Raw genomic sequence first — 230,686 nt, 5'->3', positions numbered from 1 at the left:
TTCAACTTTGCAAGCCGTAGAAGATCCTGATGACTATCCTTCTCCGCCAACTCCAAAGCACGGAAAGGTTGATGTAAAGCTTTAACGCCAAGAAATTGCAGGAAAGCTGTTCGCTGAGGATCAGGGTCCAGCAAGCCTCCATGCCGCGAAACCCCCCAATCCAACGTGCCAGCTTCTTTGTCGAAGCCAATAAAGATTGATCAGCCAATCACCAGAAGAAGCTATCCGTTCCTAACGGTGCAAGTCCTCAGCATCCTCAAATACATGAAGCCTCTCCGAGGCAGATTCTTCAATGACAAGTTCATCAGGCAAGTCATTGTTGGAGGAATTGGTGAAGATGCCAGCAAAGACTGCTGAGGTTGCAAACGCAAAGCAAATAAAGAAGCTTTCTCCTTGCCAAAAAGATTTAAGTTTGCCAGCAGTTCCTGCAAGGCGCTTGGGGACAAACCAAAGTTCTGCGGGCCACAATCCTCGGTGATTCCAAAGTTGCAGCCAATCGACCAGGGCAACGGATAAGAGCGCCGAGCAGCAATACTCCCCTAAGGCCGCACCATAAAGATTGCCACAAGAATGTTTCAGGCCTGGATCCGTGGGATCCCCCCACAAACAGCTACAAGACAATGGACAACTCACTCAACCGCACCAAATCCAGGTGGCCACTCCCGAAAACTGCACAAAAGGAGGATCAGCTTCAGGTCTCATTTGGGGATGACGGCGGCACAAGCTCATACTGAATCGAGAAAACTCTTGAGATCATTGAATATTTCCTGGCAGGAATAATTGTTCTCCAAGTTCCCCTGCAACATCAACCGATAGGACTCAGCGTGATAATGGTCAAACTAGCAAGTGAACGTAATATGACCAAGCAATAGGAAACATTGTCGATTTCAATGGCTAGACCATCATGAGGAAGAAAACAAATTGAAGCAACCTAGCTGCCAAGCCTGCTTAAAGCAGATCAACAACACCCCTAAAGAAAGGCCAACCACATCCCCGAAATGGGAGAAACTTTCAGAAGAACAGTAACAGAGATCAGTCTTACTCGAGCAAAAATGATCTCCTTTAATATATTAGAATAGCACAAAACTTCAAAAAGAGAGTCCAAATGCTGAGCGCTAACTCATTAACAATGGCGCCACATAAGATCAGCTGTAGATAATTATTGAATGTAAATGCTTCAAATAATAGCCAGAAAAATGCAGCCAGCGATGAACAAAGGCATATGCAATAATTGGCTAGCAATAGCAACACCAAAGACGCTCTAGAGCCGCTAAAGAAGTTAAACTACAAGGATGCCAATTATCATTCTACTGAGTGAAGCGGCTCAATAAGCTCTATTCACAAAGCCAATCATGATGGCGCATTCTAACAAGAGTCAGCCAACGATCCATGAAGAGAAGCCTTCAAATCATCGCTTAATCTGCACTTCAACTTTACAAGCATCCTGCCCAAAGCACAACAAAGAAAGCTACTTGCGCAGATTAACAATGGAAGCAAGGAGAGACACACTCTCTTGCATAGCCATCCTTAATGGACTCGAGATTATATCAAGAAAATAGCGTCTATCTGCTTTTGATGACTTTAACCGTAATGAACTCAAAAAGCTTTCTTTTTACTAGTTTGAAAGCATCGACGCCACGGCGCAATGGTGCTGTAAGACGCCAAAAAAAGGCCTGCTGCATTTGCTCAAGTCTTTCATTGCTAATGCGCAACTCCTCTTTCAGCAATGATGCTGAATCATCAGGGATTGACGATCCTTCCATGGCATTCACCTGTTTTTGGAGACCATGGAGCGTGTCAAGCAAATCAGCAAAGGTTGAGATTATGGTCTGGTCCCTCTCCAACTGTCCGGTCTGGCAGTCAGCGGATAGAATCGTATTGTTATGACGAAATTCAAGAGAAGGTTCACCCTCAGACAAAATCTGATCATATTTACCTATCAAGAAAGAAGGCACTGCGTGAAACAGCTCACAGAAAAGATCAGAAGAAAAGCCACCGGACTCAAGTTGGCTATATAGATCTCTGCAAAAAAAGGTGAGCTCTCCTTGACTAGAGCCTTGATTAGGAGCGCTTACTTCGGAAAAAGTACCCAACTGATTACGGCGAAGATGCGGACGAGTGCACTCAGCATGCTTGACGAGAACATGCCGACGCACATCCATATCAGGCTGCTGCAGGCTTAACGAGGGGGCTACAAAAGAGATCACGCGGTCGATCTGATCGGCTTGACCGTCCATAAGAGTCTCATAAGAAATCAAGGCATCGAGAGACGGATCAAAGAAGAGGGAACAGCCACGGTTGTAAAGCCACCAAAGCAATAAACCCTTCTCTATAGAAAAACCATCACGCCAATGCAAAGACTGAGCAACCTCAAGGGGGTTGCGCATTGGGATTAGACAGGGAACCCGCTTAAGCAACAAATGCTGAAAAAGTGGAAACGTAATTGAAAGGCGAGGATCTTTATCAACCCAGCCCACCTTAAGTGCATAGGCTTCAAAATCCTGTTTCCGCTGATTAACACAATGCAGGTATTTACCCTGACTCCACCACACAGGCAACAATGGGGGGCGATCCCATGCATATCCTGCCAGTTCAAGCAGCTCATCATTAAATGGACGCAGTAAAGTGGACTCGAAGTAACCACGAGGATTGTCAACAGTTCTATCTAGGTCTGAGGGTCGAGAGCAATTCATAATGGCTGTCAACAAACTCGAGACGTATGACGTACCCGAGCGATGGCAGCCAGCAACAAACATTTTTTACTTCTGATCTTAAAAAATCAGATTAACACATCATTTCTTGAAGCCTGTGATTCACAAAACCGATAGCAATAAACTAGCGCTACTCTCAGCCACTATGAATAGTTTGAGATGCTTAGATTAACGTCACAATTCCTGCCAATTTGCTTTGATCAACTAGCTGGCAGCATAAGGCCTCACTGGGAGGCAGGTCCTTCCCGAGGCAATGCAATCGAGGCTTATTGTGAATATTTAGATGCACCTATTCCAGATCAACCCATAGCAATCCATTGCCATGTGTATTACCTAGATCTTCTGCCTACATTTATCGATGCATGGGAAAATATTCCCAATCGCTGGCTTTTAATCAATACGGATACAAGCACTAAAGCCAGAGTCATCGAAGTCATGCTGAAGGCTCGCAAGGAATCCTGCTATCACATTAAAATCTGCCCAAATCGAGGGCGAGACCTTGCCCCAATGTTGATCAACTGGAGAAAGGAAATTGAAAGCTGTGAGCTATTAATTCACTGTCACACAAAAAAAACGCCGCATGCCGATGGAATCTTTGGCAAAAAATGGCGAGGGTCTCTGCTTCAAGCCACCTTCCCAAAAGAGAAAAATTGCATCTTATTTCAACAATTATTGCAGAAAAAGAATGCTGGTCTCATTTTCCCCTGGCCGCATCGGTCTGTTGCTCATGTCGTGAACTGGGGGAACAACTTTCCTCAGATCTACTCCTTGATGAAAGCAATGGGACATGAAATCAACAGAGACACATTCTTATTTTTCCCAGCTGGTTCTTTTTTCTGGACCCGAGTCGATGTTCTACAGTCTTTATTCAATCTAGAGCTAAGAAAAGAAGACTTTAGTCCGGAACCAATTGGAATTGATGGATACCTATCTCATTCCATTGAGCGATGCATTGGTCTTTTGCCCATGCTGATGAACCGGCGCAACTATGCCTACTGGATGAGCGATGATGTAGATGAAATCGATTCTGGAGTTCATGAAGACCTCTTGGCTGAATTACCACTCGAAAACGAAGTCACTCCATCTTCCACATCCTTATTCAACCAAGGAATGTCTCAAGCACTCGCTTCGTCAGGGCCAAGAGTTCAGTCCATCCCGTTGCCGCGATGCCAACCAAGAACTCATTCAATGGGATGAGTTGCTATATCTGTGAAAATTATTTAGCACACAATGAGGGCAGGACTCAATGATGATTTTTTCTACCCTCCCAGCACAACCTTCTGTGTGAGGTAATACCATATCAAAATGGTGAAACAAAAGCTCGTTCACAATCGAGACTTACAACTTGTATGTGAAACTGATTCGAGTAATACTTCAATCCAAGTAGCCACCTCCCAAGCTCACTCGGCAATGAGCTCAGAGAAAAGGAACAAGCACTCATTAGTCAAAGCGTAACAAGCTTTAGAGATCATCAAGACAAAAGGAGTGTGCCAGAAATATGCATACTTATACTCCGAAATATCGCGTAAAGACAGCTCACAAAAAAATATGGCGCTGCTCCGATAGAAAATCTAAAAGTGGGGGATGATCCCAAGCTGACGGGCAAAGAGGTGGGTGGCTCCAACTGCACCCGATTCGCCCAAGAAGCTGATCATTGCATTCAACTAAGCGACGCGATTCATAAAAGCCCAATGGATTATCAAGCGCAGGAGGAGCACGCTGAGAAGCTTCATCCCAGCCAAGTTGGAGGACTTCGCCAACCAAAGAAGCCAACAGTGAAGTCCCTGAGGGATAACATCCGGCGACAAGCATAAAAGAGCCTCAGAATGATTACCTGGACAAAGTCAAGCAATATGCCCAAGCATTAATCTTACTGGGCTGATCAATCAAGTCAGAAAAGGCTCAACGACTATTCTGAAGATCTTCAGTACCTTTGGTAAATACATCCGTAAGCAGAGTGATGACTGGACGCTGACGCACAATGACATTCGTAGAGACTTGCATTCCTGGAGCAAGACGGCTCATTATAAATTTCTTATCCTCATTAGGCTCTAGCTCAACAATCATGGGAAACGTATTTGGCCTACCTGAGCTCTCATTCTCCCGAAGAGAGTCCGCACCAATTCTCAAAACACTTGCCTTTAAGTAACCATATTCACCTGGGGGAAAAGAGGAGACAGCAATTTTTACAGGCATTCCTTCCCTAACAAATCCGAGGTCACTATTAGAAAGAAAAACCTTGGCTTTCAAGCCACCGTCGGGGATAATCCTCATAACCTCAGCTCCATTACCAACCACGCTGCCAGGAGCAACCATGAGGTTAAAGACTGTGCCTGATTGCACCGCTTTCAAAGTGAGGTTACGTCGCTGCTCTGAAAGCGCTACAAGCCTAGCCTCTAGACTGAGGATCTGGCGGTTGTTTGCAATGACCTGTCGGCCTGCTCTTGCAGTTACAGCATTGATCTCTTCCTGTGTCTGAATAACGCGAGATTCAAGCTGCTGAATCTCATCGACAGATGCAAGATAATTAAACTTTGTATAACCACCACTTTCGTAAAGCATTTTAATCGATTTCAACATCTCCTCCTTGAGTTTAAGAGTACGATTTTCCGATGCAAGCTTTGCCCTCAACTGCCTTAATCGTGATGCTATCTCCTGAACAGTGAGCTGCAGAGATCTGGTTTTATCCTCATCAGCAATCAACTCAGGAGGAGCTGGGAGCTGGGTACTCGCATAATTGCCTTGTTGATCAAGGAGCAAGTTGTACAACTTATTCTCATAACTATAAATAGCCAACTGTTTCCGAGTGGCCGCCAACTGGGCCTCAGTACCTTCGTTTTGCACGACCATGAGAGATTCCCCCAAGGAGACCTCCTCTCCTTCCTTCACGAAAAGCTGCCTGACAATGCCCCCAGTAGGAGTTTTCACGGCCACCTTTCCAGTCGCAGGTTCCAGTGTTCCAATCGCCATGACAGTCTGATCCACCTTGCCTAAAAAGCCCCAAATCACTGCTGCGGTGGTGCCTGCAGCAATCGTCCAGATAACAAGCCCACCCCAATGGTGAGACTGCTCAAGCAACCCCGGGCTATCGTAAAAAACAGCCTTACGCTGAGCAAGCTTAATTGGCAAAATACGTGCAAGTAGTTTACCGGGTTTTGACAGTGCACCGGGTTTTGACTTTTCAAGCCCCTCCTTATCTGCTAATGGACTATCTTTTTCTTCAGATGTCAAAGCTGAATCAGGTGAAGAATCAGAGTCAGGCACTTGAGGCATCCTGTTGTCGATAAAGGGCGTAATAAAGACCTTTGCGGGCCAATAGTTCCTGGTGAGTTCCCACCTCCTGAAGCAATCCATTCTCTAACAACATGATCGCATCAGCTGAACGAATCGTAGCCAGTCGATGGGTGATAAAGAACACTGTGTCTCCTGATAACTCCCTACGCAAGTTCTCACATAAAGTTCTCTCAGTAAGATAATCTAAAGCACTAGTGGCCTCATCAAGAATCAGCATCCGAGGGCGACTAAGAATTGCTCGCGCAATCGCTAAACGCTGACGCTGGCCACCAGACAAGGATGCACCCCGCTCCCCAACGCGAGATCCATATCCCTGAGGCAAATCCATAATAAATCCATGGGCACAGCTAATACGGGCAGCATGAATAACCTCTTCATCGGAAGCATCCGGTGCATTAAGCGTAATATTTTCACGCACAGTGCCATCGAACAACATGGAGTCTTGAGGAACGATACCTATCTGTTGGCGCAAGGAATCAATATCAACTTTGGCGATGTCGTAATCATCAATGCGAATCACACCTTTCTCAAGCCGATAAAGTCGTGGTAAAAGCTTCATGATCGTACTTTTGCCACTGCCGCTCTGGCCGACGATGCCGACAAATTTGCCGGCTTCGATGCAAAAACTTACCGACTTCACCACAGGAGGTAAATGGGGGTTGAAGCTAAAACTCACATCCTCAAATTCCACCTTGCCGCTAATCGGTGGCAGAGCAATCGGAGTCTCATCAACAGGTTGCTCTGTGGGTGCATCAACGACATCGGAAAGACGTTCAATGGAAATCTGCAGACCCTGAATCGTTTGCCAAGTCCCCGCAAGACGGATGATCGGACCAACAACATTGCCGCTAATGATGCGGAAGGCAATCAGCTGACCAATAGTCAAGTCACCCTTTAGCACCAAATAGGCTCCAACCCAGAGAACAGCCAAACCTCCGACCTGCTGAAAAAAGCCACCAATTGCACCTGAGGTCGCTCCAATCAATGAGGTTCGAAAACCGGCAGAGATCGTACGGGCGTGTCGCTGTTGCCAACGCCAGCGGAGAGTCGTCTCAGCATGCTGCGCCTTAACAGTCTGAATCCCCGTTAGGGATTCAATCATCAAGCTCTGTGCAGCAGCAGCTGATTCGGCAGCAATGCGCAGCTGGCGCTTAATGATCGGAGCCACCAAATAAACCATTGCCAAATAAAGAGGCACCACACTTAAAGATACAGCTGTTAGCAGACCGCTATAGCTAATCAGAACGAAGAGATAAATTACCCCAAAAACCACATCAAGAATCAAAGTTAAGGCTGTACCAGTTAGAAATCCACGGATACTTCCTAACTCTGCAATACGTGTTGAGATTTCACCGATCGGTCGCTTATCAAAAAAATCCAGTGGCAGCTTAAATAAATGGGTAAAAATATTTCCGGTTGTCGCAATATCAATCCTATTGGTCGTATCAGTAAAAAGAAAAGTGCGGATCAAGCTTAAAATATTAGAGATCACACTGCTACCAATAAGAAGCACACCAAGGAAGTAAAGGGTATTAAAGTTCTGCTGACCAATAACCTTGTCAATAATCTGCTGAATGAGCAGTGGCTGAGCTAGATTGAATATTTGCATAAAGAATGACGCAACAAATACCAACGCCAAAGACTTCCGATACCTCTGCAAATAAGGAAAGAAGTAGGTAATATCAAATCGACGGGTTGATGTATCTGGGCGACGGCTGATAGCAACAGCACGAGCAGAAGAATGTTCTTTTTCAAGACTTGCCAAGTCCACATATCGCTCTCCCTCACGCGGATCAATGACCCGCAAGTGCCCATGTCGTTCGCCTGTAAGGAGAACAAGAGAATCCTCATCAGGAAGTTCAAGCAAGGCCGGCAAGGACATCCGAGCAAGATGAGCCACCGGTATATTCATTAAAACTGCAGAAAGTCCCAGACTGTCAGCGATCTGGCCAAGACACTCAAGCGTAGGCGAAGGCTTTTCTCCAACCATGCCCTTCAACATTCGATCAACAACATCGCGTCGGAATGGCACACTGAGAGATTCACAGATCATCTGCAATAGCGCGATTCCCTGTTCAACTCCGCTACTGCCAAAAATGGGTTTCACCAGCAGGCCCTGCCGATCCTTTTGAGGGCGAGGATTCTCCTCCTGCAATGCTGCCTTCAGCAGGGCTTCCCCATCAGGGTTTTGCCATTCGGGCAAGGCTTCGACAACCTCTGCATCGGACTCAGGCTCGCCATTTGTCTCCAAAGGCAATGAAGACACTGAGGAAACCATGAGCTCCTCCAGCGCTGCAGCAGGGCAACCGATCAAGCGAAGGCCATGGGTTGATCGCTCCAATGCCTGAAGCAAAGACTCACGAGAGAGGCCTTTTGGCCCTTTTAAAGATATCTCTGCTAAAAAATGATCGTGGCAGGGCAATAACCAGCTCGTGCTGTTATCAGAGGTCAAGCCATCTAGATCGGAAAGGCTAAGCAACTGCGCCGTTGTCAATGAAGACTGGAGATGATCCAGCTCATCGAGAATGGAGCGATCCTGACGGGGTCGCTCCACGAGCAAAGGACGCAGGGCCGCATAAACATCCTCCCGCTGAGGATGAGATTCCACCCAAGCCGCCAAAGATGGCACCTCTTGCCACCAGCGCTGCCACAACTCCAATGGAACTGCCAAAAGTTTGGTTGGGCCGGTGGTGCGGCAAGTCGACGCAGCAACTCCCTGCAAGCCGCTCCAGAGTCCCCACCACTCGCCAGCGTGAACACGACGAATCGTAAACGCCTGCCCCATAGCATCCCTACCGCTGACGCGAAGGGTGCCATCGACGACAAGGCATACATAGGCAAAAGGGACATTCTCAGCAGCTAGCTGCTGACCTACGTCCAATTGCCAGGCTTGAACCTGATCTTCACTGGAGGCTAGCAACTCTGGATCCACCCGATCCAATGGAGCAGACCCAAGCAATAGCCGCACCCTTGACGAAATGGATGCAGTCATAAGGAGGGAAGGTACTCAGGAGGCTCAATACTCTCACCCGACTGAAGAGCGGTCAGCTGGCTAGCAAGCCACTCTTGATAAAGCTCATTGATCAATTGCTCTTGCAGCTGTTCATTAAAACGGGTAGTAATTCGGGTATCAAGCCGCAACAAAATATGGGAATTATCAATAAGAAGGGGACCGATCAAATCACCCTCATTCGCCTGTTCTAGGCGACTATTCACCTCAGCATTACCCGTATTTGGGTGAATAGGACCCACGCGACCTCCCTGCGCACTTTCCGGCCCCTCAGAGAAACGAATAGCCGCGGCGGCAAAATCCATCTCTCCCTCACGAATCGCTAGAGCAAGCTCTTCAATGCGGGGGAGACTACTGCAGCGAAGCATAGAAAAGATAATTCGGTCTCGCTGACGTTTGGTGCGACTGAAGTGCTCCTCAACATGCAAACTAAACGCCGAATTACGAAACAACCTAAGACGCTCTTGGCGACAGCTTTGTTCATCACCAAGCTCATCACAAAGTTGTTGACTAAGCGGTACTAATGCGGCAATCAAATCCTCTAACCAAGCTGTAAGCAGAATATGTGTCCGTCCCGTTCGCTTCATCAATTGGAAAGAAGGAGTGTCTAATTCAGGCCAACGCCACCGACCCACTTCATCAAGCTCTGGTGGAATGGCTGGACTTGGTCCTTGCCAAGAGCATTGGGATTGAATTGCTATATAACCCTGCTTGTCGAACGATTGAATACTCATAGGAACAGAATCATTTGTTGATTTTAGCTGCTTCTTTCTTTTCGCCAAGCAACATGAGCAAACGGTCCCGAACTTGTTCAAGAACACTGCTCCAATCGCCCAGTTGCCGCTGCCGAATTAAAGTCATGGAACGATACCAAGGCGTGTCCGACCTCCCCCGCATCCAGCGAAAATCAGCATTGTGCTGAAGCATCAACCAAACGGGCTTATCCAGAGCTCCAGCGAGATGAGCGACAGCAGTATCAACTGTCAAGACAAGATCCAACTGACTGATCACACAGGCCGTGTCCAAGAAATCATTCAGATCCGCGGCATGGTTGACTACCCCCCGCTCCCCTAACCATGGAACGAGCTGATCAGCATCTGAACCAATCTGAAGCGAATGAACCACCACTAATCGCTGCTGCCGCCAATCTTCAAAAAGCTGCATCAGCGGCTCTAAAGACATTGATTTATCCTCATACATATCTTTGTTATCTGGTCCAGAAGCCCAAACGAGGCCAATATGAATAGCAAAAGGTTGGCGATGCACACGCAACTGCTCAGGAACTTGACTGGGCTCTCGTAAATAACCAGGCATCATCGGCACAGTGTCGCGACTCGTGCCACAAAGCCGAGGCAAGCTCAATAGAGCCACATGATGACGAAAGCCTTGCAACTCCTTGGGTATGTGCTCAACAATCGCCGGAGTATGAGGTACCAAGCACTCACGCATGAGTGAAATCAAGGGCTTGCGGGTGGACAGGGTTACCTGAACACCTGCCTCGATAAGAATTGGTATGTACCGTACAAACTGGATATTGTCGCCATAGCCTTGCTCAGCCCAAACCAATAATTTCTCACCACGTAGTTTGTCGATGTCACCATCCCACATTTGATGTGGAAGTGGAGTTTTGACCTTGTCAGGCAAGCTCAATCGTGTGTCATAAAAGTGCCATCCTTCTTCGAACTCACCAATTGTGAGCAAAGTCAGTCCAAGGTTAAACTTGGCATCGTTGCAGCTGTCATCAAGAGCAACCCCACGCCGCAAGGCCTGACAAGCCTCTTCAAAACGCTCCTGAACTGAAAGAGCACTACCCAAATTGATATAAGAAGGGGCATGCTCGCTCTTCTGACTAATCGCCATCTCAAATGAATCTATGGCCTTGTCCCAACGTTCCTTGAGCTGCCAAGTCAGGCCCCAATTGCAGTGCATATCAGGGTTGTGATGCTCTAATTCATCCGAAAGACCATAGTGGGCAATAGCCTCATCAAGACGCTTCTGATCACGTAAACAATTTGCAAGATTATGATGAGCAGAGGCATGTTTAGGATTATTTGTTAGGCATCTCTGGAAGTTATTTATCGCTTCATCTTGCCGATCTAGCTCACACAATGCATTGCCGCAATTGTAATATACATCCGCAAATCCTGGCTGCAAGCGAATCACCAATTGATAGGAACGGATAGCTTCCTCTATGCGGCCAATTTTGCGCAAAATGACACCATAGGTGTTCAAATATGTTGGGTTGGTTGGATCCTGTGCGACAGCAGCGCGGATAGCAAGCTCTGCTTCTGGCCCACGTTCAAGCTGATGCAAGCAGGCCGCCTCCAAATGGCACATCTCTGCTTTGAGCAAGGAGGATGGCTTGCCTGAATCTGCTTCTGCTTTATCTATAACCAGCCTGGACTGCTCCAGAGCCTGCTCCAGACGGCCAGAATGGTAGTGATCAAGAGCCACCGATCCAAGAGCCTGAATTTCAGTGCTGGAGAAGGTCACTGGCGAAGCTGCTTGAGCACAGTCAATTTCAATTATCTATCAAAGGGCATGGGAAACTTACTGAATCGCGAATCAGCTCTGTGAGCAAAAAGGGTACTTCCCGCAAAAAGGGTACTTCCAAACTAAAAGGCCCAAAGGGGATCAAAGCTTCAGCAGTCAAATCGCCTGTTGGTCAAGACAATCCAGCTGAATCCTTTTTCCAAACAGGTTGCCTAGCTCACCAAAAGGGAAATCTTTGTAAAGCTATTGAAGCCTACAAAGCCTGTGTAAATGCTAATCCAAGCCATACGAGTGCTTGGCGAAACTTAGGAGCGTTGCTACGTCAACAAGGCCAAGCAGCTGAGGCCAGAAAATGCACTGAAAGAGCTCTTCAGCTTGACAGCACAGACGGATCGCTTTGGGGTAACTATGGGAATGTACTGCGTGATTTAGGACTACTTGAGGAATCTGCTGATGCCTTCCGCAGCGGACTACAGCGAAATCAAAAATCTCAAGGACTACTACACGGCCTTGTTATCACTCTTGGACATAAAGGGGAGCACCAGCAAGTTATCGAGCTGCTTACTCCTGTTGTGGAAGCAAACAGCAACCCAATAAACGGAAGCAATAGCCTTGCAGAGCTGCTGCTAGAGCTGGGCAACGCCCATCATGCTCTTGGCCAAAAGGATCTCGCGCTTCAATATTGGCATCAAGGCACCCATGGAGCTGAAGGCGATAAACGCCTATTCATTGGTCTGAACATTGCGCAAGTACTCTGCGGCGATCAGCAATTTGATCAAGCCAGCAAAATCTGCGAAAGTCTCGAGCCTCTATTCCCCAACAGTGCCAACCTCATGTATGCCGAAGGCGTGATCGCCAAAGGCAAAGGTCAATACGAAAAAGCAATCAATCTTTTTGAACACTCACTAAAATTAGATCCTGCCTATCCGATCTGCCTCAACACATACGGCCTTCTGCTTCGGGACATTGGTCGAAGCCATAAAGCCAGGGGTTGCTTCGAGGAAGCATTGAAACATCATCCAAGCTTCGGGCCAGCCATGAACAATCTGGGCTCGGTGTTGAAAGACGTTGCTCGCTATCAAGAGGCTTTGATTTGGCTGCGCAAAGGAGCTGCCGCATTAGACAATCCTGCTGCTCATTCTAATGTGCTATTTACTCTAGTTGGCTATGAGCTTGAGCCTTCTGAAAAGCGCTTTGCCGAAGCCATTCATTTTGCCAAACGATTTGGGAAAAGCACTTTCGAACGCTGGCGGGATTGCATTCCCGACCCCGCACCCGAACGTCTACTGAAGATAGGGCTGATCTCTCCGGATTTCTGTCGACATGCGGTCAGCTACTTCGTGGAACCGCTACTAGAACATTGGGATCGAAACGAAATAGAAATCACGCTTTACTCATGTGGGGAGCAACAAGATGACTACTCAGCAAGACTCAAAGAGAAAGCAGATCAATGGCGCGATTTCCGCGGACAAAATGATGAGGCGTGCATCGCCCAAATCCAACGTGATGAAATCGACATCCTGATTGATCTAGCTGGGCACACTGCCGGCAATCGCCTTACTGTACTGGCCGCCAAACCTGCACCAATTCAAGCCACCTACCTGGGCTACTACGGCACCACCGGACTTAAAGAGGTGGATTACTGGATCACCGACAATGTCCTTCATCCCGTCGAGAACAATGGCAATGATCCTTGCTCTGAAACTCGATGGCACCTCAAACGTTGTTACGTCAGCTATCGGCCACTAGAAACGGCACCTCCAGTTTCACCACCACCATGCCTGACTCAAGATCAAATAACCTTTGGTAGCTTCAATCAAACCCGCAAAATCACAGAGCAGACTGCCCAGAACTGGTTGGCGGTTCTGGAGGCGGTGCCGAATTCACGCCTACTGCTCAAAAGCAAGAACCTTGGCGAAGAAGTTGAGCAGGCACGAGTTAGACAGCTTTTTTCAGCACTAGGCCTAGCCCCAGAGAGACTTGAATTGCGTGGACATTGCAACAGCCTCGAGGATCATCTGGCCACATATCAAGATGTAGACGTTGCTCTAGACACCTATCCCTACACAGGATGTACAACCACTGCAGATGCCCTTTGGATGGGAGTGCCTGTCCTAACAGTGGCAGGTCAATCGATGGTCAGCCGACAAGCAGCAGCTGTGCTCGCCGGCGCGGGATGCGCAGACTTGATCTGTGCAGACGCTGCAGCAATGACTTCAAGAGCCTTAGAGCTATCCAAGGATCGCGAAGCTCTACGCCATCGACGTCTACAACAGCGTCAACAATTAGCAAATAGTGAACTTTTAGATCACAAAGGACTTGCGAAAGAATTATCTACCAGTTTCCGCGAATGGTGGCATCTATGGCTGAACACACAAGGCTGGAAAAATCCTGACAGCCAAATGAAGCAAGCGGCCTGGCCCCTGGCCTGTTCAACAGCCAGTTCAATTCCTTTAGATGCAGATACTCATACTCCAAGCCAAAAACTTCCTATGTGGCTTGGAGCCATGACCCCTAACGATTCGCGAAGCTGGCAAGATCAAGGAATAGTAATAGTGCCACTTCAGACCCTTAGCACATGGGGTGGAACTGTGAAACTGTTCCGGCCTTACAACAAACAACGGGTTCTTGTCTGGATTGAGCAAGGTGTATCAGAGAAGGATCTGAGCTGGTGGCAAAAGGTATACCCCCAATTGCAATGGGATCTGCAAGGACCGCTCAGCAGATAATGCGACTTTTACTGGTCCATCAAAACTTCCCTGGCCAATTCCGAGATCTATCACCTGCCCTTTGCGACAAGGAACATGAGCTCAAGGCTATCGGCTGTAGCCAGCGCCCATGCGATAGCCGCATCGAAGTTCTGCGCTACGAGCATGGTGATCATCAGCTAAACGGTGCCCACAACCAAACGACGGAGGTGGATGACTGGATCCGACGCTCTGAGAAGGTGGCTGAACTTGCCATGAGCTTGAAGGAACGAGGCTGGGCGCCGGATGTCATCCTGGCCCATCCAGGCTGGGGCGAAGCGATGCTGTTGCGCGAAGTCTTCCCGGCCAGCCCACTGATCATCTGGCCTGAGCTTTGGCTAAAAGCCAACCATCTTGGATTGGACGCCGAACAACAACTATCCGTGCAGCAAATGCACTACTTACGAACCAAAAATTGGTTAGTGGACGGGGCCATGGCTGATGCAACCATCGCCGTCCTACCCACCCATTATCAGGCTAATAGCTTTCCCGCCCGTTGGCGCAACAAGATCCGCGTCATCCACGAAGGTGTACCCGAAGCGATGCTAAAGATTCCACGACTTCAACAACTCGCCCTCGGGAATGGAATCACACTTGGGCCTGAGGTACCTGTGGTGACTTTCATCAGTCGCAATCTGGAACCCATGCGCGGATTTCATACTTTCATGCGAGCCTTACCAGCTTTACTAAGACATCACCCTGAGGTGCAGATTGTGGTGGTAGGCGGAGATGAGGTGAGTTATTCGAGTGCCCCGGATAATAATCAAAGCTGGCGACAGGTAATGCTGAGTGAACTAAGTGGTCAGTTCGATCTTAAGCGAGTGCATCTTTTCGGCCGCATACCCCATGAACAACTTGTCAAGCTCTATCGCCGCAGCAACCTGCACATTTACCTCTCCAATGCTTTCGTCCTGAGCTGGAGCCTGCTCGAAGTGATGGCCTGCGGCACCCCAGTCCTGGCACAAGCCAATCCAATGATGGAAGAACTAATCAAGCCTGGAGTCAATGGTGCCTTATGGCGCGGACACCATCCCGAAAGCCTTGCCATGGCCATCGTGGAGTTGCTCAACCAACAAGAGCAGCTGAATCAATGGGGAGAGGCTGGCAAACTTCACCTGCAGCCAACATATCTACAATCTCACTGCATTAATCAACTAGAGACTTTGCTTCAAGAGCAAGCCGCTCGCTTCTGATTCAGCATCAACTGAAGCTGCTCAACGAACATCCGCGGCATGACATCCGTATCACAGACGGCAGAGGATCTAACCGTTTCAGCAAGCTCCCTTCTTGATGCAACACTCTTATAGCGATCTGTAAGCCATCGAGCTTGGCTAGACAAATCTCTAGGGTCTCTACAAATGTGATCAGCCAAGCCAGCATTTTGAAGCAAAGCTGCCGAGATGGCACCGGCGTAGTAAGGGGTTGGACAGGTCAGCACCGGAATGCCCATGGCCAATGCATCCAAGGTAGTGGTCGTGCCGCTGACTGGATGACTGTCGAGATGTAGATGAATACGGCCGTAGTCAGCCATAGCCTCACTGGCGGAGCGCGCATACGGGAGTGGCTGCAGCTGATTGGGAGCAACACCGGCATCCTGTAAACGAATCAAAAAGCGGCGGCGAACAGCAGGATCGTGAAAGGAATGACTACGGAACTGCAAGACCGCATCTGGGATGTCATGCAAGATTGCACCGTAACGCCGCAACGTTGAAGCCGTCAGTTTGCGAGTGTGATTAAAACTGCCAAGGACAGGATGCAGCGGCTCGCTGTAGCGGATCGATTCAACGGCTGGCAGATCATGAAGCTGCGGCAGATAACAAAGGCTTGAGCCTGGCAAGGCCCAGAATGACTCAGCTCCTGGATATGAAGAACTGATCCATTGCATCAGCGCCTGATCAACAATCCACCAATCACAACAGCAGGCATAGGTGGGGCCAAAAAACCCTAAATAAGTAGCCTGTACCGTCGCCAAGCGCTGTGAGAGAAATACGGGATGATTATCAGCTGTGTGGCCGCCAAGATCGAGAAATAAATCCGGTTGTTGCTGGCGAATCCTTGAGGCCATCTGAGGCACCTCGTTCGCCTCCAATGGCCACCATTCGTCTGAAAGCTGACGAAGCTCCTCACGGATCGGATCGTAATCACGAGGGTGACCAGCAACACTAATCACCTGAAAGTGCGACTTAAGCGTGCGGGCGATTGGCAGCCAGAAGCGGCCAACAGGATGGTTTCGCAAATCAGCAGAAACCACAACCAAAAGTGGACGCTCATTGATGGTGAGCCTCTTTGAGATTGGCTCAGCTATATGCTCTTGTTCGGATTCCACAGATCCGAGCATTTTTTTTGCTAGTTGATCGAAGTGGGTACACAACTGCTCCAGAAATTCATAGGGCAACTCCTCTAAACCCATCGAGATGAAGAGCAGATTGCTAATCGAAGCAATAGTGAAATCACCAGCAGATGCCTCATAGAGCCGGCGGAACAGATCAAGGCAACGTGATGCCTCACCAATAATGGAGAAAGCTCGAACATTATGGTCACTTATAGGGAAATAGCGGCCATCAATTTGTGCTGCTGCTGCTGAAATGAACATCTGCTCATAACGCCCTTGTGCCCAAGCAACCTGCAACATAGGTAGATAGGGTTGATTATTCGTATACCAATCACGAGGTTTCAACATGCGTTGCGGGGCACCCTTATTCAGGGATCCCGTTGGGTCATTTATCAAGCAGTGATAACTAAGATCCTTCCTTGCAGGAAACTTTAAATAGAGATGAATGGCCAAACGCTGAAGCAGGTGTATTTTTTCTTCCGTTTCAATCAACTGCGGCAAACGGTAATGAAGAATCCAAAGCATTAACGCATCAGGCAACTCTGCATAAGCAAGCAACTGCGTTAAAGCCTGTTTGGGCTCAGATGTGTTTCCTATCTTCTGTTGAAATCGCTCAAACGTAGTTAAAGGGGATCCTGTCACGTTGACGCCATGACTTCGCTGAACCAAACGACAGGCTTCTAAAGCTTGAACGACATCTAGATTCCCCCGCAAGCGTGCTGCATGAATAGCGACTTCTGCTTCCAAGCGTCGACCCTTATAAAAGGCTTCCTCCCAAGGAGAAAGCGGCACAAAGCTGTTATCGATCACAAGACCATGCCATTAACAAGAGATTAAAGGAGCACGAACAAGACAACAAAAAAGCCCCCTTGCGGGGGCTTGATTGAAATTGGCTGACGAATAGAGAGATATCAGCTGAAGGTTGGGAAGCCCTGTGCGATACCGAAGTTGGCCGTACCAGCACCAGCCACAAAGCCTGCTTGCTGATAGAAATCGGCCGAAATGCCTGCGGCACCAACGAAAGTGACCGAAGCTCCACTGGTCCAAATTAAGGATACATGGCTGGTTCCGGTGCTACCCATCGTCACCAAGCTGGTGTTGCCGGCATTTGCCGAAGAGTCAAGACCAATCGAGAACAGATTCGAGGTCGCTGCACTGAAGATATCAGTCGAAGAGATGTCCCCATTCGTTCCGTAACTAATGATCATGCCTGCGCCGATAGTAATGCCAAAGCCAAAACCACCAGTCACCTGAGTCGCCCCAGCAAGGATGATCGAATCTGTGCCCACATGCTCGTTCCAGAAATAAGCCGTGTTAGTGGCATTACTAATAGAAGTGAAGTTGAAGACGTCTGCTCCGCCACCACCCCAGAAGCTCACACCACCAACGCCGACTGAAATGTTTCCAGTAAAGGTATCGATAGCGTTATCGCCAGTTCCTCCGTAAACAGTCGTGCCAGCAAGAGCAGCGCTGGTGAAGTTAATGCTGTCAGCACCAGCTCCAACATCGATTGTGGCTCCTCCAACATCACTAGCGAAGCGCAAGGTGTCAGCACCCGCGCCGCCGTAGATCGAAACTGCTGCGACGGAGCTAGAGAAGGTCGCCATATCTTTACCGGCGCCGAAACTCACCATAGATCCAGCAGCAAAGGTGGCTATGGCATTGCTAAATACGATTGTGTTGGTTCCATGCAGCAGCAGTTGATCTCCACTGTCAGCAAGGGCATCAATCGTGCCGCTCGTATCTACAGCGCCGGTGAAACGCAAGGTGTCAGTACCAGCACCACCGTAAATGGTGCCTGCTCCAATGGCTCCTGAGAAGGTAGCCATGTCGTTACCAGCACCGAAGCTTGCAATGGATCCAGTACCAAGAGCGCCAGTGAATAGCGCAGTGTTGGTTCCAGAAAGGATGACTAAATCTCCGCTGTCAGCAAGAGCATCAATCGTTCCTCCAAAGTCACCACTGAAGCGCAAGGTGTCAGTACCGGCACCACCGTAGATATTGGCACCGGCCGTGACATTGCCAGAGAAGGTCGCCAGGTCGTTGCCAGAGCCGAAACTCAGCTGAGAGCCAGCTCCAAGCGTGACAGCAGGACCGAAGACAACCGTGTTGCTTCCAGTAAGGAATACCTTGTCTCCACTGTCGGAAAGGGCATCAATTGTCGCGCTCGACCCCACAGCGCCTGTGAAACGCAGTGTGTCAGCACCACCACCGCCGTAGATGGAAGCCGCACTGATCGCACCAGAGAAGGTCGCCATATCTTTTCCTTCTCCAAAGCTCACCTGAGCTCCAGTTCCGATCGCACTGCCGAACACCGCGGTGACCTCAGATGCGAGTTCAAAGGTCAGAGTGTCATCGTCATCAACACCAGTGATGGTGGTACCAGCGATCTTCGCACCAACGAAGGAGATCGTGTCAGTACCAGCACCGAGGCTGATGAAGCCACCACCGAAACTGCCGCCGAAGCGCACATCATCTGCACCACTGCTGAACACGATCGTCTGTTTGCCGCCTCCACCATCAACTGTGGAGCTCGTTAACGCACCACCGAACCAAATGGAATCAGCTCCGGAATCAGTAGAAGCATGAACGTTGCTAGCAGCGCTGACGAACTTAATTGAGTCATCACCACCACCACCAGAGACAGTTGTATCGGAGTAGTTACCGCCTGCACTGAATATCAAGGTGTCATTGTCCGTACCGGCATCAATCGTTGTGGCTCCTACAAGAGCAGCGAATTGAAGGGTGTCTTTGCCTGTGCCGCCAAAAACAGACGAGGCAGTAACGGTGCTGGCAAAGACCATCACGTCAGATCCAGCATCCCCACGGACGCTGCTGCCACTCAGAGTTTGAGCAAAAGAAATGCTGTCGTTACCAGCACCACCATCGAACCTCGATGCAGTCACAGCCGCAGCAGTGGTCACTACAAAGGTGTCGGCACCAGCGCCACCCGCAATGGTGGTATTAGAGGCATGCACACTGAGCGTGAACGCTTCATTGCCTGCTCCAAAGTCAATTGTGGAGCCATAAAGGCTACCCGTGATATTGACGACATCGACATCGTCACCGCCATAAATGGCTGCATTGCTGAGCGTGCTGATCGTGAACTTGTCGGCTCCCGCACCACCAGAGACGTTGCTGGCCTGAACAATGTTGGATGCAAACACATAGTCCGCTCCAGCTCCAAGGTTAAAGGTGGCAATACCGCTCGCGTTATCCAAGAAACGAACAGAGTCATTACCACTGTTGGTTGTGATGCTGTTCACACCAGTCAAGGCCTTCTCAAAGGTGATCGAGTCGGCACCACTACCGGTCGTGATCACAGCTGATGTTGCTGCTTCTTGATAGGTAATCGTCTTATTACCAGTCGTAGCTGCGCTTGCCACCTTGACCGTGTCATTCTCGCTCGATTTCGTGAACAGAACCTTGTCGGCACCAGCACCCATATCGATGGTTACGCCTGCTGTACCAGTCGTTCTGGTGCCGGACATCACGATGCTGTCTGCACCAGCACCAGCAGAGATACTGCCACCGACCACAGAACCAGTGAAGGTCAGTGAGTCATCACCAGATCCACCAAACAGGCTGTCACCAGAGAAGAGATCGAGAACCAAACTATTGGCTCCGCCGTAGAGACTGATCGAATCAGCTCCCGCACCACCGGCAATCGTGGTGCCATTGGCCAGCGCCGACAAAGAAGCGAAGTTGATGAGATCAGAGCCGGCATCGGAGCTGATGTAGCCGTTGCTCATCGCAGCGCCGATGTAGAACGTGTCAGCACCAGCTCCACCCTTAACAGTGGTACTGGTTAATGCACCACTGATGGTGACCAGATTATTGGTATCACCAAAGAGGACGGAGTCGATACCAGCGCCGGTATCAACCAAGGTATCGCTCGTAGCCGAACCACCGGTGAAGTTGAAGCTGTCATTGCCGCTGCCGCCATAAATCGAATCCGCGGTCATACCGCCTGAAATCGAAATCAGGTCATCGCCTTTGCCAGAAAGGAGCGAACTGCTAATAGCACCAGAAGCAACAACGATGCTGTCTGCGCCAACGTTGGCTTCTAGGTAGCCCTTGGAAACGCTCACGATCGTAATCGTGTCGTTACCACTGCCACCAAGAACACTCGTCAGCTCATTCAGACCAGCAATGGAGAGGCTGTCATTACCATCACCACCATCCACGTACCACTGAGTAGAAGCACCAGCAACTTGGATGGTGTCATCATCAGCAGCACCAATCAAAGATGATGTACCGGCAAGGCCATTAACACTGAGGAAGTCAGCACCAACACCACCGTCGATCAGCGCAGAGGTGGAGGCTCCGTTCACCACCCAGACGGAATCATTACCAGAGCCGCCGTAAATGCTGCTGGCAATCACACCACTGTCGAAGGAAATTCGATCTTTACCGAAATTGCCGTAGATCTTGCTACTGCTCACCTGGCCTGTAATCGAGATCGAGTCAGCTCCGCCAGTGCTGCCACTGGACTCGTCTCCAAAGATGGTGGAAGCTGTGACAGCAGCCATCTTGAAGGTGTCTTCGCCAATGCCGGCCTGGAAATAAGAAGATGTAACCGCTTGACCGGTGAAATCGACGGAGTCATTGCCCTCGCCGCCATAGACCGTGGCCTTCGTTCCAGTACCAGAGACACGGAAGGTGTCGTTACCCGAGCCGCCATAGACACCACCCTCAGAGATGCCTCCCTCAATGCTGAACATGTCAGCACCATCACCCTCGGAATTGCCGTTACTGGCGCCAAAAATGCTCGCTCCGCCTAATAATTGGCCCGTAAGCGTGACGGTATCCGCGTCTTTGCCACCTTCAATAATGCCCGCAGAGAGCGAGCGCATCGTGAAGACATCATTACCGGAGCCGCCATACAGCGATGCCGCCGTGGCATCAGTGCCCACACTGATGGTGTCATTACCAAAGTTCCCGTAGACAGCCCCCTTAGAGATAGCTCCAATCTTGATGCTGTCATCCGCTTCTTCTGTGGAAGGGGTCGAATCGCCGTAAACAGCGCCACTACCCTGAAGCGTTCCGGTGATGATCACCGAGTCAACACCGCTACCGCCCAAAATCTCACCAGCACTGAAATTGCCGTCGATACTGATTAAGTCGTTAGCCTCTCCGCCATACATCGATGTCGCTGTGGCAGAGCCAGCCACGCTCAAAGTGTCAGCGCCAGCATTGCCGTAGAAGGAAGACGCAGAAGCAGCGCCAACAGTAATTAAGTCCGCACCATCATTTGCATCGCTGCCATCAGCAGGATTGCCACCAAACATCGTCGTGCCATTGGCCGCACCAGTAATCAGGATGCTGTCGGCACCAATACCACCAACCAGCGACGAGTTCTTAGCCTTACCAGCAATAGCGATCGTGTCAGAACCACTGCCACCAAGAACACTCGCGGCATTAGCAGTACCTGCACTGAGCGAATCATCTCCGTCGTTCAAAGCGGTCAAGCCAGAAAGGCTGCCACCGACAAGCACCGTGTCATTACCGCTACCGCCATACAGCGAACCGGACAGTAGATGGCTATCCAAGCTGATGAAATCTTCACCAGCTCCGGCGTAAATGGTGCTGTTGGAAACCGAGCCAACCACCTTCAAGGTGTCAGCCTCATCGCTTGTGCTATCAGGGTCTCCAGCGGAGGTCATGCTCACCAGAGCATCTACAACCTTTCCGCCCACGCTCAACGAGTCAGCGCCAAGCTGACCGCCGACTTGACCGCCAACAACAGCAGCGATGCTCAAGCTGTCATTGCCCTGGCCACCAGCGATCAACGAATTGCTGACTTGCTGAGCAATCGAAATCGAATCATTGCCGGAATTACCCTCAACATTGCCGCCGACCACACTGCCGCCGACAATCAGAGTGTCATTGCCCTGACCACCTAAAACGGAGCTACTGGTTACAGAACCACCGACATTGATGCTGTCATCGTCTTTGTTGCCATAAAGCTGTGAATTACCGACAACATTGCCGCTGATGGTGATGGTGTCAGCACCATCAGCACCAAAGACAGTGGTAGCGCTCACGCTGCCGTCGACACTGATCAAATCAGCGCCAATACCACCCAGAATGGAACTGTTCAGGGCATTGAGGGAAATATTGAGCGTGTCAGCACCACTGCCGCCGGTCATCGTGCTACCGGTCAGACCTTTGCCAATGCTGATCGAATCATTACCATCTTGAGCAGACAGCGAGCTGCTGACCACTGAACTCGCAACAGCAATCGTGTCATTTGAGTCACCAGGTCCAGCATCAAGATTTGAACCCGTCACTGCTTTGGTGAGATTCAGCAGATCAGCGCCACTGCCGCCACTCAGCGTTGAATTACTAACTACTCCTGAAACGGTGTAAGTATCGTCACCAGCACCAGCATGCAAGAAGCTGTTTGTAACGCCACCAGCAATGTTGAACGTGTCGTTACCGCTATTGGCCTCTAAATAGGCATTGTTGACATCGTCACGCAGACGGATGCTGTCTTCTCCTTGACCTCCATAAAGACTGGAAGTATTCAGCTCGCCTTGCAGATCAAAACTATCGTTTGCCTGGTTGCCATAGAGAGCAGCACCAGCTAAGTCGTAATTTCCAAAATTAAAGCTGTCAGCACCGTCACCACCCTCAACCGTGTTGTTAGCACCAAGCCCCGGAACTTTCGAATTCGCAAAGAAGGTATCAGCGCCCCCAGAACCAACCAAGCAACTGTTGGCGTAATTCGAGCCAATACTGTCTCCGGCTGTACCCCCCTGAATCAGCTGATCCGTAGCTGTTCCCAGGAGAGTGTCCCCTGTATTGGAACCTGTAATCGTGCTGTTGATGTTCGCCATTAGGTGGTTCTGCTTAAGGGTGCCGTGCGGCTCTGAGGGGTGGACAGCCGAGCCGCAACTCGACGACGACTAGTACTAAGGCACTAAAAAGGTGCCGAATACATAATCCATCGCAAACAATACATACGAAGCTGAGCCAGGTCAATAACCTATTAGCGCAATGGTCAAAATCCATTACCAAGGCTGTTGAAAAGCCGTAAGACAAACCAACTATTAGCTGGTTTGTTCACGCCAAGCATGTAATTACTGCTTACTTGGCTGATTGCAATTTAGGCTCCAAGTCAGTAGTAGTCGTTGTAGTGACTCGCTCAAAAATTAGTAATAGCGTCAACGAAAAAGCAAGCCCCAATACGTAAGTACTGGTAGCTATCCATTTTCAAAAGACATCATCCCAAGGAGAAAGCGGCACAAAGCTGTTATCGATCACAAGACCATGCCATTAACAAGAGATTAAAGGAGCACGAAAAGGCAATAAAAAAGCCCCCTTGCGGGGGCTTGATTGAAATTGGCTGACGAATAGAGAGATATCAGCTGAAGGTTGGGAAGCCCTGTCCGATACCGAAGTTGGCCGTACCAGCACCAGCCACAAAGCCTGCTTGCTGATAGAAATCGGCCGAAATGCCTGCGGCACCAACGAAAGTGACCATAGCTCCACTGGTCCAAATTAAGGATATATGGCTGGTTCCGGTGCTACCCATCGTCACCAAGCTGCTGTTGCCGGTGGCCGAAGAGTCAAGACCAATCGAGAACAGATTCGAGGTCGCTGCACTGAAGATATCAGTCGAAGAGATGTCCCCATTCGTTCCGTAACTAATGATCATGCCTGAGGCAGCAGTAATGCCAAAGCCAAAACCACCAGTCACCTGAGTCGCCCCAGCAAGGATGATCGAATCTGTGCCGGCATGCTCGTTCCAGAAATAAGCCGTGTTAGTGGCATTACTAATAGAAGTGAAGTTGAAGACGTCTGCTCCGCCACCACCCCAGAAGCTCACACCACCAACGCCCACTGAAATGTTTCCAGTAAAGGTATCGATAGCGTTATCGCCAGTTCCTCCGTAAACAGTCGTGCCAGCAAGAGCAGCGCTGGTGAAGTTAATGCTGTCAGCACCAGCTCCAACATCGATGGTGGCTCCTCCAACATTGCTGCTCGAGAAGTGCATGGTGTCAGCACCCGCGCCGCCGTAGAGGGAAGCCGCACTGATCGCACCAGAGAAGGTCGCCATATCTTTTCCTTCTCCAAAGCTCACCTGAGCTCCAGTTCCGATCGCACTGCCGAACACCGCGGTGACCTCAGATGCGAGTTCAAAGGTCAGAGTGTCATCGTCATCAACACCAGTGATGGTGGTACCAGCGATCTTCGCACCAACGAAGGAGATCGTGTCAGTACCAGCACCGAGGCTGATGAAGCCACCACCGAAACTGCCGCCGAAGCGCACATCATCTGCACCACTGCTGAACACGATCGTCTGTTTGCCGCCTCCACCATCAACTGTGGAGCTCGTTAACGCACCACCGAACCAAATGGAATCAGCTCCGGAATCAGTAGAAGCATGAACGTTGCTAGCAGCGCTGACGAACTTAATTGAGTCATCACCACCACCACCAGAGACAGTTGTATCGGAGTAGTTACCGCCTGCACTGAATATCAAGGTGTCATTGTCCGTACCGGCATCAATCGTTGTGGCTCCTACAAGAGCAGCGAATTGAAGGGTGTCTTTGCCTGTGCCGCCAAAAACAGACGAGGCAGTAACGGTGCTGGCAAAGACCATCACGTCAGATCCAGCATCCCCACGGACGCTGCTGCCACTCAGAGTTTGAGCAAAAGAAATGCTGTCGTTACCAGCACCACCATCGAACCTCGATGCAGTCACAGCCGCAGCAGTGGTCACTACAAAGGTGTCGGCACCAGCGCCACCCGCAATGGTTGTATTAGAGGCCTTCACACTGAGCGTGAACGCTTCATTGCCTGCTCCAAAGTCAATCGTGGAGCCATAAAGGCCACCCGTGATCTTGACGACATCGACATCGTCACCGCCATAAATGGCTGCATTGCTGAGCGTGCTGATCGTGAAATTGTCGGCTCCCGCACCACCAGAGACGTTGCTGGCCTGAACAATGTTGGATGCAAACACATAGTCCGCTCCAGCTCCAAGGTTAAAGGTGGCAATACCGCTCGCGTTATCCAAGAAACGAACAGAGTCATTACCACTGTTGGTTGTGATGCTGTTCACACCAGTCAAGGCCTTCTCAAAGGTGATCGAGTCGGCACCACTACCGGTCGTGATCACAGCTGATGTTGCTGCTTCTTGATAGGTAATCGTCTTATTACCAGTCGTAGCTGCGCTTGCCACCTTGACCGTGTCATTCTCGCTCGATTTCGTGAACAGAACCTTGTCGGCACCAGCACCCATATCGATGGTTACGCCTGCTGTACCAGTCGTTCTGGTGCCGGACATCACGATGCTGTCTGCACCAGCACCAGCAGAGATACTGCCACCGACCACAGAACCAGTGAAGGTCAGTGAGTCATCACCAGATCCACCAAACAGGCTGTCACCAGAGAAGAGATCGAGAACCAAACTATTGGCTCCGCCGTAGAGACTGATCGAATCAGCTCCCGCACCACCGGCAATCGTGGTGCCATTGGCCAGCGCCGACAAAGAAGCGAAGTTGATGAGATCAGAGCCGGCATCGGAGCTGATGTAGCCGTTGCTCATCGCAGCGCCGATGTAGAACGTGTCAGCACCAGCTCCACCCTTAACAGTGGTACTGGTTAATGCACCACTGATGGTGACCAGATTATTGGTATCACCAAAGAGGACGGAGTCGATACCAGCGCCGGTATCAACCAAGGTATCGCTCGTAGCCGAACCACCGGTGAAGTTGAAGCTGTCATTGCCGCTGCCGCCATAAATCGAATCCGCGGTCATACCGCCTGAAATCGAAATCAGGTCATCGCCTCTGCCAGCAAGGAGCGAACTGCTAATAGCACCAGAAGCAACAACGATGCTGTCTGCGCCAACGTTGGCTTCTAGGTAGCCCTTGGAAACGCTCACGATCGTAATCGTGTCGTTACCACTGCCACCAAGAACACTCGTCTTCTCATTCAGACCAGCAATGGAGAGGCTGTCATTACCATCACCACCATCCACGTACCACTGAGTAGAAGCACCAGCAACTTGGATGGTGTCATCATCAGCAGCACCAATCAAAGATGATGTACCGGCAAGGCCATTAACACTGAGGAAGTCAGCACCAACACCACCGTCGATCAGCGCAGAGGTGGAGGCTCCGTTCACCACCCAGACGGAATCATTACCAGAGCCGCCGTAAATGCTGCTGGCAATCACACCACTGTCGAAGGAAATTCGATCTTTACCGAAATTGCCGTAGATCTTGCTACTGCTCACCTGGCCTGTAATCGAGATCGAGTCAGCTCCGCCAGTGCTGCCACTGGACTCGTCTCCAAAGATGGTGGAAGCTGTGACAGCAGCCATCTTGAAGGTGTCTTCGCCAATGCCGGCCTGGAAATAAGAAGATGTAACCGCTTGACCGGTGAAATCGACGGAGTCATTGCCCTCGCCGCCATAGACCGTGGCCTTCGTTCCAGTACCAGAGACACGGAAGGTGTCGTTACCCGAGCCGCCATAGACACCACCCTCAGAGATGCCTCCCTCAATGCTGAACATGTCAGCACCATCACCCTCGGAATTGCCGTTACTGGCGCCAAAAATGCTCGCTCCGCCTAATAATTGGCCCGTAAGCGTGACGGTATCCGCGTCTTTGCCACCTTCAATAATGCCCGCAGAGAGCGAGCGCATCGTGAAGACATCATTACCGGAGCCGCCATACAGCGATGCCGCCGTGGCATCAGTGCCCACACTGATGGTGTCATTACCAAAGTTCCCGTAGACAACCCCCTTAGAGATAGCTCCAATCTTGATGCTGTCATCCGCTTCTTCTGTGGAAGGGGTCGAATCGCCGTAAACAGCGCCACTACCCTGAAGCGTTCCGGTGATGATCACCGAGTCAACACCGCTACCGCCCAAAATCTCACCAGCACTGAAATTGCCGTCGATACTGATTAAGTCGTTAGCCTCTCCGCCATACATCGATGTCGCTGTGGCAGAGCCAGCCACGCTCAAAGTGTCAGCGCCAGCATTGCCGTAGAAGGAAGACGCAGAAGCAGCGCCAACAGTAATTAAGTCCGCACCATCATTTGCATCGCTGCCATCAGCAGGATTGCCACCAAACATCGTCGTGCCATTGGCCGCACCAGTAATCAGGATGCTGTCGGCACCAATACCACCAACCAGCGACGAGTTCTTAGCCTTACCAGCAATAGCGATCGTGTCAGAACCACTGCCACCAAGAACACTCGCGGCATTAGCAGTACCTGCACTGAGCGAATCATCTCCGTCGTTCAAAGCGGTCAAGCCAGAAAGGCTGCCACCGACAAGCACCGTGTCATTACCGCTACCGCCATACAGCGAACCGGACAGTAGATGGCTATCCAAGCTGATGAAATCTTCACCAGCTCCGGCGTAAATGGTGCTGTTGGAAACCGAGCCAACCACCTTCAAGGTGTCAGCCTCATCGCTTGTGCTATCAGGGTCTCCAGCGGAAGTCATGCTCACCAGAGCATCTACAACCTTTCCGCCCACGCTCAACGAGTCAGCGCCAAGCTGACCGCCGACTTGACCGCCAACAACAGCAGCGATGCTCAAGCTGTCATTGCCCTGGCCACCAGCGATCAACGAATTGCTGACTTGCTGAGCAATCGAAATCGAATCATTGCCGGAATTACCCTCAACATTGCCGCCGACCACACTGCCGCCGACAATCAGAGTGTCATTGCCCTGACCACCTAAAACGGAGCTACTGGTTACAGAACCACCGACATTGATGCTGTCATCGTCTTTGTTGCCATAAAGCTGTGAATTACCGACAACATTGCCGCTGATGGTGATGGTGTCAGCACCATCAGCACCAAAGACAGTGGTAGCGCTCACGCTGCCGTCGACACTGATCAAATCAGCGCCAATACCACCCAGAATGGAGCTGTTCAGGGCATTGAGGGAAATATTGAGCGTGTCAGCACCACTGCCGCCGGTCATCGTGCTACCGGTCAGACCTTTGCCAATGCTGATCGAATCATCACCATCTTGAGCAGACAGCGAGCTGCTGACCACTGAACTCGCAACAGCAATCGTGTCATTTGAGTCACCAGGTCCAGCATCAAGATTTGAACCCGTCACTGCTTTGGTGAGATTCAGCAGATCAGCGCCACTGCCGCCACTCAGCGTTGAATTACTAACTACTCCTGAAACGGTGTAAGTATCGTCACCAGCACCAGCATGCAAGAAGCTGTTTGTAACGCCACCAGCAATGTTGAACGTGTCGTTACCGCTATTGGCCTCTAAATAGGCATTGTTGACATCGTCACGCAGACGGATGCTGTCTTCTCCTTGACCTCCATAAAGACTGGAAGTATTCAGCTCGCCTTGCAGATCAAAACTATCGTTTGCCTGGTTGCCATAGAGAGCAGCACCAGCTAAGTCGTAATTTCCAAAATTAAAGCTGTCAGCACCTTCACCACCCTCAACCGTGTTGTTAGCACCCAGGCCGGGAACTTTCGAATTTGCAAAGAAGCTATCAGCGCCGCCCGCACCAACCAAGCAACTGTTGGCGTAATTCGAGCCAATACTGTCTCCGGCTGTACCCCCCTGAATCAGCTGATCAGTAGCTGTTCCCAGGAGAGTGTCCCCTGTATTGGAGCCTGTAATCGTGCTGTTGATGTTCGCCATTTAGGAGGTTCTATTAATGGTGCCGTGTGGCTCTGTGGGGTTGGACAGCCGAGCCGCAACTCGACGTATTGAACTTGCCTAACAGGGACATATAAAGTCCCCTGCAGCCCAAAACTAGTCCATTCATACAATGGCGAGGCTACATAAGGGATTGCCTAAAGGTCAACATTAAACAAGTCGTTGGCAAACAGTTTCAACAGTGGCACCAGGGAGGGGCTGTGTTTGAGTGGTCGAAATGAGCATGGTGAATTTCCACGTCATGGCCTGGCAACTGAACAAAGCTGAAGCACTTGCAGCACAGCCAAATCCTGAAGCTGAGCAGGTAGAGCAATGCTGTATTGACCTGGCAAAGTTCATTACAAGTGCGCCAACAGATTTTCTAGAACCGCTTCTTAACAGTCCTTTCGGACGCGTTTATCGATTATTCCTAGAACGATGCTGCACAAAAGAAGGATTCACGAATACAGCAACCCAACAACAGAAAAACGAGCTGAGTCAGCAATTGCGTCATAAAGGATGCGAAACCCAAGAGGGTTGGGCAGTGCTCTTGGCCTTAATGCCTTTTTTCCCTCCAGGCCAGTTGAAAGTAGAAGAAGCATCCTTAAAGCTACCAGCCTGGCTATTAACGCTATATAGCAACCGCTATGAAAAGAGCACCACATCCCCTGATCCTGTTCATACGACAACAGTCCAGCAAGATCCAACCTCAGAAGGGCAACCTTCATTTGAAGACCGGATCTTTCTCAATAGAGTATTAGGCCTATCCAACCTTTATTACATTGACCCAGAAGATCAAGAGATCCTGGAGGAACTCAGAGATATCCGCCTGCAGACGATCAGCTTGATCTTGGCCACACCACAGGAAGAACTCGGGCGGCATTTTCAAGCAGACTTCGGTGATCGCTTCTGGGCCATGGCCCAAAGTGGAGTTCAAAGAGAGCCTCTCAATGCCCAGGAAACAGAACAGCAGAACTCACTCCAGCATTGGCTGACAACAACGCCTAGGAGCTTGCATGCGGAAGGAGGGATACAACGCTTCATCGCAGCCATTCTTTTTTCTAATCCAGGCAGTGTGAGACTTGCCAATCCTGAGCAGAACCTTCCCGCCTGGTTCATCGAAGGCTTTAAACGCTACTGCTCCATGAGCGCCGCTTGAGAAAAGTAAAACGTGCGAATCCTCTTCGTTCATTGCAATTATCCCGCCCAATTTCGCCATCTGAGCTGCCACTTTTCTGCCGATAGGCAGCACGAAGTGGTCTTTCTCTCCCAAAACAGAGAATGGACCGCCACTGACATTGAAGGCTTGCGACATGCTCGTTACCAGCTTGGACGAGATCCGCAGGGTGATCTTTGTCATCCTTACCTGAGACGTTACGAAACTGCTGTTCTTCATGGTCAGGCAGCCCTTCGCGAAGCCATGCGGCTGAATCAGCAGGGATTTGTACCAGATCTAATTGTCGGCCATTCTGGCTTCGGGAACACTCTTTATCTCAAAGAGGTGTGGCCGAAGGCCAAATTCATTGGCTACTTCGAATGGTATTACAACAGCAGAGGGTCAGATGTGGGCTTTGGCAGTAAGCAGCCTCCCAGCCCAGACACATCTCTAAGGGTTCACACCTACAACAGTCCGATCATGATGGATCTGGCAAAAACAGACGGAGCGCTCTGCCCAACCCACTGGCAGGCGGCCCAATTTCCGAAAAAAGTCAGAGGCCTGCTGAATGTGGTCTTTGATGGCATCGACGTGGAAACCCTGCAACTGTTCCTGCCCGAACAACGACAAAATGCACTAGACATCCGCGATGTAAAAATACCCGCCAAGGTTCCTTTGGTTACTTACGTAACCCGATGTTTCGAGCCCTACCGAGGATGGCCTCAAGTTGCCGAAGGCCTGGCAACACTCCTGCAACGCAATCCGAGGACCCATATACTGTTGGTTGGATCCGATAATGTCGCCTACGGTGCCAAGCGAGGAGATGGCCTGAGCTGGAGAGAATGGGCGCTGAAGGAATGGTCGATGGACCCCAGTCGCCTCCATATCCTGCCCGCTCTTCAATATGAGGAGTATCTCTCCGTACTGCGTCGTAGCTGGGTACATGTCTATTGGACAGTGCCGTTCATTGTCAGCTGGAGCCTGATGGAGTCTCTGAGTAGTGGTTGCTGTGTGGTAGCCAGCTCAACACCACCCGTTCAAGAAATGATTGAAACTGGCAAGCAGGGCATGTTGGTGGATTTCTTCAACCCAGAGGCTCTGGCACAACAAGTTGATCAGCTTTTGAACGATGAGTGGAAACGCCGGGATCTAGGGATAGCGGCCCGCCAAAGCATCATCAACAAAGGCTATGACCTCAACAGTTGCCTAAAGGCTCAGCTGGAGCTAATCGATAGGGTCATGGCTGAATGATCAACAACGGGCAGCGCAATGCTGATCCCGTGTCCTGCAACAGTGCCGGTCTCGACATGTTTGCCGCAGGAGATCCAGTGGCCGCCGAGACACTGCTGCGTCAGGCCTACAAGCTGATGGCCGATGAACCAGGGATTCTTGTGAACCTAGGCCTTGCATTAATGCAGCAAGGTCAAGTGAATTCTGCCGAACGCTGTTACCGCATTGCCCTTAAGAGCCCTGATATCAAATGCCGGCGAAGCGCAGCTAAAAACCTTGGATTCCTGCTGCTTTGGAAAGGAGATTTTGCCGAGGGTTGGTACTGGCATGGCCAGCGTTTTGCAGAAGAAACATTCCTACAAAGCCAATGGCGGGGTGATCCCCTCAAGGGTCGAACCCTAACCATCTGGAATGACGTTGGCATGGGCGATGCCTTCCAATTCGTGCGATATACACTGCCACTGATCAAAAGAGGGGAGAGAGTGCGTTGGGCCGTAGATGCCAGTCAGATCAATATCTTCCGCCAACGCCTGGCCTGGCCATTAAATGAGGTAGTAAATCGCTCGGTAGTGGATCGAAATCAAGGTGAGCAAATTCCATTGATGAGTCTGATTCCTCTAATGGATATCGACACCAGTTGGGGCAGGAACTTCCGCCAAAACAGCTGGACAATCCAAGACAAATCTGAACGCAACCAGATCGGTATCTGTTGGGCGAGCAATCCCAAAGATAAAACCATGCATGCCTACAAAAGCAGCTCGCCAGAGCGTCTGATGCTGCAACATCAGAGCATGAATCCCAATCTTCCTCTACTTAGCCTGCAGACCGATGAATATGAGGCCCACAAAAGGCTCGGCCTCATCAGCCCCTCACGGAACTGGCTGAATACACTTGATCTTATTAGCCAATGCCAAAAGGTGATCAGTGTGGATACGGCCGTTTCCCACCTGGCTGGAGGAGCAGGTTGCCAAGTGGATTTATTGTTAGGCCATCCACCGGACTGGCGATGGCGACAATTCCCAGGGATACAAGCGCTCTGGCACAAGAATCTCACGGTTCACCCTCTTAAACCCGACTGATCGGGCAGCCCCGCACGCGCATGAGCAAAGGTACCTCTAAGGTGCGGTGATGGGAAATGCCATGTTCCCAAAGGCCATCCTCACCCCAACAATCACCATGATCGGCTGTAATGACAATCGTTGCAGCAGAAAAGGCCTGAAGCAAATCGAACAACTGACCATCCACGTACTCCAAACACCAGCGTTGCCGGCGTCGACAATCTTTGCGGCGATTCACAGTCTGAAAAGGCACACAAGGATTATCTTCAGGGTCCCAATTTGCACCCTGATACCAATAGGGAACATGAGTCTCGCCTATATTTAAAAAAATCAAAACAGGGCCTTCAGGCAAGAGCTTGAGGGTTCGCTCCAACCAGTCCAACTGGTCAGGAAGTCCCCAGGTGAAACCTGGGAAAAAAAACTGATCAAATTCCTCAGTGAGACATCGACCGGTCTCGCTATTGGGATCAAACCAACCCACAGCACCGGTACCAATTGTGGGGTATCCAAGGCGTCGAAAACCTTCGATGATTGACGGACCCTCCAATTGAAAAATTTCTCCCTGCTTGCCTGGCCAACCACCATGGGCCAAACGAAAAAGCTTGGCAAACTTTGAATTCAGGAATGGTGCAGGCTCCAGAACACTCGGGAGAAACCCCTTGAATATTGCGGAGTGGGACCCAAAGGTGAAATGACTTGGTGCCCAAGCACGATGCAAAGGAGCTACCGCTGAAATTGCAGAAGTGGCACTGCCTCGGAAGGTGTCATATCGACAGGAATCAAGTGTGATCAGCAACACTGACTGGTCATGAATATTTGGCCAGGTCACGGAGATTCCAACTCCTTCAGCAAATTCATCAATCGCTTCATACTCATCTTCCAACTCATGCCTTGCATGGCAGTTGCCTGCTGTTGACCTTGACGCCGCCAGGAAGCCTTCTCAGAGATGATCTTTAACCACCATTGCAACAGCTCATCTGGATCAGTTTCCCCCCAGAAACCACGCTTGTCTCGACCATAACGTGCAATTAAATCTGGATTAACACAGCCAACACCAGCAACGCCCACTGGCAAACAGTGCCCCATTCCTATATCCAGCAAATCAAGGTGACCCGTATTGGCACTTACTAAAGTCGGCACACCGCAAGCCAGAGTTTCCATAGCCATCAAATTGGTACCACCCTCACAACGGCTGGCAAAAACTGCCACATCAGCCTGCTTGATTAGATTGGGCAACTGACGATTCACTAGGCATGGCAAAACCCAGACGTTTTTGTCAACCACTCCATTAGCATCTAACCAAGCAGAAATACCCTGAGCGCGGCCCTCTTTAGGAGCTCCCTGAACATAGGGAGAGCCACCAATAGTATCGACAGCCACGTTGCCCACATTCCCCCAGGCAGCTATCAACAAAGCATCAGGATGGAGTTGCAATAAGCGTCGAAAGGCAGCAATGACAATATCCTGGCCCTTACGGGTCTCAAGTTTGCCACCAGAAAAAATCACTAGCGAGCGTTTGATCAGCTTCGGAACTGGCGCAGGATTAAATAACCCCGTATCAACACCCTGATGGACAAGCTGGGATTGTGATACACCCAGATGCTGCAACAAAGACTGGTTCCAACGAGAGCCCGTCACCACCAAATCAAAGGTTTGCAAGGTTTCCAACTGCTGCTTGGAAAAATCACTACATTCAAAAAAAGTGACACCAACGTGGCGTTGCGCCTGACAGCGAGGAGGTGGTACGACATTTCCCAGGGGTGAGAAAGCAACAGCAGCGGAGGTGGGCAAAGGTAGGGCTCCCTTCTCAGTGGCCTCCTCTAGAGAGCGACAAATACTTTTTGAGCCAGATTCGAGATACTCAAGAGCTGCCAACCAGTGCAAATCACAGTGATCCGTGCGGTCATTAGGTGCCACCAAAACAGGCTGATAACAACCCTGCTCCATCAGTGCCTGAGCAAGCTGAATACCGTAATTTCCCCAACCGGTATATGGCGTGAGCGGCCAATCAATCAGAGCTTTTCTCATCGAGACAACGACTTGACAAGGTTCATGAAATTGCGACCAGCATGTTCAACAGTCAGAAAGCGTCCATTCTCAAGAGCAGGTTTCATCACCTGAAAAGTCTTTAACATTCCAAGAGTTGCCGCACTTTCAAGAGGACCATGAAAAGTTATATCCACCTCGCCTGCATGACCACTAGAACGATAAATCTCGGCCTGAGTTCGATTTAAAAAGAAGCAGCCAGAATGAAGATTAGATGGCTGATCAAAGCGAATCATTTCGCCAAGATGCTCCAAACACAGCTGATGAGAGCCGCTACGGCGATAGGCCTCAGATGCCAAAGGATTGTAATCACCGTCGATGTAAAAGCGGCTTATGTGGCCAGAATTCTCCATTGTTTCTAGACGGTTAGGCATAAGCAGATAGTTATCACCAAAAGCATAGTTAAAGTTCCTTAATTTCAAGAAGAAATCAATATCGGTAATCACGATATCATCCTCTAAATAAGCAATATAATCGTAGGGATTCCCATCCTCCTTTGCCTTCCTGCTCACCATGGCCAACATCTGCTGACAGGCAAATCCGAGCAGACGTGGATCTTCCACATCACAGCAAGTCTGACGATATAAAGTTGAAAGCTCAGGCAGTTGATCAAGAACATGATCCCCGCCAATGACGCAGATCCGCAAATCCACTTCCCCGCCACCATCTACCACGGCATCAACCCTGCGCTGACAATGGTTAAGCGTGGCAGCTGAAGCACCAAATAGGCGATGCAAGCTAAGTATGAGTTGACTAAGAGCTCTAATCCTCGGAGCCGGATCTGCAGCTAATGAGCCATGCCGCCCATCACCTGATCGGTAAAAATGCACTACTCCGATCAATAGACGCATAGGGGAACCCGTTTCTGGATCAACAAACAATGAACATGACATTAGTCTTCCAATTATGGATTCAGCCTCTCGCCCCGCCCGGCCTCTAACTCTGCGCCGACGTTATAAGCGTTTGCTTGTGCGTATACGCACCTCGCCAGCACTATTTCCGACCTTGCTCGTACTTTTTTACTTGGCAATAATGGTTGGGCTGACTCAGGTGGCCGATTCCTGGATCGTTGGCCTGGCCGCGATGCCACTATTTTTTGCAGTGTTTCTCACCATTGGCTGCCTGCTGGCTTATCGCCGAGACTTCTACGCATGAGCCGCACATATCCCGCAGCTCTAGTTCTTCCAGGTGATGCCTTCGACACCGACCGAAATCAGGTGATGGGCCGAAGGGTGGCCGGCAGCGGCTTTGCACGAGGAATTGCCTCCTCCCTTCACAATGAGGCTCTCACTGTGATAGTGAGCGACCGCAATGACCTCGCCAAGCTGCGCGATCAACTGCAGCCCTGTCTAGAAAGCGGCAGCAATATCCAGCTGCAAGTGGGCCTGAGCAACACAACACTGCCCAGCGCCGGCTGCGTGCATATGCCTGATCCAGGCTTAGCCCACTGGAGCTGGTTGCGAGCCGGGCGCTCCGCTAGCAATTTCTCGATCACTGGTGTCACACATACCCTCTGTTCCCGAAATGTAATGAGTGGCCTGGAACAACTGATCACGGCACCACTAGAGGAATGGGATGCACTGGTGTGCACATCACGAGCAGCACTCGGAGTCGTTCAAGAAGCCATGGCCTGTCAGCGAGAACAGCTCTCACGTCGCTTTAGGCAATCCTTGCCAATTCCCACAGGACCCCAACTGCCCATCATCCCGCTAGCCATTGATCCAACGCCCTACCAATGGCAAGGACGCTTCAATAGCCGGGAGGATCAGCGGCATGAGGCCCGTCAAGCACTGCAAATACCAAGCGGTGCCATTGTCGTGCTGTTTTTAGGACGACTCAGCTTCCATAGCAAGGCGCATCCCCTACCGCTATATCGCTCTCTCGCAGAACTGAGTCAGCGGCACGACATCATGCTATTAGAATGCGGCCATCTCTTCAGTGATGTTATTGCTTCGGCCTTTGACGAGCTTGCCAAGCAATTCCCATCCCTGTCGATCCGACGTCTTGGCGGCCGGGTTCCAGCAAGTGAAGAAGACAAAAAACTTGCACTCGCAGCAGCGGATATCTTTTGTTCTCCAGCCGACAATCTGCAAGAGACCTTTGGCTTGAGTGTGCTGGAAGCCATGGCCAGCTCCCTTCCCGTTGTGGTGAGCGATTGGAACGGGTATAGGGACCTAGTAGAACCGGGGATTAGCGGACACTTAGTGTCCTGTCAAGACATTCTGAGTAGCCAATCAAATGCTGATGCGATCGAACGAGACTATCGCTTGGGGCTGATGGACTATGACAGCTTTGTGGGCCTTCGTAGCCTGGGGGTGTGTATCGATCACCGCGACCTGACACAAGCACTAGAGAGCCTCTGCAGCCAAAGCAACCACCGAAAAGAAATGGGAGAGAAGGCACAAGAGCGGCTGAAAGAGAAGTTCAGTTGGCCAGTCGTTAGTCGTCAGTACCGAGAGCTCTGGAATGAGCTCAACAGCCGACGCAAAAACGCCGCTCTGGATAATCAGCAAACCCTGCCATGGCCTACAAGTCACTCCGGAAGACTGTTTAATGGCTACAGCCATAGATGTTTTCCACGAGGACCCTGGCGACTCCATCCTTCTTGCACAGATGCAAACATCCTTCGGGGGACAATGCAGAGGAGTTTCATCGGCCGTTTTTGCCAAGATTCAAGTCTGGACACCCTCAGCACCAACCTAAAACGACTGCAGCAGCAGAACACTAGCCTTGGTTCTGCCGAGCTCAATCAACTCCTCCTCTCCAACCAAATTGCAGCCATTCATCATCCAACAATGACGGCAACTCTTCTGAAGCTGGGAATCCTGGAAAACACTGGTTCATGAAACGAAGACGGATCCTGTTCGTCTGCTATCCAGACACGAACAGTCCTATTGGTGGCGTAAAACAGATCTATCGCCAAGCAGAACTGCTTCAACAAAACGGCTGGGATGCGCTCGTTCTTCAGCAAGAGCCAGGCTTCCGTGCCGATTGGTTCGAGAGCAAAGCTCGAGTGATCGATCTTAAAAGCTATCTAGACAGTCCGCCCACCGCGGATCACGACCTGATCGTTCTTCCTGAAACTTGGCTAAAAAATGTGCCGTCTTATTTGGTCGGCATTCCCAAGGTGATCTTCAACCAAAACGCCTTCTACAGCTTTGGCCTAGAAAGTAACTGTGATCCATCAACCCTGGAGCTTTATCAACACCCTGATATCAAAGGTGTGTTAACAGTATCGGAAGACAGTCGTAGACTTTTGGTTGAGGGCTTCGGCATCGACAAAAATCACTGTACTGCGTTAATTAACGGCATTGACGCAAACCTTTTCTATGTACCCAACCAGAAAGCTCCACACATCGTCTTCATAGGGCGAAAGCAAGCTGATCACGCTCGCAAGGTTGCATTGATGGCGAGAGGGCGTCCTGCCTTTTCAAATTACAACTTTCGCGAACTACCGAGAATGCAACACGAAGAAATAGCCAAGGAACTTCGTGAAGCCTTGATGTTTCTGAGCTGCGGTCATCCAGAAGGATTTGGCCTGCCCCTTGCTGAGGCGATCGCCTGCGGATGTTTAGTTGTGGGATATCACGGGCTAGGAGGACGTGATTTTGCGCTCCCCCACATGAAAGTGGTTGAATTTGGAGATCTGATGGGCTTTCTTGATGGAATTGAAGCAGAGCTGAAGCGCTTCGAAGCCAACCCGAATGCAGTAATCCAAGAACGATTCCAAGCCTCCAAGATTATTCAAGAGATGTATAGCGTTGAAGAAGAACGCCTCTCCTGCCTTAATGCTTGGCAGTCTTTGACTATTTAAGAATTCCAAATATGCCCATGCACACCCAGCTCGCTTGCCATGCATGAGCCCTCTGTCCAAAGGTACGACGGCCGACACCTTGGTACAAAAACTCACATAGCCATTCTAGGAAGCTGCAAGGTCGGGAATTTCGTCGTCACACTGCCACTGCTGCGGCTCATACGAAGGAGATATCCAGCAGCAATCATCGATTTCTGGGGGAGCGAGGCTACGCGTGATTTTGAAGAGGCCCTCTGTGGAGAAGATGAAAGACAACCTCTGAGCTGGCGTTTTTCCTGGGATCCAAAAGACTCAGTCAATACACTGCAAATCATCGCCGAAGCTGCAAAAGCTCGGACAAAAAAAGCTGGCCAGATTGATCTGCTGATCAACTGCGACGGATTCAACCCTCTTACCCAGACCCTGGCCAGCTGGCTGAGACCAAAATTCGTAAGTGGAGGCAGTTTGAATGCGGCAGGAAGAGATTTATTGGCCTGGGGAGAGCTACCTAACCAACGTTTTCTTGCTGATAAAGATTGGGACTCACAAGATTTCATTGAACGCTATAAAACTCACTTCAACAGCAACTACATAGCTGAACTGTTATGTCGAAGTGCTTTTCTGAACCCAAACAAAAAGGACCTCACGAATATTAACCTTCCGTCTTGTCAACCAAGCTTTAAAGTGCCAGATATTTTAATTCACTGCACAACAGCACGTGCTGCAAAAATATGGCCCTTCAAATATTGGCATGAGGTTATCAATTGGTGTCAACATCAAAGCATCAGTGTTGGGCTAGTTGGCGCACCTCCGAAACACCAGAAACTCGAATACCATGCAGGCAATGAAGAAGAACAGTTACTAGATAACTATCCAAAAACATTAGTGGATCTAAGAGGGTGTACAACACTTATCGAGTTAGCAGGAGCTTCTAAAACAGCCAAAGCCGTTATCAGCGTTGATGCCGGTCCGATGCATGTCGCGGCAGGAGTTGGTACTCATACACTGGCTATTGTGGGAAATGACAAAGATGGAGATGGGGTCAGTCCTATCCGGTTATGGCTACCACGAACAAATTGTCTCGAGAGAACGATATCCAGCTATTCCAGCAAGAAATTCAGCCAAAACCATTTCAAAAACGACGATCTGGAAGAAGCTCGTAGGTGCATGCTTGGAGTGGAACCTCTTCAAGTCATCAACTGGCTCAAGCGAGTTCTCTCATGAACCTACTGGTCATCACAAACCTTTACCCACCGCAAGAACTGGGTGGATATGGTCGCTCTATCGCCGACTTCGTTTGGGGCCTGCAGGAACGTGGCCACCGGGTACAGATCATCAGCAGTGATTCTCCCCACCTCGGGATCAGCAATTCAAAGGGGCCGAACAATGAAGAGGTGGACCGAAGGCTACAACTGAAGGGCACCTATGAAGGTGGCGTCAAGCACATACAAGACAGAAAGGCTCTTGCAGCAATTGACAATGCCAATGCTGATTTGCTGAATTCCTGGCTATCACAAGTACATTGGGATGGAGTCTTGCTAGGCAATCTCGATCTCATCGGTCCAGAGCTTCTGCCACGATTGCTTAAAAAACAAATCCCCGTGCAGCATCACGTGGGCTTTGTGCAACCACCCTTCCCAGCGAACCTTTGGCCGCAACAGGGTTCTTACAGAATGGCTGCGGCCAGTCAAGCCGTGCGGCGTGCTCTTACCGATGCTGGGCTTTGGGTCAAGGAAGAGGCCGTGATCTATCCAGGAGTACGCATAGATCTGTTCGGATCCTCCGTCACAGGCATGCCCCGACCATTACCTGCCACTGGGTCGCCAGATCGTCCCCTAAAAGTCTGTTTTGCCGGACTGCTGATGGCAAGCAAGGGAGCGCACACGCTAGTGGAAGCACTGATTCTGCTTCGCCAACAGGGTTTAGCCATACAAGCCTCTTTAGCAGGTGACAAATTCCAGGCCGGTTACCAGGACCAACTAGAACAACTACTAGCCAGGCACGACCTTGCCGACATGGTGCAATTCGTAGGTCAACTGAATCGGCAGGCGCTGGCTCGCTTCTACGCCCTACACCATGTAGGTGTCTTCCCCTCAATCCATCCTGAAGCCTTCGGGATCGTGGCAGCCGAAATGATGGCCTCAGGCTTAGCCCTGGTAACCAGCGGCGTCGGCGGAGCAGCTGAGCTTATTGACGATGGCATTACTGGCCTACAGTTTTCGAGCGGTGATGCGTATGATCTTGCCGAATGTCTGAAGCGCTTAATCCGAGAACCTCTATTGACAGTAAATCTAGCCAAACAGGGCCAAAAACGAGTGGTGGAGAAATTCAGTGTGATGGTGGCTGCAGAACAACTAGAAGGATGGTTTCAGAGAGAAAGCTTTCAGATCAAAAATCAGCCCCTCACAATCTTCTGAGCAAGCAGAAAGTTATAAGAATCAACAGCGCTTCAACTTTTAATGATGATCACATGATGCCAGAGACCTCTTAATCTGAATAAATTGAGGTATAAACATCTATTCATACTTTGTACTACTTTGAGGTAGATTGTTTAGAGTGCGGCTCACAATCTGAGCAAATAAGAATTCAACCAAAATCCAATGCTTCGCTGGTTAAAAAAATTGATCAGAAGAAAACCCAACAAGGGCACTGCAGGCACCCCATCCATACAGTGGGAATACAAAGTCGTGCACATGGTGGCCGAAGCAGCCGCCAATCCCAAAGACGCCAGCGATAGGCTTGGTGGTTCCTTAAGCCCTGAAGCGCTTAAGGAGCAATTTCCCGAGTATTTCGCCGAAAACAACGGTCGGCAACAGATTCAGGATTTCCTCAATCGTATGGGACAAGACGGCTGGGAAATGATGCAAATTCAGCAGGTTGGTGGGCTTCCATTAATGTTCTTCAAGCGTGCCTTTGCTATGCATCCTCCAGCAAATAGGGCTAAAAAAGAAGCAGGGAGTTCGATACCATCTCATGCCCCCAAAAAGACCTGACAATAGGGACTTTACTCACTTGGGCTGGCAAAATAATGCCAGTTCAAAAGCTACAGAAGAGGACCATCTGGTCCTCCACATCGATCAACCCACTCCATCGGGCACCCCAGATTTCCATGAAGTGCATGATGCTGAAATACCCTCACCAACTCATCTCTGGCCAACTGATGATGAGCAATATACCAATGAAGACTCATCAATGATTGCGTTCGACTACAAGGATGCCGATCAATCAGCAACCACATCGGTCTTTAGTTAACCAATTCAGAGCAACCCAAGCCTAATAGCGAAAGCATTTAGATTTAGATAGGTTGCCAAACAAAACACATGGCAGCACTATGAAAGTGCATTGTCCAGGCAAAGGTCGCCAGAAAGTAGTTGACAGCATTCAATTTACCATTTCCTCTCAGAAAGTGCTTGAATCTTGAAACGGAGATAAGCCAAACTTCGCAATAAGTTTTAAGGCCATCATCTGATTGCAAACCTCTTACAAGGGTTGTACAAAAACATCAACGACTTCTTTAACCACTTTCGGCACACTAGTATCATCATGGCCTCACACAAAACTGCCCTGATCACGGGGATAACAGGCCAAGATGGCAGCTATCTCGCAGAGCTACTTCTTGAGAAGGGATATACGGTGCATGGCATCAAGCGCCGGGCTAGCAGCTTTAATACCAGCCGCATCGACCACCTTTATCAGGACCCACACGAGCTCGAACAACGCCTAGTACTTCATTACGGCGATCTCACCGACAGCAGCAACCTGATCGGAATCATCCAGACAATCCAACCGGATGAGATCTACAACCTAGGAGCTCAGAGCCATGTGGCCGTGAGCTTTGAGGCGCCAGAGTACACCGCTAACTGCGACGCACTAGGCACCTTGCGCATTCTGGAGGCCGTACGCATGCTCGGGCTTGTCAGCAAGACCCGCATCTATCAAGCCAGTACCTCCGAACTCTATGGGCTGGTGCAAGAAATCCCGCAAAAGGAAACGACTCCTTTTCATCCCCGCAGCCCTTATGGCGTCGCCAAGCTTTACGCCTATTGGATAACCAGAAATTTTCGCGAGGCCTATGGGATGTATGCCTGCAACGGAATTCTGTTCAACCACGAAAGCCCGCGGCGCGGAGAAACCTTTGTGACACGCAAAATCAGCCGCGGCCTAGCCCGAATTGATGCAGGACTTGATGAATGCCTTTACATGGGCAACCTGGATTCCTTGCGCGACTGGGGCCATGCCCGAGATTATGTCGAGATGCAGTGGCGGATGTTGCAACAAGACACTCCCGAAGACTTCGTGATCGCTACCGGCCGACAGGAAAGTGTGCGGCGATTTATTGAACTAACAGCAGCCCAACTGAATTGGAACACAGTGAATGGCGATTCAGCCATTCACTGGGATGGTGAAGGGTTGGGAGAAGTGGGGCGACGGGCAGATAACGGCAAAGTAGTGGTTCGCATCGATCCTCGTTACTTCCGACCTGCAGAGGTAGAAACGCTCATGGGTGATGCCACTAAAGCCAGAGAGAAGCTCAACTGGACACCGAGCTGCAGCCTGGAAGAGCTGGTGTCTGAAATGGTCGAACACGATCGCGAAGAAGCCCGCAAGGAGGCCTACCTCAAAGAAAAAGGCTTCCAGGTCGTAGGACCCCGCGAATGAAACTTGCTTAACAATGAGCCTGATCCACCCAAATGATCGCTTCTTTGTGGCCGGTGCCGGTGGCATGGCTGGAGGTGCGATCGTGCGTGCACTTAAGGCCGGCGGCTTCGGCGACAGCTCCCATGGAGGGGCGCTACTGACCCCTGGCCGGAAGACACTGGATCTTCTCGATGACAACGCAGTCAAAGACTGGATGGCTAGCGAGCAGCCCGATATCGTTGTGCTTGCCGCAGCCACTGTGGGTGGGATTGAAGCCAATCGAAATCGACCTACCGATTTTTTACTTCAAAACCTGCGCATCGAAACCCAAGTCATCGAAGCAGCATGGCGATGCGGTGTGCGCCGGCTTTTGTTTCTCGGCAGCAGCTGCATCTATCCCAAGTTTGCGGCACAACCGATTCGGGAAGAGTCATTACTTACAGGGAAGCTCGAGATCACAAATGAATGGTATGCAATCGCCAAGATCGCAGGTATCAAGCTTGGGGAAGCCCTACGCAAACAACATGACTTCGATGCGATCAGCCTGATGCCCACCAATCTCTATGGACCGGGCGATAACTATCACCCGACCGGCAGCCATGTTTTGCCTGCTCTGATCCGCAGATTCCACGAAGCAAAAGAAGCTCATGCCGATTGCGTGATCTGCTGGGGTAGCGGAACACCCTTACGAGAATTTCTGCATGCCGATGATCTCGGCGAAGCCTGCGTGTTTGCTCTAAAGCATTGGGATCCAGCATCCCCTAATGCCCCACGCAATGACAAAGGCGCCCCTTTGGCCTTTCTCAATGTCGGAACAGGCGTAGATCTTTCGATCAAAGAGCTGGCTGAACAGATAGCAGCCACCGTCGGATTCCAAGGCAACATTCAATGGGATAAAAGCAAGCCAGATGGCACGCCGAAAAAACAACTTGATGTCAGCAGGCTGACATCAATTGGCTGGAAAGCAAAAATCCCCCTTCAAGAAGGCTTGAAATTGGCCTACATCGATTTCCTTTCCAGCTTGAACACAGGCAACTTGCGGCGCTAAACAGCTCAAAAATTCATTCCTAACGAACAGTTCCAATCCGCTCGCCGGTGTAACCAGCATGGGCTCGAACGTTATGGCACCACTCGAGATGATCGAGATACCAGCGAACTGTCACCTCCAGGCCCTGGTGGAAATCATGCCGCGGTTGCCAACCCAGCTCAGTGCTGATGCGCGTTGGATCAATGGCATAGCGTCGATCATGCCCTGGACGATCAGCCACGCCTGTAATCAAACGCGCGTGAGGCGCACAATCCGGAATCAGCTGATCCAGCAGGGTGCAGATCCTTTCCACAACCTGCTTGTTCGTCCTTTCTCCATAACCACCAACGCAATAACTGCGACCAAGCTCTCCGCACGTTAACGCCAACAACAAGGCATCAACGTGATCCTCCACATACAACCAATCGCGAACGTTGGCGCCATCTCCATAAACCGGAATCGACTCACCAGACAAAGCTTTAAGAATCACCACTGGGATGAGCTTCTCGGGAAACTGCCAAGGTCCATAGTTGTTGCTGCAATTGGTGATCACAACTGGTAGGCCATAGGTGTGATACCAGGCATTCACCAAATGATCACTGGCGGCCTTAGTAGCCGAATAAGGACTCCGAGGGTCGTAAGGCGTCGATTCTGAGAAGCGCCCCTCGGCACCCAGCGAACCAAACACTTCATCCGTGCTGATGTGCTGAAAACGAAAACCGTCTTGCCGCTCCTTAGGCAACTGCTCCCAATGGCCCCGCACCGCCTGGAGCAAGGAAAACGTACCACTTACGTTGCTTGACAAGAACACTTCCGGGCCGTCGATGGAGCGATCCACATGACTCTCGGCGGCAAGATGCACCACCAGGTCAGGGTCTACCTGCTTTACTGCCGCAGCCGTAGCCTCTGCATCAGCCAGATCAACACTTAGAAGATGATGTCGACTTTCAGCTTTTGAACCTAGCTCCTGCAGCTGCTGTTCAATGCCGCTGAGGTCACTCGCATAACCAATTTTATCGAGATTGAAGACGGTAACGCGGCTATCGCGAAGCAAGCGCCGCACCAAGGCTCCGCCAATGAAGCCAGCACCTCCGGTTACTAAAACCCGTTTAATCGTCTCGGGCAGCAGGACAGACATCAACTTGAGGATGGCTGGGCGGAGCGTAATTGCTCAACCTCTTTGAAAACCGCAGCCAGTGCAATGAGCCAATGCTGTGGCTCCAGATCAAGCAAGCAACGGGTCTCAGTGCAATCCAATAGCGAATAAGAAGGCCTCATTGCTGGCGTGGGGTAATCAGCCGTCGTAATCGGTAGCACCTGAGCAGGACTATCAACAAGTGCCAGCTGCTGGCCAAGTTCGCCCACAGCTAGCGCTACGTCATACCAACTCGATACTCCTGCATCACACCAATGCATCAGTGGCGGCAACAGAGTGCCCTGCCCAGCAATCTCAATCACTCGCCAGCAGGCCTTCGCCAAAGTGAGCGTGCTAGTGGGACAACCCACCTGATCTGCGATAACACGAATCTCCTCACGCTCCTGATGCAGACGAAGCATTGAAAGAGCGAAATTACGGCCCACAGGCCCCATCAGCCAACTGGTGCGCAAGATCAACCCTCGGCCAACATCACCGAGCCGTTCTTCCACAGCCTCTTCTCCAGCGGCTTTACTAGCGCCATACACGCCAAGGGGGGCACGGGCCTGTGAAGGGCGATATGGCCAGCCTTGGCGTCCATTGAAAACAAAGTCTGTGCTCAGCTGAAGCAATCGGCCTCCAGTTTCCAAAAGCGACTCAGCGAAAGCTTGAGGGGCATAGGCATTAATTGCATAGGCCAAGTCTGGCTCACTTTCCGCTTTGTCTACCGCCGTATAGGCACCTGCATTAATCACCCAATCAGGCCGATGGTTCAGCACAATGTGTCGACAGGCCTGCAAATCGCCTAAATCGAGCTGTGCACGGGTCGTGGCGATGAGCTCGATCCCATCAGGTTTAGCGGCAACCAGTGCCTGACCTAATTGGCCGGCCGCCCCTGTGAGCAATACTTTCATGAGAACAATTCCTCGCCCGTCAAAGCCTCTGCCAAGAGCGGAGAAACCTCATCCTTGCTCGAGAGCTGTGGCAACTCGGCGATCTCCGGCCAGGTAATCGATAAACTCGGATCATCCCAGCGGATCGCCCTTTCACAGTCGCTACTCCAGAAAGCAGTGGTTTTATAGAGCACCTCAGCATGCGTGCTCAATGTCAGGAACCCATGGGCAAAGCCAACTGGCAGCCAAAGCAGCTGATGGTTCTCAGCGCTCAGATGAGCTGCGACCCACTGCCCAAAGGTGAGGGAATCCAGGCGCAGATCGACAGCCACATCAAAAATCTCTCCCAGCACACAACGCACCAACTTGCCCTGAGGATGTGGAGGCAATTGGTAATGCAAGCCTCGCAAAACACCCCTAGACGAACGCGAGTGATTGTCTTGCACAAAATCAAGAGCTTCCTGCCCATGACTGGCCAAAACGTCTTCCCATCGACGCTGATTCCAACTCTCAAAGAAAAATCCCCGCTCATCGCCATGCACCTGAGGAGACAACAACAACGGTCCATTCAGCTCGATCCCATTCGTAGTTTTCAAGACTTCAGCTTGCATCTGCTGACACCTCTTGGGGATTCTCAAGCACCTGCAACAAGTAGTTGCCATAGCCGCTCTTGCACAAAGGAACAGCCAAATCAGCCAGCTGCTCGCCGGTAATCCAGCCCAACCGCCAGGCCACCTCTTCAGGGCAGCCCACTTTGAGCCCCTGGCGATGCTCCAAGGTGCGGATATAAGCAGCCGCCTCATGCAAAGAATCACAAGTGCCCGTATCGAGCCAGGCCATCCCACGACCCATTAATTCCACTCTCAGCAATCCTTCCCTCAAATATTGACGATTGAGGTCCGTAATTTCGAGTTCTCCGCGATGTGAAGGTTGCACCCGTCGAGCACGCTCGACCACCGTGGAGTCATAGAAATACAAGCCCGTCACTGCATAGCGACTCTTCGGCTTAGGAGGCTTTTCCTCAATGCTCAACACCTGCCCATCAGCAGCGAACTCGACAACGCCATAACGCTCAGGATCACGCACCGGATAAGCAAAAACTGTCGCCCCAGCCCCTGAAGCATTGCTAGCCAGAAGCTGAGGGACCAAATCATGACCGTGAAACAAGTTATCTCCGAGCACTAATGCTGCTGGGGCTTCAGATAAAAAATCAGCCCCAAGCAAAAACGCCTGAGCTAAACCATCCGGACTGGGCTGCACTGCATAGCGAATCTCCATCCCCCAAGCCCTGCCATCGCCAAGCAAGCGCTGAAATGATGACTGGTCATGTGGAGTGGTAATGATCAGCACCTCGCGAATGCCAGCCAACATCAACGTGGTGAGCGGATAGAACACCATCGGCTTGTCGTAAACAGGCAACAGCTGCTTACTCACCGCTTGGGTGATCGGATGCAGACGCGTGCCGCTACCGCCAGCAAGGATGATGCCTTTGCGCTCCATAAATGCCTATCCCTGAATGAATGCTGCCATGTCCGTAGACCAGCGGAATAGCCAATTGCTCAACGACGCCAGCCTGCCGGCTATGGCCATGCTTGGGTAAAGCACGCGTTGATCGGCTCCTAAGAGCCGTGCTGCCATCCGCCTGGGAAAATGCTGCCATCCAATGTCTGTCATGGCTGGTATTCGCCTGATCCAACACGCTCCAGGGGCACCAGGTCTGCGCTTACTTGGCTTAGGCCCAGGGCTGAAGCCAACGCGGGGGTTGCTCAAGCTGCAACGGTTGCTTAATAAACATGCCTTCTGGGCCCAAGGCCGCAGCACAGCAAGTCTGCGTAAGATTCTGGCTGGCAGCACAGTGGTCGTTAGCCTCTGGCGGGGCAAGCGTCTCTTGGGCTTCGGACGTGCGACCAGTGACGGGATCTGCCGAGCGGTTTTATGGGACGTTGTCGTCGCTGGCGATCTACAGGGTCATGGCTTCGGACGGCAAGTAATCAAGGCTCTATTGACCACTCCTGCCATAAGCAATGTTGAACGTGTCTACTTGATGACCACCAACAGCAAAGGCTTCTACCAGCAACTGGGCTTCACAAGCTCACCCAATCAACAGCTACTGCTGTTGAAACGCCAAAACACCTAAATTTTTTTCAAGCTGGAAAGCGGATGAAGAGATTCGAACTCTCGACCCTCTCCTTGGCAAGGAGATGCTCTACCACTGAGCTACATCCGCAGGTCGTCTCTTTCAGGTGTAACCCCTGCGACACTAACAGGCTGCACCAGAAGAGGGGACCTGGTCAATTCCAATCGCTTAGCGAGCAGAGACACCAGAAGCCAGGATCCCCATCAGTGAGCCCATCTCCAAGGCCTGCAGCCCAAAACTCCAGCCCAAATTGCTCTTAATACCAGCCCGCTCAAGCGCTTGTTGCATCGTGTCGGTTGTGAGTACACCAAAAATGACGGGGACTCCTGTCTCTCTGGACACTAAAGCAATCCCCTTACTGGCTTCCGACACCACCACATCAAAATGGGGTGTATCACCACGAATCACAGCACCCAGGGTGATCACCACTTGATAACGACCACTACGCGCAAGATTCTGAGCGACAAGAGGCAATTCAAACGAGCCTGGCACCCAGGCCACATCAAGTTGTGAACTGTTTGCAGAGGTATCAACCCCATGGCGAGCCAAACAATCCAAACAGCCACTTAACAACTTTGTGGTGACCAGGTCATTAAACCTGGCAACCACAACAGAAATTCTCAGACCCGACGCATCCGTAAAGCGTCCTTCAAATGTGCCCATCCTTGGCGAGCATCAATTAACAATTCTATGCTCCCATCACAAGGGCAGCCTTGACCAATCTTTAGACCACGAAGTAGCTCATTCCCAAGCTAACAGGCACCAATGCAAGCCAAACGATGGGCCAATCAAGATCAATGTATTTGGAACGACCACCGTCTTCTTTTGAGTTTTAGAGGACAGAGTTACCCCAATGACCATGGCGAACTAAATCCCCAACCAGGCCAGCACAGTGAGGATATTGAGAATCTGCATGGATCACTGGCGGAAGGATCTATGACGCAAAAACAGCGACCCCACCTGTGCAAGAAAAGATTCTCACAAGCCAGATCCACTCAACCTGTATCCAGTTGAAAGATCCTTCACAAGTGGTGGCGACTCCAAAGCTGCCATGAACGAATGAGCTACTGAACTCATCCATCCCAATTACGATCAGACACCGATTGCGAGCCTGCCTTGGCCGCATCCTCGGGGCAACAGTCGGAACTAACACTGCAGGGAAGCCTTTTTGGCCGCGAGCCTGAACCAGCAAAAGCTTCCAATCAGAACAGCAGTGAAGGCTTCAAACCGTCGGAAGATTTAGATGACAACAGCCTTGTTGTCGATGCAATGACGCGACCTCGACAGCAAAAAAAGACTGAATCTGAACCAATCAACTCCGGAGAAGAAGACAGCAGCCAAAACGGTGCCAACGCAATTAACAACGGCGAAAGCACTGGAGACGACGACCAGCCCGCCTGGGTTCATCAAAACATGGTTGATCCGCTGCAGCTCCCTCCAATGCTGCGCACAACGTCGAGCTCAAAAGAGCTAATCCGGAAAGGATTCTCCTCTACAGACTTGGAGACTTTTTTGAATGTTTTTTTGAGGATGCCATTCAGCTCTCACACTTGCTCGAGCTCACCCTGACAGGCAAAGAAGGAGGCAAGGCCATCGGACGTGTTCCCATGGCTGGCATTCCCCATCACGCAGCCGAGCGCTAATGCACAGAACTGATCCGTCGCGGACTCTGTGTGGCCCTATGCACCAACTAGAAACAACTTCTGCAAAAGGTGCCCTACTCAAGCGCGCATCAGCAGAGTTCTGACACCAGGAACGGTGATTGAAGAGGGAATGCTGGCAGCTCGCCGCAACAACTGGCTCGCCGCCGTTGTGGTTGAACCCGCTCACAATGGTCAGCCCTGCCAATGGAGGCTTGCCAGCACAGATAGATGTGAGCACAGGCGAATTCCTAGTAACCCAAAGGAAAGAAAACGCCGCACTGCATAAAGAACTGACTCAACTGGATCCTGCCGAATTGCTCTGGGGTGATCCAAACGGCTCCCCAACCTGGTGTCCGGAACGCCTAAAGCTGCCCAAGATGGCGAGTGCGTCGTACTCCGCCAACCACAAGTCCTGAATAATTTCAATCCGCTGAATAGAAGGAATCTATGAATGCAAATAGAAAGCACGTAAGCGCTTCTCTAATAGATAATCAGTTACGTCTTCAGCCATACGCTTGGCGAGCATGATCAGCAGCACACACTCCTGCTGCGCTGAATTTCTACCATCAAATGATCAACCTCATCTTGGACAAACGACCCTCTACTTAAGGATACAAGACGATAGTAGAACTAATCACCTGCTCAGCAATTTCACTATCACTGTACTACAACTCTCATTGATTATGAGGGGCGATCACAAAAACTATTTTGCTGACCTTTCCCCAAAGCTCTTCACTCTGTCAAGGACGATTATCAGCTGACCTGGGAATAAGAAGCCATGCTCAATCAAGACCCTCTTGCGGTCTTGATCACCATTGTACATCGCCTAAAATTGAGGACTAGTCAAATAACATCAGCCAACAACTAACAGCAAATCAATTGAGAGGCAATCTATCAAATATTCAGAGGATGTTCCATCTTGAAGACCAGTAATGTGACGCGCACAGTTCTAGACATCATGGCAATAGCAAACCTCCCTGCACATGTCCCAGTCATAAGCTTGGCTTGGCTCCTAACTCTGAGCCTCCAACAACTTAAGATCACCAGTAAGAGCATCGAGCATTTTCTCAACTCATCTCTAATCGCATGCACAGCCGCCGAAAGGCGATCCTTTGACGCCACTAGATACTTTTGAGAATAAATCTTGATCAACTCTAAATTCTGCAATATTTCACCCTTGATGGGCTCGACATTGCCTATCACCTGAACCTCATCGCCAAACAACTCAATACCAAATAAACGACCCTCATAGACCTCGCCGCTCTGAAGCACATCGACCTTCACCCGAAAGCGACCACGACCAGTTGCTCAAGCATTGCGCCTATCTTGATTATTCAGCAGCTCTAACAATAAGCAAGGAAAATCAAAGACACCTCCCACCTCAAGTTCAATTACTGCCTTAAGATGTTAACCGGTAGTTTATAAGCCATAAATACAACTATTTGACCGACTAGAATCACATCATGGCTTTCAAGCAAAGTTCGCATTAGCAAGTAACGCAACCCATCATTCTCTTCATAAATCGAGGTATTTACAACGCCATACATAGGCCCATATTCTTCTGGCCGATATTAATCGTAACAAGAAAAAATATTCAACAGAATGATCAAGGGAGATCCCCGCAGCTCATTAGAAAGCTGGGCAGTATGAGTTTTGTAATGAACCAGTACAAGTACCGAACGCCCTGTCTGGACAATCAGATTGGCAATCGTGAATGTTTGGCCTATGCCGGTCGTACCCAGAAGAGTTTGACAACGCTCACCTCAGTTCACAACCTGAACCAAACGGGCAATCTCAATGGATTGATCACCCTTTGGGCTATAAGTCGCCGTGAGGTTGCATTAGCCCATCAAAGTGCCAATGTTCAGCCAATCATCTTATTCCGAGTGAAAATAAAATAATGGTTACAACCACCATTCTCTTTCACTACGGAGCCTTTCAACCCCTCTGGCAGCAGCAAGGGCTTCTGCAAGCTGGCCCACAGATTAGTGACATGCCCAATGGGCTTAGAGTAACAAATGCGAGTATCGAAACACTGATTTCGGCCCTTAAGGATCGCGGAATGCCTTTAAGGGGTGTTTTGCTGCATTACTCGGATCCTTTCCTGATGCGCTCGGCGCCTCTCCGAGACTTAAAGGTTTGGCCAGGACCAAGGCTACTGGCCTGCGGTGATCTACACCACGGCTCGCAACCAATCGACTGCCTAGTCGAGTACCTCGCAGCAGAATCCCATGACGCTGTGCTATTGACCTTCAATCCTGCACTACTTGATGAGGTGCGTCAGCGAGTATCGATACCAGTACGCTCAATTCCACCCACGTTCTTCCGCTACCCAAGCGCTATTCCGGCAAAAGAACAGCACCTAGAACTTCTACATGTGGGCAGCCTTGGCCCACATCACCCACAACGCCGCGAGTTAGTGACATCTCTGCATTCTCGAAGACGTGTGCCAATTCACCATGAAACGACTAAAAACTCAAAGGAAGCTGCAAATCTATACGCAAAGTATCAACTTGTACTAAATGTACCACTAAACAATGACCTCAATCACAGATTCTTTGAAGTAATGGCAGCGGGTGTGCCACAAGTTTTGTTTGGAGATCAGGGATTGATGGGTAATTACCGACATCTGGCTGAGAGGCCAGATGTGTTTTGGGCCTCATCTGTAATAGAACTAGAAGAATTGGTGATGGAATTGTTTGCTGAACCCCAAAAATTAAGAAGTATTCGTGTTGATCCACCACCTTACCTAGACCTTAAGGAGCTGCTAAAAGCGGCTATGGCTCCATAAATGACAAAGTTCAGAATAAAGACACTAATAAAAATTCGGAATAAAAAGTAGAATAAGCATTTGTGGAGTGAGGGGATTTTGAAAAACAGTGCATAAAGCCTAAAAGAGATTGATAAATCAATAAGTTTGGGAGAGTCGTGGAAATTGAATTCTATGTCTGAACATACATTATTTTGAAACTAAACTCTAAAGGCGTAAGACTAAAGTCAAATGATATTAAATTGAGAGGCAAACGATAGAAAAACATAAAGATAATTAATTTTAGCATTTATACGAAAAGCCAGCCAACTTTAATGTGGCCAGATATAGGGCTGAGAAAGAAAGAAACTGAAAGAAGATAAAAATAGTGAAATCATGACAATGAGTGGAAAAGGATGGGATGAATTGGCTGGAGAAAGAGGGTCTGGTAATATAGAAATTAGAAAAAATAAAAAAGAATGAATATTAACATGGTAGCTGAATTTATGATATTAAATTCGAAGTTGCTAAGTGATATGAATAAAAGTGGAAACTATCATCTTTAACATGCAGCAACAGGGAAGGCAGAGCGCTTGCAATGAATTATTAAAGGTTAAAATCTCATAGCCATTCTTGAAGTTCAAGGGGAAGGTTGGTATTGAAAAATCCTTTAGGAAGAAAGGTTGTTAAACCTTGATCTTCTGAAGCACAAACCTTTTGCATGTGATTAACTACATGTACACAATTAACAGGATAAGAACCAATGGCAACTTCAGCTGCAAGTACAACCCCTGAAATACCTTTATGGAGAAGTGAGTGTAGATCGGAAATTTCAGCTCTAGAAGGTAGAGAAGAAGATATCATTGTATCTAGAACATTAGTAGCAACATAACACTTGGTGGAGTATTGCTTAGCTAGTTCAATAACAACATCACAGGCATGGGGAATTCGAGAAATAGAGATCTCTCTGGACAAATCTCCACGATCAATCAATATTCCATCGACACAAGGTAAGATCTGAGTCAGGTTTGCCAAAGATTTAACAGTTTCTATTTTTGCAATTAATCGAACATTAGGATAGTCTAATTGAGAAAGAATGGACTTTAACATCTGAACATCCTGGGCAGAATTGGTGAATGAGATGAAAATAGAATGTATTGAACGCCCTGACATCCGTTCTAGAACATCAATATCAAATTTAGTAAATGGAGTCAACTCCAAAGTTTTTCCTACGACATCAACGGCTTTATTAGGTTTTACAGTTCCGGTACTTAAAGAGCGTAAATGGAGTGTTTGTTCTGATCGTTTTTCTACTTCGAAAAGTAGTCCTTCAAAATCGATCCTTAATAGGTCGCCAACCATAATTTGGTGGAAGGCTTCAGCATGATTTAAAAAGAAATCATATTGAAGCTTTTGATCATTTAATTGCGAAGTTCCTGAAAAACCGACTATAGCACGATCATTAGTTCGGAATTTAAATAAACTTGTATTCGACGATGTACGTAATTGGGCTCCTTGAGTATCCAATGAAGCAGATATACCAGCTTGAGTAAAATACGACAAGTATTGATCAATAGAATCTAGAGTTGAATGTGAAAGGTTTATCCTAAAACAACTAGCTCCTGCATCCCTTAAGGCTTTTAAAGTCTCGATAGAATTAGAGGAAGGTCCAATCGTAACGATGATTTCAGCAGGAATCACAGGTCTAAGTAATTTAAGTAGATTATAACAAGAAAATATTGTTTATGCTTAGGTTGATGGGAAACTAGAAACTTGGAGCGAATGAATTAGGGCGGTTTCGTATACACTAATCAAATAAGAATAGTACCTATAGAGTATCGTAGAAAATTGATGAATTCATCAAGATTAGGCTTGAAATGAAGCAAAGGCTCATTTAGTCGCTCGACTAGTAATTCAGGCTTTTTGTCTAGTAATTTGATGGTTTCAAAACATGATTCTGCATTTTTGTAATCATAGAGATTGATGAAGGATGATGGCCTAAAGTCGTTTTTCACAAAAGAGTCAGCTTTATAGATTGGTAAAGCTTTTGCTAGTTTAGAATGGATGCATTTTTCGGTATAATATCCAGGTTGGTATGAGTTTTCAGGGCAAAGATTAAATTTATAACCACTAAGTTTAGCTATCTTGTCTTTATAATCATTGTAGGTTGGGAACCAGTTGCCAAAAGGTTTGCCAAAGCCAGTGACAGTTTTGTATGAATTAAGTAATTGGTATAATAGTACACGTTCTCCTTCAGGATTATTGAATACGGTGATGCAGAATTCATGGTCAATGATGTCATCAGGAGTCAAGTTTAGTCGGTCAACAAGTTCAGCCTGAACATTATCTATGTGAACAACACCTAATCCTGTACCGTACCAGTCTATTTCTGAATACCATAGGGGTTGACGAAAGTTTGTATTATTATAATTATGAAAATCAAAGGATATGGAAAATGGACATCCATAATCATTGGGTCGCTTATTCTCGCCTAGCCAAAGGATACATTTATCTCTATAGTTATTAATTACTCTCTTATGATTCGAGCCGTATATGGTAACGAAAACGATGTCAGCTTCATCGTGAGTAGTAGAGACTTGTACATTAGGTGCAATATGCTGCCTTATAGTATTAGTTATTATGTTATTGAAGGGATCGTGACCTTCCCAGAAATCGCAAAAGCTTATTGCAAAAGGCATTTATGATTGTCTCCATGATTTGACTAACCCAACGGAGCTACCGTGGACCATAATGTCACCATCGAGCCAATACACACCCATACGTTGATTACGTGAATGAAGAGCTACTGAAAGGGACCAATCTATTGGCATTACAGGACTTGAAAGTGTGGTGGAAACCACAGAAGCAGAGTTTCGGGATAGTATATAAGCGCAAGCGGTTCGAGTCGCACAATTAGTTTTTTCTTCCAAATAGAAAGTATCCAGAAGGGAAAGGTGATGTTCATGAACTTTTAAGCCATCTCCCCCCGCTATATCAATAAAATCAAATATATGCTCTTGAATTAATCTATTTAACTGTGAAATTGCTTGTGGTGCAAGAATGACATCGTCTTCCATTATGAGTAAATAGTCCTCAGAAGTAATTAGAAAGTCGTTTACAGCTCGTAAATGCTTAGATATTACACTAAGGTCTCCTAATGTGAGGCGACGAGGTAACATCCATTGTGGGAGTTGTTCCATAGGTTGTGAATCAGGGAATATTTCCGGCAGAGGGAAAGAATCGGATTGACCTAATAATTGCATATTATCCTTAAGACTTTGATATATAATAGAGAGGCATGATAGCCATCGCTCGCGTGTCAGTTCATCGTATGAGTAATTAAAAGAAAAAGAAGTTGGCTCTCGTGAATAGACTTTAAAGTCATAATCCATTAATGTCGTGTCATTATTAGACAAGATATTTACTAATCTGCTCGAAAACTTAGAGCATGAAACAATTGCAATTGAAAGGGTCTTCATGTATTATTAATAATATCCTCGAGAATGCCATGAATAGTTAAAGATGGTTTCCAACCAAAAAGTTGGGACAAGTTACTAAAGTCAGAGATATACCATTGATGGTCTCCAATGCGGGGCTCATCGACAAATTTGTATGGGAACTTGAGGCCAAAAGAAGAAGATAAGATATCTATTGTCTCAAGAATTGATACTGAATTGTCTCTGCCACCTCCTAGGTTCGCTATAATCGGATATTTATCAGAAGGTATATTAGCTTTATTTAGAAAAAAAGATGTCACCAAATGTCCGATGTCCTTGGCGTGAAGGTTATCTCTTACTTGCTTACCTTTATAGCCTAGAATATTATATTCATCTTTATTAATTGCTGTCTTGACAAGGTAACTTAAAAAGCCGTGAAGCATTGCGCCTCGGTGGCGTGATCCTGTAAGGCAGCCACCACGTAAAATTAAAGCTTTTAAGCCAAAGTATCGCGAATACTCCTGCACATATAGGTCGGCAGAAGCTTTCGAACAACCAAAGAGTGAATGAGTGCTATTATCAATACTCATGGAAGTGTCAATACCCATATAAAAGGGGTGAGTATTATTGAGGTCATATCTTGAGTCTAATTCATCGAGGGGAAGACTATTAGGAATATCCCCATAAACCTTGTTAGTACTTAGGTGAACAAAAAGTCCTGAGTAATTAAATTTTCTCAGGGTTTCAAGGATATATACTGTGCCTAGAAGATTAATATTAAGATCAGTCAAAGGTGATGAGGATGCCCAATCATGTGAAGGTTGGGCAGCGCAATGGATAATAATTTCTAAGGAACCATCAGATATTTTCTGAGAAATAAGTGTATCTATGCTGCTTTGGTCTCGAATGTCAATACTATGATGTTCATCAACTCCTGACAATTGGTTGAGTTGGTTGATTTGTTGATGAGTTAAGAAAGAAACGTCAGGAAATAATTGAGCGCGAACATCACAGTCTATACCTATAACATAAAAAGATTGTTCCGATAAGATTTGAGAGACATATGAACCAACAAGACCAAGACTACCTGTTACTATAGCTTTTTTCATGCTGCAAGTTGATGTGCTTGTAATTATAACTGAAGCTAGGTCGAGGAAAAGCTAATTGAGCAAGACAAAAGCATAGCATACATAAGAAATACTAATAATGGCTAGAAATGGGGAAGTAGTGTTAGAATAGTAAGTAGTAATTAAAAAAACAGTTGACCAAAAATAATGACCATTGGATAAGCTAATACACAAGCAGTGAAAGTGAGCAATGCTGAAATTTCAAATGCTGAACTGATGAAAGTGGAAAAGTGAAGAATTTAATCTGCTTAAGTGTGTTTCACCTTTGGAAGTATCACACTGACTGTGATTTATTTATAGTAAAAGAGATGATCAGTTCATTCAAGCCTGAATTACTGACAATAATTATGTGCAATGGAAAACTTAAACACTGTGACTTAAAAAAGAATTATGGAGACCAGGGTTATTCGAATAAAGAAATATGCAGAAGCTGTATCTTATCAAGGGATAACTCTATTAAAGAGTTTAAGGAGTTGGCTCAAAATGAAAACATTGAAATAAACATCAAGTTCATTAATGAAAATTCAAATTCGACAAAAAAGAGAATTAGCAATAATTGCAGCGGAGATTTTGTATTTGACCGGCCTTATTATCTTTCAGAGCTATGTAGTTACTATAGATTGGATGAACTGTCAATGACAAGAGTCATTCAAAACTCAAGCAAAATGTTCGTGGAGCTCAATACTCAAAGTAAAGAACTGATAGAATACTTTGAAAATAATATTCAAATTGGGGACAATATAAGTTGTCTGGGAGTTGTGTTTAATGGAAGGTTAAGTCCACATTCAGATTTCATTAGATGGGCTGAAATTAAATGTTTGAATGTTGTTGTACATGAAAGAGGACGCGTAGATGGTATCTATAATATAAGGCTTAACAGAAGTGCATTAGACCAATATGAATACAATTATTTTAAGAGGGATTATCTGAAAATATGGAAGCCTAAGTTATACCCATTGATCATGGATAAGATACAAAGAGAGTATCTTGAGAAAGGTAATACAACATCAAGAATTTGGAAGGAGTCTCAAATAGAAAAATATCAAAAAGGCATGATAAAGGATAGTGATTTGGAAGAAATCCTGATAATAGTATTTATGAGTTCAACAGATGAAGCATTTGACGATAATGGGACATTACTGTTGGAATTGCAGTTGAAATTGATAGAGATACTAGTAAATATAAAAAAAGAGTTAAAGATAAGAATCAAAATCAAGCCTCATCCAGATACAATATCAAGAATTGACCTGACCTGTCAACATTTGATAGTCAATAAACTACTCAGCCTAGATAATGAAGTGGAAATTTTGTGGCCAGAGGCTAAGAATACAGTTACCGAAATTTGTAAGGGTGCTGATATAGTATTTGTACCACATTCTTCAGTTGCGATTGAATTAGCATATAGTGGTATAGGTTTCGTCTCATTTCAAGATAGTCCATTTGCTGACTTTGCTGATGCCAAAATGAATGTTGGTGAAATAACAGAGATGGAATGCTTGAAAATATTGATGATAGACTATATCGAGAACAAGCAAAAAGTTAGAGAACGTTTTTCTGAGCTAGAGTCTATAGACAAGCATTTGTTAAGCTGGTTAATGTGGGATGCAATATTCTCAGGGAAAGAATCCTATATAAATCAAAATGTAGCTAATGCATTAAATAGAATCAGCAGAAACACTCTCAGGGAAATAGGCTTGTTGGCGAAAAATGATAGATTAGATCTTGCTAGTTTTAGGCATACACTAATAAGTCAAGCGAAAGCGATAGATACTTACTTAATTGCATATGAAGCATTAAGAGGCTCAGATAGCAAGATAGAAAATGATTTGGTTGATCGTAAGAATGTCAGGGAAATTTACGAAGAAGGAAATAATATTATTGTTAAAAGAACAGAAAAAGTCTCTATTTTTAAGAACTACAATGATTCAGATGCAAATACAAGCGAGGAAGTAAAAGTATTTGGTGATCTGCTTTTTTGTATAGGGGAGTATACACTTATAAGAAGCAAGATAGATTTATTACCCGATAAAGTTCATAGGTTTGCAAAAAATGGTGTAGTTCTAATCAATGGAATCTTAAGAATAGATGATATTGTAACAAGGTTAATTGGATGGGATGTCCCCAAAAAGGCAACACGGTCATATGAATTAAAAGAAGATTATAAATTACCTAATCAGTCGGCAATGTTATTGACAGCGTCACAATACATCATGAACATCCTGAGAGTTGAGTATGTAGGTCTAAATCAATACAAAGAAAGTAGAAGTGAAGTAACTAAAAACAAAATGTTGCTTAGCTATATGGAGGCAAACGCTATAGTGTATATGAAATATAGAGAGCCTCTCGTTATGTGCAGTGTTAAGAGTGGGTATTCAGAGGCGACAAAGAAAAAGTGATTCTAAAACGTATTAGCCCATGTGATAGCTTAATGATGAGCATCAATGAAAATGGACTTGATGGCATAATACATACAAATACAATTGATAAAATAGTAGATAGTTTGGACAGGAAAGTTGATGAGCAAATTGAAAAAAGACATACAAGCACGGTTATTGATCCTGATATAAAAACAGGAATTCGAGAGCTTATAAATGTGGCCTTTAGTAAAGTGAAACTGGACGAAGTTAGTAAGGAAAATATGAGTGAGTTTATGTGGAAGAAAACCAAACGTTATTTAACCTCTGGATTTACCCAGCCGTACTCTTCTATTGTCAAAGGAGGATACTTTAATTACGAGAGACTAAAGGTAAAAATGGAACATGAAATGGTGAAAGAAGTGGAAGGTACTTTATCTCAATTAAACAGACAATATCAATCGACGGTCGAAAAATCAAATTTTCAGCAATTGCTATGCAATTATTCGCCAGATTCCAGATTGTCAAAATGTATCTCTATTGGGATAAAAGAAGTAATGTCAAAATATGATAGGCTTAAGGATTTAAAAATAACAGTAGGTGGGCAAATTAAATTACATGCTCCGAAAATATGTGATGTTGATTCAGTTGTTTGGCATTTTGATGGAGATCCAATGTTTATAAAAGTGTTATGCTTTCTATCATCTCAACCAGAGCCTGATGGATCATTTTGTATCAGATCAAATTTTAGAAATAATCTTTATACAGGTTCTCATATAAGGACTATACTACAATCAATTAACTGGAATGAAACATGCAAATTTATACAGCTGCCATGTCTTAAAGATTATAGTATTTTCCTGCTAAGTTCACATATGCCTATGCTAAATAAAAGGGGGAGTAGAAAGGAGTTTTCAAGTGACAGTACAACCGAGATAGTTGATCCTGCATATTTAAGTGCCGTGGTATTTAAAGGGGTTGAGTGCCTTCATAGAGGTGGAGACAATAGAAGGTTTAGTCGTCCGGTTTTTCAAGGTCTTGTATCAGGGATAAGAAATTAACAAGGATGCGGTAAGTAGCAAAAGGTTATTAAACCAAATTTAAAAAGTCGTTCTGAATAGAATGTACGTGCCAATCTAATTTTTTAAGATAAAATGAAAAGTGTTGAGAAATTATGCAAAATTTATAGCGCTATAAACCATGCAAATCTAATTGGTACTTTTGAATGGGCTGATTTAGGAAGTTTTGGTGCAGCAGATTCCTATCTAATTCCACTAACATCTCTAGATGGAGGCTGTCTGTGTATAGAAGGACGAAATGATACGAAGGATGCATCAAATGCATATATGGCTAACAAGGAGATAAGTGCTAATATAATTCCCATAAAAACGTTCATTTCTGGTAATAACGAGAAAAGATTCTTTTTCGAAAGTCCTGAAGGTGGAGGCTCTACATTTTATCCATGTCAAGATATATTATCAAGATGGAGTGAAGATGTAAAACCTACAAATCTAAAAAGATCTGTCATAGATTGCAAGTGTCTAGCTGAAGTAGTGAGGGATAATCTCTCGAGTTGTATCTTTTTAAAAGCAGATCTTGAAGGAGCGGAAATTGAATGTATAGAATCTATAGTAAATAATAATGGGATAGAGAATCCTTTATTACTAGAAGTTGAGATTAATGTAGGAGAAAGAGGGCCTAGTGAATCGATGGCAGATGGTCTACGGAAATATGAAGCAATGGGTTATAGATTACTTGATATGAGGAAGACCTATTTTTATCCTAGCTCTGAGAGTAAGTTAATTGAAGAAATAAAAAAAGAGCATGTTTTTGCACCTTATTTTCAAGGGTGTATACATCAGTTTGACTTCTTATTAATACGAGTGGAGATGCTAAATAATCTAAATTATATGAATGAGGAAGATGTTTTGAAAGCCTGTTTAATACTTTACCTATACAGACAATTTCACCTGACAGCTTTCATATTGGAAAGATTAAACTCAGACAAGTCAAAGGTATTGCTTGATTTATACGGACCTAAGATTTATAGTGTATTCAAAGAGGCTGCATTTAATAATCAATCATCTTTGTGGGGGTATGATCCACTTTTTAATTGGCTAAAATCAACATGATTTAAATTAGAGTTTTGACGCATGGCAGAGAATTAATAGCTTAATGATGAGAAATTATTTGGGGCGTAGAAACATATTTATTGTTTGAATCTATATAACCTAGTATAAAGCTTGGTGAATTTGCATCATCAACCACCAAATCACCTGATTTACCAGAGAAGCCACCACTGACTAGATTACGGATAGATCCATGAATATTATGTTGCTTTGTTCGTGGAAATGATGTTAATACTTCTCCAGAAAGATTTCCGTTGATGAATTGAATGATGTCTTGACCAATATCTAATCGTTGATAGGTCAATCCATCAATTTGAGAAATATACTCTCGAGTATGTGCATTAAGACTTTCTTTGCCTACATCAAGTATAAAGGAAGTAGAAATGTCTCTAAACATAAGTTGCTTAATATCTAAGAAAGCTTTGGAATTTGTTGCTAAAATCAAGATGCTTGAAGAGGCTATGGCGGTGTGAATGTTGGTATAGTGTACAGCAGAGCTAATTGTGTAGGAAGATTTAATGTCATTAATCGAGTGAACTAGTCTAGATGTCTTCTCATTATTTCGACTGTGACATGATACATTACATCCTTCCTCTACCAGTGAGAGAGCTAACTTAAAGCCTATACTTCCTAATCCTATTATTGTAACATGATTGCCACTTAGATTGCCTCCTACAAATTTGCGTAAATATTTTACTGCTGATTCTGAAGTGATTCTGCTTGGTGACCAAGGAATAATAAGTGAACTTGTAAATAGTTCAATAGAGGCAGCAAAAATATTAGAATATATTGGTCGAAAATTTTTCGTTGAGGTTGATGGGTCAATAGTCGTATCTATGTTTTGAAATGGATGCTTTTTTTCGACGTCTACAAGTATTGCAGTTGAGATTGAATCAAGTAGAGGGGCTAATGGTTCAAGTTCTTGCTGAGAAATGTTTACAATAGATACCAGTAAAAATGAGTCTGTTAATCTAATCCCTCCTAAGTAACAGCCATTAGATAATTCAATGCTTGATGAAAGGCTAAATATCAAAAATATCCCACGTGACTTTGCGAAATCACCTAATTGAAAAAGTAAGGATTTAAATGATGGTATTGTTTTGTCAGTCATTCGAAAAAGAAATGTTAGAGAAAGTAATTGGATGAGCGTCGATGATATCAGAAGAAGCTATTAAGCAATTATTTTCTAAAAGTACAGGGGAGATGCCAAGAGGTGGTGAGCGTAAAGCAACATTATGGTAATTAATCTCTTCACCTTTAGAGATATTGCCAAGAGCATATAAGGATTTTCGCTGCGTCTTCCAGGTAAAATATTCTGCAGGCTGTAAAGCTTTATTTGGCAGACCTTTAGCTGAGCTATAAAAAGAATAAAACTCTTTTATGTGCTCTATATCTCTGGATGTTTTAGATAACATCTGATCTGGTCCTGATACGCGTTTATCATCTGTAAAATGAACCTCAAGTATAGTGGCGCCGAGTGAAATTGCAGCTAAGCATGCATTAACTCCTACTGAGTGATCAGAATAGCCAATTCCAAGAGTTGGGTTTAAGTCAAGTAAATAGGAGATTGAACGAAGATTAAGGGAGCTATCTGGAGCTGGATAGCTAGATGTACAAGCCAGAAGATGTAATTCATGGAGAGAATCATTATAAATCGACAGAGCTGCATTTATTTCTTGTATAGTTGACATACCGGTAGAGATATAAACATGAAGAGGTTTAGAATAACTAGCAATGTATCTATGCAGAGGGTAATTATTTAAATCCATCGAGGCAATCTTAATATGATCGACTCCTAAAGATAAAATATCTTTGGAATCCTGAATGCCAAAGACGGTACACATGAACTTTCTGTTATTATTATATACCTGTTCGCGAACAAGTTGGATATCATCTAATGTTAGTTCACAACGTTTTAAAGTATCAGCTATTGACTCTTCTACATCTTGGGCTTTTTCTACATAGTTAACTTCACGGACTTGAGCACCAATTCGGTCTGGCAATTGAAAGTATTGTACTTTTACAATATCAGAAGTTTCACATGCTTTAGTTGCTAGCTGCAAAAGTCTCTTAACGTCTCCATTATGATTAATTCCAATCTCTGCGATTAGTGAAAGCGAGGGTTCATCTATACTGTCTATGTTTTTAGTAGTATCCAAAGAAGAGGAGCACATTTTGGAAAATGTGCTCATTAAAAGCGAAGTGCCTCGTTTTGAACTGTATATATCTTGAGCCATCTCCTTAGCTTGCTTAAAAATAACTTGCATGTCATTATAAGCATAGTTAGAACCGGTTCCAATAAGCTCTATGTTGTTAATTTTTATAATTCTAGATGCTATCTCTCGATACAATAGTTTATTGGCATGAGTTTGGATAGGGTAGACATAAGGTTCAATATTGATAGCTGATTTATCAATATTGTACTTTGAAAACATAGGTATATTATTAAAGTCACGTTTAGTGCTTTCTATAATTTGAGATGAAAGAGAATCATAAGGTCTCGATGAGTCGAGGGTTATAGCCTTCTCGCAAACAAGGTATGTACGGTCACTAGTAAGGAGATTTAGACTTTTAGAAAGTTTGGTAGGTTCTGTTATGCGATTAAATACAGAATTATCAGAAAAATACAACCAAGAGTATGGATCGGGTAGAAGAGTAGGTATGTCCTCAAATGCAAGATAAACGGATGCTATGCCTCTAAATTTGATGCTGAAATCAAATCCAAGTAATCTAGAGAAATTAGAAATAGGAATAGTAGATATGATTAAATCTTCTGAATTAACATCGACAGTCCTTTTGGTTGTTTCGAATGATTGCACATGATTATGGTGAATATTAATTGAAGTGATAGGTTCATTCAAATTAATAATTGAACCTTGAAGTGTAATAGATTTCTGAATTTTTGAAAACAAGTCACCTGAACCATATCTAGATATACCTGAGTACTGGTCCTGAAAAAATGATTCTTGAGAGTCACATGTGCGTAGTCGCTTTGGTGCCCAGTCAGGGAGCATTTCAGTTGTAGAAATATCCCATACCTTCTCAGGGTAGCGTTTAAAGAATATATTTGATAAAGTAGAGCCGACTAAGCCATCCACGTATTCAGAAAACGAAGTGGCTGACGAAAGCATCTGCAAGTCAGGCTTATCGCATAGTTCCGATTTAATAGATTCCAGCTGTTCTGTTGACCAATAACTACTCGTTAAGACCTGCGGCAAATTGAGTGGATAGTCAAACAGATATTCTTGGGAGCCGTTGGACAAGTAATTCGCAGAGAAAAATTGCTGCTCAATAAGATCTGGTCCTAGGAGTAGTTTCCAATCATCCCAAATATCCTTTAAAGGCGTATGAAGTAAATGTGGCCCTGTCTCTAACAAGAAATGATTCCATGTCCAAGTGCGTGCCATACCACCAATATGATTTGTCAACTCAAATACTGTAGATTTTATGCCGAGCTTAGATAGGTAATAAGAGAGAGAAAGACCTGCTGGACCGGCTCCTAGTATATAAACGTTCACTTAATTCTATTTCAAATGAAACGCGCCATCTACAAGTAGATCTGTTCCGTTCATAGAATCTGGTGAATGAATAAGTGCCCATATTATAGTTGAAGTTACTTCGGAAATATCAACAAGCCTTCCAGCAGGGCAGAGGCTGCTGTATTTTTTAATGAATTCATGGTCTTGGGAAGATTTTATTCCTCCAAAAGATAGTGAGTTACATCTACCTCCAGTAGGAGCAAAGAATCGAGCGGCTTGATCTCGCAAAGGAAGTTGCGCATATTTACCTGAAGAATAAGCTATGGGCTTGTAGACGGAAGAGTTGTCGGAATATAAAAAAGGGTCTGGTAAGATTTGATTATATATAGAGCCTATTAACCATATCGACGGATCAATAAAATTGTACATTTGTATTTGTCGAATCAGGTTATATGAGGATCCTGCAGTAACACCTAATGAAGCAATATATTGCTGGGTAGACAGTTGAAATGGGCTGTTAAATTTATCAGATAAACCCAAAGAGGTGACGGGGTAGTCATGGGCTATAAGGTTTAATGCATCAAGCTTAAATAAATCACAAGACACAGGCAGATGCTGAAAGTATTCTGTATGGACTGCGTCAGCTTCGATAAAGGAAAGGCTGGTTGATCGCGAATCTGGTATAGCTCCATTGATATTTATGTCTATACAGTAGATATGCTTATATTTGTTTAGGAGTTCATCGACGTTTTGAAGTAGGGATGTGCCAATATTACCACTGCTTCCAAGTATGAGTAATATATGTGATTTAGTTCCAGCCGGCATCGTATTGAAAATGTCCATTAAGACTTGAAAGAGAAGATGATCTATAGGCTTTAACAATATCAGAAAGCGATGCTGACTCAAGATCTAATTGTTCTCCTAAAGTCCTTAAGACTGTAAGATCTTCTAGATAGTCTAAAGTGATTCGAACATCGTTAATAGGATCCTGAATCAAAGAATTTAAAGTCATACAAGAGTTCTGTGCTCGTCCATCCCAAAGTGGAAACGTAACATGCTCCTTATCCCTTTGTTCGTAAAAATTATTTGCTAGCATATTAAGTGTATCAAAGCTAAAAACCTCTATATCGCTACCATTACAAAATTTTGATGTTGAAGCAGGTGTGTATGTTGAAATATAGTCAATGTCAAGTGCTTTGAAGAGGCTAATAGCAACATCAACCCAAGTTGGGTCCACCAAAGGGCAATCGCTTGTAATACGAACTATTGTATTCGTATCTGTAGGACAAGAAATCAAATGCCTTTGAAGAAGGTCATACTCTGGTCCAACTGAATAGTTGTATTGATTGTAGTCAAGCCATTCTTTAAGTTTTTGGTTTGCAGGAGTATACGGTATTATATAAATATGATTGTCCAGCAATTTGGATTGTTGTAATCGTGTATGTAGGAGAGATAGGGCATTATGCTTTTGGGTGATTGGCATTAAAATCTTGTTTGGCAAACGAGTGGAGGTTAATCTGGCCTGTGTGAGGCAAATAGTTGTCATAATTTTTGTGTTCTAGAAAAGCCTTGCTCAACTGGGCCAATTTTTTCTAGTTCAATTCTTAATAATGAAGAATTATCAAGCATATCATCACCTAGCTGGCTACAGACACTTGATAAAGCTGATCCGAACCGATGTGAGTAATGTCTTGTGTGTCGAATAGAAGGATATATAGTTGTACTAAATAGAAATCCCAGTTTCAACATTCGACTAATCAATAAGGTTCGCAACTCAATGGAGGTAAATCCTAACTGAGGTAAAATTTCAAAATTAATCATGGTAGGGATATTGTTGATAGTTACTTGGAGCCTTGAAGCGTTAAATGCTTTGTTAATCATATCATGAATAATCATGCCATTTGTATTTAACTGAGAAATTATTGTCTCCCAATCATTAAATGCTTCTAGGGTAAGAATACCGGCTCTAAGACCTATAGACTCTGTCCAATAGGTACTACTCAAAAAACATTCTTGTAAGTTATCATGATATTTCTTCAATGCTCCAACCGCTGATATCGCATACCCATTGCCTAATGATTTTCCTAATACAATGAAATCAGGGATGATGCCGCATTCAAAGGTAGCTAATTTCGAATTGAATCTAAAGCCACTCGTAACTTCATCTGCAACTAGGATACCTCCTTCATTTTGGAATTTTTGGAGTAGCTTGACACAGTTTTGATCGAGTAGCTTATACCTACATGCCTCAAAGAATATAATTCCAGGGTGGTGAGATTGGATACTATGTTCAATCGTTTGAGCATTTAGCTGTGAAATATTAATCGTTGTACCTGAATATTCATGTGGAATACCATTCGGAGTGATGCCTTTGAGAAATATCTGACTAAGCCCATCCTTTATACTAAGGTTTGAAGAAAGGTACCAATCATGAGTGCCATGGTAACCACAGACTAAAATACGAGTGTTAGTGGATATGGCTCTAGCAAGTCTTGCGGTAATGGCTAGTGCTTCTCCTCCGCCTCGACAAAATTTCCATACCCTTGACTCACTAAAAAATTCATTTAATTTAAATGCAAGTTCTGGCTCGTAAGGAGATAAAAGGGTTGACAAAGGTGATTGCTTCTTCAGCAATTTTAAAATGCTATTATGGGATTTTGATCGATAACCTAAAAGACAACAACCGATAGAAAACTCAGTAAAATCAGCATAAGTAATATTGTCCAGAGATTTAATAAATATATCCTTTGATTCTTTCATATAGGTAGGCCATGTTCTGGAAGAATATCTTGTAGGCCTCTTTGAAAGCAATCCACATCCGCCTAATACGACTTCGGAGGCCTTATTCCATAAATCAATACCTTTTGTAGAATGGGAGTTAAGTAATGATTCTCGGATTTTTTTAATAGTCATTGTTACTATTTAAAGTGTATTCAGGCATTGAGTTAGTGATACAAAGGCATCTTGAACATCGTTTAGCAATGGAATATTTTTATAAGTGACTGAATTATTATAACGGGCCATAAGCTCTATAGACACTGCTTCTTTTGAACCACTATAAGCATAGCCAGAGCTTAAGCAAGTTGCACGACCAGGACCTCCAAAAAAGCAAGGTAACCTGGACGAAAGAAGTTCATTATCTGTAAGCACGCTAGATGTGTAATTTGAACTTTTAGAAGTTAAGAACTTAATAATATCATATATATCTTGAGAGGAAACTAGTTCCTCTGAAAATTGTTCTTGAGCTTGAAGTTGAGTGTTTGCGCTAACGTAAAGTAGCGTAGGGGTTGCAACCTTATTTAAAGATACCGATGAAGAAGTAGATTGATTGCTTAGATGATGATTGCTGAGGTCTTCATCAGTAATGTAATCTACAAAACTAGAACCATGATCGGAAAAGAGGAGATAACTCGCAGAGTCACCAAAATAATCAACAATGGCTCCTATTGAATTATCAATTTCTTGATATCTTCTTAGATAGATTGAAACTTTATCTGGATGTATAGAACCAGTTATAGTATTCTCCGCCATTATCATACTATTTAGGAATTTTAAATCATCAAAGTCAATCGATGCATCTCGATGCGGATAATTTATTTTTGGTATAGTGTGTCTATGAGCATGGTCCAAATCTATGAATATTAAGCGATCAGAATTCGATGAATTAAACACAGGAGACATTTCATTAAGCGCCGCATTAGTATTAAAGCCAGATTTTTCCATCGAAGTTGTATAGTATGAACTCATTCCATGTCTCCAGGAGTGATTTAATGAGTTTTTCATGCCATATATATTCGAATTTGAGATATTCCTAGTAAGGGAAAAAGGATGGTACTTAAAGTTTAGGTATTCTTGGTGTAATTTTTCTCGCAATAATAAGAGACGGGCATCCTTTTTATCTAAGTTAGGCAAAGAAGCCTTAAGGAAAAGATCAGCTGGCCATGGAGTTCTCCAAAGTCGTAAATCAATAGCTGAATTAATTCCACTGTAAATGCTAGAGAGTACTGGGTATGTCCAAGATGCTGAGGAAGTAAAGCCCCTAAACAAAGTCCCCTTGTCTCTTAAAGAAAACAAATTTGGAAGTATCTTTGCCAGTAAAGGATTCTCAAATATTCGTCTATCTAATGAATCAACAAAAATAGAAATTGTGGTTTTCTGTTTTTGAAGCGGACTGGTTGAAATTTTATGCTCTCTTATAGCAAGCCATTCAAAATGCTCGAACTTACAAAATTTTAAAAAATCATTTTTATTGGAAAAAAGATTGGTTAGGTTTTTTCCACTCAAAAAGTATTTCCATGATCTTTGGTTGGAGGTATTAAGTGAGAAAAAATGTATTTGATAGATTGCCGAAGGGCTGAGGTTTTTAATTAAAGATGGTAGGTTATGTTTCTTTGCAAATTCGAATAATTGGTTTGTTGAAACAAGGTTTTGCCATGGATAAGCTTCGATCAAATACTTTTTATTAGATAAAGCATTTACAGATGTTTCCCAAAACTGTGGTCCAGGATGTCCTGCTTGGTACTCGATATTAGATCTAACGTACAAATTAGTTTCATCAAAGCGTAGCGCTAAAACAGTCTCTACGAGATTGAAGTAATCCGCTACGCGCGGACTAACTGATCCATCAAGGCTTGAAAGAGTGTGATGAACAAATTTATCCTGAAGCAACGCTTGTAGTTCAAGATTAGCAACTTCGGTCAAACCAGAAGAAAAAAGTTTTGTTTGATTTAAATTTTCAGCAGATATACGATGCATTGCTAAGCTAATCTTGTCAAATAATTCTTTCATCGCTTAAAGATCAAGAAAGTATTTGCGCATATGTTAACATGCTTCCATTCTGGTTCTAATGAAAAGTAACCACTTATACTGGAAAGGAATAAAAGCCTGGTACTTATAGGGTAAAATTATAGTATATCTACTGGCAAAAGAATGCTTTTCAACTACCCTGATAAATTCGTTAAAAATATACCGCATTATGATAATTTGGGGCATTTAGTTAATACTGTTATTCATGTTGGTGTTCATGAGGCAGAAGAGCTTCTTTTTTATGTAAGTAAATTAAAAGCCAGGAACATTATGCTTTTTGAACCAAATCCTGACAAGTTTAAAATAATCAGTGCTGCTATTGATTATATAAAATCGAACTATATGGTTAATATTATTTTTTATCCATTAGGACTCGCTAGTGCAACTGGGAGGCATACACTAACCTCATTTGAAGGTAGAAGTTCTGGGTTGGCAAGCTTATTGAAGCCAAAAGTCGAAATAATCAGATCTGTATTCGGAATGGATTCGATGGAACTAAGTTCACATGGCGGCGGAGTAGACAAGCCTCCATTACATTATGAAGTATTCACAACAACATTGAATGCTGCTATCAACAGGAATCCGGATTTTTTCGCTACAGATCTAATGGTTGTAGACACACAAGGCTATGAATTAGAAGTTTTGAAAGGAGCAACTAATCTATTGCCTAACGTGAAGAGTATTGATCTAGAAGTTACAATCAACTCTATTTCAGGTTTTTATGAAGAGAATCCCTCGGAAAGAACGTGTACAGAATTTCTATCTCATTATGGTTACGAACCAGATTTCAATACGAGTAGTTTTTGGGGCAAAGCACAGCATGGAAGATTGCTATATAGAAACAGTACTTATAAAGTTCCCCAATGACAGTAGCTAAAATATATACCATAATTAATAGAGCCTCTTACATACACATGCGGTTCTAAAGAGAGTTCATTAAGAATGAGTTTATATTTTACCTAAGTCCACAATGTTCATTAATAATACGCAAGACCATCAATGTATAGAAGTTTAAGGTGAATTTATATATATTTGGATCGATGCATGAGATTAGATTTCTTTAATGCATTCTTCTTTCTACTTATCTAAGATTCTTGACCAAAAAGATGACATTGCATGCCATAATGTATGATCTAACTTATTTAGTTCAAGGAATTTATATGCATTCTCCTGTGATAACTTGGAAACTTTTGCTGCCATCTGGTGGGTCACATTCACGTGTAATTCTCCAAGATCACGTAAAATTTGTGCTTCATCTATTGCTGGAAGCTCGGAAAATATTGTAAATTTTCTAAATGCCTCTGAATTTTTTATTAATCTTGCAAATGATCTATCTAGCAGCTCAGTTGTTAAAAAAAGGCTTTGTGTAGGATTTTCAATCGATTTTATGACAAATTCTCTACCGAATGCAGTGTGCAGATAAGAAGACTGTGAATTACGCCTAAAAATATAATTACTATTCACCATTCTTGTTGAAAGTTGGGAAAAAAGTTGATTTTCCTGTAAGTATTCAATTGCCTTGTATTGGGCTTTGTCTGCATGAGAATCAGAAGTGCCTTGATGACACCAAAATGATTCATAAAGTCGAAATATTGAATTCATATCAAAGCAAAAGTCCTTATAACTCTGATTGTAAATACCTTCTATAGAGCCATTCTTAAAGCTACGACTTGCTAGCGGCAAATCAAGATACGCTTTATTAAAGTAAGCATCCTTGCATAAACTTTCATATTGCTGTATTGGATTTCTAATGATAGAAATCAATAAAGACTCTTTTAGATAGGGTAAAGTATCTTCTCCTAAAATCTTTGATATTGATATTGGCTTGCCCCCATGAATCTCCACAATATCTGATTCAAAAAGTTTTTGTTTGATAATGGAGGGTTCATTCTGTCGCTCTTGATCGTTTAATTCGTAGATATTTGCTTTTAACCATCGAAGGAAACTATAGCCGCCAGTTTTAGGAATATGGCAGAATAATATCCTCTTGAACATAATTATGGTTGAATGTAAATATCCATCTTATCATGTCTAATGTAAGCTCCTTCGATGGTTGTATATGATGAATTACTGTTTCAGTCTCTCAATCACAAGCTGCCCAATAATCATAAGTCCAGGCACTAACTAATTTGAGTAACGTATAAATATTTTTCCAAGTAGGCTAAAAATTTATAGATATTTATTTACGATAGCTTTATGATCTATATTCGCTTTGGTTCGAAGGTTTGTAATTAGAATTACTATCTAAATTAAATTATAAGTAGAGCTTTGGCTAAGGTACTGCTTTTATTCTTTATTATTGGTGATTTAAAATTGTCTAATAAAAAACACGGTAACTATTTTACAATATATAAATTGCTGTGATCAGAGAATGTCAAAATCGTGCAATTCTTCAATGCGCAGTAGATCATTTAGAGATCCAACTCAAAAATCTATTGGCAATAGAAAGTGATAAGATCAATCAAAATATCGATCCTGCATTGTTATCTATAAGAATTCAATAGATCTACAAAGGCTGTGAGTTTTATAACAAGATATCAGACTATTAATTTTACATCAAGAATATATTGGATGTAGCGTCAACGAATTATCGATCCAAGCAATGCTGCATGTCTCTTCGCAACAATACCATGAACATTGAGGAACCAAGCATAACTTCTTTCTCCTGGGAAAATACGATTACCTGTATGGAATGAGTAGATATCAGAAGCTGTTGGAGGAGATATCTCTTTGTAAGTTTCAATTTCTGCATAATTTTGAATATTAGAATTCCTAAGTGAAAAGAGTGATGATACGGATTTGTAGTCAAATATTCGGCGATCAAAATTGCATCTTTCCCAGCGAAAGCTTTTTAAATCTGATTTTGCTAAATTGCCAAAATTTAAAGGATAGTAGTAGTCTGGCTTCCCAACTAAAAGGGATAATGAGATATCTAACATATGCCTAAGCGAAAAAATAGTATCACGTGAGCCAAAAAATACGCGATCAGACTCAGTATAAATATAATCATCAGATATGTCTTTAGTGGTTTTAATGAGATCAACTAAAACATCCATATTAGGATAGAAATAATCTGGACGAAGCTTAAAGATGTTATTTATGCGCATTGAATATTTTCGTTCAATACATGAAGCGAGTTTCAGGCATTTGTTGAATTTATACCATTGGTACAAAAATTGATGTGGAAGTTGAGCTTGTTCTTTACCGGCTTTATTATGAGGAGTCAATATATAAACTAAAGCATGAGGGAAATCATAAAATATCTCCAAATTTGGAATGCAATAGTCCTCTGTGCATATTATTGCAAATGCATGCCCCTCAACAGCATGAAGAAGTGATTTAAAATCCGATAGGTTCTCCTTAACAAGGCCAGGCACTACAATAACATTATTAGGTATAGGGTCCAAAAGCATCCTTGCAGATTGAGACTGTGAGATAAGTATAATATCTTGTAGGTATCAATGTGGATACTCCCTAATATTTAGGTATATATATCTGTGATTAATCTCGAAAAGGATATGATCAAAATGTAAGTTCCTCAAAATTAAACATCAACAGGTAGATTAGTTTGTGTGCTTACATGTATAGTAAGCTTTACTATATCGGCAAGGTTATTTATTAATGCTACTTCTCCAATAATATCATTGGGCAGTTCTTGGTTATAAATTATTATAATTAAAGGATCTGTTCTGCTGAGTCAAATTATATTATTACTGATTAAAATATATTGGCCGAGTGCTTCCACAACAGAAAGCTTTCAGGATAAAGATTTGTAAGCTTAGTACGTAGTACTAATGATATCTGTGGGTCTGCTTCAATACTATTAATGTGAGGGACGTGAAAACCAGGCTTTGTAATGCCATCAATCTCTAGTCTATTTACCAAATGATTAATATTTTCGAGAGCGTAGTATTCATATTCAGGTATCTCAAGATATTGACGGAGGGAGTTGAACTCAAGGCCAGAAATGAAGAGGTTATTATAGGCATTGACCTGTGTCTGAGACCTAAGTGGTAATGGTGTAAGAAAATAATTTGGGTTAATGCTAGATAGCAATTCAATTGGATAATTATTCAAAGACATTGCAATGTTAGTATTATCAGGGCTGTCTGCATAAAAATTATCTGGAAGAATACAACTATATATATTATCACAAAGGCTAGAACGATTGCCTCTAGTGAATTCAATCTTCTCAGCAACTTTTAGAGACTTTTGATTTAATCCTTTAAAGCGAAATGGAATGCCGTGTTCGGAATCATCATTAAGACTTAAATTTCCTGCGGCTTTTATCCAAGATATAGACCTCTCCATAGGGTTTCTTAGGATTGTCAATCTGATATCGGATATCTTATATATAGAGCTCCAAAAATTAATTACTAGTTTACGATTAGCCAAAGAAGGTTGGTGAGTATGCCCAATCATGATTGCATTTGGTGAATTATCATATCTATGAAATGCCATGATTAATTCTTTATCTGACTTAATCAATCGAGAATTGATAATAATCAATTCTCCCTCAAAAGAGTTCTTGAAGTACTCCATCAAAGACGTACCTCCGCAACGAGATATATGATTAATAAAGATTTTCAAGGCCTAGTTCATTATTAGAAATAATTGTATCATGCCGTTAATTAGTCCTCTAAACAAGCCCTCAGAATAGCAAGGCTTTAGTAATGGTTACGATATATATTTTTTCAAATTAATGGACTAATCATCCCAAACATTCTTAGTTGATGGGATTTATAGCTTTAGCGTGATAATCGTTGAGAGGAAATCGAAGGCAAGCATTTTGTGCAAATTTATAGAGTGATCACAAGTTATCCCAAACGCTTTCTATAGCACTCTTAATATAAATCAAGAGGATCGGAGAAGATCGATCTCGAGTCATTTGGCAATGAAAGAATCAACCCAAAAAGTATTCTCAATAAGGAGTTGAGTTTACTTCAATTTTAGGCTAAATAACTAGAAATGAAAGCAATCTATAAAAATAATTTGTATTTGATAGGATATTGTATGCCAAGCAAATCAAACCGCTATTGATCCTATAAGTCTAACTTAGACACTTGCTATGCATACTAATTAAATTAAAGCTCGTGTAAATGATCTCTAATTATCAAGAGTCAAAATCAATCTGGTTAGAGGCAAATGTCCTAAATTAGTCAAATAATTTCGACAAGATCAAACTTTTGGCTTTAAGCAGAGAAGAGAAGTCGCTAATTCTGAACTATAGTCAAATCACAAAATAATCTGTGCTAAAAAGCTTATTATTAGTGAAATCCTTTGAAATCTATGATTTTGACCAGAATATCTATTTATTAGTATGTTGAACTCAACAGATCACTAAACTCTGATGTTAGCGCATTGTTTAAATAGAAGAATTAGTATAAACTTAATCTTAGGTCTAATGCTGCAGAGAAAGAAAGTATTTAATTATTATCCTATAGATAAATACTCTAACAGAAGCAACTTTTCAGTCCATCCTTTATGTTCTCTCCTGGCAATGGCGAAAGGGATGGGATGGGCTATAATAATTAAAGGGAAATTCTAGTTTTATTCAATGTTAAAAGATCTGCCTATTAAATATGTTTACCTTGAGACGACTAATCATTGTAATTTAGATTGTGTATTTTGCAATAGGCGTGAGGTTGTAAATTCACAAAACTTGCGTCATATGAGCATGAGTAAATGGAAGATTTGCCTGGATATCTTAAAAAACGAGCCTATTAGTGAAGCTAAATTAATGGGTCTTGGAGAACCATTTTTCCACCCTAATTTTGATGAAGTGACAATGCTTTTTAAAGAATATTTCCCAAATTGCTTTACTATTAGTGCAACTAATCTTCAGTATAAGGTTTCCAAGAAGTTCTTTAATGCCTCATCTTATTTGAATTTACTATATCTTTCAATCGATGGTTATGAGAAAACCTATGAAGAAGCACGGCCTGGTTCGAAATGGACTACGCTAATTAATTCACTTAATGAAATTGACACTTACTACAAATTAAATAGTGAAATGGTTAAGCCACGCTATGAAATCAATTTTGTAGCAACTGCCCAAAATGTTGAGTCATTAGAAGCAGTCTATAACCTTGTTGATCAATATGAGTTTATCGATGATATGAGAATAAATATTGCACAATGGTGGGGCGAAGAAAAAGAAATTGATCATACTCAGATCCAAAAAGTAAAAGAATACTTAATCCCATATTCTCACAAAGTTAAAGGAAAATCTCCATGGGATTTTAAGGACTGTTGGTGGCCAAGAGAGGGGATTTACATGACAGTCGATGGGAGTCTAAAAATATGCTGCATGAATACCTCCACTAAATCAGTTGGGAATATATTCATAGACAACCTTGATCAGCTAAGAAGTTCAGGACCAATAGCTGATTTAAGAGAATCACTTGCAAATAACAAGCAAGAAATAGATCATTGTAAATTCTGTTCATACAAAACATTAGAACCAATTCTAGCTAATGTCTTAGCCATCTAAGTATGCAGATAAAATCATTATCGAATGGATTAAGTGGAGCAGGTGTCGACTTATACCTAAGTGAAAAACAACTTTATGTAAAAAAGTACGTATTATCCTCTACTGGGATTTCAACCTTAATGCAACAAGCAGAGATTATGAAATCATGGAATAATTATTTAATAAGAATGCCATGCATTATTGCCTCTGGAAGCAATAATAGCCATCCTTTTTTCATAGATATGGAATATATAGAAGGTGACACTTTATGTCACTCTTTTGCGAACCCAAATGTTATGATTTCTCGCGATCATCATCTCTATAGAGAAATTTTAGTCAGCTACATGTTGGAATTAATAAATAAATCAAAATCCAATGTTGAATCAGATTTATATGAGCTAGCCATAAATAAGCTCAAGCTAATTACTAGTAATATTCAATCAAGGAATCTTGGAAAAATGGATGCCTTTAATCTATACCTTGTCTCTATTTTGGAAAATGATTTCCACAAGCATAGGGATAGTATTCAGCTCTTATCTTCTAATAGTAAGCACAATGCCGTGCATGGAGACTTGACACTGTCCAATATCATTGTCTCCAAAGGCAATATGGTATTCATAGACCCTATTCGTCATTACCTTAATAATAATATCTTAGCAGATTACTTCAAGCTAATCTTTGATCTGGAATTTGGACTATCTTTTCAAGTTGAGAGAAACTTTTTGCCAATCAAAACCTCCATTTCTCTTTTCATACTCAAAATGCATCAATCGCTAAAAGGAATATTTACTGATCGATTTATATCTCTTCCTGAAGTTGAGCATCTTTTTATAATGGTTGAAGCTTTGCGTGTATTACAATATTTAGATAGTCATTCAAAACTTGCTACATCACTTTCCTGCTATATTGAATCGAAACTAGGGAGAAATGATGCCTAGATCTACTCTAATTGCACCTTGTGCTGGGTCATCAAGTAGGTATGGTCCTGGTAAACCAAAATATTTGTATACTCTACCTAATGGTAAGCCGCTTTTCTATGAATCTCTAGCTCCTTTACTGAAAAACTATAATGATATTGCTTTTGGAGTATTGAAGGAGCACGATGAAGAATATCACGCTTCAACCATCATAGAACAGGTATTTTCAAAATTTTCAGATATAATCCCTAAAATTAAAATAATTGATCATACTCTTCGAGGACCTGCATATACTGTAAAAGTAATCATAGAATCACTATCAATAAAAGGGCAAGTTACGATTAAAGATTGTGATAGCCTATTTTCACTTCCGTCAGGCATAGAACTTTCAGGCAATAAAGTTTGTTTTGCAGATGCTAAAGAAAATAATATTGAAAGGCTTTGCTCTAAAAGTTCACTAGAGGTTGATTCTCAAAATAGAGTTCATAGAATAATTGAAAAAATGCTATTTTCTCCTTTAATTGCAGTTGGTGGTTATAGTTTCCAACATTCGTCTGAATTTCTAGAGGCCTTTAATGCTATCTCTAGTGAGACCCAGGGTGAAATATTTATTAGCCACGTAATTGAAAATATGATCGAATCAGGAATGCCGTTCTGGGCTCAAAAAGTTTCTGGTTTCAAAGACTTAGGGACTAAAAAAGACTTTATTTCATTTGCCAAGTCTTATTCATCTATATTCTGTGATATTGATGGAGTCATCTTCAAAAATAGAGGTATGTTTGGAACTAAAACATGGGCTGATAAGAGCGAGCCCTTATCCAGCAACATTAATTGTCTGCTTTCCCTTCAAGATAAGGGAGCTACTTTTATTTTTTCTACATCTAGATCTGAAGAGTATCGTGTCAAAACATTTAATGATCTTGTCGAACTTGGCTTTAAAAATTTCCAACTAGTGATGAATCTACCGCATTCACCAAGATTAATTATCAATGACTTTTCACATTCAAATCCCTATCCTAGTTGTTCATCAATATCAATTCTGCGTGATTCTGACCTTAATCACTATGTAGAAGGAACTTAGCTGTTTATGCCTTTAGCCCGCATTTTCGATTATTCCCTACCGGTCCATCTACAAGTTAAATTTCTTTTTGACTGTATCAAGATCATCAATAGAGGCTTTTTAACTAATGATCGGTTTGTAAAAAAATTTGAGACAAAGTTAGAGAAGCTCTATCTAGATAAAAAAGTTATTTGCACCTCCTCGGGGACTTCAGCATTACTAACAATGCTGTCATGTGTTTCTAAGCCCGGTGATCATATAATTTTACCTAATAATACTTTTATTGCTACGTGGCAAGCTGCAGCGGCACTGAATCTAATTATTCATGTAGTTGACACAAATGAGAGTGGCATTGGTATATGTCCCATATCTCTAGAAAGTACTCTTGACGAACTTAACTCAAGAAACATCCACCCTCTTGCGATTTTAGACGTTCACATTGGAGGCTTTATTTCTAAACATTGGGAAAAAGTATTGGCAATTTCAAATAAATATCATATTTTATACCTTGAAGATTCTGCACAAGCATTTAATGCTTTAACTATTTGCGGCAAACTAGCTGGATCTATCGGTCATATGGCGATTCATAGTTTTCATTTAACCAAAAATCTAACGGCTGGTGAAGGAGGTGCACTTATTTTGCACAAAAATGATATTCATCTAGCCAAAAGTTTTCGTCAGTTTGGTATGTGCTTAGATAATCCGCTTTTATTTAAATATCAAAGTCTGAACTCTAAGATGTCAGAGTTCATCGCTGCTTTTGGTGCCAGGAATCTAGAATGTGTTCATAATAAAATATTCAAGAGAAGGCAAATAATGAATAAATACAAATTACTTCTGGATCCTTCTAGGTATCAAGTCTATGACGACATCTTAATGGGATCATTTTCATCTTCATACAAGACAATAGTAAAAGTTGATGACAGTTATCTATACAATAAGATCATGAATTATTCAGACCAAATACCACTTACAGGTTACGTATATAAATATACATTAAATCAACAGCCTGTCGTGCTTAAAAGCTCTGATACATTTTTCCATGGCACTCTAAATAACTCTATAGGATTCTCCTGCTCTCACATATGCCCGCCTACCTACCCAGAATTAAGCCTAAGGAGAGTCGATTTAATATGTCAATTTCTTAACAAGATATAAGATCAATTGGAACAATATTCCTGCCTCTTTTATGCACTCTGCTCTACGCTATGAGCTAAATGCTATTAACTTCTTAATATGCATAGACATGCCTACTTGACTTTTAGTATTCATTTGACAAATAAGTTGATGTGAAAACAAGCTTTATATTTAGTGAATTTTCAGTGCAACTAACTGGCCGTAAGCTAATATTCAATTAAGCAATGGTGCGTATATGATTTACGAGGTTTGATGAAAAGAAATTAACGGCCCACTGTCCTCGATTAAAGCCTAGACTTGTTTGAATTCATGCACAAAATGCTCAGCAGATAATACACTAATCAAGGGTGATTTCTCGTCCTACTGAATGTGGCAGTTATTCGTCAAATCTCACAATTAATACTGTTCAAAATCTATAGCATAAGGTCAATAATCAATTGTCAATAGCTTTTTAATGTCTACGGCAGACTCATCAATGAGCTGCAATTGCACATCTCAATCCAGAACTTCTATGTAATCAACAGAATGGTAGGCCACTCAAGTATCAGGGCGGCTTGCTTAATCATTAGCTCAACGTCGGCACCGCCCTAAGCATTCGCAAGACATAGCCAACTCTGTTCTGATGCTGATAAGCCTCCGCTTCTTGCCTAGACCCAGTGAGCTCTATAAGCTCAGCGGAGGCAGGCCAAGCCAACGTCGGCACGCCCCTGAGATCGCCGTGAATATGCTGCAGCACATGAATGAACTCATGGCTGATCAACTTGCATCGCACCTCAGCACTCATCGGTCTTGGTTTCAAGGTGATCGTTCCAAAACGGCCAGGTTCTGCACGGTAAGTACCATCTTTACCCTTCAATTGAGGAGTACCTGAAATGACCTTGATACCAAGACGCTGTCCTTCCACTAGCAAATCCTGATCAAGTGAAGGGTCCTGATCACAAGTTATGCCCGTTCCAGGAGGAGGCACAGTCAAGTCAGGAAGTGGTTGTTGCTTCTCCTTCTGAATCAACACCTCAGCCGAATGAGGAGATTTAGAAGTAACCGCCAATCGCCAGCTGCCTATCAACAACACACTGAGGGGCAACGCCAACGGCAATAAGCTACGCATGCCTAATGATCAAGGGTGCAAGTGCGACATCCACATCAACTAGGGCAACCACCAGAAAAAGACCACACTGCTCAGGGAGTATGGGCCCCAAAGGAAGCTGTCGCTCAGCAGGCCATTCTTTAGACGGAAACCAGGAAGCAAACAAGCAACCAATCCAAAGGGAGTGATCGTGATCAGCCAATGACAAATCAAGGAAGCTGGCTAAATCAAGCCACCCTTTAAGGATGTGCTTCCCCAAAGCGGTCCAAGATCAAGCTTCAAGTGATGGACTCAAACCACCAAGAAGCTGATTGCTCCGTTGAGCAAAACAAGGTGGAACCAAACCCCACCAATGATTTCGATCTTTTTGATTTCAGGGTTGCGGCGATCGCCTGGGTTTTTTTGGGTTGCATAAAGCACTGGAATCCCAACAACCAAAAGCAATGATGCGAACAACAGGGCGTTCACAGCGATGTCGGAAATGATCTGCATGGAGTTGAGGCGGCGGAGCCAATGCTCTGATCTTTGAAAATTCTCCCATGAGGGCGAGACTTCTCATGAAAAGGCCGCTGCGGGTGTCGCGAGGCTTCACATCCTGCTAAGCACACCAGCCTTACGATGCCATTTCTGTACTGGCAGGATTCGCCGATGGCTGCCAACGCTGAGTCGTTACAAGGCAGTCTATTTGGTGATCTGGAGCCGCAGTCCAACGCTGAAGGCTGCGAAGAAACCATTAGAGGGGTTCTGCGTATCGATCTCTCTGATCAAGAACTCGTCGACGAATCACTGAGAAGGCCCCGCAATCGACATAAGCCAACATCCGTTCCAAACATCCCACTTGATTCTGAAAGCCAAGAGCAACTCGAAACAGCAGGTCAAGACAACGATCTGCCCACCTGGGCACACCACAGCCTTGTTGACCCTGAACAGCTCACCCCAATGCTGCGTCACTACGTGGAACTCAAGACCAAACATCCCGAAAGGATCTTGCTCTACAGACTCGGCGATTTTTTTGAATGCTTTTTTGAAGATGCCATTCAGCTCTCAAGGCTGTTAGATCTGACTCTCACGGGCAAGGAAGGAGGCAAAGGGATCGGCCGTGTGCCGATGGCAGGCGTCCCCCACCATGCTGCAGAGCGCTATTGCGTCGAATTAATCCGACACGGTTTAAGTGTGGCCCTTTGTGACCAACTGGAAACAACTCCGAGCAAAGGCACACTACTCAAACGTGACATCACCAGGGTGCTCACCCCAGGCACGGTGCTTGAAGAAGGCATGCTTACAGCTCGTCGCAACAATTGGTTAGCAGCTGTTGTTGTTGAGCCAGCCCAGGGCAACCGACCGTTTTGCTGGGGTCTAGCCAACGCAGATGTCAGCACAGGCGAATTCCTGGTCACACAACGAGAGGGGAGCGCTGAGCTGCACCAACACCTTGCTCAGCTCGAGGCTTCGGAACTGCTCATAGCTCAACAGATCGGAGAAAGCATTAGGCCTGCCTGGTGTCCAGAGCAGTTGTTCCTGACAGCGATAGCCAACACACCCTTCAGTCAGCCAGAGGCCGAGCGGGCCCTGCTCGGGCATTACCGGCTCAGCACACTCGACGGTCTAGGGCTGAAAGAGGTGCCCTTAGCACTAAGGGCCGCCGGCGGACTGCTGACTTATCTAAGGGACACCCAACCCCTTGCTGAAAACGTCGATGAAGGCATCGCCCCGATGCCCCTGGAACATCCGCTCACAGTCTTCGCCGGCGATGCCTTAGTACTCGACGCCCAAACCCGACGCAACCTAGAACTAACTAGCACCCAACGGGATGGCCAATTCCAAGGATCCCTTCTTTGGGCCGTAGACCGTACCCTCACTGCCATGGGAGCCCGCTGCCTGCGCCGCTGGATCGAGGCCCCCCTCCTAGACAGCAAAGCCATCCGCGCCCGTCAAGCGGTGGTGAACCATCTCGTGGAGACACGCTCCCTGCGGCATTCACTTCGACGCTTGCTGCGACCGATGGGAGATCTAGAACGGCTAGCCGGCAGGGCAGGCGCCGGTCATGCTGGTGCCCGCGAACTCGTGGCTATCGCCGATGGCATTGAACGATTACCACGGCTAGCAGAGCAACTACACAATGCATTGAGCTCTGCCCCACACTGGCTCGACAACTTGCTGACTCTGGATAAGAGCCTGCCAAAGCTGGCGGCGAGTATCCGCGAGCAATTGATCAACAACCCACCGCTCAGCCTCAGCGAGGGAGGCCTCATACACGACAACGTCGATCCGCTGCTGGATGGCCTACGCAATCAACTGGATGACCAAGACAACTGGCTTGCAGGTCAGGAAGTCCAAGAACGAAAACTCAGTGGCAACCCTAATCTGCGCCTGCAATACCACCGAACCTTCGGCTACTTCCTAGCCGTAAGCAAAGCCAAGGCTTCCATGGTGCCGGACCACTGGATCCGCCGGCAGACCCTGGCCAACGAGGAACGCTTCATTACTCCAGATCTCAAAACCCGGGAAGGGCAGATCTTCCAGCTCAGAGCAAGGGCTTGCCAACGGGAATACGAACTGTTCTGCCAGTTGCGCGAGCAAGTGGGAAAACAGGCAACTTCAATCCGTAAAGCAGCCCGGGCCGTGGCAGGACTCGATGCGCTAGTCGGCCTAGCAGAAGTAGCCGCCACTGGAGACTATTGCTGCCCAGAAATCGATAACAGCAGAGAACTACAGCTCAAAACCTGCAGACACCCAGTGGTGGAGCAACTACTGGTAGAGAGATCCTTCATCCCTAACGATGTAGAACTTGGCAAGGACATTGACCTCGTCGTACTCACCGGCCCAAACGCCAGTGGCAAAAGCTGCTACCTGCGTCAAATCGGCCTCATACAATTGCTAGCCCAGGTGGGTAGTTGGGTGCCTGCAAATCAGGCCCGTGTTGGCATCGCAGATCGCATCTTCACCCGCGTCGGCGCCGTCGATGACCTAGCGGCAGGACAATCCACCTTCATGGTGGAAATGGCAGAAACAGCCAACATTCTCCATCACGCCAGCGATCGTTCCTTGGTGCTTCTCGATGAGATTGGACGGGGCACCGCCACCTTTGATGGCCTTTCGATTGCCTGGGCGGTGAGCGAACACCTGGCAACAGATCTAAGAAGCCGCACTGTGTTCGCGACCCACTATCACGAACTCAATGGGCTGAGCCAAGAATTGGCCAATGTCGCCAATTCTCAAGTTTTGGTGGAGGAAACAGGCGACGACCTGGTGTTCCTGCATCAGGTGGCCGCAGGTGGTGCAAATCGCAGTTACGGCATTGAAGCCGCCCGTCTAGCTGGTGTGCCGGATGACGTGGTGCAACGAGCACGGCAGGTGTTAGCTCAGCTCCAAGACGATGACTCATCTCTGCAAGCCCTGCCAAGCGCGAAAACAATCAGAAGACAATGCTGAGAGCCTTTCGCCTGCAACGGATCAACTAGCCTCAATTGGCGCCCAAGGACATCGTGGACGACCTCCAAGAGACCGTTCGGGAGAGCCTCCACAAGCTCCCTAAAGACATTGTGGTTCTGCTTCGCAGTAAAAACCTGTTGAGGTCACTCGTGCAGAGGATGGTCATTGATCAAGCCTGCGCAGCTGTTCAGTTACCCGCAGAAAAACTGGATCAGGCGATTGCGAGTTTCTGCGAGCAGCATGGGCTAAGTGATGAGGAACGTCTCGAGCGATATCTCTTTCATCAAGGTCTGATCAAGCCAGACCTCATTCATCAACTCGGGATCCCTTTGAAAGTTCAATATTTAAGTCTGAAAGAATTCAGCGCCAAGGCCGAAGCACACTTCCTCAAACGTAAAGAAGAGCTCGATCAATTCACCTACAGCTTGCTCCGAGTGGAGGATTCTGATCTAGCCCATGAGCTTTACCTCCAGATCGAAGCAGGAGAAGCCGATTTCACGGTGCTGGCAACAGAACATTCCCAGGGCAGAGAAAGAGCGTCCCACGGCCTCGTAGGGCCTGCAAGTCTAGGTAGAGCCCATCCCCTGCTTCGCCAACGCTTACGCACAGCAACCCCAGGGGTCTTACTGGAGCCTTTCAAAATCGAGCAATGGTGGGTAGTCACGCGGCTTGAAGAGCGGCAACTCGCCACATTTGACTCCAACATGCAAAAACGCATGGCGATCGAATTATTCGATAGCTGGATTGAGCAACAAACCAATCAACTGATCTCAGCTGTTCGCGGCGATCAATTTGAGACTGGTGCCCTCACATGACACTGGCGAATCTGAATCACCCCCTTGCTGCACTGCAAAATGCTTTACAGATCAAAGGTGAGCGGCTGAAGTTTCAAATCGGTCAATCCCTATGCGAAGAAAATTATCTCCCTGGTCATGTGTTGCTGATCGAAAGCGGCACCGCCCGTCTGCTTGGTAACAGTGATGGTCGCTTGACCACACGCATCAAACTTGAATCCGGCTCCTTGATCGGAGCAGTCTCTCTATTAAGAGGTGAATCTTGCGAAGCCGTACGAGCTGCAACAGAGCTTGTGGCTTGGAGCATCACAGACGCAACCTTCCAACAGCTCTACAACTCTGAAAAAGACATTCGAGACTGTTGTGAGGCTTACCTCTGGGACGCTGAAATCGCTGCCCTTCTCCAGGGGATCCGTGCAAGCACACCCAAGAACCACCATTCCCTGGAGGCATGGCTGAAGATGCTCGGCCCTCTGGCCACATTGATGCGCGCGAATAACGATGAAGCAGAAGCAGCCCTAAACAATGGCAAACGTCTATTCCTCGCCTCGTCGATACCCAGCTGCCCGATCAACACTGAGCTGGACTCAATCGCAGCAATTCGCGAGTTAAGCAAACCCCAATCTGGTTTCTGCCTAAGGCTGATTGCCCTACCAGCCGACTCGCTAGCCACTCTGCTCAGACCAGCAGTCGATAGCAAGAGCAATGCAGCTCTGCAGAACGAAGAAGAGACCCCTGAGACAGCACTGTCACTCGCACCATCAAGACCACCCGTCAGCAGCCTCAATAGCCACTCAAGCTCCGAAGACTTCTTCGTTGGCGGTCAAGGCCCTCTCCAAGAAACCCTGGCCTGCTTCCAGATGCTGGCCAAGCTGATGAAGCTGCCATTCAGACGCGACTCTATCGAGAAAATGCTGCGTGACAGTCTGCGCCGCGGCCAAACTCCCACCCTGCGGATGTGCGGCCAGATCGCAGCCGGACTTGGCTTACACGTTGCCGGAGCCAAGGTACCAGCCTTGATGGGCACTCGCTTACAGACGCCCACCTTGGTGCCATGGAAGCAAAGCTTTGCTCTAGTAACACGCAGCGATCAACTAGGCCTCACCCTGGCCTCACCAAGCGAGGGTTTTATCAAGCTAGATCCGAGTCAGCTGGAGGAAGCCTTTCCTGAAGGCATCGAATTGCTGCTCCTCGACCGTTCCAACACCACTCCTGAGCAGGCCTTTGGACCAAGTTGGTTCTGGCCAGCACTGCAGCGCTATCGGGGTGTCTTAATCCAAGTTTTGATCGCCGGTTTCGTGGTCCAGCTCTTCACGCTGGCCAACCCCCTGTTGATCCAAGTCATCATCGATAAGGTCATCAATCAACGCAGCCTTGACACACTGCAGATCCTTGGCTTTGCCCTTGTCATCGTGACTGTGCTTGAAGGTGTGTTGGGCAGTCTCAAAACCTTTCTCTTCGCTGAAACCACCAACCGCATCGACCAACGCCTAGGCGCTGAAGTGATCGACCACCTACTGCGCCTACCACTGAGCTATTTCGACAAACGCCCAGTTGGCGAATTGGGCTCAAGGGTCAGCGAACTGGAGAAAATCCGCAACTTCCTCACCGGCCAAGCATTGACAACCCTGCTTGATGCTGCCTTCTCTGTGATCTATGTGGTGGTCATGGTGATCTACAGCTGGCTGCTGACACTGATTGCCTTGGCTGTATTACCAATTCAGGTCGGACTCACACTGCTGGGAGCACCTCTTTTCCGGCGTCAATTCCGACAAACTGCCGAGGAAAATGCCAAGACTCAAAGCCACCTGGTTGAGGTGCTAACAGGCATCCAAACAGTGAAAGCTCAGAACGTAGAAATGATCAGCCGTTGGAAGTGGCAAGAGCGTTACGGCCGCTACATCAGCCGAAGCTTCGAAAAAACAATTAGTGGCACCGCCCTAAGCCAAACCAGTCAGGTGCTTCAAAAAATCTCCCAATTACTTGTTCTTTGGGTAGGCGCAAGCATGGTTTTGGCTGGAGAGCTAACCCTGGGACAACTGATCGCCTTTCGCATCATTTCCGGCTATGTCACCCAACCGCTGCTAAGGCTCTCAACCATCTGGCAGAGCATCCAAGAACTGCGGGTGAGTTTTGAGCGTCTTGCGGATGTGATCGACACCCCCCAAGAATCAAATGACCTCGATAAAGGCAAAGTTCCACTGCCACCGCTTGAAGGAGATGTGAGCTTTGAAGATCTCAACTTCAGCTTCAGCAAATCAACAGCACCAGTTCTGAAAGACATCAACCTAAACATCAAGGCCGGTACCTTTGTGGGCATCGTGGGTCAGAGCGGAAGCGGCAAGAGCACATTGGTCAAGCTGCTGCCTCGTCTCTATTCCCCAGATCAAGGCCGCATCCTCATCGACGGCTATGACATCGACAAAGTGGAGCTCTACTCCTTACGACGTCAGATCGGGATCGTGCCGCAAGATCCTCTGCTGTTCTCAGGCTCGATCAGCGAAAACATAGCCCTCACCCAGCCTGATGCCGATAACGACGAAATCATCATGGCTGCAAAATTGGCAGTCGCCCACGATTTCATCATGACGCTACCGAGCGGCTACAGCACGCCGGTGGGTGAAAGGGGCTCCTCCTTGAGCGGAGGTCAACGTCAACGGATCGCTATCGCTCGAACGCTCTTAGGCAATCCCAAACTTCTGGTAATGGACGAAGCCACCAGCGCTCTTGATTACGAAACCGAACGCAAAGTTTGCGACAACCTCGTCAACGCCATGCATGACTGCACGGTTTTTTTCATCACCCACAGGCTCTCCACTGTTCGTCGAGCCGACCTGATTGTGGTGATGCATCAAGGGGCAATCGTGGAAATGGGCACTCACGAAGCCTTGATGGAAAAACGAGGTCGGTACTACGCCCTCTATCGCCAGCAGGAGTCGAGCTGAAATGAACAAAAAGCCAAACCCCGTCGGCGGACTGATCCGCAGAGCTCAAAACCAACTAGAGCAGAAAGTGAGCTCTGTGTCACACGATGAAAGCGTGCTCCAGCAAAGCCGCTTTTGGATGCGTGCCGTGACCTGGAGCCTGATCGGCACGACAGCCTTTGCAGTGGGCTGGTTGACCATCGCGCGCACGGAAGAAATCGTTGTCGCACAAGGCAAACTTGAACCATTAGGCGATGTCAAAGAGATTCAAGTCCCAGTTGGAGGAATCGCTAGGGACATCCTTATCAAAGGAGGTGATCGCGTAAGTAAAGGTCAAATTTTGATCCAGCTCGACACTGAAGCATCCTCAGAACAAGTGAACTCCTTAGAAGCTCAGTTAACAAAAAAACAGCAACAACTAAAGCTCAAACTTGAAGAACAACAGGGAACCCTAGATCTCAGCCGAGAACAAGTCGCCACAACCAGAGATAATCTGGCCCTTGAACAAAAAATCCTTAGCCGGTTTGAATTTCTTAGCGCACAGGGCGCTTCCTCTGAGCTTCAGTATTTACAGCAACGCAACAAGGTACGAGAACTACGTGGAAGGGTCACCAAAGAGAAATTGGATGGCGCTCGTCAACAATCAATCCTCAATCAAGACATTGAACAGCTCAATTCCCAATTAGCCCAGCTTAAGGCTCGACTCACTGAAGCAAAAGTAACGCTGAAATACCAGTCTTTGCGTTCTCCAGTGGATGGGGTGGTTTTTGATCTCAAGCCAACCACACCTGGCTTTGTCGCCCAGTCAAGTGAACCGGTGCTCAAGATCGTGCCCTTCAACAACCTGGAAGCCGATGTGGAAATCCCCAGCAACAAAATTGGTTTCGTTCGCAAAGGCATGTCCGTTGACATCAGTATTGATTCCTTCCCCGCTACAGACTTCGGGGTACTGGAAGGCAAGGTTACTTCGATTGGATCCGACGCACTTCCACCCGATCAACAAAAACAACGACAGGAATACCACTTCCCAGCCACCATTGAGCTCGACAGCCAACAACTCAAACTCAAGAACGGCACTACGCTTCCCTTGCAAGTAGGAATGTCGCTAACTGCAAATATCAAACTGCGCAGTGTGAGCTATTTACAACTACTACTTGGCCAGTTCCAGAGTAAAACCGATTCACTCAGGCAACTATAAACTACACAAGAGAACATCAAATTTGACTGTCAGAACGCCAGGGCAACAATAAGGGAAGATTAAATAAAGCTAATGATTGACTGAAAAAGCAAGCGGCATCAAAATGTAGAGATGAAAGCCAAGGTATTAATAGCATCAGTATCAAGATTAATCTAGAACAATCAAATTCACAATCCATATCACATCTCATCAATCGTTGTAGAAAATAAAGGTGTGATCTACGTCACAATTGAATGTGTGTAAGTGCTCGACTCTAAAAGCTCTAGATCACATCTCAATTCATAAAAGTGATGGAAATTGATTGAGTCATTCAAAAAACATAGCCTTTTCTCCAATCATGAAGCGACTCTTCAGAACTATCACCACAAATAACAAGCAATCAAAAAGCAGAGACTTCATCAGTGAATCTCTCAATTTAGCAAAACCAACAGAAAATCAGGATACTCAAATTAGCGAAGGACATGCAAGCCACTATTACTATAATAGTAGTGAAATGCTTGAACAAGAACAGCCCTTTGAGCTAGAAGCGAGGAAAGAATCAAATGCAAGCAACAAAAACGAAGATCCTAATCGCGAAAGCAAGCTATCTTTTGGTAGACAAGAGGTTTCCAATTCTCGTAACCAGAATGACACGAGCCTAGAAGATCCGATTCTAGTAAATCAGCCGGCTCAAAACACATTTAGCCTACGCTTAAAACAGCCGTTTTCTTCATTCAATCATAGAGGCTTCTATTCCAAGGGCAATCAGCATGATCACGCTGCATCAGATCGTGATTCTAGTCACCATGAAAATTCCTGGGCCAGGGGCAATCAATCACCCGATGATTTCAATCACCAAGGCCAATTTAAAAGAAAGTCAAATAAGTTTTCCATGGGAAGACAAAACTGGATGGAAAGAAAAGCTCAACATGAGTTACCGCAAGATCGTACAAGCGGTGAACATGAAGCTGGCGAAGAAAGTGGATCACGCAACCCATTTAGCAAAGGTTTTGGTCAACAATCTTTCAATCATCTCCCAAGAGCATATGATGTCGATCTAAGCATAAGCATCAAGCCATGTGACTTGAGTGTAGGAAGTCCATTTGATTATGGTTATACCCGAATTTATGATGCATCACACGACGGCACGAAAAAAGAAGTGTTTGAAGATGGTGCAATCAGAATCAATTATGATGGCGATTTCTTAAATGATAATAGGTTGGATTTCTCAGATATTTTTGGCTGGAGTTGGGGCCCATTCTCAACAATGAAGATTGGCAGTGTTGAAGCTCAAGTCAATGCAATTCACTCCACTACAGGAGAAAATGTAGACCTAGGCGCATATACACTAGATCTCTCAGAAGATCGTTTCCTTGTCGATCTTAACGGTAAAATAGAAGCCTCTGAAAGCTTCCTCGACAGACGCAGTAGCTGGGACTTTGATGTAGATATTGATGCTGTTTTCGGAGGTGTAAGGCAAAACATAGAAGACTTTGATGAAACATTAACAATGATTGATGCCCTTGACTGGGGTACATTTGATGGAGACATTGAAGCCAATACTTTTAATTATTATAATATGGATATCTTGGGGTGGGTAGGTTCTGAATATGATTCAGGCAGAATTTACAAAGCTCGTGGTGGAACCGACGAACTAATACTCAATGGTATTGATAGTGCAGACATCAAGAGCTTCAATGGCGAAACCTTCAGCGGTCTGACTGATTACACAACGATCGGCGAACAGGCAATTTATCAAGGCACAGCTTTCGACATCTTGAGCCTCAAAAATGGAGATGAGATTTATCTACAAGGTTTTGAGAGGATTACCACCGAAGACGATAGCTACCGCATTAGAGAAGGAATGAGCGACAGTACAAAAGAACAATGGAATCTAAATGCTATGGATGCTGCAAGTGCATGGCGTTTCAACAAAGGTTCTGACAAGGTCAAGCTTGTTTCTCTAGATACTGGTCTTAATGACGTTGCAGGAAGTGTAACTGATGCTCATGATGAAATTAGTCATGTGCAAAATAAAAGTACAAAATCAAATAACTCTCATGGTCATCGAGCGATGAGTGTGATGGGCGCTAAGCATGACAGTGAAAACCTTGCAGGGATTGCTCCAGGGAGCCAACTTGTTGCCTATAACGTTTGGAGTGATACTTTTTATGAATCAATTGAAGATGCAAAAGATCAACGCAATTGTGATGAGCGTCTAGTATTTCAAAACGCAGCCTGGCTCACTAATCCTAGTTCTAACTGGCCTAGCGCAGAGGCAATGAAAACCTCTTTTGAAGAAACTCAAGAATATGCCTTCTTCTCTATTGCCGCCGGTAATGACTGGAATAAAGACACAGTTTGGGCTGCTGGGCAACAACCAGATGATTTAATTCCAGATGACACAACTGAACTGGATAATATTGCCATCGTTGGTGCTCTGAAGTTCACAGGCACAGAAGAAATCGATGCTATTACTGGTGGTTCAATTACTAATGTGACAGGAACTGAACTTGCTGGTTACTCAAATGCTGGTGATGGAATGACGATGGTTGCACCGACAGATAGCCAATCTATTGATGCCAATGGAACAGTAAGTTCTTTTGGCGGCACCTCTTGTGCAAGCCCTAATCTTGCTGGTGCAGCCGCATTGGTCTGGAGTGAGAATTTAGCTCTTACGGGTGTAGAGGTTAAAGACATCATCACGACTAGTGCTATGGATCTGGGAGACCCGGGGACTGACGACAGCTACGGTGCAGGCACAGTCAATATTGACTCAGCGGTCCGTCGTGCTCACGCCCTCTCAGCCGATCATGAATTAGCCAGTCTCTATAGCAATACAGATTTTCTAGCTTGATTCACAACGCTTTCTAAACGCATCTACTTTCATCGCCCTGGGCATATGTCCAGGGCTTTTGCTAGGAATTCAATCTCATTGATCCAACCAAGCACGACGCAACAGAGCATTGACCGTCGCTGCAACCAGACCAGCACCACCACGACTGCCCTCAAGGCGAATCTGAGCCAGCCCACTAGCCGAAAGCCTGCGCTTGCTTTCAGCCACACCGATAAACCCCACAGGCATGCCGATAATCAGGCTAGGAGGGGGTGCACCTGTAGACACCAAATCCAACAAAGCTTCCAAAGCCGTTGGAGCACTTCCAATCAGCACAATCGGCGCTTGTTGATCCGCATCTCTAGCCGCCAATTCTTGCCATGCGCATCGCAAGCCCTCAGCTGTTCGCGTGGAACCGTTTGGTGCCTCATCCGGAGCCCACTCGAGCACACTGGATACAGATGACTTCAACGTTCGCAGCGCCATCGGCTGCACTGCTACAGCTGCCATGGCCGTATCTGTGAGAATTGGCGCTCCGGCCTGCAAAGCAGCCAGTCCAAGCTCACAAGCCTCTGGAGTAAAGCGCAGCAAAGAAGTTAGGCCAAAATCCCCACTGCTATGGATCAAACGCTCCAGAACTTGCTGCTGCAAGGGATCCAAACCCGTTACACCCAACTGCTCCCGAATGCGGCGAATGCTTTCCGTGAAGATCGGATGATCAAGCGACTTCACGTTTCTGCCTTAAGCCGGATAGACATCAAGCATCATCAGATAACGATCTTCGGTCTGCCGCTGCAATGCCGATCCATCTCATCTGGGGCGATGATGCCGCCGCCCGAGACCACGCCATCGAGACTCTGATCGGCGATGTTGTCGATCAAGCATGGAGCAGCATCAACCTCAGCCGCCTCGATGGAGCTGATGCTGGGCAAGCCAGCCAAGCCTTGGCAGAAGCACGCACACCACCCTTCGGAAGTGGCGGACGACTGGTGCTGTTAAAGCGCAGTCCGTTCTGCAACGCTTGCCCTAGCGAACTTGCCAATCGTTTCGAAGACGTACTCGATCTGATTCCAGAAACCAGCCACCTGGTGCTATGCAACCCCAACAAACCTGACGGCCGACTGCGAACAACGAAGGCCTTACAAAAGCTTGTGAAGTTGAAGCAAGCCAGCGAAAAAAGCTTTCTCCTGCCAGCGATCTGGGATGGTGCCGGTCAGCAGGAGCTGGTAGAACGAACCGCCCGCGACTTAGGTCTGCAGCTGGAGCCTGAAGCCACTACAGCGCTGGTGGAAGCCATCGGCAATGACAGTACGCGACTCACCGCAGAGCTGCAAAAACTGGCTCTCCATGCCGACATTCGCCAAGAAAGCGCAACTGCTAACCAATCACCAACTTTGATTAAAGCCGAAAACGTAGCCGCGCTGATTGAAGGAATGGCCACCAATGCACTACAGGTTGGAGATTCACTCTTGGCAGGCCATGCCGGAGAAGCGATCGCCCGTCTTGATGCACTCCTTGATGCCGGTGAGCCAGCACTTCGCATCGTGGCCACCTTGACAGGCCAAATCAGAGGTTGGCTTTGGGTGAGTTTGCTGGAGCAGCAAGGGGAACGAGATGTGAACGTGATTGCCAAAGCAGCAGGCATTGGCAACCCCAAGCGGATCTACGTGATGCGGAAACAACTACAGGGCCGGCCACCGCAGCGATTCCTCACCCTGCTCAGTCGCTTGCTTGAAGTAGAAGCCGCCCTCAAGCGAGGTGCAATCCCTACTGATGCCTTCCGCGACGGGTTACTCAGCACTCCCTAATCCAGTGACGACACGCTGAAATAATCAGAACGTGTATCAAAGGCATGGATGGCGTTGCTGGTGCAAAAATTCGGCGGGTCATCCGTCGGCAACGTCGAACGCATCCAAGCCGTCGCTGAGCGGATTGCGACCAGCAAAGATCTCGGCCACGACCTGGTGATTGTGGTATCCGCTATGGGCCAAACCACTGATGAACTCACAGCCCTAGCGAAAGTGATCAGCAGCAATCCCCCTCAACGGGAAATGGACATGCTGCTAGCCACCGGAGAACAGGTTTCGATCTCCTTGCTTGCAATGGCACTTCATGAACTGGGCATACCAGCCATTTCGATGACTGGAGCCCAAGTGGGCATCGTGACAGAGTCTGCCTATGGCCGCGCTCGAATCCTAGACGTCCGCACTGAGCGCCTGCAATCCCTTTTGAGCACTGGCAAGGTGGTAGTCGTAGCAGGCTTCCAGGGCACAAGCCTGAGCAGCGTTGGCACCGCAGAGATCACCACCCTCGGCCGCGGTGGTTCAGATACATCTGCAGTTGCTATAGCAGCCGCCCTAGGAGCAGATACCTGCGAGATCTACACCGATGTACCAGGAGTACTCACAAGTGATCCACGTCAGGTAAGCGATGCCCAACTGATGCAAGAAGTGAGTTGCGACGAGATGCTTGAGCTAGCCAGTCTGGGCGCCTCCGTGTTGCACCCTCGTGCAGTCGAGATCGCCCGCAACTTTGGAGTCGCCCTGGTCGTGCGTTCTAGCTGGAGCAACGAAGCCGGAACCAAGCTCACAAGCAAAACAAAGCGCCCCATCGGTCGAGAAGGTCTAGAGCTTGGTCGGCCTGTGGATGGCGTTGAACTTGCCGAAGGTCAAGCGGTGATCGCCCTCTCTCACGTGCCAGATCAACCGGGTGTCGCAGCCACACTTTTTGAGAACCTCTCTAGCGATGGCGTGAATGTGGACCTAATCATCCAATCAACCCATGACGGCAACAGCAATGACATTGCCTTCACAGTGGCCGAAGCCGACTTAACGAAAGCCCACTCACTTTGCGAAGGGCTGCTTAAAACCGTCGGTGGCCAACTCTCAGCTGAAGCCGGAATGAGCAAACTAAGCATCAGCGGAGCAGGAATCATGGGACGCCCCGGTATCGCCGCAAGCCTTTTCGACACGATCTCACGGGCAGGAATCAACCTACGGCTGATCGCTACCAGTGAGGTGAAAGTCAGCTGCGTAATCGATGCAACGCTGGGCAGCAAAGCCCTGCGTGCAGTCAGCACAGCCTTTGAACTCAGCGACAGCCAAGTACGCATCAATCCTTTGGTCAACGGCAAAGGTGAACCAGAGGTTCGAGGGGTAGCACTCGATCAAGGTCAGGCCCAGCTAAGTGTGCGAAGGGTGCCGAATCGGCCTGGGACAGCAGCAGCTCTTTGTTCAGCGATGGCAGAGGCAGGAATCAGCCTCGATGCAATCGTGCAATCGGAGCGACAACATGACGATGGAAGCCGGGATATCAGCTTCACCCTCAAGCGCGATGAGCGAGAGCAAGCCAATAAGACTCTTGCCCCCCTACTTGCGCAATGGCCAGGAGCCAATCTGGAAGACGGTCCTGCAATAGCCCGGGTGAGCGCAGTGGGTGCAGGCATGCCCGCCACCGCAGGTACAGCAGGGCGGATGTTCCGAGCTCTCGCAGATGCAAAGATCAATATCGCCATGATCGCCACCAGTGAAATCCGCACAAGTTGCGTGGTAGCTGAACCCGATGGGGTCAAGGCGCTGCAATCAGTGCATAAAGGCTTTGGGCTAGGTGAAGAAGCTGATCATCCAGTGCAAATCAACTCGTAATGGCTTAGAAGTTCAGCTAGGCAATCATTCAGCAGAAAGACAGACAGTTTTCATGGCTTGATTCAGCTTCAAATAAACGTTGCGCCAACCTTCCAGTGTTGTTCTGATGGGTATAGGCCTCAGCTTCCTGCAATAAAGCAAAACGGCTAACAGCCTCAGCAGAGACAAGTCATCCCAATGGCTCAACACCCTTTAGATCACAATGAAGATATGAAGCAAATAGATGAACTCATTACTAATCAAGAGGCAGAGCACCTCTAGAGATATCGACCTTCACTGCAATGTAATAGTGCCCAATGAGCCATTAAAGCCCCTATGGCTGGCATGCTTACGAGCTAATCAGCTGCACCGCTAAGCACCATTACACCAATTCGCGGCCCTGTCTCAATGAACTCATGCGCGAACTCAATAAGCCGCCCAGCACAAAGTTGTTTCGAGCTTATTTCGGCTACAGAAAAACTCGCTCAAGACTCCTCAAGTCGTTGTCTTGATTCAAAGAACCACGCCATTCAGACTAATGAACAAGGATCAAGCTTCCAGCAACTACAAGTATCAGATGGAATACAAACAAAAGGTGCTTTATACAAAAGAGGATCGCATGAACAATGGCAAATGATCAAGTATTGCGAATCAGCTTCTGCCTGAACTTCTTGATGCGATCGCGCAGGCTTGCTGCTTCCTCAAAATTAAGATTCTTGGCAGCTTCTTTCATCTTTGTTTCGAGCTGATCAATCAACTCAGGCAAAGCATCAAGGGCTAAGCCAGCATCCTGAGCTGAATCAAGCGCATCAACAGCCCGCCCAGTAATCTGAACCAAGTCAGCATCTTTACCATCCGTCTGTAAGCGCCTTGATAACTCGAGAAACGAGAGGATCGAATTGCTCGCTCTCTTACCCGCTGGCCTTGGCACGATGCCATTCAGTTCGTTGTAAGCCTTTTGAATCTCGCGTCTTCGCTCAGTTTCACTAATCGCTCTTGCCATCGCATCTGTCAAGTTGTCTGCATAAAGAAGTGCCATCCCATCCACATGCCTAGCCGCACGACCAATGGTCTGAATCAGCGACCGCTCTGCTCTCAAGAAACCTTCCTTATCAGCATCAAGAATGACCACTAACGACACCTCCGGAAGATCCAAACCTTCTCGAAGAAGATTGACACCCACAAGAACATCATATTCGCCTAATCTCAAATCCTGAATAATCTCAATGCGCTCGATTGAATGGATCTCAGAGTGTAGATAACGAACGCGCACATCATTCTCAGCCAGATAATCGGTAAGATCTTCCGCCATACGTTTGGTCAGGGTGGTAATTAACACTCTCTCCTGCTTCTTTGCTCTGATACGTATTTCTCCTAACAAGTCGTCGACCTGGCCTTGCGTCGGTCGCACTTCCACCAAGGGATCAAGAACCCCTGTCGGCCGAATCACCTGTTCAGCCAGCTGACCATCACTCTGCGTGAGCTCCCAATCACCTGGTGTCGCACTAACAAATACAGTTTGCCTCGCCTTCCTCCAGAATTCCTCACTCTTGAGAGGACGATTATCAGCAGCACTAGGCAATCGAAAACCATGCTCAATTAAAACTTTCTTACGAGCTTGATCGCCGTTGTACATCGCCTTAAGCTGAGAACAGGTCACATGACTTTCATCCACAACCAGTAGCCAATCATCAGGGAAATAGTCAATCAAGCATTCAGGAGGCGTGCCCGCGGAACGTCCTGCCAGATGGCGAGCATAGTTTTCAACACCATTGCAATAACCAACCTCCCGCAACATCTCCAAGTCGTAGGTAGTGCGTTGCTCCAAACGCTGCGCTTCCAAAAGCTTGCCTTGTTCATTGAGCACCTGCAAGCGCCCACGCAGCTCATCACGAATCGCTTGAACTGCAACATTGAGTCGCTCTTTAGGAGTCACAAAATGCTTGGCCGGATAAATATTAATGGCTTCCAAGCTTTGCAAAATCTCACCTGTTGTTGGGTCCAGATAACGGATTGCCTCTACCTCATCACCAAAAAGCTCAATACGCACTAGCCGATCTTCATAAGCAGGGCCAATCTCCAAAACATCCCCTCTCACGCGAAAGCGACCCCGCGTAATGTCGAAATCATTTCGACTATATTGGTTCTCAACCAACTCCCGTAATGCACTGCGAATATTGAGTGTTTCACCAACTTTAAACTTGACAGCAGCTTTTAGATATTCACTTGGTATTCCTAGGCCATAAATGCAGCTGATTGAAGCTACTACAATGACATCATTTCGCTCAAACAAGGAACGCGTTGCTGAATGACGTAGCATATCAATTTCTTCATTAATCGAAGATGTCTTGGCTATGTAGGTATCACTAACAGGCACGTAAGCCTCTGGCTGATAATAATCATAGTAAGAAATAAAATATTCAACAGAATTATCAGGAAAGAACTCCCTAAACTCATTGCATAGTTGGGCAGCAAGTGTCTTGTTATGAGCCAAGACAAGAGCCGGACGTCCAGTCTGAGCAATCAAATTGGCAATCGTGAATGTCTTACCCGTACCGGTCGCTCCTAAAAGCGTCTGATAACGCTGGCCCTGATTGACCCCCTCCACCAAGCGAGCAATCGCAGTGGGCTGATCCCCCTTGGGGCTATAGGGCGCCTTGAGGTGATACTTCGGCATTAGGGCCGTAACGGGCAGCCGCTTAGCTTATGAGCAGATGCCATGAACAGGCTATTCCAGACTTTCTCCAACGCTGATGACCTTCTAACCAATGCCTTGAACTCTCAGGCTGAAAGCAAAGCAGCTCTCATGAACTCAACATCAGCGATGCCGAGAGATGACAACACAATCGTGCTCACAACGCTGTAAAAGACAGCGCCGCAGATGGCACTAAGCAAACCGTTCTTGAGCCGAAAACCATTAATCAGCCAGGCTGCCAAAGCAAATAAAAAGACCGTGATCAACCAGTTGAACAAAAACGACACTGGCCAGATCAGCCCCCCCAAGGACGTAAGTGCCCAGAATGGACCCAACAGCAACTTGAGAGGCACGATCAACAACGTACCCAATAGGCCAATCATCACGGCCGACCACAAAGCTGTGCTGAAATTGGCCATCTCAATGCCAAGGGGCAACGCAGCAACCAATAACAAAATGAGGGCCCGAATGGGCCATTGCAACAACCAGCCGAGCGATTCCAGCATTTAAAACAACCTACGCAAAGCAGCTGACTAAAGAGTAATTAACGCTAGTGAATTACTGCAGATTTGGGCGTACTGAGAGCTTCACGCAAGCCCCGCACAACAGCAATCATTGCCAGCTCATCATTGAGACGGTTAACCGCCGATCCAACACCGACACCAGCAGCACCAGCAGCAATAGCCATGGGCACCGTCACTGCCGATAAACCAGAAGCACAAAGCACAGGAACTACCCGATCAGCAGCCTTCAGTGCGCTAAAAATGCTGTGTGCAGCAGCCAAAGTTGGAGCAGCTTTCTCAATCAAGCCAAGACTTCCAGCACTAAATGGCTTAGCGCTCGTGCCGCCCTCCGTCTGAATCAGATCGGCACCGGCAGCAACCAGATCCACTGCTAGTTGCTCCTGCTGATCCATCGGCAACACATGGGGCACGGTCACACTCAACACCACCTCAGGCAACAACACCCTGGTTAAACGAGTCAGCTCCAAGACTTCGGCGGCACCAAAGATCCGGCCCTGAGGATAAAAAGCATCGAAATTTCCAATTTCCACCATGGCAGCACCAACTGCAACAGCTGCAGGGAACAGCTCAGGGTCCACCGCTGACACACAAACCGGAACTCCAGCGGATTCCCGGATCGCCAGTTGCACCAGCTCTGGATCACAAGCCACATCAATCAAATCAGCGCCACCGTGGCCAGCAGCCCGCGCCACCTGCGCCACCGAGAGGGCCTCGAAATTCATCAAACCAGCGATCACCTTGAGGGCCGAGCGCTGCTCGAGACGCTGACGCAAGTGTGTTGACAAGTGAGCGAGGCGGGTCATTTCATCAACGATCTGTAGATCCATACTCCCATTTGCCAGGCACCTGCACGGCAGACTGGCCTCAGCTGAATGACCACTGCGCTATGGCCTCATCCAGCTCAGCGCAGCTGCCCTGGAGCGCCTGGCACGCGCGTCTGCATCACAAACTGCTAGCGAATCCAGATCTACTGCCAGCAGAAGTCTCACTATTGATCGCCGTGTCCGGCGGTCAAGATTCGATGGCCCTGCTTGGCCTATTGATCGATCTCCAACGAAAACATGGCTGGTCTTTAGAGGTGTGGCATGGCGACCACAACTGGCATGAACAATCGGCAACGATCGCAACTCAACTCAAGAATTGGTGTGAATCACACAACTTGAGCTTCTGGTCTGATCAAGCCAAACCTGAACAAACCAACAACGAAGCCAAAGCGCGACATTGGCGATATGAACAACTGACGCTTCACGCAGAACGCTTGTCATCCAACAACCCAAACCATCCATGCCGGTATGTGCTCACAGGCCACACCAGTTCTGATCGAGCTGAAACCTTGCTACTCAACCTTGCCCGTGGTACGGACCTCGCTGGACTGAGCAGCATGCGCCAATGCAGGCCGATCAGCAAAGACAATCCTCACAAAAACGTGCAGCTCATACGCCCTTTGCTGGGGTTCTCGCGTAAGGACACCGCCCTGATTTGCAGCGAGCTGTCCTTACCTATCTGGCTTGATCCTGCCAATTCCAATCCAGACTTCAGCCGCAACCGAATCCGCCAAGAAGTGCTACCAGTACTGGAATCGCTGCATCCGGGCTGCAGCCTGCGCATGGCCGCTCTCGCCGAAAGGCTCAACCATCACCATGCAGACCAGCAAGCCATCGCCATGCTGGCTCTAAACAACCTCAGCAAGCAAAGCGGCCTCTGTCGTAAGGACCTGGGCCAACTACCGATCACAGCAAGAACAACTCTGTTGGCCTATTGGCTAAAGCGATCAGGAGCACCAAGTCTGCCAGCAGTCCAACTTGAACAGATCAGCCAAAGCATTGCCCCGGGAAAACCACCTGGCTCTCTACACCTCGCGCAGGGCTGGAAAGTCCAATGGCAGCGAAACTCGGTACAACTAGAACATCACGACTGACTCCGGTGGACGGCGACTTCCAACAGCAGTACCTGGCCGCCGAGAAGGCCTATGGGGCAGGAAATTACGAAGCAGCTCAATCAATCTGTGAACGCCTGCTAGGCCAACTAGAGCTGCATCAGAAAGGCCCTGAGCAAGAAGCAATGCTGGCCTGGCGGGCCTTTGTTGCACTGCTAATGGGCCACGTCCTGCTCTACGGAATGAACGATATCCAACAAGCCAAACACCACTACAACCTGGTTCTAGATAGCCAACCACAAGACACTTTGAAAGAACTCGCCGAACAAGGCTTAGAACGATGCCAAGGCGAATTACAACGGCAACCAGCAACAACACAAGCAGAAGCGAGAGAGGCTGGCTCAGCATTTGAACAACAAGAAGCTTCACAAGCCTTGCAAACGGAGGCCAGCACAAGCGCGCTGCTACCTGAACTGCTTCGCGACCCATTCCTGAAGGCAGATACAGCGATCAACACCCAAGCCAATGGAGCAGAATTACCGGTATTTCTTCAACATCAAGACCCGGCAGAAGCAATCGCAAAGGATGCCAATCGCCAGCAATCAACAGATCTCATTCGTGATCCATTCCTTTCTCAAGAGCACACAATCATCAGCGCAACAAATACGCAAACAACAACACCAACTTGGCTCAAATCAACAACTGATAATGATGGTAATTCAACGTCAAAGGAATCAACCCAAGCAGCTAAAGAACATTTTAATAACAAGAGCAGCGATCAAGAATCGGTTCAAAAATCAGGGGGAAAAAATCAGTCAATAAAATCACAAATCATTGAGCAAAATGTCAACTCATCAGAGTCATTCATTGAGGAAGAAAAGGCAGAGCCTCAGGATACAAAAAATCGCGAAGTCAGCGTAATCAAGCAACAACAAAACCCAGAATCAAACAGAGAAATTGAGATCGGACCAAACTCTGAATCCAAAGAGATCCAATCAGACGCAAAAACCGTCGATGTCGCCATCGTTGAATATAAGGAGCCTAATGATAGCAATGACGGCTTTGAGATCTCCAAATCACAATCAGAAATTGCTCTGATTACAAGTGAGCATGAAGACAACGGCAATATACAAGACAATCTTCCAGAAGACTTGCCAGCTGATATTGCACAAGACCTACTCAAAAACTCGATCATGCGGGTGATGGTGCCGCGCACAGGAGCAGAAACGCAACCACCTCAAGCAAAAATAGACAATAAAGCAAAAAAATCTGCAATTAAATCCATCAATAAGTCTGCCGAAGTCCCCAAAACAAACGAAGTGCTTAACTCCAAGCTTGAAGTCATCAAAGCAATCAAAGATGGTTGGGATGGCTTCCGTAAATCTCCCCGAGAATTTATTGTCTTCACTCTACTTATCGGTGCATTGAGCTTAGGCTTTCAAGCAATAGGCAGCCTTCTAGTTAATGAGAACAACCCTATAAATAATGGCACGATAATCATTATCGTCTGCTCAATCCTTGGCAATGCAATTGTCAACCTTTGGGGCTTGACAGGAATGATTCGAGGGTCCTGGATGGTACTCAACGGCCAACGCCCTAATTTTGCTGATTTCATCCGCTGGGATGGTAGTGCTTATTTACGCCTATTTACCAGGCAATTAGTTTTTGGATTCTTATTATTTCTGCTCATCATTACTGGCGGCCTGCTTGCAGGTGGCCTGGCAATCATTAATCAGATTGTGATGTTCATACCAGTGATTATTATTGCAATTTTTGGGGTCATTCTGAGTATTAATCAAATTTTTCTTCCCTGGATCGCTTTACTAGAAGAGCTTGGCCCAATAGCAACAATCCAGCGCGGCTGGCAGGTTGTCAATCCATCCTGGTTGATGGTGGCCCTACTTGCCCTCTTCCAACTCCTGATCTTGACGGTCGGAACACTGCTCTGTTTTGTTGGGCTGTTGGGCGCAGCTCCATTAGCAGCTTGCATCTCCACGGCTGCCTACCGACAACTTTTCAAAGCAGAAGCTGACCAAAGCGTTGCTCTAAGCAACGCCAACTGAATCACCAGGGTCTAGTCAGAGCCAAAACTGCGTCAATGCAAACCAGCCAAAGGGTCTTGCCTTAGGCAACAGCTGAGCGACGGCGGCGTGTGCGACCAGAAGGCATCTCTGCTGACTCAGGTTCAGATTGAGTCTTGACATTGGCTTGATCAGAAACCGTCTTAGTAGCCGACCTTGCTGACACAGCTGCCGCAACCTTGACAGGAGCCGCAGCTGGAGTTCGGCGCCCGTTACTAGCCAGATCACGATCGCCACGAATGCGGGTCACCGATCGATCCTCAGGTTCAGCATCAGCCATACCCTTATAAGCAGGTGTTCCGCCTGGTGCCGGCTGCACTAGGCACAGAAGCAAAGGCTCAACTTGTAACTCACGACGCATACGACGACCCAAGCCCACTTCCACTTCTCGCTGCAAACCCATCCAATCCACTTCAGGAGTTTTGCCATCCGTTTGACGAGAAAACTGCTTCCAGCGGTTTTCCAACACCCAGCTTATTTCCCGTTCAGTCCAAATCGACATCTTGCGGGGGTCAGCAGCGGTCACGACACCTCGCAAGTTCACTCTTGGCGGTGCAACCATCACTCCATCGGTACTGATTGCAGCCAGCACAGTGACAACACCATCTTCAGCAAGTTGCTGGCGCTCTTTCAAAACACGAGCATCAACAATGCCATTGCGAGAAGCATCAAGAAGTTCAATTCCTGCTTTTACTGAGTCTCCTTTACTAATCGAATCAGCTGAAAGTTGAACGACATCACCATTATCAAGAATCAAAATATTTTCGCTAGCTACGCCCATCGACTGCGCAGTCTTACTGTGGCAAATAAGCATGCGATGCTCACCATGTACTGGCACAAAAAACTTTGGCTTTGTTAAAGCCAGCATCAACTTGTGATCCTCCTGGAAGCCATGCCCAGACACATGGATACCCTCTCCCTTGCCATAGACCACCTTGGCTCCCAGCATCATCAAGCGGTCAATGGTATTAACAACTGAGATCGTATTACCCGGAATCGGACTCGCCGAAAAGATAATCGTGTCAGTATTCTTGACCTGCACATGTTGATGTTCTCCGCGTGAGATGCGACTTAACGCAGCCAACGGTTCGCCCTGACTCCCTGTCATCAACAACAGAGTCTCGCGATCAGGCATATCACGAATCTGTTTGATCGGTACGAACAGATCATCAGGTGCACGCATATAGCCGAGTTCACGCGCCTTAGCGATCACATTGAGCATCGATCGCCCAAGCAAACCAACTTTGCGTCCGTTCTTTAAGGCCAGCTCCAAAATCATTGAAACGCGGTGAATAGAGCTCGCAAAAGTTGTAATAATCACTCGACCATCAGCTTGAGCAATATGGCGATCTAAAGCAGGAAATACCGATCGCTCAGGTGGGCAGAAGCCAGGCACCTCAGCATTGGTTGAATCACTGAACAAACACAAAACACCTTGCTCGCCGTGATGTGCAAGGCGAGCCATATCAAAATTTTCACCATCCACAGGAGTATGGTCAAACTTGAAGTCTCCTGTGAAGATCACCGAGCCAACAGGAGTGGTGATGGCAAGCGAAAAGCTATCTGCCATCGAGTGAGTATTGCGGATAAATTCCACCGAAAAATGTTGTCCAACCTTGACAACATCTCTTGGACTCACGGTCTGGATCGTGGTGCGATCTGTAACACCAGCCTCTTCCATCTTTCCCTGGAGCATTGACATGGCCAGACGCGGGCCATAGATCACTGGAATATTGAAGTGCTTGAGGTGATGAGGAATCCCACCAATATGATCTTCATGACCATGGGTCACGATCATGCCGCGGATGCGCTTTTGGTTCTCGCGTAGATAACTGGTGTCTGGCATCACCACATTGACGCCATGCATTCCATCACTGGGGAATGCCAGGCCAGCATCCACCATCATGATGTCGTCGCCGTACTCGAACACGCAGGTGTTCTTGCCAATCTCATGGAGCCCACCAAGGGGAATCACTCGTAAGCAGGGCTCTTTGGCTTTACCGTCTCTAGAAGAAGTGGATCTGGAAATGGTGGAACTGGACGTCATGACAAAAGCGTACGAAAACTATTTGGGGACTGAAATGAAGCGAGCGCTCATGGCGAAAAGCTAAAGCGTCAAGCAATCAATGTGGGAAACAGCCGTGGCGTCAGGTCTGACACAAGGCAGTCAAGGTGTTTGAAAGAGCATCTCGCATAACGGGATCAAGGGGAAGCAAAGGGAGGCGGGGGGGTCCGACCGGCCAACCGCTGAGCTCGAGGGCTGCTTTAACAGGAATCGGATTGGTGGTGACAAATAGAGCCTTGAATAAAGGTTGCAACTGCTCGTGATAACTGAGGGCAAGAGCACCCTGACCATTGAGATAGGCCTCAATCATCGCCTTAAGCCGACGACCTACAAGGTGACTTGCGACACTCACCACCCCAACAGCCCCCACCGACATCATGGGCAAAAGCAAGCCATCGTCGCCGCTGTAAACAGCCAGTTTTGAACCACACTGCAACCTCAACTGCGTCACTTCATCCGTGGTGCCACTAGCGGCTTTGAAACTCACCACATTCGGACATTCCATCAACCTTGCAACTGTTGCTGGAGCAAGCGAGCAGCCAGTCCGCCCAGGAATGTTGTAGAGCATCAGCGGCAACTCAGGGGCAGCCTGGGCAATAGCCCTGAAATGGGCTTCAAGACCTTCCTGCGGAGGCTTGTTGTAATAAGGAACAACCACCAATGCCCCATCAGCACCCACCGCAGCTGCCTGAGTGGTGGCCTCTATCGCTTCAGCGGTGCTATTGCTACCAGTACCGGCAAGAACCTTCACGCCTGGCCCCACTGCCTGACGGACCACCCCAAGCAATTGATGTTGCTCCTGCCAGCTGAGAGTGGGCGATTCCCCAGTCGTGCCGCAGACAACCAGCCCATCAGATCCCTCATCTACGAGATAGCGAGCAAGACGACCAGCCAAAGCCAGATCAACGCATCCATCAGCGTCAAAAGGTGTGACCATGGCCGTCAGCAAACGGCCAAAAGGAGTTGGAGACAACTCAGCAGCAGAGCTCATGATGACGACAACAACAATTCTGCAATTTGGATCGCATTTAGAGCAGCACCTTTACGGATCTGATCCCCGCATAGCCAAAGCTCGAGAGAATTGGGATCACTGATGTCCTGCCGAATGCGACCCACTGCAACCGGATCGCGATCAGTGACATCGGTAGGCATGGGAAAGCGATTCTGCTCAAAATCTTCGATTAACTCGAGCCCCGCTGCCACCTTCAGCAATTGGCGAGCTTCTTCCACTGGAAAAGACTCGTCAAACTCAATATTCACAGCCTCCGAATGGGCTCTAAGTACAGGCACCCGAACACAAGTTGCGGTAAAGCGCAAATCAGGAAGGCCCATAATTTTGCGCGTTTCATTGACCATTTTCATTTCCTCCTCGCAATAGCTATTGGCCATCAATGGAGAGTTGTGCAGGAACAAGTTGAAGGCAAGGGAATGAGGAAGCACTTCACTACAAGGGGTGTCGCCCGCTAATACAACCTGAGTGAGCTGCTTTAGCTCCTCCATAGCGCGTGCACCTGCACCACTCGCCGACTGATAGGTGCTGACAACAACGCGACGCAAAGCACGTCTTGCAGCCAAAGGTGCCAGCACCAGAGTTAACAAAATCGTGGTGCAATTCGGATTTGCAATCACCCCCTGATGCTCTGCAACCGCCTCAGGATTGACCTCTGGCACCACGAGTGGCACGTCGGCATCCATCCTGAAGGCACTGGAGTTGTCAATCATCAGCGCACCGGCTGAGTTGATCACTTGCCGCCACTGACGCGATACGGATCCACCAGCTGAGGCCAGCACCAAATCAACCCCCTCAAAAGCAGCTGCGCTCACCTCCTGAACGACGAGGCTGGAGCCATTCCAAGGTTGAACATGGCCCGCAGAACGCGCAGATGCCAATAAGCGCAACTCACTAATGGGAAACGAGCGTTCCTGCAGCAGCTGCAGCAGCTCCTGACCCACTGCGCCACTGGCACCAAGCACAGCAACTGTGAGGGGACGATCGGGAAAAAACGATATGGGAAGCAAGCGATGAGATCAGGTTGTTGACTGAGTTCAGGGGTTCGATCTCAATAAAAAATTGAGCCCAGCTGGGATAAAGCCCTAGAGCCTCAATCAGGCAAGACGTTGAGACCACAATACGTGTTGAGAGAAGACCTACCGCTTTCTTAGGGTGGTCTTCTGCTCGCAGTCGTCCGTCCATGAGTGCCACAGCACTACAGGTCAAAACCACGCAGAAACCCAATAGCCGACTTGCTGTCGAAGTAGCGGTACCAGCAGAGCGCTGCCTGGCCAACTATGAGGCCGCTGTCACCCGCTTAAGTCGCACCATCAATCTTCCAGGCTTCCGCAAGGGGAAGGTTCCGCGTGCCGTTCTGCTGCAACAGATCGGCCCGGTAAGAATCCGTGCAACAGCCTTAGAATCGCTCGTTGATGCTGTCTGGCGTGAAGTCCTCGAACAAGAATCAATCGAGCCACTTTGCGAACCCGAACTCAGTGGCGGCTTTGACGCTCTTCTTGAAAGCTTTCAGCCCAGCGAGGCACTGACCCTCACCCTTGAGACAGACGTCACCCCAACCCCAAAACTTAAAGCCACCAAAGGACTCCAAGCCGAAGCAGAAGTGGTGACTTTCGATCCCAGCAAGGTCGATGAATTGATCGAACAATCCCGCAAACAACTAGCCACCCTTGTACCCGTCGAAAGTCGCCCAGCAGCAATCGGCGATATCGCTGTGGTTAGTTTCAGCGGCACCTACGACGACGACGGCAGCGCAATTGAAGGCGGAAGTAGTGAGTCCATGGATGTCGATCTTGAAGATGGACAAATGATCCCTGGCTTCGTGGAAGGGATTATCGGTATGAACTTGGGCGATGAGAAAACTGTTGATTGCCACTTCCCAGACGATTACTCAAAAGAAGATGCTCGCGGCCGTAAAGCCAGCTTTGTAATCAACCTCAAAGAACTCAAAACCCGAGAGTTACCTGATCTTGACGATGCTTTCGCCCAGCAGTCCAGTGACAAAGCAACTCTGCAAGAACTTCGCAACGATCTAGAACAACGTCTTCAGGAAGACGCAAAGCGTCGTGATCGCAGCAATCGTCACGACGCACTGCTGGAAGCATTGACTGAGCAGCTGGAAGTAGATCTACCAAACACCCTTGTGCAGCAAGAGATACGCAACCTTGTTGAACAAACTGCCAGTCAATTCGCCCAACAGGGGATGGACGTGAAATCAATGTTCACCCCAGAGCTTGTGCGTTCCTTGATGGAATCATCACGCCCAGAAGCCGAAGAGCGCCTACGTCGCAGTCTTGCCCTCACTGCACTAGCTGAAAGCGAAGATCTCAAAATAGAAGAGAGTGAAATCAGCGCCAAGGTCAAGGAAGTAAGCCGCGAGCTTTCTGGCGAACGCGATATTGACCCGGCAAGGTTGCGTCAAGCTGTTAGCGACGACTTACTCAAAGACAAATTGCTGGACTGGCTCGAAAACAACAACACCATTACCGAAAAGGTGCTTGAAAGCGAGGCAAAAACCAGTAAGCCCGCTGCAAAATCCAAAGGCAGCAAAACTAAATCCACAAAAACCAAGACCAACAAAGCCAAGACTGAAAAACCTGCCTCGGACAAAACCAAGTCCTGAATAGCACCAATAGATTGATAAAAGTGCTCCCCTCAAGCCCAAACGAGTGATCAATTCCTGCTGCTACCACCCCATCCACAATTGCTGGCCGGGCATTCGTCCTGTCTCATCACCAGGGATCCTGCCCACAGTGGTGGAACAGTCGGGCCGGGGAGAACGCGCATTCGACATTTACTCACGCTTGCTACGTGAGCGAATCATTTTTCTTGGCACTGGTGTCGACGATCAAGTGGCAGATGCCCTCGTTGCTCAGATGCTCTTCCTTGAAGCCGAAGATCCCGAAAAGGACATCCAGATCTATATCAACTCCCCAGGTGGTTCAGTGACCGCTGGTTTGGCTATCTATGACACCATGCAGCAGGTCGCTCCAGACGTCGTGACCATCTGTTATGGCCTTGCTGCCAGCATGGGGGCTTTCCTTCTCTGCGGAGGTACCAAAGGCAAGCGAATGGCACTACCCAATGCACGGATCATGATTCATCAGCCCCTGGGTGGTGCCCAGGGCCAAGCAGTAGACATCGAAATCCAGGCCAAGGAGATCCTCTTCTTAAAAGAAACCCTCAACGGCCTTCTCGCCGAACACACTGGCCAACCCCTCAACAAAATCGCTGAAGACACTGACCGCGACCACTTCCTTTCTCCAGCAAAAGCGGTTGAATACGGACTGATCGATCGGGTTGTGGATAGCCTCACAGGCGGTGGAATCGTTACGGAAGGGTGACGCAACCCTTATCTGACACGATCCTGAGCGTTCAGGCTGGCCAACATTCGTCAGATCCTGTCTGCCCGTTTGAAGTGATCACAGCCCGATGGCCAAATTCGACGCCCATCTAAAGTGCTCTTTCTGCGGCAAGTCTCAGGACCAAGTACGCAAATTGATTGCCGGGCCAGGTGTCTACATCTGCGACGAATGCATCGATCTCTGCACCGAGATCCTGGATGAAGAACTTGTCGATAGCCAAGGCAACCCACGTCATAGCAGCGAGTCAAATCGCAAGTCTGCAACTGCTTCCCATAAAAGTGGAAAGCCAGCACCCACACTCGCCACAATACCCAAACCTCAGGAGATCAAAAACTTCCTAGATAAGCAAGTGGTGGGGCAAGAAGCTGCCAAAAAAGTACTTTCAGTCGCCGTCTATAACCACTACAAACGTCTGGCTTGGCAAGGTGACGGCCAAGGCGAAACCGATCTATCTGCAACCAGGCTCCACAAGTCAAACATCCTGCTCATCGGTCCAACAGGCTGTGGCAAAACCCTATTAGCTCAGACCCTGGCCGAACTCCTGGACGTGCCCTTCGCCGTTGCTGATGCAACCACACTGACCGAAGCCGGCTACGTGGGCGAGGATGTCGAAAACATTTTGCTGCGGCTATTGCAAAAAGCCGACATGGACGTGGAGCATGCTCAGCGCGGCATCATTTACGTCGATGAGATCGATAAGATCGCCCGAAAAAGTGAAAACCCCTCCATTACCCGCGACGTATCCGGTGAAGGAGTACAGCAAGCCCTGCTAAAGATGCTCGAAGGCACAGTGGCCAACGTGCCGCCCCAAGGAGGGCGTAAACACCCCTATCAAGACTGCATCCAAATCGACACCAGCCAGATCCTCTTCATCTGCGGTGGTGCCTTCATTGGCCTCGAAGATGTGGTGCAACGGCGACTAGGCCGTAATGCCATCGGCTTTATGCCCAGCGATGGTCGAGGACGCAGCCGGGCCAATCGTGATCTACAGGCCTCACAGGTGCTTCACCACCTTGAAGCCGACGACCTCGTGCGTTATGGCTTGATCCCTGAATTCATTGGCCGCATTCCCGTGAGTGCAGTGCTTGAACCACTTGATTCACAAGCACTCGAATCGATTCTCACGGAGCCTCGTGACGCACTGGTCAAGCAATTCAGCACCCTGCTGAGCATGGACAACGTGCAGCTTGAGTTTGAATCAGATGCCGTAGAAGCTATCGCCCAGGAAGCACATCGGCGCAAGACCGGGGCCCGAGCACTACGAGGCATCATCGAAGAGTTAATGCTGGATTTGATGTACGACCTTCCCTCCAAGAAGAACGTGAAGAAATTCACCGTGACCCGCACGATGGTTGATGAACATACCGGCGGCAAGGTGCTGCCTCTACCAGCCAACGACGAGCGATCGCATCAGGAATCAGCCTGATCCAGTGGCGACGGCTGACCACCTCAAGGTGCCCCGCCAGCACGGACTTTTTTTGCATCACGGAATTGATCTTGGAGATGGCAGCGTGGCCCACTATCTAGAAGGTCGGTCAATCCTGCGCAGCTCCCTTGAAGACTTCTCTCGCGGTGCAACTGTGAACGTGGTGAATCACACCCAGGCCTCTCCCTCAGGCGTGACCCTGAGACGAGCGATGAGTCGCATTGGAGAGCAGCGCTACAACCTACTTTTCAATAATTGTGAGCACTTTGCCAACTGGTGCAAAACCGGGCGACATCGAAGCAGCCAGGTCGAGGACTGGATGCAAACCAGCAGCCTAGGAGCGCTGGCACTGGGTCAAATCATCCCTGCTGCCCTACTGACAGGATTATCACTACTCCTTCGGCGAGGAATGGTGGATGAAACCTCGCGGGAGCGTGCAAGGCAAGCAGTAGCTCAACTGAAAAGTCTGCGCGTGAACTTACTCAACAAACTGGAAGCAACACTGGAGCAAGCAGAGGGATGGCTTCATGGCGAACCAGACAACAACTTGATCGATCACCACAACTCCCGCAGCCGTTCTTTGCTGTTAAAAGGTCAGACCCTTGCCGATGAACTAGCAGCAATAGAAGATCTAGAAGCCCGCATCACTGCATTGCTCGACGAACCAAAAGCCAAGCCTGAGTAACCTCAACATCCCGCCAGCAGCGCATGAGCCAGGCCTACCAGCCGCTGCATCACAAATATCGACCACAGCGTTTCGATGCCCTGGTGGGGCAGGACGCGATCGCCGCGACCCTCATTCATGCCTTGCGCAGCAGCCGGATCGCACCGGCCTATCTATTCAGCGGTCCACGAGGCACTGGTAAAACCTCCAGTGCTCGCATCCTGGCCCGATCACTCAATTGCTTGAACTGCGACCAGCCAACACCCGAGCCATGCGGAAACTGTGAGCTCTGCAAAAGCATTGCCGCCGGCACAGCACTAGACGTGATCGAAATCGACGCCGCCTCCAACACCGGCGTAGACAACATTCGCGAACTGATCGAACGCTCCCGCTTTGCCCCGGTACAAGCCCGATGGAAGGTTTATGTGGTGGACGAATGCCACATGCTCTCAACCGCCGCCTTCAATGCCCTACTGAAGACCCTTGAAGAACCACCGCCACGGGTGGTGTTCGTACTAGCAACAACCGATCCACAGCGAGTGCTGCCGACCATCCTCAGCCGTTGTCAGCGTTTTGATTTCAGGCGGATTCCACTGGAAGCGCTTGAAAAACACCTAGAGATGATCGCCACTCGTGAAGCCATTCCGATTGAGCCCGAAGCCCTGCATGTGGTAGCCCAGCGAGCCCAGGGAGGGCTTCGAGATGCGGAAAGCCTGCTTGATCAGCTCAGCCTGCTTCCAGGGCCCATCAAAGCAGAAGCTGTATGGGAGTTGATGGGAGCCGTGCCAGAGCAAGAGCTGCTGAAACTAGCCGCAGCCTTGGCCCAAGCCGATCCACTCTGCTTATTGGAAACCTGCCGAAACCTGCTGAATCGAGGCCGTGATCCAGGTGCACTTCTGCAAGGGCTGGCAGCGGTGTTGCGAGATTTGGTGCTCATGACTGCCGCACCCGATCGCCCTGAACTCACAAGTGTTTCTCCACAATTCCGCAATCAATTGCCGCCCCTAGCCAGCCAAATAGGTCGTCAACAGCTTTTGCAATGGCAGATCCAACTCAAAGGAAGCGAAAGTCAGCTACGTCACAGCGTTCAACCCCGTCTCTGGCTTGAAGTGCTTCTGCTGGGTCTGCTGGCCGAACCACCTTCCAGTGAAGCTGTAACCGCAGTGCCAATAACAAAGACACCTCAACCAATAACCCCAGCTGCGCAGGCGATCACTGCCAACGCATTGACCCCGACAACACAAATCCAACAACCCCCTTCTGGATCAACGACGACCCACGATCCAGTCTCAGCAATCACCCCAAACGCAAAACCCGATCCACCCCCAGCTCCAGCCCAGAGAACCCCTATCGGCAATCTGCAGGAGTTATGGCAACAAATACTTGGCAGTTTGGAGTTACCTTCCACACGCATGTTGCTCTCTCAGCAAGCCCAGCTAGTGCGCCTTGATGACAATCGCGCCGTGGTTCAAGTTGCCGGCAACTGGATGGGAATGGTGCAAAGCCGTGCAACCCTCCTGGAACAAGCAATAGCAAAAGCCCTGGGAAATTCCAGACAGCTTGTTCTCGAAAGCCAAAGCGGAAGTGCCACACCAATGCCAAGCCCACAAGAAACGGGTGCGACACCAACACCAAACACATCCGCTTCCACTGCTGAACCATCACCACAACAACAAGTTCAATCCAGCTCTACAGGCGCTTATCCCCCAGATCCTGCAACCAGCGCCGCCATCACAGACCAGCAAAAGCCTCTAGAGGAGGATTCTCCTACGACTCAGCCCACTTCCTCTGTAGAACCCATCGACAGCAAAGCAAAGCGACTAGCTGACTTCTTCAACGGCAAAGTGCTGGACGTGGACCTTTAAACATTCAAACCTGAACAGGCTGTTGGCCATGATGACTGGTCTTGGCCCACACCAAACTCTTCGGGAACAGTGCCATCCGTACTGTGACCCAAGGGATGACCACAAACCAGTGAGATAAATAAGTAATCGCCACCACAAGATTCCACGGGGTTGGCGATGGCAAAGCAGGCCCATCACTGATGCTCCTACAACCGCGCCAGTAAGCCATCCCTGAAATGCTGAAGGCCACGATCGAAAGGGGCCAATAGGTTGGGATAGTGCGTGTCAACAATGTGGTGAACAGATCAGCGAAAGACACCACTGGGAGGGCATATTGAAGGAGGAAAAAACAAGCCAAATCACGACGCTGAGCAAGAGTTAACTTGCTGGACATCAAGACTGGCCAGTAGTCAAAAAATCGCTGCAATCCACCCTCCGCCCAACGTTGCCGTTGTCTCCAAAGAGCTGACAAGCTCTCCACTGCCTCCTCCTGCACTGGAGGGTTCCAGACAATCCCGACCAAAGCTCCAGCTGTAAGTAAACGGAAACTCAGATCAAGATCATCTGTGACCGTATTTTCATTGAATCCCCCACAAGCCTCCAGCGTGGAGCGTTGAATCAACTGGCCATTTCCACGCAGCTCAACCACGCCTCCCCCCGCTAAGCGTCCTTGTTGAATCAAGGCATCCATAGCCATCTCCATCGCCTGAACCCTGGTGAGCAGATTGTGCTGAGAGTTGATCACCGCCTTCCGCAACTGCACAGCAGACCACCCACCCTGTTGGGCAAAGAACACCAGACGCTGGAGCAGGTCATCCTGCAACTGGGCATCAGCATCAAGAATCAAGAGCCATTCACCCTGAAGCTGCTGGAGTGCTGCATTAAGAGCTCCAGACTTTCCGCCGCCTGCTCCAGAAGGACGATGAATCACGTTTAAAGAAGGAAACTGCTCCTGCAACTCATCCAGTAGAGCTGGCGTTCGGTCCTGACTACCATCATCAATGATCCAAGTAGACAGCTTGTCCTTGGGATAGTTCAGACCCGCAAGACGTTCCACCAACCGATCAACCACAGCTTCCTCATCCCTGGCAGCGACCAAAACATCAACGCTGGGCCAGACATACTCAGCAGAGGGCTCAAGCCCTATTTCATTGGCATTGGCAGACGAGTGTTGCCTATCGCGCAAAACCGTGCGCAGGCCATACCCTCCCAAGACAAAAGCCAGCGTAATTGCAGGCAAAAGACTTCTACCTACTTCCAACCAAAGGTGGGGTGCGGCACCAGCCCAACCGCAAGCAATCAAAAACAGGGCTGTCTTGCCGCGTCGATGATCCCCAATGACAGCGGCGGCGGCCATGCATAGACGCGAAGTCCAGGGACTCTAAGGGGCATCCTTCATCTCAGGCAAAGGTCCATAGGTCGTTCCTGGGTAGTAATGACTAAGAATCTGTTCAGTTGTCCAGCCCCGACGGGCCAGATCAACTGCTCCGGCTTGTGAAAGCCCAGCCCCATGGCCAAAACCACCGCCAGAAAGTTGCCAAACTCCGACACCAACTTCCTCAACCACGAAGAGAGTGCTTGGTAACTGACGCAAATGACGCCGAATACCGTCTAATCGAAGCACCACAGAGGGCTGATGGCCTTCATCACTTATCTCCAAAGACAAGACCCGACCACTTGGACCCCGTTCAAGAACAGTCAATCGCTGGGGCATTGACAAGCTAGGCGCCACCAAACGCAAAGCTTGTTGCAACTGTTCAGCAGTCAAAGTACGGGTCCAACGAAAACGGGGATGACCCTGGCCATAAGCACCATCGGCATTATCCAGCAATGACTTCACGACCACTCGTTCTGTGAGTGGCAAAAGGAAGCGATCTACCCATCCAACGGATCCATCCAACTGAGCCCTTAGGTATGGAACAGACTCCATGGACCAAGCTTCAGAACCAGCGGCCATCACACCACCATTGCTGGCGTGATACACAGCATTGATCGGTTGCTCCTTCCAGCTCAACACCTTGCCAGCAGTGCTCACAATCGCCTGGCGGACACCAAAACTGGCCTGCCTTGGATCGCTATAAACCTGGCACTGAGTGTCACTGCACAGATGGTATCCATCAAGGGCAAACCGATGGCTATTGGCAAGCGCCCAGGTCCTAGCCAACACCGTCTGAGCAGCTAAGGCTGCTGATGGAGCGCCCGCTCCAATCTCATGGGGCACCACTCCTTCCAGATACCTCTCCAGGGGCACATGTTCCACCAAAGTCCAGCTTCCGTAGGCATCAACCTGCAGTTGAAACGGCCCCAAATACACCCCACCCTTCCAACTGAGGCCATCAGGCGCATCAATCTGAATCGGACCCACCAAGCTGCGATCACCACTATCCCCCTGAATCACAGGCTGAACAGCTGTAGAGACGATGCCCTGCCAAAGACGAATGTCCACACCTGGGAGAGGTTGTACGCCTTGCGGTGCCCACACTTCCCATTCGCTTGGATGAGCAACCACGGCCGCAACGCCCAGCTCTCGCCACTGCGATGCAACCTGCTCCGCCGACTCGAAACTGGCGAATGGACCAGCCACCTGACGTGACAACTGCAGGGGCTCCTCGAGAGCTACCAACTGCCAGGTGATTGTGATAACTGGAGCCCGCTCCACATCACCGCGCGCATCTTTGAGCAATAAGGGCTGATGCCCAGCACTGATCAAACGTAATGATGGAGCTGAGCGACTAGACGTCGTGCCCTGCCCCAAATAAGGCTGCAAAGCTACCCACAACAAAGACCTACCTGACATAGGAACCGGCGGAGCTTGTACCGCCTGATGAGTAGGCATACCAACAGAACCAACTGGTGGAATCACCTCTTGGGCGTCACAGCCCACCGTGCACACACCAAGCAAGACCAGGGCGCCACTCATGACTTGCTTTGAGCGAATCAGCGAACGATGAAAAGTCTTGGCCAATGCTTCCCCTCGGCAAACACCCATCATGCGAAATTTGGCTTCTGGCAGGTCTTGATCGTATGGTTGTCGTTTGTGCGCAGACCGTCAGAGATGCCTAAGCTCAAGACCCGCAAAGCTGCTGCCAAGCGGTTCAAGGCAACTGTCACTGGCAAATTCATGCGCCGTCGTGCATTTCGCAATCACCTACTGGACCACAAAAGCCCGAAATTAAAGCGCCATCTCGCCACCAAAGCCGTTGTAGATGAACGTGATGCGGAGAATGTGCGTCTGATGCTCCCTTACGCCTAAAGACCAAGCTCAACTAACAGGTCTTAAACAAGCTCTGATCTGATTTCATTCCCTTCTTGATTTCTTAAACCATGGCCCGCGTCAAAAGAGGCAACGTTGCCCGCAAACGCCGCAACAAAATTCTTCGACTAGCCCGCGGCTTTCAAGGCAGCAATGGAAGCCTCTTCCGCACAGCCAATCAGCGGGTCATGAAGGCTCTTTGCAATGCCTATCGCGATCGGCGGCGGCGCAAACGTGATTTTCGTCGTCTCTGGATTGCTCGCATTAATGCAGCCGCTCGGATCAATGGAGTCAGCTACAGCCGCCTGATTGGTGGCCTTAAAAAAGCCGACGTACGCATCAATCGGAAAATGTTGGCCCAACTGGCAGTCATGGATCCAAAAAGTTTCACGAGCGTGGTTACCTCCGCCAAGAGCTGATTCACTTTTTGGCTTATCAATACACATAGTCAACAGAAACTCCAATCTGAAGATCTTTCTGGATGCCTAGCCAAAAAACTTTCATCTCTGTTTAATGACCAGAGCATCTTGAACTCTTGATAGTGGCTTGTTTTTCTCTACCGTCTATTGCTTTTGAGGATCATCCAATCCATCAAAGCTAAAAAATCATCAAGACATCAAAATCAGTTCTGGCTTGATAGCTGAGCAAACCTTAAACCTGACTCCAAGGCTTGCCGTTGCGCTGACCGCTCCAAGCCAATGTGGGCAATACTCCTGCATGTAAGAGAGCGCGGTCTTCGCTTATCGGCTTGCTCCGGCTTTGCCTTCGCAGCCGATGAACCGAAAAATTGACTGATTTCAACCACTGAGGCCTGCAACCCACAAGCTCAGGCAAAATCTCAATGGCCTACCCACACTTCAGACATGCAGCCACAAAGACTGTGATCACTCTGCTGAACTGAGCAAGCCCGTTCAGCAGCAATTGATCTCAAAAAAGCAGAGAACAACCATGAATGTGCCGATCAGAGGAGGTACTGCAATAGGAGCTAGAAGTCGGCTGATGTTCTGAAGCCAAGGGATTTGCAGCGATGGGTCCAAAACACACAAGCAGGACTAAGACCCTCCTCTACGTCTCTCTCATGCTCGAGAGCAATGAATCTGACGTGCTGATGCACGCAGAACGTCCTATACCTAATCTGCTAGTCCAGCAAAGACTCGTTCTCGTCTGAGAAGATATCAAACCATCAAATGGTGGGAGCTACTTTGAAAAGATGGTTGGAAGCCTCTAACCCCTCAGTGCTGATCTCTAACCAAGCGCAAATTTCCCGCAAGTGCCTAACTCAATATCGATGAACCTGCAGAGCAAACTCTTTGAGCCATTGGGAAAATGGTTTTTCAACCAGAAAAGCAGATGTTAAAAGTTCAAAGTCAATTCGACTACTTCCTCGATTTGACTGCAAATGCCAACTCATCACTAAGAACTGCCCCTAAACCATGAGCGCCTTCCTGCCAGAAACGCAAACCTACCTAATTGGCCTAATCGGTTTGCTCGCAATCGTGGCTGTCATCGTGGGCAGTCAAGTTTTCAAGACTCAACGCGACGAACGGGCACTGATCCGACTTGAAAAAAGTGGAGCGGGCTCTTCCAAAGAGGCATCCAAACTCTATGAACTGGCATCTGTACAGCTGCGTAAAAGGCTCTATCCCCAGGCCATAGCCTCCCTTCGCAAGGCCTTGAAGCAACTGACTGGTGAACCAGATGAAGCCAAAGCTCTGATCGAAAATGCCCTTGGGTTTGCACTCGCGGCTCAAACAGACTATTCATCTGCAGTTAGTCACTACCAGTCAGCCCTAAAAGCCAAGGCTGACTACCCCGTAGCACTCAACAACCTTGCCTTTGCTAAAGAGCGCCTTGAGCAAGATGCTGAGGCCTACGAGCTGTATCAAAAGGTGCTCAGCCTGGATCCCAAGAACAAGACAGCGCGCAAAAACCTCAAGCGATTGGCAAAAACACAACCAACAAACTCACCAGAGCCCGCGGATGGGCAAGGGTTCTGATAAGGGTTCTGATGCCTGTACTGAACAGGAGCTGTTTAAGTCGAGCATGCCGCCCGTATTGGTAAGACGAGGTACCTGCCAACCCACCATTGTTAACTCCTGAAGGCCGATAAAAAAACCACCTGGCTCCACTCCAGGAATCAACTGATCTGAAAGGGGTAGCAACTCCAGCTGATCTGACTTGGCATTCAAGTTTCCCTGCACAGGAGTTGTAACGCTGCCAAGACGCATCTCTCCACGCAGATCAATGATCTGACCAATCGGTGTGAGCTTGGACAGATCCAAGTTCACATCAACATTGGAGCCATCTCCAAAAGACTTGTAAGTGCCACACCACTGGCGTGGCATTGTCTCAGCAAGATCAACGGCACGCGCTACCGGATCAAATCTCTGAACAGAGCCCTCCACGACCAGCGGCACAGCCAATTGAGAGGAATCCAAGGGCATAGTGAGCTCGAAGGGAACCTCACTGTCAATCGAGAGATCCATGGCGAGCAGGATGGGCATGGAAAAACATGATGATGGGCACAAGCTAAGGCCAATCGGCTCAACCGGGACACTCCGCGATGACGTTCCAACAACCTCAACAGCGCCAATGGTTCTGACGCACTCCTCACCTGACCTACTCACAATCGGCAAACGCAACTTCCACAGCCGACTTTTTGCAGGCACAGGGAAGTACCCAAGCCTAAAAGTGATGCAAGAGAGTCTGCGCTCTTCAGGATGCGAAATGGTGACGGTTGCAGTCCGCCGTGTACAGACAAGGGCATCAGGCCACTCCGGCCTGATCGAAGCCATCGACTGGTCAAAAATATGGATGCTGCCCAACACCGCTGGCTGTGCAACTGCAGAGGAAGCCATTCGTATAGCCCGACTCGGCCGCGAACTCGCCAAACTGGCAGGCCAGGAGGACAACAAGTTCGTCAAGCTCGAAGTCATCCCCGACAGCCGCCACCTCCTACCTGACCCTTTCGGCACCCTTGAGGCCGCTGAACAATTGGTAAAAGAAGGCTTCGAGGTCTTGCCATACATCAATGCCGATCCCCTCTTGGCTAAGCGCCTTGAAGAGGTGGGCTGTGCGACGGTCATGCCACTGGGCTCACCGATTGGATCAGGTCAAGGTCTGAGGAATGCCGCCAACATCTCCCTAATCATTGAAAACGCCCGAGTGCCAGTCGTTGTGGATGCTGGCATCGGTGTCCCCAGTGAAGCTGCACAGGCCTTGGAAATGGGTGCCGACGCAGTGCTGGTTAACAGCGCAATTGCCTTAGCCGGAGATCCAATCACCATGGCCGAAGCAATGCGCTGGGCAATTCAGGCCGGTAGGCAGGCTTACAGATCAGGTCGCCTACCCGAACGCACCGCAGCCTCGCCAAGCTCACCGACAACAGGGATTATTACGGAAGCCAAGACCAAACAATTATGAAGGAACGTAACGGAAAAGTTCCTGCAAGCAATCCTGTCCATAGGGTCCGCCGAGTTGTAAGTGTTACATGCAAGTCACCGAGGAAGAGGGTGGTCGACTCAACGCCTTTGCAAGAGAACCCCGTATGGAAGTGATAGCTGAAAAAGGCAGCAGCAACGCCAACACTCGCCTGCTCCTCATCGGTGGAGCCCTGCTTGTGACATCCCTAATCATCGTCAGGATCGCCATCAGCTGAAAAACCTTGTAGTAGCTTGCCCTGACTGAGCGAATTGCTCGTTCCTGCAGGAGTTTGAGTTGAAAGTTTTCGTTCTCGGCGGCGACGGCTTCTGCGGATGGCCTTGTGCAGTGAACCTTGCTGATAGGGGTCACGACGTATTGATCGTCGACAATCTCAGCCGCCGCAAGATCGATATCGATCTTGAAGTCGAGTCACTCACACCAATCACCAGCATTGGTGACCGCCTTAGAGCCTGGCGAGAAATCGGAGGCAAGCCAATTCGTTTTGAGCACCTAGACATCGCCCATCAGTACGACCGATTGGTGACAATGCTCAAAACTGAACGACCCGATGCGGTGGTTCACTTTGCCGAGCAGCGTGCAGCTCCCTACTCGATGAAGAGCAGCTCCACCAAGCGCTATACCGTCGATAACAACGTCAACGGCACTCACAATCTGCTCGCCGCCATCGTTGAAAGCGGCCTAGACATCCATATCGTGCACCTGGGAACGATGGGGGTCTACGGCTACGGCTCGCACCGCGGAGCCACCATTCCTGAGGGATACCTCAAAGTGGAAGTGCCCCAGCCTGATGGCAGCCGTTTCGAGGAAGAAATTCTTCACCCAGCCAGCCCTGGAAGCGTCTATCACATGACCAAGACGCTCGATCAACTGCTTTTCCTCTACTACAACAAGAATGACCAAATCAGGATCACCGACCTTCACCAAGGCATCGTCTGGGGTACCAACACTGAAGCAACCGCTAGGGATCCACGACTAACCAACCGCTTTGATTACGACGGTGACTACGGCACAGTTCTCAACCGCTTCCTGATGCAGGCAGCAATCGGTTATCCGCTCACTGTCCATGGAACAGGAGGTCAAACCCGTGCCTTCATCCACATCTGCGATTCTGTGAAGTGCGTACAACTGGCTCTTGAAAACCCACCGGCTAAAGGCGAACGAGTCAAGATTTTCAACCAAATGACCGAGAGCCACCAAGTGGGTGAACTTGCCAAGAAGGTAGCTGCCCTAACCGGCGCCGAACTAAACCATCTTCCAAACCCACGCAACGAAGCAGTGGAGAATGATCTGATTGTGGATAACCGCTGCTTCATCGAACTTGGACTCAAACCAACCACCCTCGACGATGGCCTACTTGCTGAAGTAGTCGATGTGGCAAAACGCTGGGCAGACCGCTGCGACCGCAGTCGTATCCCATGTGTATCGGCCTGGACTTCGACCCAGGCGGAGGCCATCAAGAACCCCTCCTAAACAGCCTGCCCACACCACCCGCTGAACCAGTGAAGATCGCCTTTTTCACAGAGACCTTCCTCCCAAAAGTGGATGGAATCGTGACACGACTCACCAAAACGGTGGAGCACCTGGTTGAAGCCGGTGATGAGGTGATGGTGTTCTGCCCGGAAGGCTGTCCTAGCGAATACATGGGAGCCGAATTGATAGGAGTGCCAGCCATGCCACTGCCGCTCTATCCGGAACTGAAGCTTGCCCTGCCCAGACCAGCCGTTGCCGAAGCTCTAGAAACCTTCAACCCTGATCTCGTACACGTTGTCAATCCGGCTGTACTAGGCCTTGGGGGAATTTGGCTAGCCAAAACCAGCGGAATCCCTCTAATCGCTAGCTACCACACCCACCTCCCGAAATACCTAGAGCATTACGGCATGGGCATGCTGGAACCCTTGCTCTGGGAACTTCTCAAGGCAGCCCACAATCAAGCAATACTCAATCTCTGCACCTCAACAGCAATGGTGTCTGAATTGAGCGAGAAAGGGATCCAAAACACCGCCCTGTGGCAACGCGGCGTGGATACCGAACTCTTTCGACCGGAACTGCGCAACGAAACCATGCGCTTACGCCTTTTGAACACAAACGACGATCAAGGTGCCCTGCTTCTCTACGTAGGGCGGCTCTCCGCCGAAAAGCAAATCGAACGCATCAAACCTGTTCTCGATCGCATACCCGAGGCACGATTGGCCCTAGTAGGCGATGGACCTCACCGCCAGCAACTGGAAAAAACATTTGAAGGCACTGCTACAACATTTGTGGGCTATCTCGAAGGGGAAGAACTAGCCAGTGCATATGCAAGCGGGGATGCCTTTCTATTCCCCTCAAGCACCGAAACCCTTGGGCTCGTTTTACTGGAAGCAATGGCAGCAGGTTGTCCTGTAGTAGGAGCCAATCGTGGCGGAATTCCAGACATCATTACCGACGGAGTCAACGGCTGTCTCTACGAGCCGGATGGAGTGGATGGAGGGTCCACCAGCCTGATCAATGCAACCCGACGACTGCTCGGCAACGATCTCGAGCGTCAAAGTCTGCGCAAAGCAGCCCGTCAAGAAGCCGAACGCTGGGGATGGGCCAGTGCCACGCAACAACTACGGAGCTACTACAGAACAATCCTCGGCCAACCCCTCAACCTGGCCGCCTAAGACCAAACATCAGTGTGTTCTTAGAGTCAGTCAGTGAGTTCAACTAGAGCGTGTGCGATTCCAAGCCTGAAGCACCTGCCGTGCCATAGGCAACGCATGGACCGAACCGCCACCAGGAGTGTTCTGGGCAAAAGCAACAACGACGATTTCTGCTGACTGATATGGCGCAAAACATGCAAACCATGCGTGATCAGAGCCACCGGTACTGTCCTCGGCAGTGCCCGTCTTGCCAGCCACTTGCGGAAAGTTGGGCAAATTGAGACCTGAACCAGTCCCATCCTGCACAACCTTGCGCAAACCACGCCGAATCGTCGCCAATGTGGATGGCTTGATATCGACCTTGATGCGTCGCAGTGATGAAGTCCAGTCGATCGCACCATCTGCCAGATGAGGAGTGACCAAAAACCCCCCATTGGCAAATACTGCATAAGCGCGAGCAAGTTGCAAAGGAGTGATCTGAACCACAGATTGACCAATCGAGGCGCTGGCCATGTCCTCGAGAATCCAAGGAGTTGTTCCAGCTTCAGCCCAACCCCGACCTTTAGCCGCCCAGGCCTGATGGCCCACCAAGCCCTTACTCTCCTCATAGCCAATCTCAATCCCAGTGCGGGCATCGAAACCAAGCTTGATCGCGGCTTCATAAAGCGCCTTAGAACCCACACCCACACCCACCTGATAAAAGAAGGTATTGCTGGAAAAGCGCAGCGCATCCTCATAACCGATCGTGCCAAATCCGACACCGTTGTGGTCAGGGAAACAATGCCCCCCATAAGTGATGCATGCCGCCGTCTTTAAACGCACATCAGGCAGAAACTTGCCACTCTCCATGCCCGCCATACTTGTAACAGGTTTCCAAGTACTCCCAGGGTCATAGGCATTCATGGCCCGACTGAGCAATGGCTTGCTCGACGAAGCAAAAAGCTTGTCGTACTCCTTCTGCGTGGTGACCAGTTTTGAGAAAAAATTGGGATCAAAGACAGGGCGACTAGCCATGGCGCGAATAGCACCGTTACGAGGGTCGAGTGCTACAACTGCACCGCCAGGCTTATCTTCAAGAGCCTTTTCAGCAGCCAACTGCAAATCAAGGTCCAGTGTGAGGAGGAGGTCTTTACCCGCCTGTGAAGGCTTGTCACCAAGACTGCGCTGCACCTCTCCCATAGCGTTGACTTCAAGCATCTGACCACCCCACTTCCCTCGTAAATGAGATTCATAGGCCGCCTCTACTCCAATTCGGCCAATGCGATCTCTAATCTCATAACCCTGATCAGCGAGAGTTTGAAACTCCTTTTCAGTAATTGGCTGGGTATAACCCAAGACATGAGCCGCCAAAGTGCCGTGCGGGTAGTGACGGAGTACATCCACATCGACCTGGGCCGCTTCAAAACTGCGAGCCTGCTCTCGAAAACGCAGCACCTGCTCAGGTTTCAAATCAGTTGCCAAAGTGATGCGATAGCCATCCATGCCAACCCCCTGTCGCCTGCGCTGATCTAAATCCTGCTTAGGAAGATTGAGCAACTGAGAAAGACTGTCACGAAGCCCAGGCCAATTAACATCACTAACGAGTCGAGGCTGCAAATAAAGGTTGTAACTGAGCTTGCTTGAGGCAAGTACACGGCCTTGACGATCGAGCAGCCGACCACGAATCGGTGAGCGGGGTACCAAGCGAATCCGATTTTCATCTGCCAACTCTCGGTATCGGGCCCCTTCCAACAGCTGTAACCAGGTCAACCGCGCCACCATCGCACCACTAAACAAAAGCACCAGAGCAAGCAAGACCTTGGGCTGCTGGCCTAAACCACTGTGCCGCTGATTGGCACGTCCCAAAGGCCGCGATCCGCTCATCAACGTCAGCTTTGTTCCACGCCTGATGTTGGCGATTTTTCACCAACATCTTTCTGCAGGTGAAGCTGAAGAGCATCAAGCCGTCCCTCAATCCTGGCCAGCACCTCCAGCAAAATCTGCTGATCCTGAGGGTCTGGGGAATTCACAACGACATCATCAACGGCCACATTCACTGCCATCACAGGATTCCCCAGCCCTGGGCTGACCTGATCTAATCGATCACGTACGGATCGAGCAGCAGCTTCTCCTTCAACACGCAGCTCCTGGAGGGGATCACTTGAGCCCGTAAAAGCTTCCACCATTTTTCTCGCTCCACCACGACGAACCCGATCAACCATCGCCAAGCCAACAGGAAGAGCATCCTGCATCAGGGAAAGGCGAAGGCTGTCGAACGAATCGTCGGCCATGCAAGCCTCAAAGGTCTACCTAACAACAGTTTGCTCGGAAGGGATCAAAAGTGTTGGGCAAGACGTTTGAGACATTCCCATCGACCAGCCCCCAAAACCTGCCAAAACCAATAACGCCACCATTGGTCCCACAGCATGATGCGTTGTCTCCAAGCTGAACCATTCCCTCCAAGACCGCAAAAAACGCTCACGAGCAAAGCGCTTGCGCTCACGACACTCTTGTTTGAAACGCCTACGAAACGACTTCTCGACCCAGCGCTCAAAAGACTGCTTCTTGGTGACCGCCATCTTGCGCTCGACCTCAAGCAACTGGCCAGCTGTAAGTTCAGGGTGAAAAGTGCCGATCAGCTCCAAACTTTTAAGGAACATCTCAACAGCAGCATCCTTGATATCCTTTTGGCTCTCATCCAACAGGGCCCAATCAAGCTCAGGGTAAAAGCGACCACGATTGAGGCTGATCTGGTCTTCACCCAACTGACCGGGCTCCCTTAACCAACGATCGGTGTTGCTGTCAAACCGTCGCCAATACAGGAAAGGGTTGATATAAACGGTCTTACCCGCAAACTGAATGCTGTCCTGTTGCAAACGGCGATCTAGCTGTATGTCTTGCTGGTGGGCGACGGTCAAAAGTCTCTAGGCCAGTGGCCCAGGTTATCGAGTCATTCTGAGCTTCACCAGTCCCTGATCACCTCAACAGAGTCGACTTTCACTTCAAGGGTACGAATCACCAAGATTGAGTGATGCAGAGCATTCTCGAAGATGACTTGAGCTCATGCAGCCAAGTCAGAGCAGAGAGGGTTGGCGAACAAGATTCGACGCTAGAAAGATCATCTAATGTTTGTCACCATCAACACATCGGCAATGATTGCCAAATAAGCGAAAGTCAAAGTTGATCATTAGCAGCATGAAACAAACTGATTCAAACAACAATTGACAAGAGAAGTGCAAGCTTATCAAAGGCCAAGATAAATAACATTCTCAATCCAACTAAAATCGCAGAGTTCTTAAAACTGACACCAGAATGTGCAACTCTGCATCACCTCCAATAAAACGTGAAGCCGCAATTTAGAGTGAAGAAAAAAATTTAATACTTAAACTATTCCCACTCAATCGTTCCAGGAGGCTTACTGGTGATGTCAAGCACAACCCTGTTTACACCTCTCACTTCATTGACAATTCGATTGGAGATACGCTCCAAAAGTTCATGAGGTAAACGCGACCAATCCGCTGTCATGCCGTCCTCACTGGAGACACATCGCAGCACAATCGGCCAGGCATAGGTGCGTTTATCACCCATTACCCCGACAGAGCGCACCGGTAGTAATACTGCAAAAGCCTGCCAAATCTCGTGATATAAACCCGCCTCACGGATTTCCTCTCGCACGATTAAGTCAGCATCGCGTAAGCAATTAAGCTTTTCATCGGTAACTTCATCAAGGATACGAATCGCCAGACCTGGCCCAGGAAAAGGATGGCGGCGGACAATCTCCTCAGGCAGCCCCAAAGCACGGCCTACCTTCCGCACTTCATCCTTAAACAATCGCCTCAGCGGCTCCACCAATTTGAACTGCAAATCTTTGGGAAGACCGCCCACATTGTGATGGCTCTTGATCTTCACGGCCACCCGCTCTCCGGTTTTCGGATCGATGTTGGTGCCAGAACTCTCGATCACATCCGGATAAAGAGTGCCCTGCGCAAGATAATCAAAGGGACCTAGACGATTGCTTTCCTCCTCAAACACCCTGATGAATTCCGTGCCGATGATCTTGCGCTTTTCCTCAGGATCAACTATCCCCTTAAGCTTAGAAATAAAACGTTGGCGAGCATTAATGTATTCAACATTGATATGGAACTTTTGATCAAAGAAATCCATCAAGAATTCAGGCTCACCTTTACGCATAAAACCCTGATCAATAAACATGCACGTGAGCTGATCTCCAATAGCCTTTTTTAATAGAAAAGCCAAGGTTGAGGAATCAACTCCTCCAGACAAAGCAAGCAAGACCCTTTTCTGACCCACTTGAGCCTGCAACTGAGCAATCGCTTCTTCAATAAATGCAGTGGTCGTCCAATTCGGCTCACAACCACAAATGTGGTAAACGAAGTTTCGAATCAGAGCAATTCCATGGCTTGAATGCACCACCTCAGGGTGAAACTGAACGCCATAAAACTGACGATTATGATCAGCAACCGCCGCATCAGGAGTATTGGCTGTGTGAGCAAGCCGCACAAACCCCTCAGGCAAATCCCTCACCACATCACCATGGCTCATCCACATCGTGGAGCCACTTTCAACATTGGTGAGAAGGTCCCTAGGGTCCTCGACCTGCAAGGGAGCCTTACCGTATTCAGCCTTGCCAATAGCAGCCTCCACCCGACCACCCAGCTGCTGCACCATTAACTGCATGCCGTAACAGACACCAAGCACAGGAATACCCAAATCCCAAATGTTCGGATCACAAAGCGGCGCTCTCTCGGCATACACAGAGCTAGGTCCGCCACTCAAAATGATGCCCTTCGGGGCAAGCTGGCGAAGCTCATCCGCTGAAGTGCAATAGCTCATCACCAATGAGTAGACCTCTGTTTCTCGCACCCGACGGGCAATCAGCTCTGAATACTGAGAGCCAAAATCGAGAATGACGATTGCCGGCTGGCGCTTACCTTCAGACTGGGAATTGGACATATCAGCGAAAAAGCTCCTCTGGAGTCAACCAACAGAACGTTCAGGGTAGAGAAAGGCTTATCGGTGAATCCTCAGGGGTCACTCCCAAGACAGCCAACTGTTGAGACCCTTGGGGACCAGCCCAGCGCAACCGTCGCTGACGATCGAAAAGAGCTGCCCCAATAGCTATCGACCATGAGCCATAACGAGCAAGGTAGGCAGCACTGCGCTGCTCCACTGTTGCCGCCAGCCGATACCAAAGCTTGCGTACCAGCTCTGGATCTTGAGCTTCCAGCATCTTCAATGCTGCCTCCATGGAATCAGCCTGGCCAAGTTGCCGGATCAGATCCAACGGCAATCCTTCACGCACAGCCATGGCCGCAAGCACCTCCAAACGACCATCTGCCAGATGGTGATGAGTATGAAAAATCCCCCCTGCCAACTTCACCAACTTGCCGTGATACCCCAACAACAACAATTGCTCCACCCCAGCCTCTGCCGCGGCCACGATGACAGGCCCCAACCAATTGCCAATCTTGAGGAGCGGCTGGGCAGCCAACCCCAACTGTCGAGCTAGATCAAGACCATTCTCACCAATCACCAAAGTCATTGCTCCAAAAAAATCTGAAGCGGCACTTTGCCGACGTAGTTGCTCAATGGTCTGCTGCAACTGATCAGGAGAGGCGCTGACCTGCACATCCGCCTGGGTACCAATCAAGGCCAAGCCATCCACAACCCCAAAAGCTGCATTACTGGTACGTGCTGCCAAATCTCTACCCCTAGGCAACACAACTTCCAACTGCAGCCCTCGACCCGAAGGCACCAGGGGGTACAAATTACGACTCAAAAGCTCGCGTGCAAATCGAGACACACACGCCTCTCCACCGGACCCCAGCGTGCCAACACCCTTGCCTGCCACGAGATTCAGCCAGGCTTCTGAATGAACATTCAACTCATCATCATCAACCAACTCCTGCCACTGAACACACACCCAAATCTCCAAACCTCTTGTGAGATCCAGACCTGAACCTGGATCGCAATGGCTGATTGCCAAAGCCTGTTCACCTCCAGCCAAAACCGCTGCCGAGGTGACTGGCACAGCAAAAGGTTCGTCGCGATCAGGCAATTCAAGCAACTGAGAAGCACTGAAAGGCCTGCCAAGCAAAGCTTCGGTAGCAGCTCGGGCCGCAGCCGCGACCCAAACCGGGAGCGTCAACCCCCTTGAATCAGCATCGGCGTGATCGATAAAAAACCCTTGCTTAGGTATTTTTTAGGATGGTTCATTACTAAGCCTTAGGCCGTGCAGGACAAACTCACCCTGATGATCCCGGGTCCTACACCGGTTCCCGAAACAGTACTCAAAGCCATGGGTCGACACCCCATCGGCCATCGCAGTGGAGAGTTTCAAGCCGTCGTTAGACATACCACCGAGCAGCTGCGCTGGCTGCATCAGACCAAAGCAGATGTTCTAGTTATCACTGGAAGCGGCACCGCTGCGATGGAAGCAGGAATCATCAATACCCTCAGCTACGGCGACAAGGTCCTCTGCGGCGACAACGGCAAGTTTGGACAGCGCTGGGTAAAGCTGGCTAAGGCTTACGGCCTGGACGTACAAGTGATAAAAGCAGACTGGGGACAACCGTTAGACCCAGAAGCCTTCAAAAAAGCACTGGAAGCAGATAACGGCAAAACAATCAAAGCCGTAATTCTCACCCACTCGGAAACCTCAACCGGGGTCATTAACGACCTTGAAACCATCAGCAAATATGTCCGCACCCACGGCAAAGCACTAGCCATCGCTGATTGCGTTACAAGCCTTGGGGCCTGCAATGTCCCCATGGATTCTTGGGGTCTAGATGTGGTTGCCTCCGGTTCCCAAAAGGGATACATGATGCCTCCAGGTCTCAGCTTCGTGGCCATGAGTGAACGAGCCTGGCAAGCACATCAACAATCGGATCTACCGAAGTTTTATCTCGATCTGGGGCCATACCGAAAAACTGCCGCTCAAGACAGCAATCCATTCACCCCTGCTGTGAATCTCTACTTCGCACTGGAATCTGCGCTGGGAATGATGCAGTCAGAAGGACTGGAAGCCATCTTTGAACGTCATGCTCGCCATCGCGCAGCCGCTCAGGCCGGCATGAAGGCCATCTGCCTGCCCCTGTATGCAGCTGAAGGACACGGCAGCCCAGCGATCACCGCAGTCGCACCTGAGGGAATTGATGCAGAGCAACTGCGCAAAACTGTCAAAGAGAAATTCGACATCCTGCTAGCAGGTGGACAGGATCATCTAAAAGGGAAGGTCTTCCGTATCGGCCATCTTGGATTCGTATGTGATAGAGATATCCTCACTGCCATAGCTGCCATCGAATCCACCTTGCAATCTCTTGGCTTGCATAAAGGCAACATGGGAGATGGCCTGGCAGCAGCAGCAGCAATTCTTAGATAACAGTGCTCGCCAACAAAACGAACTAAAGCTGATCTAAACTGATCAAATGCGGGTGTAATTCAGTGGTAGAATGTCAGCTTCCCAAGCTGAACGTCGCCGGTTCGAATCCGGTCACCCGCTTATCAAAGGATTAATCAAGGTTCATAGAATACTCCTTCATATTTAACAAACCAAAAAGCCTGCCTAATTGAGAATAGGCTTCAAAGCATTATTCAATGCAAATTCAGGATCTGGGCTTGATTAATTGAAGAACTTGTGGGCCAACCACTCCTGCACGACGCTCCTGATCTAATGCCTTAAGAATCAAACTGCCAGCAGCCTGAAAATCTCCCGCTTCAGCCTGTGCAGAAGCTCGGTCAAAAAAACCACTCGCGGCCTTCAAGTAAACCTCGCGTTGAATAGAAGCGGAATTCGTGCCCGATGTTGTTCTCAAAAAAGTAGACGTCAAGACTGCTGAGCTGAACCCCTTGTTTGAAAGTTTAACGCGAATTGTCTAGTACAAGCAATATCGAGCATCAAAACAGCAAATGTTGTTGCCCAAATCAGCCAATTGATATGTATAAAAAATATAAGGGGGCTAAATCAGGTTCCTGGCTCCTCAATGTTGCCTCCCATAGTTTCGATCTGAGCTCTTAAGACTGACGCACGAGTCTGGTCACCACGAGTTGCGGCAACAGCCAATGCAAATTCAAGCTTCTCGAGCTGATGCCCACCCTCATGGAAGGCCTGAATTCTGATAGAAGATCTCGCTAACGGTGAAAATACTGAGCTGGTAACCCCAGCTTTGCCAGAGGCAGAAATGGTTAAAGCCATGGATGCCTTTCTTTTTATTGTGCACCCGATGCCACCCTCATGCCGCAAGAGTGTCTGGTTCCCCTGACCAAGACTGAGGTTCTTCTCGGGCTTGATCCTCAGCTTGATCAGAACTATCAAGAAGTTCCTGGCACTCTTTTAAAAGCTGCTCAACCCCATCGAGCATCTCCATTTCCTCTGCGGGAATCCTCTGAGATTCGCTCTGCTGTCTCAACTGAAACTCCAAAGCCTCCTGACGCTGCTCCAATTTAACGAGCCTCTGCGATAAAGCAGTGATCGTCTGAACCAGGTCTTCTGCAGTACGAGTAATTCGAAAAGAAACTGACGAGGACATAGACACAAACAAATACTTTGTCCCGATGACAACACATGAGGAATAAAGGCTCAAGTCATTAGGCAGATGGTGAGGAGAATCATTTGCACTCAAAGTATCTGTACTGTTTCAAATCGATCCCATGCCTTCTCTGGCAACGTTACTGATTTATCTCATGGCAGGAACAGCATTGGGTCTGCTGACATTGCGCACTGGCATTCCAGCAGCACCCCTTGCAGGTGCTCTTTTAGGTGCAGGGCTCGTGAGCATGACCGGTCGCCTTGATGTTGCTGAATGGCCCTCAGGGACACGCACCGCAATTGAAATCGCCATCGGCACGGTGATCGGTACCGGCCTGACCAAAAGCTCCCTAGGGGAGCTGCAAAGCCTCTGGAAACCAGCCCTACTGATCACTCTGACCCTTGTACTTACTGGGATCGTGATCGGTCTTTGGAGCAGTCGATTACTAGGTATTGACCCTGTGGTTTCTCTCCTCGGCGCTGCCCCAGGAGGCATCAGTGGCATGAGTCTGGTAGGTGCAGAATTCGGCGTCGGTGCTGCAGTGGCCACCCTGCATGCTGTGAGATTAATCACCGTACTTTTGGTACTACCCCTTCTGGTGAAGCTATTGGCCCCATTAGGACTAATTGATTCCTGATTAAACCTGGACAGGACAGTTTCAATCGATAAGTTGATCAATACTGTGTTGACTTGCAAGCGATGAATCGAAATCGAGTTGCCCTTTCACTCACACTGCTAGGCCTTGTGGGAATCAGTCTTTCTGCCACAGCTGCCCAATCAGCAACAACTGATGCCGCAAGCAAAGGAGCCCAGATCTACTGCTTCATGCGTAGTAATGGCAATAACCATGAGGTGAGCTGGACTGCCTCTTATGCCCTAATCAAACGCCAGGGAAATAGCCTTTTCAAGACCTCACCAAAGCATGCTGCTGTATTAATTACTGAAGCAGTGGTCAATGAACCCAGCAGTTATCCAAACTGCGGTCAATACCTTGGCGATCTCTTCGGAAATAGCAAAAACTCTTTGTCAGTAGCTGATCAAGAAAGTAGTGATGAGACTGTCATCGACTCCTATAGCTCTGGCAATACCAACACCACCACTCCTTCAAGCACAGATCATGAGCAGCACTACAGCTATTAAATTCCCTCGCTTCCTTGCCAAACTATTTCTGAGCGGATTGCTGCTTTCCGGTCTTAGCTGCAATAGTCGCTCAGCACCAACCAATCCATCTGCTGACTCGAATATCTCGTCCCAAGCTTGCTTGGAAAATCTTGACCTCAAAGGACTCGACCAAGCCCTACTGCGCTGCAATAGCGTCGTGAGCCAACATCAAAACGACCCTGAACCACTCAACGACCGGTCACTGATCTACACCCTGCTTGGCCAAACCAATTTGGCTTGTGAAGATGTATCCAAAGGCTTAAAGCTTCTGAATCAACAAGGCGAGTCAGCTGATCCGATGGTGCGTCACGAACTAACCGTGCGTAAAGACTCCTGCATGCAACATCTCAACATGACTGACAACGGCTGACGCTTGAGTCCAACACGACGAGAACCAAGCAATACCTCAATCCGCTCGGCCTTACTTGCTATCAGAGCATCCACCAGCTGATCTGCAAAACCCAGTTGGAACCAGTGACTCGTGAGTCCACCATCCATCCCCAATCGATGGCAACGATCCTCAGCCTGATCCACATCACCAGGTGTCCAGTGACGTTCAAGCAAAACCACATGCCTAGCGCGATGCAAGGTGTAACCAAGCCCGCCTACTGCATAGGTTGCCAACAAAAGGGAACTCATCCCTGATTGAAAACGATTTACAGCTTCTTGACGCTGGCCTGGACGCTGACGACCAGTTAACAACTCACCCCCTAAGCGTTGCTGCAAAAGCAACAAAGGACCAACAAAACTGCTGAAAAGGACAACGGCTTGCCCCTCAGCAAGAAGTGCTGCCACAACAGTCTCCACTGCTGGCAGCTTGAACTCCGCTGCAATCTGACGCAAAGCCGTAAGCACCGCAAGCGATTCCGCATCTGAACGCACCAAACCCTGCTGAACACGATGGCGATAGTTGTCAGTGACAAGAGCTAGACGATGGTCAAAACCACGAGACTCTGACTCTGTAAGGACAACCCGATGCTCTTGACGACGTTTTGGGGGCAAGCCAAGCAAAGTCTGCTTGCGTCGATGCAGAACCAATGGCCGTGTGAGCTTCCCTAGAGCATCGAGATCACTCGCACCACGTGAATGCCAGCGTTGCTGTCCACCTTGATCTCGCCAGTGACCCTGACAAAAACGCTCTTCAAACTTACGTTGATCTCGAGCCAAAGGATGATCAATGGCAGCCAGCAGTGGATAAAGCTGATCAGGACGACCATTTTTCATCGGCGTCCCGGTGAGTAACCAAATAGCCCTTAAACGCGGATGCCGCGCAAGCCTTAAAAGAGCCTGAGTTCGTCTTGACTTGATGGACTGGCCGAAATGCGCTTCATCCACCAACAGAAGCGTTCCCGCCGCCGGCAATTCCCTAGGCAGACGAGCCCAGCTATGGATGCACACCGGCAAATCAAGACTTGCAGCTTCGATGCGCCAGTGGTCATGAAGACCCACCGGCGCCACCACCATGACCCGTACATCAGCACATCTCACCATGGCGCGAGCCGCCAAAAGAGAGGTAAGAGTCTTACCAAGACCCATTTCATCAGCCAAGACTGCACCGCGCCGCGCCAACAACCAACGGGCTCCAGAGCACTGATGCGGAAGAGGTCTACGACCATCTGGCAAAACAACCTCAAGGTCTGCATCGCTGACGAGATCGCGATGGGGCGGCATCGGTGGCAAAGGCTGTTCGAACCAACTCAGCCACTGAGCCAAGTCGTCCTGCACCAAAAAACGTGAGCCAAACTGCCTCTGCAAATGTTGAGCCGCAACCAAAGGAAATTCCCAGCCCTGGCGCGTACCACGCCAAATTCCACGAGGCCTCACTTTGCGAAGCTGAGCCTGAGTCACCGCATCGAAAGGGAACGCCACCTTGACCAAACCCGCCGCAGTCAGACCCAAATAACAGCTGGAAGAAGATTTAGGCGTGAGCTTCACTGCTCAAGGAACACCTAATTTACGCCCCATTGCCTTACTAGCAAGAGCGAAACCAACCACTGTAAAAAGCAGCGCAAAGCAAATCAAAATAGATATTTAGACACATTGACTCAAAGAGCATGCGCGGCACACTGCACAAAACCGAGGAACTCGGATGCACAATAGGGACGCGGTTTTCCTCGAAGATCTCTGCCCCAAATTACGTGTGCGAAGATGGAGAAAATCCCTTCACAACTATACCGCTCAAAGTTGTATCTATTGCGGCAAACCTTCTGAATCAATTGATCATATTTTGCCTCGCAGTCGCGGTGGCTTAAGTATTACTCAAAACTGCGTTCCAGCCTGTCTATCCTGTAACGGTCACAAATCAGATGCCCATGCCTTCGAGTGGTATAGGCGCCAACGTTTCTATGATCCGCGACGGGCAATGGCCATCCGCGCCTGGATGGATGGCGATCTCAGACTGGCTTTAAGGTTGCTTCAATGGACCCAACCCAACCATAGAGAAGCTCCTGTTATCAGCCAAGATGAAGAATTGATGCCCCAGCTGGCCTAAACCAATCTCACCAGACCTGACAGGCCACCACAGGGTGATGTCTTTGGCAAATAGAAGCCTGCTGCTCAGGTTGCTCCGGAGCCAGAAGCATCGCACCTGTCAAAAAAGCCAAAGGCAAGACAAAATGAAAAGCCGAACTGATCTGCCGACCTTGAACGATCCTTGGACATGCCCGACGCGGCAGCATGGACACTGAAATCGCGGAAGCGCGCAAATAGGAGCTCGCCATGACCAAACCTAGAATATAATACATTTGTACTCATGCTCACAGAGCTTGTCAAGCGGAGTCCGCCTCTCCCCACCGGCTCAAAGTTGCTGGTTCTCGGTGGAGGATTCAGCGGTCAGCATGTAGTGGCTCTAACGAGAGCACTTGGCAGCACTGCTATCTGCAGCCGCAGAGACATCAACAGCCCAGGCGCAGACATCGCATTTGATAGTGCCACCAAGCTGTTGCCAGCCACGAAAGTTCTAGAAGGAGTCACGCATTTACTCAGCTGCATACCGCCAGCAGCCGATGGGAAAGATCCAGTCCTGAAATGCTTGGGCGACCAGCTCAAAGCGTTGCCATTGCAATGGGTTGGCTATCTCTCCACCACAGGGGTTTACGGAGATCGCCAAGGACACTGGGTCACAGAAATCGATCATCCTCAGCCTCAACAAGCACGGAGCAAACGAAGATTGGCCTGTGAAGAGGCCTGGCAAGCTTCGGGATTACCCCTGCAGATTCTGCGACTGCCTGGCATCTACGGACCAGGCCGCTCAGTGCTTAAAAGCGTCAACACAGGTCAAAGCAGAATGATCCATAAGCCCAACCAGGTGTTTTCAAGAATTCATGTCGATGACATCGCAGGCGCCATCCTGCACCTAATCCAATGTGCTGCTGATGGACAGCGACCCATCGTGATCAACGTCACCGATGACATGCCAACAGCTTATACAGACGTACTCGGGTTCGCCGCCCAACTACTTGGAAAGTCCCTACCCGAAATTGAGCCATTTGCAGTTGCCGCTGCACAGATGAATCCCATGGCACTCTCCTTCTGGCAAGAGAATCGCAGGGTCAGCAATCAGCTCTTATGCCGCGAGCTTGGCTATTCCCTGATGCATCCCAACTATCAATCCGGCCTTAGAGACTGTTATCTGGCAGAAGGTTTCAAGGTCTCACAGACGAATTTTCCTTAGTTGTTGAACGTTCCCGATCCGGACCACCAAGAATGAACTCGTTCCAATTGAAGGGCTTCTCTGGATCGATAAATGTCAACCCGGCATCGCGCAAAAACTGACTCCAATGCACCACCAACCAACCATTCCGCAACCCGGTACCAAGACCAAACAACAGCAAACCAAGCAGCAACCAGCGCATCATGGCTATGCCTTCTGAAGGCTTTGACGCTAATCAACTTATCGTTATCGCCATCGGCGATCCCGCTGGCATCGGGATGGAGGTCACCCTAAAGGCCCTCGCTTCACCAAGCTTGCCATCAAAGCTGCATCCCCAGCTGGTTGGCTGTCGAAAAAGCCTGGAACTGACCTATGCCCAATTACAAGCTCAAGGAATCTCTCCCCTAGCCAATCCAAAGGACCTCGATATCAAAGATCTACCCCTGCAGAGCACACTTCAGCCTGGATACCCCACAGCACAGAGTGGAGCCGCAAGCTTTCTATGGTTGACAAAGGCAACAGAACTCCTCTTGAAGGGTCGAGCCCGCGCCCTTGTTACCGCTCCTATTGCCAAGCAGGCCTGGCATGCAGCAGGCCATCACTATCCCGGTCAAACCGAACGACTTAAAGAACTGGTGGGAGCTGATCAAGCCTCCATGCTCTTCACCGCGATCTCACCTCATAACGGCTGGCGGTTCAACACTCTGCTAGCAACAACCCATATCCCGCTAGCAGCAGTCCCACAAGTGCTTACCCCTGAGTTGGTTAGAGCGAAGCTCAACGTACTCAAGGCATTCTGCCAAAGATTCAAAACCGATCCATCCATTGCAGTCGCAGGCCTCAATCCCCACGCTGGCGAGCAAGGCCAACTGGGCCATGAAGAGCTGAAATGGTTGATCCCAATGCTGAACAGATGGAAAACGGAGCACCCTGAGATCCAACTAGACGGTCCTTTACCTCCCGACACATGTTGGCTTTCAGCTGCAAAGGCTTGGCATGGCATCCCTTGCGCCCAAACCCCAGACGGCATCCTGGCCTTATACCACGATCAGGGTCTAATCCCAATGAAGCTGCTGGCTTTCGACTCGGCCGTCAACACCACCCTTGGGCTTCCATTTCTACGTACCTCACCTGATCACGGCACCGCCTTTGACATTGCCGGAAAGGGATGTGCCAGACCCGACAGCATGTTGGCCGCCCTAAAAGCCGCCTGGGAGCTCACGGAATCACGCTGATCAGCCAGGCTTAACACGCATCAAAACCTGACCGAACTCAACTGGCGTGCCGTTATCTACAAGGATTTCAACTACCTCGCCACTGACTTCAGATTCCAACTCATTCATCAACTTCATGGCCTCCAAAATGCACACGATCTGACCGACACCGATGCGACTACCAACTTCTACAAATGGGGATTCCCCAGGGCCAGGAGCACGATAAAACGTGCCGACCATCGGTGCCGTTACCTCCAGGAAATCAGTTCTTGAACCTGGTACCGCTGGAGGCGGAGTCCCAGGTCCGACCATCTCAACTCTCGGTTCTGGAGCCGGTGAAGGCATCTCAACGGTCGAAGACAATGGCATCATCGGAGCCACCACTGCTGGTGCAGGGATGTTCCTCCTGACCTCTAGACGAAAATCATCTCCCTCAAGGCGAAATTCCTGTATGTCGCTTTCCGCCAAGGCTGCAAGCAACTGGTGCAGTTGATCATGATCGAGCTGCATAGCCATTAGTTCTCGCGACCGAGGTAGCTGTCGTTACGTGTATCGACTTTAATTTTCTCGCCCACAGAAAGAAACAAAGGAACCATCACCTGAGCCCCAGTCTCAAGGATGGCGGGCTTAGTGCCACCGGTAGCGGTATCACCCTTAACACCAGGATCAGTTTCAGTGATTTCAAGCACCACAGAATTGGGGAGCTCCACCTCAAGAGGATTTCCGTTCCATGAGACCACATTCACCTCCATCCCTTCCTTGAGGTATTTACGACTGTCACCAATCTGCTGCGCTGTAAGCCTGGTTTCCTCATAACTAGACATGTCCATAAAGACATAGTCACCGGACTCCATATAAGTGTGTTGAAGAGTCGACTTCTCAAGCAAAGCCTGCGGAAGCATCTCCCCAGCCCTAAAGGTTTTTTCCACCACGTTGCCGCTCTGCACCGCCTTCAACTTGGTACGCACAAATGCTGAACCCTTACCCGGTTTCACATGCAAAAACTCGACTACACGCCAAACAGAACCGTCTAATTCAATCGAGGTGCCAGTGCGGAAGTCGTTACTTGAGATCATTCCCGCTGAACGGATCAGATGGATCATACGGCTGTGCCAAAGTCCCAGCACAAGAAGAGTTCCACATGCCAAATACTCCTCTACTGACCAGCCTGATCACAGTGCTCGCAGTACTTTTGCTGAATTGGGGTGATCCTGTTCTGGCTGCTCTGCCAGCTGGAAGTGCAGTGACCGATGGTGCCGCAATCCTGCGAAATGCCCTACCAATCGAACAAAAAGATCTCCGCCAAATGCAAGCCACCCTTGAGGCCACTAGCAAAGTGGTTGGGTCTTCAAAGGGCAATCGCTGGGTTGCGCTAAACGAAGCTGCTTCTTCTAGTCAGTTCCTAGTAATAACCCGCAAAAAGAGCATCCTCGCAGCCATCCCAGAAGCATCTCGAGAAAAGGGTGAAGCACTTTTGGAATCCTTGGGAGAAACGGTCCAGGCCCTGGGGGATGCAGCCAGTAATCAAAACGTAGATGGCTTCATCGACCTACGTCGCGAAAGTCTCAAGCAGATCGGTGATCTAGAAGCGCTATTGGTGAATGATTTTCCTTACACCATCCCTGAGGAATTCAACTCACTACCGCGGCTTCTTGGAAGAGCAACTGTATCGATCAAAACCACAAAAGGGAACATCACTGCTGTCATTGATGGCTACAACGCCCCTCTAACAGCCGGCGCCTTCGTAGACCTAGCTCTCAAAGGCTTTTATGACGGATTGCCATTCACACGCGCTGAAGACAATTACGTACTACAAAGCGGTGACCCCACAGGACCTGAAAGCGGATACATCGACCCAACAACCAAGAAAGAGCGTCAAGTGCCTCTGGAAATCCGTATTCCAGAGGAACCAACTCCTTTTTACAACCAAACCTTTGAAGACATCGGTCTTTACAAAGCCACACCAGTCCTTCCATTCGCCGCCCTTGGCACACTCGGATGGGCCCATTCCGACCAGGCTATAGACGACGGTTCCTCCCAGTTCTTTCTATTTCTCTATGATGCAGAATTAACTCCAGCTGGTCTCAACTTGGTGGATGGCCGCAATGCAGCCTTTGGCTATGTCGTTGAAGGTACCGAGTTACTTAAAAAACTCGAAATTGGTGATCAAATCTTATCCATCAAAGTTGTCGATGGAGCTGATCGGCTGAAGCCCCACGCCTGAGGACTTGTGTATGGGCGAAACCCTAGCCCAACTTGGTGAAAACGAACTACTGAATCGACTAGCCCGCTTTGCTCCTGCTGGCCAACTTGACGACGACACAGCGCAAGTCCACATCAATGACGGAGAACTCCTCATTAACACCGATGTCATGGTGGAAGGCATTCACTTCAGCGAAGACACCACGACTCCAAAAGATGTTGGTTGGCGTTGCGTAACCGCCAACCTGTCCGACCTAGCAGCCAGTGGCGTTGATCAGATTCTGGGTATCACTGTCGGACTTGTAGTCCCTCCAGAGACCCCCTGGGACTGGGTAGAGAAGGTTTATTTAGGCATAGAAGCCGCATTGAAACAGTTTGGGGGGACCTTGCTGGGCGGCGACTGTTCCCGAGGGGATCAACGACTACTCGCAATCACCGCCCTGGGCACTCTCGGGCCAGTACGGTTGCACCGCTCCCAAGCCCAACCTGGAGATTCTCTTGTCGTCAGTGGTCCCCATGGCCTCAGCCGTCTTGGCCTGGCCATACTTCGCTCAGATCCACTGATAGAAGCAGCCCTGCTGCCAGACAAACTCAAACAAAAAGCGATAGAAGCTCATCAACACCCTCAACCATGCCTGAAGGCACTCCACGCTCTTCAAACCTGTAAGCCTGCTGAACTTCCATGGCGAGCTGGGGGCACCGACAGTAGTGACGGACTTCTGGCAGCGGTTCAAGGCCTTTGCAGAAGCAGCGGTTGCCGGGCGATTCTTGATCCAACAGGCCTACCCAAAGACCCTGACTGGCCACTAGGCCAACACTGGGATAGCTGGTGCCTAAACGGCGGAGAAGACTTTGAACTTATTCTCAGCCTGCCACCGAAATGGGCCACCGCTTGGCTGCAAGTTCTTCCATCAAGCCAAGTCATTGGTGTCATGGAACAAGGCCCACCTCGGGTGGAATGGGCGCATGGCAAAGGAGAAGTGAGCAACTTCTCAAGCTTCAAACATTTCCAATAAAGAAAGAGAACAAACCCCTCGCTAATAGGAGGGGTTTATAACTCAAAAAGAAGCTAGAAGCTCAGAAAGTAGTAATCCTCTGAAAGATCACTTCCAATTCTTGGCCACAATCTCAGCGAGATCGACAACCCTCTGGCTATAACCCCACTCGTTGTCATACCAAGCAACAACTTTCACCAAATTGTCGCCAATAGTCATCGTGAGATCCTCGTCAACGATGGTGGATTCATTAGTACCGGCGTAGTCACTAGAAACCAAAGGAAGATCACCATATTTAATGATTCCCTTCATGCCACCCTGAGAAGCCGATTTGAGTGCAGCATTCACTTCTTCAGCAGTCGTGGAACGACCAGACTCAAAAACTAGATCGACCGCTGAAACGTTTGGGGTTGGTACACGCATGGCAATCCCCGTGAGCTTGCCCTTCATCTGTGGATAAACCAAAGCCACAGCCTTGGCAGCGCCAGTTGAGGTCGGAACAATATTCATGGCTGCCGCACGAGCACGGCGAAGATCACGATGGCTGTTATCGAGGATCCGCTGATCACCGGTGTAGCTATGAATAGTCGTCATCAGGCCCTTATTGATCCCAAAGGTCTGATCAAGCACCTTCACGATTGGTGCCAGGCAATTGGTTGTGCAGCTGGCATTACTGAGAACATTGAAATCACCGTGACGGTACTGATCAGCATTGACGCCCACGACATATGTGCCAACACCATCTCCTTTACCTGGAGCCGTGAGGATCACTTTCTTCGCACCAGCCTCGATGTGTTTACTAGCCCCCACATCAGTATTGAAAACCCCGGTGGACTCGATCACAAGATCGATACCCCACTCCTTCCAAGGAAGATTCAAGGGGTTGCGATCTGAAAAACACTTAATGGTTTTGCCGTTGATAACAAAAGTGTCATCGGTATAACCGATCTCCGCATCCTTGATCTGTCCAAGAATTGAATCGTACTTAAGCAGATGAGCATTGGTCTTAGGGTCAGAAGTGACATTGATGCCAACCACATCAATACCCGTGTTCGCACCACGACTTAGCCAACAACGCATGAAGTTGCGACCGATTCGGCCGAATCCATTGATCGCAACACGCAGAGTCATAACAAAAACGGGGAAACCGCAAGGGAAGTGGCCGCCGATCATACAGAAATAGGTTGCACTTTCCGCTGTTCCGGATGAGGAGGCGGCCCATACCTGGCACAAGGTCAACCCCGGCCGGACCTCTCCAAAACATAAGAATGACGGGCTTTTAGCCCAAGACTGGCTTATCTTTTGAGCCTATGGTTTTGGCCATTGACCAGCACGCTCAACCGCCAGCAACCCATCCACTTCATAGGTGTTGGCGGCATCGGCATGTCTGCACTAGCTCTAATTCTGGTAAATCGAGGTCATATCGTCTCCGGCTCCGACTCACGAGAAAACACTACCGTTGAGCACCTGAGAGCTCAAGGAGTAAGGGTCTTCCGCGATCAAAGCGCCGCAAATATCGATGCCATTTGTAGCAACGTAGATCTCCTTCCTTTGGTTGTGATCAGCACAGCCATTCCCAAGAGCAATCCTGAGCTCAAGGCAGCCAAGCTGTCTCAATTGAAAATTTGGCATCGCTCAGACCTCCTTGCTGCCTTGATTCAGGCACAACCATCTATTGCAGTAGCTGGAAGCCATGGCAAAACCACCACCAGCACCCTGCTCACCACACTGCTGGCCACAACCGATCAAGACCCAACAGCTGTGATTGGTGGTGTCGTGCCTTACTACGACAGCAATGGCCATGCGGGCAAAGGACGACTGCTAGTAGCAGAAGCTGATGAATCTGATGGATCTCTCGTCAAGTTTCAGGCAACGCTCGGCGTGATCACCAACTTGGAGTTAGATCACACCGACCACTACGCCAATCTTGATGAACTGATCAACACCATGAAGCGGTTCGGCCAAGGTTGCCGACGACTGCTCGCCAACTTCGACTGCCCAATCCTCAAGGAGCATTTCGATGCCACAGCTTGGTGGTCAGTCAAAACCTCAGCAGGTGTTGATTTTGCAGCTTTACCAATTTGCCTCAATGGCGATCAAACAATTGCGGACATTTACGAGCAGGGCAAACCGATGGGGCAAATCACACTGCCAATGCCCGGACTTCACAACCTCAGCAACGCTATGGCAGCCATCGCAGCCTGCAGACTCGAAGGACTGTCCTTTGAGGACGTGCAACAAGGTCTTGCTGACCTGCAGCCTCCTGGGCGCCGTTTCGACTTCCGAGGCACTTGGGAGGGTCGCCAAATCGTTGATGATTACGCCCACCATCCAAGCGAAGTCAGAGCCACACTCACAATGGCGCGCTTGATAGTAACTAGTGGTCGTAGCCAATTACCGAACCCACCCAAACGCATTTTGGCCGTGTTCCAGCCTCATCGATACAGCCGTACAAACGAATTTCTCTACGACTTCGCAAGGGCACTCGGTGAAGCGGATGCTGTTCTGCTAGCACCCGTTTACAGCGCAGGAGAGCACCCTATTCAGGGAGCAACGAGTGAGAGCCTGGCTAAAGCGATCAGAATCCAACACCCCAACCTGCCAGTCGCCGTAGCTGAAAACTTTAATCAGCTAACCCTATTGGTGCAAAAACACAGCCTCAAAGGTGACCTAGTCCTCGCCATGGGTGCAGGCAATATCAACAATCTATGGAGACAACTGACACATCTTGACAACGCAAAGAGATGCCCACCCTCCCTGGCAGCCTGACCCTAGTGAAGGGGATCAAGCCCCAACCACTGGTTTCTCTTGCCAACTTCACGAGCTGGCGCGTCGGAGGACCTGCGGAATGGTTTGCATCACCCAGCAGCGTGGAGGAATTACAAACACTGATTGCTTGGGCTTATGAACAAAAGATGCCCTGTCGAGTCATCGGAGCAGGATCAAACCTACTAATCAACGACGCTGGCTTGCCGGGCCTGAGCCTTTGCATGCGCAAACTCCAAGGGAGCGACCTAGATCCAAAGACTGGCATTGTCGAAGCCTTGGCCGGTGAACCAATCCCCAACCTTTCCAAACGCGCCGCAAAGGCTGGCCTACATGGCCTGGAATGGGCCGTTGGGATTCCTGGAACAGTTGGTGGTGCAGCCGTCATGAATGCTGGAGCCCAGGGCGGCTGCACAGCCGACTGGCTGGAATCTGTACAAGTCCTCGACCTCAATGGCGAGGGCCCTTTTGAACTGAGCCGCCAAGAGCTTGACTACGCCTACCGACAAAGTCTCTTGCAAGAAAAAACACTCGTCGTGCTCTCAGCCAGATTCCGCCTAGACCCCGGGCATGATCACAAGGAGCTCAATCAAATCACACAGCAAAACCTCACTCATCGCACGACGACCCAGCCTTATCAATTGCCTAGTTGCGGAAGTGTCTTTCGCAACCCAGAACCCCTCAAAGCTGGTCGTCTAATCGAAGCGCTGGGTTTGAAAGGTCACCGCATTGGAGGAGCTGAAGTCTCCCCTATTCACGCCAACTTCATCGTCAATATTGGTGGAGCCACGGCTGCCGACATCAATAAAATGATCACCCTCATTCAGCAACGGGTACAGATGGCCCATGGAGTGATGCTTCATCCTGAAGTGAAACGACTTGGTTTCGAAGCGACCGCTTAATCTGCCCATTCCTCCAGCAACGCAATGGCAGGGTTCGGACTTCCCAATTTCGGCCAACTCACCGAAGCCTTCCGCAAGGCCCAACAAATCCAAGAAAACGCCCAAAAACTGCAGGAAGAGCTAGATGCCATGGAAATTGAGGGCAGCAGCCCAGACGGCAGAGCAAGTATCTGGCTATCTGGCAACCAGCAACCACTGCGTGTGCACCTTGAACCCTCACTGCTTGCCGAAGGACAAGATGCCAGCGAAACCGCGATCTTGGCCGCTCTTCAATCCGCCTATGAGCACTCCACCACCACCATGAAAGAGCAAATGGAAGAACTTACAGGAGGCCTGAACCTGAACCTCCCCGGGATGAGCGACTGAGGCACTCCATCTCCTCCAAAAAACGCTTATAGATTGGATATCGTTCCCAACTTTTGTCGACCCCACAACCGGGCTCATCACGATGGAAACAGTCCCTAAATCTGCAGGGATAATCTTCAATCTGTCCATCAAGTTCAGGGAACAACACCGCAAGCTTGCGCGGATCAGCAGGAAGTTCAGGTCGATTAAACCCTGGTGTATCAGCAACAAGAGATCCTTCGCACAGTCGAAAGAGTTCAACATGACGAGTGGTATGCCTGCCACGTTTCAACCGGCCAGAAACAGCGCCTACGCGCAGGGATAGCTGGGGCAAGAGCTGATTGAGCAAACTGGTCTTACCCACACCTGAAGGACCACAAAAGACAGCAAGTTGTGTACTGCTGAGTTTGTTTTTTAGGGCACACAACCCCTCTCCGGTCTGCACAGAAACCGCCATAGGCCGATACCCCCAACCCCTTAGCCGCACGAGCTGCTGCTCGAGCTGATCCGAAGTGATCAGATCCCGTTTGGTGAGGATGAGGTGAACATCAACACCAGTCTGCTCAGCAGACAGTAGAAAACGACTCGCTTGGTCAGCGTCAAAGCAAGGCTGCTTGACTGCCAAGGCAACTACAACAGCCGTAACGTTGGCGACTGGCGGGCGGTTGATCCAACTCTGCCTAGGTTCCACATCACCAACCACAGCTCGACGCTCCTGCCAATCGATTGCTTCCACCCAAACTCGATCCCCCACATGCACGGCAGCCCCGCGATGGTCCAGGCGCGTTCGACGAGTACAAAGCAAACGCAATGGTTCATCATCCGTTGATCGTGTCCAGCTCACCAATGAAGATGGATTAAAAGTCTCGAGTTCTACCTCGAGAAAATTTGCTTGTAAGGCCACCACCATCCCTGCAAGCCGCGGCGCCTCAGCCTCCGCCACAGGTCACCATCAACCTCAGCCAAGTGTTTTCCTGAGCAATAATCTCAACGCGATGACCTGCCTCTACTAACCCTGGAACCACCATCGCCTCAGGTTCCCCACGATCAAGATCCACCTGTAGACGTTCCTTGTCCTTAAGACCCTCAAGAGCCAAGCGACAGCGAATAAAATTGATTGGGCAAGGAGTACCGCGCAAATCAATCTGCTGATCAGGAACAAGCTGGGCGGTCATCCTTTCTGGCCAAACAAACGAGCAAACAAACCACTGTTGTGATGGTGATGCTGCCTACCTTTAGCGGAATGATGGCCAGCAAGATCTTCAAGCAAGCCCCGCTCCTCATCAGAAAGACGAATGGGCAACTTCACATTGATAGAAATAAGCTGATTACCTCTTGCTACTGGGTTGCCTAGTTTGGGAATACCCTTGTTTTCAAGGGTGAGTACAGCATTGGGCTGAGTTCCAGCAGGAATCTCAAGACTGGTGTTGCCATCAACCGTATCAACCTCAATGATGTCGCCAAGGATTGCCTGGAGATAACTCACGTTGACTTCTGAAAGCACCGTGATCCCATCACGTCGCAATTGGGGATGGGATTTCACCGTCAAAAATACGTAAAGGTCTCCAGAAGGTCCACCCCGCAAACCAGCATTTCCCTCACCGGCAACTCTCAGACGAGTTCCGGTATCAACCCCAGCGGGAATATTGATGCGCAATTTCTTGCGAACCTGACGTACACCCTGTCCAGCACATGCAGAGCAAGGATCTGCAATCACCTGTCCAGTACCTTCACAACTGGGACATTCCGCCACCTGAGTGAAGCTCCCGAAAGGTGTTCTGGTCGCTCGTCGAACCTGACCAACACCACCACAAGTGGAACAGGTCGTTGGTCCACTACCCACCTTGGCGCCAGTGCCGTTACAGGTGTCGCAGGTTTCAAGATGGGGAATTTTGATTTCTCGTTCCTGGCCGAAAACAGCTTGCTCAAAGTCAATCTTCAAGTCGTAGCGAAGATCATCTCCTTGCTGCGGTCCCCGTCGTCGTGGACGACCACCACCAGATCCACCAGCCCCACCAAAACCACTAAAAAAGGTCTCAAAGAGATCGGCAAAGCCACCCATATCGCCCACATCGGGCATCCCCCCTGCACCCCCAAGCCCAGCCTCGCCAAATTGGTCATAACGGCCACGAGTCTGAGGATCGCTAAGCACCTCATAAGCACGACCGATCTCCTTGAAACGATCCTCTGCACCAGGATCCTTATTGATATCTGGGTGATACTGACGTGCCAAACGGCGATAAGCCCGCTTCAGGGTATCGCCATCAGCATCTTTGCTGACCCCTAGCAGGTCGTAATAATCAGCCATCAGCTCGTCAACACTCCTTCACCCTAAAGGGGAACAGCATGCAATCAGACCCCTGGTTGGGCAGGATCTGCCTCCCCTTGAAAAGTTGCAGTGGAGTCATCATTGGATTGAGCGGAAGAAGGAGAGGCGCCACTCTGCGGGCCTGGTCCCATAGACACCTTCACAAGAGCATGGCGAAGCACCCTGCCATTGAGGTGATATCCACGCTGAAGTTCTTCTGTGACTACATCCTCTGGATGCTCCTCACTGGGCTCTCTTGAAACAGCCTCATGGAGCGTGGGATCAAACGCCTGTCCAACAACCCGCATTGAAGCAACGCCCAATTGCTTGAGCACCTCAACAAGCTGTTTATAAAGACCCTGATAACTGCGATGAAGAGCCTGGGCCTCCTCCCCCTGAGGCTCTAATTGCTGACGAGCTCGCTCAAAATTGTCCACCACCGGTAGAATTTCACTCAAAGTAGTACAGATGAGCTGCAATCGAAGATCGTCCTGATCGCGACTCTGACGTTTGCGGAAATTATCGAAATCTGCAGCAATCCGCATGTACTGACTGCGAAGAGTTTCGTGCTCTTCCCGCAGGCTGCTGTGCTCCTGCTCCAACTGCTGTAAGCGAGCCTCATTATCCGCTAATGGTGCAGATTGAGCTGAAGGCTGACCATCATCGGAATTCATCGATGCCACTGATTCCAGAGGCACGGAAGCCTCTAAACCCTCAGCAGCAGGATCGTGAGCTGGGGTAGGAGCGTCGCCACTCATGCTGACCGGTTGCAAATTCACGTCTATACATGTTGATGGGAGTAGCACACCTCCCACAAGCGGCGGAAGCCCGCACCTCCAATTTCATTTCTTCTTCGTGACCCAGGGCCGACCAATCCCCAAAGCAACCAACAGCATCCAGCAGCGACTGGAACTGGAACTGCTCCTACAAGTCAGTGTGCTTAGCCACGAAGAACTTGTTGCCGGAGTGGAGCTAATGGCGAACCACAACACCACTCTTGACATCTCAACGTGGCAACAATTCCAGGCCCTGCCAATCAACATGCACAACCAACATTTGGTTGTAGCCATCTCGGACCAATGCAATGAGCAAACCAAAAATCAACTGATCTCAATGCTGCAGTCCCAAGGCTTCAGCACTGAATTCCGTCTCGCGCTGGCATCCGACATCAGCCAGCTGCTTGCACCAATGAGATCTGAGCAGCATGTTGAATCTGCATCCAAGTCAAAAGCAACAAAGCCAATTGCACAAACACCAACCTCCTTGCTGGCAGGATTTAGTGCCGAAGGCGTGCTCGAAGAAGATCCGGAAAAACAAGCCAGACTTGCTAGTTCCGTAGAGGATTTGGAGTCCAGCTTGATGGACTCAGACAACTCACCAGTCTCCCTGCTGGCAGGATTTAATACCGAAGGCTTGCTCGAAGAAGATCCGGAAGAACAAGCCAGACTTGCTAGTTCCGTAGAGGATTTGGAGTCCAGCTTGATGGACTCAGACAGCTCACCAGTCATCAGCCTGGTGGACCGCATACTGCTAGAGGCACTGCAAAAAGACGCCAGCGACGTACACGTTGAGCCGCAACAAGACGGACTACAGATCCGCTTCCGTAAAGACGGTGTATTGCAACGCTATATCGAACCCCTCCCGAGCCGGTTGATCCCGGCTGTTACCTCACGCTTCAAGATCATGGCCGACCTAGACATCGCAGAACGGCGCATGGCTCAGGACGGTCGCATTCGTCGCTCATATCGCAATCGTATGGTCGATTTCAGGGTGAATAGCCTGCCAAGCCGTTACGGGGAAAAAATCTGTCTGCGACTCCTCGACAGCAGTGCTACACAACTCGGGCTAGACAAACTGATCAGCAACCCAAACGCTCTCTCTCTCGTACGCAACCTGGGCTCTAAGCCCTTCGGCATGATCCTTGTGACAGGTCCAACAGGATCAGGCAAGTCAACAACCCTTTACTCCCTACTGGCAGAACGCAACGAGCCTGGTATCAACATTTCCACCGTAGAAGATCCCATCGAATACACCCTCCCTGGGATTACCCAATGTCAAGTGAACAGGGAAAAAGGCTTCGATTTCAGTACGGCACTTAGAGCCTTCATGCGTCAAGACCCAGACGTTCTACTGGTCGGTGAAACCCGTGACCTAGAAACCGCAAAAACCGCCATCGAAGCCGCACTGACTGGTCATCTGGTGCTAACCACGCTGCATTGCAATGACGCATCAAGTGCCATCGCCCGCCTCAACGAGATGGGCGTGGAACCATTCATGGTGAGCGCCTCGTTGATTGGCATCGTCTCTCAACGACTTCTACGAAGAGTGTGCAGTTCTTGTCGTAAGCCCTACCACCCAACTGAAAAAGAACTGGGTCGATTTGGATTGATGGCCCATAAAGAAACTGGCGTGACGTTTTTCAAGGCCCACCATCACACTCAAGAAAAACAGCCGTGCCCCAACTGTCAAGGCAGCGGCTACAAGGGCCGAGTTGGTGCCTATGAAGTACTGCGCATGAACGAAGAGCTCGCTACAGCCGTCGCCAAAGGTGCCACTACTGATTTAGTAAGACGTCTGGCGCTCGAGGCTGGTATGAAAACTCTGTTGGGCTACAGCCTCGACCTGGTGCGAGAAGGCCACACCACCCTTGAAGAAGTAGAACGAATGATCCTCACCGATTCCGGATTGGAATCAGAGCGCCGCGCCAGAGCCCTGAGCACTGTCACCTGCAACGTCTGCGGGGCAGGCCTCCAAGACGACTGGCTCGAATGTCCCTACTGTCTAACCGCACGCCAATGAAGGGCCCGTCATGGATCTAATGATCGAGGACCTGATGGAACAGCTTGTTCAAGGTGGCGGCAGTGATCTGCACATTGCTACCGGCCAGCCCCCGTATGGACGATTCAGCGGTGAATTAAAGCCAATGACCAATACCCCCCTCTCCGAAGAAACATGCAACAAGCTGATTTTCTCAATGCTCAACAACAGTCAGAGAAAGACTCTTGAACAAACCTGGGAGCTTGACTGTGCCTATGGGCTAAAGGGTGTGGCGCGCTTTCGTGTAAATGTCTATCGACAGAAGGGAAGTTACGCCGCCTGTCTACGGGCTCTTGGCAGCACGATCCCGAGTATTGAAAGTCTCAACCTGCCACCAGTAGTCATAGAAACCAGCAAACGACCAAGGGGATTAGTGCTAGTAACAGGACCAACCGGATCAGGCAAAACAACAACCCTGGCTTCCCTGCTGGACCACATCAATCACACCAGAAGCGAACATATCCTCACGATCGAAGATCCAATCGAATTCGTATACAAAAGCGATCTCAGCCTTGTGCACCAGCGACAGCTCAATGAAGACACACGCAGTTTTGGCAATGCCCTGCGTGCGGCACTACGTGAAGATCCTGATGTGATCCTAGTGGGCGAAATGCGCGACCTGGAAACCATTCAACTGGCCATCAGCGCCGCCGAAACAGGTCACCTCGTGTTCGGCACCCTGCACACCAACTCAGCGGCACAAACGGTCGATCGCATGGTCGATGTTTTCCCCCCAAACCAACAAACCCAAATCAGAGTTCAACTCTCAGGAAGCCTGCTAGCCATTTTTTCGCAAACACTCTGCCGTCGTCAAAATCCACAACCAGAACAGTTTGGGCGAGTCATGGCTCAAGAAATCTTGATCAACACCCCAGCCACAGCAAACCTGATCAGAGAAGGCAAAACTGCACAGCTCTACTCCCAAATTCAAACCGGAGGAGAACTAGGGATGCAAACACTAGAAAAAGCCCTTGCGAGTCTGACTAAAAAGGGTGAAATTAGCCGCTCTGAAGCCATCGCCAAAGCCAGTAAACCCAGCGAACTGGAGCAACTCCTCAACGATGGCTAAGAGTCAGAACTAAGCGATGACCTCCTTTGTCGCCACCTACGAATCTGCAAGTGGTCAAACACGCACGATGACCATCAAAGCGGCCGACCTAACAACAGCAAAAAAATTACTACGTCGTCGTGGAATACGAGCAACTGACCTACAAGCAAGCCTCAACAATAAAGGACAAGAAAATAGCAAAAAAATAGACCGCCAAAACAACACAAAATCATCAAAAAGTGGACTATTTTCCATCGATCTAAGTGCCGCTTTCGAAAAGCCTCCAGGTGTAAAAGAAAAAGCAGTTTTCGCAAACAAATTCGCAACTCTGGTAGATGCAGGCGTTCCGATCGTGCGCAGTCTCGACCTAATGGCTAGTCAACAGCGCTTGCCTATGTTCAAACGTGCCTTAATGAAGGTGAGTCTTGATGTAAATGAAGGCAGTGCCATGGGCACTGCTATGCGCAAGTGGCCAAAGGTATTCGATCAACTCAGTATCGCCATGGTGGCAGCCGGAGAAGCTGGTGGTGTTTTGGATGAAGCTCTCAAGCGACTCGCCAAGCTATTAGAAGACAATGCCCGACTCAAGAACCAAATCAAAGGGGCCCTGGGATACCCAGTCGCCGTGCTGGTGATAGCGATCCTCGTATTCCTAGGCATGACCATCTTCTTAATCCCAACCTTTGCAGGCATCTTTGAAGATTTAGGCGCCGAGCTGCCGCTATTCACCCAGTTGATGGTCGACCTAAGCAACTTATTACGCTCCTCCTATTCCCTGCTATTAGCAGGTGTCCTAGTGGTGTGCGCTTTGATTTTCAACCGCTACTACGCCACTTACCAAGGACGACGTCAGATCGATCGACTGACGCTGCGAATTCCCCTATTCGGAGATCTAATCATCAAAACTGCCACAGCTCAATTCTGCAGAATCTTCAGCTCACTTATCAAAGCAGGCGTACCAATCCTGATGTCACTAGAAATTGCCAGTGAAACCGCTGGCAATACAATCATTTCCGACGCCATTCTTGAATCACGCACCCTTGTGCAAGAAGGGGTGCTCCTTAGTGTTGCCTTGATTCGCCAAAAAGTGCTTCCAGAAATGGCCTTAAGCATGTTGGCCATTGGCGAGGAAACCGGAGATATGGATCAAATGATTAGCAAGGTGGCTGATTTTTACGAAGATGAGGTCTCTACCACGGTGAAAGCTCTTACCTCAGCTCTTGAGCCCGCGATGATCGTAATAGTAGGTGGCATCGTGGGCTCCATCCTGCTGGCGATGTATCTCCCCATGTTCACCGTGTTTGATCAGATCCAGTAGCAAGCTGCAAACCCTTTGCAATCGCCTGACCAGCAAGCCAACCGCTGGTCCAACAATGCTGAAAGTTGAACCCTCCCGTCAGCCCATCCACATCAAGAAGTTCCCCAGCAAAATAAAGACCTGGACACACTCGACTCTCCATCGTCGCGAGATTCACTTCGCCCAACTTCACTCCCCCAGCCGTAACGAACTCTTCTCCAAATGGCCCCTTGCCACCGATTGAGTAACAGCTGGAAACCAAAGCTTCAAACAAAAGACGTTCCAAACGGGCAGGACAATCCGCCCAACGCAAATCCGGATTAGCACCCACTTGAACCAACAAGGACAACCAAAGACGACGGGGCAAGTTAGGCACAGGACGAGCTGCTCCCAGAGTGCGTCGACCTTGGTGATGACGTAGGTCACGAAGTGACTGCTTCACCAGATTGTGACTACTCATGCCAAGCCAATTGACAACAAGTTTCCCCCGATAGTGATCACCTTGCAAAACCCTTGCAGCAAAAGCAGTAAGCCGCAGAATGGCGGGCCCACTTAATCCCCAATGAGTAATCAACACCCTGCCGGTCTGCTGAAAGTTTTGACCTCCAGCCTTAAGACTGAGATGAACGCCATCGACAGCCAAACCAGAACAGGCGATTAATGCAGGTGCCTCCAGAGCAAGACTGAACAGAGAAGGAACAGACGGCACAAGCTGATGACCCATCGCTGCCGCCAAGCGACGACCACTGGGATGCCCACCCGTAGCCAATAAAACCCTTTGAGCCTGAAAAGAAGACCCATCCCGACATTGAACTAAAAACCCTGCAGCACCACGATGCTCCAAACTCTTTACAAGCTTCTGACTGCGCAAGCGGACCCCAGCCACCACTGCTGCCTGCTTCAGACACGCAACCACTGCAGAGGAGCAATTAGCCACAGGGAACATTCGCCCATCTGGCTCTGCCACAAGCTCAAGGCCCCGATCGGCAAACCAAGCCACCGCATCACCGGTAGCAAAACGGCTAAAGAGGCCCCGCAATGGGCGTTCACCTCGGGGGTAATGGGTCACCAAATCACCTGGCTCCCAGCAGGCATGGGTCACGTTGCAACGGCCGCCACCACTGATCTTCACCTTCGTCAATGGCTCAGAGGTGGCCTCCAACACATGAACAAAAGCCAAACCCTCCTCAGCAGCGGTGATTGCCCCAAAAAAGCCTGAGGCACCACCACCAACAACGATCAAATCAACTGGCGGGTCGGAAAGTAAGGGCAACTCCGTTATTGCAATAGCGCTTGCCGGTTGGCCTGGGACCATCATTGAAGACATGTCCCTGATGACCACCACACCGCCGGCAATGATATTCGCTGCGAGGAATAATCAATTTGAAATCTACTTTCGTTTGAATAGCTCCAGCAAGGGGCTCCCAGAAACTTGGCCAGCCAGTACCACTATCGAATTTCGCCGCAGAAGAAAACAACGGCAGATCGCAACCTGCACAGTGATAGATGCCCACACGCTTCTCCTTGTCGAGAGAACTCGTAAAAGGGCGCTCGGTTCCCTCCTCTCGAAGCACCCGATAAGCCTCAGGCGAAAGACGCTGTGCCCACTGCTCATTACTAAGCGACCAAGCAAGATCCTCAGCCCTCGTAGCAGCAAAGGCTGCTGCAGGTCTCCTATAAACACCAAAGGCTCCTGCAATAGTGGCTATCAGCAGAGAACGACGACTCAATAGCAAAGCAGTAATGGGCATAAGCGCAGCCAAAATCAATGACCTTGTTTCTAGGAAAGCGCAACACAGCTATGAAGGCAGCATGAATCAATGATTGCTCCTTTCACGCCACAGGTTGATGGTGCTTATCGGTTCAGCGTGGCTCCAATGCTCGACTGCACAGATCGACACTTCAGGGTACTAATGCGACAAATCAGTCGCCGGGCGTTGCTTTACACGGAAATGTTGGTGGCCCAAGCTCTGCATCAAAGCAACCGTCTTGATCATCTGCTCGATTTCGACATCATCGAGCATCCCCTGTCTCTACAAGTAGGAGGCGATGATCCAAAAATGCTTGCAGAAGCAGCGCGCCTGGCCGATGCCTGGGGCTACGACGAAATCAACCTCAACGTTGGATGTCCCAGCTCAAGAGCAAAAGCAGGCAACTTCGGTGCCTGCCTAATGGCTAAACCTGATCAAGTCGCACGTTGTGTTGAAGCGATGGCGATAGCGAGCCCTCTTCCAGTCACCGTGAAACACCGTCTAGGCATTGATGATTTCGATAGCGACGCTCTACTCATGACCTTTGTCGACCGAGTGTCCATCGCAGGAGCCACTCGCTTTACTGTGCATGCACGAAAAGCCTGGCTAGAAGGACTTGACCCCAAACAAAACCGCACGATTCCACCACTTCAACATCAACGAGTCACCCATCTCAAGCAACAACGCCCGCAACTCACTATTGAAATCAATGGAGGACTAGAACACCCTGCCGACTGTCTAACAGCACTGCAAACCTGTGATGGGGCAATGGTTGGACGAGCAGCGTATGCGCATCCGCTCCGCTGGCAGAGCATGGATGAGCTGGTTTATGGAGAACAACCACGCTCAATCAAGGCTTCTCAAGTCATAGGAGGATTACTCCCTCATGCCGAAACCCACCTAAGCCGAGGTGGCCGGCTATGGGATCTTTGCCGACATCTTTTACAACTCGTTGAAGGGGTAGCGGGCGCCAAATCCTGGAGGCGAGACCTTGGCATCAAGGCTCAAAAAGCCGATGCCGATATAAGAGTGCTGCAAAAAGCAGCCCAGCAACTTGAAGATGCCGGGCTATAAGCACTTAACTCAGCCCTCCGCTCCCCCATATCCGCTGTAGCTGTCACCACCTTCACCCTCAGGTGCAGCGCCTCCCCTCCGACGACGAGTGCGGCCCTCGTCATAGGAACTTGTTTCAGGAGAAGCTCCGCCATAACTGCGATCTTCCCAACCACGAGCTCCCGAACCACGATCTCCACCGCCGCCACCACCACCGCCATATCCACCGCCGCCACCGCCATATCCACCGCCACCACCGCCATATCCACCGCCACCACCGCCATATCCACCGCCGCCACCACCACCATATCCACCGCCGCCACCGCCATATCCACCGCCGCCACCGCGACGGGGCGCACTGCCACGTGGCTCTGCCTTATTAATCCTCAAAGGGCGACCCATCATTTCCGCCCCTTGAAGAGCTTCGATAGCCGCAGGCTCAGCTGACTCATCAGCCATCTCAACAAAAGCAAAGCCCCTTTTGCGTCCTGTGTCGCGTTCCAAGGGCAAAGCACAATTCGCAACCTCACCAAAAGGTGCAAACAATTCAATAACGTCTTCCTGCTCAGCGCGGAAGGGAAGATTGCCGACGAAAATACTCACTTTCCTTGTGGACCGTAAAAAAAGTAGTGGACCAATTGGCCAGGTATAGCCATTAGTTCATGATTCGGGAATGAATCAATCCACCTTTGGCGCTATCAGAGTAGACCCGCCGAGGCATTTCGATCATGACAGTACGGAATCAAGGCGGCTACGCCAGTGACGCAGTTGCTCCTCAACTCGATCAAAACCAGTGCCACCTTCACTAATCCGTACAGCCACAACCCGCTTTGGAGCCAATGCTTCATGCAAATCCTCAGCAATAGCGGAGTGAAATTCCTGCCATTGTTCAAGGCTTAGATCACAAAGCAAAATCCCTTCGTCTAAACAACGCTTCACAACCGCACCCACCAGTTGGTAGGCCTCCCGAAAGGGCACTCCTTTAGCAACCAGGTAGTCAGCCACATCAGTGGCATTGGAAAAATCGGATTCAACGGCAGCTGCCAAGCGTTCCGAACAAAACTCCAACCCTTGCTCCATCAAAATCGCCATGGCTTCCACACAATCTTTAGTAGTGCGAACGGTGTCAAAAAGAGCTTCCTTATCCTCCTGAAAATCCTTGTTGTAAGCCAATGGCAAGCCCTTAATCATGGTCAGGAGACCCTGAAGGTGACCAAACACACGACCACATTTGCCTCGTACCAATTCAGGCACATCAGGATTCTTCTTCTGAGGCATCAAGCTGCTGCCAGTGGCACAACGATCGCTGAGACGCACAAATCCAAATTCCTCAGACGCCCAGAAAATCACCTCCTCCGCCAGGCGACTGAGATGGACCATGACCAACGAAGCCGCCGCTGTGTACTCAACAGCAAAATCGCGATCACTTACCGCATCAAGACTATTCGCGTAAATACACTCAAAACCAAGTGCTGCTGCTGTATTTTGGCGATCAATAGGCACTGATGTTCCTGCAAGGGCAGCCGCGCCAAGCGGCGAAATATTGACTCGTCCGCGAACATCTTTAAGCCGATCTCTATCCCTTTGGATCATCTCGATATAAGCCAAAAGATGATGGGCCAAGCAAAGCGGCTGGGCACGCTGTAAGTGGGTGTAGCCGGGAATCAAAGTTTGACGATGGGATTCTGCCTGTGTCAAAAGAGCATGCTGAAACCGCTCCAGTTCACAATCCAAATCATCCAAGCGACGCCGTAACCACAAGCGCAGATCCGTGCCTACCTGATCATTGCGACTTCGGCCGGTATGAAGTTTCTTACCGACAGGCCCCAATAAAGCGATCAGGCGCCGTTCAACAGCGAAATGAATATCTTCATCAACAAGTCCTGGCTGAAACTCTCCTGCCGCTGCCTCTGAGCGGATTTTCTCAAGGCCGCCCTCAAGCTGAGCCGCCTCTTCAAGACTGATCACTCCACATTCGCCAAGCATGCGTGCATGAGCGATAGACCCATCCAAATCTTCTTGGAGCAGAGTGATGTCAAAGCTGATGGAAGCATTGAACCGCTCAATAACCGGATGCAATCCCTCTTCAAACCTTTTGCTCCAGCCTTCTGCAGAACCACCGGTTACTCCACCTGCCATCCCTTCATGAGCAGCGAGTCAACAGCTTGTCAGGCCAGGGACACAGACGGCAGCGTTACCTCCTCTGGCACTTTCAAAACCACCATTGAGGCATCATCTTCTAGTTGATGGTCCACACCGACAAACCGATCCAAACGGTCAAATAACTGATCAAGAATCCCCTGTGCGCCTAAACCACTTCGACAAGATCCCTCCATTGTGCGAATCAAGCGAGCTTCATCAAAACGATCTCCAGTGATGCCAGGAGCTTCGGTAACACCGTCTGTGTAGTAAATAATCACGTCACCAGGCTTAAGCAAAACTTCACCACAGCTGTAATCCGCCTCTGGCTGAAGTCCAATCAACAAACCAGGCACATCAAGCCGACTCACACTGCGTTGCTCAGCTCGCCAGATCAGAGGAGGATTATGAGCAGCATTTGCATAGCGAAGACGACGCGTGCGCGGATCGTAGTCAGAATAAAAAAGGGTCACAAACCTGTGGGACTGAGCCAAGTCCTCTTGAGCTAGCTGATTGAGATCATGGAGAATCCGATTGGGCGGCAAACCACTTAACACCTCTGCACGCAACATGCCCCTGAGCATGGTCATTAATAAACCAGCAGGTACACCCTTACCCATCACATCTCCCATCACAAGACCCCAACGACCTCGTTCCTTGCGTCGACCGATCAGTTCTGGACGGGTAGGGATGAAATCGTAATAGTCGCCGCCAACCTGAAAGGCGGGACGGCAACGAGCCGCAAGCTCGACACCTTCAATCACAGGACAACGATCCGGCAAGAGCTGAGCCTGAATCTCTGCCCCGATACTGAGTTGACGATCAACCCGCTCGTGAAGACGGGCCTCCTGAAGCATCAGATCGTTCTCAATAGCCACCCCAGTAAGGTCTGCCACCAACTGCACATGGCGACGGTGAACATCACTCCAAATCAGAGCTGCTTGAGGATCAAAAACATAAAGCCTGCCGCGCTGCTGCCCGCGAGCAACTAATGAGGTGGCAAACATCCCGGCCTTAGCCAAATGGCGCTGAACGAGCTGATCCATAGCAAGAACCTGTGCCTCATCAGTACCGAAACCTGTGGCAAAACCTGCTTCAAATGAAGCCAACTGCCTCACTAATTCCTGACTCTGATCAAATGGAACTGCCTGAAGCTGCTCCCTCCACAAACGACCATCAATCTGAAAAGGCACGAGCAATGCTCCTTGTACCCCCACCAGGCGGGAGGCCACCACAGGGACCAACTCGAGAAAACGATGCAGATTGGTAAAACTGCGCAGGGCAAAACCCAACGAAACCAACAAGTCCTGATTGCGGCGCTGCTCCCTCGACAAGCTATCAAGCAATTGCCGCAAGGACGTAGAGGCTGACACCTGCTGAGAAGCGCTACGAAAAGAAGGTGTCGGATGTCGCCGTGGCGACTTACTGCTCACAGCAACGGCACAGCAGGGTTAGAAAGTTAGCAAGATCAACTGCTCAGGCAGCCGCCAGAACATCAATAGTTAGCCAAGAGTGCCTCAACAAATTCAAAACTGTTGAACGGTCGTAAATCACGAATCCCTTCACCAGCGCCGATGAAACGAATCGGCAACCTCGCTTCTGAAGCCACCGCTAAGGCCACGCCACCACGAGATGTGCCATCCAACTTAGTAATCACTACCCCTGTAAGAGCGGCCGCCTGGGCAAAAGCCATGGCTTGTCGCAATCCGTTCTGACCTTGACTGGCATCAAGTATCAAAAGAGATTCAACCCTGGCTTCAGGTGCTAAACGATCAATAATTCGTCGAACCTTCTGTAGCTCCTCCATCAAATTGTGCTTTGTCTGCAAACGACCAGCTGTATCAACAAGCACAAGGTCCGTTGATTTAGATCGGGCCGCACCAATTGCATCAAACACAACAGCAGCAGGATCAGCATTGGCAGTGGAATTAGCTATGACCGGAACACCACTGCGAGCACCCCACACCTTGACCTGTTCAACAGCAGCGGCCCGGAAGGTATCAGCAGCAGCAATCAAAGCGGTATAACCACTGCGTACTGCCAAGTTTGCCAACTTGCCAAGAGTGGTGGTCTTGCCAACCCCATTGACTCCCACAAATAACCAGATATTGAGACGACCCCGTTCTGGCGCCAAAAGATCAGTGCCAGTGTCCTGAATCGGAGCCTCCAAAAGATTGCAAAGTTGTTGTTTAAGAAAGCGAAGTCCTTCAGCAGGATCCACAACTTCTTCGTTCATTCGACGACGAAGCGCATCGAGAACTTGATCCGTAGCTTCAACTCCCGCATCAGCTCTCAAAAGTAATGTTTCAAGGTCATCAAGCACCTCAGGGGTAAGGGGATCATCTCCGAGGTTTTCCAAAAGGCCTTTGACAAAACCTTGACGGGTCTTTTCAAGACCACGCCTGAGTCGACCCAACCAATCAATCTCCTCTAAAGAAATTTTTTCCGGCTTGCGCCCCTGTGCTGCAAGCACTTCTGCAGACCACGCAAAGGTTTCGTCAAACTCACCAAGCCTGGGTTCGGGCGATGTATCCGAAAACTGAGATTGCTGAGCTAGTTGAGGCGAAACCTCCTCAACCCTTGCATCAAGCTCTTGTTGACGAACCTGCCTCTGGAGCGCAGCTTGCTCCAATAAAGAACCCCCAGCCTCAAGACTTGAAGACTGAGCACTAAATTCAGGTTGATCATTCGCAGTAAGGGCTATTTCGCTAGCAGAGTCAATCTGAACTGAAGCCTCTGACGTTTTCTGCTGCGCCTGCTGTGCTTTTAAGCGGGCGTAAGCACTGCGAGCCCACTCCAAAGAGGATTCCTCCTCGTTCATTGGAGAAGATTCCTCTTGATTATTAGACGAATCGGAGCTGACCTCCTCAGAGCCTTCTAGCTTCTCCTCTAAAACTTTCTCAGTAGAAACATCGTCACTAGCTTGACGATTAAACCAGTCGTAAACCATTAGGCCAACGTCATAGTGGAGGCATCATGCAACCGTCTCAAGACACCATTAATCATGCGACGACCTTGATCATCGCTGTAGCGATGGGCCAATTCAACAGCTTCATTGCAAGCCACAGCAGATGGAGTCTGAAGAGCAGTCAAGTCCACCACGGCCAACCTCAAGATATCCCGATCAATACGAGGCAAACGACTCAAGCGCCAGCCCTCCATAACGGCATCAATACTTGCATCAATGCTATTGCGTTGTTCTATTACCAACCTCACACGCTCTAGAGCCCCAAGCCGAATCTGTTCCTGGTTTCCTAACGCCAGCAAACGGGGGATTTCCAAACTTGTTGAAACACCATTAATCACCTGTTCTGCACCAATAAGACAAGCCTGTAAATGCTCACGAACCTGACTCGTAGAGCGCGAATCACGATCTTGAAACTCACTATCGAGTAAATGCTGTTGAGCATTCTCAAGCTCAACAGCACAAGTATCAAGACCCTCTCTCCAGTGCTGACTTAGGGTATCAAAAGCCTTCTGAAGAAGACTCTCCAAAGATATTGTTTTCAACCTAGAAATTTCACGTTCGGGAATCTGACCAAGCACCAAAAGAGCCAGTTCTCGAGCAAGTGATCTAGACTGCATGATCGACACAAGAACGGGAGGAGACGAACTCAAACCTGGGTCGTAGTCGTAGAAGACGGGGCAGTATTAGAACGCAATTGAGTCATCAAGCTTGAGAAACTGCGATTCATAGGAGGCACTTGTTCATCAGGGTTCACAATTCCTGCTGAAATAATTGTACGGAAAGCATCCTCCACGGAAATATTTAAATTGCGAACAGAAGACTCCGGCACCAAGGTATACCAACCTGTGGTGGGATTAGGGGCCGTGGGAATAAACACACTAAGCAAGGGCTGATCAAGCTCAGCTTGTAATGAGGGACCTACCAAACCGGTCACAAACCCAACACTAAACAGGCCCTCACGAGGATATTCCACCAACACCACTCGACGAAAACGCTTCGAATTATCTCTTAGGAAAGTTTCCAAAAGCTGCTTAAGGGTCTTATAAACAGAACCAGCAAGAGGTATCCGAGAAAGAGTTCCCTCACCAAACTCAAGCAGCCAACGTCCAACAATATTGCGAGCCATCAAGCCAATCAAAAGAATTCCAAGCAACGGCACCGTAAGGCCAAGGCTCAAATTAATCAGATCCTGAAGAAGTGGATTCAGGGTGATGAACGGATTGACCTGTTTGGGGATCGACGTAAGAAATGCCAGTACAAATCTGCTGACAGTGGTAGCCAGCCAGATCGTTGTCGCCAAAGGTATGACTACCAACAACCCTGCAATGAGATCGTTCTTGAGATCCTGCTGAAGCCTTGAGGTCAGCGGAAGATCTGTTCTGGGATTGGACTGCACCAAGGAAAGTCTGAGGCCAAAAGCGGACTTGATTGAACCAACCTAACCAGCTGTCTGACTTCTGCCGAGTTTTTAAAGCACAGCTGTGAGCGCCAGCAACACAAAAGCCACTGCAAGCACAACAGCACTAAGGGTGCCACCAAAGCGACGTTGATTCACTGCAAGATTGCGCTGCCGCTCCATTTGCTGGATCTGCTGATCCATCTGAGTCAATTGACCAGCGACGAAATCATTGGCTGCCTTTTGCTGATCTTCATCTGTTGCAGTAGCAGGCAACTGACCAGCTTGTGCAAGCTGATCACCAAGGACCTTAAGAGCTTCAGGGTTCTGAGCCTGTCTACGGGCTTCCTCAAGCTGATCTCGCCTTTGCTTCAAAGTTTGATTTGCCTGTCCAGCGAGAGTCTGATTACCGGAGATCGCCATTGGAATCACTGCGATCATGGCAATAGCAAAAAGACTAGAAAAAGCACAAATCAGCCAGCGAATCGGCAGTTTTGCTTTGCCTGGATGATCCAGCCTGGAACTGATCAACATCAGCAACAGACCTATAAATCCCATCGGAGAAAGCGTAACCAAACGCTGAACCATCACTTGCTGAAACTCCTCCGAAGCCCAATCGCTTGCACCAAGCAAGACAACCATCTGCAACAGCAGCAAAATCACGAGGGTGAGTCCGAGCCAGCGCATCAAAGGATTTAAACGACCGGCTGAACTTGATCCCAACTCAGAAGCAGGCAAGGCACGATGCCAAAAGGTAATCAAGTGTACGGTTGATGGTTGTGAAAATCTGCGCCAACCAAGATCAACTCAGCCATGAGCTCAAAGAGCAAGCAAAAAAACAAGGTTTTGATCCTGTAGGAATTGCCAGGTTCCCTGGTAGTGACCGACTCCAACTTCGCTCCGCTGCTCTACAGCGCTGGCTAAAAGCTGGTCATCAGGCCGACATGGCATGGATGGCCTCATCGCAAAGGCAACAGGCGGACCAACTACTCGAAGGGATGACAAGCCTGCTGGCGGTAGGTCTGAACTACTTCGTAAATGTACAAAGAGCTCCAGGCAAATTATTAGTTGCTCGCTATGCATGGGGACGGGACTATCACCGAGTAATCAAGCAAAGGCTCCGAAGAGTAGGTCGCTGGCTTGAACAACAGCGACCTAACTGCCGCTGGAAAATCTGCGTAGATACCGCTCCATTACTCGACAAAGCCTGGGCAGAAGAGGCCGGTCTCGGTTGGATCGGCAAGCACAGCAACCTGATCAATACCCAGCGAGGTTCATGGATGGTGCTGGGTCATCTTCTTTGCACCGAACCACTCACCCCAGACCAACCCGCCAAATCCCTGTGCGGCAAATGCCAATCCTGTCTGGAGATATGTCCCACCGAAGCCATCACCGAACCCTTTGTGATCGATTCACGTCGATGCCTGGCTTACCACACAATCGAAAACCGCAACCCTGACTTACCAGAAAACATTGTGAGATCATTGGGGGATTGGGTTGCCGGATGTGACATCTGTCAAGACGTCTGCCCATGGAATCAACAATCTCTTCCCCATAGCAAGGATCCTGATGTACAGCCTCGTGATTGGTTGCTCAAGCTGACGCGCAATCAGGCCCTCTCATGGAGCGATACAACTTGGAGTGAACAATTACGAGGATCTGCTCTTAAAAGAATCAAACCATGGATGTGGCGTCGAAATGCAGCCTCAACGCAGACCAACAAACCTCCTACGCTGCAAAACAACTAAATCCATGGAATGAAACTGAACCAGCTGCGATATAAACCTCTTCACGGCTGGCTCAGAGGAACTGTTCTAGGGCTCATCACCACAATTGTGGCAACACCTCCTACTCATGCCCTCATTCCCTACGTCTACGAGCCAAGTCCTCTTGAATTAAAAGGAGCCAGCATCGGCATTGGACGCACAGCCGCCCAATTGCTGCAACTGGGTCAACCCAAAGAAGCCGCGCTCTTGGCAGCACTTGCTGTCCGACTGCAACCAGAAGATGAGCGTCTCTGGTCAATTTTTGCAGAAGCCCAATTACGCAGCGATCAACTTGATGCTGCAAGCCATTCTCTAGCGCGAGCAAAACAACTCAACCCCAAGAAAGCAGGCCTTTGGTTCGCTGAAGCTTCCCTTGCCCTCCGAGATAACCGGCCTGCAGACGCCGTGAGCCTCCTCATCCAAGGCCTAGAACTCGACCCAGACAATGCTGGTGCTTACTTTGATCTAGGCAACGCAAGAGTGATGCAAGCCAATCTTCAAATCGCTCTCGAGGCTTTTGAAAAAGCATCCGGCTTGCAGCCAACATTCTGGGAAGCCGTTAACAACCAAGGAATCGTGTTGTTTGAAATGGGCAAAATCAAAACTGCCATCAACCGCTGGCGGCGTGTACTACAAATCAAACGCAATGCTGAACCAATGCTTGCCCTTGCGGCTGCATTGAATCAAATCAACCCTGGCAGCACAGAAGCACTCGCACTTGCCAACCAAGCCCTTGCAGAAAATCCAAATTACGTCTTACCAAGACACCAGAAAGAGCAGCTCTGGGGAGAGCGCCTTCGCCAAGCAACCAGTCATTTACTGACAAACCCAAATCTACGATCAGCTGTGGAACGAGCTGAAGCCAACGCTGATACAAACCAATAGGCACTGATCAACAATGCGGGTATCCGCTAAGTAGATCTGTAGGCTGAGCGCTTTAAGCCCTCTAATCCCAAATCTGGATGGCCGAGGAGCGCCTTCAACCAATCGCATTGCATCAAGAGATGCAACGCTCCTATCTCGAATACGCGATGAGCGTAATCGTAGGAAGAGCATTGCCCGATGCCCGAGATGGCCTCAAGCCAGTTCAGCGGCGCATCCTATTTGCAATGCACGAGCTAGGCCTGACGCCAGATCGTCCCTATAGAAAATGCGCCCGTGTTGTTGGAGATGTCCTAGGGAAATATCACCCTCATGGTGATCAAGCCGTTTACGACGCACTCGTTCGACTCGTTCAGAACTTTTCAAGCCGTTTCCCAGTATTGGATGGACACGGCAACTTCGGCTCCGTTGATGACGATCCTCCTGCCGCCATGCGTTACACAGAAACGCGTCTGGCTTCAATCGCCCATATGGCGTTGTTGGATGAAATCGGAGAGGAAACAGTTGATTTTAGTGCGAATTTTGATGGCTCCCAACAGGAGCCCTCAGTACTGCCAGCCCAACTTCCCTTCCTACTACTAAATGGTTGTTCAGGAATCGCCGTGGGTATGGCGACCAGCATTCCACCCCACAACCTTGGCGAAGTGGTCGATGGATTGATTGCCCTGATACGCAAGCCCGATCTGAGTGACGACAAATTACTTGGTCTAATTCCTGGCCCAGACTTTCCAACTGGTGGAGAGATCCTGCTGGGCACTGGCATCCATGAAACCTACCTCAAAGGACGCGGCAGCATCCCAATGCGTGGCGTCGCCCATGTCGAAGAAATACAACCTGGCAAGGGTCGGCACCGCCGAAGTGCTGTTGTCGTCACTGAATTGCCCTATCAACTCAGCAAAGCTGGCTGGATCGAAAAACTGGCAGATCTTGTTAACAATGGAAAAATCGGTGGCATTGCCGATATTCGCGACGAAAGCGACAGAGAAGGAATGAGGATAGTGGTGGAACTGCGCCGAGATGCCAACCCAGAGAATGTTCTCGGCGATCTGCATCGACGCACCTCCCTGCAAAGCAATTTCGGTGCAATTCTTCTCGCTCTTGTTAACGGCCAGCCACAACAACTTTCACTGAGAAAATTGTTACAAACCTTTCTCGAATACCGAGAACTGACAGTTATCCGAAGAACCAACCATGCCCTAGAAAAAACAAAAGATCGCCTGGAAGTGGTGGAAGGATTAATCACAGCATTGAACGCACTAAAAGCTGTCATTGCAATGATCCAAGAGGCTGCCGATGCTGCTGCTGCAAGAGCCCGTCTGATGGTGCAATTAGATCTAAATGAAAAACAAGCCGACGCTGTTCTGGCAATGCCACTAAGACGACTTACGAGTCTGGAACAAAGCAGTTTGAGGCAAGAAGCCAAAGAACTACAAGGAAAACAAGAACAACTTCAATTCCTTCTCGAAAATCGAGAAAGCATGCTGGAAGTTCTCATTCAAGAACTTCGACAGCTTAAAAAACGCTTTAACAACCCCCGCCGAACTCGTCTTGTAGAGGGTGGCGATGATCTGGTCGCTGAGCGAGCGGCAAACCAAAGACCGAATGCGGAAGTTCAACGACAACAAGCACTATCCGCCCTGCCAAGTGATGGACGAATACTCATCCAGCAAGACAGCCAGGTCAAGATAATGAGCCCACAAATCCTCGGCCGACTTCACCTCAACGAAGCCTGCAAACTCAGCGATGGACCTTCGCCAGCCAGATTGATCTTGCCAATTGAACCAGCCCCTCGTCTACTTGCGGTGACAAACAATGGTCGAGTAGCTCTAGTCCGCTGGGAATTTGCAGGGCAACAACCCGGGTCGCTGGAACGCTTCCTACCAGGAGGATTAGAAAAAGAAACATTGATCAACATATTCCCCTTGCCCGTAGATCAAAACCTAAGCCTAGGCCTACTTAGCAGCGATGGACGCTTCAAGCGATTACCCTTAGAAGAAGTAATGGAACTTTCCGGAAGAGCAGCAACCATTGTTAAATTGAAAGATGGTGTTATATTAAAATCAGCATTCATTTGCAAAGCAAATGATGATGTTATTCTAGCAAGTAATATAGGAAGAGTAATCAGAGTTAATGTAAATAACGACAGCATGCCATTGATGGGAAAATTAGCTCAGGGGCCTATGACAATGCGACTATTACCAGAAGAAATGGTCGTTGGAGCAGTTTCTTGTCCACCAAACTGTGAAAGCACTGTATTACTTGCCACACGCCTAGGTAAATTCGCCAAAATATTGGTCTCTTCGATAAGAGTCTGCCAGAGAGGAGATTTAGGGGAAATTGGATTAACAATAAAAGATTCAAGCCGAGATCAAGATCGAGTCGTTGACATCTGTAATGGCAATAGGTTAGTCGGCCTAGTCAGTAGCCAAGGTCGCCATGGCCGTATCGAAGCTGGAAAGCTGGAACTGACCATACCGATCAAACCGAGTCTAAATATCGTGGAGTTAAAAGACAACGAAGAAATTCAAAAACTGGTACCACTAATCACAACTAATAATATTTTAGATTAAACATTTAACACTTAAGTCCTTGATGATCACCTTTATTAAGACAATTGTGTGCGTTCTATCCAATCGAGATATTCAGAAGTAACTGTCCCTGTAATATACTCTCCGGTAAAACAAGAAAGCTCAAGTTCAGAAACACCTGAACCTTCAACAATTGCTGCTTCTAAATCAGCAACCTCTTGATAGACCATGTGATCCGTTGAAAGTTCAGAAGAGATTTCAGGAATAGTGCGATTATAAGCAATCAGCTCATGACGATTTGGCATATTTATACCATAAACATGTGAATACCGGACTGGTGGTGCTGCAGAGGTAAACGTGACTTTATTCGCACCAGCAACTCGAGCCATTTGTACTATCTCCTTCGAAGTCGTACCACGTACAATTGAATCATCCACAATTAAAACATTCTTACCTTTAAATTCTGTTCCCATAGCATTTAACTTTTGTCTAACAGATTTCTTACGTTGAGCTTGTCCAGGCATGATAAATGTACGGCCTACATAACGATTTTTAAAAAAGCCCTCACGATATTCAATCCCCAGCTGTCTAGCCACTTGCATAGCAGCAGGCCGTGAAGAGTCAGGAATTGGCATCACAACATCTATATCTCCAGATGGCGTGTACTTTGCAATAGTTTCTGCAAGTCGATCCCCCATCCTTAATCGAGCCTCGTAAACCGAGATTCCACTCATCACTGAATCAGGTCGAGCAAGATAAACATACTCAAATGAACATGGCACAAGACGAGGATTCTTCGCACACTGACGTGAATAAAGCTCGCCATTTTGAGTAATGAAAATCGCCTCACCAGGATCAACATCCCTAACAATCTCATAATCACCATTCTCTAATACCAATGACTCACTAGCCACAATCCACTCATCAGAACCTTCTAAAGACTTACGTTTACCAAGTACCAATGGCCTAATCCCAAACGGATCACGAAAGGCAAGAAGACCGTGCCCTGCAATCAAAGCAATAGATGTATAAGAACCTTCTACTCGTTGATGTACAGATGTAACAGCATCAAATACCTGATCTGGAGTAAGATCACTGCCATAAATTTTCAATTGCAATTCAGTAGCTAGAACATTAAGCAACATCTCCGTATCACTCTTTGAATTTGTGTGGCGACGATCAATATTGAACAAGTCGCGATCAAGCTCTCGAGTATTAGTAAGGTTACCGTTATGAATAAGAATGATTCCGTAAGGAGCATTCACATAAAATGGTTGTGCTTCTTCTTCCCGCTCAGCTGCACCCTTTGTTGCATATCTAACATGACCAAGACCAATATTACCGATTAAGGAACGCATATCACGTGTGCGATAGGCCTCCCGCACTTGCCCCCTTGCCTTATGCAAGTGAAAAACACTGCCATCCATGGTGGCTATGCCAGTAGAGTCCTGACCCCGGTGCTGTAGAAGCAGCAAGCTGTCATAGATCTGCTGATTGACCAGCGCAGTAGAAACAATGCCAACAATGCCACACATGTGAAGCTCAACTCCTCAAATGCATAAGCCAAGGAAGACATTTTGCACCAAAGCTCAACTCAGACGCTTGAAGAGAGATCCAAGCCCATACGACGAGGGATTCCCTGCTCAAAGCACTCCCTCAGCTGATTCAAAGGAAGCTGAACCAAGCGATTGCCAGCCTGAGTGATCAACAACTCCTCATCAGCCGTAACAACACCAAGGTACTGATCAAACACTGAGCCAGGGGATGTGGTCTTTGCCTGATTTAAAACCTTTTGCCAGGCAACAGCCTGCGTGGATGGAACACTCACCAAGATGCGTGAACCACCTTCAGCAAATAACAACCGATCCAATCGAGCATCGCTGGATGGTAACTCAATATGTGCACCCAAATTTGCAGCAATACAACACTCAGCAACTGCAACTGCAAGACCTCCATCACTTAGATCATGAGCAGAGCGAACAAATCCCTCAGTAATAGAATTGCGTAGGAAAGATTGAACTAAGCACTCAAGTTTCAGATCAATCTCCGGAGGCCTACCCGTAACTAAACCATGAATACATTCAAGATAACTACTACCCGCAAGGCTAACGCGAGGATCAACCGCAACTGTTGTATCGATAGGCACGCCTAAAAGCCAAATCAAATCACCAGGCTCAAGCCAAGACTGACCACACACATTTACAAGATTATGAACTAAACCAACCATTCCAACAACTGGTGTTGGGTGAATAGGTTGTATTTTTCCATCAGCTAAGCGAGTCTCATTATATAGAGAAACATTTCCTCCAGTTACTGGTGTTGAAAAAGTCTTGCAAGCCTTAGAAAGACCACGACAAGCTAAAGCCAATTGCCAATACCCAGTAGGCGTTTCCGGAGAAGGAAAATTGAGATTATCTGTGACAGCCAAAGGCTCCGCACCAACACAACTAAGATTTCTGGCCGCTTCTGCTACAGCGGCCATAGCACCACGTTCTGGATCAAGAAAAACCCATCGATTAGGACAATCAACAACTGCCGCAACTCCCCGCTTTACCTCATCTACAGAGCCTTTACCTTGCTGTGGACGTAATCTCACAACAGCAGCATCAGAAACTCCTGGGGCTGAAACTGTATTGGCTTGAACCTGATGGTCATATTGACGATAAACCCAACGTTTTGAAGCAATCGTAGGGTCATCAAGTAACTTTAGAAGAATTTCATCCCATGAAAGATTAATACCAAAATGAGATTGTGAATTTAAATTGATCCCTTTTAAACCAACAACTGGTAATAGATTCTCCTGCCAGTCCCATTTGGCCTGAATCTCTAGCGGAGGATCACTCACTAATTCATGTCGATCAATTGGAGTGTCATCAGCTAATGCATTAGCAGGCACCTCAGCAACAACTTCTCCTTTTTGCAAAACACGAACCACCTTCTCTTCAAGAACGCAACCAACAATTGCTGCTTGCAACCCCCAACGAATAAATCTCTCCATCAAAGATTGCTCTTGTCCAGGCTTCACCACAAAAAGCATTCTTTCTTGAGATTCCGAAAGTAAAAACTCATATGGAGTCATCCCAAGCTCACGAGCAGGAACTCGATCAAGATCGAGTTCAATACCAAGACCACCCTTAGCAGCCATCTCCGAACAGCTACAAGTAAGACCAGCCGCACCCATGTCCTGAGCAGCAACAACATCGCCACTCTTAAAAGCTTCAAGACAAGCTTCAATTAAACCTTTTTCCAAAAATGGATCACCAACCTGAACCGCAGGACGATCATCCAGAGAAGCTTTTGTGAGCTCTGCACTAGCAAAACTGGCACCACCCATACCATCACGACCAGTTGTACTACCGACATAAATCACCGGATAACCAACACCATGAGCCCCAGAACAAACAATCTCGTCTGTTTCCATCAGCCCAAGAGCCATTGCATTAACTAACGGGTTGCCGGAATAACTGGAATCAAACGCCACCTCACCACCAACGGTAGGAACTCCCACGCAATTGCCGTAATGAGCAATACCTTCAACGACCCCCTCCATAAGACCAACATTACGTTCATCTTCAAGAGGTCCAAAACGTAAAGCATTAAGGAGCGCAATAGGTCTTGCACCCATAGTAAAAATATCTCTCAAGATTCCGCCAACACCTGTAGCAGCTCCTTGAAAAGGTTCCAATGCAGAAGGATGATTATGGCTTTCGATTTTGAAAGCCAAGCTCTGACCATCTCCTAAATCCACGACACCAGCATTTTCTCCAGGACCAACCAAAATCCGATGACCACTTGTAGGAAAACTGCTGAGCAAAGGCCTTGAATTGCGATAACAACAGTGTTCAGACCACATCACACCAAACATTCCCAGCTCAACTCGGTTAGGTGCACGTTGGAGACGACGACAAATCTCGTCGTAATCATCTGGTTTAAGACCTTCATGACGTAAAGCCGCAGCCACGTCATAGTCAACTCTCAAATCGGGACCCTGACACACGAGATCTAACTCATCTCTTCCCAGTTTTGCTTATAAAGCTCAAACCCAAGGATCATCCTGACCATCGCCTCTACCGTCCGGACGGCCGCGGCGACGTAATTCTTCAATTGATTGGGAAAAATTGTCAGTCTCTTGATCATCCCAACCTTCTAAGGGATCCATTTCAGCCATATCAGAAGACTTCCAAGAACGCTCAACTGGTTCATCCCAGGGAGGATCCTCCAACCAGCCTTCCAAACGATCACTGGCCCGGTCACCCATCTTGTGAAGTTGATCGCGCCAATGACGGGAACGCTTGATTAAACCCTGACGAAGACTGGAATGAACCAAGGGAAGATCATCTAAACCACGCAAAGCAGTAGCAACCATTCCTGGTTGCTGATCAACAATGCGATCAGTTGTTAATCGCCATCGACTACTGCCTGGAAGCCGAGGATCACTGCGAGAGACCAAATAATGAAGGATTTTCCCTGTTCTGGGAATAAAAACAAAATCAGCCACCAAACCGAGGCGATGCCCATCGCGATCCAACAAATCAGCATCTAACAAAGTCGGAAGACGCTCAAGCGTGATCTGATCAGAAACAGCCGGTTGCCCTTTAACAAAAACCTCTTGCTCATTAATCCCACGCGACTGATCTAAACGCCAAACATCCCTCGACACTCGAAGTGCTGATGGACGACTAACCCAACCAAGTAAACGATGAACAGGAGGATGCATCCAAGGCATTACACCAGGGCCGTGATCTAACCCCTGATCACAACGTACACGATGATGCAACAAATCACTCAATAAAATCTGATCAGGAAGATTCAAAGTTCAAGAACGAATTTGTACTGGCATCACCAAATATGTAAAACCAATATCATCATCCTTTGGCGAAATAATTGCAGGTGTAGTTGGAGCATTACAGCGCAGTACAATACGGTCACTATCCATCACCTTCAAACCATCTAGTACATAACGAACATTAAAAGCAATCTGAACAGCATCCCCAGTAAATTCAGCCGATAGCGATTCAGAACCACTGCCTACATCCTGAGCATCAGCACTAATTTGTAGAAGCTCAGAAGTATTGTCACCACTAACCTTTACAACATTGTTATGTTGATCAGCTAATACAGCTATTCGTTCTAAAGCTGCAATAAAAGTACGCCGATCAACATGGAAACTCCGAGCAAAACCATCAGGAATTAACTGACGATAGTTAGGATAGGTACCGTCTAATGTTCGACTAGTTACGACTTGATCAGCAGCTAAAAATACCACCTGACCTTTATCACAAAACAAACTCACTTGATCATCACCACGCCATCCAGCGATCAAACGCTCTACTTCCCGCAGAGAGCGAGAAGGAAGCGTTACGGAAAAATTCTCACCTTCATCATCCATCTCAGATGAGACCGTAGTCTCAACAGCTAAGGCATCTGCCAAGCTTAAAACGGCAAGGCGGTGACCATCAGTTGCCGCTGCTTCCATCGCTTTACCATCAAAATGCAGGTGAACTCCTGTTAGTAACTGTTTGGCTTCATCTGAACTGCTAGCAAAAAGAGTTCCTCGAAGAGCTTTCAAAAGAGCCATCGCATTAACCTTGACAGCCTTTCCACTTTCAACAAGAGGTAATTCAGGAAAATCATCAGCAGACATCCCACGCATCTGATAACTCCCGCTTGAACTTTTGAGTTCAACCTGTTCACCAGCCTCATCAGTGGCCAAAGTGATAGGTGAATCACTTGAAAGCCTTGAAACAATTTCCCCTAATAGGCGCGCAGGCAAAGTAATCGCGCCACTCGATTCCACCGAGGCATTCAATGCCGTTTGAATACCAAGGCTCAAGTCAAAACCCGTGAGGCTCAGACGATCAGTGCCAGCATCAGCAGTGAGAAGCACGTTGGCTAGCACTGGATGAGTGGGTCGTGAAGCAACGGCTCTGCTAACGAGCTGTAGTGCTGTATTGAGTTCAGCCTGTGAACAAACCAGTTTCATTGAATTAATGTCACGACTAGAACAAGAACGCTGAAGAGGTCTCCCAGAATTTCACAAGCCAGCAAGAAGTGCAATGGCAGATCATTCTCATTCATAACCTCCCGTCTTTATTAATTAAATTATTAAAAGAAATTAAAAGAACCGTAGTAGTAGGGCTTGAGGAAATCGTGGAAAATTGTAGAAATCCTTTATGGTGACTGGACTCTAATGCTTATAGACTTGTGGAAAGGATAGTTTGATATGTGGAGAGATGGCGTTCTTTCCACATTTTAATCAATTGGGGAAAAGGCTGAGGTTTTTAAATGGTTGGGTTTTGCGGCCTTTTCCCCAATTTCAATAATAATTTGAGCATGATTTCCACAGTCAGATTTTAGATGGTCTATTCGAGATGCTGGTGTTTGCTTGATCCTTAAAAACCCATGACATGAGCCACAGTGGTTAGATCTGGATTTAGATCTGCATGAAATGTTGCATCGTTGTTATTGATGGCACAATCTGGATCTTTTAAACCGTTGCCAGTAAGGACACATACAACTGTTGCCCCTGAAGGGACTTCAGACGCACGTTTTAATAATCCTGCTACAGAAGCAGCACTTGCAGGTTCACAGAAAATGCCTTCCTCGCGACCAAGCAATTTGTAAGCTTCTAGAATTTTTTCATCTGAAACATCAAGAAAGGCTCCATTGCTGCTTGACTTTGCGGCAATGGCCTTTTCTTTGTTGACTGGGTTGCCTATTCTAATTGCCGTTGCAATTGTATTTGGATTGTTTACGGTTTTGTTGAAAACTAATGGAGCAGACCCACTTGCTTGGAATCCCATCATTTGTGGTAGAAGTTGACATTTTCCGGCTTGTTTGTATTCTTGAAAACCCATCCAATAAGCAGTGATGTTACCTGCATTACCCATTGGGATGCACAGCCATTCTGGCGCTTCTCCGAGAGCATCAACAATTTCAAAGGCTGCAGTTTTTTGACCTTGAAGCCGGTAGGGGTTAACGGAATTCACTAGAGTTACTGGGTATTTCAAGGCCATTTCTTGAACAATGTCGAGAGCACGATCAAAATTGCCTCGAATTGCTAACACCTCGGCGCCATAAACTAAAGCTTGAGCTAACTTTCCTTGCGCTACATAACCGTCTGGAATTAATACAAAAGCACGCATACCAGCGCGTCTTGCATATGCAGCAGCAGCAGCAGATGTGTTGCCTGTACTGGCACATATGACTCCTTCACAATTAGCTTCTTTGGCCTTGCTGATCGCCATCGTCATGCCTCTGTCCTTAAAGGACCCTGTGGGGTTGAGGCCGTCGTATTTCACGTAGACCTTGACTCCCCTGCCAATCTGTTCAGCTATGGAGCTGACAGGGATCAATGGCGTCGCTCCTTCTTTGAGGGTCACGACAGGTGTGGTATCGCTTACCGGTAACCAGGATCTATACGCTTCTATTAGGCCAGGCCAATCCTGCATCACAGGCGTTGTGGAGATAGCTTGAGGGAGGTTTTGGCTGAGGGACACCAATAGAGAGCAAGAGAGCAGTGTTTAGTTGGAATCTAAGCCTTAAGGCTTAGATTCCTTAAGGCCGTCTAGTGGCGAATCGGAAAAGAATTTCACTAGACCAGCGATTGACTCAGCTTTTTGCATGATTCCAAACAGAGCCGGTAGGTTTACTGTCATTGTTTCGTTGGGATAGGCTTTTAGAAAGTGGATGGCATTAAGACCGCCCTTCCCTATTTGCATGCCATTGATGACTCCAGCTCTGAATGCTGGAACGCTTACCGAAGGGTTTGGCACGTTGAGAGGGTAGATGATTTTGGATATGCGGTTGATGATTACGTTGCCAATGCGGGTGGTCATTAATCGACTGGTAAGCCCTATAGGAAGTTCTATCTTTTTATTGAGGAGCTTTGAAACAGTTTCTGGGTTTTGTCGACTGAATTTCAGGGCATCTTTTAACAGGCCTCTGGCTTTTCCTGTTTTTGCTAGATATTCCAAATCTGACACTGAGATTGAGCGGCGGAAGGCACCACTCACTAAGGCCACTTCTTTGGCTGCTTCTGCTTTCGGAATCGTTGAAAACAGACTTAATCCCAAACCTAGGCAGAGAGCCATCAGAGATCGATAAGAATGTTTTTTGGATTGATTCATTAGTGAACCCTTTAGTCACAGAATTTAGGGTGAAACTCCTGCTGCTACCTTGACAAGACGGACAACACTACGTTCGGCGAGACCCTGCGCAACTTTTATACCCATTTTGTGGGTATCAGGTTCGCGGATCAGTCTTGGTAGGCGGCTGAGGACTAGTTCAGGAGTGAAGCCTGGCAGGTTTTGCAAGATAACGATCAGTTGTCGAATTGGTTCTAAATCAAGCAGTGAGCCATCGTCAGAATTTTCAGAGTCCGAACCAATGGCTATAAGTGGAGGTTGCAAGGATCGCGGTAGGTTACGACCCAGACGTTGAAATGTTTGCCAGCCAAAGGCGTCAAGGCGTTTGATTAGTGCTTCAACAAGTTGTTCTCTCAAGAGACCACCGTTGATTGAGAAGAGGAAATCGATGACCTGATCAATTAAGCTGTCCAAGTCGAGCTGGGCTTGGCTTGCAGCACTTGCTACAAGGTTTTCTAGTCGAGTCCAGCGGAAGATTTCTCCGTCAAATAGCATTTCTTTGAGGCTTTCGCGTAATTGAGGGTCGGGATCTTCCATGAGTCGCCGAGCGAAGTAAGGATAAGCGGCACCAAGAATTTTGAATTCTGAATCTACGCTTAATGCGATGCCTTCAAGGGTTATCAGTGAACGAATAATTAATGCGTAGTATGGAGGTACCTTGAAAGGGAACTTGTACATTACGCCAGAGAGGTCATCAGTTACGCTTTTGAAATCAAGGCGACTTACACCCATCTCTAGAGCTTGGCTGAAGACACTTTCAAACGCAGGTACAATTGGTTCGAGATTGACATCTTCTGCTAGAAAACCGAGTTTTACAAAGTCTCGTGAAAGGTTGTTGAAATTACGGTTTACCAGATGTACTACTGCTTCAATTAAGCCTGTACGTGATTCTCGGCTCACCTCACTCATCATTCCGAAATCGAGGTAGCAGAGCCGCCCATCGGCCATAGCCAGAAGGTTGCCAGGATGTGGATCAGCGTGGAAAAACCCGTGTTCCAACAACTGTTGCAAGCTGCAGTTGACTCCGACTTCAACCATATTATTGGGATCGATTCCTAGCTCTCTCACTGCCTTTAGATTAGTGAGTTTTACTCCATCAATCCATTCCATTGTAAGTACTCTACGGCTAGTAGCTTGTCGATAGATTATTGGTACAGCGATGCGTTGATTATGGCTGTGAAGCGTGCGGAAACGCTCTGCATTGGCAGCTTCATTAAGGTAATCCATCTCTTCAAATACTCTTCGGCCTAGCTCATCAATCAGCGCCACAAGATCACTACGTATCAACCTCACATTGCTTTTTAGCCATGCGGCAATGTTCCGTACGATGTAAAGATCAAGGGTGATTTGTTCACGAAGTCCTGGTCGTTGTACCTTGACGGCCACCTGTTGACCTCCTTTGAGTACGCCTCGGTGAACCTGTCCTAGAGAGGCGGCAGAGATGGGTTCTTTGTCGAGTTGTTCGTAGATTTCTTCGATTGGTGTTTCAAGGTCTTCTTCTATGCAGGCCATAGCCATGACACTGTCGAAGCCTGGCAATTGGTCTTGTAGTTGTGAAAGTTCTTCCAGTAGAACTGGTGGTACTAGGTCTGGTCGACTGGAAAGAGCTTGTCCAGCCTTAATGAAAGCAGGGCCAAGCTCTACTAAGAGTTCCGCGAATTCTCGTGCTCGGGAACGAGCACGATTTGCATCGTTCAGCAAGCCAAAAACTTTGTCCCCTGCTAAGCCAATCAGGAAGAGACCTATTGGTAGAAGTGTTTGCCAGAGTCGGCGCAAAAGGCGCTGTGGATGGCCGGCATAAATTCTGGTAATTGCAGCAGGGTCGTATTCAAGTAGGCCTGCCGCCTCGATGAAATCCCCGAGTTCTGTTTCCATCCTGAGTGGGGTCTTGATCATTCACCCCTTCTAAACGAACCGTGCTGCCGCTACGGTCGGAATCATCACAGGGCTGGACGTGCTCACCGGTCTGCTGCTGCAGAACATAGCTCTGATCGAGAGTCTTGAACTGGAGTTCAGCTCCGGCTTTACGGTGCTCACCGGCGAGACCGGCGCAGGCAAGTCGATCCTTCTCGATGCCCTCGATGCGGTGCTGGGTGGAGCGCAGGGGGCCAGCGGCGTTCGTTTGCTACGCGCTGGTTCTGATCGAGCCAGGATCGAAGCTGCGTTTCAACTCAGCCCTGCGCTTGAACAGTGGTTGATCGGGGCGGAGTTTGACCCTGAAGAGGAGCTCCTGATCAGTCGTGAATGGAAACGGCAGGAGGGTGATCGCTTCTCCAGTCGCTGCCGGCTGAACGGCAGCACGGTGAATCGTCAGCAGTTGCTTGAGCTCAGACCGCTGCTGATTGATCTCACTGTTCAGGGCCAGATCCAGCTGTTGTCGCGTGCGGGGCAGCAACGGTTATGGCTGGACCGTCTCGGTGGTTCTTCTCTGGCAGAGGTCAAGGCACAGGTGGCTGATGCCTGGACGGACTGGCGCGTTGCTGCAGATGCCCTGATGGCTCTCGAGCAGGAACAGCAGCGTTTCGAACAGGAGCGGGTTGAACAGGAGCAGCAGTTGGAGCAGCTTCAAGCTGCTGATCTCGAGGATCCAGACGAGCAGCAGCGGCTGGAGCAGGATCAGGATCGCCTCGTTCATGGCGTGAGGCTTCTCGAGGGTCTGGCCTTGTTGTTTGGGCGTCTCCGCGATGGTGCGGATCATGGGCCTTCTCTGCAGGATCACTTCTCGGCGTCCATCCAGGAGCTTCAGGCCATGGCCCAGCTGGATGGTTCCCTGGAGCCGCTGCGGGATCAGGCTCTGGATCTCGGGGCCGGTTTTGACGCCTTGCTGCGCTCCCTCGATCAATACGGTCTGGCGCTCGAGAGCGATCCAGATCATCTGGAGCGGATCCAAGACCGCCTGTCGGTACTAAAACGCCTGCAGCGCCGCTATGGCCTTGATCTGGCCGGTTTGATTCTGCGTCGCGATGACCTGCTTCACCGTCTGGGTGCTGAAGGATTCGCGGCTGATCTCGCCCGCCTGCATCAGGACGAGAACGACCGACGCCAGAGCCGTGATCAAGCCAATGCGGCGTTGCATCGCGAGCGTTCCAATGCAGCGGAGGCTCTGGAGGCGTCGTTGCTTGAGCTGTTGTCCCCAATGGGCCTTGCCAACGTGCGTTTCAAGGTGGATCTCACCCCATGTGATCCCGCTGACCATGGTGCGGATGCTGTGCAATTTCTGTTTTCCGCCAATCCTGGCCAACCGATGGCACCGTTGACGGAGGTGGCGTCCGGCGGTGAGATGTCCCGTTTTCTGCTGGCGCTCAAGACCACTCTTGCCGCAGTGGATGGGTCCAGCACGCTGTTGTTTGACGAGATTGATGCCGGCGTCAGTGGACGCGTTAGTGGAGCGATGGCGGATCTTCTTCAGACCCTGGCGCGTCAACGCCAGGTGTTTTGCGTCACCCACCAACCGCTCGTGGCGGCCGTGGCCGATCACCATTTCCGGGTAAGTAAGCATGTGCAGGACGGCGTGACCCACTCGCGAGTGTCCCGACTGCGGGACACTCAGGAACGCCGCCAGGAGCTAGCTGACCTCGCTGGTGGCAATCAGGCTGATGCCTATGCAGCGAGCCTGCTGGACCAGCGCACAGCTTGAAGGCTTCGGTTCTTCCTAAGCTCTTGAGCTTTCCAACGGGTCCTGATGGCGCAAGCTGCTGCCAAGATCGCTGACTCAGCTGGCCGGCTGGCGACTCAGGACGACGTGATTCGCGTGAGGGGTGCCAGGCAGCACAACCTCAAGAACGTCGACGTCACCATCCCCCGCAACAAGCTGGTGGTGTTCACCGGAGTCAGTGGCAGCGGCAAGAGTTCGCTGGCCTTCGACACGATCTTTGCGGAGGGACAACGCCGCTATGTCGAAAGTCTGTCGGCCTATGCCCGGCAGTTCTTGGGGCAGGTGGATAAGCCCGATGTCGATGCGATCGAGGGTCTCTCGCCGGCGATCTCGATTGACCAGAAATCCACCAGTCACAACCCGCGGTCGACGGTGGGCACCGTCACGGAGATTCAGGATTACCTCCGTTTGCTGTTCGGTCGCGCTGGCGAACCCCACTGCCCCAAATGTGGCCGCTCGATTAAGCCGCAGAGCATCGACGAGATGGTCGATCAGATCCTTCTTTTGCCGGAGGGGACCCGCTATCAGTTGTTGGCGCCGGTGGTGCGCGGCAAGAAGGGCACCCACACCAAGCTGATCAGTGGCCTGGCAGCAGAGGGTTTCGCCCGGGTGCGCATCAACGGTGAGGTGCGCGAGCTGGCCGACAACATTGAGCTGGACAAGAACCACAGCCACAACATCGAAGTGGTGGTCGATCGTCTTGTTGCCCGTGAGGGGATCCAGGAACGGCTGACTGATTCCCTCCGCACGGCCCTCAAACGCGGCGATGGTTTGGCTCTGGTGGAGGTGGTGCCCAAGAAGGGTGAGGAACTTCCCGACGGCGTTGAGCGGGAGCGTCTCTATTCCGAGAACTTCGCCTGCCCGGTGCACGGCGCTGTGATGGAGGAACTGTCGCCACGGCTGTTTTCCTTCAATAGCCCCTATGGCGCCTGTGAGGCTTGCCATGGCATTGGCCATCTGCGCAAATTCACCGTGGACCGGGTGATTCCGGATCCATCCCAGCCGGTGTACGCCGCTGTTGCTCCCTGGGCGGAAAAAGACAACAGCTATTACTTCTCACTGCTCTATTCAGTGGGTGAAGCCTTTGGCTTTGAGATCAAGACCCCATGGAATGAGCTCACGGACGAACAGCGGGATGTGCTGCTTAATGGAAGCCGCGAACCGATTCTGATTCAGGTCGACAGCCGGTATCGCAAGGGCAAAGGGGGGTACACCCGCCCTTTTGAGGGCATTCTTCCAATCCTTGAGCGGCAGCTCCGTGATGCCAGCGGAGAAGCCCAGCGCCAGAAGTTGGAGAAGTACCTCGAGCTGGTTCCTTGTGAAGCCTGTGGCGGTCAGCGGCTCCGACCCGAAGCCCTGGCGGTGAAGGTGGGTCCTTATCGGATTACTGAACTCACTTCTATCAGCGTGGCGCTGACTCTTGAACGCATCGAAAAGCTGATGGGCGTTGGAGCAGCTAATGGATCTGAGCCTTTGCTCAATTCACGTCAGATCCAGATCGGTGATTTGGTCTTGCGTGAGATTCATATGCGTCTTCGCTTTCTTCTTGATGTTGGGCTCGAATATCTCAGTTTGGATCGACCCGCGATGACCTTATCTGGCGGTGAGGCTCAGAGGATTCGTTTGGCGACACAGATCGGCGCTGGTCTTACGGGTGTGCTTTATGTGCTTGATGAACCAAGCATTGGTTTGCATCAGCGGGACAATGATCGTCTGTTAGCCACGCTCAGACGTTTAAGGGATCTGGGTAACACTTTATTGGTGGTAGAACACGATGAGGACACCATTCGCGCCGCTGACCATCTTGTCGATATTGGTCCAGGGGCAGGGGTGCATGGGGGTCATATTGTTGTTGAAGGATCTTTGGATCATCTGTTGATGGCTGAAGAATCTTTGACAGGTACATATCTCAGTGGCCGCCGCTCTATTCCTACACCTAGAGAGAGGAGAGAAGGAAGTAGTCGCAGGCTTCGTTTGATTGATTGTGATCGCAATAATCTTAAAAATCTCACCGTAGATTTTCCTTTAGGGCGCCTTGTTGCGGTTACAGGAGTCAGTGGTAGTGGTAAGAGCACTTTGGTGAATGAGTTGCTTCATCCTGCCTTAGATCACAGTTTGGGTTTGAAGGTGCCTTTCCCTCAAGGCTTGGGCGAGTTGCGAGGTGTCAATGCGATCGACAAGGTGATCGTGATTGACCAGTCTCCAATCGGCCGTACACCGCGTTCTAATCCAGCCACCTACACCGGTGCGTTTGATCCGATTCGTCAGGTATTTGCTGCTTCCGTTGAAGCAAAGGCTCGTGGTTATCAGGTTGGTCAGTTTAGCTTCAATGTGAAAGGTGGTCGCTGTGAGGCTTGTCGTGGTCAAGGGGTGAATGTGATTGAAATGAACTTTTTGCCAGATGTTTATGTTCAGTGCGATGTCTGCAAAGGTGCTCGATTTAATCGGGAGACCTTACAGGTCACTTACAAGGGACACACCATTGCAGATGTTTTGCAGATGACGGTTGAGCAGGCTGCAGAGGTTTTTTCTGCTATTCCCCAGGCGGCTGATCGATTGCGCACGTTGGTTGATGTGGGACTGGGATATGTGAAGTTAGGCCAGCCTGCGCCCACGCTTTCAGGTGGTGAAGCTCAACGTGTGAAGCTTGCTACCGAGCTCTCAAAGCGCGCTACTGGCAAAACCCTTTATTTGATTGATGAACCAACCACTGGCCTCAGTTTTTACGACGTGCATAAGTTGATGGATGTTATGCAGCGTCTTGTTGATAAAGGCAATTCAATTATCGTGATAGAACACAACTTGGATGTAATTCGTTGTTCTGATTGGATTATTGATCTTGGCCCTGAAGGAGGAGATTGTGGTGGCGATCTTCTGGTCACGGGGACTCCAGAACAGGTTGCATCCCATCCCACTAGCCATACGGGGCATTATCTCAAGAAGGTGTTAGCGAAGCATCCTCCTGAGACTGTGTCTGTTGCAGCTTGATGATGTTTTTTCGTTCCCGTCTTTGGCTGTTTGCAATCAGTTTTGGAGCGGGGCTTGGACTTTTTCCAAGCTCTGCTCCTGCACTTGAACGCTTGGTGTTTGATCTGCCTGTACTGGAAAGTCAGATTGATTTTGAGCTTGGCGCTGCTCAGAGCGCAGGCGATCTAATTGATGCCAATCCCGATTTTGTGGAGTTGGATCGGGCTACGGATGGTGCTTTTGTGCGACTTCTCAATCAGGTCTTTAACGCTCCCCTGCCAGCGCAGATTGAGAAGGTGATTGAGAAGTCTGTCGGGCAGCCTCTTTTGGAGCAGGCTCTGATCGTAGTAACCAAGTTGGTTCAAGTTGAGGGGTTGCCCCAAGACACCAGTGGAAGGATGTTGCTTGAGGCGCTTTCGCGTGCTTCCAAGAGTGGTCAGCCAACTGTGCTTGGTTTGTTGCGACAAATCCCTGGTCAAGCTGCATCCATCAACTTGTCGAAATTGGCCAGCTATGTCTCACGGCTTCAACGTAATCAGCTAGCAGCAAATCTGCTTGTGGAGAAAGAGGCTCCTGTTCAGATTACAACTGGATTACGCATGCCGCTTACCGGGTTGTGGTTAAGTCAGCAAGTTGATTTTCAGGCTTCCCATCGCTCGAAACCGATACGGGTGGTGGTGATACAACCGAAGTCTCGCTCAAATGGTCGCTTGGTGGTCATTTCACATGGGCTTTGGGAGTCTCCGAGAGATCTTCAGGGTTGGGCTGAATATCTTTCTGCTAACGGTTATACGGTGTTGCTCCCGGAGCATCAGGGCAGTGATGCTGATCAGCAGAAGGCGATGTTGGCGGGTGATCAACCTCCGCCGGGACCTCAAGAGTTGCGTCTTCGTGCGATGGATGTGACTGCGATGCTCTCTGCTGTGGAGTCAGGTGGTTTGTTGTCAAGACTTTCCCTCAATACAGATGAGGTCGCTGTTGTTGGTCATTCATGGGGGGCGACTACGGCGATTCAATTGGCTGGGGCACGCTCAACTGATGTGAAGCTCTCTGCTCGTTGTCATAACCAGGATGACCCTGAGCGCAATATCAGCTGGATACTGCAGTGCAGTTGGCTTTCCAAAATGAATGAGTCTTCTGTTGAAGACTCACGGGTCAAGGCAGTTGTGGCGGTGAGTCCGCCGTTACGTCTTCTATTTGATCCAAGTAGAACTTCAGTTTTGACAGCCAAGGTTTTGTTGGTTAGTGGCACTCGTGATTGGGTCGTGCCTCCGGTGCCTGAGGCTCTGGTGCCCATGCGTGATAGTGGTGCTTTGGAGTTTGGCCATCGCCTGGTGCTTGCCCAAGATGGTGGTCACTTCAACTTGATGGCACCTGCAAATCAGCTTCAGCCGGCCACTTTGGCGCCCCTCATTCTTGCTTGGATTAATGAACAGCTTGCAAATCCTGGTGTAGTCACCTTTAGTGGCGGCGGTTGGGGTGATGCCGTGCATCCTTTAGTGGATGTGACTGATGCGGCTCTGAACCTGTATCGCTGAGGCTTTTTGGCCTGGCTTGTTGCGAGCAAGAGGCTTCATTATTCTGTCTTTGAGGTTTGTATTTCTCAACGATTCGTTCTAGGATTTTTCTGTTTAAAAGAGAAAACAGATAGAGGGAATATATTGTTGTCGTTTCTAGTGAGCTGGGAGGTTTGGTTCTCATCCTTTCTTTAGGCTTATGAGGATGGAAGTTCCTTGATTATTTCTTGATGGCCATCCGCATCTGGATGGTTTCGTTGATCGCCTTGGAGGCATCAGATGGGTTTGAGATTGCTTCATCTGCATCTTCATGGACTGTTTCGATCTCACGACTTGGAATTGGGTCGCGATGCTGATACAGGAGGCCAGGCTCTTTATGTGCTCGAGCTTGTCAGGGGCCTGGCTGCGCGTTCGGAAATTGAGCAGGTTGAGGTGGTTACCCGCTTAATTCATGATCGTCGTGTTTCTACTGACTATGCCAATCCCATTGAGGATATTGCTCCTGGGGCCAAGATCATCAGGCTGCCTTTTGGACCAAGACGATATTTGCGCAAGGAGTTGTTTTGGCCCTATTTGGATGATTTAGCGGATCAGACCGTTAGCCATCTCCAGCAGCAAGAACATCTTCCTGATTGGATTCATGCTCATTACGCCGATGCAGGCTATGTGGGAGCCCTTGTGAGTCGCAGGCTGGGTGTTCCCTTGGTGTTTACAGGTCATTCCTTGGGCAGGGAAAAGTTGCGGCGTCTGTTGGGAGTTGGTGGAGATCATGAACAGATTGAGCAAACATATGCCATTGGTCAACGCATTGATGCTGAAGAGTTGACTCTTGCTCATTGCAGTTTGGTGATTACGAGTACTCGCCAGGAAATTGATCATCAATACGCTCGCTATGGGCGTTTTGTTCCGGAGCAAGCGGAGGTGGTGCCTCCCGGCGTTGATTCCATTCGCTTCCATCCACTCCAATCTTCTAGTGAAACGGATGTTGTTGATGGATTGCTCGCGCCCTTTTTGAGGAAACCTTCTTTACCTCCTCTTTTGGCCATTTCCAGAGCTGTGCGTCGTAAGAATATTCCTTTTTTGGTGGAGGCTTACGGCCGCTCGCCTGTGTTGCGTCAACGGCATAATCTTGTGCTTGTACTCGGCTGTCGGGATGATCCTCGTCAGTTGGAGAAGCAACAGCGGGAGGTGTTCCAGCAGGTTTTTGATCTCGTGGATCGTTACGACCTCTATGGCCGGGTGGCTTATCCCAAACAGCACCGTCGTGATCAGATCCCAGCGATTTACCGATGGGCAGCCTTGCATCGTGGTTTGTTTGTGAATCCAGCGCTTACCGAGCCCTTTGGGCTCACTTTGCTTGAAGCGGCGGCCTGTGGTTTGCCGATGGTGGCGACTGATGACGGTGGTCCACGCGACATCCTTGCTCGTTGTGACAACGGCTTGTTGGTTGACGTTACTGATCTGGAGGCACTTCAGGATGTAATGGAGCAGGCTGGTTCAGACGCAGATCAGTGGCGTATTTGGAGTGATAACGGGATTGAGGCGGTCAGTCGGCATTTCAGTTGGGATGCTCATGTTTGCCATTACTTGGCATTGATGAAGCAACGTCTTGAATTGTCTCAGCCACGAATCTGGGCCACAGATAAAGAGTGTCTGGGCAGTCCACTGGGGCAGAGTTTGTTGTTGCTTGATCTTGATAGTTCTCTCGAAGAACCCGAGGCAGAGGGCTTGGCTTCGCTGCGGGAGGGATTGGAATCCATTGGCTCTGGCGATGCGCATGGTCTGGGAGTATTGACGGGTCGTTCTGTGCAGGCTGCAAAAAAGCGTTATGCAGAGCTGAATCTTCCTTCTCCTCGGGTTTGGATTAGTCGCGCGGGTACTGAAATCCATTACGGATTGGAGGATCAGTCGGATCGCTTTTGGCAGGCCCATATCGACGTTGATTGGCGGCGACAGGCAGTGGTGTCTGCTTTAGCTGATCTCAAGGACCATTTGACCCTTCAGGACGATCAGGAGCAGGGTCCTCACAAGGTGAGTTATCTATTGAAAGAGCATGGTGAGGCGATTTTGCCACTCGTCCGTCAGCGTTTAAGGCAAAGGGGTCAGGCGGCACGTCCTCATTTGCGTTGTCATTGGTTTTTGGATGTGGTGCCTTTGCGAGCTTCCCGAAGCGAAGCCATTCGCTATCTCTCTCTTCGTTGGGGACTACCTCTTGAGCAGATTTTGGTTGTTGCCAGTCAACAAGGTGATGCTGAATTGGTAAGGGGATTGACTGCTTCAGTAGTCCTTGCAGAGCATGATCCTTGTCTGGAGGGTTTGCGACATCAGCAACGAGTGTTTTTTGCTAACAACCCGCATTTGTTTGGACTTTTAGATGGCTTAAATCACTATCGATTTTTCTTAAAGTCTTAACTGACACCCTTACCCTTTATTACCTGGATGGATGCGGCGGCTCGATCAGCTTTAGAGCGAATTGCTTCCATAGACTTGCCTTTGGCTAAAGCAACCCCCATGCGACGCCCTGGTCGAGCATTGGGTTTGCCGAACAGCAATATCTGGGTGTCAATTTCTGAGAGGGCTTTCTCCACTCCTTTGTAGGAAATGGATGAGAGATTGTCTTTTGCCAGGATTACCCTGCTTGCTGCTGCATCTGCAGTTTGAATAGTAGGAATAGGTAATTTCAGCACTGCGCGCAGGTGTAGTTCGAATTCACTAAGGTTTTGGCTAATAAGAGTGACAAGTCCGGTGTCATGTGGTCTTGGTGATAGTTCCGAGAAAATCACTTCATTGCCACATAGAAAGAACTCCACCCCGAACAATCCCACACCACCAAGATTTTTGGTAATAGTCAGAGCCATTGATTGGGCTTGCTTGAGTTGTTCAGTAGAGAGTTCTGCTGGTTGCCAGCTGCATTGATAATCTCCTCCAATTTGTTCATGCCCGATTGGTTTGCAGAAGAGGGTGGAGCCATCCTCTTGGCGAATTGTGAGCAAGGTAATTTCTAGATCAAAGTGAAGGAACTCTTCCACGATGACTCGCGGTGAGTTACCCCGGGACCCTGCCATAGCGGCTTGCCAGGCTTGCCGAAGGCCTTCAGGATTGCTAACCACACTTTGGCCTTTGCCGGAGGAGCTCATGACTGGTTTGACTACCACTGGCCAGCCCAGGGGCTCAGCTGCATGTTTGAGTTCTTCGGCACTGCCGGCATAAGCAAATTTTGGGGTCAGTAGAGACAATTCAGCGCTGGCGAGATCTCTGATTCGATCGCGATTCATCGTTACGGCTGTGGCTCGCGCCGTAGGGATCACAGTGATTCCTTCGTTTTCAAGCTCTGCCAGTGCATCCACCGCGAGTGCTTCGATTTCAGGGATCACCACATCTGGTTGATGACGACGAACCACAGCTTTGAGGGTTTCGGCATTGCTCATGTCCAGAACCTCTGCTTGGTCTGCTACTTGCATGGCCGGGGCCCCGGAGTATCGATCACAGGCGATGACATGGCAGCCCAACCGTTGAGCGGCGATTGTTATTTCTTTGCCGAGTTCTCCGCTGCCAAGTAACAGCAAGGTTTTTGGTAAGACAGTCATCATGAAGGTGTTGATGATGAGTTGATCTTCGCGCTCGGCTGGTTAGGGGAATTGCCTTAAAAGTGGTATTTGAGATCCCTTTACACTTTGAGATCAGGGATCAGCGTGAGCTGTCGAAAGGCTGGTTCTTCGCTGATGAACCCCCAGGCTTCGAATACACCGGGATCAGGATGAGTGATGCGTTGTTTTTTCATGTTCTGTTCCAGCTGAAAGCCTTCTCGGGCCATGCGTCGCATCAGACTTGCAGCCTCTTCGAAACGGGAAGCCATGGCTTCAAGGCTTGCGCAGTCGCTTGTGAGACCAGCCTCTTTCCAAGTGAAGTAACTCATTTTTTTAATACACCAGATTGATGGAGATGAAGACTGGGTGTGTGAAATTTCGAGGTTCCATAGACCACATTTGCTATTGGGTTGGTATGGATCTTTCTCGTTGGCAGTTGCTCTGTGTTAACAGTTCAATCATTATCGGCGGACTAACCTGCCCGACGGAGAGAGGCTGTTCTTAATAAGTACGACACAATTGAGAGTTTCAGGCCTTTGCCCCCATTGGCTTTGTTTGCACCAGCAAAACGCTCACTTTGCTTGATAAGACTTGGATTTTAGTGATTTCAGAGTGCTGCACCTTGAGCTGCCTTCGTGGGTCTGTGCTTGACAAGTCTCAGAGGAAGCAAGACCAATGTGTACACCAGGAAGGGGATGTAGAACTTTGGGTCTTCACGTGTGTGTTCAACGTAGGTGAGCAGAAAGACGGTCCAAAGCCAGTGGCTGCCAATCAAATGAAGTCTCTTCCAATTTTTCATGCCCATCCATTGCTGGGCTCGATCAGTGGAAGTTAAGGCCATCAGGAAAACAAACACATAACCAAGACCACCGAAAATCCACTGGCCCATTGATTGATCTTCGAGAAAAGGTTCTGGGAAGAGCAACGAGATCAACACAATCAGGCTGAGGTGAATGAAGTGTGAAGCTGCAAAGCTCAGTCCGATGTAGCGCCTGTTGCGAAGAGTCCAGGTCGTAAAAGGTGTTTTCCAGAGGGAATAGATACTCGAAGCGGTAAAGGCAATGGAGAAGAGAAGTAGAGAGCTTCTACCGGTGTAATCAATGCCTGCTTTGATCGTTTCGGCACTCCATCCGCTCAAAACGAAAAAGATGGTAAGCATCAGAAGGATCAGGCCAGCGACCAAAGTAGTGATCTTCAAGCCCTGTAGTTTCATGACCTTCGTTTCGGTATTGATATTCTGGAACTGATACGAGTTGCTTGCAAGAAGTGAGTTTAAAAGTGCATCCATCTTTCATAGAGAGGGAGGTATTCTGCCAAATGTCTACCCTCTTGAAGAGCCTGTAAGCTTTTCTATGCCCGATCAATTGATTAGTAATGATGCACTCATCAGTCATGTGATGTAAGTATTAGCGTAGTTAGGCAGTATGGAAAATAAAAAATCATACAATTCGCTTATACCTGAGCTTATTTTCTTGGTAGCTTTTTGAAGTTTTGACAGTCTTGGCTGTTATCTATTTTGAGTGTTGCCTAAAAGGGCAGTGAGTATTAGGAGCCTAAGACTTAAAATTCATAAAATAAGTTATCAAACAAAAGTCTTGCCTTAGGAGCCTTCGCAGTGATCGATACCACAAGCAAGTCAACTAATCAGCGAGCATATTTTTAATCACGTGAACTACGTATAGTGCACTTTCCTGGCCTTTTACCAGCGCAGTAATACGCGCTTAGGCTTGATAGGGAATTGTCGTGTCCTGCATGTCCGCAGCACTCCCCCAGCTGCTAGATCAGGTGTTGCATCAGATCAATGGCGTTGTTTTAGGCAAACCCCAGCAGGTGCGTCTTGCCGTTTCCTGTCTACTAGCACGCGGACATCTATTAATTGAAGATCTTCCTGGCATGGGCAAAACCACCTTGGCGGAAGCCTTGGCGCGCAGTTTTGGCTTGACCTTCAACAGGGTTCATTTCACAAATGATCTTCTACCTGCTGATCTCATCGGCGTATCGATTTACGAAAAAAAAACCGAAACCTTTCAGTTTCATCAGGGGCCGTTGTTTTGCAATGTGCTGCTTGCCGATGAGATCAACCGCGCCAGCCCACGCACTCAGAGTGCCCTCTTGGAAGCTATGTCTTCCAACGTAGTCAGCGTTGATGGCATCAGCCATCCACTACCTCAGCCATTTTTTGTGATTGCAACTCAAAACGGTTTGGATCAAACCGGCACATCGCCACTACCTGAATCACAACTCGACCGCTTTCTGATGCGGCTTTCAATTGGTTTTCCCGATCGAGATGCCGAGCGCAATTTGCTTTTAGGTCATGCCAATCCAGTGGATCAGTTGGAGAACGGCATCGATTGCCGTGGCTTGATCGAAGCCCAGCAGCAATGCAGTGATTTAACAGTGCAAAGCTCACTTGTGGACTATGTACTCGATCTATTAGCAACCAGCAGATACCAAAACAGTCCTGCCGCGCTCTCACCAAGAGCTGGCCAAGGCCTCATCGCCGCCGCCAGGGGCTGGGCACTACTAGAGCAGCGCAAATACGTGACCCCAGCCGATGTGATTTCCGTGTTTACAGCTATTGCTGAACACCGATTGGATGCTGGTCAACCAAGAGGCCCAGACAGCCTTAGCGAACATTTACTCAAACAGGTGGACGCCATTCGATGATCCAGGGTTTTCGCAAGCGGCTGAAGCAGCGTCTTACCAGTGAAGGAACGCAGCTAACCCTCAGCATGCGCAAGCTCTACATCCTGCCTTCAGCTTTTGGCGGACTCTGGCTGCTTGGTATCGCAGTGCTCTACCTGATTGGCATCAACAGCAACAGCAATGGGCCATTACTTCTGGCCTTTCTCTGCTCCGGCCTGTTCCTGTTAAGCATGTTCCTCACTCAGTTCAACCTGCAAGGACTTGAGCTCTCCATTGCCGCAGTTGATGCTGGCTTTGCAGGTGAACTGGTGCCTTATCCCATCTGTCTTCAAAGCCGCCATGAGAGGTATGGGCTGCGGCTTGTATTCAGCCATCAACCCTTAATGGTGCAACCATTGGTGCCAATAGGTATCTCTTTGGCACAACCATGTTGGCAACCAAGCCGGAGAGGCCTCCAAACGCCTGGGCGACTCAAGATTTTCTCAAGGGCACCACTAGGCCTTTTTGTTTGCTGGAGCTACTGGTTACCAACCCAACAACAACTTATCTATCCCAAGGCTGTTTCAGGTCCGGTCATCGAACAGTGGCGACCATGGCAGCAAGAACATCAAACCACGAGCCATACAAACCATGCCAGCGGCACAGACGACTTCCAGGAACTCAGGCCCCATCGACCGGAAGAAGGTCTCCAACGGGTTGCATGGAAACAACTTGCAGGAGGGCGTGGCTGGCTGACAAAACGCTTCAGCGCCGCAGCCGCAAGTCAACGCGTACTCAAGCTAGATCCGCAGTTGCCCTTCGAGACAGCTCTTGAGCACTTGACGGATCGAGTCATGAAGCTCTGTCAAAGTGATCAGCCCTTTGCCATGGAACTACCAGGGTGCAACCTGCCCCATGGCCGTGGTCGGCAACATCGCGACGCTGCATTGCAAGCCCTGGCTTTGGCATGAGCAATATCCGCCTTGCCATTTCTTTGCAAAGCGGATCATTGGCGACGTTATGGCTCCAATTGCTGAGCATGCGTGAAGCCCAGCCGATGGTGTTGATCAGCTTGCCGTTACTCATTTTTCTGAAATTGTGGTCGCCCCCTCTACTTCAACGTCCGGGCTGGCTTCCCAATGGTTTGCTGTTTGGCTTGGGAATGGCCTGGCTAACCCAGATTTCGCTCGGTGCTATGAGCGGTTTGCTGATCAGCTGCGCCAACCTGTTTTGGCTATTAAGCGGTCTCAAGTTGCTGGAAGCTCTCCAGCCAGCGGCGATTCGTCGCACTGGTCTGCTGCTTTTACTAGCCATTGGGATGGCTGGTGTTTTCGCCCAAGGGTTGGGATCCAGTCTGATGCAAGGGATCTCAGCTTTTCTGGCAGTGGGGTCTCTACTGGGCCTGGAGCTTGGTGCCGCAAAAGGCCGCGGACTTCTACAAAGTCTGCTGCTTTTGGTGAGCGTCAGCCTGCCGCTGATGGTGGCCTTGTTTTTGCTTGCACCGCGAATTGGGCCCCTATGGCAATTGCAAACTGGTCATCAGACAGGCCTTAGCGATCAACTGGTTCCAGGCTCAATTGCCTCCCTGGTTCAAAACAATTCCACAGCTATGCGCCTGCAGTTCAAAGGCATGGCTCCTCCTCCTCCTGCTCAGCGGTATTGGCGAGTGATGGCGCTGAACGAGTTCGATGGTCGCCGCTGGTCGATCTCTAAGGCAGAACCGAGCCTGGCCTTACCGACACCGCCAACTTCGGAGGCCTTACTACCGCAACAACTGGTGCTGCTAGAAGCCAACAACCTGCATTGGTTGCCATGGAATGGCCGTGGTCTACCCATGCCTTCTGAGATTCGTCGCACCAACAACGGTGGTCTTTGGCAACCAATGCCAGTGCAAAGCCGCATTGTTTACAGCCTGGTAGCGGCGGGCCCTGATGCGAAAGAGCCCTGGCGCCAACTGCCTTCCAGACCGACTGACAAGTATCTTCCCAACAACAGCAACCCACGTTTAAAAGCTCTAGGCAATCAATGGAGTCAATTGCCCGAACCCGAACAACGTCTGGAGAGAGCCAAGCGCTGGTTTCTCGCTCAAGGCTTCCGCTACACACTCAAGCCTGGTCTTCTTCCTTATCGAGATGCCCTTGATACCTTTCTCTTTGTAAGCCAGAAAGGATTCTGCGAGCATTTTGCTGCTGCTTTTACTGCTTTAATGCGGGCCGCTGATGTCCCCGCCAGGGTTGTGATTGGTTACCAGGGCGGAGAATGGATACAAGATTTAGGCAATGAAAACGGTCACCTTAAGGTGACACAGGCTGATGCACATGCCTGGAGTGAAGTCTGGCTTCCAGAGCGTGGCTGGATCCGTGTAGATCCCACCGGGTGGGTCGTGCCAAGCCGCCTAGAGCAGAATCTTTTCAACAGTCTTGGCGCCGCAGGCAGCAGCGATGATCAACGTCTGCTGGCCAATGCACCTAGCTGGATGCGATGGCTGCAAGGGCATTGGCAAACCCTTGATTTGAACTGGAACTTATGGGTGATGCAATTCGACCAGTCCAAACAGGAAGAACTGCTGCGCAAGCTTTTTGGTGCTCATGCCAGCCGCTGGCAAGGCACACTTTTACTGGCAAGCATTGCCATCTTGCTTGCAGTCGCTCTTGTGGTGCTGGGCTGGCTACAACCAAAAAACAAAAACAAGCTTCGCAAGGAACTAGATGACTGCATGCGAAGACTGGGTATCAAACTCAAAGAGGGAGAACCGCTTGAGTCATGCTTGAGGAACAACAGGCTGTCAGCAGATCTCAACCAAAAGCTTGCGCAGCTCGTGATGGCCTATCAGGAACACCGGTTTGCCGAGAACCCCAGCACTCCTCAACGCCAGTTGATCATTCAGCTGCGCACGATCAGGCGTCTGAAAAAGACAAACTTCATTTTTCAATTCAGAACGCGTGCTAAATCATTAATAAAACCTGGCTGAAGCCAAACTACAAGTCTTAAAACAACAGCTTTCCAACAAATAAGCCATCGATCAAGATAGCAAGGGTGACCGGAAATGATAACGAAATTACCGCTGACTATTGTTATGATATTCTCACGGCTTATTTACTTAAGAGCGAGTAAATAGTTAGGGGTGATAAATTAGGCGGTTCTTATAGTTTTGTTGAGTGATAAGAGGGATAAATATTTTATCCAGAGTTGGTTTCTGGTCGTAAGATTGGATATCAGCTAGATTTTTTATCAGTTGCAGTAATGATCAAGAAGCTTACGTGCTTTTCCAGGCTCTCTGCTATGGGAATAGGCTTCGCGCTCTATTTGCAAATTGTCTTTGAAATTTATTGCGTATAAAGGGTGAGAAACCTTTTCATCTATAGATACGGAATATTTGAGTGGCAGTCCAAGGGGGCGCGGTTTATTATTAATGGAACCTGACGCACAACTTTGGGCCACATGGATTGCTTCGTGGCTTAGCGCTTCATGAAAATCTGGCGTTCCATTGTCAACTAATAATTGTCGAAGTATTATTCGATTGCTTGACGGATTCCATGTTCCTATTGCTTGAACAGAATGTGTTTCTCCGATAAAAATGGGTATCCCAAGTGACCTCAACTTTTTGATAAGTTGAGCAATAGCAGTTTTTTCAGCCTCAAAGTTACTGGGGTTCTTGATTCTTTCCTTTAACTCCTCCAACGTAAGGGTTCCTTCATGAAGTCTTTTTTGATATGTATAGCGCTTTGAGCCATCTGCCATTGTTATAACCTTTGGCCTCCATCTTTTATCTGCAGAAGCCAGACGGTTGATCAATGCCGAAACATTGGTGATCTCCTTTAAGTCATGAACATGATTTGAACCAGGACTTCTGCTCTTGCTATGAACATTTTTTCGCCGTGTTAAATCATCTGTTTTTCTTGTCGGAAAGTTTGCCGATTCTTTATTGCAAGAGGAGACAAGCAACGATAAAAAGGTTGCCACAAAAATAAAGCTCTTCATGAATTATTTAAACAAGCTTTCTCCATGGCTTAGCTAGCATCATTAGTTTTGAGAAGTTCTCGTTTAGAGGTTTCTGCAAAGACATAGAGTTTATTGACCAGGTCATTAACGTGCTGATGGAAAGACCAAGGCTGGCTTTAAAGCATAATAATCATGTTAGTGCTGTAGTCATGGCTGACAAGCTTTATAACCTAGTTTAGTGGATGAATTTCAAAATATTGCCTATTCTTATTTGTTTGTTTTTATTAGTGTAGCGCTGCTCATTCTCCTTATCTATCTCACGCTGGAATAGTACATTGTATAGGTTTTCTGTAGCGATTTTCTTGTCTTCTTCAGAGGGATATAGGCCCCTTGCTTTATTTAATTCTCCACCATCTAGCCAGATTCCACCACAGTTTGCACATTCATCGACCACCACCTTTCTCTTGATGCTGAAGTAATGTCGCATGAGCTTAATATCAACACATTTGGGGCAATTCCTTCTTGTCTCTAAATCTACCTTGATATTTGAATTAATTTCAATGTCAAGAAGTTGGCCAGCCTCTTCGTGCGGCTCGTCGAATTTCTTTAACTCATAATTATCAAACCATATTCCACCGCAGCCTCCTTGGCATACATCAAGCTCTGTGCCGCAAATGCTAATATGTGTTGTTTTTCTCTCACATGCTGGGCATTGCATAGTGACTTTACTCACTTTATTTATATAAAACTATAGCCGACTTAAGCCTTGCGACCATAATGTTGCTAAAAGCGCTTGACAATGCTGCTGTCCCTATCACAGTAAGAGAAGTTGGCATGGACTAGTGAGCGATAGCAATCGCATAGTTGTTTCTATGCAAATGACTATTGAAAGTCACACTAAAATTTTGCTGAAAAATATCTTGCCAAATTTTGAATTCAGCATGAGCATTTTCGATAAAATCAGCCAGTAAATGCTAACTGTAATTGTTGCTAAAGCTTTGAAAGCCAAGACTTGAATATTGCTGTTTGTCTAGGCTGTGCGACTCTGCGCTAGCATTTTTTACAAATACATTACAATTGCCTTTGTTTTGCATTGATTTTGTGGGAACAAAAAGATGGCTTAAAGTCGTCTTTAGAGTGGCTTTAGAATCCTGGCATTCTCCATTTAAATATTTTGATGAACGGTATATTGATAAGACTTGGATTTTAGTGATTTCAGAGTGCTGCACCTTGAGCTGCCTTCGTGGGTCTGTGCTTGACAAGTCTCAGAGGAAGCAAGACCAATGTGTACACCAGGAAGGGGATGTAGAACTTTGGGTCTTCACGTGTGTGTTCAACGTAGGTGAGCAGAAAGACGGTCCAAAGCCAGTGGCTGCCAATCAAATGAAGTCTCTTCCAATTTTTCATGCCCATCCATTGCTGGGCTCGATCAGTGGAAGTTAAGGCCATCAGGAAAACAAACACATAACCAAGACCACCGAAAATCCACTGGCCCATTGATTGATCTTCGAGAAAAGGTTCTGGGAAGAGCAACGAGATCAACACAATCAGGCTGAGGTGAATGAAGTGTGAAGCTGCAAAGCTCAGTCCGATGTAGCGCCTGTTGCGAAGAGTCCAGGTCGTAAAAGGTGTTTTCCAGAGGGAATAGATACTCGAAGCGGTAAAGGCAATGGAGAAGAGAAGTAGAGAGCTTCTACCGGTGTAATCAATGCCTGCTTTGATCGTTTCGGCACTCCATCCGCTCAAAACGAAAAAGATGGTAAGCATCAGAAGGATCAGGCCAGCGACCAAAGTAGTGATCTTCAAGCCCTGTAGTTTCATGACCTTCGTTTCGGTATTGATATTCTGGAACTGATACGAGTTGCTTGCAAGAAGTGAGTTTAAAAGTGCATCTTTATTTCTTATAGAAGTAACTCATGCCAGCACTTATCCAGTGGGGCGTAATAGCAGACCAATCAGCACTAAGCCTCCAGTGCTCAACCAAAAGCTTCGCACCACCATTTGCTCGTCGGCACCTCCGATTTCATAGTGGTGGTGAAGCGGGGCCATGCGGAACACGCGTCGTCCAACTCCGTCAGGTCCTTTGGTGGCTTTGAAAACCCATACTTGAATAATCACAGAAAGGGATTCAGCCAAGAACACACCACCCATGATCAATAGCGGCCAGAGGCTGTTGGAGAGGATTGCGACTCCACTCAAGGCGGCCCCCATTGCTAGTGATCCTGTGTCGCCCATGAACACCTGGGCTGGGTTGCGGTTGTGCATCAGGAAACCGAGCCAGGCCCCTGCCATTGCCATGCAGAAGCCTGCCAGTACAGGACTGCCATCATTACCTCTGAGCATCAGTTGCACGGCTAGTCCAGTGAAGACAAGCGCCCCGCAGCCACTGGCTAGCCCATCGAGTCCGTCGGTGAGATTGGTGGCGTTGCTTTCCGCTAGGAACACGAAAAGTGCTAGTGGCCAGATCATGAATCCCATCTGGATGGACATGCCAAAGGGCAGGGCGATGCTGGAGTCGATCCAGTGTTGCCAGCCCGCCCAAGCGAGAAAGATCAGGCCGGCTGCGGTTTGAAGTAGAAGTTTTCCGCGAGGGGTAAGACCAGTGTTGGTTCCGCGCGTGAGACTGCGCCAGTCGTCGAAGCCACCGATCACCATGTAAGCCAGGGTGATGCATGACAGAGCTAGTAGTTGCTTGCTGCTTTCGCCATTCACACTGACCAAACTTCCGATGATGAGCCCCACTGGCACGACTAGCAGCCCACCCATGGTTGGTGTGCCAGATTTGCGCTGATGAGTCTGTGGTCCGTCTTCTCGAATCACTTGCCCCATTTTTAGGGTCCTTAACTTTGGGATGCCCCAGCTTGCGATCAGCACTGAAATCAGTGTTGAAATCATCAACGGCAAGCTGAGCAGACTGTTGGCTATGAAGCGGTCCGATGTGAAGCTTGCAGCAAAGATAATGATGCCGAGCAAGCTTGCGGACGTTGTCCCTTTAGTCCACCACCTTTGCGTATCCGTATCAGCTAATGACTTCGGAGAGTTGCTCACGTCAGGGCTTGATTGGCGGTGCGTAATGAAGTGAGCAGGCTTCTTCGGTTTGAGAAAATTGCTATTCTTCCCAGTTTTCTTCTGTTTGCTCGTCGTCGGCTTTGTAATCTTCTTTCTCTCCCATCAAGGCCGAAAGCTCCTCTTCCTCTACTGTGCTGACCTCTGGTGAGGTGGATTCTTCATCGGCGACTAGCCTTCCACTTGCTTCGAGCCAACTCAGCAGATCTGGTTCTTCGCGTAGGGGCAAAACGGGGGCAGCTTCTGTTCTTCTATAGCGCGTAAGAGCAGGGTTGATGCCGTCGAGTGCGCTCAGGTTGATCGTATCGAGGGCGCTCATTTGTGAGGACATAGACCAATCAGCCAACATAGTTCATTGACTTCCTTTGATCAGGTGTTTTTTTCTTCCAAGCTGATCTTGATGGTTCTTGCCTGGGGCTTGGCCTTACTACTCAGCCTTGGCTTGCGGTTTTGGGGTCTGTTGCATCCTGAGCCTTTTGTAATTCGGCCCCTCCTGGTGGCGTTGTTGCTCTTTGCTCCTGCGGTTGGCCTCTGTATTTGGGTTATGCGGGTGGGATTTTCTACGGCTGATTCCGGGTCTTTGGTCAACGGGAAGGGAGAATCTTTGAATTGTGATTCGGAGTCCAGTTGATGGGGCGTGCGAAGAAGGTGGTGCTTGCTTATTCCGGTGGTGTTGACACAAGCGTTTGCATCCCATACCTCAAGCATGAATGGGGGGTAGAGGAGGTGATCACCTTTGCTGCCGATTTAGGTCAGGGCGATGAGCTGGATCCCATCCGCCTTAAGGCTCTTGATGCTGGTGCTAGTCAGTCTCTGGTGGGAGATTTGATAGAGCCTTTTGTAGAACAGTTTGCTTTGCCGGCGATTCGTGCCAATGCTCTTTACGAAGGTCGTTATCCACTGTCTACGGCTTTAGCTCGCCCCCTGATTGCTCGTCGGTTGGTAGAGGTTGCCAGGGAGGTCGGGGCTGATGCGGTGGCTCATGGCTGTACGGGTAAAGGCAACGATCAGGTGCGTTTTGATTTAGCCATTGCAGCACTAGCACCTGATCTCAAGGTGCTAACTCCCGCTCGGGAATGGAGCATGAGCAGAGAGGAGGCGATCGCCTATGGCGAACGCTGTGGGATCCCTGCCCCCGTGAGTAAGAAATCGCCTTATTCGATTGATCTGAATCTGTTGGGTCGGAGTATTGAAGCGGGTCCTCTTGAAGATCTGATGGTGGCTCCGCCCGAGGAGGTCTTTGCCATGACCTCCTCGATTGACGCTGCACCCTCTCAGGCTCAGGACATTGAGATCAGTTTTGAAGCTGGTAATCCTGTGGCTATTGATGGGGTGCGACTTGATTCGGTGGGTTTGATCAAGGAGGCGAATCGTCTTGCTGGACGGCATGGTTTTGGTCGCCTTGACATCATTGAGAATCGGGTGGTTGGTATCAAGAGTCGGGAGATTTATGAAACTCCAGGGTTACTTTTATTGATTCGTGCTCATCAGGAATTGGAGAGTTTGACACTTGCTGCGGATGTGTTGCGCATTAAGCGTCAATTGGAGATGCAATGGGCTGAGCTGGTCTATCAGGGTCTTTGGTTTTCCCCTTTGAAGGATGCTCTGGATGGATTCATGGATCGCACTCAGATTTATGTGAATGGCTTGGTGCGGATTCGTCTCCATAAAGGCAATGCCATGGTGATTGGTCGGAGCTCTGACACCAACAGCTTGTATATATCTGAGATGGCTACCTATGGCAGCGAGGACAACTTTGACCACAGGGCTGCTGAAGGATTTATCTACATCTGGGGACTTCCAAGTCGCCTTTGGGCAGCAGCTCGGCGAGTCTAAGTTGTGATCTTTTGATTAGTTTTCTTGTTGAGATTGTCCTCTGCCGCCAAGCCATCTTGAGCGAAGCAGGGAAGGTACTCTTAATGGGTGAGGCTCCTCAAGCATGATTGACTCAGTGTGAATAGCAGAGTTTTGAGTATGCGTGATTAGGCGATAGCGCTCTAGTAGGGGGATGAGTCGTTGTTGAAATTTTCGTTCGAAAATGTCAGGGAGTTCTTTTAGGAGTGCTTCGTATTCCTGGACTTGCTCCTTAAGGTCTTTGATTTGACTTTTAAGTAGATCTTGTTTGTCATAAGGATTTTCTTTGCGGTTAGATCTGATCTCAGCCTTGGTTAGCAGCAATTTGCCTGTGGATTTCCGCCATTTTTGGATGGCATCACGTCTGGTTATTGTTTTATTTTCTTGTTGTGTTTCCTGTTTCTTCCAAATTGGAAGAGGGGCCTGATGATGGTCCTGATGGGCAGCGCGCATGGCAGAAAGCTAACGCTAAGCAGCTTTTTCAACAATGGTGTTGATCAGGCTTCTACGGCTGCGGCTTCCTGCTGTTGTACTGGCTCAGGCTCACTCCCGGGGATCCCGGGGACGATTCTGGGAGCGGGTAGAGGACCTTCCTGCTTCACAGTGAGGTAGCGAATCACGTCTTCACTGAGACGCATGGCTTTTTCCAGCACGGCCACTTGTTGTCCATTGCCGTTGTGGCTTAGCTGCACATAGATGCCTTCCTTGTGATTTGAGATTGGATAGGCCAGGCGACGCTTGCCACGCATTTGATTGTCGAGGACCTCTGCCCCAGCTTCAGTCACCATCTCGCGGTACTTGGCGACATGTGTTTCTACTTCCTCTTCCGGGATGTCCGGCCGGAGGATGTACATGGTTTCGTAATAAGGTTGTTGACTCATCAGGTGTTCCGACAGGGACTTAAAGGCTCACGGTAGTGAGCGACGGAGCGACCAGCCTATCTCTTTGTGGTCAGTGTTTTAGGAGAGCTGCATGCGAACGGCTTGGCTGATACCTGGCAGGTCTGGTTCACGTCCTCTTAGGCATTCGATAAGGGCGAAAATCACGATGGCAAGCATTGCTACCAGCACAGTGCTGGTTAGCGTGCGCAGCATGAAAGCACCACTAAGAGGTTGTAGAAGGATTTGGATGGCATAGCCCAGCAGTACGACAACAATGTCTACTAGTAGTGCTTGCAGTGTGTTGAAGCGAAGAAAATAGGGAACTTTAGGGTTCCTTACAACTGCAAGAAAGAGCAAGAAAAATATTAGAAGACTTCCGAATGGGATCCCTTGTTCCAGGATCATGAAGGGCAGGGCTGGAAGTGCAAGCAATTCAAGCAATGGAAATTGCACAAATAAACTTCGCCCAAATGGAATGGTGTCGCTCCAAGGGAGCATGTAAATCAGCACTCCCAGCAACCGTTGCCAGATAGGGATCAGCATGGGGGTCAGATCACTGTTATGACGCTAAACCTTGAGCCAGCCCAGAGCAGCTTTTCTCATCTCTTCGACAGGAACGTGCTTGTTGCCGCTCCAGAGCCTTAGAGAGGCAGCGCCTTGTTGAACAAGCATTTCGAGGCCATCTATGCAATTGCAGCCATGTTCAGTTCCTAAGGTCAGCCAGGCGGTTGGTTTTGGTGTGTAAATCAGGTCATAGAGAGTTGTCTTTGGGCTTAGGTTTTGCCAAATCTTCTTCCCTAGGGGCATTGGCGCTCTAGGAGTTGATGTTTCCGAACGGTTTTGGGACATGCCTACTGGTGTGGTGTTGACCACCAGATCGGCTTTGGTTAGCTGTTCAACCAGAGCAGGTTCCTGTTGGAGAATTCCTTGCAAGAGCACTTGGCAATCAGATTCGGAGCTGGCTGGGTTGGGCTGGAGATCATCGAGAAATCTCTTCAGCGCATCAGATCGGCGGCCAACCACCATGATTTGAGCCAATTTTAAATCTTGCAGACCTGCAACGACTGCTCGGGCGCTACCACCGCAACCGAGCACGACTGCACGACGCCCATGCCACTCGCACTTGCTTTCTTGAAGGGGTGCAATAAAACCGGCCACGTCTGTGTTGGTGCCTGTCCAGCCGCCGTCGGCATGAGGGATCAGAGTGTTGACGGCTTTAAGTCGTTTTGCTAATGGGCTGAGCTCTCGACAGGTTTTGGCCACGTCTTGTTTGTGGGGGATGGTGATGTTCAGGCCAAGGCAGTTGATCGAACGCAGAGCGCAGAGCACATTGGCCAGATCGTTGGTTTCGCAGGGCATGGCCATGTAGCACCAGTCGAGATTCATTGCAGTGAGGGCTGCGTTTTGCATCACCGGTGAGAGGGAATGGTGCACTGGTTGGCCGAGCAGGCCTATTAGGGAGGTTGTGCCGCTAATCATTCCCATTGCTTGATCGGTTCTATGCCCAGCCTGCCGGGCGAGCTGTTCGGGAACCACACCTCGCCTCTAAGTGGCCTCACTGCCGAGGATGCACCTGTTCAAGACAGAGATCTTTAGGAGGTCGGCACGAATGGGAAAGGTTGTTGGCATTGATCTTGGAACCACGAACAGTTGTGTCGCCGTAATGGAGGGTGGCAAGCCCGTCGTGATTGCTAACGCTGAAGGGTTTAGAACAACTCCCTCCGTGGTCGCTTATACCAAAAATCAGGATCAGTTGGTTGGCCAGATTGCCAAGCGCCAAGCGGTGATGAACACTGATAACACCTTTTATTCAGCGAAGCGCTTCGTTGGTCGTCGGGTTGATGAGGTAAACGAAGAGTCGAAGGAAGTGAGTTATGAGGTTGAGAAGTCTGGCTCTAATGTGAGGTTGAAGTGCCCGGTTCTCGATAAGCAGTTTTCTCCTGAGGAAGTGAGTGCTCAGGTGTTGCGCAAGTTAGCTGAGGACGCTGGTAAGTATCTCGGTGAGAACGTAACCCAGGCCGTGATCACAGTGCCTGCGTATTTTAATGACTCACAGAGACAGGCCACCAAAGACGCCGGCAAGATAGCTGGCTTAGAGGTGCTACGCATCATTAACGAGCCAACCGCGGCTGCGTTGGCGTATGGCCTCGATAAGAAGAGCAATGAGCGCATTCTGGTGTTTGACCTGGGTGGTGGAACCTTTGATGTTTCTGTGCTCGAGGTAGGTGATGGTGTTTTTGAGGTTCTATCTACCTCTGGTGACACTCATCTAGGCGGAGATGATTTCGATAAAGTGATTGTTGATCATCTGGCTGCAACTTTTAAGGCCAATGAAGGTATTGATCTGCGGCAGGATAAGCAGGCTCTTCAGCGCCTAACTGAGGCGGCAGAGAAAGCCAAGATCGAGCTTTCCAGTGCTACGCAAAGTGAGATCAACCTGCCATTTATTACTGCTACCTCTGAGGGGCCTAAGCATCTCGATCTAACCCTGACACGTGCCAAATTTGAGGAATTGGCTTCAAAACTGATTGATCGTTGTCGCGTACCTGTGGAGCAGGCTCTTAAGGACGCCAAACTCTCTTCTGGTGAACTTGACGAAATAGTGATGGTGGGCGGCTCCAGCCGCATGCCTGCAGTTCAGGAACTTGTGAAGAGGGTTACGGGTAAAGATCCCAATCAGACTGTCAATCCTGATGAGGTTGTTGCTGTAGGCGCTGCCATACAGGGCGGGGTATTGGCTGGTGAAGTTAAGGACATCTTGCTGCTTGATGTCACTCCTCTCTCCTTGGGTGTGGAGACTCTTGGTGGTGTGATGACCAAGATGATTACGCGTAATACGACTGTTCCTACTAAGAAGTCGGAAACCTATTCCACAGCGGTTGATGGACAAACCAATGTGGAGATTCACGTGCTTCAGGGTGAACGTGAGATGGCCTCTGATAATAAGAGCTTGGGAACATTCCGTCTTGATGGAATTCCTCCTGCCCCTCGTGGTGTTCCTCAGATTGAGGTGACCTTTGATATCGATGCTAACGGTATTCTTAGTGTTAATGCCAAGGATAAGGGTAGCGGTAAGGAGCAAAGCATTTCGATTACTGGTGCTTCAACCCTCTCTGAAAATGAGGTTGAGAAGATGGTTAAGGATGCTGAGACCAATGCCTCAGCTGATAAAGAAAAGCGTGAGCGCATTGACATTAAGAACCAGGCTGAGACTCTTGTTTATCAGGCGGAAAAGCAGCTCGGAGAGTTGGCTGACAAGGTTGATGCTGATTCAAAGGCAAAGGTGGAAGATAAGCGCGTCAAGCTTAAGGCTGCCATTGAGAAAGATGACTTTGATGCGATGAAGTCGCTATTGGAGGAACTGCAGCAGGAGCTTTATACCTTGGGTGCTTCTGTTTATCAGCAGGCGGGTGCTGCCGCCGCAGAATCCGGCGCTGATGCTGGCGCGGCTGGTGGTGGTGATCCCAGTAGTGGTGATGATGTGATCGACGCAGAATTTACTGAGTCGAAGTGATGGGATGGTTTGTTTGTTGATGTCATCAAGACTGATTTGAATACTTCCCTATAGTTATCAAGAAGCTTGAAGCTCTTCTTCCTGATATTTCCTTTTCTGTGCTGTACGATGAGCAGTTGCTCCTAATAGCTTTTATTCTTTAATTAGTTAAGCATGTATCAAGAAACAAAGGATTTCTTGGATTTTTTTGATCACATATTTTGCTCTTCTGAAATTGACCCGAATGCGTGGAAGTCTTACTTAAAGGCACTGCCCTCCTTTTATAATGGCAAAATCTCGGTTAGGTTTTTTCTTGAATGGCACTGGTAAATAGATGTTAATGATGAATGGGCTGGTATGAGAAAGTATTATTCTGAAGAGACTCAATGCCTAATATTTGTAAAATAGGTCGATTTGATTGAGGGCCTTGTTAACGCACTATATGGATTAAATAATAAATTTAGAGAGCTATTTTGCTTTCATGCAAGAGTTGATCTGATCTATGCGCAAACAGCTTGTTGGAGGTTGGAGGTGTGCTGCCCACTGACCTTTTATTTGATTGACTTAATATGTCTAACTGTATTAATAGTGAGACACCCGATTATTTTGACGTAAACGATGGATATGTATACTCTGACAAATACATACCTGATGCCAGGAAGAGGATAATTCTATGAAATGCTGAGGATGTTTCTACTCATGTGCCGCTAGATTTGATTGATTTAATCTTTTTTGCTGCTTGTTCTTTAGCATATCAATGATTGCCTGGTAGTACTCGAATCTTGTGACCAGTGCTTGAAGAGTGGAGTAACTCATTACTCTTATTTTGCACCTATCTACTCATATTTTTTGCAAGGTGACCATGCTTGATCCCGTAGGATTTTAAATTCCCTTAAAACCTTTGGGATTTCATCTTTTGTCTCATAACGATCAATAAAGAAAGCTTATTGATCTAGGAATTAATGATGCAAAGGAGGCTCAGGTCTTTTTGGTAAATATTAACCTTAATCGAATTCCGAATCGTTTGATGTGCGAGGATTATCAGAGAATCTTAAATGAGTCATCATTTTATGTTTGGCATTAGATCGTGAGGAGGCTGTGAATCTTTCAAAGTATTATGAGAATATAGTTGCAGAAATTAGAAACTTCAACTCTAGTATTTGCAACCTCATCACGATTGGATTTAGGGTTTATTCGTTAAATAATGAGTTGTTATCGATGTAGGTAGCAATGTCTTGAAAATTAGGATGAGATTAAATTGCTTATGTTTTTCGCTTATCGCTTAGAGTGTTTTTGCTCTGTAAATCTTAATGCTCTGAGTCAAAGGCTGCTTAGGAAGGCCTGTTGTATGGCAACTTCTAATGAACTTTTTAACGTGTTAATGTTGCATCCACTTTCTATAGGCAGTGATCTGTGTTATAGCTTGCAGGATAGAAAATCCTATTCGCTAAAAGTTTATGGAAACCCTTGGAACCATTTTCGCTTGTTTGCTGGCAGTAGTTCCTGTTGGCCTGTTGTTACATTTTTATGCCAGGCACCGAGACAAAGAGATAACTCTGAACTAACCCTGCTTGCTTTATTTCTTCAACATCATGGAGTCGCACCATCTATAGAAGCAGCATCTTCTTACGCATTGAGTACGTCTAAATAGCGTTTGAGGGGCTTGATCAATTTAGATGGGCACTGGCTTTTCGAGGAATTAAGGCAATCCAAGTGTGCGTCCACCGGCTCATCGAGATTTCTTTGATGCAGCAAACTGGTGAACTTCGTATGCCTTGCTGTTGGATGATTGAAAATTGATCAAGAGTCAAGTCAAGATCTTGTCTTGTTAGCGAGTTGCTCTTTTACCCATGCAGCGCTGGCTGGGGCCAGCAAGACGCCATTTCGGTAATGGCCCGTAGCCACGATTAGCCCGGGCTCTAGTTTTTCTAAAAGAGGTGCTGGACGTTCGACAGGTCGAGCGCGCAATCCATGCCATTGGTTTTTCACAGTCGCGCTCTCTAACCAATCCGGGGCATCTCCTGCGAGGTGTTGCATGGCCTTGAGGTGGCTAGACATTGGTTGAACTCCTGGCTCGAGAGTGGCACCTATCCAGATCTGATTGGTTCCGTGGGGGATCAGGTTGATGCCATGGCTCACGAGTACTGCAGGCCAGCCGCTCCAATTGTGCTGATCTGAGATCAGCTCTAGATCCAGCACTTGTCCAAGCACTGGGGCCATTGGGAGACTGTGGCCTATAGATTCCAGCAGGGCTTTGCTGCCCAGTGCTGCACAGATCACGACAGCGTCTTGGTTCAAATTTGTTCCTCCCGCAAGTTGAAGGCGCCACTGTTTGTCTTCGACAGATGAATTTCGTTCCAGCGAGACGACTGGCTCTTGGATTTGTTGTACGCCTTGGTCTTGTAGGGCGGCCCGTAGGCATTTTTGTAGGGCGATCGGGTCTAGATAACCGTCTTGATGAGAGATCAGACCCCCATGTTGTGTGTTTGGCCATGATCGGCCCATGCAGGGATTCGAGTTTGGTGAGATCGGCTCAAGGCCGAGATGTTGCCGTTGTTCTGTGAGTTGCTTCATCAGGGTGGCTTCTGCTTCGCTACTCGCAAGTTGAATCAGAGGGGTGTTGAGCTTGAGCGGATGCTCTTGACTGCTCAGCTCTGCAACCCACTCTGGCCAGAGGGTCATGCTGTGTTGTCGAAGTCGCCAGGCTCGTCCACTGCTGCGCCTGAAAACATGCCCCATAAGTACCCCTAGTGAAGCAGTTGTTCCCGGGAGGGTCCCTGATCTGTTGATCGGTCGACCCAGTTTTGGATCAATCAGCATCACTTGGTGGCCATGCTTGGCTAAAAACCAAGCGGTGCTAGCGCCAACAACACCAGCGCCAATGATTGCAACGGTGGAAGCAGTCATTCTTGATATTGACGCGCGATGCATCTCACTTTGAGGTGTTCTTGGTGCGGACGTTCGTCAAGAGAGAATGAGTTTTTGCAATCAGGTTGAGTGAGCTGCCCTCTTGGTGCTGTATCGAATCCTTATGGTTGCAAGCTTCGTGTGATCCTGCAGCTCATCTGTCCAGATCGGCCTGCTTTGGTGAGTGAGTTGTCGGGATGGGTGGCTGTTAATGGAGGCAATATTCTTCATGCTGATCACCATACGGATGTTGGGGCTGGACTGTTTCTGAGCAGGATCGAATTTGGGATTGAGGGCTTCGGATTGCCTCGAGAGGCGATAGCACCAGCTGTGAATGCCCTTGCAGATCGCCTCGGGGGTCAGGCGCAATTGCATTTTTCGGATGAGATCCCTCGGGTGGCGATCTTCGCCAGCAAGCAGAGTCACTGTCTGTTGGATCTGCTTTGGCGCACTCGCAGTGGGGAGTTGTCGATGCAGGTGCCGCTTGTGATTGCAAACCACTCTCAATTGGAGCCTTTATGCAGGGAGTTTGGTGTTTGTTTTGAGTGTGTTCCTATGACGCCTGCCAGCAAGCCTGAGGCGGAGCAAACCATGTTGGATTTGTTGGCTGAGCATCGGATTGAGCTGGTTGTGTTGGCCAAGTACATGCAGGTGCTTAGTGGTGCTTTTCTAGAGCGTTTTCCTACCGTGATTAATATTCACCATTCCTTCCTGCCGGCTTTTAAGGGGGCACAGCCCTATCACAGGGCCTGGGATCGTGGTGTGAAAGTGATTGGTGCCACCGCCCATTACGTCACTGAGGATCTGGATGACGGGCCGATTATTGAGCAGACCATCGAGCATGTAAACCATCGTGATGAGGTGGAGGATTTGATCCGTAAAGGACGTGATATGGAACGTCTCGCTTTGGCAAGGGCCTTGAGATTGCATCTTTGTCGTCAGGTGATGGTCTATCGCGGTAGAACCGCTGTTTTTGCATGACGGTGTTGGCTTGGATGGCTCGATGTCGCCCTGCTGCTGCGACCTCCATTGGTTGGCTTGTTTTCCAGTGGGGGCTTTTTTTGTTGCCGTCTAGTGCATTGTTGGCAGGCATGTTGCTGCTTACGGCCCTTGTGCTTGGTAGTTGTCAGCGACAGCAACCGTTTTGGCGCGATCCCTGGAATTGGCCTTTGCTGATTGCCGCACTGTTGATGGTGGTTGGTTGTGTTCAGGCCTATTCGGGTGGACGTGCTTGGGTTGGCCTGGGGAATTGGCTGCCTTTCTTTTGGGCTTTTTGGGGTTTTCAGCCTTATTTAGTTAGTGATGAAGCCCGTCGACGTTGTGCCCTTTGGCTTGTCGCTGGCACTGTGCCTGTGGTGATTACCGGTCTCGGGCAGCTCTGGTGGGGATGGCAGGGACCATGGCAATTGTTCGGTGGCTTAATCGTCTGGTTCATGGCGCCCGGTGGGGAGCCTACTGGCCGTTTATCTGGTTTGTTTGATTACGCAAATATTGCTGGAGCCTGGTTGGCCTTGGTTTGGCCATTTTGTTTAGCAGCTCTGCTTCAGCCTGCCCTAAGTCGTTTTCAACGCAGTGTGGCTTTGGGGGTAGCTATTGCTGTTGTGGCGGCATTGGTTCTTACCGACTCACGTAATGCTTGGGGAGGGTTGATGTTGGCGATTCCTTTCGTTTTTGGGCCCGCGAGGTGGCCCTGGTTGTTGCCGTTGATGGTGTTAGCGCTGTTACCAGTGACCCTTGCAGCATTACCAGGTAGTCCTTCAGGTTTGCAGCAGTGGGCACGCAGGTTTGTGCCTGAGGGTATTTGGGCGCGTCTTAATGACATGCGCTATATCCAGGATCGTGAGTTGATGTCAACTCGCATGAGCCAGTGGGGAGTGGCGCTAAAGCTCATTGAGACTCGTCCCTGGTTGGGTTGGGGGGCGGCTGCCTTTTCAGTGCTCTATCCGTTGCGGACTGGTCAGTGGCATGGCCATGCCCATAACCTTCCTCTTGAACTTGCTGTGAGCCACGGGATACCCGTTGCTCTGCTAGTGGTGGGGACTGTTTTAGCCCTCTTGATCACAGTCTTGCGTCGCGGTGTATTGACTGGTGGAGTATTGATAATTAGGGGTTTGAGTAGCACGGTCTTTGATCGTGCCTGGTGGACGGCAAGTTTGATCCTGGTTGTGATGCACGCTACTGATATGCCTTTTTTTGATAGTCGGCTCAATATTGCTGGTTGGATTCTTTTGGCTGGATTGCGTTGCATCATTCTTCCCCAGCAGGCACTCCAACATGCTCGTTTAGGGCTTGATGATGATGTTGGATGAGTTGTTTTTGGTTGAGGGGCCCTTCTAGATGGGTCCAGGGCAGTGTTCGTGATGGCTGCCATGATTCATGCACCACTTCGTCCCAGGCGGGTGGGCGGGGCAGTGGTATGGCTTGTTCAGTTGTTGCACTGAGATCCCCTTCGCGTGCTGCTCTGTAGGCCTTTTTCCAGCTGCCCAGTTTGTTGTGTGAGCCCCGGACAGATGCAATCACCGGGGCGAGGCGTCGGTCACTGCGTGACAGCAGAGCCTGGATCGTGCTCCATCCGAAGCTTTCTGGTCGCACCTCAATGCCTTTTGGTTTCAGTTGTTTTGCTAGTTGTTTTAGTCGTTTCTCCGCTTTACGGTTGATCCCGTGCCATTGAAAGGGAGTATGAGCCTTAGGGACAAAGGTGCTGACTCCCAGAGTGAGGCGTAAGCCTGGCGTTGTTTTTTTGAGGTTGATTAACAGATTGCTCGTGTCGTCTATATCGGAGTCTTCTTCGGTAGGAAGTCCAACCATGCCGTAGAGCTTCAGACCACTGAGGCCGCCTTCAAACGCATATTTGGCAGCCGCAAAAATTTCTTCTTGAGCAAGCTTTTTATTGATCATTGCGCGAATGCGCTCGCTGCCGCTTTCGATGGCAATTGTGAGTGATTTACTGCCGCGGCGGTTCAGGATCCTGGTCAATTCTGAGTTCACTGTGGCTGCCCGTACGGAGCTAACGCTGAGGCGGATGTCGTTGAAGCGATCTTTGTCTAACCATTGCAGTAGCTCACCAAATTGAGGGTGTTGGGTAACAGAGGCGCCTAGTAGTCCAAGTCTCTTAGTGGCTGTGAGTCCTTTCTCAATGGCAGGGATGAGTCCATCGTCTAAGGATGGACTGCGGAAGGGCAGTGTGAGATAGCTGGCAAGACAGAATCGGCAAAGTTCTGGGCAGCTGCGCACCACCTCAACCATATGGATGTTTGGCCAGGCAGCATCTGGCGTGATCACTGTGGAATGAGTGAGGGTGTTGCCGCGCCAGGTTTGCTTCGCGATTGAGGGGGGTAAGTCGGATTCGACGGGCTTTACTGTCAGCAGGGTGTCGTCAGCGTCGTAGATGGGTTCATAGAACCTTGGTACATAGACACCTGGAATCTTTGCCAGAGCTCGCAGGCGATCAGTTCGTGGCAACTGTTTCACTTGTTGGAGCGTATCGATGAAGGCTGGCAAAAGTTCTTCCCCGTCTCCCAACAACACCACATCGAAAAATGGAGCTAGGGGTTCGGGGTTAGCTGTGAGTACAGGACCACCACCAAAAACAATTGGGTTGTTTTCTCCGCGTTGATGACTCCATAGCGGGATGCGTTGTTGCTCAAGTAGATCAAGTAATACCGGACCATCCAGTTCCCAGCTCAGGGAGAGTCCGAACAGGTCGCATGTGCGATGGGGGATGTCCCCTTGATCGGTAAATAACCGCCTTACATCGATGTCTTCACGTTTAGCGAGGGTGGCCCAGATAACTTGATATCCCAGGCTGGTAATCCCAATGCTGTATGTGCTCGGGAACGCCAGCACGGCTTGGAGCGCTCCAGGTTCGGGAACGGCGGGTGTGAATAGGAGGGTTTCCTTGTTCAGGAGGTCAACCTTGGCAACATGAGTTCATCCTGAAGAGGTTATTGGCATCGGGCGCGAAATCATCTGATGTACGTCAATAAATCAATGGTTAAGGAATCAGCCCTTCGTCATTGGGTTGATTGACCTTGCTTGATTATATGTTTTGACCTGCCAGCTGTCTTTAGCAAATTCCTTGCTTCACTTTATATTGATGGAGTAACAATTTAGATGACTGCCTGCCTCTTAGGGATCTAGATAATTGCGATATTTAATGGCAGCATTGGCTGGCCTGCTGAGCTCAGGAGCGGATATTTACGAGTCTTATTGTTCAGATTATGAGAATTCAAATAATATTAGCTGTCTGTAAATTATCCAGTTTATTTAGATATAATAAGCAGTAGATTGCTTCTTTCGATTGGTTACTCTTTGTATTCCATTGTGATTTGTCTTTCATAGATTGAGTGTTCATTAAAGAGGCGAGTGACGAGGAAGCTTGATAGGCATGCCACTAGAATTGGTTTGAGGATTAGCAAATCTTTTGTTAGTGCGAAGGCCAAAAACATGGCCGTGATCGGTGTGCGTGAGCAGCTGGCTACGAACGCTCCCATACCTGCAAAAATGAAGGTACTGGGTGCATGGCCAGTCAGCATTTGTGCCCAGTCTCCACAGGCCAGGCCGATTGCTCCTCCTAGGGTCAGCATCGGAACAAATAAGCCTCCTGGTGCTCCTGAGGCAGCTGCTAGCCCGGTAGTGAAAAACAGCACGACGAAGGTGCTGAGAGCCATCAGAGGACCAGCTTCTCCTCCACCGACCAGATCTTGGAGGTTGTCCAAATTCCTAAAGCTCTCAGGAAGAGCTGCATAAACCCCTCCGAGTACACCACCACTGAGCACCATCCTTAAAACGAGTCGATTGCCGAACCAGGTTTTACCTTTGCGTTGCATCGCTAGGACGTAGCGGCAGTAAAACTCCGCCAAGACTCCAGTGACCAAACCAAGGGCGATTAGGTAGCCCAGGTCGATTGGTAGAAAGTGCACTAGGGGTGTGTATTCACGTTCCAGTTGAAAGCCCACGCCTTTGCTAAGACTTCCAGCTGATGGACTTAGCCCTAGAAATCCGAACACATCTGCCCAAGTATCAGCCCAGAAGGTGGTGACAACCACCAGCAACAAGACGGCAGGTTTTGCAGAATGAAGTAGCTCTTCAATTACATAAACAAAGCCTCCTATTGGCGCACTGAAAATAGCGGCTAGACCTGCTCCACCTCCAGCAGCGACAATGACTCGGCGAAAGGCAATTGGTGCCTTTAACCATTGAGCAAATTTCCAAGCGACAGAGCCTCCCATTTGCACTGCTGGTCCTTCTGGACCAAGTGGAAAACCACTGCCGATGGCGATAACTCCTGCTACTAGCTTGACCATCCCAACCCTCAAGCCCATTGGTACGGATCGATGGCGTAAAAACGCCATGATGTGGCTCACCCCTGAACCGCTCGCAGAGGGGGCTAGACGGGAAACAAGCAACCCAGAAACCAAGCCTCCTGTGGCACCAAGAGCTGGTAGAACGATCCATGGCGGAAGAAGTTCAAGAAGCTGGAATCGCCACTTGGCGAGGCTATAGATACCAGCTTTGAAAAGCACTCCTGTGAGGGCAGCTCCAAGGCCCGTAAGCATCAGAGCCAGCACAACCACAAACCAGCGCTGCTCTAAGAGTTTGCGGATGCTGCGACTGGACTGCATCAATTTTTGTTGCTGGTTTAGATCATTCGGCATGGCCATTGGTGGGTGAGAACTCTGCAAGAATTTCTGCTTGTATGTCGTTACTTACCACGCGCCCTTGATCTGCAAAGCCATCAATCTGGTTGAAATTTAGATAGCGATAAAGCTCAGATGAGAGGGGATCGATTTTTTCTGTTGCAATCGAAAGATATTCTTTTGGTGTAGGGATTCTGCCTAATAATGCACATACTGCTGCCAACTCAGCACTGCCTAAATAGACCTGGGCTCCTTGGCCTAGTCGATTGTTGAAGTTTCGAGTGCTTGTGGAGAAAACGGTTGTGTTGTCTTCCACGCGTGCTTGATTGCCCATACATAATGAACAACCAGGCATTTCCATGCGGCTCCCTGCCGCTTCGAAGATTTTGTAGTAACCCTCTTCTTGAAGCATGGCTTCATCCATTCTTGTTGGTGGGCAAACCCATAGGCGAGCTTTGCTGGTTCCAGACCCTTCAAGAATTTTTGCCGCAGCTCTGTAGTGGCCGATGTTGGTCATACAGGAGCCGATAAAGACTTCCTGCACTGGATTGTTTGCAACCTCACTGAGTAGTTTTACATTGTCGGGATCGTTGGGACAGGCCAGTACGGGTTCTTTGAGTTCGTCGAGGTTGATATTGATGATTTCGGCATACTCTGCGTTTTGATCAGCGCTAATCAATTCTGGTTTTGCCAGCCAAGCTTCCATGGCTTTGATACGTCTTGCCAGGGTGCGAGTATCCTGATAACCGCGGGCAATCATGTTTTTTAGCAATGCAATATTGCTGCGAAGGTATTCAGCAACCGTTGATTCAGAGAGTTTGATCGTGCAGCCAGCGCAGGAACGTTCAGCAGTGGCATCGGTTAGTTCAAAGGCTTGCTCCAGCTTCAGATCAGGTAATCCTTCGATTTCCATGATTTTGCCGCTAAAGACATTGAGCTTTTTGGCTTTTTCCACGCTCAGTAGACCTTCTTGAATCGCGATCAAGGGGATCGCATTGACTACGTCACGCAGTGTGATGCCGCTCTGTAGTGAGCCGCTGAAACGAACCAGTACAGATTCCGGCATGTCTAGGGGCATGGCACCGATGGCTGCAGCAAAAGCCACCACGCCAGAACCTCCGGGGAAAGAAATGCCTAAGGGGAAACGAGTGTGGCTATCGCCGCCTGTTCCCACTGTGTCTGGCAGAAGCATGCGGTTCAGCCAGCTGTGGATGATTCCATCGCCTGGATGAAGTGCTACTCCACCACGCTGGGCGAAGAAATCGGGAAGTTCTTTCTGGGTTTGTAGATCTACAGGCTTCGGGTAGGCAGCGGTGTGGCAGAAGCTTTGCATGACCAGATCTGCTGCAAATCCCAGGCAGGCGAGCTCCTTCATTTCGTCCCGAGTCATTGGTCCAGTTGTGTCTTGGCTGCCTACAGTTGTCATCAGCGGTTCGCAACTGGTCCCAGGTCGTATTCCTGCGAGACCACAAGCAAGACCAACAATTTTTTGGGCCTGGGTATAGCCCTTGCCCGTTTCAGGAGTGTCTCCTGGGCGGACGAATAGATCGGATGTTGACAGTCCAAATTGAGAACGCACTTTGTCGGTTAGTGCTCTGCCGATCAGTAGGGAGATACGCCCACCCGCGCGCACTTCGTCGCTGATGGTGATTGGTTTGAGCTTGAAGTGAGCAACGATTTCGCCTGCTTTGTCTTCTCCAAAGGCCCGTTCGATGGTGCCGGCATGTGGACGGATGGTGATCACATCGCCACTTTGCAGCTGACTGACATCACATTCGATTGGTAGGGCGCCGGAGTCTTCCGCTGTGTTGAAGAAAATGGGAGCGATTTTGCCGCCAAGGATGACGCCGCCGGATCGCTTGTTGGGTACGTAAGGGATATCGGCTCCTATGTGCCAAAGCACCGAATTGATTGCTGATTTGCGAGAACTACCCGTACCCACTACATCGCCCACGTAGGCAATGGGATGGCCTTTTGCCTTCAGGCTGATGATCGTGGCAAGGGCATTGGGATCCCGTGTTTCCAGCATGGCCAGAGCATGCAGGGGGATGTCTGGTCGGGTGGTGGCATGGGTGGCGGGGGATAGATCGTCGGTATTGGTTTCACCATCAACTTTGAAGACTGTGACTGTGATCTCTTTGGCTAAGACTGGTTTTGAGGTGAACCATTCAGCGGCGGCCCAGCTTTCTACAACTTGCTTTGCGAAGCGATTGGTTTCAGCTAGCTCGATAACGTCATGGACAGCGTCGTAGACGAGCAGGGTGCGACTCAGGCCTGTAGCGGCGCATTCAGCTAGCTCGTGGTCATTGTGTTGAAGCAGCTCAATCAGAGCTGCAACGTTGTACCCCCCAATCATCGTGCCTAGTAGGTTTGTGGCTTCTAAGGGAGTAATGAGTGGGCACTTGCTGTTTCCCTGGGCGATAGCACTCAGCCAGGTTGCTTTCACGTAGGCAGCTTCATCTACTCCTGGAGGGATGCGTTCACGCAGCAGGTAAAGCAGTTCAGAGTTATCTCCTGCTGGTGGATTCTGTAAAAGTAAGGTGAGTGCTTGGGTTTGCTCGGCAGTGAGGGGCAGGGGGGGGATGCCCTGGGCGTCACGTTCGGCGGCGAGCTGGCGATAAGCACTCAGCATTGGGGTGATTCCTCGGCAGCGGTCATGGCCCTTCTATTGTTATTTGCCGTCGATCCCTTCTGGAAGGAGATCGATATTGAAATGCAATTACCGGATGCTGCCACCTTGCTGGTTTCCTAGCCTGGGTTGTCATGAATTCTGGCGAAATGACCACCACCTCGGACTTGCATGTGGTGGATACGCGGCCGTTGGTGTCGCCCCTCTTGCTTCATCAGGAGCTGCCCCTCGATGTAGTGGCTCTCAAAACCGTTGCAGACACTCGTAAGCGAATCCAAGCAATTCTGCGTGGTGAGGATCCCCGCTTGTTGGTGATTGTTGGTCCCTGCTCGGTTCATGACATTGCCTCTGCAAGGGACTATGCCCGTCAGTTGGAGCCCTTGCGACAGCGATATGCCGCCCAGTTGGAGGTGGTTTTGCGGGTCTATTTCGAAAAACCTCGCACCACCGTTGGCTGGAAAGGTCTCATCAATGATCCCCATCTCGATGGTTCCTATGACATCAACACTGGCTTAAGGCGTGCGCGGTCATTGTTGCTCGACCTTGCCCGCGAGGGTATGCCGACGGCCACTGAATTGCTGGATCCGGTTGTGCCTCAATACATCGCTGATTTGATCAGTTGGACGGCGATTGGAGCCAGAACCACTGAGAGTCAGACCCATCGGGAGATGGCTTCTGGATTGTCAATGCCCGTCGGTTACAAAAACGGTACCGATGGCAGTGCCAAGATTGCGATCCATGCGATGCAGGCAGCATCTAGACCGCATCATTTTCTTGGGATCAATCGGCAGGGTCAGGCTTCGATTGTGCATACCACTGGAAACCCTGATGGCCATCTCGTATTGCGGGGAGGTAATGGCTGTACCAATTACCATCCAGAAGCGGTGGAAGAGGTTGCAAAAGAATTAGTGAAGGCTGGCTTGGCTGATCGGTTGATGGTGGATTGCAGCCACGACAATTCGAATAAAGATTTTCGGCGACAGTCAGAGGTGCTGCAGGCTGTTGCTACTCAGGTACGCCAAGGATCAACCCACCTCATGGGTGTGATGTTGGAAAGCCATCTTGTCGAGGGCAATCAGAAGTTGCCTGAAGACCTCTCTACTCTTGTCTATGGTCAAAGCATTACGGATGCTTGTATCGATATAGAGACAACGGCAACTCTGCTTGAGGATTTGGCGGCTGCAGTGGCTTCAGTGACGTTGTCACCAATAACTTGAAGAGTCTTTAGATCGCTGTCATCCATGACCAGGCGACTGCGACTCCCATTGGCACAGTGAGGTTGTCGATACCCCAGCGACTTAGTTGCTCTAGTCCAACGGCAAGGCCTGTGACGGCGAAGATGCGTAGGGGATGGAAGTTAGCGTCAATGAGCAGGCTTAGAGTGAACAGAATGATTAGGGTTATCACAGCCATGGTAAGAGTGCCTGCGATTGATTTGCGTTGACCCCATATCAACCAATTGGGTGAGCGTACTTTGCGACCGATGAGGCCAGCTAACCCATCGCCGAAAGCCATCACAAGCACTCCGGAGCAGACCGCTGCAGCATTTTCTGGCCAGAAGAAAATCAGCAACAGGGTGATTGTTAGAGCGTATGCCACTGTGCCGTAGCTGTGTCGATTGACGTCTTCAATAGCTGGTAGTAAGCGCCAGCGGTGGTTGATGAGGATCACAATGGTAATGAGGATTGCCATTGGAATTGCCCAACTCGATGGGATTCCGAGCCACCAGGCCAAAGGGATCACTGGGCCGGTACCGATGTGAACGATCTTGCGACTTAGTTCTCGTTGGTTAGGCCAGCGGACCCTGCAAACCACAGCAGCTGAAAGCACAAAAGCTATCCAGCATGCAATGGCAACCAGAGAGTTGATATACCCCAAGATTTAACTCATGCAGCTTGTTGATGGTTGGTCATCATCCGTAGCTTGAGAATGGCTTTGGCCTCTAACTGTCGTACGCGTTCTCGTGAGACGCTGATTTGCCGACCGATTTCAGCGAGGGTCAGTGGTTCTTCACCATCTAGACCGAAGCGCAAGCGCAGTATTTTCTGTTCACGTTCATTGAGCTGAGATAGCCAACCTCCTAGGTGTTCCTTTTGGATGCTGCGATCTAGGCCTTCCATTGGTTCGGCCCCATCGGGGTCGGGGATCAGTTCACCTAGGGTGCTGCGGTCTTCTTCTCCGCGGGCATGGGCATCGAGGGATGCGCAAGGAGCGCTTTGAGCGATGAGATCCTCAAGGTCTTGGGGTTGAATGCCCATGGCATGGGCTAACTCCAATCGATTTGGTTGACGGCCGAAACGATGGGAAAGCTCTCTTGAGATGCGTCGCATCTTGGAGAGTTTTTCGCTGATGTGGATGGGTAGTCGGATGGTGCGGGCACTGTTGTCGATGGCCCTGGTCATCCCTTGACGAATCCACCAATAAGCGTAGGTGGAGAACTTATAACCCATGGCTGGATCGAACTTGTCGACAGCACGTTCGAGACCAATGGCTCCTTCTTGGACTAGGTCAAGGAGTTCAAGGCCTTGATTCTGATATTTTTTGGCAACGCTAACCACGAGACGGAGGTTGGCTGACATCATGCGGTCACGGGCTCGTTTGCCCATGCGAATTTTGTGGCGTTGTCGCGGAGTTTGGTCTTGCTCTGGTAACTCCAGCAATTCCTTCATCGCTTGCACATGGTGGGCCAGCTCAATTTCCTCAGCTGCGGTCAGTAAAGGGACGCGTCCAATGCTGCTCAGGTAGAACCCGATCGCATCAGTACCCAAACGACCACCTTGGCGATTTTGATTACGGGATGCCTGCCCGTTACGGCCAGCTCGATTCGCTGTTTCTGAACGGCGCTTAGATGTAGACGGTAATACAACTTCTGACGAAGGCGTGATTGAAGCACCCTTCGCAGATTCCAGAGGGATCCCCATCACCCTGGCCTCCTAAATTAGATTTGCGCGGAATGTAGCACTCATAGAGCTTAGAAACTTGGTTGAAGCAAAAAGTTTTTGTTAGCCCATGCGAGTGATCAGTTGATTGGTCGCTTCTAAGTAAAAAAACTGTTTTGCATGCTGATTATTCCTTTTTAGGTAGCAAAGAGCACTTTCTCACAGTTATGGTCTCTTGAAGCACCGAGTTTCACCCTGCAGGGATGCCTTGTTGCCAAAGGTTGATCAGCTGTTGCTGTGCACGATGCTCTTCACTATTGGGATTGGGTTGGCGCTGTAAAAAGCTGCCATCGCTCTGCATATCCCAGGCTTCGCGGTTGTCGTTTAGATAGAGGTTCAGCAGTCGCTCTAGGTGTTCCTTTTGCTCTGGTTCTTCAATTGGAGTAATGGCTTCCACGCGTCTGTCTAAGTTTCGAGGCATCCAGTCTGCGCTGCCGATATAAACCTCTGGGTTGTTGTCATTGGCAAACCAGAAGATACGGGAGTGTTCCAGGAACCGGCCGATGATGCTGATTACGCTGATGTTTTCGCTGAATCTTTTTCGCCCTGGGTAGAGACAGCACATACCGCGGATGATCAGTTCGATGCGAACTCCAACTTGGGAAGCTTCGTAGAGCAGGCTAATGATGGCTGGATCCACCAGAGCATTCATCTTGGCGCGGATGTGTCCGCCTCTACCTTCGCGGGCGTGTTCGATTTCGCGGAGGATGAGTGATTCCATCCCCTTGCGTAGGGTGACAGGGGCCACCAGCAGTCGACGGAAGCTTTGTTGCTTTGAAAAGCCAGTGAGATAATTGAATAGCTCAACTAGATCTTGGCTGAGTTCCGGTCGTGCAGAGAGCAGCCCAAGATCGGTGTAGAGACGTGATGTCTTCGAGTTGTAATTACCTGTGCCGATGTGTACGTAGCTGCGTAGGCGCTCTTTTTCTTTGCGAACGACCAAGATGGTTTTTGTGTGGGTTTTTAGTCCTAAAACGCCATAGACAACGTGAACGCCAGATCGTTCTAGATGACGGGCCCATTGAATATTGTTGCCTTCATCGAAGCGTGCCTTGAGTTCAACCAGAGCCATGACCTGCTTTCCGTGTTCGGCTGCACGGATTAGGGCCGCAATGATTGGGGAATCCTTGGATGTTCGATAGAGCGTGATCTTGATTCCCATGACGAGGGGATCGTCTGCTGCCTGATTGATGAATTCCTCTACAGAGGTCGCGAACAGTTCGTATGGGTGGTGAAGGAGAATGTCTTTGCGGCGAATCACCGAGAAGATGCTTTTGAATTCTTCTTCTTTGATTGATTCGTCTTCAAGCATTCTGCGCTGGCTGCGGGAGAGAACTTTGGCGGTCAGGCCAATGTGGGGTTGGTCTTTGAGTTGTTCCAGAGGTAAACGCATGAGACCGAATAGATCATCGAGGCCTAGTAGTCCCTCGATGCGATAAAGGTCTTTTTCTTCAACAGCCATACCTTCAATCAGCATCTCAACGACTCTCTGGGGCATTTCGTTTGTCACTTCGAGTCTCACCACTTCTCCGCCCATCCGCCGCTTATGCAGGCCTTGTTCCATGGCGCTCATGAGATCGTCGGCTTCTAGGTCCCTAAGTTCAAGGTCGGCATCGCGGGTGACTCGGAAGAAGTAGTGCTCTTCAATCTTCATCCCGGGGAAGAGCAATTTGAGGTTGAAGGCCACCACTTGCTCCAATGGAACTGCTGTGTGAATCGGTTTGGGATTGATGCCACTTAGATCAGGAGGTATCTCTACAAACCGAGGGATCGTTTTTTGTGGAATCTTGACCCTGGCGAATTGTTGTTGGCCTGTTTCCGGATCGAGGATCAGGGTCGCAATGTTGAGGCTGAGATTGCTAACGAAAGGGAAGGGATGGGCTTGATCCACGGCTAGTGGTGTCAGCACTGGGAAAATGGCTGTCTGGAAATAATTGTCAATCCAGAGGCGTTCTTTTGGATTGAGTTGCTCATAGTCGAGTAGGTGAACACCATGCTCGACTAGCTGGTTTTTGAGGTGTTTACGGTAGTGATCTTGTTGTTGCTCGATGAGAGGAACAAGGTGATCTCGGATCGTGAGGAGCTGCTGAAGAGGGGTTAGACCGTCTGCGCTGGTTTTGGTAATGCCGGCTTCCACTTGTGCTTTGAGGGAGGCCACGCGAACCATGAAGAATTCGTCGAGGTTGTTGCTGAAGATGGCACTGAACTTGGCTTGTTCCAGCAGCGGGGTGCGCGTATCCAGTGCCTGAGCAAGGACCCTTTCGTTGAAGGAGATCCAGCTGAGCTCTCGGTTGATGTAGTGCTCCGAAGCTACCGCTGGATTACTCATTGAATGCCAGTTTGTTGATCCACTATCCAGGCAAAGTAGCAATCATGATTGTTTGATTGTTGTGTTACTTGTGCTTGCAGGTAGGCCTCCTGCAACAAGGGCAACAACTCCCACTAGTACGAGGATGGCCAGCCAGAAGGGACTTCGAGGGCCTATTTGGTCGTAGGCGAATCCTGCAGCCGCTGCCCCAAGGAAGGTCCCTAGACTCTGCAGGCCTTGAAGGCTACCGAGTACTGCCCCTTGGCCTGCGTTGTCGAGGCGTCTGGAGACGAGGGCTCTCAAGCATGGCACTACTAGACCTGTGCCAAGGGCTAGTACCGATACGGCAGTGAATACAACAGAAATCGAATTCTGCTGACTGGCCATGGGCAATAGCAGACAGCCTGCAATGACGAAGCCAACGCCAGCAATGGTGAGTCGCCATTCGCCGAAGGATTTGACCAGTGGACCGATGAGCAGACCTTGAACCACCATTGCGATCACGCCTACAACTGCAAAGGTCAGGCCTGCTAAACCGACTGTCCATGAAAAGGCTTGCTTCAGGTAAAGCACCAGCACAGCTGTGAAACCGTTGAATGCCATGAAGAACAGGAAGAAGGCGAAACAAAGGCGGCTTACTAATGGATTGGCAAAGATCTGTGCTAGCTGGGTGATCGGGTTGAGTTGTCTTTTGCTTGGTAGGGAATTGCGAGCTGCTGGCGGGTGTGTTTCGGGAAGGATATAGATCACAAGAAGCAGGTTCGCGACTGCGAAGGCTGTGGCGGCTATCCCAGGTAGAGCGATATTGATCTCTGCTAAGCGGCCACCGATATAAGGGCCCAAGATGAACCCGAGGCCGAATGCAACGCCAATCAGGCCGAATGCCTTTGCTCGGCTCTCAGGTGTTGAGATGTCGGCAAGCACTGCTGTGGCGCTACTTGCTGTGCCACCGCTAACGCCATCGATGATTCTTGCTGAGAAGAGAAGGATCAGGGGAACAATGCCGATCCAAGCGGCTGGAAGTATGTTCCAGTCAATCCATACTGTGATAGCGAATAAGCCAAGGCCTACTACTGAGCCAGCAACGCAAGCGGTTAAAATTGGTTTGCGGCCAAAACGATCACTGAGAGCTCCAATTAGGGGAGCCACGACGAATTGAGCCAATGCATAAGTACCTCCAAGTAGCCCCAGGATTGTGCCGCTGTCTGTGAAGCGTCCTGGCAGGTATGGAAGTAATGGCAGTAAGAGGGTTTCACCTAGGCGATCGTTCAACAGAGTGACAAAGGCACAGAGAAAGATGGGAATCTGTGGTCGGCGCAATTGGGAATGAGTCAGGATGAATGTCACGATCCCATAGAGACTTGACGCCATTGATCTAAATGGCAGGCTCTTGTGACTGGTCGCCGCTTAAGACCCCTTACAAAAACTGATCATTTTGTTGTCAGGGAGATTTATGCCGATGCGATTGAATCTCAAGGGGGAGGCTTGTATTCCCCTGTTCAGATCAGTGCATGGGCAGCCTTGGCCTGGTTACCAGGAGTTCTGGATCGGCCACTGATCGAAGGACGCGGGTGGTTGAGTCTTGAGAACGACGAGGTTGAGGCTTTCGCTCTTCGTTATCCCTCTGATCGTTTGGCGCTGCTGTATTGCCGGGGCCGGTCTGCTCGTTGTGGCCATGCCACTGCGTTGCTTGAACAGGTGGAAGCTGAAGCCTTGCAGGAAGGAGAGCTAATCTTGGTGACGGAAGCCAGTTTGTGTAGTCACCCTTTGCTGTTGAAGTGGGGCTGGATTGAAATGGCTAAGGAAGTGATTCAGATCGGAGGTGTGAGTTTCGATCGTTATCGCATGGCGAAAAACCTACAGGCTCGCTTCAAATGATGGCCTCTCTCCAAGCAATGAGCTGCTCAAGCGTGGTTTGGGCTAAGCCTGATTGCAGACACTTTTCAGCATGAGCGATACCTTCATCGAGGTTGTCGGCCAGGCCAGCTAGCCATAGGTAGGTACCAGCATTCCAGAGGAGGGGCTGACTTAATGGCCCGCGATTGTGCAGAGCTTCCATTGCTTGCTCGCTCCACTCCGTCAGGTTGCTCCACTCAACGTCTTGGCTAAAGCAGCCATGGTTACGGGGGTGGAGGATGAGTCGTTCTGGCTTGCCATTTTGAAATCGGGATGTGATGCAAGCTCGACTGATGGGAAGGTCTGTGCTTCCTTCGAGCCCTTTCACAGTCACGAGATTTGTTTCACCTGCTAGCGCAAGGGCTTTCCAGGCCCGCTCTTCGGTGGGGGGATGCACGAAGCCGCTGACGAGTAAATGCTTTCCTTGATGTGCTGTCCAAAGCAGCTCCAAACTGGCCACAGGCGGTCGCTTGCCGATGTCATCGCGATAACTGATCAAGCTTTCGGCTAGCGGGAAGTGATCTGGCTGGTAAATCAGTGCCAGACCATGTTGTTGAAAGCCAGCTTCTAGGTTTGCTATTGATAGGCCTTGGAGTTGTAGCCCTAAGACTTTGAATAACTCTTCTGTGGTGACGCCATATTTGATTGGCATACGCTGCCCCCCTTGCAAGACGACGGGTTGACCAGCGTTGAGTAGGATCAGTGCTGTGAGCGGATAAATCGGGGCTGTTCGCTTGCGGCCGTCGAATGGCATCCCAAAGCAAATGGGTCGTTTCTGGCCATTGGCTGATTTCAGTTTGGGCCCAAGCACTCTGTATGTATCGAGCATGCCGGCGAGTTCCTGGGGCTCGGGTCGACGAATGCGATGGGCGATGAGGAAGGCGCCAATTTGAGCAGGGCTGGCTTGGGCTGTAAGGATGAGATGCAAGGCATCAGCTGATTCTTCACGGCTCATGCCACGACTGGTTTGCTCTCCACTTCCCACCTTCCTGAGGTGGGCTTTGAAGCGTTCACGGCCGGATAATTCGGGGCATGTGGTCACGATTGATTGCGGGAACTCATTGGATCTTTCTGTAGTCATGTAGCTGCGTGGAGTAGCGATTAAGACATCCTTGTGACATGTCTGCTTGGCACAGGCCTAATTGCCTCCGTTGGGCTTTAGGAATCACTGCAACGATAAAGCGAGGCTGTTTGCATTTCAGCGTAGTTATATTTTCTAAGTGCAATGTTCGAATCTCCAAAGTTTTTGCGCTGGGGTATTGATCAACGCCGAGACTGGTTTTATGCTATTTTTTATTTGATTATCGGGCTTTTGATTGCAAGGGCTCGTCATGCATCTTGCATAGAAGATTCATCTAAGAGTAAGAGTGCTTTTGTGGCACCGTAGTTCTGCTTTTCAGTAGTTGATTGGTGTCAATGAAATGAATCATCAGATACGATTGCTTTTGCTTGGATTGCAGTTTTCCTTTATTACCATCATTCTCTTTTTGATTCAATAACCCATATTGGCGTATCCGTTGGCTATGGATTTATTGCCATGATCTGTATTGCTGAGCAAGTTGTTTTTTGGCTAGGTCTCGATGGAGATCAGTCGGCAGACTTTGGCTGAGCTTGAACAGGTTTGATTGACTGCTGGATGTGCCGATGCAGCCCAGGGCTAGTAATGCTGCTCGTGTTGTAGCTTCGGAACCTTTTCTTGCCACTTCGGCAATGCGGTTGCTGATGTCGACACCATCGCGTCGTTGCAGAATTCGAATGGTGCTTAACACCACCGGATCGCGTATGTCGTTGAGGAGGTCGTCAAGGAGGTTCAGCAGCTCGTCATCGCTGAGTTGGTATGCCTTGAAGTTCAACAACTCCAGACCAGCCATGCGCATTGCTTGGGAAGGTTCTCTGAAAATTCTTTTTATAAGCAAAGTTGGCACGATTGCTCCCCAGCAGGCCATTGCTTGTAGTACCTCGAGCTCCAGTTCTTCTTGATCACCAAGTTGTTGGATGAGCCAGTCTCGAGCCTCAGGTTGATGGCAGAGGCCAGCTGCATGGATGAGTTCGGACTGCTTACCATGTTGCTTAAGCAGGGTTTTTAATATTCCCCAGCCATCATCACCAAGTAAACCCAGTCTTTCGGCTAAGGCTTTACGCAGATCAGCAGAAAGGCTGGGGCAGTAAACATTCCCCAGCCAGTCTGATTCTAGAGGAGTCTTACCTACTTTATTGAGACGTTCCCAGAGAACGGCTTCATCGAAGCTCATGAATGTTCTAGATCAGCGTGCGCCTAGTTCGGCTGCGAGTTCACGTTCCAGCTTCTCATCGTGAACCGTCGGCAGTACGTTGCTCATTTGGGTGCGATGGGTGCTGTAGAAGAGCATGCCAATAAACACCATCCCGCCAATGATGTTGCCGAGGGTGACTGGAATGAAGTTCCAAACAATTACCTGGCCAAAAGAAACGCCTGAACCAAGCATGGGTCCGGCGGTGTGTAGGAACATGTTCACCACGATGTGCTCCATTCCCATGGTTTGGAATGCTGTGATCGGCAGCCAGCAGGCCAAAATTTTGCCAGGTACGCTCTTACTAACTAGGGCCATGGTCACACCCAGACAAACCAACCAGTTCGCGATCAATCCGCGCAGGAAGGCCAAGAAGAAGCCAAGGGATTGAAGGTTCTCGTATTTGGTAACAACGTTGGTTTTGTTGAGGGCAATGATCTTCGCTGCTACCTGTTGCCACATGCCGCCACCATCGGCAGCGGAGGCGGGATCCACGGTGCCACCGCTGGTCAGGCTGATTGCCATCAGTAGGGCAACCACAGCAGTGCCGATCCAGTTGCCGAGCCAGACCCAACCCCAGTTGCGGAAGGTGGCTCCCCAGGTGCTCTTGCCGGCCCATGTGGCCATAGGCAGCAGAGCGAAGTTACCGGTGACCAGTTCCATGCCGAACAGCACGATGCTGGCAAAGCCGAAGGGGAAGAGCAGGGATCCCAACCATGGTTGACCACTCTTGAGACCAACTGTGAGTGCAAGGATCACAGCAAGGCCGAGAATGGCCCCGGAATAGAAGCCACGCACCAGCAAGTTCTTGACGCTGACAGTGGCTTTTTTCCCGCCGGCGGTAATCATGCCGTCGACAAGTTCGTTAGGTAGGACGTAGTCCATTTGTGACGCCGTGGCGCTCATGTTGGTAGATGCGTAGGTTTAACGAGAGGAGGATTTTTAGCCACTGATGGTGTTCATCAGGCGTGAGAAGATATCTCGGCCACCTTCTTTTTGATTGATTGCAGGCTTGTCGCTACCGCTGTTGCTTAACCAGTTGACAAAGCGAGAGAAAAGATCACGTGCTTGGGAAGTCGATTGCATGGTGGGGCTTGATAGGTGATTGATTTAAGAACGGTGGTTTAGCGATCGCAGCTCAAGGGGATGGGCTGCTGTTTTCGCCTAAATTGCTGAACCAGTTCATGAAGTTGGAGAAAGGGTCGCTGTTCTGCTTCGGTTGGCTACGAGGTTGAGCACCGAAGCGTTCGATCAGTAATTCCCGCAGCACGTCTTTCAGTTCGCTGCCAGGAATGCCTTTGCGATGCAGTGTCCCGATTCGGGCATCCGGCCCTTGCCGGCCTTCAAGGCTGAGGTCATAGGCCTCAACCATGCCTTGGCCCCCGTTCGGTGCACGGGCTTTGGTTCCTGTGAGGCCGATTGCGCCCATGTAGGCCTGGCCACAGCTGTTGGGACAGCCAGTCCAATGGACTTTTATTTCCTCAGGGAGGATGAGTTCTGCATCCAGTTCATGTGCCATTGCCATGGCCTGATCTTTGGTGTTTGTAAGGGCGAAGCTGCAGTACGTATTTCCTGTGCAGGAGACAGAGCCGGCGGCAATGGAACCGGGTTCAAGTGGAAAACGCTGTAGCAGTGGATCAGCTTGAAATTTGTCGAGGTTGGTATTTGATAGCCCCACCAAAATGATGTTCTGGTCTTCAGTAAGACGAATTTCACCACTGCCATAGTTAAGACTGGCGCTAGCAAGATCCTGAAGATCTTCTGCGCGTAATCGTCCAACCGGTACATGCATGCCGGCGTAGTGAAGACCTGTTTGTTTCTGAGGGTGGATTCCGTAAAAAGAGCGAGGCTTGTCGTCAAATACAGAACCGGGATCAGGAGTTAGCGGTCCAAATTTTTCCGCCACCATGGTGCGAAACGCTTCGATGCCCACGCTGTCGAGGTACATGCGAAACCTGCCCTTAGGGCGATTGTTACGCTCACCGTTATCTCGCCATAGCGTTAGAATAGTGCCGGTGAGCCGACAGATTTCATTGGGTTTAACCCAGGCATTTAAAGGCAGCGCATAGTCATTCATCTGCGAGGAGAGGATCCCTCCGAGCCAGACGCCGAAACCCATCACCCCATCGTGTTCCACTGGATGGAAGATGATGTCGTTATGGAGCAGGAAATTATCGCGGGCCCCTGCAACTGCCGTATTCCATTTGCGGGGAAGGTTGGAGAATTCATGGTTTCCTTTTCCTTGATTCGTGAGGAAATTTTGTAGTTCAGTTGTGTAAGGGCGAGTATCAACAATTTCAAGAGGGTCAATCCCAGCCAGTGGATTTCCTGTGACATTGCGTGGGTTATCAAAACCTGATTGGATTGTGTTGAGGCCTGCCTCTTCAAGACGTCTGAGGATTTCGGGAAGATCACTCAGTAAAACACCACGAAGTTGTAGGTTTTGGCGTGTTGTGATGTCGCAACTGCCGTCTTCTCCGTAGCGACCCACGATTGAGGCCACTACTTTTATTTGGTGGCTATTGAGAACACCATTGGGTATCCTTAGCCGTAGCATGAACTTGCCAGGAGTTTTCGGTCGCCAGAACATTCCATACCATTTCAGGCGCAGTTCGAGGTCTGTTTTATCGACCTGTTCCCAACCAACCTGAGCAAAGGTTTCAAGTTCATCACCAACATCTAAGCCATCTTTAAAAGCTTTGTTTTGCTCAATTTTGTTGAGCTTCTTTCCTTGGAGAAATTGTTTAGCAGGAGAGCTAATAACCATGACATTTTGTTGAAATTAAACTTGAAAAGAAGTGATCATGTTTTTTAAACTTTATTCGCTTATTCGATGCCCATGGTTTTTAGACTCTGCGATTATTGAAGTAAGGGTAAGTTGCGAATGGAGTCATTAAGCCTGATGGAAGAGGGCATTGGCGGTATCAGATTGAACAAAACTGAGCATTTGTGTGAAATTCAAGATTTGGTGTCTTTGTATACATTCTGAGCCCGGCTGATTTGACTGAGCCAGGGGTGTTGAGGATTCAGGTCACGCTGCGAATGGAGTCATTAAGCCTCAATGAAGAGGGTATTGGCGGTATCAGATTGAACAAAACTGAGCATTTGTGTGAAATTCAAGATTTGGTGTTTATCGATACATCTAGGTGCACAAGTTTCCTTCTTTATGGTTGCTGTGTATAAATTTTAAGTGATTTCAGTATTGGCGGCCTATCTCTCCCAACCAGCGGATTGTGCCTTGTCTGAGCATTTTCCACACACGGTTCATGGCAGCTAAATCCCTTTCGAAGTCACTGTTAAAGCGTTTTGAGCGGGTTGCACCCTGTCTGCCTTGGCGACCACTCGTCCTCAACCGAGTTTGCGACTGTGTTCGATAGCGACGGGATGCCATGGTTGCAGTCGACTATTAAGACTGGAATGACTTCACCAGTTTCGGATGTCTTAGATCCGTGGCCGTTGTTACGAAAGCATGAGCAGGTTGGTTGTAAGCGCGCTTTGCGTTTGATCGTGCATGGCCGTGCTGGTGGGTATGTTCCTTCTTGTGTGCGTTCTTTTGCTCTGCAGGTCGCGCAACGTCGTGGCACACCTGTGCTGGTAGAGGCCTTAACGGCTACTGATCGCCATGAGCAGAGTGCAGATCCTATTTGGCTGGTTCCTTTGTTGTTGCTGCCTGGTTCTCATGTTCGAGAGGATGTGCCGTTGATTCGTCAGCGACTTCAGCAACAGGGTGTGAACACCAGGTTGGTGCCTTTCTTGGGTGCCTGGCCCTCTTGGTGGCGATTGTTACAGGAGTGGGTGCAGCGTCAGGATTGTCGTGATGGCTCTCTTGTTTTGGTTCACCATCCCCTTCGCCAGGGTGTTGCTCATCGCTATTTAAGTTTGCTGCAGCAGCGGCTGGCGTTGCCCATGCTTTCCTGGGACGACTGGCATGCTGATGTCGCTTCAGCGAAGGAGGCATCCACGCCTCTTTTCCTTGCCTTGGCGCCAATCCAGATGACGCAGACGCTGCGCGATTCTGGGGTGATGACTTCCCTACTTGAGATTGAGTTATTTCGATTGGGTTTGATTGATTTGCTGGCTGCATTGCCATGAGCTCTTTGGACTTTGGCACTGTGTATTTGGTGGGTGCAGGCCCTGGTGATCCTGATTTGCTCACACTGAAGGCTTATCGTCTGCTTCGCCAGTGCGGAGCCTTGGTTCACGATGCTCTGGTGCCTAAGGAAGTACTCGAGTTAGTGCCCGAGTCTTGTGAACGGCATTTTGTTGGTAAACGTCGAGAACGTCATTGGGTCCCACAGTCCAAGACAAATGAGTTGCTTGTTGAATTGGCTCAGCGTCATTCCTGTGTAGTACGCCTAAAAGGTGGTGATCCTTTTCTGTTTGGGCGGGGTGGTGAGGAGGCCGCCTATTTGCAGAGTCATGGGGTATCGGTGGAGGTGGTCCCTGGGATTACAGCGGGGATGGCTGCGCCGGCCTATGTGGGTATTCCTCTGACCCATCGTTGTGGTGGTAGTTCTGTCACCTTTGTGACAGGTCACGAGAAGATCGACAAACAGCGCCCTTCTGTGAATTGGAAGGATCTTGCTAGCGCAAGTGACAGCCTGGTGATTTATATGGGTTTGCATAACCTTGCTTATATCGTCGAAGAGTTGATTGCCGGTGGCCTCGATCCAGCTACGTCCGCAGCAATCATTCAACAGGGCACTGTCGTAGGTCAGCGCTACCTCAAAGCTCCCTTGGAACAGTTGGTTCAAAGGGTGCAGAGCGAAGGGTTTGCAGCGCCGTCGATTGTGATTGTGGGTGCAGTAGTTGATGAACAGGTGGCAGCGTGTGCTCCTCAGCCGGCTGAGGTTATGATGCCGATCAAGACTTGATCTATGACTTAGCAACCTAAAGGTAGATGTTGAATTTAGCGTTTAGATTAGGAGATATCGCTGGGCCATTGGTAGTTCTTCTGCGGGGTCGCATGTGAGTAAATCGCCGTCGGCGAACACCTCGTAAGTTTGTGGATCTACCTCTACTTTTGGTAGTGAATTGTTGTTGTGCATTTCTGCTTTGCCGATCGTGCGGGTGTTCAGAACGGGAATGCAGGCACGTTGCAGCCCCAGCTTGTTTGGAAGATCTGTTTCGATGGCCGCTTGGCTCAGGAAGGTGAGGCAGCTGGGGGCAAGGGCTTGGCCGAATGCTGCAAACATTGGTCTGCCATGGACTGGTCCAGGTGTTGGAATCGAGGCATTAGCATCGCCCATTTGCGCCCAGATGATTGACCCGCCCTTGATGACAAGTTCTGGCCGCACGCCGAAGAAGCCTGGCTTCCAGAGCACCAAGTCTGCCAGTTTGCCTACCTCTACTGAGCCAACATGGTTGTCAATGCCGTGGGCAATGGCGGGGTTGATCGTTACCTTGGCGATGTAGCGCTTTAGGCGGTTGTTGTCGTTACGAGTGCCACGTGGATTGGCAGCATCTTCTGGCAGAGGGCCTCTCTGAACTTTCATCTTGTGAGCGGTCTGGAATGTTCTGGTAATCACCTCTCCGACTCGTCCCATCGCTTGGGAATCACTGGCAATGATGCTGAAGGCACCGAGGTCGTGGAGAATATCTTCCGCAGCGATCGTTTCGCGACGGATGCGCGATTCGGCAAAGGCCACATCTTCAGGAATCGCTGGATCGAGGTGGTGGCAAACCATGAGCATGTCGAGGTGCTCTTCCAGGGTGTTGCGGGTGTAAGGCCGGGTTGGATTTGTGGAGCTGGGCAGCACGTTGCTTTCACCACAGATACGGATGATGTCTGGTGCGTGGCCTCCACCGGCCCCTTCGGTATGGAAGGTGTGGATGGTGCGTCCGCCGATGGCTCGGATTGTGTCTTCTACAAAACCTGCTTCATTGAGTGTGTCTGTGTGGATGCAGACCTGGACATCGAAGCGATCGGCTACCGAAAGACAGCAGTCAATAGCTGCTGGAGTGGTACCCCAGTCTTCGTGGAGTTTGAGGCCGCAGGCTCCGGCTAGTACTTGCTCCTCGAGAGCTTCAGCTGTACTGGCATTGCCTTTACCAAAGAAGCCAAGATTCATCGGCAAGCCTTCGGCTGCTTGCAGCATGCGGCTGATGTGAAAGGCGCCAGGTGTACAGGTAGTGGCATTGGTGCCTGTTGCCGGACCTGTACCACCACCGAGCATGGTGGTAACGCCGCTAGCTAGGGCAGTCTCGATTTGCTGTGGGCAGATGAAATGGATGTGGCTATCGATGGCTCCGGCGGTCACGATGTGACCCTCTCCAGCAATGGCTTCAGTGCCTGGGCCGATCACAATGTCAATCCCGTCAGTGATGTCGGGATTGCCAGCCTTGCCGATGGCAACGATCCGTCCGTCTCGTAGGCCGATATCTGCTTTGACGATCCCCCACCAGTCGAGGATCAGGGCATTGGTGATCACGGTGTCAACAGCACCATTGGCGCGGGATTGCTGGGATTGCCCCATGCCGTCGCGGATCACTTTCCCTCCACCGAATTTGACTTCTTCGCCGTAGGTGGTGAAATCGCGCTCCACCTCCAGGATCAACTCGGTGTCTGCTAGGCGTATGCGGTCGCCTGTGGTGGGGCCGTAGGTTTCGGCGTAGGCCTGGCGATCCATCCGGTAGGCCATAGCAATGCAGCGAAAGGGACGAGGTGTAGAAGCAGTTCAGTCGAGTGGTCCGTTGACCAGACCATTGAAACCAAAAACCTTGCGGTGACCAGCAAGGGAAACCAGGCGCACGTCACGTTCGTCGCCGGGTTCGAAGCGGATTGCTGTTCCAGCAGGGATGTCCAATCGGTGCCCCCGTGCAGCATCACGATCGAAGTGCAGAGCTGTATTGGTCTCGAAAAAGTGAAAGTGGGAGCCAACTTGGATCGGTCGATCGCCACTATTGGCCACGCGCAGGGTGAGGGTTGGCCGGTTGCTGTTGAGTTCAAGCGTGCCCGGTTCAGGAATCAGTTCACCGGGGATTAGCGGAGGCATGGGGATTTTTTAGCGGATGGGGTCGTGGAGGGTGACCAATTTGGTGCCGTCCTTAAAGACGGCTTCGATTTGCACCTCCGGGATCAGTTCGGGAACACCATCCATTACCTGATCGCGACGCAGCCAGGTGCTGCCTTCGGCCATCAGCTCCGCGACGGATTGGCCGTCACGAGCGCCTTCGATGACAAGGAAGCTGAGCCAGGCCACGGCTTCGGGGTGGTTGAGCCGCAGGCCGCGGTTGAGGCGTCGTTCTGCAAGCAGGGCAGCGGTGACGATCAGGAGTTTGTCTTTTTCCTGGGGGCTGAGGTGCATGGAAGCCAGGATTTCATTTCAGTGTGGCGAGGCAGAAGGCGATTGATGGTTCTTTGTGAACCTTTCGTTTGAGAACGTTCCCTCTTCTTGCAGGGGCCATTCTCGTGGAGGTTGAGGAGTGCTGAGCCGCCGTAGCTGGCGTGTGCGGGCCCAGAGGCGGGAAAACCATTGGCGTGCGGCTTGGCTTGATGGCCCTATATATCGGGCCACTAAGCCTTGATCGAGACCACCACAAGCCATGGAACCTTCTAGGTTTGCGCGATCTGTTCGACAGTTCCGCAGAAGTATCTCCATCACGTCGGCAGTCAGAGGATTCGGTGCGGCCCAAACAAAAGATCCGAACACGGGCTGTGTCCCCATGCCGTGCAAACTCTGCAGCACTTCGCTGTTGAGCTCGAGTTGATCGACTAGTTCCCATTGACGACCAATCGGGGTTTGTCGGCAGATCTCCAGGCTTGACCTCCAGGCGCCTTCGTTCAGTGTTTCTCCAGCAGCTGTGCGACCTAGGCGCACCACTTCGGCGCAGAGAAAACTGGCTTTTGGTTGCAGTTCGACTTGCATCCGTTGCTTGTAGAGGCCTCCTTGAAAAACCACGAGCTCTTGGGGTAACCATTCCAGGTCAGCATTGGTTGCTAGTTCGAAGTGACACTCTTGACTTGCCCAGCGGCCTTTGGGGTGTTGTTTGGAGCGGCCTACGGAGCCATAGACCTTCTGGGCAGCCACACTCGTGACCAGGCCGCGGCTGTCTGCTCCGGCTTTGACATTCACACTGAGCTGATCTCCTCCGACCAAACCCCCTGCGGTGTGAAGTAAGGGCAGTTGACAGCGGCCGTCGTGATCAAGATTGGCACGCTGAATCTTGAATGGAGCCGTGCATTGGCTCTGATGCACGGTGAGCCGGGGTTGAAGATCGTCTGTCGCAGTTTTGCTGATCAGTTGC

At 48.9% G+C, this 230,686-nt stretch carries 190 protein-coding genes, 2 tRNA genes and 1 pseudogene (1 of these 193 cut by a window edge); 85 read left to right on the top strand and 108 right to left on the bottom strand.

What is annotated here, in order from left to right:
- Position 1: 1 nt before the first annotated feature.
- On the bottom strand, positions 2 to 190 hold the full coding sequence (locus tag SIB66_RS04210) for a hypothetical protein (protein WP_413681405.1): 189 nt from the start codon (positions 188 to 190) through the stop codon (positions 2 to 4).
- A gap of 399 nt (positions 191 to 589) precedes the next feature.
- Between SIB66_RS04210 and SIB66_RS04205 the strand changes: the two genes are divergently transcribed.
- Positions 590 to 712, top strand: coding sequence for a hypothetical protein (locus SIB66_RS04205; protein ID WP_413410262.1), 123 nt, complete (start codon positions 590 to 592; stop codon positions 710 to 712).
- A gap of 850 nt (positions 713 to 1,562) precedes the next feature.
- Here SIB66_RS04205 and SIB66_RS04200 read toward each other — a convergent pair.
- Complete coding sequence (locus SIB66_RS04200) at positions 1,563 to 2,693, bottom strand: sulfotransferase family protein (protein WP_063405612.1); 1,131 nt, start codon at positions 2,691 to 2,693, stop codon at positions 1,563 to 1,565.
- A gap of 177 nt (positions 2,694 to 2,870) precedes the next feature.
- Here SIB66_RS04200 and SIB66_RS04195 point away from each other — a divergent pair, with 177 nt between their 5' ends.
- Positions 2,871 to 3,908, top strand: coding sequence for a rhamnan synthesis F family protein (locus tag SIB66_RS04195; protein WP_063405611.1), 1,038 nt, complete (start codon positions 2,871 to 2,873; stop codon positions 3,906 to 3,908).
- Positions 3,909 to 4,288: 380 nt separating this feature from the next.
- The gene (locus SIB66_RS04190; RefSeq protein WP_236070065.1) at positions 4,289 to 4,525 is read left to right on the top strand and encodes a hypothetical protein; all 237 of its coding nucleotides are present in this window, start codon (positions 4,289 to 4,291) and stop codon (positions 4,523 to 4,525) included.
- 88 nt (positions 4,526 to 4,613) lie between these two features.
- On the opposite strand, the gene SIB66_RS04185 is transcribed toward SIB66_RS04190, so the two are convergent.
- Genes SIB66_RS04185 through SIB66_RS04170 form a run of 4 tightly spaced genes read right to left on the bottom strand, consistent with a single transcriptional unit; the run spans position 4,614 to position 11,508 of the window.
- Positions 4,614 to 5,975, bottom strand: a complete 1,362-nt coding sequence (locus SIB66_RS04185) for an HlyD family efflux transporter periplasmic adaptor subunit (RefSeq protein WP_063421421.1) — start codon at positions 5,973 to 5,975, stop codon at positions 4,614 to 4,616.
- Complete coding sequence (locus tag SIB66_RS04180) at positions 5,968 to 8,997, bottom strand: peptidase domain-containing ABC transporter (protein WP_063405608.1); 3,030 nt, start codon at positions 8,995 to 8,997, stop codon at positions 5,968 to 5,970. Before SIB66_RS04180 ends, SIB66_RS04185 begins: the two co-directional genes overlap by 8 nt.
- Positions 8,994 to 9,749 (bottom strand): peptidylprolyl isomerase, encoded by a 756-nt coding sequence (locus tag SIB66_RS04175; protein ID WP_063405607.1) that lies wholly within the window; start codon positions 9,747 to 9,749, stop codon positions 8,994 to 8,996. Before SIB66_RS04175 ends, SIB66_RS04180 begins: the two co-directional genes overlap by 4 nt.
- A 10-nt stretch (positions 9,750 to 9,759) precedes the next feature.
- Positions 9,760 to 11,508, bottom strand: a complete 1,749-nt coding sequence (locus tag SIB66_RS04170) for a tetratricopeptide repeat protein (RefSeq protein WP_063405606.1) — start codon at positions 11,506 to 11,508, stop codon at positions 9,760 to 9,762.
- Between the two features lie 80 nt (positions 11,509 to 11,588).
- On the opposite strand from SIB66_RS04170, the gene SIB66_RS04165 reads away from it, so the two are divergent.
- Positions 11,589 to 14,237 carry a tetratricopeptide repeat protein gene (locus SIB66_RS04165; protein ID WP_063405605.1) on the top strand — a complete coding sequence of 883 codons (2,649 nt, stop codon included), beginning with the start codon at positions 11,589 to 11,591 and terminating at the stop codon, positions 14,235 to 14,237.
- Positions 14,237 to 15,448: a glycosyltransferase gene (locus tag SIB66_RS04160; protein ID WP_063405604.1), complete on the top strand. Its 1,212-nt coding sequence runs from the start codon at positions 14,237 to 14,239 to the stop codon at positions 15,446 to 15,448. The genes SIB66_RS04165 and SIB66_RS04160 overlap by 1 nt, the downstream gene beginning before the upstream one ends.
- Here the strand turns inward: SIB66_RS04160 and SIB66_RS04155 are convergent.
- From SIB66_RS04155 to SIB66_RS04145, 3 genes are all read right to left on the bottom strand, one after another.
- Complete coding sequence (locus SIB66_RS04155; RefSeq protein WP_236070063.1) at positions 15,424 to 17,379, bottom strand: hypothetical protein; 1,956 nt, start codon at positions 17,377 to 17,379, stop codon at positions 15,424 to 15,426. The genes SIB66_RS04160 and SIB66_RS04155 overlap by 25 nt on opposite strands.
- 119 nt (positions 17,380 to 17,498) lie before the next feature.
- A complete protein-coding gene (locus tag SIB66_RS04150; RefSeq protein WP_413681404.1) occupies positions 17,499 to 23,429 on the bottom strand; it encodes a hypothetical protein in 5,931 nt (1,976 codons plus the stop codon).
- A 527-nt stretch (positions 23,430 to 23,956) separates the two neighbouring features.
- The gene (locus SIB66_RS04145; protein WP_413681402.1) at positions 23,957 to 29,236 is read right to left on the bottom strand and encodes a beta strand repeat-containing protein; all 5,280 of its coding nucleotides are present in this window, start codon (positions 29,234 to 29,236) and stop codon (positions 23,957 to 23,959) included.
- A gap of 241 nt (positions 29,237 to 29,477) precedes the next feature.
- Between SIB66_RS04145 and SIB66_RS04140 the strand changes: the two genes are divergently transcribed.
- The 3 genes from SIB66_RS04140 to SIB66_RS04130 are packed head-to-tail and all read left to right on the top strand — an operon-like array spanning position 29,478 to position 32,698.
- Positions 29,478 to 30,392 carry a hypothetical protein gene (locus SIB66_RS04140; RefSeq protein ID WP_236070158.1) on the top strand — a complete coding sequence of 305 codons (915 nt, stop codon included), beginning with the start codon at positions 29,478 to 29,480 and terminating at the stop codon, positions 30,390 to 30,392.
- Positions 30,393 to 30,404: 12 nt separating this feature from the next.
- Complete coding sequence (locus SIB66_RS04135; protein ID WP_063405954.1) at positions 30,405 to 31,640, top strand: glycosyltransferase; 1,236 nt, start codon at positions 30,405 to 30,407, stop codon at positions 31,638 to 31,640.
- Positions 31,637 to 32,698 (top strand): tetratricopeptide repeat protein, encoded by a 1,062-nt coding sequence (locus SIB66_RS04130; protein WP_063405955.1) that lies wholly within the window; start codon positions 31,637 to 31,639, stop codon positions 32,696 to 32,698. The genes SIB66_RS04135 and SIB66_RS04130 overlap by 4 nt, the downstream gene beginning before the upstream one ends.
- Here SIB66_RS04130 and SIB66_RS04125 read toward each other — a convergent pair.
- From SIB66_RS04125 to SIB66_RS04115, 3 genes are read right to left on the bottom strand one after another with little or no spacing between them, the layout of a single operon-like run.
- The gene (locus SIB66_RS04125) at positions 32,685 to 33,506 is read right to left on the bottom strand and encodes a hypothetical protein (protein ID WP_063405956.1); all 822 of its coding nucleotides are present in this window, start codon (positions 33,504 to 33,506) and stop codon (positions 32,685 to 32,687) included. The genes SIB66_RS04130 and SIB66_RS04125 overlap by 14 nt on opposite strands.
- A complete protein-coding gene (locus SIB66_RS04120) occupies positions 33,503 to 34,705 on the bottom strand; it encodes a glycosyltransferase family 4 protein (RefSeq protein WP_063405957.1) in 1,203 nt (400 codons plus the stop codon). The genes SIB66_RS04125 and SIB66_RS04120 overlap by 4 nt, the downstream gene beginning before the upstream one ends.
- Positions 34,702 to 35,574 carry a hypothetical protein gene (locus tag SIB66_RS04115; RefSeq protein WP_063405958.1) on the bottom strand — a complete coding sequence of 291 codons (873 nt, stop codon included), beginning with the start codon at positions 35,572 to 35,574 and terminating at the stop codon, positions 34,702 to 34,704. The genes SIB66_RS04120 and SIB66_RS04115 overlap by 4 nt, the downstream gene beginning before the upstream one ends.
- A gap of 55 nt (positions 35,575 to 35,629) precedes the next feature.
- On the opposite strand from SIB66_RS04115, the gene SIB66_RS04110 reads away from it, so the two are divergent.
- From SIB66_RS04110 to SIB66_RS04070, 9 genes are all read left to right on the top strand, one after another.
- Complete coding sequence (locus SIB66_RS04110; RefSeq protein WP_063405959.1) at positions 35,630 to 35,878, top strand: hypothetical protein; 249 nt, start codon at positions 35,630 to 35,632, stop codon at positions 35,876 to 35,878.
- Complete coding sequence (locus tag SIB66_RS04105; RefSeq protein ID WP_063405960.1) at positions 35,875 to 37,569, top strand: glycosyltransferase family 4 protein; 1,695 nt, start codon at positions 35,875 to 35,877, stop codon at positions 37,567 to 37,569. Before SIB66_RS04110 ends, SIB66_RS04105 begins: the two co-directional genes overlap by 4 nt.
- Positions 37,566 to 38,537 (top strand): glycosyltransferase, encoded by a 972-nt coding sequence (locus SIB66_RS04100; protein ID WP_063405961.1) that lies wholly within the window; start codon positions 37,566 to 37,568, stop codon positions 38,535 to 38,537. The genes SIB66_RS04105 and SIB66_RS04100 overlap by 4 nt, the downstream gene beginning before the upstream one ends.
- Before the next feature lie 39 nt (positions 38,538 to 38,576).
- The gene (locus SIB66_RS04095; RefSeq protein WP_063405962.1) at positions 38,577 to 39,740 is read left to right on the top strand and encodes a glycosyltransferase family 9 protein; all 1,164 of its coding nucleotides are present in this window, start codon (positions 38,577 to 38,579) and stop codon (positions 39,738 to 39,740) included.
- Entirely contained in the window at positions 39,737 to 40,933 is a 1,197-nt protein-coding gene (locus tag SIB66_RS04090) for a glycosyltransferase family 4 protein (protein WP_063405963.1), read from the top strand. Before SIB66_RS04095 ends, SIB66_RS04090 begins: the two co-directional genes overlap by 4 nt.
- A gap of 183 nt (positions 40,934 to 41,116) precedes the next feature.
- Positions 41,117 to 41,509, top strand: a complete 393-nt coding sequence (locus SIB66_RS04085; protein ID WP_236070161.1) for a hypothetical protein — start codon at positions 41,117 to 41,119, stop codon at positions 41,507 to 41,509.
- 19 nt (positions 41,510 to 41,528) lie between these two features.
- Positions 41,529 to 41,768 carry a hypothetical protein gene (locus SIB66_RS04080; RefSeq protein WP_063405964.1) on the top strand — a complete coding sequence of 80 codons (240 nt, stop codon included), beginning with the start codon at positions 41,529 to 41,531 and terminating at the stop codon, positions 41,766 to 41,768.
- A gap of 291 nt (positions 41,769 to 42,059) precedes the next feature.
- Positions 42,060 to 43,175 carry a GDP-mannose 4,6-dehydratase gene (gmd, locus tag SIB66_RS04075; protein WP_063405965.1) on the top strand — a complete coding sequence of 372 codons (1,116 nt, stop codon included), beginning with the start codon at positions 42,060 to 42,062 and terminating at the stop codon, positions 43,173 to 43,175.
- Between the two features lie 13 nt (positions 43,176 to 43,188).
- Entirely contained in the window at positions 43,189 to 44,202 is a 1,014-nt protein-coding gene (locus SIB66_RS04070) for a GDP-L-fucose synthase family protein (RefSeq protein WP_063405966.1), read from the top strand.
- A 19-nt stretch (positions 44,203 to 44,221) separates the two neighbouring features.
- Here the strand turns inward: SIB66_RS04070 and rfbB are convergent, their stop codons facing one another.
- The 5 genes from rfbB to SIB66_RS04045 are packed head-to-tail and all read right to left on the bottom strand — an operon-like array spanning position 44,222 to position 47,883.
- Positions 44,222 to 45,319 carry a dTDP-glucose 4,6-dehydratase gene (gene rfbB, locus SIB66_RS04065; RefSeq protein ID WP_063405967.1) on the bottom strand — a complete coding sequence of 366 codons (1,098 nt, stop codon included), beginning with the start codon at positions 45,317 to 45,319 and terminating at the stop codon, positions 44,222 to 44,224.
- Positions 45,319 to 46,230, bottom strand: a complete 912-nt coding sequence (rfbD, locus tag SIB66_RS04060) for a dTDP-4-dehydrorhamnose reductase (protein ID WP_063421746.1) — start codon at positions 46,228 to 46,230, stop codon at positions 45,319 to 45,321. The genes rfbB and rfbD overlap by 1 nt, the downstream gene beginning before the upstream one ends.
- The gene (gene rfbC, locus SIB66_RS04055; RefSeq protein WP_063405969.1) at positions 46,227 to 46,820 is read right to left on the bottom strand and encodes a dTDP-4-dehydrorhamnose 3,5-epimerase; all 594 of its coding nucleotides are present in this window, start codon (positions 46,818 to 46,820) and stop codon (positions 46,227 to 46,229) included. The genes rfbD and rfbC overlap by 4 nt, the downstream gene beginning before the upstream one ends.
- Positions 46,810 to 47,709, bottom strand: coding sequence for a glucose-1-phosphate thymidylyltransferase RfbA (gene rfbA / locus SIB66_RS04050; protein ID WP_063405970.1), 900 nt, complete (start codon positions 47,707 to 47,709; stop codon positions 46,810 to 46,812). The genes rfbC and rfbA overlap by 11 nt, the downstream gene beginning before the upstream one ends.
- A 6-nt stretch (positions 47,710 to 47,715) precedes the next feature.
- Positions 47,716 to 47,883 (bottom strand): hypothetical protein, encoded by a 168-nt coding sequence (locus SIB66_RS04045; protein ID WP_236070162.1) that lies wholly within the window; start codon positions 47,881 to 47,883, stop codon positions 47,716 to 47,718.
- Here SIB66_RS04045 and SIB66_RS04040 point away from each other — a divergent pair.
- Positions 47,882 to 48,346 carry a GNAT family N-acetyltransferase gene (locus tag SIB66_RS04040; protein WP_063405971.1) on the top strand — a complete coding sequence of 155 codons (465 nt, stop codon included), beginning with the start codon at positions 47,882 to 47,884 and terminating at the stop codon, positions 48,344 to 48,346. The genes SIB66_RS04045 and SIB66_RS04040 overlap by 2 nt on opposite strands.
- 18 nt (positions 48,347 to 48,364) lie before the next feature.
- Here the strand turns inward: SIB66_RS04040 and SIB66_RS04035 are convergent.
- Positions 48,365 to 48,436: transfer RNA gene (locus SIB66_RS04035), tRNA-Gly, on the bottom strand.
- 78 nt (positions 48,437 to 48,514) lie between these two features.
- Positions 48,515 to 49,009, bottom strand: a complete 495-nt coding sequence (gene ribH / locus SIB66_RS04030; protein WP_063405972.1) for a 6,7-dimethyl-8-ribityllumazine synthase — start codon at positions 49,007 to 49,009, stop codon at positions 48,515 to 48,517.
- A gap of 453 nt (positions 49,010 to 49,462) precedes the next feature.
- Here ribH and SIB66_RS04025 point away from each other — a divergent pair.
- Positions 49,463 to 50,387 (top strand): annotated as a pseudogene (locus SIB66_RS04025) (DNA mismatch repair protein MutS); the annotation flags it as partial.
- A 496-nt stretch (positions 50,388 to 50,883) separates the two neighbouring features.
- Here the strand turns inward: SIB66_RS04025 and SIB66_RS04020 are convergent.
- Positions 50,884 to 51,273: a hypothetical protein gene (locus SIB66_RS04020; RefSeq protein WP_063421748.1), complete on the bottom strand. Its 390-nt coding sequence runs from the start codon at positions 51,271 to 51,273 to the stop codon at positions 50,884 to 50,886.
- Between the two features lie 616 nt (positions 51,274 to 51,889).
- Between SIB66_RS04020 and SIB66_RS04015 the strand changes: the two genes are divergently transcribed.
- Entirely contained in the window at positions 51,890 to 52,780 is an 891-nt protein-coding gene (locus tag SIB66_RS04015; protein WP_063421750.1) for a glycosyltransferase, read from the top strand.
- Positions 52,781 to 53,359: 579 nt separating this feature from the next.
- Here the strand turns inward: SIB66_RS04015 and SIB66_RS04010 are convergent.
- The 4 genes from SIB66_RS04010 to SIB66_RS03995 form a co-directional block, all read right to left on the bottom strand.
- Positions 53,360 to 54,439: a pyruvate kinase gene (locus SIB66_RS04010; RefSeq protein WP_074160817.1), complete on the bottom strand. Its 1,080-nt coding sequence runs from the start codon at positions 54,437 to 54,439 to the stop codon at positions 53,360 to 53,362.
- A gap of 110 nt (positions 54,440 to 54,549) precedes the next feature.
- Complete coding sequence (locus SIB66_RS04005; protein ID WP_063405979.1) at positions 54,550 to 55,437, bottom strand: glycosyltransferase family 10 domain-containing protein; 888 nt, start codon at positions 55,435 to 55,437, stop codon at positions 54,550 to 54,552.
- Positions 55,438 to 56,217 carry a hypothetical protein gene (locus SIB66_RS04000; protein WP_236073795.1) on the bottom strand — a complete coding sequence of 260 codons (780 nt, stop codon included), beginning with the start codon at positions 56,215 to 56,217 and terminating at the stop codon, positions 55,438 to 55,440. It abuts the gene before it with no gap.
- Positions 56,214 to 57,284, bottom strand: coding sequence for an NAD-dependent epimerase/dehydratase family protein (locus tag SIB66_RS03995; RefSeq protein ID WP_063405981.1), 1,071 nt, complete (start codon positions 57,282 to 57,284; stop codon positions 56,214 to 56,216). The genes SIB66_RS04000 and SIB66_RS03995 overlap by 4 nt, the downstream gene beginning before the upstream one ends.
- Before the next feature lie 326 nt (positions 57,285 to 57,610).
- On the opposite strand from SIB66_RS03995, the gene SIB66_RS03990 reads away from it, so the two are divergent.
- From SIB66_RS03990 to SIB66_RS03980, 3 genes are all read left to right on the top strand, one after another.
- Complete coding sequence (locus tag SIB66_RS03990) at positions 57,611 to 59,698, top strand: hypothetical protein (protein WP_236070163.1); 2,088 nt, start codon at positions 57,611 to 57,613, stop codon at positions 59,696 to 59,698.
- Positions 59,695 to 60,717 carry a hypothetical protein gene (locus tag SIB66_RS03985; RefSeq protein WP_063421756.1) on the top strand — a complete coding sequence of 341 codons (1,023 nt, stop codon included), beginning with the start codon at positions 59,695 to 59,697 and terminating at the stop codon, positions 60,715 to 60,717. The genes SIB66_RS03990 and SIB66_RS03985 overlap by 4 nt, the downstream gene beginning before the upstream one ends.
- Positions 60,718 to 60,810: 93 nt before the next feature.
- Positions 60,811 to 61,788 (top strand): FkbM family methyltransferase, encoded by a 978-nt coding sequence (locus tag SIB66_RS03980; protein WP_063421758.1) that lies wholly within the window; start codon positions 60,811 to 60,813, stop codon positions 61,786 to 61,788.
- Positions 61,789 to 61,828: 40 nt separating this feature from the next.
- Here the strand turns inward: SIB66_RS03980 and SIB66_RS03975 are convergent, their stop codons facing one another.
- From SIB66_RS03975 to SIB66_RS03950, 6 genes are read right to left on the bottom strand one after another with little or no spacing between them, the layout of a single operon-like run.
- On the bottom strand, positions 61,829 to 62,896 hold the full coding sequence (locus tag SIB66_RS03975) for an NAD(P)-binding domain-containing protein (RefSeq protein WP_074160818.1): 1,068 nt from the start codon (positions 62,894 to 62,896) through the stop codon (positions 61,829 to 61,831).
- Positions 62,889 to 65,303, bottom strand: a complete 2,415-nt coding sequence (locus SIB66_RS03970; RefSeq protein ID WP_063405985.1) for an N-acetylneuraminate synthase family protein — start codon at positions 65,301 to 65,303, stop codon at positions 62,889 to 62,891. Before SIB66_RS03970 ends, SIB66_RS03975 begins: the two co-directional genes overlap by 8 nt.
- Positions 65,304 to 65,309: 6 nt before the next feature.
- Positions 65,310 to 66,089, bottom strand: coding sequence for an SDR family oxidoreductase (locus tag SIB66_RS03965; protein WP_063405986.1), 780 nt, complete (start codon positions 66,087 to 66,089; stop codon positions 65,310 to 65,312).
- Positions 66,073 to 66,747 (bottom strand): hypothetical protein, encoded by a 675-nt coding sequence (locus SIB66_RS03960; protein WP_236070165.1) that lies wholly within the window; start codon positions 66,745 to 66,747, stop codon positions 66,073 to 66,075. The genes SIB66_RS03965 and SIB66_RS03960 overlap by 17 nt, the downstream gene beginning before the upstream one ends.
- 59 nt (positions 66,748 to 66,806) lie before the next feature.
- Positions 66,807 to 68,177: an aminotransferase class III-fold pyridoxal phosphate-dependent enzyme gene (locus tag SIB66_RS03955; protein ID WP_236070166.1), complete on the bottom strand. Its 1,371-nt coding sequence runs from the start codon at positions 68,175 to 68,177 to the stop codon at positions 66,807 to 66,809.
- A gap of 9 nt (positions 68,178 to 68,186) precedes the next feature.
- Positions 68,187 to 70,052, bottom strand: coding sequence for a sulfatase-like hydrolase/transferase (locus SIB66_RS03950; protein WP_063405989.1), 1,866 nt, complete (start codon positions 70,050 to 70,052; stop codon positions 68,187 to 68,189).
- Positions 70,053 to 70,193: 141 nt separating this feature from the next.
- Between SIB66_RS03950 and SIB66_RS03945 the strand changes: the two genes are divergently transcribed.
- Entirely contained in the window at positions 70,194 to 70,937 is a 744-nt protein-coding gene (locus tag SIB66_RS03945) for an FkbM family methyltransferase (protein WP_063405990.1), read from the top strand.
- A 210-nt stretch (positions 70,938 to 71,147) separates the two neighbouring features.
- On the opposite strand, the gene SIB66_RS03940 is transcribed toward SIB66_RS03945, so the two are convergent.
- The 3 genes from SIB66_RS03940 to SIB66_RS03930 form a co-directional block, all read right to left on the bottom strand.
- On the bottom strand, positions 71,148 to 72,065 hold the full coding sequence (locus tag SIB66_RS03940) for a hypothetical protein (RefSeq protein WP_063421762.1): 918 nt from the start codon (positions 72,063 to 72,065) through the stop codon (positions 71,148 to 71,150).
- A gap of 584 nt (positions 72,066 to 72,649) precedes the next feature.
- A complete protein-coding gene (locus SIB66_RS03935) occupies positions 72,650 to 73,483 on the bottom strand; it encodes a hypothetical protein (protein ID WP_063405992.1) in 834 nt (277 codons plus the stop codon).
- A 304-nt stretch (positions 73,484 to 73,787) separates the two neighbouring features.
- Positions 73,788 to 74,612 carry a hypothetical protein gene (locus tag SIB66_RS03930; RefSeq protein ID WP_063421764.1) on the bottom strand — a complete coding sequence of 275 codons (825 nt, stop codon included), beginning with the start codon at positions 74,610 to 74,612 and terminating at the stop codon, positions 73,788 to 73,790.
- 1,015 nt (positions 74,613 to 75,627) lie between these two features.
- On the opposite strand from SIB66_RS03930, the gene SIB66_RS03925 reads away from it, so the two are divergent.
- Genes SIB66_RS03925 through SIB66_RS03910 form a run of 4 tightly spaced genes read left to right on the top strand, consistent with a single transcriptional unit; the run spans position 75,628 to position 79,677 of the window.
- A complete protein-coding gene (locus SIB66_RS03925; protein WP_074164564.1) occupies positions 75,628 to 76,563 on the top strand; it encodes a radical SAM/SPASM domain-containing protein in 936 nt (311 codons plus the stop codon).
- Between the two features lie 2 nt (positions 76,564 to 76,565).
- Positions 76,566 to 77,480, top strand: a complete 915-nt coding sequence (locus SIB66_RS03920; protein ID WP_063405995.1) for a hypothetical protein — start codon at positions 76,566 to 76,568, stop codon at positions 77,478 to 77,480.
- The gene (locus SIB66_RS03915; RefSeq protein WP_413410255.1) at positions 77,473 to 78,540 is read left to right on the top strand and encodes a hypothetical protein; all 1,068 of its coding nucleotides are present in this window, start codon (positions 77,473 to 77,475) and stop codon (positions 78,538 to 78,540) included. The genes SIB66_RS03920 and SIB66_RS03915 overlap by 8 nt, the downstream gene beginning before the upstream one ends.
- A gap of 6 nt (positions 78,541 to 78,546) precedes the next feature.
- Complete coding sequence (locus tag SIB66_RS03910) at positions 78,547 to 79,677, top strand: DegT/DnrJ/EryC1/StrS family aminotransferase (protein WP_063405997.1); 1,131 nt, start codon at positions 78,547 to 78,549, stop codon at positions 79,675 to 79,677.
- 544 nt (positions 79,678 to 80,221) lie between these two features.
- Here the strand turns inward: SIB66_RS03910 and SIB66_RS03905 are convergent.
- Both SIB66_RS03905 and psbZ read right to left on the bottom strand, forming a co-directional pair.
- Complete coding sequence (locus SIB66_RS03905; protein WP_063405998.1) at positions 80,222 to 80,764, bottom strand: hypothetical protein; 543 nt, start codon at positions 80,762 to 80,764, stop codon at positions 80,222 to 80,224.
- A 270-nt stretch (positions 80,765 to 81,034) separates the two neighbouring features.
- Entirely contained in the window at positions 81,035 to 81,235 is a 201-nt protein-coding gene (gene psbZ, locus SIB66_RS03900) for a photosystem II reaction center protein PsbZ (protein ID WP_011129459.1), read from the bottom strand.
- Between the two features lie 156 nt (positions 81,236 to 81,391).
- Between psbZ and mutS the strand changes: the two genes are divergently transcribed.
- From mutS to SIB66_RS03875, 5 genes are all read left to right on the top strand, one after another.
- Positions 81,392 to 84,175 carry a DNA mismatch repair protein MutS gene (gene mutS, locus SIB66_RS03895; protein WP_063406000.1) on the top strand — a complete coding sequence of 928 codons (2,784 nt, stop codon included), beginning with the start codon at positions 81,392 to 81,394 and terminating at the stop codon, positions 84,173 to 84,175.
- 35 nt (positions 84,176 to 84,210) lie between these two features.
- The gene (locus SIB66_RS03890) at positions 84,211 to 84,990 is read left to right on the top strand and encodes a peptidylprolyl isomerase (RefSeq protein ID WP_413410254.1); all 780 of its coding nucleotides are present in this window, start codon (positions 84,211 to 84,213) and stop codon (positions 84,988 to 84,990) included.
- Complete coding sequence (locus tag SIB66_RS03885) at positions 84,987 to 87,914, top strand: peptidase domain-containing ABC transporter (RefSeq protein WP_063421772.1); 2,928 nt, start codon at positions 84,987 to 84,989, stop codon at positions 87,912 to 87,914. The genes SIB66_RS03890 and SIB66_RS03885 overlap by 4 nt, the downstream gene beginning before the upstream one ends.
- Position 87,915: 1 nt before the next feature.
- The gene (locus SIB66_RS03880) at positions 87,916 to 89,091 is read left to right on the top strand and encodes an HlyD family secretion protein (protein ID WP_063406002.1); all 1,176 of its coding nucleotides are present in this window, start codon (positions 87,916 to 87,918) and stop codon (positions 89,089 to 89,091) included.
- A 337-nt stretch (positions 89,092 to 89,428) separates the two neighbouring features.
- Complete coding sequence (locus SIB66_RS03875; protein ID WP_063406003.1) at positions 89,429 to 91,927, top strand: S8 family peptidase; 2,499 nt, start codon at positions 89,429 to 89,431, stop codon at positions 91,925 to 91,927.
- A 75-nt stretch (positions 91,928 to 92,002) separates the two neighbouring features.
- On the opposite strand, the gene SIB66_RS03870 is transcribed toward SIB66_RS03875, so the two are convergent.
- Positions 92,003 to 92,638: a precorrin-8X methylmutase gene (locus SIB66_RS03870; RefSeq protein WP_063406004.1), complete on the bottom strand. Its 636-nt coding sequence runs from the start codon at positions 92,636 to 92,638 to the stop codon at positions 92,003 to 92,005.
- Positions 92,639 to 92,703: 65 nt separating this feature from the next.
- On the opposite strand from SIB66_RS03870, the gene holA reads away from it, so the two are divergent.
- Positions 92,704 to 93,714: a DNA polymerase III subunit delta gene (gene holA, locus SIB66_RS03865; protein ID WP_063406005.1), complete on the top strand. Its 1,011-nt coding sequence runs from the start codon at positions 92,704 to 92,706 to the stop codon at positions 93,712 to 93,714.
- A 48-nt stretch (positions 93,715 to 93,762) separates the two neighbouring features.
- A complete protein-coding gene (locus tag SIB66_RS03860; RefSeq protein WP_063406006.1) occupies positions 93,763 to 95,550 on the top strand; it encodes an aspartate kinase in 1,788 nt (595 codons plus the stop codon).
- Between the two features lie 616 nt (positions 95,551 to 96,166).
- Here SIB66_RS03860 and uvrB read toward each other — a convergent pair.
- The 3 genes from uvrB to SIB66_RS03845 all read right to left on the bottom strand — a co-directional run bounded on the left by uvrB (position 96,167) and on the right by SIB66_RS03845 (position 99,551).
- On the bottom strand, positions 96,167 to 98,206 hold the full coding sequence (uvrB, locus tag SIB66_RS03855; protein ID WP_063421774.1) for an excinuclease ABC subunit UvrB: 2,040 nt from the start codon (positions 98,204 to 98,206) through the stop codon (positions 96,167 to 96,169).
- Positions 98,207 to 98,310: 104 nt separating this feature from the next.
- The gene (locus tag SIB66_RS03850; protein WP_063406008.1) at positions 98,311 to 98,730 is read right to left on the bottom strand and encodes a phage holin family protein; all 420 of its coding nucleotides are present in this window, start codon (positions 98,728 to 98,730) and stop codon (positions 98,311 to 98,313) included.
- A 44-nt stretch (positions 98,731 to 98,774) separates the two neighbouring features.
- A complete protein-coding gene (locus SIB66_RS03845; RefSeq protein ID WP_063406048.1) occupies positions 98,775 to 99,551 on the bottom strand; it encodes a DUF561 domain-containing protein in 777 nt (258 codons plus the stop codon).
- An 83-nt stretch (positions 99,552 to 99,634) separates the two neighbouring features.
- Here SIB66_RS03845 and tilS point away from each other — a divergent pair, with 83 nt between their 5' ends.
- Positions 99,635 to 100,666, top strand: a complete 1,032-nt coding sequence (gene tilS / locus SIB66_RS03840) for a tRNA lysidine(34) synthetase TilS (RefSeq protein ID WP_063406049.1) — start codon at positions 99,635 to 99,637, stop codon at positions 100,664 to 100,666.
- The gene (locus tag SIB66_RS03835; protein ID WP_413681391.1) at positions 100,627 to 102,687 is read left to right on the top strand and encodes a hypothetical protein; all 2,061 of its coding nucleotides are present in this window, start codon (positions 100,627 to 100,629) and stop codon (positions 102,685 to 102,687) included. Before tilS ends, SIB66_RS03835 begins: the two co-directional genes overlap by 40 nt.
- Positions 102,688 to 102,748: 61 nt before the next feature.
- Here SIB66_RS03835 and SIB66_RS03830 read toward each other — a convergent pair whose 3' ends face one another.
- The 3 genes from SIB66_RS03830 to SIB66_RS03820 form a co-directional block, all read right to left on the bottom strand.
- The gene (locus SIB66_RS03830; RefSeq protein WP_063406009.1) at positions 102,749 to 104,752 is read right to left on the bottom strand and encodes a ribonuclease J; all 2,004 of its coding nucleotides are present in this window, start codon (positions 104,750 to 104,752) and stop codon (positions 102,749 to 102,751) included.
- Between the two features lie 100 nt (positions 104,753 to 104,852).
- On the bottom strand, positions 104,853 to 105,761 hold the full coding sequence (dapA, locus tag SIB66_RS03825) for a 4-hydroxy-tetrahydrodipicolinate synthase (protein WP_063406010.1): 909 nt from the start codon (positions 105,759 to 105,761) through the stop codon (positions 104,853 to 104,855).
- A complete protein-coding gene (locus tag SIB66_RS03820; RefSeq protein WP_063406011.1) occupies positions 105,758 to 106,789 on the bottom strand; it encodes an aspartate-semialdehyde dehydrogenase in 1,032 nt (343 codons plus the stop codon). Before SIB66_RS03820 ends, dapA begins: the two co-directional genes overlap by 4 nt.
- Before the next feature lie 173 nt (positions 106,790 to 106,962).
- Between SIB66_RS03820 and tig the strand changes: the two genes are divergently transcribed.
- From tig to SIB66_RS03795, 5 genes are all read left to right on the top strand, one after another.
- The gene (tig, locus tag SIB66_RS03815; RefSeq protein ID WP_063421776.1) at positions 106,963 to 108,402 is read left to right on the top strand and encodes a trigger factor; all 1,440 of its coding nucleotides are present in this window, start codon (positions 106,963 to 106,965) and stop codon (positions 108,400 to 108,402) included.
- Positions 108,403 to 108,448: 46 nt separating this feature from the next.
- Positions 108,449 to 109,123, top strand: a complete 675-nt coding sequence (clpP, locus tag SIB66_RS03810; RefSeq protein ID WP_063406013.1) for an ATP-dependent Clp endopeptidase proteolytic subunit ClpP — start codon at positions 108,449 to 108,451, stop codon at positions 109,121 to 109,123.
- A gap of 88 nt (positions 109,124 to 109,211) precedes the next feature.
- Complete coding sequence (gene clpX / locus SIB66_RS03805; protein WP_063406014.1) at positions 109,212 to 110,570, top strand: ATP-dependent protease ATP-binding subunit ClpX; 1,359 nt, start codon at positions 109,212 to 109,214, stop codon at positions 110,568 to 110,570.
- 4 nt (positions 110,571 to 110,574) lie between these two features.
- On the top strand, positions 110,575 to 111,255 hold the full coding sequence (locus SIB66_RS03800) for a lecithin retinol acyltransferase family protein (protein ID WP_063406015.1): 681 nt from the start codon (positions 110,575 to 110,577) through the stop codon (positions 111,253 to 111,255).
- Positions 111,256 to 111,278: 23 nt separating this feature from the next.
- A complete protein-coding gene (locus tag SIB66_RS03795) occupies positions 111,279 to 113,099 on the top strand; it encodes a DNA polymerase III subunit gamma/tau (protein WP_063406016.1) in 1,821 nt (606 codons plus the stop codon).
- 4 nt (positions 113,100 to 113,103) lie between these two features.
- On the opposite strand, the gene SIB66_RS03790 is transcribed toward SIB66_RS03795, so the two are convergent.
- Positions 113,104 to 114,435, bottom strand: a complete 1,332-nt coding sequence (locus tag SIB66_RS03790) for a glycosyltransferase (RefSeq protein ID WP_063406017.1) — start codon at positions 114,433 to 114,435, stop codon at positions 113,104 to 113,106.
- A 24-nt stretch (positions 114,436 to 114,459) separates the two neighbouring features.
- Positions 114,460 to 116,070, bottom strand: coding sequence for a SpoIID/LytB domain-containing protein (locus SIB66_RS03785; protein ID WP_236070170.1), 1,611 nt, complete (start codon positions 116,068 to 116,070; stop codon positions 114,460 to 114,462).
- A gap of 63 nt (positions 116,071 to 116,133) precedes the next feature.
- On the opposite strand from SIB66_RS03785, the gene rpmI reads away from it, so the two are divergent.
- From rpmI to SIB66_RS03770, 3 genes are all read left to right on the top strand, one after another.
- Complete coding sequence (gene rpmI / locus SIB66_RS03780; protein ID WP_011129435.1) at positions 116,134 to 116,331, top strand: 50S ribosomal protein L35; 198 nt, start codon at positions 116,134 to 116,136, stop codon at positions 116,329 to 116,331.
- A gap of 71 nt (positions 116,332 to 116,402) precedes the next feature.
- The gene (gene rplT / locus SIB66_RS03775) at positions 116,403 to 116,750 is read left to right on the top strand and encodes a 50S ribosomal protein L20 (protein ID WP_011129434.1); all 348 of its coding nucleotides are present in this window, start codon (positions 116,403 to 116,405) and stop codon (positions 116,748 to 116,750) included.
- A 1,014-nt stretch (positions 116,751 to 117,764) separates the two neighbouring features.
- Positions 117,765 to 118,328: a tetratricopeptide repeat protein gene (locus SIB66_RS03770; RefSeq protein WP_063404293.1), complete on the top strand. Its 564-nt coding sequence runs from the start codon at positions 117,765 to 117,767 to the stop codon at positions 118,326 to 118,328.
- On the opposite strand, the gene SIB66_RS03765 is transcribed toward SIB66_RS03770, so the two are convergent.
- Positions 118,296 to 118,835, bottom strand: a complete 540-nt coding sequence (locus tag SIB66_RS03765; RefSeq protein ID WP_063406020.1) for a hypothetical protein — start codon at positions 118,833 to 118,835, stop codon at positions 118,296 to 118,298. The genes SIB66_RS03770 and SIB66_RS03765 overlap by 33 nt on opposite strands.
- 88 nt (positions 118,836 to 118,923) lie before the next feature.
- Between SIB66_RS03765 and SIB66_RS03760 the strand changes: the two genes are divergently transcribed.
- From SIB66_RS03760 to SIB66_RS03745, 4 genes are all read left to right on the top strand, one after another.
- Positions 118,924 to 119,754 carry a thiazole synthase gene (locus SIB66_RS03760; RefSeq protein WP_063421960.1) on the top strand — a complete coding sequence of 277 codons (831 nt, stop codon included), beginning with the start codon at positions 118,924 to 118,926 and terminating at the stop codon, positions 119,752 to 119,754.
- Between the two features lie 67 nt (positions 119,755 to 119,821).
- Positions 119,822 to 119,989, top strand: a complete 168-nt coding sequence (psb34, locus tag SIB66_RS03755) for a photosystem II assembly protein Psb34 (RefSeq protein WP_011129430.1) — start codon at positions 119,822 to 119,824, stop codon at positions 119,987 to 119,989.
- Between the two features lie 59 nt (positions 119,990 to 120,048).
- Positions 120,049 to 121,245 carry an NAD-dependent epimerase/dehydratase family protein gene (locus tag SIB66_RS03750; RefSeq protein ID WP_063404297.1) on the top strand — a complete coding sequence of 399 codons (1,197 nt, stop codon included), beginning with the start codon at positions 120,049 to 120,051 and terminating at the stop codon, positions 121,243 to 121,245.
- A 29-nt stretch (positions 121,246 to 121,274) separates the two neighbouring features.
- Positions 121,275 to 122,420, top strand: a complete 1,146-nt coding sequence (locus tag SIB66_RS03745) for a glycosyltransferase family 4 protein (RefSeq protein WP_063406021.1) — start codon at positions 121,275 to 121,277, stop codon at positions 122,418 to 122,420.
- A 39-nt stretch (positions 122,421 to 122,459) separates the two neighbouring features.
- Here the strand turns inward: SIB66_RS03745 and mrdA are convergent, their stop codons facing one another.
- The 5 genes from mrdA to cbiD form a co-directional block, all read right to left on the bottom strand.
- Positions 122,460 to 124,262: a penicillin-binding protein 2 gene (gene mrdA, locus SIB66_RS03740; protein WP_063406052.1), complete on the bottom strand. Its 1,803-nt coding sequence runs from the start codon at positions 124,260 to 124,262 to the stop codon at positions 122,460 to 122,462.
- A gap of 5 nt (positions 124,263 to 124,267) precedes the next feature.
- A complete protein-coding gene (locus SIB66_RS03735) occupies positions 124,268 to 124,669 on the bottom strand; it encodes a hypothetical protein (protein ID WP_011129426.1) in 402 nt (133 codons plus the stop codon).
- A gap of 15 nt (positions 124,670 to 124,684) precedes the next feature.
- Positions 124,685 to 125,296, bottom strand: a complete 612-nt coding sequence (locus tag SIB66_RS03730) for a hypothetical protein (RefSeq protein ID WP_063406022.1) — start codon at positions 125,294 to 125,296, stop codon at positions 124,685 to 124,687.
- A gap of 469 nt (positions 125,297 to 125,765) precedes the next feature.
- Positions 125,766 to 127,352, bottom strand: a complete 1,587-nt coding sequence (guaA, locus tag SIB66_RS03725) for a glutamine-hydrolyzing GMP synthase (RefSeq protein ID WP_063406023.1) — start codon at positions 127,350 to 127,352, stop codon at positions 125,766 to 125,768.
- 40 nt (positions 127,353 to 127,392) lie between these two features.
- The gene (gene cbiD / locus SIB66_RS03720; RefSeq protein ID WP_063406024.1) at positions 127,393 to 128,547 is read right to left on the bottom strand and encodes a cobalt-precorrin-5B (C(1))-methyltransferase CbiD; all 1,155 of its coding nucleotides are present in this window, start codon (positions 128,545 to 128,547) and stop codon (positions 127,393 to 127,395) included.
- Positions 128,548 to 128,631: 84 nt separating this feature from the next.
- Here cbiD and SIB66_RS03715 point away from each other — a divergent pair, with 84 nt between their 5' ends.
- Positions 128,632 to 129,780 (top strand): pyridoxal-phosphate-dependent aminotransferase family protein, encoded by a 1,149-nt coding sequence (locus SIB66_RS03715; protein WP_011129422.1) that lies wholly within the window; start codon positions 128,632 to 128,634, stop codon positions 129,778 to 129,780.
- Positions 129,781 to 129,828: 48 nt separating this feature from the next.
- Positions 129,829 to 129,900: transfer RNA gene (locus SIB66_RS03710), tRNA-Gly, on the top strand.
- A 103-nt stretch (positions 129,901 to 130,003) separates the two neighbouring features.
- On the opposite strand, the gene SIB66_RS03705 is transcribed toward SIB66_RS03710, so the two are convergent.
- The 3 genes from SIB66_RS03705 to SIB66_RS03695 all read right to left on the bottom strand — a co-directional run bounded on the left by SIB66_RS03705 (position 130,004) and on the right by SIB66_RS03695 (position 130,927).
- Positions 130,004 to 130,228: a hypothetical protein gene (locus SIB66_RS03705; RefSeq protein ID WP_236070171.1), complete on the bottom strand. Its 225-nt coding sequence runs from the start codon at positions 130,226 to 130,228 to the stop codon at positions 130,004 to 130,006.
- 134 nt (positions 130,229 to 130,362) lie between these two features.
- Positions 130,363 to 130,593: a hypothetical protein gene (locus tag SIB66_RS03700; RefSeq protein WP_063406026.1), complete on the bottom strand. Its 231-nt coding sequence runs from the start codon at positions 130,591 to 130,593 to the stop codon at positions 130,363 to 130,365.
- A 37-nt stretch (positions 130,594 to 130,630) separates the two neighbouring features.
- Positions 130,631 to 130,927, bottom strand: coding sequence for a hypothetical protein (locus tag SIB66_RS03695; RefSeq protein WP_041374637.1), 297 nt, complete (start codon positions 130,925 to 130,927; stop codon positions 130,631 to 130,633).
- A gap of 121 nt (positions 130,928 to 131,048) precedes the next feature.
- Here SIB66_RS03695 and SIB66_RS03690 point away from each other — a divergent pair, with 121 nt between their 5' ends.
- From SIB66_RS03690 to SIB66_RS03680, 3 genes are all read left to right on the top strand, one after another.
- Positions 131,049 to 131,564: an AbrB family transcriptional regulator gene (locus SIB66_RS03690; protein ID WP_063404309.1), complete on the top strand. Its 516-nt coding sequence runs from the start codon at positions 131,049 to 131,051 to the stop codon at positions 131,562 to 131,564.
- A gap of 62 nt (positions 131,565 to 131,626) precedes the next feature.
- A complete protein-coding gene (locus SIB66_RS03685; RefSeq protein WP_063406027.1) occupies positions 131,627 to 132,067 on the top strand; it encodes a DUF6554 family protein in 441 nt (146 codons plus the stop codon).
- Entirely contained in the window at positions 132,045 to 132,458 is a 414-nt protein-coding gene (locus SIB66_RS03680) for a hypothetical protein (RefSeq protein WP_063406028.1), read from the top strand. The genes SIB66_RS03685 and SIB66_RS03680 overlap by 23 nt, the downstream gene beginning before the upstream one ends.
- Here SIB66_RS03680 and SIB66_RS03675 read toward each other — a convergent pair.
- Positions 132,395 to 133,966 carry an SNF2-related protein gene (locus SIB66_RS03675; protein ID WP_413681389.1) on the bottom strand — a complete coding sequence of 524 codons (1,572 nt, stop codon included), beginning with the start codon at positions 133,964 to 133,966 and terminating at the stop codon, positions 132,395 to 132,397. The two genes, SIB66_RS03680 and SIB66_RS03675, sit on opposite strands and share 64 nt — an antisense overlap.
- 211 nt (positions 133,967 to 134,177) lie before the next feature.
- Here SIB66_RS03675 and SIB66_RS03670 point away from each other — a divergent pair, with 211 nt between their 5' ends.
- Entirely contained in the window at positions 134,178 to 134,579 is a 402-nt protein-coding gene (locus tag SIB66_RS03670; protein ID WP_063406029.1) for an HNH endonuclease, read from the top strand.
- 7 nt (positions 134,580 to 134,586) lie between these two features.
- On the opposite strand, the gene SIB66_RS03665 is transcribed toward SIB66_RS03670, so the two are convergent.
- A complete protein-coding gene (locus tag SIB66_RS03665; RefSeq protein WP_236070173.1) occupies positions 134,587 to 134,808 on the bottom strand; it encodes a serine protease inhibitor in 222 nt (73 codons plus the stop codon).
- Between the two features lie 32 nt (positions 134,809 to 134,840).
- Between SIB66_RS03665 and SIB66_RS03660 the strand changes: the two genes are divergently transcribed.
- Positions 134,841 to 135,761, top strand: a complete 921-nt coding sequence (locus SIB66_RS03660; protein WP_063406031.1) for an SDR family oxidoreductase — start codon at positions 134,841 to 134,843, stop codon at positions 135,759 to 135,761.
- On the opposite strand, the gene SIB66_RS03655 is transcribed toward SIB66_RS03660, so the two are convergent.
- Positions 135,733 to 135,945, bottom strand: coding sequence for a hypothetical protein (locus tag SIB66_RS03655; RefSeq protein WP_041384227.1), 213 nt, complete (start codon positions 135,943 to 135,945; stop codon positions 135,733 to 135,735). The two genes, SIB66_RS03660 and SIB66_RS03655, sit on opposite strands and share 29 nt — an antisense overlap.
- Between SIB66_RS03655 and pdxA the strand changes: the two genes are divergently transcribed.
- Complete coding sequence (gene pdxA, locus SIB66_RS03650; RefSeq protein WP_063406032.1) at positions 135,944 to 136,975, top strand: 4-hydroxythreonine-4-phosphate dehydrogenase PdxA; 1,032 nt, start codon at positions 135,944 to 135,946, stop codon at positions 136,973 to 136,975. The genes SIB66_RS03655 and pdxA overlap by 2 nt on opposite strands.
- Here pdxA and accB read toward each other — a convergent pair whose 3' ends face one another.
- Together accB and efp are read right to left on the bottom strand one after the other, a co-directional pair.
- Positions 136,976 to 137,470, bottom strand: coding sequence for an acetyl-CoA carboxylase biotin carboxyl carrier protein (accB, locus tag SIB66_RS03645; RefSeq protein ID WP_074164567.1), 495 nt, complete (start codon positions 137,468 to 137,470; stop codon positions 136,976 to 136,978).
- Entirely contained in the window at positions 137,470 to 138,030 is a 561-nt protein-coding gene (gene efp, locus SIB66_RS03640; protein ID WP_011129410.1) for an elongation factor P, read from the bottom strand. Before efp ends, accB begins: the two co-directional genes overlap by 1 nt.
- Positions 138,031 to 138,095: 65 nt before the next feature.
- Here efp and SIB66_RS03635 point away from each other — a divergent pair, with 65 nt between their 5' ends.
- Together SIB66_RS03635 and thiL are read left to right on the top strand one after the other, a co-directional pair.
- A complete protein-coding gene (locus SIB66_RS03635) occupies positions 138,096 to 139,178 on the top strand; it encodes a peptidylprolyl isomerase (protein ID WP_063421780.1) in 1,083 nt (360 codons plus the stop codon).
- Positions 139,179 to 139,188: 10 nt separating this feature from the next.
- Entirely contained in the window at positions 139,189 to 140,172 is a 984-nt protein-coding gene (thiL, locus tag SIB66_RS03630) for a thiamine-phosphate kinase (RefSeq protein ID WP_063406034.1), read from the top strand.
- An 87-nt stretch (positions 140,173 to 140,259) separates the two neighbouring features.
- Here thiL and gap read toward each other — a convergent pair whose 3' ends face one another.
- Positions 140,260 to 141,282, bottom strand: coding sequence for a type I glyceraldehyde-3-phosphate dehydrogenase (gene gap / locus SIB66_RS03625; RefSeq protein ID WP_041384819.1), 1,023 nt, complete (start codon positions 141,280 to 141,282; stop codon positions 140,260 to 140,262).
- A 171-nt stretch (positions 141,283 to 141,453) separates the two neighbouring features.
- Here gap and murC point away from each other — a divergent pair, with 171 nt between their 5' ends.
- From murC to SIB66_RS03610, 3 genes are read left to right on the top strand one after another with little or no spacing between them, the layout of a single operon-like run.
- Positions 141,454 to 142,920 carry a UDP-N-acetylmuramate--L-alanine ligase gene (gene murC, locus SIB66_RS03620; RefSeq protein WP_063421783.1) on the top strand — a complete coding sequence of 489 codons (1,467 nt, stop codon included), beginning with the start codon at positions 141,454 to 141,456 and terminating at the stop codon, positions 142,918 to 142,920.
- Entirely contained in the window at positions 142,896 to 143,819 is a 924-nt protein-coding gene (murB, locus tag SIB66_RS03615) for a UDP-N-acetylmuramate dehydrogenase (protein ID WP_063406036.1), read from the top strand. Before murC ends, murB begins: the two co-directional genes overlap by 25 nt.
- Positions 143,820 to 143,843: 24 nt before the next feature.
- Positions 143,844 to 144,185 (top strand): YbaB/EbfC family nucleoid-associated protein, encoded by a 342-nt coding sequence (locus SIB66_RS03610; protein WP_063406037.1) that lies wholly within the window; start codon positions 143,844 to 143,846, stop codon positions 144,183 to 144,185.
- On the opposite strand, the gene rsgA is transcribed toward SIB66_RS03610, so the two are convergent.
- Genes rsgA through grpE form a run of 4 tightly spaced genes read right to left on the bottom strand, consistent with a single transcriptional unit; the run spans position 144,142 to position 147,230 of the window.
- A complete protein-coding gene (rsgA, locus tag SIB66_RS03605; protein WP_063406038.1) occupies positions 144,142 to 145,107 on the bottom strand; it encodes a ribosome small subunit-dependent GTPase A in 966 nt (321 codons plus the stop codon). The two genes, SIB66_RS03610 and rsgA, sit on opposite strands and share 44 nt — an antisense overlap.
- Positions 145,094 to 145,339 (bottom strand): sulfurtransferase TusA family protein, encoded by a 246-nt coding sequence (locus SIB66_RS03600; protein ID WP_011129402.1) that lies wholly within the window; start codon positions 145,337 to 145,339, stop codon positions 145,094 to 145,096. Before SIB66_RS03600 ends, rsgA begins: the two co-directional genes overlap by 14 nt.
- Positions 145,336 to 146,472 carry a molecular chaperone DnaJ gene (dnaJ, locus tag SIB66_RS03595; protein WP_063406039.1) on the bottom strand — a complete coding sequence of 379 codons (1,137 nt, stop codon included), beginning with the start codon at positions 146,470 to 146,472 and terminating at the stop codon, positions 145,336 to 145,338. The genes SIB66_RS03600 and dnaJ overlap by 4 nt, the downstream gene beginning before the upstream one ends.
- Before the next feature lie 44 nt (positions 146,473 to 146,516).
- A complete protein-coding gene (grpE, locus tag SIB66_RS03590; RefSeq protein ID WP_063406040.1) occupies positions 146,517 to 147,230 on the bottom strand; it encodes a nucleotide exchange factor GrpE in 714 nt (237 codons plus the stop codon).
- Here grpE and SIB66_RS03585 point away from each other — a divergent pair.
- The 3 genes from SIB66_RS03585 to SIB66_RS03575 are packed head-to-tail and all read left to right on the top strand — an operon-like array spanning position 147,229 to position 151,655.
- Entirely contained in the window at positions 147,229 to 149,271 is a 2,043-nt protein-coding gene (locus tag SIB66_RS03585) for a GspE/PulE family protein (RefSeq protein ID WP_236070174.1), read from the top strand. The genes grpE and SIB66_RS03585 overlap by 2 nt on opposite strands.
- Before the next feature lie 10 nt (positions 149,272 to 149,281).
- On the top strand, positions 149,282 to 150,358 hold the full coding sequence (locus SIB66_RS03580; RefSeq protein WP_063406042.1) for a type IV pilus twitching motility protein PilT: 1,077 nt from the start codon (positions 149,282 to 149,284) through the stop codon (positions 150,356 to 150,358).
- 16 nt (positions 150,359 to 150,374) lie between these two features.
- The gene (locus SIB66_RS03575; protein ID WP_063406043.1) at positions 150,375 to 151,655 is read left to right on the top strand and encodes a type II secretion system F family protein; all 1,281 of its coding nucleotides are present in this window, start codon (positions 150,375 to 150,377) and stop codon (positions 151,653 to 151,655) included.
- Here the strand turns inward: SIB66_RS03575 and SIB66_RS03570 are convergent.
- Together SIB66_RS03570 and msrB are read right to left on the bottom strand one after the other, a co-directional pair.
- Positions 151,630 to 152,952 (bottom strand): NAD(P)/FAD-dependent oxidoreductase, encoded by a 1,323-nt coding sequence (locus SIB66_RS03570; RefSeq protein WP_063406044.1) that lies wholly within the window; start codon positions 152,950 to 152,952, stop codon positions 151,630 to 151,632. The two genes, SIB66_RS03575 and SIB66_RS03570, sit on opposite strands and share 26 nt — an antisense overlap.
- A complete protein-coding gene (gene msrB / locus SIB66_RS03565; RefSeq protein ID WP_063406054.1) occupies positions 152,879 to 153,385 on the bottom strand; it encodes a peptide-methionine (R)-S-oxide reductase MsrB in 507 nt (168 codons plus the stop codon). Before msrB ends, SIB66_RS03570 begins: the two co-directional genes overlap by 74 nt.
- A 69-nt stretch (positions 153,386 to 153,454) precedes the next feature.
- Here msrB and dusA point away from each other — a divergent pair, with 69 nt between their 5' ends.
- The gene (gene dusA, locus SIB66_RS03560; protein ID WP_063406045.1) at positions 153,455 to 154,459 is read left to right on the top strand and encodes a tRNA dihydrouridine(20/20a) synthase DusA; all 1,005 of its coding nucleotides are present in this window, start codon (positions 153,455 to 153,457) and stop codon (positions 154,457 to 154,459) included.
- Between the two features lie 9 nt (positions 154,460 to 154,468).
- Here the strand turns inward: dusA and SIB66_RS03555 are convergent, their stop codons facing one another.
- The 7 genes from SIB66_RS03555 to SIB66_RS03525 all read right to left on the bottom strand — a co-directional run bounded on the left by SIB66_RS03555 (position 154,469) and on the right by SIB66_RS03525 (position 161,703).
- Positions 154,469 to 155,041, bottom strand: a complete 573-nt coding sequence (locus SIB66_RS03555; protein WP_413681386.1) for an RNA recognition motif domain-containing protein — start codon at positions 155,039 to 155,041, stop codon at positions 154,469 to 154,471.
- Positions 155,042 to 155,164: 123 nt separating this feature from the next.
- Positions 155,165 to 156,577 carry an argininosuccinate lyase gene (argH, locus tag SIB66_RS03550; protein WP_063407652.1) on the bottom strand — a complete coding sequence of 471 codons (1,413 nt, stop codon included), beginning with the start codon at positions 156,575 to 156,577 and terminating at the stop codon, positions 155,165 to 155,167.
- Between the two features lie 29 nt (positions 156,578 to 156,606).
- Complete coding sequence (locus SIB66_RS03545) at positions 156,607 to 158,010, bottom strand: PP2C family protein-serine/threonine phosphatase (protein ID WP_063407651.1); 1,404 nt, start codon at positions 158,008 to 158,010, stop codon at positions 156,607 to 156,609.
- Positions 158,011 to 158,072: 62 nt separating this feature from the next.
- On the bottom strand, positions 158,073 to 159,527 hold the full coding sequence (gene ftsY / locus SIB66_RS03540; RefSeq protein ID WP_063407650.1) for a signal recognition particle-docking protein FtsY: 1,455 nt from the start codon (positions 159,525 to 159,527) through the stop codon (positions 158,073 to 158,075).
- Positions 159,527 to 160,162 carry a transcription antitermination factor NusB gene (nusB, locus tag SIB66_RS03535; RefSeq protein WP_063407649.1) on the bottom strand — a complete coding sequence of 212 codons (636 nt, stop codon included), beginning with the start codon at positions 160,160 to 160,162 and terminating at the stop codon, positions 159,527 to 159,529. Before nusB ends, ftsY begins: the two co-directional genes overlap by 1 nt.
- Positions 160,163 to 160,191: 29 nt before the next feature.
- A complete protein-coding gene (locus SIB66_RS03530; RefSeq protein ID WP_063407648.1) occupies positions 160,192 to 160,944 on the bottom strand; it encodes a DUF502 domain-containing protein in 753 nt (250 codons plus the stop codon).
- 69 nt (positions 160,945 to 161,013) lie between these two features.
- A complete protein-coding gene (locus SIB66_RS03525; protein WP_236070428.1) occupies positions 161,014 to 161,703 on the bottom strand; it encodes an HpsJ family protein in 690 nt (229 codons plus the stop codon).
- A gap of 11 nt (positions 161,704 to 161,714) precedes the next feature.
- Between SIB66_RS03525 and queG the strand changes: the two genes are divergently transcribed.
- The 3 genes from queG to SIB66_RS03510 all read left to right on the top strand — a co-directional run bounded on the left by queG (position 161,715) and on the right by SIB66_RS03510 (position 166,159).
- Entirely contained in the window at positions 161,715 to 162,689 is a 975-nt protein-coding gene (gene queG, locus SIB66_RS03520; protein ID WP_063407647.1) for a tRNA epoxyqueuosine(34) reductase QueG, read from the top strand.
- Between the two features lie 9 nt (positions 162,690 to 162,698).
- Positions 162,699 to 163,592, top strand: a complete 894-nt coding sequence (locus SIB66_RS03515; RefSeq protein WP_063407646.1) for a tetratricopeptide repeat protein — start codon at positions 162,699 to 162,701, stop codon at positions 163,590 to 163,592.
- 77 nt (positions 163,593 to 163,669) lie between these two features.
- Positions 163,670 to 166,159, top strand: coding sequence for a DNA topoisomerase (ATP-hydrolyzing) subunit A (locus SIB66_RS03510; RefSeq protein ID WP_063407645.1), 2,490 nt, complete (start codon positions 163,670 to 163,672; stop codon positions 166,157 to 166,159).
- 35 nt (positions 166,160 to 166,194) lie between these two features.
- On the opposite strand, the gene purF is transcribed toward SIB66_RS03510, so the two are convergent.
- The 7 genes from purF to SIB66_RS03475 form a co-directional block, all read right to left on the bottom strand.
- Entirely contained in the window at positions 166,195 to 167,652 is a 1,458-nt protein-coding gene (purF, locus tag SIB66_RS03505; protein WP_063407644.1) for an amidophosphoribosyltransferase, read from the bottom strand.
- 59 nt (positions 167,653 to 167,711) lie between these two features.
- Entirely contained in the window at positions 167,712 to 170,096 is a 2,385-nt protein-coding gene (gene purL, locus SIB66_RS03500; protein ID WP_063421966.1) for a phosphoribosylformylglycinamidine synthase subunit PurL, read from the bottom strand.
- A 57-nt stretch (positions 170,097 to 170,153) separates the two neighbouring features.
- Positions 170,154 to 170,930, bottom strand: a complete 777-nt coding sequence (locus SIB66_RS03495) for a hypothetical protein (protein WP_063407643.1) — start codon at positions 170,928 to 170,930, stop codon at positions 170,154 to 170,156.
- A 3-nt stretch (positions 170,931 to 170,933) separates the two neighbouring features.
- Positions 170,934 to 172,100, bottom strand: coding sequence for a DNA polymerase III subunit beta (gene dnaN, locus SIB66_RS03490; protein WP_063407642.1), 1,167 nt, complete (start codon positions 172,098 to 172,100; stop codon positions 170,934 to 170,936).
- A 409-nt stretch (positions 172,101 to 172,509) separates the two neighbouring features.
- Positions 172,510 to 173,568, bottom strand: a complete 1,059-nt coding sequence (gene thrC / locus SIB66_RS03485) for a threonine synthase (protein ID WP_063407641.1) — start codon at positions 173,566 to 173,568, stop codon at positions 172,510 to 172,512.
- Positions 173,569 to 173,658: 90 nt separating this feature from the next.
- Complete coding sequence (locus SIB66_RS03480) at positions 173,659 to 174,246, bottom strand: alpha/beta hydrolase (RefSeq protein ID WP_063407640.1); 588 nt, start codon at positions 174,244 to 174,246, stop codon at positions 173,659 to 173,661.
- 24 nt (positions 174,247 to 174,270) lie between these two features.
- Positions 174,271 to 176,160, bottom strand: coding sequence for an ABC1 kinase family protein (locus SIB66_RS03475; RefSeq protein WP_236070427.1), 1,890 nt, complete (start codon positions 176,158 to 176,160; stop codon positions 174,271 to 174,273).
- A gap of 58 nt (positions 176,161 to 176,218) precedes the next feature.
- Here SIB66_RS03475 and recN point away from each other — a divergent pair, with 58 nt between their 5' ends.
- From recN to SIB66_RS03455, 4 genes are all read left to right on the top strand, one after another.
- Positions 176,219 to 177,901 (top strand): DNA repair protein RecN, encoded by a 1,683-nt coding sequence (gene recN, locus SIB66_RS03470; RefSeq protein WP_063421787.1) that lies wholly within the window; start codon positions 176,219 to 176,221, stop codon positions 177,899 to 177,901.
- A gap of 45 nt (positions 177,902 to 177,946) precedes the next feature.
- Complete coding sequence (gene uvrA, locus SIB66_RS03465; RefSeq protein ID WP_063407637.1) at positions 177,947 to 180,907, top strand: excinuclease ABC subunit UvrA; 2,961 nt, start codon at positions 177,947 to 177,949, stop codon at positions 180,905 to 180,907.
- Positions 180,907 to 182,424 carry an alpha/beta hydrolase family protein gene (locus tag SIB66_RS03460; protein WP_063421790.1) on the top strand — a complete coding sequence of 506 codons (1,518 nt, stop codon included), beginning with the start codon at positions 180,907 to 180,909 and terminating at the stop codon, positions 182,422 to 182,424. The genes uvrA and SIB66_RS03460 overlap by 1 nt, the downstream gene beginning before the upstream one ends.
- 258 nt (positions 182,425 to 182,682) lie before the next feature.
- Positions 182,683 to 184,815 (top strand): HAD family hydrolase, encoded by a 2,133-nt coding sequence (locus SIB66_RS03455; RefSeq protein ID WP_063407635.1) that lies wholly within the window; start codon positions 182,683 to 182,685, stop codon positions 184,813 to 184,815.
- On the opposite strand, the gene purT is transcribed toward SIB66_RS03455, so the two are convergent.
- From purT to SIB66_RS03440, 3 genes are all read right to left on the bottom strand, one after another.
- Complete coding sequence (purT, locus tag SIB66_RS03450) at positions 184,812 to 185,990, bottom strand: formate-dependent phosphoribosylglycinamide formyltransferase (protein ID WP_063407634.1); 1,179 nt, start codon at positions 185,988 to 185,990, stop codon at positions 184,812 to 184,814. The two genes, SIB66_RS03455 and purT, sit on opposite strands and share 4 nt — an antisense overlap.
- Positions 185,991 to 186,070: 80 nt before the next feature.
- Entirely contained in the window at positions 186,071 to 186,319 is a 249-nt protein-coding gene (locus SIB66_RS03445; protein WP_063407633.1) for a hypothetical protein, read from the bottom strand.
- A 278-nt stretch (positions 186,320 to 186,597) separates the two neighbouring features.
- Positions 186,598 to 187,203 (bottom strand): ferric reductase-like transmembrane domain-containing protein, encoded by a 606-nt coding sequence (locus SIB66_RS03440; protein ID WP_063407628.1) that lies wholly within the window; start codon positions 187,201 to 187,203, stop codon positions 186,598 to 186,600.
- 539 nt (positions 187,204 to 187,742) lie between these two features.
- On the opposite strand from SIB66_RS03440, the gene SIB66_RS03435 reads away from it, so the two are divergent.
- The 3 genes from SIB66_RS03435 to SIB66_RS03425 are packed head-to-tail and all read left to right on the top strand — an operon-like array spanning position 187,743 to position 191,586.
- Positions 187,743 to 188,657, top strand: a complete 915-nt coding sequence (locus SIB66_RS03435) for an AAA family ATPase (protein ID WP_063398579.1) — start codon at positions 187,743 to 187,745, stop codon at positions 188,655 to 188,657.
- Positions 188,654 to 189,586, top strand: coding sequence for a DUF58 domain-containing protein (locus SIB66_RS03430; protein ID WP_063407632.1), 933 nt, complete (start codon positions 188,654 to 188,656; stop codon positions 189,584 to 189,586). Before SIB66_RS03435 ends, SIB66_RS03430 begins: the two co-directional genes overlap by 4 nt.
- A complete protein-coding gene (locus SIB66_RS03425; RefSeq protein WP_063407631.1) occupies positions 189,583 to 191,586 on the top strand; it encodes a transglutaminaseTgpA domain-containing protein in 2,004 nt (667 codons plus the stop codon). Before SIB66_RS03430 ends, SIB66_RS03425 begins: the two co-directional genes overlap by 4 nt.
- Positions 191,587 to 191,846: 260 nt before the next feature.
- Here SIB66_RS03425 and SIB66_RS03420 read toward each other — a convergent pair whose 3' ends face one another.
- The 5 genes from SIB66_RS03420 to SIB66_RS03400 all read right to left on the bottom strand — a co-directional run bounded on the left by SIB66_RS03420 (position 191,847) and on the right by SIB66_RS03400 (position 195,942).
- Complete coding sequence (locus SIB66_RS03420) at positions 191,847 to 192,596, bottom strand: hypothetical protein (RefSeq protein WP_236070426.1); 750 nt, start codon at positions 192,594 to 192,596, stop codon at positions 191,847 to 191,849.
- 196 nt (positions 192,597 to 192,792) lie between these two features.
- On the bottom strand, positions 192,793 to 193,290 hold the full coding sequence (locus tag SIB66_RS03415) for a zf-TFIIB domain-containing protein (RefSeq protein WP_236070425.1): 498 nt from the start codon (positions 193,288 to 193,290) through the stop codon (positions 192,793 to 192,795).
- Between the two features lie 482 nt (positions 193,291 to 193,772).
- Complete coding sequence (locus SIB66_RS03410) at positions 193,773 to 194,378, bottom strand: ferric reductase-like transmembrane domain-containing protein (protein WP_063407628.1); 606 nt, start codon at positions 194,376 to 194,378, stop codon at positions 193,773 to 193,775.
- Between the two features lie 105 nt (positions 194,379 to 194,483).
- The gene (gene mraY / locus SIB66_RS03405) at positions 194,484 to 195,605 is read right to left on the bottom strand and encodes a phospho-N-acetylmuramoyl-pentapeptide-transferase (RefSeq protein WP_063407627.1); all 1,122 of its coding nucleotides are present in this window, start codon (positions 195,603 to 195,605) and stop codon (positions 194,484 to 194,486) included.
- A 61-nt stretch (positions 195,606 to 195,666) separates the two neighbouring features.
- On the bottom strand, positions 195,667 to 195,942 hold the full coding sequence (locus SIB66_RS03400; RefSeq protein ID WP_063407626.1) for a DUF3134 domain-containing protein: 276 nt from the start codon (positions 195,940 to 195,942) through the stop codon (positions 195,667 to 195,669).
- A gap of 81 nt (positions 195,943 to 196,023) precedes the next feature.
- Here SIB66_RS03400 and SIB66_RS03395 point away from each other — a divergent pair, with 81 nt between their 5' ends.
- Both SIB66_RS03395 and SIB66_RS03390 read left to right on the top strand, forming a co-directional pair.
- Entirely contained in the window at positions 196,024 to 196,254 is a 231-nt protein-coding gene (locus tag SIB66_RS03395) for a hypothetical protein (protein ID WP_413681383.1), read from the top strand.
- Complete coding sequence (locus SIB66_RS03390) at positions 196,254 to 197,459, top strand: argininosuccinate synthase (protein ID WP_063407624.1); 1,206 nt, start codon at positions 196,254 to 196,256, stop codon at positions 197,457 to 197,459. The genes SIB66_RS03395 and SIB66_RS03390 overlap by 1 nt, the downstream gene beginning before the upstream one ends.
- A gap of 15 nt (positions 197,460 to 197,474) precedes the next feature.
- Here the strand turns inward: SIB66_RS03390 and SIB66_RS03385 are convergent, their stop codons facing one another.
- The 4 genes from SIB66_RS03385 to SIB66_RS03370 all read right to left on the bottom strand — a co-directional run bounded on the left by SIB66_RS03385 (position 197,475) and on the right by SIB66_RS03370 (position 199,837).
- Complete coding sequence (locus SIB66_RS03385; RefSeq protein WP_063407623.1) at positions 197,475 to 197,930, bottom strand: hypothetical protein; 456 nt, start codon at positions 197,928 to 197,930, stop codon at positions 197,475 to 197,477.
- Positions 197,931 to 197,974: 44 nt separating this feature from the next.
- Entirely contained in the window at positions 197,975 to 198,358 is a 384-nt protein-coding gene (gene rpsF, locus SIB66_RS03380; protein WP_063407622.1) for a 30S ribosomal protein S6, read from the bottom strand.
- A 78-nt stretch (positions 198,359 to 198,436) separates the two neighbouring features.
- The gene (locus tag SIB66_RS03375; protein ID WP_063407621.1) at positions 198,437 to 198,901 is read right to left on the bottom strand and encodes a Tic20 family protein; all 465 of its coding nucleotides are present in this window, start codon (positions 198,899 to 198,901) and stop codon (positions 198,437 to 198,439) included.
- Between the two features lie 24 nt (positions 198,902 to 198,925).
- The gene (locus SIB66_RS03370; RefSeq protein WP_063407727.1) at positions 198,926 to 199,837 is read right to left on the bottom strand and encodes a shikimate dehydrogenase; all 912 of its coding nucleotides are present in this window, start codon (positions 199,835 to 199,837) and stop codon (positions 198,926 to 198,928) included.
- Positions 199,838 to 199,967: 130 nt separating this feature from the next.
- Between SIB66_RS03370 and dnaK the strand changes: the two genes are divergently transcribed.
- On the top strand, positions 199,968 to 201,872 hold the full coding sequence (dnaK, locus tag SIB66_RS03365; RefSeq protein WP_063407620.1) for a molecular chaperone DnaK: 1,905 nt from the start codon (positions 199,968 to 199,970) through the stop codon (positions 201,870 to 201,872).
- A 1,791-nt stretch (positions 201,873 to 203,663) separates the two neighbouring features.
- On the opposite strand, the gene SIB66_RS03360 is transcribed toward dnaK, so the two are convergent.
- Complete coding sequence (locus SIB66_RS03360) at positions 203,664 to 204,782, bottom strand: NAD(P)/FAD-dependent oxidoreductase (RefSeq protein WP_063407619.1); 1,119 nt, start codon at positions 204,780 to 204,782, stop codon at positions 203,664 to 203,666.
- Positions 204,783 to 204,848: 66 nt separating this feature from the next.
- On the opposite strand from SIB66_RS03360, the gene purU reads away from it, so the two are divergent.
- The gene (gene purU, locus SIB66_RS03355; RefSeq protein ID WP_236070423.1) at positions 204,849 to 205,739 is read left to right on the top strand and encodes a formyltetrahydrofolate deformylase; all 891 of its coding nucleotides are present in this window, start codon (positions 204,849 to 204,851) and stop codon (positions 205,737 to 205,739) included.
- A gap of 14 nt (positions 205,740 to 205,753) precedes the next feature.
- Positions 205,754 to 207,067: an O-antigen ligase family protein gene (locus SIB66_RS03350; RefSeq protein ID WP_063407726.1), complete on the top strand. Its 1,314-nt coding sequence runs from the start codon at positions 205,754 to 205,756 to the stop codon at positions 207,065 to 207,067.
- On the opposite strand, the gene SIB66_RS03345 is transcribed toward SIB66_RS03350, so the two are convergent.
- The 3 genes from SIB66_RS03345 to acnB all read right to left on the bottom strand — a co-directional run bounded on the left by SIB66_RS03345 (position 207,006) and on the right by acnB (position 213,029).
- Entirely contained in the window at positions 207,006 to 208,604 is a 1,599-nt protein-coding gene (locus SIB66_RS03345; protein WP_063407618.1) for a B12-binding domain-containing radical SAM protein, read from the bottom strand. The two genes, SIB66_RS03350 and SIB66_RS03345, sit on opposite strands and share 62 nt — an antisense overlap.
- 458 nt (positions 208,605 to 209,062) lie before the next feature.
- Positions 209,063 to 210,421 (bottom strand): ClC family H(+)/Cl(-) exchange transporter, encoded by a 1,359-nt coding sequence (locus tag SIB66_RS03340; RefSeq protein ID WP_063407617.1) that lies wholly within the window; start codon positions 210,419 to 210,421, stop codon positions 209,063 to 209,065.
- Positions 210,405 to 213,029, bottom strand: coding sequence for a bifunctional aconitate hydratase 2/2-methylisocitrate dehydratase (gene acnB / locus SIB66_RS03335; protein ID WP_063407616.1), 2,625 nt, complete (start codon positions 213,027 to 213,029; stop codon positions 210,405 to 210,407). The genes SIB66_RS03340 and acnB overlap by 17 nt, the downstream gene beginning before the upstream one ends.
- A 146-nt stretch (positions 213,030 to 213,175) precedes the next feature.
- On the opposite strand from acnB, the gene SIB66_RS03330 reads away from it, so the two are divergent.
- The gene (locus tag SIB66_RS03330; RefSeq protein WP_063407615.1) at positions 213,176 to 214,243 is read left to right on the top strand and encodes a 3-deoxy-7-phosphoheptulonate synthase; all 1,068 of its coding nucleotides are present in this window, start codon (positions 213,176 to 213,178) and stop codon (positions 214,241 to 214,243) included.
- 7 nt (positions 214,244 to 214,250) lie between these two features.
- Here SIB66_RS03330 and SIB66_RS03325 read toward each other — a convergent pair whose 3' ends face one another.
- The 4 genes from SIB66_RS03325 to SIB66_RS03310 form a co-directional block, all read right to left on the bottom strand.
- Complete coding sequence (locus SIB66_RS03325; protein WP_236073801.1) at positions 214,251 to 214,856, bottom strand: diacylglycerol/polyprenol kinase family protein; 606 nt, start codon at positions 214,854 to 214,856, stop codon at positions 214,251 to 214,253.
- A gap of 56 nt (positions 214,857 to 214,912) precedes the next feature.
- The gene (locus tag SIB66_RS03320) at positions 214,913 to 215,947 is read right to left on the bottom strand and encodes an RpoD/SigA family RNA polymerase sigma factor (RefSeq protein ID WP_063407613.1); all 1,035 of its coding nucleotides are present in this window, start codon (positions 215,945 to 215,947) and stop codon (positions 214,913 to 214,915) included.
- A 208-nt stretch (positions 215,948 to 216,155) separates the two neighbouring features.
- Complete coding sequence (gene ppk1, locus SIB66_RS03315; protein WP_063407724.1) at positions 216,156 to 218,294, bottom strand: polyphosphate kinase 1; 2,139 nt, start codon at positions 218,292 to 218,294, stop codon at positions 216,156 to 216,158.
- A 42-nt stretch (positions 218,295 to 218,336) separates the two neighbouring features.
- On the bottom strand, positions 218,337 to 219,644 hold the full coding sequence (locus SIB66_RS03310) for an MFS transporter (RefSeq protein WP_063407612.1): 1,308 nt from the start codon (positions 219,642 to 219,644) through the stop codon (positions 218,337 to 218,339).
- Between the two features lie 21 nt (positions 219,645 to 219,665).
- On the opposite strand from SIB66_RS03310, the gene SIB66_RS03305 reads away from it, so the two are divergent.
- Positions 219,666 to 220,151: a GNAT family N-acetyltransferase gene (locus SIB66_RS03305; protein WP_063407611.1), complete on the top strand. Its 486-nt coding sequence runs from the start codon at positions 219,666 to 219,668 to the stop codon at positions 220,149 to 220,151.
- Here SIB66_RS03305 and SIB66_RS03300 read toward each other — a convergent pair.
- The 5 genes from SIB66_RS03300 to SIB66_RS03280 form a co-directional block, all read right to left on the bottom strand.
- Positions 220,144 to 221,250 carry an anthranilate phosphoribosyltransferase family protein gene (locus SIB66_RS03300; protein WP_063407610.1) on the bottom strand — a complete coding sequence of 369 codons (1,107 nt, stop codon included), beginning with the start codon at positions 221,248 to 221,250 and terminating at the stop codon, positions 220,144 to 220,146. The two genes, SIB66_RS03305 and SIB66_RS03300, sit on opposite strands and share 8 nt — an antisense overlap.
- A gap of 448 nt (positions 221,251 to 221,698) precedes the next feature.
- On the bottom strand, positions 221,699 to 222,421 hold the full coding sequence (locus tag SIB66_RS03295) for a hypothetical protein (protein ID WP_063421795.1): 723 nt from the start codon (positions 222,419 to 222,421) through the stop codon (positions 221,699 to 221,701).
- Between the two features lie 12 nt (positions 222,422 to 222,433).
- Complete coding sequence (locus SIB66_RS03290) at positions 222,434 to 223,324, bottom strand: formate/nitrite transporter family protein (RefSeq protein WP_041374994.1); 891 nt, start codon at positions 223,322 to 223,324, stop codon at positions 222,434 to 222,436.
- Positions 223,325 to 223,381: 57 nt separating this feature from the next.
- Positions 223,382 to 223,525: a hypothetical protein gene (locus SIB66_RS03285; RefSeq protein ID WP_063407608.1), complete on the bottom strand. Its 144-nt coding sequence runs from the start codon at positions 223,523 to 223,525 to the stop codon at positions 223,382 to 223,384.
- A gap of 52 nt (positions 223,526 to 223,577) precedes the next feature.
- Positions 223,578 to 225,206, bottom strand: coding sequence for a ferredoxin--nitrite reductase (locus SIB66_RS03280; RefSeq protein WP_063407607.1), 1,629 nt, complete (start codon positions 225,204 to 225,206; stop codon positions 223,578 to 223,580).
- 539 nt (positions 225,207 to 225,745) lie between these two features.
- Here SIB66_RS03280 and SIB66_RS03275 point away from each other — a divergent pair.
- Positions 225,746 to 226,531, top strand: coding sequence for a CbiX/SirB N-terminal domain-containing protein (locus SIB66_RS03275; RefSeq protein WP_413410252.1), 786 nt, complete (start codon positions 225,746 to 225,748; stop codon positions 226,529 to 226,531).
- Complete coding sequence (gene cobA / locus SIB66_RS03270) at positions 226,528 to 227,313, top strand: uroporphyrinogen-III C-methyltransferase (RefSeq protein ID WP_063407605.1); 786 nt, start codon at positions 226,528 to 226,530, stop codon at positions 227,311 to 227,313. The genes SIB66_RS03275 and cobA overlap by 4 nt, the downstream gene beginning before the upstream one ends.
- A 42-nt stretch (positions 227,314 to 227,355) precedes the next feature.
- Here cobA and ureC read toward each other — a convergent pair whose 3' ends face one another.
- The 4 genes in view from ureC to SIB66_RS03250 are tightly spaced (at most 36 nt apart) and all read right to left on the bottom strand, a layout consistent with a single transcriptional unit that may run on beyond the window.
- Positions 227,356 to 229,080: an urease subunit alpha gene (gene ureC / locus SIB66_RS03265; protein WP_063407604.1), complete on the bottom strand. Its 1,725-nt coding sequence runs from the start codon at positions 229,078 to 229,080 to the stop codon at positions 227,356 to 227,358.
- 36 nt (positions 229,081 to 229,116) lie between these two features.
- Complete coding sequence (locus SIB66_RS03260; RefSeq protein WP_063407603.1) at positions 229,117 to 229,434, bottom strand: urease subunit beta; 318 nt, start codon at positions 229,432 to 229,434, stop codon at positions 229,117 to 229,119.
- Positions 229,435 to 229,443: 9 nt separating this feature from the next.
- Positions 229,444 to 229,746, bottom strand: a complete 303-nt coding sequence (locus tag SIB66_RS03255; RefSeq protein WP_011131598.1) for an urease subunit gamma — start codon at positions 229,744 to 229,746, stop codon at positions 229,444 to 229,446.
- 18 nt (positions 229,747 to 229,764) lie between these two features.
- A protein-coding gene (locus SIB66_RS03250; protein WP_063407723.1) for an urease accessory protein UreD crosses the window boundary here: on the bottom strand, positions 229,765 to 230,686 show its 3' portion. Its footprint extends 38 nt past the window's final position; 922 of the gene's 960 nt are visible here — the last part of the coding sequence; its start codon lies beyond the right edge, outside the window; its stop codon occupies positions 229,765 to 229,767.

This window comes from Prochlorococcus sp. MIT 1318, from assembly GCF_047304505.1.
In the GTDB taxonomy this organism is placed as follows: domain Bacteria; phylum Cyanobacteriota; class Cyanobacteriia; order PCC-6307; family Cyanobiaceae; genus Prochlorococcus; species Prochlorococcus marinus_D.
The sequence above is the reverse complement of the archived record's forward strand: the minus strand, read 5'-3'. Positions and strand labels throughout refer to the sequence as shown.

Bases quoted from the DNA above. Each gene is read 5' to 3' on its own strand.
- SIB66_RS03925 (WP_074164564.1), top strand. From the start codon at position 75,628: ATGTTAAAAGATCTGCCTATTAAATATGTTTACCTTGAGACGACTAAT.
- SIB66_RS03295 (WP_063421795.1), bottom strand. From the start codon at position 222,421: ATGAGCTTCGATGAAGCCGTTCTCTGGGAACGTCTCAATAAAGTAGGT.
- dapA (WP_063406010.1), bottom strand. From the start codon at position 105,761: ATGAGCTCTGCTGCTGAGTTGTCTCCAACTCCTTTTGGCCGTTTGCTG.
- SIB66_RS03930 (WP_063421764.1), bottom strand. From the start codon at position 74,612: ATGGAGTACTTCAAGAACTCTTTTGAGGGAGAATTGATTATTATCAAT.
- SIB66_RS03875 (WP_063406003.1), top strand. From the start codon at position 89,429: ATGAAGCGACTCTTCAGAACTATCACCACAAATAACAAGCAATCAAAA.
- purT (WP_063407634.1), bottom strand. From the start codon at position 185,990: ATGACTGTCTTACCAAAAACCTTGCTGTTACTTGGCAGCGGAGAACTC.
- SIB66_RS04110 (WP_063405959.1), top strand. From the start codon at position 35,630: ATGGATTCAGCCTCTCGCCCCGCCCGGCCTCTAACTCTGCGCCGACGT.
- SIB66_RS03830 (WP_063406009.1), bottom strand. From the start codon at position 104,752: ATGACGTCCAGTTCCACCATTTCCAGATCCACTTCTTCTAGAGACGGT.
- SIB66_RS03445 (WP_063407633.1), bottom strand. From the start codon at position 186,319: ATGAGTTACTTCACTTGGAAAGAGGCTGGTCTCACAAGCGACTGCGCA.
- rfbB (WP_063405967.1), bottom strand. From the start codon at position 45,319: ATGTCTGTCCTGCTGCCCGAGACGATTAAACGGGTTTTAGTAACCGGA.
- SIB66_RS04070 (WP_063405966.1), top strand. From the start codon at position 43,189: ATGAGCCTGATCCACCCAAATGATCGCTTCTTTGTGGCCGGTGCCGGT.
- SIB66_RS04145 (WP_413681402.1), bottom strand. From the start codon at position 29,236: ATGGCGAACATCAACAGCACGATTACAGGCTCCAATACAGGGGACACT.
- SIB66_RS03375 (WP_063407621.1), bottom strand. From the start codon at position 198,901: ATGCTGATCCCTATCTGGCAACGGTTGCTGGGAGTGCTGATTTACATG.
- SIB66_RS03390 (WP_063407624.1), top strand. From the start codon at position 196,254: ATGGGGCGTGCGAAGAAGGTGGTGCTTGCTTATTCCGGTGGTGTTGAC.
- SIB66_RS03920 (WP_063405995.1), top strand. From the start codon at position 76,566: ATGCAGATAAAATCATTATCGAATGGATTAAGTGGAGCAGGTGTCGAC.
- efp (WP_011129410.1), bottom strand. From the start codon at position 138,030: ATGATCTCAAGTAACGACTTCCGCACTGGCACCTCGATTGAATTAGAC.
- SIB66_RS03945 (WP_063405990.1), top strand. From the start codon at position 70,194: ATGCTTTTCAACTACCCTGATAAATTCGTTAAAAATATACCGCATTAT.
- ribH (WP_063405972.1), bottom strand. From the start codon at position 49,009: ATGGGCACATTTGAAGGACGCTTTACGGATGCGTCGGGTCTGAGAATT.
- SIB66_RS03400 (WP_063407626.1), bottom strand. From the start codon at position 195,942: ATGAGCGCCCTCGATACGATCAACCTGAGCGCACTCGACGGCATCAAC.
- SIB66_RS03765 (WP_063406020.1), bottom strand. From the start codon at position 118,835: ATGCCCATCCTGCTCGCCATGGATCTCTCGATTGACAGTGAGGTTCCC.
- SIB66_RS03860 (WP_063406006.1), top strand. From the start codon at position 93,763: ATGGCGTTGCTGGTGCAAAAATTCGGCGGGTCATCCGTCGGCAACGTC.
- SIB66_RS03685 (WP_063406027.1), top strand. From the start codon at position 131,627: ATGAATCGAAATCGAGTTGCCCTTTCACTCACACTGCTAGGCCTTGTG.
- purF (WP_063407644.1), bottom strand. From the start codon at position 167,652: ATGTGTGGCATTGTTGGCATTGTTTCTACTGCGCTGGTCAATCAGCAG.
- SIB66_RS03430 (WP_063407632.1), top strand. From the start codon at position 188,654: ATGATCCAGGGTTTTCGCAAGCGGCTGAAGCAGCGTCTTACCAGTGAA.
- SIB66_RS03680 (WP_063406028.1), top strand. From the start codon at position 132,045: ATGAGCAGCACTACAGCTATTAAATTCCCTCGCTTCCTTGCCAAACTA.
- SIB66_RS03280 (WP_063407607.1), bottom strand. From the start codon at position 225,206: ATGGTTATTAGCTCTCCTGCTAAACAATTTCTCCAAGGAAAGAAGCTC.
- SIB66_RS03795 (WP_063406016.1), top strand. From the start codon at position 111,279: ATGAGCCAGGCCTACCAGCCGCTGCATCACAAATATCGACCACAGCGT.
- SIB66_RS04105 (WP_063405960.1), top strand. From the start codon at position 35,875: ATGAGCCGCACATATCCCGCAGCTCTAGTTCTTCCAGGTGATGCCTTC.
- SIB66_RS03660 (WP_063406031.1), top strand. From the start codon at position 134,841: ATGCTCACAGAGCTTGTCAAGCGGAGTCCGCCTCTCCCCACCGGCTCA.
- SIB66_RS03960 (WP_236070165.1), bottom strand. From the start codon at position 66,747: ATGCCAATCACCCAAAAGCATAATGCCCTATCTCTCCTACATACACGA.
- SIB66_RS03880 (WP_063406002.1), top strand. From the start codon at position 87,916: ATGAACAAAAAGCCAAACCCCGTCGGCGGACTGATCCGCAGAGCTCAA.
- SIB66_RS03600 (WP_011129402.1), bottom strand. From the start codon at position 145,339: ATGACCGCCCAGCTTGTTCCTGATCAGCAGATTGATTTGCGCGGTACT.
- SIB66_RS03995 (WP_063405981.1), bottom strand. From the start codon at position 57,284: ATGAAAAAAGCTATAGTAACAGGTAGTCTTGGTCTTGTTGGTTCATAT.
- SIB66_RS03635 (WP_063421780.1), top strand. From the start codon at position 138,096: ATGCCAAATACTCCTCTACTGACCAGCCTGATCACAGTGCTCGCAGTA.
- SIB66_RS03440 (WP_063407628.1), bottom strand. From the start codon at position 187,203: ATGAAACTACAGGGCTTGAAGATCACTACTTTGGTCGCTGGCCTGATC.
- SIB66_RS04100 (WP_063405961.1), top strand. From the start codon at position 37,566: ATGAAACGAAGACGGATCCTGTTCGTCTGCTATCCAGACACGAACAGT.
- SIB66_RS03580 (WP_063406042.1), top strand. From the start codon at position 149,282: ATGGATCTAATGATCGAGGACCTGATGGAACAGCTTGTTCAAGGTGGC.
- rfbA (WP_063405970.1), bottom strand. From the start codon at position 47,709: ATGGAGCGCAAAGGCATCATCCTTGCTGGCGGTAGCGGCACGCGTCTG.
- queG (WP_063407647.1), top strand. From the start codon at position 161,715: ATGGTTGTGAAAATCTGCGCCAACCAAGATCAACTCAGCCATGAGCTC.
- thiL (WP_063406034.1), top strand. From the start codon at position 139,189: ATGGGCGAAACCCTAGCCCAACTTGGTGAAAACGAACTACTGAATCGA.
- SIB66_RS03350 (WP_063407726.1), top strand. From the start codon at position 205,754: ATGGCTCGATGTCGCCCTGCTGCTGCGACCTCCATTGGTTGGCTTGTT.
- SIB66_RS04095 (WP_063405962.1), top strand. From the start codon at position 38,577: ATGCATGAGCCCTCTGTCCAAAGGTACGACGGCCGACACCTTGGTACA.
- rfbD (WP_063421746.1), bottom strand. From the start codon at position 46,230: ATGAAAGTATTGCTCACAGGGGCGGCCGGCCAATTAGGTCAGGCACTG.
- SIB66_RS03665 (WP_236070173.1), bottom strand. From the start codon at position 134,808: ATGGCGAGCTCCTATTTGCGCGCTTCCGCGATTTCAGTGTCCATGCTG.
- mrdA (WP_063406052.1), bottom strand. From the start codon at position 124,262: ATGAGCGGATCGCGGCCTTTGGGACGTGCCAATCAGCGGCACAGTGGT.
- SIB66_RS04195 (WP_063405611.1), top strand. From the start codon at position 2,871: ATGCTTAGATTAACGTCACAATTCCTGCCAATTTGCTTTGATCAACTA.
- clpX (WP_063406014.1), top strand. From the start codon at position 109,212: ATGGCCAAATTCGACGCCCATCTAAAGTGCTCTTTCTGCGGCAAGTCT.
- SIB66_RS03460 (WP_063421790.1), top strand. From the start codon at position 180,907: ATGATGTTTTTTCGTTCCCGTCTTTGGCTGTTTGCAATCAGTTTTGGA.
- acnB (WP_063407616.1), bottom strand. From the start codon at position 213,029: ATGCTGAGTGCTTATCGCCAGCTCGCCGCCGAACGTGACGCCCAGGGC.
- dnaN (WP_063407642.1), bottom strand. From the start codon at position 172,100: ATGAAACTGGTTTGTTCACAGGCTGAACTCAATACAGCACTACAGCTC.
- tilS (WP_063406049.1), top strand. From the start codon at position 99,635: ATGGCCTCATCCAGCTCAGCGCAGCTGCCCTGGAGCGCCTGGCACGCG.
- SIB66_RS03410 (WP_063407628.1), bottom strand. From the start codon at position 194,378: ATGAAACTACAGGGCTTGAAGATCACTACTTTGGTCGCTGGCCTGATC.
- rfbC (WP_063405969.1), bottom strand. From the start codon at position 46,820: ATGCAAGCTGAAGTCTTGAAAACTACGAATGGGATCGAGCTGAATGGA.
- dusA (WP_063406045.1), top strand. From the start codon at position 153,455: ATGATTGCTCCTTTCACGCCACAGGTTGATGGTGCTTATCGGTTCAGC.
- psb34 (WP_011129430.1), top strand. From the start codon at position 119,822: ATGCAAGTCACCGAGGAAGAGGGTGGTCGACTCAACGCCTTTGCAAGA.
- SIB66_RS03790 (WP_063406017.1), bottom strand. From the start codon at position 114,435: ATGGCCGCCGCCGCTGTCATTGGGGATCATCGACGCGGCAAGACAGCC.
- SIB66_RS03330 (WP_063407615.1), top strand. From the start codon at position 213,176: ATGACCACCACCTCGGACTTGCATGTGGTGGATACGCGGCCGTTGGTG.
- SIB66_RS04150 (WP_413681404.1), bottom strand. From the start codon at position 23,429: ATGGCGAACATCAACAGCACGATTACAGGTTCCAATACAGGGGACACT.
- SIB66_RS04140 (WP_236070158.1), top strand. From the start codon at position 29,478: ATGGTGAATTTCCACGTCATGGCCTGGCAACTGAACAAAGCTGAAGCA.
- holA (WP_063406005.1), top strand. From the start codon at position 92,704: ATGCCGATCCATCTCATCTGGGGCGATGATGCCGCCGCCCGAGACCAC.
- SIB66_RS03695 (WP_041374637.1), bottom strand. From the start codon at position 130,927: ATGTCCTCGTCAGTTTCTTTTCGAATTACTCGTACTGCAGAAGACCTG.
- SIB66_RS03760 (WP_063421960.1), top strand. From the start codon at position 118,924: ATGGTTCTGACGCACTCCTCACCTGACCTACTCACAATCGGCAAACGC.
- SIB66_RS03940 (WP_063421762.1), bottom strand. From the start codon at position 72,065: ATGTTCAAGAGGATATTATTCTGCCATATTCCTAAAACTGGCGGCTAT.
- SIB66_RS03320 (WP_063407613.1), bottom strand. From the start codon at position 215,947: ATGGGGATCCCTCTGGAATCTGCGAAGGGTGCTTCAATCACGCCTTCG.
- tig (WP_063421776.1), top strand. From the start codon at position 106,963: ATGAGTGCCACAGCACTACAGGTCAAAACCACGCAGAAACCCAATAGC.
- dnaK (WP_063407620.1), top strand. From the start codon at position 199,968: ATGGGAAAGGTTGTTGGCATTGATCTTGGAACCACGAACAGTTGTGTC.
- guaA (WP_063406023.1), bottom strand. From the start codon at position 127,352: ATGTCCAATTCCCAGTCTGAAGGTAAGCGCCAGCCGGCAATCGTCATT.
- SIB66_RS03370 (WP_063407727.1), bottom strand. From the start codon at position 199,837: ATGATTAGCGGCACAACCTCCCTAATAGGCCTGCTCGGCCAACCAGTG.
- SIB66_RS03885 (WP_063421772.1), top strand. From the start codon at position 84,987: ATGACACTGGCGAATCTGAATCACCCCCTTGCTGCACTGCAAAATGCT.
- SIB66_RS03395 (WP_413681383.1), top strand. From the start codon at position 196,024: ATGGTTCTTGCCTGGGGCTTGGCCTTACTACTCAGCCTTGGCTTGCGG.
- mutS (WP_063406000.1), top strand. From the start codon at position 81,392: ATGGCTGCCAACGCTGAGTCGTTACAAGGCAGTCTATTTGGTGATCTG.
- SIB66_RS04180 (WP_063405608.1), bottom strand. From the start codon at position 8,997: ATGACTGCATCCATTTCGTCAAGGGTGCGGCTATTGCTTGGGTCTGCT.
- psbZ (WP_011129459.1), bottom strand. From the start codon at position 81,235: ATGCAGATCATTTCCGACATCGCTGTGAACGCCCTGTTGTTCGCATCA.
- SIB66_RS04200 (WP_063405612.1), bottom strand. From the start codon at position 2,693: ATGAATTGCTCTCGACCCTCAGACCTAGATAGAACTGTTGACAATCCT.
- grpE (WP_063406040.1), bottom strand. From the start codon at position 147,230: ATGAGTGGCGACGCTCCTACCCCAGCTCACGATCCTGCTGCTGAGGGT.
- SIB66_RS03260 (WP_063407603.1), bottom strand. From the start codon at position 229,434: ATGCCTCCGCTAATCCCCGGTGAACTGATTCCTGAACCGGGCACGCTT.
- SIB66_RS03385 (WP_063407623.1), bottom strand. From the start codon at position 197,930: ATGCGCGCTGCCCATCAGGACCATCATCAGGCCCCTCTTCCAATTTGG.
- pdxA (WP_063406032.1), top strand. From the start codon at position 135,944: ATGGCTATGCCTTCTGAAGGCTTTGACGCTAATCAACTTATCGTTATC.
- SIB66_RS03340 (WP_063407617.1), bottom strand. From the start codon at position 210,421: ATGGCCATGCCGAATGATCTAAACCAGCAACAAAAATTGATGCAGTCC.
- thrC (WP_063407641.1), bottom strand. From the start codon at position 173,568: ATGCAGGATTGGCCTGGCCTAATAGAAGCGTATAGATCCTGGTTACCG.
- SIB66_RS03455 (WP_063407635.1), top strand. From the start codon at position 182,683: ATGGGTTTGAGATTGCTTCATCTGCATCTTCATGGACTGTTTCGATCT.
- SIB66_RS04015 (WP_063421750.1), top strand. From the start codon at position 51,890: ATGGTTACAACCACCATTCTCTTTCACTACGGAGCCTTTCAACCCCTC.
- uvrB (WP_063421774.1), bottom strand. From the start codon at position 98,206: ATGCCGAAGTATCACCTCAAGGCGCCCTATAGCCCCAAGGGGGATCAG.
- SIB66_RS03310 (WP_063407612.1), bottom strand. From the start codon at position 219,644: ATGGCGTCAAGTCTCTATGGGATCGTGACATTCATCCTGACTCATTCC.
- SIB66_RS04045 (WP_236070162.1), bottom strand. From the start codon at position 47,883: ATGACAGACATTGGATGGCAGCATTTTCCCAGGCGGATGGCAGCACGG.
- SIB66_RS03425 (WP_063407631.1), top strand. From the start codon at position 189,583: ATGAGCAATATCCGCCTTGCCATTTCTTTGCAAAGCGGATCATTGGCG.
- SIB66_RS03285 (WP_063407608.1), bottom strand. From the start codon at position 223,525: ATGCAATCGACTTCCCAAGCACGTGATCTTTTCTCTCGCTTTGTCAAC.
- SIB66_RS03835 (WP_413681391.1), top strand. From the start codon at position 100,627: ATGGCAGCGAAACTCGGTACAACTAGAACATCACGACTGACTCCGGTG.
- uvrA (WP_063407637.1), top strand. From the start codon at position 177,947: ATGGCGCAAGCTGCTGCCAAGATCGCTGACTCAGCTGGCCGGCTGGCG.
- gmd (WP_063405965.1), top strand. From the start codon at position 42,060: ATGGCCTCACACAAAACTGCCCTGATCACGGGGATAACAGGCCAAGAT.
- accB (WP_074164567.1), bottom strand. From the start codon at position 137,470: ATGGCTATGCAGCTCGATCATGATCAACTGCACCAGTTGCTTGCAGCC.
- SIB66_RS03655 (WP_041384227.1), bottom strand. From the start codon at position 135,945: ATGATGCGCTGGTTGCTGCTTGGTTTGCTGTTGTTTGGTCTTGGTACC.
- nusB (WP_063407649.1), bottom strand. From the start codon at position 160,162: ATGCAGTCTAGATCACTTGCTCGAGAACTGGCTCTTTTGGTGCTTGGT.
- argH (WP_063407652.1), bottom strand. From the start codon at position 156,577: ATGGCAGGTGGAGTAACCGGTGGTTCTGCAGAAGGCTGGAGCAAAAGG.
- SIB66_RS03420 (WP_236070426.1), bottom strand. From the start codon at position 192,596: ATGAAGAGCTTTATTTTTGTGGCAACCTTTTTATCGTTGCTTGTCTCC.
- SIB66_RS03980 (WP_063421758.1), top strand. From the start codon at position 60,811: ATGAAAAGTGTTGAGAAATTATGCAAAATTTATAGCGCTATAAACCAT.
- SIB66_RS03360 (WP_063407619.1), bottom strand. From the start codon at position 204,782: ATGCATCGCGCGTCAATATCAAGAATGACTGCTTCCACCGTTGCAATC.
- SIB66_RS04090 (WP_063405963.1), top strand. From the start codon at position 39,737: ATGAACCTACTGGTCATCACAAACCTTTACCCACCGCAAGAACTGGGT.
- SIB66_RS03785 (WP_236070170.1), bottom strand. From the start codon at position 116,070: ATGATGGGTGTTTGCCGAGGGGAAGCATTGGCCAAGACTTTTCATCGT.
- SIB66_RS03610 (WP_063406037.1), top strand. From the start codon at position 143,844: ATGGCAGGGTTCGGACTTCCCAATTTCGGCCAACTCACCGAAGCCTTC.
- SIB66_RS03950 (WP_063405989.1), bottom strand. From the start codon at position 70,052: ATGAAAGAATTATTTGACAAGATTAGCTTAGCAATGCATCGTATATCT.
- SIB66_RS03570 (WP_063406044.1), bottom strand. From the start codon at position 152,952: ATGATGGTCCCAGGCCAACCGGCAAGCGCTATTGCAATAACGGAGTTG.
- SIB66_RS03935 (WP_063405992.1), bottom strand. From the start codon at position 73,483: ATGCTTTTGGACCCTATACCTAATAATGTTATTGTAGTGCCTGGCCTT.
- SIB66_RS04175 (WP_063405607.1), bottom strand. From the start codon at position 9,749: ATGAGTATTCAATCGTTCGACAAGCAGGGTTATATAGCAATTCAATCC.
- SIB66_RS03475 (WP_236070427.1), bottom strand. From the start codon at position 176,160: ATGATCAAGACCCCACTCAGGATGGAAACAGAACTCGGGGATTTCATC.
- SIB66_RS03585 (WP_236070174.1), top strand. From the start codon at position 147,229: ATGCTGACCGGTTGCAAATTCACGTCTATACATGTTGATGGGAGTAGC.
- SIB66_RS03915 (WP_413410255.1), top strand. From the start codon at position 77,473: ATGCCTAGATCTACTCTAATTGCACCTTGTGCTGGGTCATCAAGTAGG.
- SIB66_RS03905 (WP_063405998.1), bottom strand. From the start codon at position 80,764: ATGCGTAGCTTATTGCCGTTGGCGTTGCCCCTCAGTGTGTTGTTGATA.
- SIB66_RS03735 (WP_011129426.1), bottom strand. From the start codon at position 124,669: ATGGCCGACGATTCGTTCGACAGCCTTCGCCTTTCCCTGATGCAGGAT.
- ppk1 (WP_063407724.1), bottom strand. From the start codon at position 218,294: ATGAGTAATCCAGCGGTAGCTTCGGAGCACTACATCAACCGAGAGCTC.
- dnaJ (WP_063406039.1), bottom strand. From the start codon at position 146,472: ATGGCTGATTATTACGACCTGCTAGGGGTCAGCAAAGATGCTGATGGC.
- SIB66_RS04115 (WP_063405958.1), bottom strand. From the start codon at position 35,574: ATGCGTCTATTGATCGGAGTAGTGCATTTTTACCGATCAGGTGATGGG.
- SIB66_RS03670 (WP_063406029.1), top strand. From the start codon at position 134,178: ATGCACAATAGGGACGCGGTTTTCCTCGAAGATCTCTGCCCCAAATTA.
- SIB66_RS03435 (WP_063398579.1), top strand. From the start codon at position 187,743: ATGTCCGCAGCACTCCCCCAGCTGCTAGATCAGGTGTTGCATCAGATC.
- SIB66_RS03910 (WP_063405997.1), top strand. From the start codon at position 78,547: ATGCCTTTAGCCCGCATTTTCGATTATTCCCTACCGGTCCATCTACAA.
- SIB66_RS03515 (WP_063407646.1), top strand. From the start codon at position 162,699: ATGAAACTGAACCAGCTGCGATATAAACCTCTTCACGGCTGGCTCAGA.
- rplT (WP_011129434.1), top strand. From the start codon at position 116,403: ATGGCCCGCGTCAAAAGAGGCAACGTTGCCCGCAAACGCCGCAACAAA.
- SIB66_RS03850 (WP_063406008.1), bottom strand. From the start codon at position 98,730: ATGCTGGAATCGCTCGGCTGGTTGTTGCAATGGCCCATTCGGGCCCTC.
- SIB66_RS04160 (WP_063405604.1), top strand. From the start codon at position 14,237: ATGCGACTTTTACTGGTCCATCAAAACTTCCCTGGCCAATTCCGAGAT.
- SIB66_RS03690 (WP_063404309.1), top strand. From the start codon at position 131,049: ATGCCTTCTCTGGCAACGTTACTGATTTATCTCATGGCAGGAACAGCA.
- SIB66_RS03955 (WP_236070166.1), bottom strand. From the start codon at position 68,177: ATGACTATTAAAAAAATCCGAGAATCATTACTTAACTCCCATTCTACA.
- gap (WP_041384819.1), bottom strand. From the start codon at position 141,282: ATGACTCTGCGTGTTGCGATCAATGGATTCGGCCGAATCGGTCGCAAC.
- SIB66_RS04120 (WP_063405957.1), bottom strand. From the start codon at position 34,705: ATGAGAAAAGCTCTGATTGATTGGCCGCTCACGCCATATACCGGTTGG.
- rpmI (WP_011129435.1), top strand. From the start codon at position 116,134: ATGCCTAAGCTCAAGACCCGCAAAGCTGCTGCCAAGCGGTTCAAGGCA.
- SIB66_RS03700 (WP_063406026.1), bottom strand. From the start codon at position 130,593: ATGGCTTTAACCATTTCTGCCTCTGGCAAAGCTGGGGTTACCAGCTCA.
- SIB66_RS03990 (WP_236070163.1), top strand. From the start codon at position 57,611: ATGATCAGTTCATTCAAGCCTGAATTACTGACAATAATTATGTGCAAT.
- SIB66_RS03290 (WP_041374994.1), bottom strand. From the start codon at position 223,324: ATGGACTACGTCCTACCTAACGAACTTGTCGACGGCATGATTACCGCC.
- SIB66_RS04000 (WP_236073795.1), bottom strand. From the start codon at position 56,217: ATGAAGACCCTTTCAATTGCAATTGTTTCATGCTCTAAGTTTTCGAGC.
- SIB66_RS04040 (WP_063405971.1), top strand. From the start codon at position 47,882: ATGGCTGGTATTCGCCTGATCCAACACGCTCCAGGGGCACCAGGTCTG.
- SIB66_RS03255 (WP_011131598.1), bottom strand. From the start codon at position 229,746: ATGCACCTCAGCCCCCAGGAAAAAGACAAACTCCTGATCGTCACCGCT.
- murB (WP_063406036.1), top strand. From the start codon at position 142,896: ATGCCCACCCTCCCTGGCAGCCTGACCCTAGTGAAGGGGATCAAGCCC.
- SIB66_RS03480 (WP_063407640.1), bottom strand. From the start codon at position 174,246: ATGAATCAATCCAAAAAACATTCTTATCGATCTCTGATGGCTCTCTGC.
- cobA (WP_063407605.1), top strand. From the start codon at position 226,528: ATGAGCTCTTTGGACTTTGGCACTGTGTATTTGGTGGGTGCAGGCCCT.
- SIB66_RS03975 (WP_074160818.1), bottom strand. From the start codon at position 62,896: ATGACTGACAAAACAATACCATCATTTAAATCCTTACTTTTTCAATTA.
- SIB66_RS04085 (WP_236070161.1), top strand. From the start codon at position 41,117: ATGCTTCGCTGGTTAAAAAAATTGATCAGAAGAAAACCCAACAAGGGC.
- SIB66_RS03510 (WP_063407645.1), top strand. From the start codon at position 163,670: ATGGCCGAGGAGCGCCTTCAACCAATCGCATTGCATCAAGAGATGCAA.
- SIB66_RS03300 (WP_063407610.1), bottom strand. From the start codon at position 221,250: ATGACTACAGAAAGATCCAATGAGTTCCCGCAATCAATCGTGACCACA.
- SIB66_RS04005 (WP_063405979.1), bottom strand. From the start codon at position 55,437: ATGCCTTTTGCAATAAGCTTTTGCGATTTCTGGGAAGGTCACGATCCC.
- SIB66_RS03845 (WP_063406048.1), bottom strand. From the start codon at position 99,551: ATGACCCGCCTCGCTCACTTGTCAACACACTTGCGTCAGCGTCTCGAG.
- rpsF (WP_063407622.1), bottom strand. From the start codon at position 198,358: ATGAGTCAACAACCTTATTACGAAACCATGTACATCCTCCGGCCGGAC.
- ureC (WP_063407604.1), bottom strand. From the start codon at position 229,080: ATGGCCTACCGGATGGATCGCCAGGCCTACGCCGAAACCTACGGCCCC.
- SIB66_RS03575 (WP_063406043.1), top strand. From the start codon at position 150,375: ATGACCTCCTTTGTCGCCACCTACGAATCTGCAAGTGGTCAAACACGC.
- SIB66_RS04130 (WP_063405955.1), top strand. From the start codon at position 31,637: ATGATCAACAACGGGCAGCGCAATGCTGATCCCGTGTCCTGCAACAGT.
- ftsY (WP_063407650.1), bottom strand. From the start codon at position 159,527: ATGGTTTACGACTGGTTTAATCGTCAAGCTAGTGACGATGTTTCTACT.
- SIB66_RS03770 (WP_063404293.1), top strand. From the start codon at position 117,765: ATGAGCGCCTTCCTGCCAGAAACGCAAACCTACCTAATTGGCCTAATC.
- SIB66_RS03965 (WP_063405986.1), bottom strand. From the start codon at position 66,089: ATGCCGGCTGGAACTAAATCACATATATTACTCATACTTGGAAGCAGT.
- msrB (WP_063406054.1), bottom strand. From the start codon at position 153,385: ATGCCCATTACTGCTTTGCTATTGAGTCGTCGTTCTCTGCTGATAGCC.